Below are 226,336 nucleotides of genomic sequence, written 5' to 3'. Positions count from 1 at the left end.
GGGGGCGGGATGCCGTGGCGTCGCGCCAGAAGCGCGATGATCGCGTCGCTGTCGGCCACGGTCTCGCCGTCGATGACGGCCCATGGGCTTTTCTTCAGCGGGCCCTTGGCGGGGTTGTTCTCGACCGCGAACTCGTAGGGCACGCCGTTCAGCGCGCACCAGCACAGCAGCTTGAGCGCGAAGGGGCCGGAGGTCGGCAGGCCGAAGGCCGGCGAAAATCCGTAGATCGTTGCAGGGGTCATGGCGAAAGTCCCGGGACTGGAAACGACATGAGCGCTATGCTGACGCGCTTCGGGGAGTCCCACAACAAAAACGGCGGCGGGTCGCCCCGCCGCCGTCCGAAAGACGAACTGGCCTCAGCCGGTCATTCGGCCGCGTGGCTGGTGTCGACGCCCGCGTTCTCGGCGTTCTGGTGCTTGAGCGCCGCGCGGATGCCGTCGCCGTAAGCCTGATCGACCTTGTCGAAATGCGCCAGCTGGCGATCGATGATCTCCTGCGGCACGCCGGTCATCGCGGTGGCGATGTTCGAGAAGAGGCGGCTCTTCTGGCCCTCGTCGAACAGGTTGAACAGCGCGCGCGGCTGGCTGTAGTGATCGGCCTCCGAGCGGAAGTCGTAGCGGCCGACCTCGCCCTCGTAGCGATGCGGCGGTTCGGCCACCGACGGATCCTCGACCGGCCCGCCGAAGGAGTTCGGTTCGTAATAGGCGTCGGGGTTGGTGCGCAGCCCGAACGGCATGGTGCCGTCGCGGTGATAGTGGTGCACCGGGCATTTCGGCTTGTTGACCTCGAGGCTCTCGTAATGCGTGCCGATCCGGTAGCGATGCGCGTCCGGGTAGGAGAACAGGCGGCCCTGCAGCATCTTGTCGGGCGAGAAGCCGATGCCCGGTACCACGTTGGACGGGTTGAAGGCCGACTGCTCGATCTCGGTGAAGTAGTTCTCGGCGTTGCGGTTGAGCTCCATCTCGCCGACCTTGATCAGCGGGTAGTCGCCATGCGGCCAGACCTTGGTGAGGTCGAAGGCCGACCAGCCGGTCTTCTTCTCGAACTCGATCGCTTCCATCTCGGGCATCACCTGGATGAACATGTCCCATTTCGGGAAATGGCCGTTGGCGATGGTGCCGAACAGCGCCTCCTGGTAGGTCTCGCGGCTCTTGCCGATGACCTGCACCGCCTCGTCATTGGTGAAATGCTTGTGGCCTTGCTGGGTCTTGAAGTGGAACTTCACCCAGAACCGCTCGCCCTGGTCGTTCCACAGCGAGAAGGTGTGCGAGCCGTAGCCGTTCATGTGCATCGGGGTCTGCGGCAGGCCGCGATCCGACATCAGGATCGTCACCTGGTGCAGGCTCTCGGGGCAGAGCGACCAGAAGTCCCACATCGCGGTGGCCGAGCGCAGGTTGGTCTTGGGGTGACGCTTCTGGGTGTGGATGAAGTCCGGGAACTTGTAGGGGTCGGCCACGAAGAACACGGGCGTGTTGTTGCCCACGAGGTCCCAGTTGCCTTCCTCGGTGTAGAACTTCAGTGCGAAGCCGCGCACGTCGCGCTCGGCATCCGCCGCGCCCTGCTCGCCGGCCACGGTCGAGAAGCGCGCGAGCATCTCGGTTTCGCTGCCGGGCTTGAACACGGCGGCGCGGGAATACTTGGTGATGTCCTCGGTCACGCGCAGCGTGCCATAGGCGCCCCAGCCCTTGGCGTGCACGACGCGCTCGGGGATCCGCTCGCGGTTCTGGTGCGCCAGCTTCTCAATCAGCTGGTAATCTTCAAGCAGCACGGGGCCGCGCGGGCCGACGGTCTTGGAGTTCTGGTTGTCGGCGACGGGCGCGCCTGCGGAAGTTGTCAGGCGGGGTCTGTCGGTCATGGCTGTCCTCCGGGGGGTGGCTTCGCGGCGCAATATGACCCGGTCACCCGAGAAGGCAAAATCGGATTTTCTGGCCCTTCCCATAAGGCTGGGTTATGGGTCCGTCATGAATCCATCACTGAAACAGTTGCGCTACTTCGTGGCGCTGGCCGAAACCGGCGGCTTCGGCCGCGCCGCGGAGACCGTTTTCGTATCGCAGCCCGCGCTGAGCCAGCAGATCAAGGAGCTGGAGGTGATCCTCGGGGTCGAGCTGGTCGAGCGGCTGCCGCGCGGCATCCGGCTGACCCGCGCCGGGCGCGAGGTGCTGGAGCGGTCGCGCCGGATCCTCGGCGAGGTGGCCGAGCTGGAGCGCGCGGCGCGGCTGTCGCGCGGGCTCACGGGGCGGCTGCGGCTGGGGGTGATCCCGACGGTCGCGCCCTATCTGCTGCCGATCGCCCTGACGCGGCTGCGGGCGCGCGACCTGACGCTCGACATCCGGGTGCGCGAGGCGCAGACCGAAACGCTTCTCGACGATCTGGAGGCGGGGCGGGTGGATGCGGTGGTGGCGGCGCTGCCGCTGCCGGTGGCCGGCCTCGCGGTCGAGCCGCTGGTCTCGGACCGTTTTGTGCTGGCCGGGACGGCGGCGCGGCTGGCGCGCTGGGTCGGCGATCCCGAGGCGCTGCGGCCGACCTCGCTGGCGCCGGATCAACTGCTTCTGCTCGACGAGGGGCATTGCCTCGCCGATCAGGCGCTGGAGGTCTGCGGTCTCAGGGGGCGCGGCCGGGTCGATCTGGGGGCCTCGTCGCTGGCCACGCTGTCGGGGCTGGTGGCCGAGGGCTTCGGGCTCACTTTGCTGCCCGAAATCGCGCTCCGGGCCGAAACCGCGGCGGCGCCGGGTCTGGCGCTGATGCGCTTTGCGGCGCCTGAGCCCGCGCGCGAGCTGGCGCTGGTGCGGCGGGCCGGGGGCGATGGCGGCTGGGCCGCGCCCTTGGCCGATCTGCTGCGCGAGGCGGGGGCCGAGCTTCTGGGCTCGGCCCGCGCCGTCTGTCCGTAACGCGCGCTCCGCAATCTGGTCCCTAACGCGCGTTCCGCGATCTGGTCCCTAACGCGCGTTCCGCGCGATCCACCCGTGGGGGATCAGGCGGCCTGCTCGCGCGAGGCCTCTTCGAGCCAGGCAAGGACGTTTTCCGGCGAGGAGACGCCGTAGGGGTCCTCGGGGTGGTTGTCGCACAGGCCCGGCTCCTCGAACCACGCCTCGACGCGGCCGTCATTGATCACGGCGGCATAGCGCCACGAGCGCAGCCCGAAGCCGAGATTGTCCTTGCGCACCAGCATCCCGGCGCGGCGGGTGAACTCGCCGGAGCCGTCGGGGATCACCTCGACATTCTCGAGGTTCTGGGCGCGGGCCCACTGGTTCATCACGAAGGCGTCGTTGACCGACATGCAGTAGATCGCGTCGATGCCATGGGCGCGGAACGCCTCGACGTTCTTCTCGAAGCCGGGCAGCTGGTAGGTCGAGCAGGTGGGCGTGAAGGCGCCGGGCAGCGAGAACAGCACCACGCGCTTGCCCGCGAAATAGGAGGCGGTGTCGCGCTCTTCCCAGCGGAACGGGTTGGGGCCTTCGATGCTCTCGTCGCGCACGCGGGTGCGGAAGGTCACGTCGGGAATACGGGCGCCGGGCTGCATGGGCATGCTCCTGTCTGTCGGTTCGGAAAGGTTCGGGGCGTGACTTAGGAAATCGAGCCGGGCTCCGCAATGCTGCGATGCGGCGGATCGGCCATCGCGGCAGGATGCATGGCGGGGTTGCAGCAGCCGCCGGACCAAGGGGCCGAGCCGCGTTGCGCCCGTACGTCATGGGGCCTATGTATCGACGAGGCCAAGAGGAAAGGCATGACCGTGCGCGACCTGAAGATCCCCGGCGACCGCCACCCCGAAAAGGCGCGCCGCGCCGACAGCGCGCCGCAGCCGAAGAAGCCGGACTGGATCCGGGTCAAGGCGCCGACCTCGGAGGGTTACAAGCAGACCCGCGACATCATGCGCGAGCACAAGCTGGTGACGGTCTGCGAGGAGGCGGGCTGCCCCAATGTCGGCGAATGCTGGAGCCAGGGCCACGCCACCATGATGATCATGGGCGAGATCTGCACCCGCGGCTGCACCTTCTGCAACGTGGCGACGGGGCGGCCCGATGCGCTCGACGTGTTCGAACCGGGCCGCGTCGCCGACGCGGTGAAAAAGCTCGGCCTCAACCACGTGGTGATCACCTCCGTCGATCGCGACGACGTCGATGACGGCGGCGCCGCGCATTTCGCGCAGACGATCCGCGCGGTGCGGCGCCAGTCCCCCGGCACCACGATCGAGATCCTGACCCCGGATTTCCTGCGCGCGAAGCCGGGATCTCTGGAGGTGGTGGTCGAGGCGAAGCCGGACGTGTTCAACCACAACCTCGAAACCGTGCCCGGCCTCTACCCGGAGGTGCGGCCCGGCGCGCGCTATTTCCACAGCCTGCGGCTGTTGCAGCGGGTCAAGGAGCTGGACCCGTCGATGTTCACCAAATCGGGCATCATGGTCGGTCTGGGCGAGGACAAGCAGGCCGTGCATCAGGTGATGGACGACATGCGCGCCGCCGACATCGATTTCCTGACCATCGGTCAGTATCTTCAGCCGACGCCCAAGCACCACGCGGTCGACCGCTTCGTCACGCCCGAGGAATTCGCGAGCTACGAGAAGGCAGCGCGCGGCAAGGGCTTCCTGATGGTCTCGGCGACGCCGCTCACCCGGTCGTCCTATCACGCGGGCGAGGATTTCGCGCAGCTGCGCGCGGCGCGGCTGGCCCGTCTGGGCGCCTGATTTCGGTCGTATCGAAGAATTCGCCGCCGATCACTCGGCGGCGGGTTCGATCGCCGGCACCGCCTTGAGATAGGCGGCGATGGCCGCGCGATCCTCGTCGGGCAGCTTCGCGAGCTCGGACACCACCGCCGCCATCTCGCCGCCCGCGGTATCGAATTCCGGCGTGAAGCCGGTGCCGAGGTAATAGGCGATCTCGCCCTCGGACCATTCGAGCCCGCCCGGCGTGATGTTGGGAATGCGTCCGTCGCCCGAGGGGTTGGGCGCGCCGCCGAGCCACTGCGCGTGATCGAGCCCGCCCAAGGGCCCGCGCGGCGTGTGGCATTCGCCGCAATGGCCCAGCGCCTCGGCGAGGTAGCGGCCGCGCGCGGCGGGCTCCGGCAGATCATCCTCGATCACCCAGCCTTGTCGCAGGTTGAGCGCCTTCCACAGCCCGACGCCGCGCCGGATCGAGAAGGGGAACGGCACCTCGTGCGGCAGGTTTTCCTGCGAGGAGGGCGGCAGGGTCCGCAGATGCGCCACGAGATCGCGCATGTCCTGCGGATCGGCCATGGCATAGGCGGCATAGGGCAGAGCGGGATAGTAATGCGCGCCCGAGGGCGACACCCCGCGCATCACCGCATCCATGATCTCGGCGTCGGACCAGTCCCCCACGCCCTGCGGCGATGGCGAGATGTTGGGCGCATGGAAGGTCCCGAATGGCGAGACGAAGGCCATGCCACCCGCCAGCACGGGGGCCTCGCCGATATCGGTCTCGGGCGCGACATGGCACGAGGCGCAGCCCGCGGCCGCGAAGACCAGCGCGCCGCGCTCGGGATCGCCCGGCGGCCCTTCGACCGCCGAAGCCGGCAGCGGCTCGGGCGAGGTGAGCATCCAGCCCACCCCGCCCGCCAACAGGATGATGGCGATCGCCGCCCCGAGCGCGCGTCTGATCATTCTTCGGGTTTGCGGTAATCTTCGTGGCAGCTACCGCATGCCTCTCCCAGTGGACCCATGGCCGCCTGCAGGGACGCCAGATCGGTGCCGGCGGCTTCCTCCATCTTCATCGCGGCCTCGTGCAGCGCCTCGGTCTTGGAGTTGAAGTCGTCCATGTTCTCCCAGATGGCGGGAAGCGCGCGGCTCTCCTCGAGATCCTCGCTCGAGGAGCCCTCGACCCAGTAGAACCTCTGATCGATGGAGCCGAGCGCGGCGAGGTTGCCGGCGGCGGCGGCGGCCATCTCGGCGTCGTAGGGCTGCTCTTCCTTGGCCATCGCGCCGAGCATGCCGATATTGAGACCCATGAGCTTCATGTGACCCTCGCGCAGCGATTGCGCGCGCTCGGGGTCGAGCCCCTGGGCCAGCGCCATCGGGGCAAGGGCGGCAATGACGAGGCTGCCGGCGAGAAGACGGAACGAACGTGTCATAACGGTACTCCAAAACTTCCGGTGATCGTGTGCGTTACCGTAGCGTAAGAAAGGCTCACTCCAAAGCTGAATCACGCGCCCGTTATCTGCATTACCGCATGAAAGATGTGCGGCCACCGGGCGTTACGGTCAGCGCCTCGGGCCAGCCCCAGATTCGCTCGATGCCCACCAGCAGCAGGCACAGCAGGATCACCCCGGCGATCAGCGCCATCTGGCGCGGCGAGGGGGGATGCCGTGCCCAATGCGCCAGCCGCAACAGCCAATGGATGTTCATCGCGCTCTTTCCCTGTCGTTTCCGGGCCCCAGATCGGTGCCGAGACGAGGTGCCGCATGACCGGCGGGGTTGATCTCCACCACCGCCGGGGCGAGATGGGACCAGACAGGAAGGAAAGATCGATGCCGACACATTCCGAGACCCGCACGCTGCCCTACAGTTCGCAGCAGATGTACGATCTGGTCGCGGATGTCGGCAACTATCCCAAGTTCCTGCCATGGACCGCCGCCGCGCGGGTCCGCTCGGTGACGCCGGAGGGCGATCACGAAGTGATGCTCGCCGACATGGTGATCTCCTTCAAGGTATTCCGCGAACGCTTCGGCAGCCGGGTGACGCTTTGGCCCGAGCAGAAGAAGATCCACACCGAATACATCGACGGGCCGTTCCACCACCTCGTCAGCAACTGGAACTTCCGCGATGTCGAAGGTGGCTCCGAGGTGCATTTCGACGTCGATTTCGAGTTCCGTAACAGGCTCTTGCAGGGCGCGGCGGGGCTGTTCTTCAACGAGGCGATGCAGCGCGTGGTGCGCGCCTTCGAACGGCGCGCGCAAGAGCTTTACGGCCGTCGCTGAGCCTTGATCGCGCCGATCACCGCCGCGATGGCGTGATCGCGCGCGAGGCTGCGCACCGTGTCGCGGCCGCGCGCCCCGAATTCGACCGTCTCGGTCTCGCAGCCCGAGGCGGTCGCCACCCCGAAACAGACGCGGCCCTCGGGCTTGTGCTCGGAGGCGCCGGGCCCGGCGATGCCGGTGATCGCGACGGCGATGTCGGCGCCCGAGCGTTCCAGCGCGCCGCGCGCCATCTCGTCCGCGACCTGCTCGCTCACCGCGCCATGCGCTTCGAGGCTCTCGGCGCTGACGCCGAGCAGCGCCTGCTTGGCCGCGTTGGAATAGGTGACGACGCCCCAGTCGAAGACGTTCGAGGCGCCCGGCGTCTCGGTGATCGCGGCGGCCACCATGCCGCCGGTGCAGCTCTCGGCGGTGGCGACGCGCAGCCCCGCCTCGCGCGCGCCGTTCACCAGTCTCGCCGTGTCGCCCATGCTCAGCCTCCGAAGATCATGACGCCATGCGCCAGCACCGCGAGCACAACGACGCCGAGCGCCGCGAAGATCCCGGCGACGACGTCGTCCAGCATCAGCCCGGTCACGTCGCCGCGCCGGTCCATCCGGCCGACGAGCCCGGGCTTCCAGATGTCGAACAGCCGGAACAGCACGAAGGCCGCGATCCAGCCGGGCCAGAGGTCGAGCACCGGCGCGCCGACATGGGCCGCGCCGAACAGCACGGGCCAGATCGCGATCCACTGGCCCGCCACCTCGTCGATCACGACGTGGGAGGGGTCGTGATCTCCCGATCGCGCGGCTTCGGCGCGGGCGGCGGGAAAGCCCAGCCCCAGCGCCAGGACGATCATGGCGAGCATCAGCCACGGCCCGCCGACCCAGTAGATCGGCAACGCCGCCGCAAGTGCCGCGAGCGAGCCCCAGGTACCGGGGGCCGGGCGGATCAATCCGCTGTAGAAGAAGGTGGCGATCAGCCGGCTCATGCCTTCACCAGCGTCGCCGTGGCCATGGCGGCGATGCCCTCTTCGCGGCCCGGAAAGCCCAGCCGCTCGGATGTGGTCGCCTTGACGCTGACCCGGCCCGGCTCGATCTGCATGATCCGCGCCAGCTCCGCGCGCATCGCCTCGGCATGCGGGCCGATCTTGGGCCGCTCGCAGATCAGCGTGATATCGCAGTGCGTTATGGCAAAACCTTCAACCCGCGCGAGATCGGCGGCATGCGCCAGAAATATCTCCGAGCGGGCGCCCTTCCACTGGGGGTCGGACGGCGGGAAATGCTGGCCGATATCGCCATGGGCCAAGGCGCCATAGATCGCGTCGGTCAGCGCATGCATGCCGACATCGGCGTCGGAATGGCCCTTCAGCCCGCGATCATGCGCGATCTCGACGCCGCAGAGCCAGAGGCTTTCGCCCGCCTCGAAGGCGTGCACGTCGAAACCGTTGCCCGTTCTTACATCCATGTCGCACCCCAATATCCTCTCGGCGCGGATGAAATCCTGCGCATCGGTGATCTTCAGATTGTTCTCGTGGCCCGGCACGACCGTGACCGCAAGCCCGGCGGCGCGGGCCACCGCAACGTCGTCTGCGGCGGGCGGGCCCTCATGCGCCTGATGCGCCGCGAGGATCGCCTCGAAATCGAACCCCTGCGGCGTCTGCGCCCGCACCAGCCCCTCGCGCGAGGGGGCTTCGGCGACCGCGCCGTCCTCGACCCGCCACAGCGCGTCGGTGAGCACCAGCCCCGGTGCCACGGCCGGGCCATGATCGAGCGCGGCGATCACCGCCTCGATCGTCTCGCGCGGGACCAGCGGCCGCGCAGCGTCGTGGATCAGCACCCGGTCCGGCGCCAGCGGCGCCAGCGCCTCGAGCCCGGCGCGCACCGAATGCGCCCGCTCGGCGCCGCCCGGCACCACGAGCTCGGCCATCGCCTCGACCGCCGGGTAGCGTCCCATCGCCTCGGGGTGCAGCACCAGGCAGATCGGACCGAAACCGGCAAAGGCCTCGATCGTGCGCGCCAGCACCATCCGACCGCCGAGATCACGCCATTGCTTGGGCAGTCCGCCGCCCGCGCGCAGGCCGCGTCCCGCCGCCACGATCACGATGGCCGGGCCTGCGGCCCGGGAAGTTGGTGTCATCGGGGGCACTTTGTCTCCTTCACGCGGCCGCCGGGCTTGTGTAGGGGCTGGCATGAGGCGGTGCAATTCCATCCTTTTCGGCAAACATCTGCATATATTTTGTGCAAACGCGATATGCTGAGGCAGTCTTGTACCCCCTGCGATTGTGGCGCCTCGTGGCGACCCGTAGATCACTCCCAGACGCACAGGTTTTAGGCAAATGACACCCGCCCCGCTTTCCCGTATCGATCTCGGTTCCGGCGTGTCGCTGGACGCACCGGTGGCGCTGGCGCCGCTGGCGGGGATCACCGACCTGCCGTTCCGCAGCCTCGTCGGCTCTTTCGGCGCGGGCTGGGTGGTCTCGGAGATGGTGGCGAGCCAGGAGATGGTGCAGGCCAAGCCAGGCGTGCGGGAGCGGGCCGAGTTGGGCTTCGAGCGCGCCGACACCGCCGTGCAGCTTGCCGGTCGCGATCCCTACTGGATCGCCGAGGCCGCCCGCATGGTCGAGGCGAACGGCGCGAAGCTCATCGACATCAACATGGGTTGCCCGGCCAAGAAGGTGACGGGCGGGCTGTCGGGCTCGGCGCTGATGAAGACGCCGGACCATGCGCTGCGGCTGATCGAGGCGGTGGTCGGCGCGGTCTCGGTGTCGGTGACGCTGAAGACCCGGCTGGGCTGGGATGACGACATGCTGAACGCGCCCGAGATCGCGCGGCGCGCCGAAAGCGCAGGCGTAAGGATGGTGACGATCCACGGTCGCACCCGCTGTCAGTTCTACAAGGGATCGGCCGATTGGGCCGCCATCCGAAAGGTGCGCGAGGCGGTGTCGATCCCGGTGATCGCAAATGGCGACATCACCGACGCGGCCACGGCACGGCAGGCGCTGGCGCAATCCGGCGCATCCGGAGTGATGATCGGCCGCGGCGCGCAGGGACGCCCCTGGCTGCCGGCGCAGGTCATCGCGGCGCTGCGCGGCACGCCGGGCCCGAATGTCCCGCAGGGACGCGACTTCATCGACATGGTTTCAGGACATTACGAGGCGATGCTCGCGTTCTACGGCAGCACGCTCGGCGGCCGTGTCGCGCGCAAGCATCTGGGCTGGTACATGGACGAGGCGGGCACGCCCGAGGCGCTGCGCCGCGAGGTGCTGACCGCCGCGCCGGAACGGGTGCTGGGGCTTCTCGGGCTCGCGCTCGATGGCGAAAGGCGGGCGGCATGATCCACGATACCGCGCTGTGGAACTCGTTGCCGGTCCCGGCGCTGCTGCTGGATTCCCGCGACGCCATCTCCGACGCGAATTCGGCGGCCGAGCTGTTCCTCAACCTGTCGCAGCGCAGCCTCGTCGGGGCACCGGTCTGGGACAAGGTCTCGATCGACGCGCCGCTCGCGGAGGCCTTCGCCCGCGCCCGGTCGCAGAAGAGCTCGCTCTTCGTCAACGACGTCGATGTCGGTTCGGGCGAGCGCCCGGCGATGCAGTGCTCGATCCTGTTCGCACCGCTCACCGGCTCGGACGGGATGATGCTGATGATGATCTCGCCGCGCGAGATGGCCAATCGCCTGACCCAGCACCAGGCCACCGGCAAGGCCGCGAAATCGGCCATCGGCATGGCCGAGATGCTGGCGCATGAGATCAAGAACCCGCTGGCGGGCATCACCGGCGCGGCGCAGCTTCTATCGATGGGGCTCTCGGCCGAGGATCGCGAGCTGACCGACCTGATCGTCGAGGAAAGCCGCCGCATCGTGAAGCTGCTCGAACAGGTCGAGCAGTTCGGCAATCTGCGCCCGCCCGCGCGTCGGCCGGTCAACGTGCACGACGTGCTCGACCGGGCGCGGCAATCGGCGGCGGTGGGCTTTGGCGCCCACATGGAATTCATCGAGGATTACGACCCCTCGCTGCCGCGCGCGATGGTCGATGGCGACCAGCTGCTGCAGGTGGTGCTGAACCTCGTCAAGAACGCCTGCGAGGCGGGCAAGCGTGGCGGCAAGATCCGCCTGCGCAGCTTCTACGAGCCATCGCTGCGGGTGCGCCAGCCCGATGGCAGCCAGGCGCGACTGCCCTTGCAGATCGAGATCCAGGATGACGGGCCGGGACTGCCGCCCGAGATCGCGGCCGAGGTGTTCGAGCCCTTCGTCTCGGGCCGCGAGAACGGCACCGGGCTCGGCCTCGCTCTGGTTTCCAAGCTCGTGGCCGAGAATGGCGGCTGGATCTCGGTCGATTCCGCGCCCGGCCGGACCGTGTTCCGGATCTCGCTGCCACGCGCCAAAGACGCCTTACCAAGCGGAGAAAACTGATGGACGGAACGATCCTGGTCGCCGATGACGACCGCACCATCCGCACCGTGCTGACCCAGGCGCTGACCCGCGCCGGCTGCAAGGTGCATGCGACCTCTTCGCTGGTCACGCTGATGCGCTGGGTCGAGGAGGGCAAGGGCGATCTGGTGATCTCCGACGTGGTCATGCCGGACGGCAACGGCATCGAGCAGCTGCCGAAGATCTCCGAAGCGCGGCCCGGCCTGCCGGTGATCGTGATCTCGGCGCAGAACACGATCATGACCGCGATCCAGGCCGCCGAGGCCGAGGCCTATGATTATCTGCCCAAGCCCTTCGACCTGCCGGATCTGATGAAGCGCGCCTCGCGCGCCCTGGAGGCCAAGCGCCGCGCGCCCGCGCCGCGCGAGACACCGAGCGAGACGGCGGCGGGCGGCGATCTGCCGCTGGTGGGCCGCACCCAGGCGATGCAGGCGCTCTACCGGCTGGTGGCGCGGGTGATGAACACCGCGCTGCCGGTGCTGATCACCGGCGAAAGCGGCACCGGCAAATCGCTGATCGCGCGGGCGATCCACGATTTCTCGGACCGCCGTTCGCTGCCGTTCGTCACCGTCTCGGCCAGCGACCTGTCGGGCATGGACGGCCCCGGCGCGGTGCTGAGCCGGGCGCGCGGCGGCTCGATCCTGTTCGACGAGGTCGGCGATCTCGACGGCGACGCGCAAGCCCGGATCGTGCGCATGCTCGACGCGATGGGCGACAGCGCGCCGCGCATCATGGCCAGCTCGCAGGGCGATCTGGCGCGGCGCATCGAGGCGGGCGATTTCCGCGAGGATCTCTATTACCGCCTCGCCGGCGTCACCATCGCCGTGCCGTCGCTGCGCGAGCGGGTCGACGACATCCCGCTGCTGGCCGAGCACTTCCTGCTGCGCGCCGAGCGCGACGGGCTCGGACCGCGCCGCCTGTCGCCGCAGGCCACCGAGATGATCCGCGCCTATTCCTGGCCCGGCAACGTGCGCCAGCTCGAGAACGCGGTGCGCCGACTCGTGGTGACCTCGACCGAGGAGGAAATCACCCGTGCCGACGTCGAGACGGTGCTGGGCGGACAGCCCGCGGCAGAGCCGCTGCGCGGTGGCGGCGAGGGGGAGAAGCTCTCGGCCAGCGTCGAGCGGCACCTGCGGCGTTATTTCGACCTGCATGGCGGGCAGCTGCCGCCCGTCGGACTTTATCAGAGGATTCTCAAGGAGATCGAGACGCCGCTGATTGAAATCGCGCTGGATGCGACCGGCGGAAATCAGGCGAAATGCGCCGATCTTCTGGGCATCAATCGCAATACGTTGCGCAAGAAGATCACCGACCTCGATATTCGCGTGACACGACGCCGTAAGTTGATGTAAAACCGCAACAGAACCGTGACCCCCCGGACGCATGGCCGGGGTGAGATCATGGCGATGAGGCGGCGGAACTTGCGTTCCCATCAACGGGGCAGGGTGCTTGAGGCGGTTATCGACCTCCCGATTCTCTCGCGTGACGCGCTGGCGACGCCAGCGGCGGGTGCAGAACGCTGCGACCTTGTCGCTGGTCGTTCTCGGGCCGTTGCTGGCCTTCGCCACCTTCTGGGTGCTGGGGCCGCTCGACCAGGGTGCCAGCTCGCCGATGCTGCGCCTCGTGCTTCTGGGCGATCTGGTCTACGCGCTGGTCGTGGCGGCGCTGGTCTCGTTCCGCGTGGCGCGGATGATCTCGGCGCGGCGCGCGCGCTCGGCGGGCTCGCGGCTGCACCTGCGGCTCACCGGCGTGTTCGCGCTGATCGCGCTGATCCCCACGGTGCTGGTCGCCGTGTTCTCGGTGCTCACCATCAATGTCGGCCTCGAGGGCTGGTTCTCGGAGCGGGTGCGTACCGTGCTCGGCGCCTCGCTCACCGCCGCGCAGGCCTATGAGGAAGAGCACCGGCAGGACCTGTCGCGCGATGGGCTCGAACTTGCCGCCTTTCTCGATGCGGAGCGCGAGGCGCAGCCCTTCCTGTCGGATGGCGAGGTGCGCCAGGCGCTCGGCCGGGTGCAGAGCCAGATCGAGAGGGGGCTGACCGAGGCCTTCGTGATCAACGGGGCGGGCGAGATCCGCGCCCGTGGCGCGCGCAGCTACGAGTTCGATTTCGAGCGTCCGGCGCGGGAGATCTTCCGCCGCGCCGATGCCCAGGGCATTGCCATCGTCGAGGACTGGGTCAACAACGAGTTCCGCGCGTTGATCCCGCTCGAGAACTTTACCGACCGCTTTCTCTACGTGACGCGCGAGGTCGATGGCGGCATCCTCGCGCTTCTGGACGACACGCAGCAGACGGTCGAGCTGTACCAGCAGCTCGAAGCCGAGCGCGGCCGTCTGCTGTTCGAGTTCGGCCTGCTTTATCTTGGCTTCGCGGTGATCCTGATCCTCGCGGCGATCTGGCTCGGGCTGTGGTTCGCGGAGCGGCTGTCCAAGCCGGTGGGGCGGCTCGTCTCGGCCAGCCAGCGCGTCGGCGCGGGCGATCTCGACGTGCGGGTGATCGAGGAGGAGGGCGATGACGAGATCGCCCAGCTCGGCACCTATTTCAACCAGATGACCACCGAGCTGAAGGCGCAGCGCGACCGGCTGCTCGACAACACGCGCCAGATCGAGGCACGGCGCCGGCTGTTCGACAGCGTGCTGGGCTCGGTGACCTCCGGCGTGATCGGTCTCGATGCCGAGGGCCGCGTGGATTTCGCCAACCGCTCGGCGCTGCGGCTTCTGGGCATCACGGTGCTGCCCGAGGCGGCGACGCTGGCGATGCTGGTGCCCGAGTTCGAGCCGCTGTTCGGATCGTTGCGCGACGAGGGGCGCGACGCGGTGCAGGAACAGCTGCGGCTGGTCCGCGACGGCAGCCAGGAGGTGCTTCTGGTGCGGATGGCGCCACGGCGGGCCGATGACGGCGCGCTCGAAGGCTATGTCGTGGCCTTCGACGATGTCAGCGATCTCGTCTCGGCGCAGCGCATGGCCGCCTGGGGCGACGTGGCGCGGCGTATCGCGCATGAGATCAAGAACCCGCTGACGCCGATCCGGCTTTCGGCCGAGCGGATCCAGCGCAAGTTCGGCCGCCAGCTTGGCGAGGCGGATGCGCAGGCGCTGGCGCAGATGACCGAGGTGATCGTGCGACAGACCGGCGATCTGCGCCGCATCGTCGACGAGTTCTCGAAATTCGCGCGCATGCCCGAGCCCGATCGCAGCCGCAACGACCTGGCCGCGCTCTTGCGCGACGCGGTGACTCTGCAGGAGGCCGGCCAGCCGGAGGTGCGCTTCGAAGTGGATCTGCCGGCACAGGCCGTGCCCGCCGAGATCGACGCCACCATGATAACGCAGGCCTTCACGAACCTGATCAAGAACGCCGGTGAAGCCATTGAAAGCGCAATTGAAAAAGGCATGGGGGGGGGGCTTTCCCCGACCATCCGCGTGACGATGCAGACCGATGCCGCCGAAGCGCGCATCAGCATCGCCGACAACGGCATCGGCCTGCCCGAAGACCGGGCCCGGCTGTTCGAGCCTTACGTGACGACCCGCGACAAGGGCACTGGTCTCGGCCTGCCCATCGTGAAGAAGATCATCGAGGAGCATGGCGGCAGCCTGTCCCTCGTCGACGCGCCAGCCTTCGAGGAGGGCGCCCACAAGGGCGCCATGGCGGTCATCACCCTTCCCGTTCTGGGCCAGGGTCATGGCGAATCGGGGGACATCGAGAAGACCGGGAAACCGGCATTGCAGGCAACAGCATGAGGCATGAGATGGGCGACATCCTGATTACCGACGACGAGCGCGACATCCGCGAACTGATCTCGGACATCCTGCGCGACGAGGGCTATTCCACTCGGCTCGCGGGCACCTCCGACGAATGCATGAGCGCGATCGAGGACGAGGTCCCGGCGCTGATGATCCTCGACATCTGGCTCAAGGACAGCCGGATGGACGGGATCGACATCCTCAAGGCGGTGAAGCGCGACCACCCCGGCGTGCCGATCGTCATCATTTCGGGTCATGGCAACATCGAGATCGCGGTGGCCGCGATCAAGCAGGGCGCCTACGACTTCATCGAGAAGCCGTTCAACATCGACCAGTTGCTGGTGGTCATCAAGCGCGCGATGGAGACCTCGCGGTTGCGGCGCGAGAACAGCGAATTGCGGCGCGGCGATACCGCCCCCGCCGAGATGCTGGGCGACAGCGCCGCGTTCCGCTCCCTGCGCAGCCAACTCGACAAGGTGACGCGCTCGAACGGCCGGGTGATGCTGTCGGGCCATCCCGGCTCCGGCAAGGAGGTCGCCGCGCGCTACATCCACGCCAATTCGAACCGCGCCGACGCACCCTTCGTCACCGTGAACTCGATCACCATCGAGCCGAACCGGATGGAAGAGGTGCTGTTCGGCCGCGAAAGCCCCGAGAAGGGCATCGAGAAGGGTCTTCTCGAGCAGGCCAATGGCGGCGTGATCTATTTCGACGAGGTGGCGGACATGCCGCTCGGCACCCAGTCGAAGATCCTGCGGGTGCTGGTCGACCAGTCGTTCCACCGCGTCGGTGGCTCGGAAAAGGTGCAGGTCGATCTGCGGGTGATCTCCTCGACCAACCGCGATCTGCAGGCGGCGATCCAGGGCGGCTCGTTCCGCCAGGAGCTTTACCACCGCCTGAACGTCGTGCCGATCCACGTCCCTGGTCTAGAGGAACGGCGCGAGGACATTCCGCTGCTGGCCGAGCACTTCATCGCCGAGCTGAACAAAAGCCAGGGCCTGCCGCTGCGGCCCCTGGGCGAGGATGCCCGCGCCCTGCTGCAGACCATGCTCTGGCCCGGCAATATCCGCCAGTTGAAGAACGTCATCGAACGCGTTCTGATCCTTGGAGATTCCTCCGGCGAGATCACCGCCAAGGAACTGCCGGGCCTAGAGGATCCGGGCGCCGAGGAAGGGCGCGTGGTGCTGTCAGGCGGGCTTGCGACCCTGCCGCTGCGCGAGGCGCGCGAGCTGTTCGAGCGGGAATACCTGCTGACCCAGATCAACCGCTTCGGCGGCAACATCTCCCGCACCGCGGCCTTCGTCGGCATGGAGCGCTCGGCGCTGCACCGCAAGCTCAAGAGCCTCGGCGTCGTCACCTCGTCCAAGGCGGGCGCGCGCGTGGCGCATGTCGAGGACTGATTGACCGCCCCTTCGGGCTCTGGCACTCCGTGGCGGCATGAGCGCCGCCACGGGCGCGCCCCAAAGGACCGGGAACGAAGATGAAGGTCATCATCTGCGGCGCCGGGCAGGTCGGCTGGCAGATCGCCCGACACCTGTCGGGCGAGCGCAACGACGTCACCGTCGTCGACAGCAACCCCGACCTCGTGCGCCGCGCCACCGACACGCTCGACGTGCAGGGCATCACTGGCTTCGCCAGCTACCCGGACGTGCTCGACCGCGCCGGGGCGCGCGACGCCGACATGATCATCGCCGCCACCCATAGCGACGAGGTCAACATGGTGACCTGCCAGGTGGCGCATTCGGTGTTCTCGATCCAGCGCAAGATCGCGCGGCTCCGGGCGCAATCCTATCTCGACGCGATCTATTCCGATCTCTACCGGCGCGATCACATGCCGATCGACGTGGTGATCTCGCCCGAAAAGGAAGTGGCCGAGGCGGCGTTGCAGCGGCTCGCCGCGCCATCGGCTTTCGACGCGGAAAGCTTTCTCGACGGGCGCGCGCATCTGCTGGGCATCTCGATCGACGAGGATTGCCCGGTCATCAACACGCCGCTGCGGCAGCTCACCGACCTGTTCTCGACGCTGCGCGCCATCGTGGTGGGCATCCGCCGCCGCGGCCGTCTCTTCGCGCCGAGCCCCGAGGACCAGATCTTTCCGGGCGACGCGATCTACGTCTTCACCGACACCTCCGACATGGTCCGCACGCTGGAGATCTTCGGCAAGCGGCCCGCCAAGCAGGAGCGGATCGTGGTGATCGGCGGCGGCAATGTGGGCCTCGGCGTGGCGCGGGCACTGGAGGGCCGCGCCGACCGGCTGCGCGTGAAGATGATCGAGCGCGACCGGCTCGCCGCCGAACGCGCCGCTGACCAGCTCGACCGCACCATCGTGCTCAACGGCGACGGCCTCGACGCGGCGCTGCTCGAAGAGGCGCAGATCGGTACCGCCGACGCCGTGCTGGTGGTCACCGACGACGACAAGACCAACCTTCTGGCCTCGGTGCGCGCCAAGGCGCTCGGCTGCCCGCTGGCGATCTGTCTGGTCAACGACCCGACTCTGGTGCCGCTGATGCAGGCGATGGACATCGACGCCTACATCAACCCGCGCGCCACGACGGTGAGCTCGATCCTGCGCCATATCCGCCACGGGCGGGTGCGCGGCGTCTATTCGATCGGCGACGCAGAGGCCGAGCTGATCGAGGCGCAGGTCCTGGGCACCTCGCCGATCGCGGGCCAGCGTATCCGCGACATCGCCTTCCCGGAGGGCGTGCTGGTCGGCGGCGTGGTCAAGGACGGGCGGATGATGAAGATCCACGGTGCGCTTCGGATCGAGGAGGGCGACATGGTCGCGCTCTTCGCCATGGCCTCGGACGTGCCGGAGGTCGAACGGCTGCTCCAGGTCTCGATCGATTTCTTCTGAGCCGCATGGAGCACCGTCTCACCCGCATCCCGTTCTTCGTGCTGCTGATGGCGATCGGTTCGGCGGCGATGATGCTGCCGGCGATCCACGCTTTGGTGCGCGAGGAATGGCTGACGTCGCGCACCTTTCTCTACGGCGCGATCCTCGGGCTGATGCTGTCGCTGCTGATCGGCCTCGCCACCGCGAATTACCGGCCCGCCAGCGTGCCGCGCAGCCAGCTTTCGGCGCTGGTCGCGGCCTTCACGGTGCTGCCGGTCATGTTCGCGATCCCGTTCCACGAGGCGCTGGGGACGACCTCCTTCCTCAATGCGTGGTTCGAGATGGTGTCGAGCTTCACCACCACCGGCGCCACGGTCTACGACAACGTGGTGCGGCTCAATGACAGCCTGCATCTGTGGCGCGCCACGGTGGGCTGGCTCGGCGGGCTGCTGATCTGGGTGACCGCGGTGTCGATCCTGGCGCCGATGAACCTCGGCGGCTTCGAGGTGCGCAGCCCGTCGATCATCGGCGAGGGCGGCGCGCGGCTGAGCCAGATCACCCGCATCGCCGACCCCTCCGAACGGCTGGTGCGCTACGCCGCGCGGCTGCTGCCGATCTATGCCGGGCTCACGGGGCTGCTCTGGCTCGGCCTCGTGGCGGCGGGCGACCGGCCCTTCGTGGCGTTCTGCCATGCGATGTCGACCCTCGCCACCAGCGGCATCAGCCCGGTGGGCGGGCTGCGCTACGCCAATTCCGGGCTGCTGGGCGAGATGCTGATCGTGCTGTTCTCGGTCTTCGCGCTGTCGCGGCTCACCTTCGCGCGCAACCTCTTCGGCGATCAGGGCGGTCGGCTGATGCGCGACCCCGAGCTGCGCATGGGCCTCGCGCTGGTGCTGATCGTGCCGGGGCTGCTGTTCATGCGGCATTTCTTCGGCGCGGTCGAGGACCGGGTCGAGGCCGACCTGCCGCAGGCCTTCTCGGCGCTGTGGGGCGCGCTGTTCACCGTCTCGTCCTTTCTCACCACCACCGGCTTCGAAAGCCGGTACTGGCTCGGCGCCGCCGACTGGTCCGGGCTCGAGACGCCGGGGCTGATCCTCGTCGGGCTCGCGCTGATCGGCGGCGGCGTGGCGACCACGGCGGGCGGGGTGAAGCTGCTGCGCGTCTATGCGCTGTGGATGCATGGCAAGCGCGAGCTGGAGCGGCTGGTGCATCCGCATTCGGTCGGCGGCGACGGCGTCGAGGCGCGGCGGATCCGTCGCGAGGGCGCCTTCATCTCGTGGATCTTCTTCATGCTCTTCGCGCTGTCGGTGACGGCGGTGATGCTGGCGCTGTCGCTCACGGGCGTGCAGTTCGAGGTGGCGATGACGCTGACCGTGGCCGCGCTCTCGACCACCGGGCCGCTGGCCGAGATCGGCGCGCAATACCCGATCTCCTATGCCGGCATTCCCGACATGGCCAAGACGATCCTCGCCGCGGCGATGGTGCTGGGTCGGCTCGAGACGCTGGCGATCATCGCGCTTTTGAACCCCTCCAGCTGGCGCAGTTGAGACACGCGCCACGGCCCTGCGCCTTTGCACCTATTTCCGGGCTGGAAACTCCACCGGCGGCGCGACATACTCCTTTCCAACGAGGGAAAAGGCCGGTACGCGGCCGCAAGAACAAAGGGACCGTGATGGCCGGTGACAAGCAGAACCTTCAGGACGCCTTCCTGAACCATGTGCGCAAGATCAAGGTGCCGGTGACGATCTTCCTGATCAACGGCGTGAAGCTGCAGGGCGTCATCACCTGGTTCGACAATTTCTGCGTGCTGCTGCGCCGCGATGGTCAATCCCAGCTCGTCTACAAGAGCGCGATCTCGACCATCATGCCGTCGCAGCCCGTGAACCTCTATGACGGTGAAGATTGACCGATTATTACATCCCCGAGGCCCCGGACACCCGCGCATGGGTGATCCACCCCGAGATCAAGAACGACAACGACCGGCGTGAGCCCGTGGCCGCGCTGGCCGAGGCCGTGGCGCTCGCCGATGCGCTGCCCGGCCTCGACGTGGTGGGCTCCGAGATCGTGCGCCTGCCCAAGCGCCATCCCGGCATGCTGTTCGGCACCGGCAAGATTGAGGAGCTGAAGCGGCGGCTGAAGGAGAACGAGGTCGAGCTGGTGCTGATCGACGGCCATGTCGGCCCGGTGCAGCAGCGCAATCTCGAAAAGGAATGGAAGGTCAAGATCCTCGATCGGACCGGACTCATTCTCGAGATCTTCGGCGATCGCGCCGCGACCCGCGAGGGCGTGTTGCAGGTCGAGATGGCGGCGCTGAGCTACCAGCGCACGCGGCTGGTCCGCGCCTGGACCCACCTCGAGCGGCAGCGCGGCGGCTTGGGCTTCGTCGGCGGCCCCGGCGAGACGCAGATCGAGGCGGACCGCCGCGCCATCGACGAACAGCTGGTGCGGCTCAAGCGCCAGCTCGACAAGGTGGTCAAGACCCGGACGCTGCACCGCGCCTCGCGCGCCAAGGTGCCGTTTCCGATCGTGGCGCTGGTGGGCTACACCAATGCCGGGAAATCGACGCTGTTCAACCGGTTGACCGGCGCCGAGGTCATGGCCAAGGACATGCTCTTCGCCACGCTCGACCCGACGATGCGGCGCGTGGTGCTGCCCACGGGCGACGAGGTGATCCTGTCGGACACGGTGGGCTTCATCTCGGACCTGCCGACCGAGCTGGTCGCGGCGTTCCGCGCCACGCTGGAGGAGGTGCTCGACGCCGATCTGGTGCTGCATGTGCGCGACATCGGCCATGCGCAGACGGTGGAGCAGGCGCGCGAGGTCGAGAGCATCCTGTCGAGCCTCGGCCTTCCCGACGACACCCCGAAGATCGAGGTCTGGAACAAGATCGACACGCTGGCGCCGGATGCCCACGAGGCGGCGCTGGAGCGGGCGGCGCGGACCGAGAACGTCTCGGCCGTCTCGGCCATCACCGGCGAGGGCATGGATGCGCTCCTGACCGAGGTCTCTGAGGCGCTCGGCGGTGCGAAGCATGTCGAGGCGCTGGTCGTGCCCTTTGCCGCGGGCCGCAAGCGGGCCTGGCTGTTCGAGCAGGGCCTCGTCGAGGAGGACACGCCGACCGAAGAGGGCCACAGGATGCAGGTCCGCTGGTCGGCCGCGCAGAAAGCCCGCTTCGAACGGCTCTGATGCCCTGACAGATGCGATGGCCGCGCCCTGTCGGATGGGCGCGGCCATTCGCCCGGCGCAGACTTTCCCCGTGTTCAAGACAGGGAGAGACGCCATGAGACCCGACATCCTGATCCCCGTAATCGCGCTTGCCGCTTCGCCGGTAATGGCGCAGGAGCCCTGCGGCGACATGCCCGCCGAGACGACCGAAATCGCCGAGGCGCGGCTGATCATCGAGTACAACCATACCGATGGCGACATCGGCGTGCATGGCTATGGCGACGATGACGGCTGGAGCGAGCTGTGCCTCTTCGATCCCTCCGGCGCGCTGGTCCTGCATGTCGCCCCTCGGGCGCAGCTCGGCGAGCTTGGCCTCGGATCGTTCTTCTTCGAAAGCCGCGAGCCACCGGAGGAGGTCTGGGACTACGCGGCGTTGAAGGCCGCCTTCCCGGAGGGCGATTACCCGGTGCGCGCGAAGCTCCATGACGGTACCGGTCGTCGCGGCATCGCGCGCTTCACCACGCTGGTTCCGCAGCCGCCGGTGATCACGGCCCCGGCGCTGGTCGAAGACGAGGACGAGGAGGCCCCCATCGTGCCGCTGGCCGATCTGGAGGTGACATGGGAGCCGGTGACGGCCTCCCTCGACGACCGGACGCCTGAGATCACCGGTTACGAGTTGATCGTCACCGACGAGGAATACGAGGACCCGGACGGGTTCTCGAAGCCGGAACTCGAGGTACATCTGGGGCCAGCAGCCACCGGCTTCACGGTTCCGGCCGCGTTCCTGCGCCCCGACACACTCTACGAGGTCGAGGTGCTGGCGCTTGAGGCCTCCGGCAACCAGACCATCGCCCTAGGCTTCTTCGCCACCGACAACTGAGATCACGGGTGCCACGGAACGAAAACCGTGGCATCCTTCCGTTGTCCGGGAGGGCGCCACTGTCCGGGAGGACGGCCATGTCCCGCATCGTCACATACGCCGCCGCTGCCGCCGGCCTTTTCGGCCTGCTGGTGGTGCTCGAGGTCGTGCAGACCGACGAGCCGTTCACCTGGGCCACCTTCGCGGTCGATCTGTTCGAGACCGCGCTTCTCGCCGGAGCTGTCGTCTTCACGGCCTTCGGCTCGCAGGCCAGCCGCGAGATGCGGCGCGAAAGGGCGCGGCTTCTGGGCGATCTCGACCGTGCCCGGCGCGAGGGCGAGCAATGGCGGCAGGCCAGCCGGGCGCATGTCGACGGGCTCAGCCGCGCGATCGCGGCGCAGTTCGCGGAATGGGGCCTGACCGGGACCGAGAGCGAGATCGCGCTCTTGATGCTCAAGGGGCTCATCCACAAGGAGATCGCCACGCTGCGCGACTGTTCCAGCGCCACGGTGCGCCAGCACGCCACCGCCGTCTATCGCAAGTCCGGGCTGACTAGTAGGTCGCAGCTCACCGGTTTCTTTCTCGAGGATCTGCTGGCGCCGCTGCAGGCGCGGGGCGGGCTGCATGTCGTCACGTCGTCGCCCGCGCCGGGGGATGACGCCTCGTCCTGATAGCGCTATCAGGGTGCGGCATGACAATCATGGGACGCCGCAGATGATCCTCGATCTCCACCATATCCAGCTTGCCATGCCCGAAGGCGGCGAGGATGCAGCACGCGGGTTCTATGGGGGCGTGCTGGGCCTCGCGGAGGTGGCCAAGCCCGAGATCCTGGCCGGCCGGGGCGGGGTCTGGTTCGAGGGGCGCAGCCTGCGGCTGCATCTGGGTGTCGAGACGCCCTTCGCGCCCGCGCGCAAGGCGCACCCCGCCTTTCGCGTCGCCGACCTCGCGGCGATGCGCTACCACCTCGACGCGCATGACATCGCAGTGCGCACCGAGACCGAGCTGCCGGGGCTCAGGCGGTTCTACGTGTCGGACCCGTTCGGCAACCGCATCGAGATCTGCGAGACCGTCTGAGGCGTCACTTCAGCGGGTCGTGGCCCCAATTCATCAGCGAATAGCGCCACTTGGAATGCTCCATGTCGTCCTTGGGGCCGCCTTGCGCCTTGTGCCGCTTGATGTAGCCCACGACCTTGGCCATGTGGTCCCATTGGCCCTCCGAGAGATCGGCCTTGTTGGTGCGCTTGATCTCGACGATGCGCTTGCCCGATTTGTGGCCGGTGCTTTCGCCATCGCCGCCTGTATCGCCGACCGACCTGCTTTCCTCGGTGTCGAGGAAATCCTCGATCTCCTTCGGGGCCATGTTCACCAGGTCCCGGAATTCCTCCCAGACCTGCTCATGCGACTTGCCGCTCATGCGATCCTCCGTGTCGGTTCGGAGGGGAAACCGGCGCGCGGCGTGGCGGTTCCGCCTCAGGGCCGGGCGGGCAGGAGCTGGGTGATGCCCACCGCCGCGCCGCGCGCGAGGCTGGGATCGAGCGACATCGGGATGTATTCGCCGCGCCGCCACAGCTCGCCCAGATCGTCGTAATGGCGCGACAGCGGGTGGCCCGACTGGCCGGTCGAGATGATGAAGACCGAGCTGTCGGGATCGGCGAAGTCGTAGACGCCGCGATAGCCCGCCGCATGGACGTTGTGGAACGGGTTCGGTGCACGCCCGTCGGTGAGGCCGCGCCTCAGCGTGTTGTCTCCGCCCGAGGTGCTCTGGCGGATATTGACGAACCAGTTGATGAACGGGGCCTGGCCCAGCACCGGGTGATCCTGCCGCGCCTCGTGCGCGTCGCCCCAGCGCAGCGCGTCGAGATTGGCGCCATGGGTCTCGGTGATCCAGATCAGCGCGTCGTCAAGCGCCATCCGGGCGATGTCGGCGCAACTTTCCTCGGCCGCCGACTGGCGGATGTCGCACCAGGCGCTGGCACCGTCCACATCGCGGAACACCCGGTCGATGAAGAGCGGCCGGACATGGGTATAGGCGTTGGCGAGGGGGCCGAGATCGTCGCGGATCAGCCGCTCCTGCAAGGCCCGCATCCAGGCGGCGTAGATCAGCGGTTCGGGCAGGTGCTCGTTCATCTCGCCGTTCCATTCGCCCAGGAGTTCGAGCGCGCGCTGACGGCGCCGGGCCGGCGTGCCCTCGGGCGCCGGTTCGCCGGTGAACCACAGATCCGCGCCGACGATCGGCAGCAACGCCCGGGCGGTGGGGCTCACCGTGTCGAGCTGCGCCTCGATGAAGCTGTCGCGGGTATGCACCTCGCGCGACTGCATCAGCCCGCGCCAGCGGGCGATCCGCTGGGTGTCGCCCCAATGGTAGGAGACATGCTTGGGAAAGGGCCGGTCGACGGTCTTGTTGTTCGTGTTGCCGACGAGTCCGCCGACCGGCTCGGTGGACTCGGGCAGGTCGACATAGGGCAGCCGGCCCTGCCAGCGGTTCTCGGCCATGTAGCCCAGCGTCGGCAGCCTACCCTTGCTCTGGTGGTCGGGGTCGCGCAGCGGCACCGCGCCCACGGTCTTGAGCGCGACGCGGTTGCGGTCGGCGAGGATCAGGTTCTGGTTCGGCGCGACCTGCAGCCGGCCGGCGCGGATGCCTTCCTCGATCGTGCGGGCCTGCATCAGCCTCAGCCCGGCGGTCATCGAGGTGTCGTTGTCCGACAGCCCCGACCAGGCCAGCGTCATCACGTGGCCGCGCGGGCGGATCGTGTCGAGCGCGAACTGCTCGGGCGGCAGAACCGGCCCGTTGGCGGTGCGTTGCAGCCGCAGCGTGACGGCGGCGGCGTCCTTGATCTCGACGATGCTGTCGCGTGCCTCGAACCGGGCCCAGCCATCCTCCGTGCGGTATTCGCCCGCATTCTTCGGGTTCACCTCTTCGGCATAGAGGTCGAGATCGTCGGCGAAGGAGGCGGTGATGCCCCAGCCGAGATCGTTGCTGCGGCCGGCCAGCACCAGCGGGATGCCGGGGATCGTCGCGCCGATGACGCCGCCCGAGCGCAGTTCCAGCCGCGCCAGGTACCAGATCGAGGGCGCGGTGAGCAGCCGGTGCGGGTCATTGGCCAGAAGCGTCGCGCCGGTGGCCGAGCGCGAGGGTCCGGCGGCCCAGGCGTTCGAGGCGCCCGACAGCGCCGCGGGCAGGCTCGCGGCGAGCGGATCGAAGGGCGCCTCGGCGGCGGCGTGACGCTCGGGGATCTCGGGCATCAGGTCGGCGTAGCGGGGCAGGGCGGTCAGCCCCGGCCCGGGCACGTCGGGCAGGATGTCGCGCAGCCGCTCTTCCTCGAGCAGCAGCGAGCTGCGCGCGCGCAGCACCTCGGCCTGCAGATGGTCGCTCTGCTGCCAGGCCATCAGCTTGAGGATCGCGATGCTGTCGGCGGGCTGCCAAGGCGCCAGCGGCTGGTTGAACAGCCACATCTCGGGCGCGCCGCGGCCCCGCGCCCCGGCATTGACCTCGCCGACCCATGCGTTGACGCCCGCCGCATAGGCTTCGAGCGCCGAACGCGTCTGGCCGTCCTGATCCTCGACCGAGGCGGTGGCGGCGCGGTAGAGGTCGAGCCGCCGCATCAGGATGTCGCTCTCGGCGGTGCGGCGGCCGAACAGCTCGGACAGGCGTCCCTGAACGGTGCGGCGCAGCAGCGTCATCTGCCAAAGCCGGTCCTGCGCATGGGCGTAGCCGAGCGCGAAGAACACGTCGCGATCCGCGTCGCCAAAGATGTGCGGCACGTTGGCGTGATCGCGCACGATCTCCACCGGCGCGGAAATCCCAGCGACACGGGCGCGGGCGTCGTAATCGGGCAGGGAGCGCGCGAAGAACCAGTAGACCAGCACCGTCGCGGCAAGGCCGAGGAGGATCACGCCGACGGTCAGGCGCAGGAGCCAGCGAAACAGAGTGGCCATCGATCCTCCGGGGGGCAGTCGCCCGTGCTTGACGGGCCGGTTGGGCATGGTGAGTATCGCGCCTCGGGGGCGAGCGAAAGCCCCGGGAGGCAGGGAGAGCATCATGGCGAAGCTGACGTTTCTGGGACTGGGCGTGATGGGATACCCCATGGCGGGTCATCTGGCGAAGGCCGGGCACGAGGTGACGGTCTACAATCGCACTACCGCCAAGGCCGAGGCCTGGGCCCGCGAGTATAACGGCCGGCACGCCGCGACACCGCGCGAGGCCGCCCAGGGCGCCGAGATCGTCTTTGCCTGCGTCGGCAATGACGACGATCTGCGCTCGGTCTGCGCGGGCGATGACGGCGCCTTCGCGGGGATGGAGGCGGGCGCGCTCTTCGTCGATCACACCACGGTCAGCGCCGCCGTGACGCGCGAGCTGGCCGCCGCCGCCGATGCGAAGGGCGTCGGTTTCGTCGATGCACCGGTCTCGGGCGGGCAGGCCGGGGCCGAGAACGGCCAGCTTTCGGTGATGTGCGGCGGCGCGCAGGATCATTTCGACCGGGCCGAACCGGTGATCGATGCCTATGCGAAGATCTGCCGCCGATTGGGCGAAAGCGGCGCCGGGCAGCTGGCCAAGATGGCCAACCAGATCGCCATCGCCGGGCTGGTGCAGGGGCTGTCGGAATCGCTGGCCTTCGCCGAGAAGGCCGGGCTCGACGGCCGCGCGCTCGTGGAGGTGATCAGTCAGGGCGCCGCCGGAAGCTGGCAGATGCTCAACCGCCACTCCACGATGCTCGACGATCATTTCGAGCACGGCTTCGCGGTGGACTGGATGCGCAAGGATCTGGGCATCTGTCTCGACGCGGCCGACGAGCTGTCGGTCAGCCTGCCGGTGACGGCGCTGGTCGACCAGTTCTACAAGGAGGTGCAGCAGATGGGCGGCGGTCGCTGGGATACCTCGTCGCTGATCAAGCGGCTCCGAAAGCCATGACCTGACCGGCCTTGCCTTTTCGGAGCGGTGGCGCTAAGGGCAGCGCACGATCAATCCCGCAGGCGGGGGCGGGCCTATCGGGGGGAGACATCCCCCGGGGTCCACCGGTTGGGGCAGCCGCCCTGATCCCCCGTCGAGGCAAAACCGGAAAGGTATAGAGACATGGCTCTTCCCGAGTTCTCCATGCGCCAGCTGCTCGAGGCCGGCGTTCACTTCGGCCACCAGACCGCCCGCTGGAACCCGCGGATGTCCGAGTACATCTACGGTGCCCGCAACGGCATCCACATCATGGACCTGACCCAGACCGTTCCGATGCTGGACAAGGCGCTGCAGGTCATCCGTGATACCGTCGCCAAGGGCGGCCGCGTGCTCTTCGTCGGCACCAAGCGTCAGGCCGCCCAGCCGATCGCCGACGCCGCCGAGAAGTCGGCCCAGTTCTACATGAACCACCGCTGGCTCGGTGGCACGCTGACCAACTGGCAGACCGTGTCGCAGTCGATCAACCGCCTGCGCGCCATCGACGAGGCGGCCGAGCAGGGCTTTTCCGGCCTCACCAAGAAAGAGCGTCTCGGCATGGAGCGCGAGCAGATCAAGCTGCAGGCCTCGCTCGGCGGCATCCGTGAAATGGGCGGCGTGCCTGACCTGCTGTTCGTGATCGACGTCAACAAGGAAGACCTGGCGATCTCCGAAGCCAAGAAGCTCGGCATCCCGGTCGTCGCCGTCGTCGACACCAACTGCTCGCCCGAGGGCGTGGACTACGTGATCCCGGGCAACGACGACGCCGCCCGCGCGATCGCGCTCTACTGTGACCTCGCCGCCCGCGCCGCGCTCGACGGCATGAGCGCGCAGCTCGGCGCCGCCGGCGTCGACATGGGTGCGATGGAGCAGTTCACCGAAGAGCAGCTCGCCGCCGACGCCGAAGCCGCCACCGCCGAATAAGGCGCACCGTCACATCACGGTTGCCGGGCGCGGATATGCCGCGCCCGGAATCCATTCAAATTCTAGGAGAGACGCGATGGCGATCACCGCGAGCATGGTCAAGGAACTGCGCGAGAGCACCGGCGCAGGCATGATGGACGCCAAGAAGGCGCTGACCGAAACCGACGGCGACATGGAAGCCGCGGTCGACTGGCTGCGCACCAAGGGCCTGGCCAAGGCCGCCAAGAAATCCGGCCGCACCGCCGCCGAGGGCCTCGTGGCCGTCGCCGTCGAGGGTGGCCGTGGCGTCGCGATCGAGCTGAACTCGGAAACCGACTTCGTCGCCAAGAACGCCGACTTCCAGAACCTCGTCTCGAAGATCGCGAAGGCCGGCGTCAAGGCGTCGAACCTCGAGGAGCTGAAGACCACCGAGGTCGACGGCAAGCCGGTCGACACGCTGATCACCGACGCGATCGCCAAGATCGGCGAGAACATGACGCTACGCCGGATGGCCGCAATCGAGGGCGAGAAGGTCGTGACCTACGTCCACAATGCCGCCGCTGCCGACATGGGCACCATCGGCGTTCTGGTCGCGCTTTCGGGCGGTGACGAGGCCTTCGGCCGTCAGGTCGCGATGCACATCGCCGCGGCCAACCCCGCCGCGCTCGGCGAGGCCGATCTCGACCCCGCGATCGTCGAGAAGGAAAAGCAGGTCCAGATGGACATCGCCCGCGAGAGCGGCAAGCCCGAGCAGGTCATCGAGAAGATGATCGAAGGCCGCATGAAGAAGTTCATGGCCGAGTCGACCCTGCTGGGTCAGGCGTTCGTCGTGAACCCCGACCTGACCGTCGAAGCCGCCGCGAAAGAGGCCGGCGCCACGATCACCGGCTTCGTGCGTCTCGCCGTGGGCGAAGGCATTGAGAAGGTGGAAGAGGACTTCGCCGCCGAGGTGGCCAAGGTCGCCAAGGGCTGATCCAGCCCCACGATCGCGACGAAGACGCCGTCCGCACCTCGCGGGCGGCGTTTTTCGTTTTGCCGTCGCAGCCGGGCGATTTCGGAAATGAGCGTGATCGCAAAGGGCAGGGGGCGCTACAAAAGAGTGCCGCGCCCGGCGGCGGTGACGGACGCGGCGATCTCATACTGGATACCGACCTGCTGCTGTCGGTTTGATACATGCGCCAGATCAAACACTTCCCAGGGCTGCATCACTTGGCCAAACCGGCCTTCACTCGTCAACATAATGACCATCTCATGGCGCGGGCCGCGTTGGAAGTCTGGTATTCCTGACCCACACAAGTACGAAAACGAACTCAACTGAAAATCTGGTTAAAGAGTGACGCCTTCAACACAGCCTGCGCCGTCGTGGCAACCCCGAGGGTTTCGCGGGCCAGCTTGAGATGCTTGTCGATGGTGGCCGGCGTCAGTTCCAGCTCTTCCGCCATGTGATGCGTGGTATGCCCGCAGGCCACGAGTTCGAGCACCTGTCTCTGACGGGCGGTCAGCTTGTAGGGCCCGAAAGGCAATGTCAGGAACCGCAGGTGGAACACGTGCAACTGCGCCTCGATCTCGGCGGCACGCTCGCGCCACATCCGGTCGATCCGATGCTGGTCGAAGCCCGGTTTCGCGGTCAGAGAAAGCACGCCCTTGGTGCGTCGCGGCAACGGCGGAAAGCTCACGGTGACGCCGGCGCACACCCGGTAAGCGCGATCCAGTTCCCGAAGCCGGAATTCCGCGGTCGGGTCCTGCGGCGGCAATTCGTCGTACCGGCTCCAGGGCAGGATGCCGGTTTCGGTGAAGGCCCAGTCGGCGATCCGCGTTCCACGCAGCATCCCGCCGCCGCCGAAGAGGCGGCGCGCATAGCCTTCATCATGCGTATGAAGGACGACCCAGCTGGACGGGTCGGCGATGTCGGCATCGAACAGGTGGGTGATCGCGTAGACGAGGCGATCGAACCCGTAATCCTTCATCCTCGCGCAGAACAGTTGCCAAAGCTCTTCGCTGTCGCCGCATTGGGCGGCGCGCGACACGAACCTCAAGGCGGGCTGCGGGATTTCCGACAGGTGGGACATGTCCAAACCTATCATTCGAAATCTCGAACCGGCAACGATCCAGTAAATTACATAATCTTCATTATGAGTTAATCGTTATGGGATGTGGGAAGCCATGATATGCGGCTTCCCTTTCGGTCAGATCATCCAAGCGCGTAACCGGCACCGCGCACCGTGCGCAGCGGATCGTCTCCGCCATGGGCACAGAGCACCTTGCGCAGTCGGCCAATATGCACGTCGACGGTTCGGGTGTCGACATAGACGTCCCGACCCCAGACGCGATCGAGAAGCTGCTCGCGGCTCCAGACCCGTCCCGGTTTTTCCATGAAGGTCGCGAGCAGCCGGAACTCGGTCGGACCCAGCTTCAGGAGGTTGCCGTCGCGATGCACCCGGTGCGTTTCGGCGTCGAGGGTGATGTCCTCGTAGCTCAGCGTCTCGCCCACGCCCGCCGGTCGCGACCGGCGCAGCTGGCCCTTCACCCGCGCCATCAACTCGGTCACCGAATACGGCTTCACGACATAATCATCGGCGCCGGTTTCGAGCCCGCGTACCCGGTCGACCTCTTCGGAGCGCGCCGAGAGCATGATGATCGGCACGTCGCGGGTTTCGGGCCGTGACTTGATCCGCCGGCAGATCTCGATGCCGGTGACGCCGGGCAGCATCCAGTCGAGCACGATCAGGTCCGGAACCTCCTCGGAGACCATCAGGAGCGCCGCATCGCCATCCTCGGCCTCTGAGATGCGAAACCCTTCGGATTCAAGGTTGTAGCTCAGAACCGCGCGCTGCGATGGCTCGTCCTCGACGATCAGGACATGGGGCTGCACCTGGCGCATTCTTTCACTCCGGGCTCGCCACGTAGGAGGTGTTGTCGCCCTTCGGACGATCCTCGTCGGGCATCTGGCCGGTGATAAGATAGATCACCTGCTCGGCCATGTTGGTGACCAGATCGCCCATCCGCTCGATGTTCTTGGCGATGAAATGCAGGTGCATGCAGGCGGTGATGGCGCGCGGATCCTCCATCATGTGGGTCAGGAACTCGCGGAACAGCGCGTTGTACATCTGGTCCACGTCCTGGTCGCGCAGCAGCACCTCATGCGCCTGCGCCGCGTCGCGGTTGACGAAGGCGTCGAGCGTGTCCTTGAGCATGTTCTGCACTTCGCGGGCCATCCGCTTGAGCGCGGCGTCGGAGCCCTCGATCGGGCTCAGCTCGGCCAGAACGCTCGTGCGCTTGGCCATGTTCTTGGCATAGTCGCCGATCCGCTCGAGGCTGGCGGCCAGCCGCAGCACCGACAGGATCACCCGCAGATCGCGGCTCACCGGGGCGCGGATCGCGATGACGCGGGCGGCCTCCTCGTTGAGCTGCTCCTCGAGCGCGTCGATCGCCTTGTCGCCGCGCCGGACCCGCTCGGCGTTCTCGATGTCGCGGTCGGCGAGGCTCTGGGCGCCGTCGATGATCGCCGCCTCGACGAGGCCGCCCATCTTCAGGATCAGCGCCTGGATCGATTCGAGATCGCGGTCGAAGGCCGAGGCGATGTGCTGCTTTTCCTGCATGGTCCTAGCTCCCTTACCCGATCCGGCCCGAGATGTAGCTCTCGGTGCGGCTGTCCTCGGGGTTGGTGAAAATCTTGCCGGTCTCGCCGTATTCGACGAGGTTGCCCAGATGGAAGAAGGCGGTGCGCTGGCTCACTCGCGCGGCCTGCTGCATCGAGTGAGTGACGATCACCACCGAGAAGTTCTGGCGCAACTCGTCGATCAGCTCCTCGACCTGCGCGGTGGCGATCGGGTCGAGCGCCGAGCACGGCTCGTCCATCAGCAGGATCTCGGGTTCGGTCGCCACGGCGCGGGCGATGCAGAGACGCTGCTGCTGGCCGCCGGAGAGCCCGGTTCCGGGCGCGTGCAGCCGGTCCTTGACCTCGTCCCAGATCGCACCGCGGCGCAGCGCCTTCTCGACGATCTCGTCGAGTTCGGCCTTGTTTTTCGCGAGCCCGTGGATCTTGGGGCCGTAGGCTACGTTGTCGTAGATCGATTTCGGAAACGGGTTCGGCTTCTGGAACACCATGCCGACCTTGGCGCGGAGCTGCACCGGGTCGACGCGCGGGTCGTAGATGTCGGCTTCGTCGATCTTGATCTCGCCGGTGACCACGGCGCCGGGGATCGTGTCGTTCATCCGGTTCAGGCAGCGCAGGAAGGTCGACTTGCCGCAGCCCGACGGCCCGATGAAGGCGGTGACGGTGCGGTCGGCGATGTCCACGTCGACGCCCTTGATCGCGTGGGTGGTGCCGTAATGCACGTGCACGTCGCGCGCGGTGATCTTGGTCTCGTTCAACACGGTGTTGTCCATGGTTCGCATGTCGTTCATGTCCGGGCCCCCTGCCCTTTGAGCGCTCACCAGCGCCGCTCGAAGCGGCGGCGCAGGAGCACCGCGATGAGATTCATGGCCAAGAGGAACACCAGCAGCACGATGATGCCGCCCCAGGCGCGCTCGTAGAAGGCCGGATCGGCCCGCTTGGCCCATTCATAGATCTGCGCCGGCATCGCCGAGTTCGGGGCAAGAAAGCCCTCGGCCACGCCGTCGGGATAGTTGGTCGCGATGTAACCCACCATGCCGATCAGCAAGAGCGGCGCGGTTTCGCCCAAGGCCTGCGCGAGGCCGAGGATGGTGCCGGTGAGAATGCCGGGCATCGCCAGCGGCAGCACGTGATGCGTCACCGCCTGCATCTTCGACGCGCCGACGCCGAGCGCCGCGTTGCGGATCGAGGGCGGCACGGCCTTGAGGGCCGCGCGGGTGGAGATAATGATGGTGGGCAGCGTCATCAGCGTCAGCACCAGACCGCCGACCAGCGGCGCCGATTGCGGCAAATGCATGAACTGGATGAACACCGCGAGGCCGAGGATGCCGAAGACGATCGACGGGACGGCGGCGAGGTTCGAGATGTTAACCTCGATCATGTCGGTGAGCCGGTTCTGCGGCGCGAATTCCTCGAGATAGATCGAGGCCGCGACGCCGATCGGCAGCGACAAGATCAGCACCACCAGCATCATGAACAGCGAGCCCAGCATCGCGACGCCGATGCCCGCCTGCTCTGGACGCGAATCCGAGGCGTCGGCCCCGGTGATGAAATCCCAGTTGAAGCGCTTTTCGACCAGCCCCGCATCGCGCCATGCATCGATCAGGTCGAGATGCTCGGCGTCGAGGTTCTTGTCGCGCGCGAGGCTGGCGCGGCTGACGCGGCCCTTGAGATAGCCATCGACGCGGCTCGACGCGAGAAGCTCGACCGAGACAGTTTGGCCGATCAGATCCGGGTTGGCGAGCACCCGGTCGCGCAGCTGCGCGGCCGCCGAGGACGACAGGATCTTGGTCAACGCCTTGGGCGCGAGCTCGGTTTCGACCCGGGTCTTCTCGACCAGATCCACCAGCCCCGCCTCGATCAGCGGCGCATAGCCGAATGTCGATACCTTGGCGATCTTGGCCGGATCGCGGTCGCCGTCCTTGTCGAGCTTTTCCTCGAGCAGCGGCACGTCGAGCTGTACGTAGCTCTGGGTGAACGCGGTCAGTCCGTTCGACAGGATCGCCCAGAGCAGTGCCACGAGGAACGCCATGCCGACACCGAGTGCCGCGATGCCGTAGGCCTTGAAGCGGCGCTCGGCGCGGTTGCGCCGCTTCGTGCGCGCATCCGTGACGAGCAGCGAGTCGCCCTTGGGCGCGGGACGTTCGACCGGGGTCGCGCCGGGTTGCGGGATATCGGTCATTCGTATTGCTCCCTGTAGCGGCGCACGATCCACAGCGCGACGACGTTCAGCGCCAGCGTGATCACGAAGAGGGTCATGCCGAGGGCGAAGGCGACCAGCGCCTCGGGCGAGGAGAAATCGGCGTCGCCGGTGAGCTGGCTCACGATCTTGGCGGTCACCGTGGTCATCGCATCGAACGGGTTCATCGACAGCCGGGCCGCAGCCCCTGCCCCGAGCACCACGATCATCGTCTCGCCGATGGCGCGGGATGCTGCCAGCAGCACCGCGCCGACGATGCCCGGCAGCGCTGCGGGCAGCACCACCTGACGGATCGTCTCGGAGCGGGTCGCCCCGAGGCCGAGGCTGCCGTCACGCAGGCTTTGCGGCACGGCGTTGATGATGTCGTCCGAGAGAGAGGAGACGAAGGGAATGAGCATGATGCCCATCACCAGACCGGCGGTCATCACCGCCGTGCCGCCCTGCATCCAGCCCAGGCCCAGATAGCCGCCGCGCCCGAAGGCCTCGACCAGCAGCGGGCCGACGGTCAGCAATGCGAACAGGCCGTAGACGATGGTCGGGATGCCGGCGAGCATCTCCAGCATCGGCTTGGCCCAGGACCGCACGTTGCGATGCGCGTATTCGGCAAGGTAGATGGCGGCGAAAAGACCGATCGGCACCGCCACCAGCAGCGCGATGATCGAGATGTAGAGCGTGCCCCAGAGCAGCGGCAGGATGCCCAGCTCGGAGCCGCCGCCGAAGCTCGGGCTCCAGGTGGTGCCGAAGAAGAACTCGGCCGCCGGGTAGAGGCGGAAGAACTCGATGGTGTTGAAGATCAGCGCCAGCACGATGCCGACCGTGGTCAGGATCGCGAGCAGCGCGGCCGAGACCAGCACGCCGCGCATCGCCTGTTCGACCGCGTTGCGGGCGCGGAAATCGGGCCTGGCCCGGGACACGCCCCAGGCCGCCCCCGCCAAGGCGAGACCGATCACCACGATGCCACGCATGAGGTCGCCGGTGCCCGACAGGCGGCGCCAGCGCAGCGCAGCGTCGCGGGTGGCCGGCGTCACCTCGGAGCCGAGCGCCACGCCCTGGGCGGCCATGGCGGCGCGCAGTTCCTCGGGCGGCAGGGCGCGCGCCTCATCGGCGCTCAGGCGCCCGGTCGCGACCGCCGCGTCGAGCCCGGAGGCGAGGCGCTGCACATCGGCCATCATCAGCGACGGCACGGCGTTCTCGCCCGCCTCGGCGGCGAGCACCGGCCAGGTCAGGCTGCGGGTGGCGATGGGTTGGGCCACGAGCCAGATGGCGAGCAGCAGCAGCGCGGGACCGGCGGCATAGATCGCCGCGGTCCAGCCATAGTAATTCGGAAGGGAATGGAGCCTGCGCGCCTCGCGGCGTGCCGCCGCCTGCGCCCTTGCGCGGGCCAGCACGAAGCCGGCGGCGGCGATGGCCAGAACGATCAGGGCGATCCAGGACGGGGTCATGGCAGGGCCTTCAATTGTCGAGGCCCGAAGCGGGGTCGCGTCGGGCCGGGCGGTGTCTGTCTGTCTTGCACCCGGAGGCGCCGGTGGGGGCGGCGCTGACGCCGCCCCGTTCCGATAACGTCTGGGTTACATCGCGTCCATGGTGGTGCCGTTGGCGACGGCCTCTTGCGTCGCGGCAAGCTCGGGATCGGCGACGAGACCGTAGGCCGAGAGCGGGCCGTCGGGGCCGGCGATCTCGTCGGCGACGAAGAACTCGGCGAATTCCTGCAGGCCGGGGATCACGCCCAGATGCGCCTTCTTGATGTAGAAGTAGAGCGGGCGCGACACCGGGTATTCACCGCTGGCGATGGTCTCGGTCGAGGGCTCGACGCCGGACATAGTCGCGACCTGCAGGCTGTCGGTGTTGTTCTCGTAGAAGGACAGGCCGAAGACGCCGATGCCCTGCGGGTTGGCCTCGATGCGGGCCAGGGTCTCGGTGTAGTCGCCGTCGATGTCCACGGACACGCCGTCGGTGCGGGTCTCCATGCAGGCCGCCTCGGCCGCATCCTCGTCGCCGCCATTGATCTCGAGGATCTGCTCGTAGGCGCCGGTCTCCTCGCAGCCCGCGAGCAGCACCTTCTCCTCGAACACCTCGCGGGTGCCGTGCTTGGTGCCCGGGATGAAGGCCAGGATCTCCTGATCCGGCAGCTCGGCATTCACGTCGGCCCAGGAGGCGTTCGGGTTGGCGACCATGGCGCCGTCCTGCGGGATCTCGGCGGCCAGCGCCTGATACCAGTCGGCCGGGGTGAAGGCGAAGGTCTCGCCGTCGATGTCGGAGGCGAAGACGATGCCGTCATAGCCGATCCGCACCTCGATGATCTCGTTCACGCCATTGGCGGCGCAGCTCTCGACCTCGCCCTCACGGATCGCGCGGGACGCGTTGGCGATGTCGATGGTGTTCTCGCCCACGCCCTCGCAGAAGCGCGCGAGGCCGGCCGAGGAGCCGCCCGATTCCACCACCGGGGTCGGGAAGTCGAAGTTCTCGCCAAAGGCCTCGGCCACGATCGAGGCATAGGGCAGCACGGTCGAGGAGCCGGCGACCTGCACATTGTCGCGGCTCTGGGCCGTGGCGAAGCCGGCGGTGGCGGCAATGAGGGCCGCGCTCGAGGCGGTCAGCTTGACGAAGGACATGGATCGCTCCTGTTATTCATTCCCCCGGAGCCCCTACCGGCGCTCCGTTGCGGCCCAACTAGGGCCCCGGGAACTCGGTTTTGTGACAGTTGTGTAAAACTTTCATGACACCCGGCGATCTAGCTCGGATGACCATGCGGCAAGGGGTCAGGACGCCGGAAGGATCACGGTGAAGCTGCTGCCCTGCCCCGGCGCGCTCTCGATCCTGAGCCTGCCGCGATGACGATTCACGATATGCTTGACGATGGCGAGGCCCAGACCAGTGCCACCGACCGCGCGCGAACGGTGCGAGTCGACGCGGTAGAAGCGCTCGGTCAGACGCGGGATATGATGGGGGGCGATGCCCTCGCCCTGGTCGGTGACGCTCAGCCGCACGCCGGGCCCGCGCAGTTCCCGGTGTTGCGCCGGCGCGCCCAGCGACAGCGTCACGTCACGATCGGCGCCGCCATACTTGATGGCGTTGCCGACGAGGTTGCTCAGCACCTGTCTGAGCTGTTCCTCGTCGCCCGGCACGGCGACCGGCGCCTCGGGCAGTTCCAGACGGATGCGCACGCGATCGCGCGCCGCGACCGGTTCCAGAAGCGCCGCCACCTGCGCGACCAGCGCCGAGAGATCGACGGTTCCGGTGGGGCGCTGTCGCTCCTCCTGCTCGACCCGGCCGAGCGACAGCAGGTCGGCCACCAGTTGCGACATGCGCCCGGCCTCGCGCTCCATGATCGACAAAAACCGCTCGCGCGCCGCCGGATCGTCGCGCGCGGCGCCCCGCAGCGTCTCGATGAAGCCCGAGAGCGCGGTGATCGGCGTGCGCAGCTCGTGGCTGACATTGGCGACGAAATCGCGGCGCATCGCTTCGGCCGCCTCGACGGCGGTGATATCCTCGAAGCTCAGAACCGCGCCGCGCCCGTGCGGCAGCGCCACCGCCCCCGCCGTCACGGTCCAGCTGGTGTCGCGGCTGCCCTCGCGGCCCAGATAGCGCGCCTGCCCCGTCACCCCGTCGCGCAGGCAGGCCTCGACCACGTCGAGCACGGCGGGCTGACGCAGCGCGGTGATGTAGTGCCGACCGACCTGAGCGGCGCCGAAGAGCCGCAGCGCGGGCGGGTTCGCCGCTGCGATCCGCTCGCTCGGGTCGATGAGCAGCACGGGGATCGGCAGGGCGCCTGCAAAAGATTCGAGCAAGGAGGTGTTCATATCGCGGTCGTAGCGCGCGATCGCCATCCGGCACAGTCCCAACCTGTACGAAAAGCCAATTTCCCGTTTCATTTCCCGCCGCACCGCAGTATGCGGGGCTGCGACACCGCGCCACGGGTGCAACGCCCTCCCCGAATTCCGGAATTGCTCGATGCTCGAAATCACCGCCAGACCGAACGATCAGGACCTTGCGATGCTCCTGATCACCGGCGGCACCGGCACGCGACCGATCGGCGGAGCCGGAAGTCCGGCCACCCGCTGCGGCTTCGAAATGCTGGATTCCGATATCCTCAGGAAAATGTCTCCGGGCATCGTGCTTTCGGCGCTGAGCGGCCCGGGTTTCGACGCGCTCGAAGTGGCCTGGCGCCTCGTGGAGCTGGGCTATCGCGGCAGCTACCGGATCATCGCCGGCGCCCTGCCCGATCCCGCGATGGTACGAGACGAGATCGCCGCGGCGGTGCCGGAACTCGAGGTGCGGCTGAGCTGCGCGCCGCAGCCCGGCGCTGGACGGATCTAGAGCGCCGCGAGCCCGTCACGGAAGCGCGCGGCGTTGTCGCGGTAGTTCAGCGCCGATTGCCGCAGCTTCTCGATCGCGTCCGCATCGAGCTGCCGGATCACCTTGCCCGGCGCACCCATCACCAGGCTGCCATCGGGGATCTCCTTGCCCTCGGTGATCAGCGCGCCAGCGCCGATCAGGCAGTCGCGGCCGATCTTCGCGCCGTTGAGCACGGTCGCGCCCATGCCGATCAAGGAGTTCTCGCCGATCGTGCAGCCGTGCAGCATCGCCTTGTGGCCCACCGTGACGCCCGCGCCGATCTCGAGCGGAAAGCCCATGTCGGTGTGCAGCACGCAGTTCTCCTGCACGTTGGTGTTCTCGCCCAGTGTGATGCGTTCGTTATCGCCGCGGATCGTGGTGCCGAACCAGACCGAGCTGCCGGGGGCCAGCGTCACCCGGCCGATCACATGCGCGCCGGGGGCGACCCATGCGGTCGCGTCGATTTCGGGGGCCTCGCCGTCGAGCGAATACAGGGTCATGATCTCTCCTCGAACTCGGCCTGCAGCGACCGGACATGGTCGAGCAGCCAGGGCTGCTGGCTGCGGCGCAGGCGCTCCGCCTCGATGATGATCTTGAGCCGCGCCTCGGTCGCGTCAAGGTCGTCATTGACCAGCACGTAGTCGTAGCCGTCCCAATGGCTGATCTCGTCCCAGCTCTTGAGCATGCGCCGCTCGATCACCTCGGCGCTGTCCTGCGCCCGGCCGACGAGGCGGCGGTGCAGTTCGGCGATCGAGGGCGGCAGGATGAAGATCGACAGCACCTGATCGGCCATGCGGCTGTTCGAGATCTGCTGCGCGCCCTGCCAGTCGACGTCGAACAGCACGTCGCGTCCGGCCTCGGTCGCCTCGGCCACCGGGCCGCGCGGGCTGCCATAATAGTTCTCGAAGACGCGTGCGTGCTCGAGCATCTCGCCCTCGGCCACCAGATGCTTGAACCGCTCCTCGGTGACGAAGTGGTAATCGACGCCGTCGGTTTCGCCGGGACGCGGCGCGCGGGTCGTGGCCGAGACCGAAAAGCCCAGCGTCGGGTCCCAGTCGCGCAGCCGCCGCGCCAGCGTCGACTTCCCGGCGCCGGAGGGCGAGGAAAGGATGATGAGTAGGCCGCGCCTTTGCATGGTGTCCGCTGCTCCCGTGATGTGCCGCTCCGGTCCGTCGGGACTAGGCGGATCGCGCCCGCTGGGCAAGAGCGGCCCCGGCACGCGTTAATCAGTTTACCCGATATTAAGCGCCGAACGGACCGCCGCGCCGTAAGATCATGGCGGAAACGAGGCGAAATCGTGGAGGACTCGGATGGAAATGCGTGACGAGACAGTCCCGACCGGCGATGACGCGGCGGCGCGGTTGGCGCAGCTGGAGGGCTACTGGCGCGGCCTCGCGCTTCGCGGCCTGCCGCCATCGCGCGACGAGATCGACCCGGACCGCATCGGCGCGGCGCTTCCCAGTGCCTTCGTGCTCGACCGGATCGCGCCGGGACAGGCCCGGCTGCGGGTGGCTGGACGGGCGCTGTGCGAGGTCGTCGGCACCGAGGCGCGCGGCCTGCCGCTATCGCGCCTGTTCCGACGCGCCGATCACGTGCGGCTCGCGGCGCTGCTGGAGCGGTGCTTCGAGGAACTGCACCCCTGCCGGGTGCCATTGCTGGCCGGAGGCGGGTCCGGCCCGATCGGCGGGCTGACGCTGCTGCCCCTGCGGCACAGGCTCGGCGCCGCGCCACAGATGATCGGGGCGCTGCTGCATGACCTGCCGCCCGGGCGGCCGCGTCGCTTCGGTCTTGCCGGGCCGGCGCGGATCGGGGCGCCGCCACAGCAAACGCGCGATACGCGAGCGCATCTGCGGCTCGTCGTATCGAACGAGACCTGCGGTCCCGACCGCTGAAACACCGGCATTCGGCCAAGAAAAAGGGGAGCCTGAGGCTCCCCTTTTCCGAACTCGGGCAGGTGACGTCAGACCGCGGCGGCGGTCTGCATCCCGGCGCGCCGCGCCGACAGCTCCTCGGCCACGAGGAAGGCCAGTTCCAGCGACTGCGAGGCGTTGAGGCGGGGGTCGCAGGCGGTGTGGTAGCGATCCGAGAGATCCTCGTCGGTGACGGCGCGGACGCCGCCGGTGCACTCGGTCACGTCGGCGCCGGTCATCTCGAAATGCACGCCGCCGGGGATCGTGCCTTCGGCGTTGTGCACGCCGAAGAACTCGCGCACTTCGCGCAGGACGCTCTCGAAGGGCCGGGTCTTGTAGCCCGAGGAGGATTTGATCGTGTTGCCATGCATCGGGTCGCAGGACCAGGTCACCTTGGCGCCCTCTTCCTGCACCGCCTTGATCAGCCGCGGCAGATGCTCGGCCACGTTGCCCGCGCCGAAGCGCGCGATCAGCGTCAGCCGCCCTTCCTCGTTGCGCGGGTTCAGCTTGGCCATCAGCGCCTTGAGGTGACCGGTGGTCATCGAGGGGCCGCATTTCAGGCCGATCGGGTTCTGCACGCCGCTCGCGAACTCGACATGCGCGCCGTCGGGCTGGCGGGTGCGGTCGCCGATCCAGATCATGTGGCCCGACCCCGCGAGCCACTTGCCGGAGGTGGAGTCGACGCGGGTCAGCGCCTCCTCGTATTCCAGCAGCAACGCCTCGTGGCTGGTGAAGAACTCCACCGTCTGCAGCGCATGCGCGGCCTCGTCACGGATACCGGCGGCCTCCATGAAGTCGAGCGCGTCGGTGATGCGGTTGGCCATGTCGCGGTACTTCTCGGCCTCGGGCGCGCCGATGAAACCGAGCGTCCAGGCGTGGACCTTGTGCACGTCGGCATAGCCGCCGGTCGAGAAGGCGCGCAGCAGGTTCAGCGTGCCGGCGGCCTGCGTGTAGGCCTGCAGCATCCGCTCGGGCTCGGGGATCCGGGCCTCGGGGGTGAAATCGAAGCCGTTGATGATGTCGCCGCGGTAGGAGGGCAGCTCGACGCCGTTCACCGTCTCGGTCGGCGCGGAGCGCGGCTTGGCGAACTGGCCGGCCATGCGGCCGACCTTCACCACCTCGACCTTGGCGCCGAAGGTCAGCACCACGGCCATCTGGAGCATCACCTTGAAGGTGTCGCGGATATGGTCGGCGTTGAACGCCGCGAAGCTCTCGGCGCAATCACCGCCCTGCAGCAGGAAAGCTTCGCCGCGCCCGGCGGCAGCCAGCTTGGACTTGAGGCGGCGCGCTTCGCCCGCAAAGACCAGCGGCGGATAGGAGGCAAGACGCGCCTCGACGGCGGAGAGACGCTCCGCGTCGGTATAATCGGGCATCTGCACCCGCGGCTTGGCGCGCCAATCGGCCTTTTTCCACTCGGTCATGGTCTTCGCTCCCATGGAGGCTTCGGGGATCTCGGCGGCCTCTATAGCGCGCATGACGCGCAGGGCCAACGCGAAATGCCGCTTTGCGGCATGTCCTTGGCCCATCCATGACTTGGAACACGCCTCTCACGCGACCGGACCGCGCCTCTTGATGCGGACGAGCAAACCTGTTTCGTTCAAAACGAACGCGGCACGGCGCCGCGGGCTTCGCAGGCGCGCCATGACAGTCGAAATCCAGACAATCCCCCTGCCCTCCGGTGACCAGATCCGGACCCGGCGCTTCGTCTTCGTGCTGCTGCCGAATTTCACCATGCTCTGTTTTGCCTGCGCCGTGGAAGCGCTCAGGATCGCCAACCGCATGGCCGGTCGCGAGATCTACAGCTGGGTTCTGGCCGGCGATGGCGGCGAGACCGCCACCTGCTCCAACGGCACGGTGTTCAAGCTGGACATGGATCTCGACGAGCTGACACGTGACGACATGGTCATGGTCTGCGGCGGCATCGACGTGCAGGCGGCCAGCACCAAGCGGATGTTGAACTGGCTGCGGCGCGAGGCGCGGCGCGGCGCGGTGATGGGCGGGCTGTGCACGGCGGGCTACACGCTGGCCAAGGCCGGGCTGCTCGACGGCAAGCGCGCCACGATCCACTGGGAGAACCAGGACAGCTTTGCCGAGGAGTTCGAGGAGGTGACGCTGACCCGGTCGGTCTTCGTGATCGACGGCAACCGCATCACCACCGCCGGCGGCACCGCCTCGATCGACCTGATGCTCAAGCTGATCGCCGATCATCACGGCGAGGACCTCGCCAACGCGGTGGCCGACCAGCTGATCTATACCGCGATCCGCACCGATCAGGACACGCAGCGCCTCTCGACGCCGACCCGGATCGGCGTGCGCCACCCCAAGCTCGCCCAGGTGATCCAGGCGATGGAGAAGGCGATCGAGGACCCGGTGAGCCCCGCGATCCTCGCCGAGCGGGCGGGCATGTCGACGCGGCAGCTGGAGCGGCTGTTCCGCCGCTACCTGAACCGCAGCCCCAAGCGTTACTATATGGAGTTGCGCCTGAGCCGGGCCCGCAACCTGCTGATGCAGACGGACATGAGCGTGATCAACGTGGCGCTGGCCTGCGGCTTCGCCAGCCCCTCGCATTTCTCGAAATGCTACCGCGCGCATTACCAGACCACGCCCTATCGCGAGCGCGGCAGCCACGGCGCGCGGCCCGCGGCAAGCTGAGTTCCGCCACCGCAAAGCGCAGCACAGGACGCGGTTTCTCGCACAGCGGGAGTCGGGCCGTGGCAAGCATATCGCAGCCCGGAACGGCGCGTCCTTGGCGCTACGGCAAGTTTGCGCAACCACTTTCTTTTCGCATGAGCGGGGTCTAGCCTGCCTTCATAATAATCAATCGTCAGGGAGACGAAGATGAAGAAACTGCTGCTGGCTTCCGCCGCGACCGCGCTCGTCGCGGGCACCGCCATGGCCGAAAGCCACATGGGTCCGGTCAAGATCGGCATCATCCTGGGCTTCACCGGGCCGCTCGAGTCGATCACCCCCGACATGGCGGGCGGCGCCGAGCTCGCGATCAACGAAGTCAATGAATCCGGCGCCTTCATGGATGGCACCCAGATCGAGGCCGTGCGCGCCGACAGCACCTGCATCGACAGCGCCGCCGCCACCGCCGCGGCCGAGCGTCTTGTCACCACCGACGGCGTCGCCGGCATCATGGGCGCGGACTGCTCGGGCGTCACCGGCGCGATCCTGCAGAACGTCGCCCGCGCCAACGGCGTGGTGATGATCTCGCCCTCCGCCACCTCGCCCGCGCTCAGCGAGGCCGAGGATGACGGCATGTTCTTCCGCACCGCGCCCTCCGACGCGCGCCAGGGCGAGATCATGTCCCAGGTGATCATGGATCGCGGCATCTCCGAGGTCGCGCTGACCTACACCAACAACGATTACGGCAAGGGTCTCGCCGACAGCTTCCAGAAGGCCTTCGAAGCCGCTGGCGGCACGGTGACCATCTCGGCCGCGCATGAGGATGGCAAGGCCGACTACTCGGCCGAGGTCGCCTCGCTCGCCTCCGCAGGTGGCGAAGTGCTCGTCGTCGCGGGCTACACCGACCAGGGCGGCAAGGGCATCATCCAGGCCTCGCTCGACAGTGGCGCCTTCGACACCTTCGTGCTGCCCGACGGCATGATCGGTCAGCAGATCGTCGACGATCTCGGCGACGGCCTCACCGGCTCGTTCGGCCAGCTGCCGGGCTCCGACAGCGAAGGCTCGGCCATCTTCCAGGAGATGGCGACCGAGGCGGGCATCAACCCGACCGGCATCTATACCGGCGAAAGCTACGACGCCGCGGCGCTGATGATCCTCGCCATGGCCAAGGCCGGCTCGACCTCGGCCGCCGATTACGCGGGCGAGATCATGGACATCGCCAACGCCCCGGGCGAGCAGATCCTGCCGGGCGAACTGGCCAAGGCGCTGGAGCTGATCGAGGCCGGCGAGGAGATCGACTATGTCGGCGCGACCGCCGTCGAGCTGATCGAACCGGGCGAAAGCGCCGGCACCTTCAAGGAGATCGAGATCCGCGACGGCGCGATCGAGACCGTCGGCTTCCGCTGAGCCCATCGCGCCGCGCGCCTCCAGGCGCGCGGCGCATCCCGTAACAATAACATGGCCCAGACCCCTGAAAACAAGGGAAACCGGGCTGATCGGGGACCAATGATCACCGTCGAGAACCTTCACCGCCACTTTGGCGGTTTTCATGCTGTTGATGGGGCGAGCCTCAAGATCGAGACCGGCTCGATCACCGGGCTCATCGGCCCCAACGGCGCCGGAAAGACCACGCTGTTCAACGTGATAGCGGGCAGACTTCCACCGACATCGGGCCGCGTCACCATGGATGGCGAGGACATCACCGGCCTGCCGCCGCACGCGCTGTTCCACAAGGGGCTGCTGCGCACCTTCCAGATCGCGCACGAGTTCTCCTCGATGACGGTGCGCGAGAACCTGATGATGGTCCCCGAGGGCCAGCATGGCGAGACGCTGTGGAACGCGTGGTTCGGTCGCGGCAAGATCGCCACCCAGGAGCGGGAGCTTGCGAAGAAGGCCGATGAGGTCCTTGAATTCCTGACGATTTCGCATCTTGCGGACGAGCGTGCGGGCAACCTCTCGGGCGGCCAGAAAAAGCTCTTGGAGCTGGGCCGCACGATGATGGTCGACGCCAAGATCGTGTTCCTCGACGAGGTCGGCGCGGGCGTGAACCGGACGCTTCTGAACACCATCGGCGACGCGATCATCCGGCTCAACAAGGAGCGCGGCTATACCTTCTGCGTGATCGAGCACGACATGGATTTCATCGGCCGCCTCTGCGACCCGGTGATCGTCATGGCCGAGGGCAAGGTGCTGGCCCAGGGCTCGGCCGACAGCATCATGAAGAACGAGGCGGTGATCGAGGCCTATCTCGGCACCGGGCTCAAGAACAAGACCGTCGGGGAGACGGCATGAGGGGACGAAATTTGCGTATATACACAATGGTGACGCGCCATGGCTGAGCCGCATCTGATCGGCGAGGCGATGACCGGCGGCTACGGGCGCGGCGCCGACATCCTGCATGGCTGCACGCTCTCGGTCGACAAGGGCCAGATCGCGGTGATCGTCGGCCCCAACGGCGCCGGCAAATCGACCGCGATGAAGGCCGTGTTCGGCATGCTGAACCTGCGTTCGGGCTCCGTGCGCATCGGCGGCGAGGACATCACCCATCTGAGCCCGCAGGACCGCGTCGCCAAGGGCATGGCCTTCGTGCCGCAGACCTCGAACATCTTCCCGTCGATGACGGTCGAGGAGAACCTCGAGATGGGCGCCTTCCTGCGCCGCGATGACATCCGCCCGACCATCGAGCAGGTCTACGACCTGTTCCCGATCCTGCGCGACAAGCGCCGGCAGGCGGCGGGCGAGCTGTCCGGCGGCCAGCGCCAGCAGGTCGCGGTGGGCCGGGCGCTGATGACCCAGCCCTCGGTGCTGATGCTCGACGAGCCGACGGCGGGCGTGTCGCCCATCGTCATGGACGAGCTGTTCGACCGGATCATCGAGGTCGCCCGCGCCGGGATCACCATCCTGATGGTCGAGCAGAACGCCCGTCAGGCGCTCGAGATCGCCGATACCGGCTACGTGCTGGTGCAGGGGTGCAACGCCTATACCGGCACCGGGGCCGAGCTGATGGCCGATGACGAGGTGCGCCGCACCTTCCTGGGGGGCTGAGACATGACCGATATCCTCAACGCCATCGTCGCGCTCTCGAACTTCGTGCTGATCCCCGGCGCCGCCTATGGCGCGCAGCTGGCGCTCGGCGCCCTCGGCGTGACGCTGATCTACGGCATCCTGCGGTTTTCCAACTTCGCCCATGGCGACACCATGGCCTTCGGCACGATGGCGACGATCCTCGTCACCTGGGGTCTGCAATCGATGGGCATCAGCTTCGGCTTCCTGCCGACCGCGCTGATCGCGCTGCCCGTCGGCATCGCCATCACCGGGCTGCTGCTTCTGGGCACCGACCGCGCGGTCTATCGCTTCTATCGCAAGCAGAAGGCCGCGCCGGTGGTGCTGGTGATCGTCTCGATCGGCGTGATGTTCGTGATGAACGGCCTCGTGCGCTTCATCATCGGCGTCGGCGACGTCAACTTCGCCGACGGCGCCCGCTTCGTGATCAACGCGCGTCAGTTCCGGGAGATGACCGGCCTCGACGAGGGCCTCGCGATCCGCTCGACCACGCTGATCACGCTGATCACGGCGGCGATCGCCGTGGCGCTGCTGTTCTGGTTCCTCAACAAGACCCGCACCGGCAAATCGATGCGGGCGTTCTCGGACAACGAGGATCTGGCGCTGCTGTCGGGCATCAACCCCGAGCGCGTCGTCGCCGTCACCTGGCTGATCGTCGCGGCGCTCGCGACCACGGCAGGTGTCCTCTACGGTCTCGACAAGTCGTTCAAGGCCTTCACCTATTTCCAGCTGCTGCTGCCGATCTTCGCCGCCGCCATCGTTGGCGGCCTCGGCAACCCGCTGGGCGCGATCGCGGGAGGCTTCGTGATCGCCTTCTCCGAGGTGCTGGTCACCTACGCCTGGAAGAAGGTGCTGGAATACCTGCTGCCTGAGAACCTCGAGCCTTCCAGCCTCGTGCAGCTTCTCTCCACCGACTACAAATTCGCCGTGAGCTTCGCGATCCTGATCATCGTGCTGCTGTTCAAGCCCACCGGCCTCTTCAAGGGACAGTCCGTATGACCGCGCGTGGCTATCTTCTCTACGCCGGGATGGCGCTGCTGATCGTCCTGACCGGCTTCGTTCAGGGCTGGAACCTGGCGCTGACGATCCTCAACATGGGGCTGATCTCGGCGATCATGTCGCTCGGCGTGAACCTGCAATGGGGCTTTGCCGGGCTGTTCAATGTCGGCGTCATGGGCTTCGTGGCGCTCGGCGGCCTCGCGGCGGTGCTGGTGTCGATGCCGCCCGTGGCCGAGGGCTGGAACGCCGGCGGGCTGCGGCTTCTGGGCGCGCTGGCGCTGGGCGCCGCGATCCTCGTCGCGGCCGTGCAGGTCTGGAAACGCAAGATCGGCGGGCGGATGCGCGCGCTGGTGATGCTGGCGCTGCTGATCGGCGGCTTCTTCCTGTTCCGCGCGTCGCTCGATCCGGCGGTGAACGCGATCGAGGCGATCAACCCCTCGCTCTCGGGCTATCTGGGGGGGCTTGGCCTGCCGATCATCATCGCCTGGCCGGTGGGTGGTCTTCTGGCCGCCGGTGCCGCCTGGATCATCGGCAAGGCGGCCTTGGGCCTGCGTTCGGACTATCTCGCCATCGCGACGCTGGGTATCGCCGAGATCGTGATCGCGGTCCTCAAGAACGAGGACTGGCTGTCGCGCGGCGTCAAGAACGTGGTCGGCCTGCCCCGGCCCGTGCCCTACGAAGTCGATCTGCAGCGCGATCCGGGCTTCGTCGAGGCCGCCGCGGGCTACGGGCTCGACCCGGTCACCGCCTCGACGCTCTGGGTCAAGATCCTCTATTCCGGCCTCTTCGCCGTGGTCCTGATCGCGATCCTGTTCCTCGCTCAGCGGGCGCTGGCTTCGCCTTGGGGCCGGATGATGCGCGCGATCCGCGACAACGAGGTCGCTGCCGCCGCCATGGGCAAGAACGTCACCGCGCGGCATCTGCAGGTCTTCATCCTCGGCTCGGCCGTCTGCGGCATCGCCGGCGCGATGATGACCACGCTGGACGGCCAGCTCACCCCCGGCTCCTACCAGCCGCTGCGCTTCACCTTCCTCGTCTGGGTGATGGTGATCGTCGGCGGTTCGGGCAACAATTACGGGGCGGTGCTGGGCGGCTTCCTGATCTGGTGGCTCTGGGTGATGGTCGAACCGCTCGGCCTCTGGGCGATGGAGCTGATCACCTCGGGCATGTCGCCGGACAGCTGGCTCCGGGCGCATCTCACGGATTCGGCGGCGCAGATGCGGCTGATGACCATGGGGATCATCTTGCTGGCGGTGCTGCGCTTCAGCCCCAAGGGCCTGATGCCGGAGCGCTAAGAGGCGCGGTTCGCAAGAACGAGAAAGGGCGGCGACCGGATATGGTCGCCGCCCTTTTTCATGCGCTGGCCGCCGGGATCAGAGCATCGTCCGCTCGACCACCCAGTATGCGCCGATCAGGGCGATCGCCGCCGAGGCCGGTATGGCGACGACCTGGCGGTACCATTCGCGCTTCCAGGCCAGCCCGACCACGAGGAAGGCGATGGCGATCACGGTGAGCTGTCCCAGCTCGACGCCGATGTTGAAGCCGATCAGCGCCGGGACGAAGGAGCCCGCGGGCAGGCCGAATTCGCCCAGAACGCTCGCGAAGCCAAGACCGTGCAGCAGTCCGAAGCCGAAGACGACGATCGGCCGCCAGAGGCCGAGGCGCGGGAAGAAGATGTTCTCCAACGCCACGAAGGCGATCGAGGCGGCGATCAGCGGCTCGACGATCGCGGCGGGCACCGAGACATAGCCCAGAGCCGCGAGCGCCAGCGTCACCGTATGCGCCAGCGTGAAGGCCGAGACCTGCCACAGCAACGGCTTGAGCCGCGCCGCGAGGAAGAACAGCCCCAGCACGAAGAGGATATGATCGAGCCCCTTGGGCAGGATGTGGTCGAAGCCGACCGGGATGTAACGAAGGAAATACTGCCAGCCGCTGGCCTGATCGCCGCCCGACAGGCGGATCGGATCGGACAGCGCGCCGCCTTCCAGGTAACCGTCATAGGGCGCCTCGACCCCCTGCTGGCGCAGCACCAGCGTGCCATAAGCCGCATCCCATCCAATCTGGACCGTCTGCGCTTCCGCCGCCAGCGGCGCGGAAAAGCGCAGCAGCGCCGGGCGCGGCAGCGACACGTCGCCAGGCGCGGGCACCTCGACCGCCTCCAACTCGGGCGCGACGCGGGCCCCGTCGACAAGGATCTCGATCCCTGCGGCCATCTCGGGCCAGAAGGCGCGGAACCGCGCCTCCATCTCCTCGGGATCGAGCGCGCGCAACGCGTCATAGCTTTCGGCCTCGACCTCGGGGGCGGCGTCGGTGTCGGCCACTTCGCCGAGGTGGATCCCGGCGACGAACCCCTCGAGCGGCGTCTCGACCACGAAGTCGAGCCGATCGCCGCGCCGCTCCATGTCGGCGATGGCGGGCAGCACCTCATGCGCCGTCGCCAAGGCCGCCCAGAACATCGCGATGCTTGACAAGACGAGGCCAAGGATCACCCTGCCCTCGAATACCGGGAGCCGTCGAATGCGCGTCATAACTGCCTGCCTTTTCTTGCTGTCCACGCCTGTCGCGGCGCATGAATTCTGGATCGAACCGCTCGAATGGCAGATCGCGGCGGACGATATGGTCAGGGCCGAGCTTGTCAACGGCGACCTCTTCGAGGGCATTCGTTACGCCTACCTGCCGCAGCGCTTCGAAAGCTTCGAGCTGCACATGAACGGCGAGACGCGCCCGGTCGAGGGGCGGCTCGGTGCCCGCCCCGCGCTCGACATGTCCGCCCCCGAGGAAGGGCTGCTGGTCGCATCCTACGTCTCCAAGCCGAGCATCGTGACATATGACGATCGGGCGGTGTTCGAGCGCTTCGTCGCGCACAAGGATCTCGGGTCGGTCGCGGACGATCACGCCGCACGGGGCCTGCCAGAGATTGGCTTCAAGGAGGTCTTCACGCGCTACTCCAAGGCCCTGTTCGGCGTCGGCGCGGCGGCAGGTGCGGATAGCCGTCTCGGCCTCGCGACCGAGCTGGTGGCGCTGGACAACCCCTATACCGACGACCCCTCGCAGGGGCTGCGGGTCCAGCTCTTCTATGATGACGCGCCCCGCGCCGATGCGCAGGTCGAACTCTTCGCCCGCGATGCCGATGGCGAGGTCGAGCTGACGCTGCACCGCACCGATGCGGAGGGCGTGGTACGGCTTCCGGTCGTGCCGGGGCACGACTACCTCGTCAACGCGGTGGTGCTGCGCGAACCCGACAACGCCATGGCGGTCACCACGGGTGCCGTCTGGGAAAGCCTCTGGGCGGCGCTGACCTTCGCCATCCCCGATTGACCGGGGCGCGGGGCTGCGGCAGACCGGAGCCCATGAACAAGACACCTGACATCCTGTGCATCGGCTCCGTGCTATGGGACGTGATCGGCCGCACCGCGAGCCACATGCGCGTGGGCTCCGACGTCCCCGGCCGCATCCACCGGCTCCCCGGCGGCGTCGCCATGAACATCGCGATGACGCTGGTGCGCTTCGGGCTGCGCCCGTCGCTTCTGAGCGCGCTGGGCCGCGATGCCGAGGGCGACGAGCTGGCCGCCGAGGCGGCGCGCATGGGCATGAAGGTGGATCACCTCTACCGCTCCGACGACCTGCCCACCGACATCTACATGGCGATCGAGGGCGCCAACGGCCTGATCGCCGCCATCGCCGACGCGCATTCGCTCGAACAGGCGGGTGACAAGATCCTGCGCCCGCTGGCGGACGGGCGACTGGGCTCGACCGAGGCGCCATGGACCGGTCTGGTGGCGCTCGATGGCAACCTGACCACCGACCTGCTGGCGCAGATCGCCCGGTCGCCGCTCTTCGCCCGCGCCGATCTGCGCGTGGCCCCGGCCAGCCCCGGCAAGGCCGAGCGGCTGCTGGCGCTGATGGGTCACCCGACGGCGACGCTCTACGTCAATCTCGAGGAGGCCGGGCTCCTGTGCCACGAGCCATTCGAGACCTCCGAGGCCGCGGCCCGCGCGCTGGTCGCGCGTGGCGCGCATCGCGCCCTCGTCACCGATGGCGGGCGCGCCGCGACCGTGGCCACGGCCGAAGCCATCTTCACCCAAGCCCCGCCCGAGGTGCTCGTCACCCGCGTCACCGGCGCGGGCGATACCTTCATGGCGGCGCATATCGCGTCCGAGGCCGAGGGCATGGCCCCCGAGGCGGCGCTCGCGCGTGCGCTGACCGCCGCCGCCACCTACGTATCCGGAGACAACCCGTTGTGATCGATATCCAATATTCGCCCGAGGTTGCCGATGCGCGCGCCGAGGACCGCCCGCTCGTCGCGCTCGAAAGCACGATCATCACCCATGGCATGCCGTTTCCGCAAAACGTCGAAACGGCGCGCCGGGTCGAGGCCGAGATCCGGGCCCATGGTGCCGTACCCGCCACCATCGCGGTGCTGGGTGGTCGCCTGCATGTCGGCCTGACCGACGAGCAGCTCGACCGGCTGGGACAGGCGCGGGACGTGGCCAAGCTGTCGCGCGCCGATTTCGCGGCCTGCCTCGCGCGCGGCGGCGACGGCGCGACCACGGTGGCCGCGACGATGATCGCGGCGCGGCTCGCAGGCATCGAGGTCTTCGCGACGGGTGGCATCGGCGGCGTGCATCGCGGCGCCGAGGACAGCTTCGACATCTCGGCCGATCTGCACGAGCTGGCCAAAACCCCGGTGACAGTGGTGGCGGCGGGCGCCAAGGCGATCCTCGACCTGCCCAAGACCTTCGAGGTGCTGGAAACGCTCGGCGTGCCGGTGATCGCCTATGGGCAGGACGTGCTGCCGGCCTTCTGGTCCGCGACCTCCGAGATGCCGGCCCCGCTCAGGATGGACAGCGCCGCCGAGATTGCCGACGCCGCCCGGATGCGCGCCGCGATGGGGCTAGAGGGCGGCCAGCTGGTCGCCAACCCGATCCCGTCGGAGGCAGAAATTCCGGCCGAAGAACTGCGTCCGGTGATCGAGCAGGCCCTGTCGGAGGCCGAGGCGCAAGGCATCGCCGCCAAGGCGGTGACGCCGTTCCTGCTGGGCCGGATCTTCGAGTTGACCGACGGCCGTTCGCTCGAGGCGAACATCGCGCTGGTGCTCAACAATGCGCGGCTTGGCACGGCGATCGCCGTGGCGCTGGGCAAGCGACGGGGTTGAGCCCCGGCCCGCGCGTGCCCCATTGCCGGGACCCGCGCGGGAGCCTAGATAGGCAGCAGCCCCGCGCTATTAGGACGAGCCCCCCGTGACACGCCCGCCGATCCTGCCGCCCAATCCGAACGAACCGCCGCGGCGCCGTCGCCTGATCGGCATCCTGCGCAACAACTTCATCGCCGGCGTCGTCGTCATCGCGCCGATCGGCCTGACCGTCTGGCTGATCTGGGCCGTGGTCGGCTGGATCGACGGCTGGGTGCTGCCCTTCGTGCCCGACCGCTTCAACCCCGAGCAGTATATCGGCATCAACCTGCGCGGCGTCGGCGTCATCTTCTTCATCCTCTTCACCTTTCTGGTCGGCGCGCTGGCCAAGGGCTTCGTCGGGCGCAGCCTGATCCGCATGGGCGAAAGCCTGGTCGGTCGGATGCCAGTGGTGCGCTCGGTCTATTCGGGGCTCAAGCAGATCGCCGAGACGGTGTTCGCCCAGACCGAGACCAGCTTCGACCAGGCCTGCCTGATCGAGTATCCGCGCAAGGGGCTCTGGGCGCTGGCCTTCATCTCGACCACCGCCAAGGGCGAGGTGGCGCGCAAGCTGCCCACCGATGGCGACATCGTCACGGTGTTCCTGCCGACCACGCCGAACCCGACCTCGGGCTTCCTGCTGTTCCTGCCGCGCGCCGACGTGATCGTGCTCGACATGACGGTCGAGGACGCGGCCAAGCTGGTGATCTCGGCGGGCCTCGTCACGCCGACCGATCGCGGCCACCCCAAGGATCTTGGGGAACAGCCGACGCTCCTGACCGGCACGGGCCGCTGAGGCGCGCCGCCCTCAGCTGAACATCGCCCGCAGATCGACCGTCTCACGCTTGCCGATATCCGCCTTGTGTGCGGCGAGGAACCTATCCATCGCCGCCTCGCCCGCGGCGCGCAGCCGGGCAAGGATCACCGGTGCCGGGATCGTCTTGGTCGCGGTGTTGAGATCGTTCATCAGCGCATCGTCACCGACCATGTGCACCAGCACCCGCTTCATGCTGCCCTCCGGCAGCCGGTCGGTCGCGATCAGGCGACGCACGAAATCGATGGCGCGCAGTTCGCGCAGAAGCGACGAGTTGAAGCTGATCTCATTGATCCGGTTCTGGATCGCGAGGCTGTCATCCGGCAGGTCCTCGCGGTAGAGCGGATTGATGTTCACGATCAGAAGATCGTCCGGCAAGCCCTTATCGAACAACGGAAAAAGCGCGGGGTTACCGGTGTATCCACCATCCCAATATGCCTCGCGCCGGCCGGTGACCGGATCGTCCATCTCGACCGCGCGGAACAGCGTCGGCAGGCAGGCCGAGGCCAGCACGGCCTTTGCCGACAACTCCGGCCCCGAGAACACGCGGATCTTGCCCGAACGAACATTGGTGGCGCCGACGAAGATCCGCGGCCCGGCGGCGTCGCGCACATGCTCGAAATGGATCTCCTCGAGGATGCGCTCCAGCGGATTGCGCAGCATCGGCCCGTAGGCATAGGGCGAGAGCAGCTTCGTCGCGGCCTCCATGGCGCGGAAGGCCGGCGACCATTCGATCGCGCGGGCCAGCGCCGGGGCCGTCGGCGCCAGCGCCGAGATCCAGTCGGACCAACGCGCATCCGTGACGGCCCCGACGCGACCCCAGAACCAGGCGAGGTTCTCCCGCGCGCCCTCGCGACCGCCCCGCACCAGGCCGGCCTTGAGCGCCACCGCGTTCATCGCCCCGGCGGAGGTGCCCGAGATCCCGGCGATCTCGACATCCTCCTCGCAGAGCAGCCGGTCCAGCGCACCCCAGGTGAAGGCGCCATGCGCGCCTCCGCCCTGCAGCGCGAGGCTGATCCGGATCACAGCGCGGTCCAGCCACCATCGACGCTGATGGTGGTGCCGGTGATCTGCGCCGCGGCGTCCGAACACAGGAACACCGCCGTCCCGCCGAGTTGCTCGGTCGTGGCGAACTCCTTGGAGGGCTGGCGTTCCAGCATGACCTTCTCGATCACCTCCTCGCGGTCCATGCCGTATTTCTGCATGGTGTCGGGGATCTGCGCCTCGACCAGCGGCGTCAGCACGTAGCCCGGGCAGATCGCGTTGGCAGTGATCGGTTCGCGCGCGGTCTCGAGCGCGGTGACCTTTGTGAAGCCGACGATGCCGTGCTTGGCGGCGACGTAAGCGCCCTTGTAGGGCGATGCGGTGAGTCCATGGGCGCTGGCGATGTTGATCACCCGGCCCCATCCCGCCTCGCGCATCATCGGCAATGCGGCGGCGGTGGTATGGAATGCCGAGGTAAGGTTGATCGCGATGATCGCCTCCCACTTGGCAGCGGGGAACTCGTCGATCGGCGCGACGTGTTGGATACCGGCGTTGTTGACGAGGATATCGCAGCGCCCGGCGGTCTCGATCAGCCCCCGCGCGGCGTCGCCATCCGAGAGGTCGGCGGCGATGTAGCGGGCACCCACGCCGTGAGCATCGGCGATTTCTTGCGCGAGCGCATGGTCCTCATCGCGGTCGGTGAAGGAGTTGAGAACCACGTCGGCGCCGGCGCGTGCTAGCTCCCGGGCGATTCCCAGCCCGATTCCCGAATTCGATCCCGTGACGATCGCGGTCTTGCCCTTGAGCTGCATGATGCTTGTCCTCGCTTCTGGCGTCTGGCCCGGATTGTGCAGCGATGCCTCGGAAAAGCGAGGGGTAATCGATGATAAAGCCTTGATAAAAACGATCTTGCAAGGTACCGCCCGTTGCGCACTCATCCCCGCATACGCCCGATGCTAGGGCAAAAAAAACGCCCGCACGAGGCGGGCGCTGAGTTATGAGGCAGGTTTCATACAGGCAAGAAACCTATCGAGCAGTGACTCTCTTATAAGCCTTTCCCCGCGCTCCTCCAAGCTAAAAGTTTGATAAAGATCAGGGGGGGCTATACGGTCTTCTTCAACTATAAGTCTGGTCAGAAAACCGAACCGACAGGGGGCTTCCGTCGAGATGACTTCATCTATTTTTAACAGCTTGCGTAACGGCACGCTTGCATTGCTGCTCGGCACCGGGGCGAGCCTCGCCGAGCCCGCGCATGGCATTGCAATGTATGGCGAACCTGCCCTGCCCGCGGACTTCACATCCCTGCCCTATGCCAACCCCGACGCCCCCACGGGCGGCCGGATGGCGACCGCCGAGGTCGGCGGATTCGACAGCCTGAATCCCTACATCCTGAAGGGCTCGGTGCCGTGGCAGCTGAGCTACCTGATCGGCGAAAGCCTGATGGGACGCACGCTCGACGAGCCCTTCACGCTTTACGGCTTGCTCGCCGAATCGGTAGAGACCGCCGAGGACCGTTCCTGGGTCGAATTCACCCTGCATCCCGAGGCGAAGTTCTCCGATGGCAGCCCGGTCACGGTCGAGGACGTGATCTGGTCCTTCGAGACGCTCGGCACCGAAGGCCACCCGCGTTACATCGGCTTTTGGGAAAAGGTCGAAAGCATCGAGGAGACCGGCGAGCGCAAGGTACGCCTGACCTTCAACACGCCGGACCGCGAACTGGCGCTGCTGGCCGGCCTGCGGCCGATCCTCAAGAAGGCGCAATGGGAGGGCGAGGCCTTTGCCGAGAGCGGCCTCGATGTCGTCCCGATCACCTCGGCGCCTTACGTGATCGAGGATTTCGAGGCGGGCCGCTACATCTCGCTCAAGCGTGACGAGGACTACTGGGGGGCAGACATCCCGTTCCGGCGCGGTACCAACGTGCTCGACGAGATCCGGCTCGAATTCTTCGGCGACGAAACCGCCGCCTTCGAGGCCTTCAAGACCGGCGAGACGAATTTCACCCGCGAGTTCAACGTCGCCCGCTGGGAAAGCCAGTACGACTTCCCGCGCGCCCGTGACGGCGAGGTGGTGCTCGAGGAGCTGCCGCATGGCCGCCCCACCGGCATGACCGGCTTCGTGATGAACACCCGTCGTCCGGTCTTCGAGGATTGGCGCGTGCGCCAGGCGATGATCGAGGCGTTCAACTTCGAATTCATCAACGACGCGATGACCGGCGGCGCGCAGCCGCGCATCACCTCGTATTTCTCGAACTCGCCGCTGGGCATGGAGGAAGGACCCGCCGAGGGCCGCGTCAGGGAATTCCTGATGCGCTGGGAAGAGAATCTTCTGCCCGGCGCGCTCGAAGGTTACGCGCTGCCGGTGGGCGACGGCACCGAGCGCAACCGCGCCGGCACCGCCTCGGCGCTGTCGCTGCTGTCGAGCGCGGGCTGGGTGATCGACAACGGCGTGCTGACCAACGAGGCCACTGGCGAGGCCTTCGCCTTCGAGATCCTGCTCGAACAGGGCAGCTCGGAGAACGCGGCGATCATCGACATGTATGTGCAGGCGCTCGATCGGATCGGCATCACCCCGACCATCTCCACCGTCGACAGCGCCCAGTTCAAGGAACGCACCGACGCCTATGATTTCGACATGACCTATTTCCGGCGCGGGCTGTCGCTCAGCCCCGGCAACGAGCAATACGCCTATTGGGGCTCGGAGGCCGCCGACACGCCGGGCGGGCGCAACGCCATGGGCGTGAAGAGCCCGGCCGTCGACGGTCTGATCGACCTGCTGCTCACCTCCGAGAGCCAGGACGATTTCATCGCCGCCGCCAAGGCGCTGGACCGGGTGCTGACCACCGGTCGCTACGCGATCCCGATCTACCAGTGGAACATCAGCCGCATCGCCTATGACGCCGACCTGCACCACCCCGAGACCATCCCGGTCTTCGGCGACTGGCCGGGCTGGCAGCCCGACGTCTGGTGGTACGAGGAAGTGGCCGAGGGCGAAACGCGGGCCGACGCCGAAGCAGGAGACGCGCAGGCCGAGCCGGGCGAAACCTCCGAGGAGACCGCCCAGTGAGGCGCGCCCTACTGCTTCTTGCGGCGCTGGGCCTGATCGCAGCCTGCACGCCGGTGCGGGTCGTCGGCGACGCCGCCGTCGGCACCGCGCAGCTCGGCCTCGGCGTGGTCGACATGGCGCTCTGAGCAGGCCTTGGCCGTGACGGGCCCGAGGGGGCGGACCGGAACCCGGTCCGCCCCCTTTCCGTTGCCGCTTCAAGACATCGGGCAGCATGAGGAGACCCGCGATGAAATGGAGCCATGTGGCCAAGCACTGGCACGCTTTCGTGCCCAACATCCTGACCCAGTGGCCGGATCTCGACAGCGACGAGGTCGAGGCCACCGAGGGTGAGCTGGGCCCGTTCCTCGACCATCTTTGCGAGGTCACCGGGATGAGCCGCGAGGATGCGCGCGACGAGGTGTCGGAATGGCTCGAAGGGACCGATCCCGCCGATGCGATGATGGACGAGACCCGCGACAACGAGCGCATCATCGCATCGGCGCGCTCGATGCACCCCTCGGAGGACGTCTACAGCGACGACGCGGCCTTCGGCGACGACGACAGCAAGGACGGGCGCGACGACTGAGCGCGGCTTCCACAGCTTTTGGAGGCCGCCGTTCGGCGGTTCACTCTAGCGACGTGACCCACAGGATGGTCGCGTCCTCGGGGCTGGTCGAGATCACGTTGTGGCCCATGGCGGCGTCGTAATAGGCGCTGTCGCCGCGCTTCATCTCGACCGGCTCGTAGAACTCGGTCAACAGGCGGATCGTCCCGGTGAGCACGTAGAGGAACTCCTCGCCGTCATGACGTACCCAGCCATCGAACTCCTCGAAGGCTCGCGCCCGGATTCGGGCACGGTAGGGCAGCATCTTCTTCGATCTCAGCCCTTCGGCCAAGAGCTCGTGCTCGTATGTGGTGGTGATCTGCCCGGTACCCTCGCCCGAACGCGTGGTGACCATCCGGCCCATCACCTGATCGCGGCGCGGCGGCGTGAACAGCTGCGGCACCGAGATGCCCATGCCCTGCGCCAGCTTCTTGAGCGCGTCATAGGTGGGCGACATCTGCCCGTTCTCGATCTTCGACAGCGTCGACCGCGCCAGCCCGGCACGGCCCGCCGCCTGCTCCAGCGTCCAGCCCTGTGCGCGGCGCAATTCGCGCACGCGCGCCCCCAGATCGAGCGGCGGCGCGGTCTCGGTGGCGCCGTTCTCGCGGGCGATGCGGATCAAGGAGCCGGGGCGGGTTTTCGACGAGGCGGTCATGCCGCTGGACATATACGCGCGCGGCGCGGCCTTGCAACAGCGCGCCCGGGGGGCTAGCTGCGGGGCTGCACAAGGAAGGGGCGCGGCCAATGGTGAAACTCGACATCCTCTCGGACCCGATCTGCCCGTGGTGCTGGATCGGCAAGGCCGGCCTCGACGCGGCGCTGGCGGAGATTCCCGACCATCCCTTCACCATCGAGTGGCACCCGTTCCAGCTCAACCCCGACATGCCGGCCGAGGGCATGGACCGGCGCGCCTATCTCGAAGCCAAGTTCGGCGGCCGCGAAGGTGCGGCGCGGGCCTATGCCCCGATCGTCGAGCGCGCCGAAGAGGCGGGGCTCGCGCTCAATCTCGACCAGATCAAGACCACGCCCAACACGCTCGACGCGCACCGGCTGATCCACTGGGCCGGGATCGAGGGACGGCAGACCGCCGCCGTCAGCGCCCTGTTCAAGGCCTATTTCACCGATGGCCGCGACATCGGCGACCATGACGTGCTGGCCGACATCGCGGACGGGATCGAGATGGACGCCGCGGTGGTGCGCCGCCTTCTGGGCAGCGACGCCGATCTCGAGGACATCCGCCGGCGCGACGCGCATAGCCGCGAGATGGGCGTGACCGGCGTGCCGACCTTCATCGTGGCGCAGCGCCACGCCGTGCCCGGCGCCCAGACCAAGGAGATGTGGGTCAAGGTGATCGGCGAGATCCGCGAGCAGATCGCGGAGGGCTGAGCCTCACTCGCCGATGGCGAGGCGGAACAGCACGATCTCGTTCCCATGCGCAATTTCGCGACGCCCCTGCGGCGCCGCGTCGCGCCCCAGCCGCTGTGCCAAGGCCGTCGCCTCGTCCGCTTCCGAGATCCACAGGCGCGCGCCGTCGCGCTCATCGGCATCGGCCGCGAGCCGAACCTCGCGGCCGGGCAACATCATCGAAAGATTGCCGGCGGCCCACATGCTGTCGGTGACGATCGGCAGGTCCGGATGGGCCGCCTCGATCTCCTCGGCCCAGATGGGGAAATCGGCGCCCCGATAGCCCGGATCGACCCAGCCGGAGACCGGAAGCAGAGCGAAGGCAAGCGCCCATAGCCCGCCCAGCCCGATGCCAAACCGCCGTTGGCCCGAGGCGCCGAGCAGGTCGATCGCCCAAAGCGCCGCCACGGGCCCCGCGAAGAGCGCAACCGGCAGCAGCCAGCGATCCTTGACCTCCGTGGCCCCGCCCGCGACCAGCCCCACCGCGAGCAGCGCCGCGCCGGTCAGCATCACCGCGATCATCAGCCGCGCCTGCTCGTCCGGTCGCCAGCGCGGTCGCGCGCGCGTGGCAATCCCGATGCCGATCACCACGAGGATCACGAGGCCGCAAAAGGCCAGCCATGCCGCCGCGAGACTGCCCAGACCCTCTAACGCGCGCAGCAGCGGTGCCGTCGCCTCGATCCCGAGCTTGTGGAGCGAACCGCTGGCGGTGGCGAGGTTGCCCGCCACCCACCATAGCGGCGCTGCCACGACGGCGGACGCCGCCGCTATCGCGATGAGCGCGCCAACGGGTGAGATCCGCGCCCGCCATTCGGCCCGTATCAGCGCCGCCACCGCGATCGCCGCCGGCAGCAGCGCCACGTTCCACTTGGAGATCACGCCAAGCCCGGCGGCGATGCCGAAGGCCAGCCAGACGCCTGGACCCGCGCGACCCGGACCGCGCAGCGCCCGGTCGGCCAGCGCGAGGATCACAAGCGACAGCGAGATCGCCAGCACCGAATGGGTCAGCGCGCGCTGCGCCTCCCACAGCACCTGCGGCAGCAGGCCAAGCGCCATCACGGCGAGCCCGGCCTCGAAGGGCGGGCGCAGACGCCGCAGCATGGCGTAAAGGGCCAGCCCGCCCACGGCCAGAAGCGCGTTCTTCAAAAGGGCAAGTGCGAGGATGCCTTCGCCCACCACTTGGAACACCGCCCATTGCAGCCAGAAATAGAGTGGCGGCTGCGCATTGTAGCCAAGCGCCAGATGGCGCGCGTGATAGAAGGCTTCGGCTTCGTCGAGTTCGAGCGAGGGCCCTTGCGCAAATCGCCATGCGACCTGCGCGGCGGCCCAGAGCAGGATCGCCGCGATCCAGTGGCGATCAGCCTTCATGCCCCGGCTCGCCGGCGCGACGCTCGGTCCAGATGAAGTAGATGTTGCGCGCATAGACCACGAGGCCGAAGGCCTGGCCTAGGATGAAGACCGGGTCCTGCCGATAGATCGCATAGGCCAGCAGCATCGCGCCGCCCGCCGCCGAGAAGTACCAGAAGGCCTCCGGCACGATCGACTTGCGCACGCGTTCGCTGGCGATCCACTGCACGAGGAACCGGGCCGAGAACATCGCCTGCGCCATGAAGCCGATGGTGAGCCAGACGATCTCGGCCCAGCCGTTCTGGGCGAACCAATTGGAGAGCATGGTCACGATACCTCCTGCGCGCCCACGGGACGCGCCCGCATCACCAGCCAGCGTACGCCCATCAGGTCGGGTACGCCCTGAAGGCCGCGCCGCCAATTGGTATATTTCGACGCGCCGTGCTGCCGGGGCCGATCACCGATCGGCACATAGGCGGTGACGGCGCCATAGGCGCGGAACAGCGCCGGAAGATAGCGATGCTGGCCGTGAAAGAACGGCAATGCAAGATGCCGGTCGCGTTCGAACACCTTGAGCCCGCAGCCCGTATCGGGGCAATCGTCGTGCAGGATACGGCGGCGCAGCGCGTTGGCCAGCCGCGACGCGGTGCGCTTGGACCAGGTGTCGCGCCGCTTGGCGCGGACACCGCCCACCAGTTGCGGCCCGGCCGGGTCATAGGCCGCGACCAGCGCCGGAATGTCGCCCGGCGGGTTCTGCCCATCGCCGTCCAGCGTCGCGATCAGCGGATAGCGCGCGGCCGCGACGCCGCTGCGCACGCTGGCGCTCTGCCCGGCATTGACCGCGTGTCGCAGCACCCGAAGCCGCGGCTCGCGCGCGCTCAGCGCCCGCAGACGCGCCACGCCGTCATCGGTGGAGCAATCGTCCACGACGATCACCTCGCCCAGCAGGTCCTCAGGCAGAAGATCGAGCGCCTCCTGCACCAGAACCTCGATGTTTCCAGCCTCATTGAATGCCGGAATAACCAAGCTTATCATACGCTTGATTGACGTATCTAAAGTCACTTCGGCCATCAGACAGCGGCCTTTGCCTTCTTCTTCGCCTTGACCTTCTCGGCGAGGTCGCGGGCGATGCCGAAGGCGCCGCGGATCTTGTCCGCCTCCTTGGTCCAGTCGCGCATGACGACGATCTTGTTGTCTTTCACCTTGGCCTGGCCCTTCTGGTCCTGGATGAACTCGACCAGCCCCTCGGGCGAGACGAACTTGTCATTGTGGAAACGGATGGTCGCGCCCTTGGGCCCGCCATCGAGCTGGCTGATCCCGGCCTTCAGGCACATCGCCTTGATCCGTACCACCAGCAACAGCGTGTTGACCTCCTTGGGGAGCGGCCCGAAGCGGTCGATCAACTCGGCGGCGAAACCCTCGAGTTCGACCTTGGTGGTGAGCTCCGACAGGCGCCGATAGAGGCCGAGCCGCACGTCGAGATCGGGGACGTATTCCTCGGGGATCAGTACCGGAACGCCGAGATTGATCTGCGGCGCCCACTGGCCCTCTTCCTCGGCCAGTCCTTCGGCCTCGCCGGAGCGGATCTTCGCGATCTGCTCCTCGAGCATCTGCTGGTACAGCTCGAAACCGACCTCGCGCATCTGCCCCGACTGCTCCTCGCCGAGCAAATTGCCGGCGCCCCGGATGTCGAGATCCTGGCTCGCCAGCGTGAAGCCGGCGCCGAGGCTGTCTATGCTGCCCAGCACCCGCAGCCGTTTTTCGGCGCCGGGTGTCAGCGGCGCGCGCGGCTTGGTGGTGAGATAGGCATAGGCGCGGGTCTTGGAGCGGCCGACGCGGCCGCGGATCTGGTAGAGCTGCGCCAGGCCGAACATGTCGGCCCGGTGCACGATCATGGTGTTGGCGGTCGGGATATCGAGACCGCTCTCGACGATGGTAGTCGCCAGCAGCACGTCGTAGCGCCCGTCATAGAAGGCGTTCATCCGGTCATCGAGTTCGCCCGCCGCCATCTGGCCATGCGCCACGACATAGGAGACCTCGGGCACCTCGGTCTTGAGGAACTCCTCGATCTCCGGCAGGTCGCTGACGCGCGGCACCACGAAGAAGCTCTGCCCGCCCCGGAAGCGCTCGCGCAGGAGCGCTTCGCGCACGGTGACGGTGTCGAACTCGCTGACATAGGTGCGGATCGCGAGACGGTCGACGGGGGGCGTGCCGATGATCGACAGGTCGCGCACCCCGGTGAGCGACATCTGCAGCGTGCGCGGGATCGGCGTCGCGGTGAGCGTCAGCACATGCACATCGGTGCGCAGCGATTTCAGCCGTTCCTTGTGGTTCACGCCGAAATGCTGCTCCTCGTCGATGATCAGCAGCCCCAGATCGCGGAACTTCACGCTTTTCGACAGGAGCGCATGGGTGCCGACGACGATGTCGACCTTGCCATCGGTCAGGCCCGCGCGGGTCTCGGAGGCCTCCTTGGCGGAGACGAAGCGCGACAGCGGCCGCACGTTGATCGGAAAGCCGCGGAAACGCTCGGCAAAGTTCTTGTAGTGCTGGCGCGCCAGCAGCGTGGTCGGGGCGATGACGGCCACCTGCACGCCAGACATCGCGGCCACGAAAGCGGCGCGGATCGCCACCTCGGTCTTGCCGAAACCGACATCCCCGCAGATCAGCCGGTCCATCGGATGCCCGGATTCGAGGTCGTTGAGCACGTCCTCGATCGCCTGAAGCTGGTCCTCGGTCTCGTCATAGGGGAAGCGCGCGAGGAACTGCTCCCAAATGCTGTCCTGCGGTTCGAGCCGTGGTGCAGTGCGAAGCGCGCGCTCGGCAGCGATACGGATCAGCCGGTCGGCGGCCTGCCGGATACGCTCCTTCAGCTTGGCCTTCTTGGCCTGCCAAGCGCCACCGCCCAGCTTGTCGAGCAGCCCCTCTTCATGGCCGAAGCGGCTCAGGAGTTCCACGTTCTCGACCGGCAGATAGAGCTTCGCGTTCTCGGCGTATTCGATCAACAGACATTCATGCGCGGCACCGGCCGCCGTCACCACCTCGAGCCCGTGATAGCGACCGACGCCGTGATCGACATGAACGACGAGATCGCCGGCGCTCAGCGACTGCGCCTCGGTGAGGAAGTTGTCGGCCCGGCGTTTCTTGCGGGCGCGGCGGATCAACCGTTCTCCCAGCACGTCCTGCTCGGAGATGACCGTGACGTCTTCGGTCTGGAAACCGTGTTCCAGCGGCCAGACCGCGAGATGCAGCCCGCGCTTGCCAACGCCGTTCCAGTCGCGCACATGGATCGTCTCGACCAGCCCCTCATCCTCGATCAACCCCGACAGGCGCTCGCGGGCGCCCTCGGAATAGGAGGCGATGACCACCGGGCCGGCTTTCATGCGATCCTTCACATGGGTGGCCAGCGCGGCAAAGAGACTGATGCTCTCCTGCTGCCGTTCCGGAGAAAAGTTGCGACCGATGCGTCCGCCCGCGTCGATCACCCCGGGGCCCGTGGCCTGCGGCAGCGGTGCAAAGCGCAGCACTCGGCGGCCTTCGGTGGCTTTGATCCAGGCATCGTCGTCGAGATAGAGGAGCTGCGGCGGGCTCGGCTTGTAGACCGAATCCATCCGCCCCTTCTGCGCCAACGCGTGGCGGCGGGTCTCGTAGGCATCGGACACCAGCGTCCAGCGCGCGTCGCGCTGCGGCGCGATCTGGTCGTCCAGCGTCACCGGCGCTCCGGGGAGGTAATCGAACAGCGTTTCCAGATCGTCCTGGAAGAAGCCGAGCCAATGCTCCATTCCGGCCTGCTTGCGCCCGGCCGAGACCGCCTCGTAGAGCGGGTCGTCGGTACCGGCGGCGCCGAATTCGATGCGGTAGGATTGCCGGAACCGGGTGATCGCGTCCTCGTCGAGGATCACCTCAGAGACCGGGGCCAGCTCGACCCGGTCGAGCTTTTCGGTGGTGCGCTGGGTGGCTGGGTCGAAGCGGCGCGCGCCGTCGAGCACGTCGCCGAACATGTCGAGCCGCACCGGGCCGCCCTGACCGGGGGCAAAGATGTCGATGATGCCGCCCCGGATCGCGTAATCGCCCGGCTCGGTAACGGTCGGGCTCTGGGTGAAGCCCATGCGCACGAGAAAGGCGCGCAGCGCCGCTTCGTCGATCCGGTCGCCCACATGGGCGGTGAAGGCCGCGTCCTTCAGCGTGGCGCGCGCCGGCACCCGCTGGGTCGCGGCGTTGAGCGTGGTGAGCAGCACGAAGCGCTTCGGCCCGCCATGCAGAAGCCCCGCCAGCACCGCCATGCGCGCGGCCGAGATCTCGGCGGCGGGCGAGACCCGGTCATAGGGCAGGCAATCCCAGGCCGGGAAGGTGATCACTGGCATGTCGGGGGCGTAGAATTCGAGCGCGGCGCGCATCGCCGCCATGCGCTTGTCGTCGCGCGCGACATGGATGACCGGGCCACCGGCCTTCTCGGCCTCCTTGAGGACCAGTGTCGCGTCGTAGCCTTCGGGCGCGCCCGAGACCGTGATCCTGCTGCCGTTCGTCTTTGCCATTGCGCTCACCTACCTTTCGGGCGGGCACTGTCAAGCGTCCCGAAGGATCAGAACCCCGGGGCGACCGAAAGGTTCTGATACATGCCGTACATGGCGGTGACGAAGATCGACACCATGCCCAGAAGCTGCACCCAGAACCGGTGACGCGAGAGGTGGCGGCAGAGCGCCTCGGCCTCCGGGCGTTCGACCGCGATGCGCCGCGCGGTGGCGAAGCTCATCGCCGCCACGATGCTGAGCGGCAGCAGGATCAGCACCACCGCCTGGGCGAACTCGATATCGTACCAGAAGGCCAGCAGCGACAGTGAGGACAGGCCGAAGGTCGTGACCCCGATCAGCCAGCTGCCCGCGACATGGCCCAGATGCAGCATCCGGTTAATGTTGATCCGCACCATGTCGATCAGATCGCGTTCGGACTGACCGCCGAAGCGGCGGGCCCGCACCACCATGTCGAAAGGCACGCCGAGCACGCGATGGCTCGCCGCGGACCAGATGAGCGCCAGCATGATCCAGAACCAGAGATTTGAGAAGGATCGCATGTCGATCACTTCGAAGAGCGTCTGGGTCAGGTCCACGTTCGGCAACATCCGGTCTTGCAATCGGCCCGAGCCTAGACGCGGGCCCGGAACTTGCCCAGCCTTGTGGGTCACGCCAAACCGTGCCACCCCCTGAATGTGATATGAAAACCCCGCCCGGGAGACGCCCCATGCAGCCCTTCTCCGCCCCCTACCCGCTCTCGCGTCCGCGCCGGTTGCGTCGGACCTTGGCGCTGCGCGCCATGGTGCGCGAAACGGCGATGACGCCCGACAATCTGATCTGGCCGATCTTCCTGCAGGCGGGCCGCGACGAGGAGAGCGCTATCGCCTCGATGCCCGGCGTGTCGCGGCTCACCGTCGACCGCGCCGTGGCGGCCGCGCGCGAGGCGCATGGCTTGGGCATCCCGGCAATGTGCCTGTTCCCCTATACCGGCCCCGAAAGCCGTACCGAGGACTGCGCCGAGGCGTGGTCGGACGACAACCTCACCAATACCGCGATACGCGCGATCAAGGACACGGTGCCGGAGATGGCGCTGATGACCGATATCGCGCTCGATCCCTACAACGCCAACGGCCATGACGGCTTCGTGGTCGATGGCGAGATCGTCAACGATCCCACGGTCGAGGCGCTGGTCAAGATGGCACTGGCGCAGGCGCGGGCCGGGGCCGACATACTCGGCCCCTCTGATATGATGGACGGGCGGATCGGCGCGATCCGCGCGGCGCTGGAGGCCGAAGGCCACGGCCAGGTGGCGATCCTGAGCTACGCCGCCAAGTTCGCCTCGGCCTTCTACGGCCCGTTCCGCGACGCGGTGGGCGCCTCCGGCGCGCTCAAGGGCGACAAGAAGACCTACCAGATCGATCCGGCCAACGCCGAGGAGGCGCTGCGCATGGTGGGGCGCGACCTCACCGAGGGGGCGGACATGGTGATGGTCAAGCCGGGCATGAGCTATCTCGACATCTGTCGCCGCGTGAAGGACGCCTACGAGGTGCCGACCTTCGCCTATCAGGTCTCGGGCGAATACGCGATGATCGAGGGCGCGGTGCGCAATGGCTGGCTCGACGGCGACCGGGTGATGATGGAAAGCCTGCTGGCGTTCCGCCGCGCCGGCTGCGACGGGGTGCTCACCTATTTCGCACCGCGCGCCGCGCGGATCATGGCTGGCTGAGCCCTGCCGGGCCATCGGCGGATGACAGCGCGGGCGGGCTGGCCTATGGTTCGCCCGACCGCCCGGACACAAGGGCGGCGCGACATCGCATGAGGGGCAGCGACATGGACAAGACGACACGGCGCGGGCTGATGCTCGGCCTCGGCGCCACCGGCCTTCTGGCCGCCTGCGGCAACGGCGTGGGCAGCGACGGCGGATCGCGCATCGACGCAAGGGTGCAGAGCACGCTCGATCACATGTATGACCGCTACCCGGGCACCCGCGAGTTGGCGGCCCAGTCCAGGGGCATGCTGGTGATGCCGCTGGTGACCGAGGTCGGTCTCGGTCTCGGCGGCGCCTATGGGCGCGGCGCGCTTCTCGTGGGGCAGAGCGTGGTCGATTACTACTCCGCGACTTCCGCCAGCGCGGGCCTGCAGATCGGTGCGCAGCAGTTCAGCCACGTGCTGTTCTTCATGACCGAGCAGGCGCTGGGCGATTTCCGTCGCGCGCCGGGCTGGGCGGCGGGCGCCGACGTGGAATACGCGATCAACGACCGTGGCGAGATGCTGCGCGCCGAGACCATCACGTCGCTGTCGCCGGTGATCGCGGTGGTCTTCGCGCAGACCGGGCTGCGGGTCGGCGCGACGCTCGAGGGGACCAAGTACAGCCGCATCATCCCCTGACCTCATCGCTGCCGCAGCGCCTCGGGCGCCGCGGCCTCGAGCCGTTCGAGATCCGGCGCGAATCCGATCGCCGCGCGGCCACGTGCCAGCGCCTCGGCGCTCATGCGGCGCGCGGCATCGGCGATGGTCGGGTCGGGGTGACGCTCCAGCGCGGCCAGCGTCTTGAGCATCGAGATCAGCACCTCGACCTGCCCCGCCCCGTCGCGGGCGATCGAGCCGAAGCCGTCCTGCATCAGATCCGCCGCGGCGAGCGGTACGACCCAGAGCCGGTCGTGCAGGGTCTCGTGCACTCCATGGCCGATCTCGTCGCGATAGGAGCCGATCACCCGGCCGATCCGGCCGATCACGTCGATCGCGGTTCCGGGATCGTTGATACCGGGGCTCAGCGCCTTGGAGCCGATCTCGGACAGCATGATCAGCGAAAAGCGCGGGTCCTGCTCGGAGGTGCGCAGCTCGCCCAGATGGATGTTCGCGCGGGCCGCCTGATCCAGCGCTTCGCCGCCGCCCACCAGATGCGCCAGGGGTTCGCCCCGATGCACGAAGCGACCGATCGGCGCGTCCAGATAAACCCGCCCGTCATGTTCCTCGGCCGCGGCCTGCAGGCTTTCCTCGTAGATCGCCTGCACATAGGCGGTGCGATCGGCGAGCAGCGGCCGGGCATGGGCCGGAATCCCGCCGGGCTCGAGCACATGCCCCCCGAGGCAGGGCCGCTCCATCCGCACCTTGAAGCTGCGCAGCGCCTCGCGCTCGATCCGCGCGGTCGTGTCGACGAGACTGCCGAGCGCTTGCAGATGCAGGATCCAGCGCAGGATCACGAAGACGATCAGCACCAGCACCGCCAGCGTGGCGAGATAGAGCGTCACGATCTCCTTCTCGCCGTAATAGGGCGTCGACAGCAGGATGATCGCGGCGAGAGAATAGATATAGGCGCCGACGAAGGTGGCGAGGACGGTCTGGGTCGTGGTGTCGGCGAGCAGCATCCGATGCGCCCGCGGCGTCCATTTCGACGAGGCCGACTGGTGCACCGACACCATCACCGACAGCGAGAAGGTGGTGACCGCGAGCATCGATGTGGAAATGATGTCGAGCAGCCGGTTCAGCGCATCGGCACCGATCACCTCCGACAGCCCGTCCGGGATCATCGGGCCGAACAGCTTGGCCGCGCCGAGCGCCACGAAGGCGAGGCCGGAGATCAGCGCGACGCGCACCCAAAGCCGGCGCGACAGGCGGTGGATCTTGCGCAACAGGGTGGGAAACATGCATTCTTCCGTGTCAGACCGCTTCTGCCTTGATGCGCGCGGCGTCACGGCCCCAACGCCAGCCATCGAAAGGGAGTTGCACGTGTTTCCCCTGTTGATCCTCGCAGCAGGCCGTTCGAGCCGGATGCGCGGCGCCGACAAGCTCGCGCAGGAGATCGACGGCATGCCGCTGCTGCGCCGTCAGGTGGCGGCGGCGATCGCGGCGGGGGCGCATGCCCATGTGGCGCTGCGCCCCGGCGATCCGCGCGCTACGCTGATCTCAGGTCTCGACGCCGTGATCCTGCCGCTCGAGGAAAGCGCCGAGGGCATGGGCGGCACGCTGCGCGCGGGCGTCGCGCGGCTGCCCCCCGCGCGGCGTTTCGGATTGATGCCCGCCGATCTTCCCGATCTCGACGCGGCGATGATCGCGCGGGTGATCGCTGCCGCGTCGCGCGATGATGGCGCGCTGGTCTGGCGCGGGGCGACGGCGGCGGGCCGTCCCGGCCACCCGGTGTTCTGCGACGCCGCGCTCAGGCCGCGCTTCGCGGCCCTCTCGGAGGCGCAGGGCGGGCGTGCCGTGCTCGCCCCATATGCCGCGCGGACACGGCTCGTGCCCCTGCCCGGAGAGGCGGCGCTGCGTGACCTCGATACGCCCGAGGACTGGGCCGGATGGCGGGCACGAAAAAGGGCGGAGGAATACGCTCCCCCGCCCGGCACTGGTTAAACTCGGCGGGCGCGTGTTCTGCGCGCCCTTGTGTTCTCAGACCACCATCAAGCGCGCCTCGTGACGCTTGAGCGACTTGCGGGCGGAGCGGTAGTCCTGAAGTCCCTGGCGACCGCGCAGTTCGGGGAACAACTCGAAGATCTCGTCCCGCTGCTCGGCGCCGATCCCCTTGAGCGAGTGGTCGCCGGGCTGGAAGCTCTCGGTCCAGGCGCCGTTCGACAGCACCACCTCGTGGCGGTCGAACATGAAGTGGATGTAGCTGGTGCGCATCACGTCGATGGCGTGAATGCCCTGCGAGCCGACCAGATGCTTGGCCGCGGCCAGAACCTCGCTGTCCTCGAAGTAGAGCTGGGCCCGGTCACCGGTGAGCAGCAGCCGGTGGTTGGGCGAGACCATCATGTCGCGCTCGGGCAGGCCGTTGCCGAGCGCGCCGGCGCGGATCATCACCGGCTTGAGATGCGGGCTGGTCAGGAACTGCGCCGGTCCGACCTGCTTGTGGCCGACCCAGCGGATCTCCTGGATGCCGTTGTCGCGGGTGATGACGCGGTCGCCCTCGCGCAGCTCCTCGACCAGCCGCTCGCCGCGCGGCGTGGCGATCACGGTGCCCGGGGTGAAGCAGGGCACGACGTTCTCGATCTCCTCGAAGCGCAGCGTGGTGCCGTCCTTGAAGTAGACGATACCATCCTCGCGGTCGTCCGAGGTGTATTCGATCCGGTCGATATCCTCGCCGCTCAGGTCGAGCGTGTCGTAGTCGTCGCCGCCCTCGCCGCCGACCACGTGGTCGCCGCCATTGCCGCCGATGAAGCTGTCGCGATCATCCTCGCCCGAGAGGAAATCGTTGCCCTGACCACCGATGATCGTATCGTTGCCCTTGCCGCCGAAGACGGTGTCGTCGTCGATGCCGCCATCGAGCGTGTCATCGCCCTGCCCGCCAAAAAGCGTGTCGTCGTCATCCTGGCCGAGGATGGTGTCGTTGCCCTTGCCGCCATGGAGTTCGTCCCGGCCGTTGTCGGTGACGAGATCGCCCTGATCGTCGCGGATGTTCAGGCTGTCGGGGAACTTGGGATCGAGGCCGCCGCGGATCACGTCATCGCCGTCGCCACCGAAGATGGTGTCGTTGCCCTCGCCGCCGGTCAGCTGGTCGTTGCCCTTGTTGCCATAGACGAGGTCGTCATCGATGCCGGCATCGACGGTGTCGTTGCCCTCGCCGCCATGGATCGTGTCCTGATCGTCGCCGGTCGTGATCGTGTCGTCGCCCTTGCCGCCGAAGACCAGGTCGCGATCGTCATAGGGATCGGGATCGGCCTTGAGATCGGGATAGGGGTTGTCGAAGCGATCGAGATCGGCCTGACGGTCGCCATCGCTCGTGTCGATCACGTCGTCGCCGTCGCCGCCATGGATCTCGTCATTGCCAGCGCCGCCGAAAAGCGTGTCGTTGCCGGCACCGCCGAAGATGGTGTCGTCGCCTGCCTCGCCATAGACGGTATCATGGCCGGCGCCTGCGTGGACGATGTCGTCCCCAAGGCCGGCGCGCACCGTGTCGTCGCCGCCATAGGCCTCGATCCGGTCGTCGTTGGGAGCGTCGTCGCCGAGGATCGCATCCTCGTTGTCGACCCGGTCGCCATCCGGATCACCGGTATAGGCGAGGTCGATCATGTCGTTGCCAGCGGTGCCCTCGACGATGCCGTCGGGAGCCTTGGGGCAGCTCACGTTGAGCGCGACCTCGGCCGTGTCGGTGCCGCCGCGGTCATCGGTGATGGTATACTCGATCACCACGTCGCCGGCGAAACCCGGCTCGGGGGTGTAATGCAGCGAGCCGTCATCCTGGATGACCACCTCGCCGCGGCTGGCGCGCGCGCCGGTGACGCGCAGAGGATCACCGTCCGGGTCGCTGTCGTTGGCGAGCACGTCGATGGTGACGGCCATGCCCTGGCTGGTGCTGGCGCTGTCGTTCTGGGCGTCGGGCGCGTGGTTGCCCTGCGGGTCCTTCTTGAAGTGCTCGATGTTGTAGAAATCAAGCCGCTCGCCGGTCGGCTGCATGTGCTCGTCAAGGAACTGGATCCAGCCGCTCGAGCCGTTGCCGTCGCCATCGGGGACGATGTCCTTGGCATAGACGTTGCCCATGCCGCGCAGGTCGAGCGTATCGAAATCATCCGCCTCGCCCGCGCCGCCGCCATACACGGCACCGCCGCGCCCGGGGGTGAAAGTGTCAGCGCCGTCGCCGCCATACAGCGTGTCATGCGCGTCGCCGGACAGGTGATCATCGCCCGTATCGCCATAAACTTCGTCTGCCCCGGCGCCGCCGTCGATCCGATCGTTGCCCGCGCCGCCATAAATCGCGTCGTCGCCGGCCCCGCCATACAGCGTGTCGTCACCCGGGGTTCCGTCGATCCGATCGTTCGCCATTCCTCGTCTCCTTCATCGGGACACCGTCCCTGCCCGCACTCGCTCGGATCTTCGCCGCCTGCCCGCCAATGGGCGCACCGGTGGACCCCGGCAACGGCTCGGGCGGCTGCCCATATGGAGGTCTGCCGTCTCCCCCAGGGTCACGTGCAGAACTTCGGGTCTCCGCCAGTTTTGGGACGGAGCGTCCTTTCCAAGCTCGAAACACAAATATTACGCAGGACCCGGCCGACAAAGGAAAAATTGCCCAAAACATGGCGGCAAAGGGTCATCTATCGGGAGAAGAGAGGGCCTTCATGGAAGTAGCGGCGGCAGGTTGGCCGACTTCAGGAAACAGAAGCCTTCGCCAAACCGCAATAATCCCATCTAAAACAGGCCACTGGCGACTGTCGGCCATTTTATTGTCGCCAGAACCCGAACGACCGGCGCCACAATCCATGCGTCCCCGACCTATACCTTTGCCTCATTGCCGCCACTATTCTTCGTTGCCGGATCGCGGCCAGTGGCGCAGCTTCGGGGCGATTATCCGCACGGAGCAGGGAAACGCGGCGAAGGCGACGGCTCAGCCGCCGAAGCTGCGTAGACCGCTGCCGGTGCGCGCCGCGCCGAAGCCGCCCGTGCGGGCCACCGTGGCGCGGGTCATCGGCGCCGCGGTGCGGGTCACCGGCCCGGCCTTGAAGGCATTGGGAGATAGCGAGGTGCTGCCACGCGCCTGGTTCAACACCGTACCGCCGGGGGTGGCGAAGCCGCCGGATGAGCGCCCGTAGAAGGGCTGCGCCATCGCGCCGCGCCCGCCGAGCATGTTGCCCAGAAGGTAGCCCGCCATCAGTGGCAGGAACACCGAGCCACCGCCGCCCGGTCGTTCCTCGACCATGCACTCGCCGCCATGTTCGGCCTCGCAGAGTGCCTCGTCGTCGTAGCGCGGCGCGGTTTCGACATGCGCCTCGAGCGCTTCGCCGAAGCCCTGCTCGCAGCTTTCTTCGGTAACCCAGGTGCCCGGCCCGGCCGCGGCTTCGAGGCAGGCATCGAGCGTCGGAAAGGCTGCGGAGGGCACCTCCTCCTCGCGGCAGGCGGCCAAGCTGAAGGCGGCGGCGCCCAGAAGCGCGATGCGCACGTGGCGCGAGCGCTTGCGCGGGGTGGCGGCGGGATGGCTGGCGATGGTCATGGCGGTCTCCTCCTCGCGCGCGGTCAGGCGCGGATGAAATGCGGCTTGAAACGGCTCAGGTCGCGCGTGATGCGGCCGCGATCCTCGCGCAGCCCCATCGCCACGCAAGTCTCGCCGACGATCCAGGCGCCGACCACCGGGTGCATGCCGTCGAAGACCGGCAGCGGATGGTAGGCCTGCAGGATCGCCGGATGACCGTCATAGCTGCGATCCGGCGCACGCTCCCTGCCCTGCGGCGTCACGATATCTATGCTCGATCCCTCGCGGGAGAAGAGGGGTTTGCGCACATGGCCGTCAGACAGCGCCGCGCGGGCGGCGGGCTGGGTCGCCTCATCCTCGAAATAGGCGGGAAGCAGGTTCGGATGCCCCTCGAACAGCCGCCACAGCACCGGCAGGATGCCCTTGTTCGACAGGATCGCCTTCCAGGGCGGCTCGAGGAACTGACAGCGGGCCTGCGGCAACGCCTCGGCGAAGTCGTCGCGCAGCATGTCCTCCCAAGGGTAAAGCTTGAACATCGCGCCGATCACCCGACCCTCACCATCGGCGAACTGGCCCGCCTCGGTCAGGCCGATCTCGGGGATCGGCACGAAATGCGCGCCGAGGCCCGCCTCGCGTGCGGCCCACGCCATGTATTCCGTTGTGGCGTAATCTTCGGGGTCATCGGGAAAACAGGCGAAATGCAGATCGGTATCGGGCGCGAATATCTCCGCCAGCCGCGCCACCAAAGCCTCGTGGAGCCCGTTGAACTGGTCCGAACCCTCGGGCAGCGCTCCCGCCCCGACCATGTCCTCGAGCCACTGCCATTGGAATGCCGCGCTCTCGTAGAGGGCGGTCGGCGTGTCGGCGTTGTATTCGAGCAGCTTCGCGGGGCCCTCGGCGTCATGGGCCAGGTCGAAGCGCCCGTAGAGTTCGGGCTCGCCTGCTTCCCAAGACGCTGCGATCATCGGCCGGGCGGCTTCGGGGATCGCGAGACGGTCCATCAGGTCGTCAGATCGCAGCACGTGGTCCACGGCCTCGCGGCACATGCCGTGCAGCTCAGTAGCCGGGTCCTCGATCATCGTCTCGACCTCGTCGAGATCGAAGGCGTAGACGGTGTCCTCGTCCCAATAGGGCTCGCCATGCATGTGATGAAAGGTAAAGCCGGCCTCGCGGGCCTTTTCCTCGAAATCCGGGCGGGCGCCCGTGGCGATGCGCTGCATGATCGGTCCTCCCGCGCGCAACCTGCGCGCCAATCGGACCTATCGCGAGCACGCGGCGCGAGCCAGCCCCAAGAGCGGCCTCGCATCGAAACGTGAGGAAAGCTGGTGCCGGTGGGGGGACTCGAACCCCCACGCCTTGTGGGCGGCGGATTTTGAATCCGCTGCGTCTACCATTCCGCCACACCGGCCAGCCCGACCCGCATAGACCGGCCCGGCGATCCCGTCAACGCGCCTCAGATGCGATCCGTGGCGAAGGTGTCGCAGGCCTCGAGACTGCCCTGCTCATAGCCAGTCGCGAACCAGCGCTGGCGTTGCTCGGAGGTGCCATGGGTGAAACTGTCGGGCCGCACCGTGCGCCCCGCCTCGCGCTGCAAGGTGTCGTCTCCAATCTGAGCCGCGGCATTCATCGCCTCCTCGATGTCGCCCGGCTCGAGCGAGCCGAACATCGCCTCGGCCCGGCGCGCCCAGATGCCCGAGAAGCAGTCGGCCTGAAGCTCGATGCGCACCGACAGAGCGTTCGAAGTGGCCTCGTCGCTGCGCTGGCGCACGGCGTTGACCTCGCCCAGCACGCCCAGCTCGTTCTGTACGTGGTGCGCGACTTCGTGTGCCACGACATAGGCGGCGGCGAAATCGCCGCCCGCGCCGAGCCGCCGGTCAAGTGTGGTGAAGAAATCGGTGTCGAGGAAGATCCGCTCCTCGGGCGGGCAGTAGAACGGACCGGTGGCAGCCGAAGCGCCGCCGCAGGCCGATTGCGTCGCCCCCTTGAACAGCACCAGCTCGGCCGGCTCATAGGCCCTTCCGACCTCGCTCGCGAATATGTCGGCCCAGATCTCCTCGGTATCGGCGAGGGTGACGGACACGAACTGCGCCGCTTCCTCGTCGGCGGCGGTGATCTCGCCGCCACCGCCCCCCTGCATCTGTCCGTCATCCAGAAGCGGCGTCAGGTCCACCCCGAGGAAATAGCCGACGACCACGATGGCCAGGAGCCCGAAGCCGCCCGCTCCGCCGATGGCCACGCCGCGCCCGCCGCCCGAGCGGCGCCTGTCGATGATGTTGCCGCTGCCCCGGCGTCCACGCCATTTCATGTCATCGTTCTCCCCTGCGGGCGATTGCCCGGTTGACCCCGCGCCGGGGCCGTGTTCCTGAACAGGTGACGTTTCAGAGGTGACCCGAGTTCCATGCTGCGCCGTTTCTATGACATGACCATTTCCTTGGCGGGTCACCGTCACGCCCTCCCCGCCCTTGGCGCGGTGAGTTTCGCCGAATCCTCGGTCTTCCCGATTCCGCCGGACGCGCTGATGATCCCGATGATCCTCGCCCGGCCGCGTCGCGCCTGGGTCATCGCACTGGTCTGCACGCTGGCCTCCGTGGCCGGCGCACTTCTGGGTTACTGGATCGGCGCGGCGCTGTTCGACAGCCTGGGGCAATGGGTGCTCGACCTCTATGGCAAGGCCGAAAAGTTCGAGGAGTTCCGGCTGCGCTACAATGACTGGGGCGCATGGGCCGTGCTGGTCGCCGGCGTCACGCCATTTCCCTTCAAGGTGATCACGATCGCGTCGGGGGTGACCGGGCTTTCGCTGCCGGTGTTCATTGTCTCCTCGATCATCGCTCGCGCGGCGCGGTTCTTCCTCGTGGCGGCGATCCTGCGCGTGTTCGGCGACGTCGCGCGGGACTTCATCGAGCGGCGGCTTGGTCTGGTCTTCACCGTCTTCTGCGCCATGCTCTTCGCCGGTTTCTACGCGACGAGGTACTTGTGAGCCGCACCCTGACCATTCTTCTCGCCACGCTCGGCTCGGCCGCGCTGCTGGGCGGGGCCTTCATCTTCCAGGCCTTCGGCTACCCGCCCTGTGCCATGTGCATCTGGCAGCGCTGGCCACATGGCATCGCCATCGCCATCGGCCTGATCGCGCTGATGCTGCCGGGCCGGGTCCTGCCGCTGCTGGGCGCGTTGGCCGCCGTGACCACGGCCGCCATCGGCGTGTTCCACACCGGGGTCGAGCGCGACTGGTGGGAGGGCCCGGCGAGCTGCACCGGCACCGGCCAGAGCCTCGGCTCGTTGTCGGGTGGCGACCTGCTGTCGCTGGACGGCCCGCGCCTGGTGATGTGCGACGTGGTGAGCTGGGAGTTGTTCGGCCTGTCGATGGCGAGCTGGAATGCCCTGTTCTCGCTGGTGCTGGTCGGCCTGTGGGTCGCCGCGCTGCGCCGCAGCTGAGCGAGGTATCCGCCTCCCGGGCGCTTCATCGGCGGCAGGGCGACCCGAGGATACCCCTTGCCCGCGCACCCGCGGGCACGCCATGATCCCGGCATGACAGATTGCATCCTCATCGGCGCTCCGGTGGATTGCGGCAAGCGACGCCGCGGCTGCCTCATGGGCCCCGACGCCTATCGTACCGCAGGTCTCGCAGAGGCGCTCGCCTCGCTGGGCCACGGTGTCACCGACATCGGCAACGTCGCCCCCGACCGGGTCGAGGTCGCACCGCCGCGCAACGGCGCGGTCCACGAACTCGCGCTCAATGTCGGCTGGACCGCGGCCCTGATGCGCGCCGCGCGCGAGCAGGCGCCGAACGGTTTCCCAATCTTCATGGGCGGCGACCATGCGCTGTCGCTCGGCACGGTGGCCGGGATGGCCGCGCATGCCGAGGAGATAGGCCGCCCGCTCTTCGTGCTCTGGCTCGACGCACATAGCGATTTCCATACGCCCGACACCACCACCACCGGCAACCTGCACGGCACGCCGCTGGGCTACGTCACGGGCCGCGAGGGCTTCGACGCCTTTCCGCCGCTGCCGGCGACGGTGCCGGTGAGCCGGGTCGGCATGATCGGGCTCAGGAGCGTCGATCCCGAGGAGCGCGCCGCGCTCGAGGATGGCGACGCGACCCTGGTCGACATGCGAATGATCGACGAGATCGGCATCGCGCGCCCGCTCTCGGAATTCCTCGACCGCGTTCAGGAGGCCGACGGCATCCTGCACGTCTCGCTCGACGTCGACTTCCTCGACCCGGCCGCCGCTCCCGCCGTCGGCACCACGGTGCCCGGCGGCGCGACGGTGCGCGAGGCGCATCTGGCGATGGAGATGCTGTCCGACAGCGGTCTCGTGGCCTCGCTCGACCTCGTCGAGTTGAACCCCTCGCTCGACGAGCGCGGCCGCACCGCGGCATTGATGGTCGAACTGGCGGCTTCGCTGATGGGCCGCAGGGTGTTCGACCGGCCCACCCCGCGCGGCGCCTGAGCGACTTTGTTCCCGAAATACGCCGGGGGTCCGGGGGCAGCGCCCCCGGGGCTTCCCGACAGCGCCGCGCTCAATGATAATGGAACTCGCCGGTCACGTTGCGCCACTCACCGGGCGAGATCAGCTTTCGGTGGGTGAAACGAACCGAGTGCAGCGGCCCCTCGATCTCTTCCTGCCAGAACTCGATGAATTCGAACAATCTCGGATGATCCGGCGCTAGGTCGTATTCCTGCCAGACGAAGCTGTTGAGCACGTGCCTGTAGTCGGGCATGCGATAGAACAGCTCGGCCGTGGTGAGCCCATAGCCCTTGAGCATCAGTTCGGTTTCCGAGAGGTCCTGCGGCATCGAATGGCTCCTGCGTGGCATGCGGGCTTGACCCCGCCACTCGATTCCAGCATGAAACCAGAAAAAGTCAATTATCCCAATTTGTTAGCCACTGCCGTCAGCGGCTGCCAGCAGGCGGCGGCATCCTCTGTTGCGCCCCATATGGCGCGGGTGCTATAGGTTTGGCTCACAATATATAGCAGTCACAAGACAGCAGGCTTTCCCCCCGTGAGCGACATTCCCGACACACCCGAGACCGACGATTCCATGCCCGAGCGCCCCGCGCCCAGCGGCCCCACGGTCTCCATCGTCGAGGAGATGAAGACCTCCTATCTCGATTACGCGATGAGCGTGATCGTCAGCCGCGCGATCCCGGATCTGCGCGACGGGCTCAAGCCCGTGCACCGGCGTATCCTCTATGCCATGCACGAGACCGGCAACGCGCATGACAAGCCCTATCGCAAGTCGGCCCGCCCCGTGGGCGACGTGATGGGCAAGTATCACCCGCATGGCGATTCAGCCATCTACGACGCGCTGGTGCGGATGGCGCAGGACTTCTCGATGTCGCTGCCGCTTCTGGACGGCCAGGGCAACTTCGGCTCCATGGACGGCGACAACGCGGCGGCCATGCGCTACACCGAGGTCCGCATGGACCGCCCGGCGGCGTTCCTGTTGTCGGATATCGACAAGGACACGGTCGATTTCCAGGACAACTACGACGGCAAGGACCGCGAACCCACGGTCCTGCCGGCCCGTTTCCCGAACATGCTGGTCAACGGCGCGGGCGGCATCGCCGTCGGCATGGCGACCAACATCCCGCCGCACAATCTTGGCGAGGTCATCGACGCCTGTCTCGCGCTGATCGACGACCCGGACCTCTCCTCCGAGGGGCTGATGGAGTTCGTCCCCGGCCCCGATTTCCCGACGGGCGGGCTGATGCTGGGCCGTTCCGGCGCGCGCAAGGCCTATCTGGAGGGCCGCGGGTCGGTGATCATCCGCGCCAAGACCCATGTCGAGGAGCTGCGCAAGGATCGCTACGCCATCGTCGTCGACGAGATCCCCTATCAGGTGAACAAGGCCTCGATGATCGATCGCATCGCCGAGGCCGCGCGCGACAAGCGGATCGAGGGGATCGCCCATGTGCAGGACGAGAGCGACCGCTCCGGCGTGCGCGTCGTCGTCGAACTCAAGCGCGACGCCACGCCCGAGGTAGTGCTGAACCAGCTGTTCCGCTTCACGCCGATGCAGACATCGTTCGGCTGCAACATGCTGGCGCTGAACGGCGGCCGCCCCGAAACCCTGACCCTGCGCGGTTTCTTGACCGCCTTCCTCGACTTCCGCGAAGACGCGATCGCGCGGCGCACCGCGTTCCTGCTGCGCAAGGCGCGCGAGCGCAGCCACATCCTGTGCGGCCTCGCCGTGGCGGTGTCGAATGTCGACGAGGTCGTGGCCACGATCCGGTCCTCGGCCGATGCGGCCGATGCGCGTGAAAAGCTGATGACGCGTGCATGGCCCGCGCATGAGATCATCGAATACATCAAGCTGATCGACGACCCGCTCCATCCGGTGAACGAGGACGGCACCTACAACCTGTCCGAGGCACAGGCCCGCGCGATCCTCGAGCTGCGACTGCAGCGTCTGACCCAGATCGGCGTGCAGGAAGTCACCGACGAATTGCAGGAGCTAGCCGCGAAGATCCGCGACTATCTCGACATCCTGTCCTCGCGCGAGCGGATCCTGACGATCATCCGCGAGGAGCTGCGCGAAGTGCGCGATCTCTTCGCGGTGCCGCGCCGCACCGAGATCGTCGACTGGGCCGGCGACATGGAGGACGAGGACCTCATCGAGCGCGAGGACATGGTCGTCACCGTGACCCAAGGCGGCTACATCAAGCGCACGCCGCTGGCCGAGTTCCGCTCCCAGCGGCGCGGCGGCAAGGGCCTGGGCTCGATGCAGACCAAGGAGGACGATGTCGTCACCTCGCTCTTCGTGGCCAACACGCATGACCAGATGCTGTTCTTCACCACCGAAGGCATGGTCTACAAGCTGAAGTGCTGGCGCCTGCCGCTCGGCAGCCGCACCGCGCGCGGCAAGGCGATCGTGAACATCCTGCCGATCCCCACGGGCGTCTCGATCGCGGCGATCATGCCGGTCGACCGCCCCGAGGAGGACTGGTCGGACCTGCAGATAGTGTTCGCGACCTCCGCGGGTGACGTGCGCCGCAACGCGCTGTCGGACTTCACCAACGTCATGCGCAACGGCAAAATCGCGATGAAGCTGCCCGAGAATGTCAGCCTCGTGAACGCGCGCATCGCGTCAGAGGATGACGACGTGATGCTGGTCACGGATTCCGGCCGGGCGATCCGCTTCCGTACCACCGATGTGCGGGTGTTCCAGGGCCGCTCCTCGACCGGCGTGCGCGGCATCCGCCTGTCGGATGATGACCACGTGGTGTCGATGGCCGTGATCCCGCATTTCGAGGCCGAGGCCTCCGAGCGGGTGGCCTATCTCAAGATGCGCCGTGCCATGGCGGGGATCGCCGACGATGCCGATGCCGAGGCCGAGGATGATGACGAGGGCGTCGTCGCCGGAGCGTTGTCGCCCGAGCGCTATGCCGAGATGTCGGCTTCCGAGACGTTGATCCTGACGATCTCCGCCCGCGGCACCGGCAAGCTGTCGTCGAGCCATGACTATCCGGTTCGCGGTCGCGGCGGCATGGGCGTCAACGCCACCGACAAGGCGATGCGCGGCGGTCCGATCGTTTCGGCCTTCCCGGTCGAGACCGGGGACCAGATCATGCTGGTGACCTCCGCTGGCCAATCGATCCGGGTACCGGTGGACGGGATCTCGTTCCGCTCGCGTTCGGCCGGCGGCGTGAAGGTGTTCGACACCGGGCGTGGCGAAGAGGTCGTCTCGGTGGCGCGGATCGCCGATCAGGGCGACGCGGTGGACGCGGTCGAGGCCGCGGCCCCGGAGGACGGCACCGAGTGAGACAGCGCCCCGTCCGGTTCGCTGGACGGGGCTTTTCTTTGGCCGCCGCTGCGCCTATCTGGGCGCCATGACAGAACCTCTTCACATCGTCGGCGGTGGCATGGCCGGCTCCGAAGCCGCCTGGCAGGCCGCCAATGCCGGCATTCCCGTCATCCTGCACGAGATGCGCCCCAAGACCGGCACCTTCGCGCACCGCACCGGCGACCTCGCCGAGATGGTCTGCTCCAACTCGTTCCGCTCGGACGATGACGAGCAGAACGCGGTGGGCCTGCTGCATTGGGAGATGCGCGCGGCGAACGGGCTCATCATGTCGACCGCCGACCGGCACCGCCTGCCGGCCGGGGGCGCGCTGGCCGTCGACCGCGATCCCTTTGCCGCCGATGTCACGGCCCAGCTCAAGGCGCATCCCAACGTCACGGTCAGCTACGAGGAGATCACCGATCTGCCCGAGACCGGGCACTGGATCTTCGCCACCGGGCCGCTGACCTCACCGGCCTTGGCCGAGGCCATCTCGTCGGTGACCGGCACCGGCGCGCTGGCATTCTTCGACGCCATCGCCCCCATCGTCTATGCCGAGAGCATCGACATGTCGAAGGCCTGGCTGCAATCGCGCTATGACAAGGGCGAGACCGAGGAAGAGCGTACCGCCTACATCAACTGCCCGATGACGAAGGACCAGCACGAAGCCTTCATCGATGCGCTTCTGGCTGCCGACAAGACCGAGTTCCACGAGGGCGAAACTGCGGGCTATTTCGATGGCTGCCTGCCGATCGAGGTGATGGCCGAGCGCGGGCGCGAGACGTTGCGCCACGGACCGATGAAGCCCGTGGGGCTGACCAACCCGCATGATCCGGAGAACAAGCCTTACGCCGTGGTGCAACTGCGCCGCGACAACAAGCTGGGCACGCTCTACAACATCGTAGGCTTCCAGACCAAGATGAAGTACGGCGCGCAAACCGATGTTTTCCGTATGATTCCCGGACTTGAGAACGCACGTTTCGCGCGGCTGGGCGGGATTCATCGCAACACGTTCCTCAACAGCCCGACGCTGCTGGATGCGGAAATGCGGCTCAAGGCCCGGCCGAACATCAGGTTCGCGGGCCAAGTGACCGGGGTCGAGGGATATGTCGAAAGCGCGGCCATGGGGCTGCTGGCGGGTCGGCTCGCCGCTGCCGAGATCCTCGGCGGCTCGGTGCCCGCGGTGCCGCAAACCACGGCGATGGGTGCGCTCGTCACCCATATCACCGGCGGTGCCGAGGCGAAGACGTTCCAGCCGATGAACGTGAATTTCGGGCTGTTCCCGCCGCTGGACGGCGTGCGTGGCGGGCGGCGCGGGCGCAAGGACCGCTACAAGGGCTATACCGACCGTGCCAAGGAGGATTGGCGGGGCTGGCTCGCGGCGCAGGAAACCTCCGTGGAGGCCGCTGGCGCCTGAGCCCTTGCCGCGCGGCCCCCGGGACCACATCTCGGGGGCAGACAACGAATGGACGATTGATGCTCTATATCCTCGCGCTGCTGCTACCGCCCGTCGCCATCATGCTCACCGGTCGGGTGATCCTCGGCATGGTAGTGCTGGTGATCTGGTTCCCGGCGATCCTGATCTCGGGCGGTCTGGGCCACCCGATCTTCATCCTGCTGGCATGGCTGATCATTCACCAAAGCGCGGTGAAGCGCGGCTGAATGCGCGTCACCCGCTTCGCGCCGTCGCCCACCGGGCCACTGCACCTGGGCCACGCCTTTTCGGCGCTGACGGCCCATGCGCGGGCTGAGGGTGGGACCTTCCTGCTTCGGATCGAGAATATCGACCGTCAGCGGTCGAAGCCCGAATGGGAGCGGCGGATCCATGACGATCTGCGTTGGCTCGGTCTTGAGTGGCCCGAGCCGGTGATGCGGCAGTCGGAGCGGATCTCCGTCTATCGCGAAGCCCTCCAACGCCTCTGGGCCGAGGGCCTTCTATACCCCTGCAGCTGCAACCGACGCGACATATTGGAGGCGGCCTCGGCCCCTCAGGAAGGCGGGCCGCGTTTCGGGCCCGACGGCATGATCTACCCCGGCACCTGCCGCAGCCATGATCGATCGGGGCCGTTGCCGGAGAACATGCCGCTGCGGCTCGACTTGCGGCAGGCGATGAGCCGGATCGACGGCCCTCTGCGCTGGACCGAGACCGGCACCGATCCCGGCCCGCGCGAGATCGACCCCGCCGCCTTGATCGAAAGCGTCGGCGATCCGGTGCTGGCGCGGCGCGACATGGGCACCTCCTACCATCTTGCGGTGGTGATCGACGATGCGGATCAGGGCGTGACGGAGGTGGTGCGCGGCCGCGATCTGCTCGAGGCGACGCCATTGCACGTGGCGCTGCAAAGACTCATGGATCTACCGGTCCCCGATTACCACCACCATCGCCTGATCCGTGACGAAACCGGCCGCCGTCTGGCCAAGCGCGACGACGCGCGGGCCATCGGCCTCTACCGCGCCGAGGGGGCAAGCCCGGCCGATATCCGGAAGATGATCGGCTTCTAGGCTACCTTGTTCTTCAAATACGCAAATCCGATGCCGTCAGCCTCATGCCATCGGCCGAGTCAACTCGACCTCCTCACCCTCGCGGATCGCGGTATAGAAGCAGTTGCGCCGGCCGGTATGGCAGGCCGGGCCGGATTGTTCGACCTGCAACAATAGGCAGTCGCGGTCGCAATCGACGCGCATCTCGACCAGCACCTGCTGGTTGCCCGAGGTCGCGCCCTTTTCCCAGAACTCCTGCCGCGAGCGTGACCAGTAGGTGACGCGACCCGAGGCGAGCGTCTTCTCGATTGAGGCCGCGTTCATCCAGGCCATCATCAGCACCTCGCCCGTGGAGGCCTCCTGCGCGATGGCGGGGATCAACCCGTTGGCGTCGTAGCGGAGCGTCTTGGGGTCGAACATCGGCACAAACCTTTTGCATCCCGGGGCGTCGTGCCTATCTAGAGGCACGACTGACGAGAGGCAAACATGACCGAGCGCGCCAGCGGCGAGACCGACCTGATCAAGCTCTATTCGCAGCGCATCCTCGCGTTGACGACGGAAATGCCGCTGACCGAGCGGCTGGATGCGCCCGACGCCACGGTGAGGCGGCGCGCGCCATTGTGCGGCTCGACCGTGACGGTCGATGTGACGGTCGAGGATGGCCGGGTGAGCGGATACGGACAGGACGTCAAGGCCTGCGCGTTGGGTCAGGCAGCGGCGGCGATCGTCGGCGGTGCGGTGATCGGGCGCGATCATGGCGAGCTGGCCCACGCCCGCGACCAGCTGCGCGCCATGTTGACCGAAAACGGTCCGGTGCCCGAGGCCCCCTTCGATGGGTTCGAGGTGCTTCTGCCTGCGCGGGAGTACCGCAACCGGCATGCCTCGATCCTGCTGGCAATCGAGGCGGTGACGCAGGCGGTTGAGGAAGCCGAAGCACGCCGACGCGCCGCAGTCTGACGGCACGAAAAAAAAGCCGCCGCGCATCCTTCGGGATGGCGGCGGCGAAGGCGGGACCCTTCGGGGCTCCGGCCGCGCGCCGAAGCATGGCTTCGAGGCGACGGATGGGCGATCCGCCGCGATTGCCCCGCGGGATCAGGGCTGCGGCGACCGGCAAGGGGTCCGGGCAGATCAGATCAGGCCGGGCAGCCACAATCCGACGAACAACAGGATCATCAGAGACGCCGCGCCCAGCGCGTCGGCGACGAGGGTGTCGCGAGAGCGGTTCACTGCAAGTTTGAGTTCCTGGGCCATCCGCGTCTCCTCTCTCCAAGCTCCTGTTGCCGCTTTGTTCCCATACGGGGCGGCCCCTGTAAAGAACTTTATGAGAACATTGCGGCCGAACCGAGGTAATGAGTTGTAATAAGTGAGAATTTTTCAGCCGACAGAGATCAGCCGGATGGCCCGGTCCTGCTCCATGAGCCAAAGGAGAACGCGTGCGGAACGTCCGCGTTCTCCTTCCAAAGCGGGATCGATGGTCAGCAGCGTGCGCGCATCGCTCTGCGCCAAGGCCATCAGCCCGGCGTGGCGCTCCAGATCAGCGATGCGGAATCGCGGCAGGCCGGATTGCGCGGTGCCGATCACGTCGCCCGCGCCGCGCATCGAGAGGTCCTCCTCGGAGATGCGAAAGCCGTCCTCGGTCTCGCGCATGATCTCCAACCTGCGTCGCGCGGTCTCGCCAAGGGGCGGCTGATACATCAGGAGGCAGGTGGACTTGGCGCTGCCGCGCCCGACCCGACCGCGAAGCTGGTGCAACTGCGCGAGACCGAAATTCTCGGCACGCTCGATCACCATGATCGAGGCGGCAGGCACGTTGACGCCCACCTCGATCACCGTGGTGGCGACGAGCACCTTGGTTTCACCCGCGACGAAGCGCGCCATCGCCGCATCCTTGTCGGCGGGGGGCAGCTGCCCGTGCACCAGCCCCACCACGCCCTCGCCCAGCGCGGCGCGCAGATGCTTGAACCGTTCCTCGGCCGCCGTCATGTCGGAGACCTCGCTCTCCTCGACCAGTGGGCAGACCCAGTAGGCCTGTCGCCCATCCGCCACGGCGGCGCGCAGCTTCTCGACCACCTCACCCAGCCGCTCGGTCGAGACCAGCGCCGTTGTGACGGGCGTGCGCCCGGGCGGTTTCTCGTCGAGCACGCTGACATCCATGTCGCCGTATTGGGTAAGCGCGAGGCTGCGCGGGATCGGCGTGGCGGTCATCACCAAGACGTCGACGCCGCGCCCCTTGGCGCCAAGCTCCATCCGCTGCGCCACGCCAAAGCGGTGCTGTTCGTCGATCACGGCGAGGCGCAGGTCGCGGAACTCCACGTCCTTCTGGAACACCGCATGGGTGCCCACGAGGATCTGGATACGCCCTTCTGCCAAGGCCTCGAGCTTGCGGCGCCGTTCCGCTCCCTTGTCCCGTCCGGTGAGCAGCTCGATCACCACGCCCGCGCTTTCGGCCAAGGGCTGCAGGCCTTCGAGGTGCTGACGGGCGAGGATCTCGGTGGGGGCCATCATCACGCCCTGCCCGCCTGCCTCGACCGCAACGAGCAGCGCCATCAGCGCCACGAGCGTCTTGCCCGACCCGACATCGCCCTGAAGCAGCCGGTTCATCCGGCTCTCCGCGCCCATGTCTCGGGCGACCTCGTCCACCGCACGGGCCTGTGCCCCCGTGGGCGCATAGGGCAGCGCCGCGAGGACGCGCCTGCGATGCCGTCTGTCGCCGATACTGGATCGTCCCGGCGCCCGGCGCGCGGTGGCGCGGGCCAGCGCAAGGGTGATCTGGTGCGCCAGCAGCTCGTCATAGGCAAGGCGCAGCCGCGCGGGATGGGTGGGCGAGAGATCGGCCGCCCCTTGGGGTTCATGCGCCCGACCCAGCGCCTCGCGCCAGGATGGCCAGCCCTCGCGCTGCAGGAGGCCCGGATCGATCCATTCGGCCAGGTCGGGAGCGAGGCCCAGCGCCGATTGCGCGGCGCGCGCCATCTGTTTCTGGGTGATCCCGTTCGATAGCGGATAGACCGGCTCGAAGGCGAGGATTTCCTCCTCCTTCTCGACCGGCAGCACGTGGTCGGGATGCACCATCTGCGCCAGCCCGTCGAACAGCTCCACCTTACCCGAGACGACGCGTCGCGCCCCGATGGGCAGCAACCGTGGCACGTAATCGCCCTTGGCATGGAAAAAGACGAGCTGGAACGCGGTTTCGCTATCCTCCACCGTGACCCGCCAGGGCCGCCCCTTGGCCGCGGGTGCATGGTGGCGGACCACCTCAACCTCGACCGTCACCACGGCGGGCGGCACCACCTCGCGGATGCTGCCCTTGCGGGCCCGGTCGATGCCCGAATGCGGCAGCGTCAGCAGAACGTCGCGCGGCCGCGTCAGCCCTGCCGCCTCGAAGGCGGGCACGCTCTTGGGGCCGATGCCCTTGAGCTTCTGGATGTCCCCGAAAAGCGGAAACAGGATCTCGGGGCGGCCCTTGACGCTCATGCGTCGCCGATCAGCGCGAGCCAGCCATCCTCGTCGAGCACCTCCACGCCCAAGGCTTCGGCCTTGGCCGCCTTGGAGCCGGCGCCGGGTCCCGCGATCAGCAGGTCGGTCTTGCCCGACACCGAACCCGCGACCTTGGCGCCGAGCTGTTCGGCGCGGGCCTTGGCCTCGGCCCGGGTCATCTTCTCGAGCGTGCCGGTGAACACCACGGTCTTGCCCGCCACGGGGCTGTTCTCGGTGCGCGGCTTCTCGGCGGGCCGGATCTCGAGCTGCGCCACCAGCCGGTCGACCGAGGCGCGCTCCGCCTCCTGGCTCAGCGCGGTCACGAGGCTCACCGCCACGGTAAAGCCGATACCGTCGATACCCGTGATCTCGGCCCAGTTCGGACTGTCGGGAAGGGCCGCCTTGCGCGCCTTGTCGTCCTCGGCCTGCGCCGCGGGCTCATTGGCGGCGGCATCGATGGCGGTGATCAGCGCGTCCCATGTTCCGAAATGCCGGGCAAGAACATTGGCGGCCACTTCCCCCACATGCGCGATCCCCAAGCCGAACAGCATCCGTCCCAGCGGCACCTTGCGGGCGGTATCGATCGCGTCGAACAACGCAGCGGCGGATTTCTCGCCCCAGCCCTCGCGATTCTTGAGCTGCTGCATCCCCGTACCGTAGCGCTCGCGAAGCATGAAGATGTCGGCGGGCTCCTTGATCCAGCCATCGCGGTAGAACTGTTCCACCTGCTTGGCGCCCATCCCGTCGATGTCGAGGGCTGCACGGCTCACGAGATGGCGCAGCTTCTCGACCGCCTGAGCCGGACAGATCAGCCCTCCGGTGCAGCGACGGACGGCATCGCCCTCCTCCCGCGGCGCGGCGGAGCCGCATTCGGGGCAATGATCCGGGAACACATAGGGAACACTGCCCTTGGGACGGCGTCCAATATCGACATCGGCGATCTTCGGAATCACATCGCCGGCGCGGTAGACCTGCACCCGGTCGCCTTCACGGATATCGCGTCCCTCGCGGATCTCCATCCCCTTGGAATCGCGGCCCCTGATGTAATCCTCGTTGTGCAGCGTGGCGTTGGAGACGACGACGCCCCCCACCGTCACCGGCTTGAGCCGCGCCACCGGCGATAGCGCGCCGGTACGGCCCACCTGAATCTCGATCTTCTCCAACGTGGTCCAAGCCAGCTCGGCGGGGAACTTGTGCGCCAGCGCCCAGCGCGGCGTGGTCGAGCGCATGCCAAGGCGGCGCTGAAACGACAGGTCATCTACCTTGTAGACCACGCCGTCGATGTCATAGCCCAGATCGGCGCGCTTGGCCTCGATCTCGCGATACGCCTCGACCATCTTCTCCGGCGTATCGCAGCGCCGGGTCAGCGGGTTGGTGCAGAACCCCAGTTCCTGAAGTCGAGCGATGGCGTCGTATTGATGCGTGGCCAGCGGCGCGGACAGCTCGCCCCAGGCATAGGCAAAGAAGCGCAGCGGCCTGAGCCTCGTGATCTCCGGGTCGAGCTGACGCAGGGATCCGGCGGCGGCGTTGCGCGGATTGGCGAATGTCTTCGAACCGCGCTCGGCGTGCCGGGCATTGAGAGCGGCGAAATCGGCGTGGCTCATGTAGACTTCGCCGCGCACCTCTAGCACGTCGGGTGCATCTTCCAGCGTTTCGGGGATGTCGTCGATGGTCCGGGCATTAGCGGTGACGTCCTCGCCCACGGCACCGTCGCCGCGCGTGGCGGCGCGCACCAGACGCCCTTGCTCGTAGCGCAGCGACAGAGACAACCCGTCGATCTTGGGCTCGGCCGTGAAATCGAGCGGCGCGTCCTCGGCGAGGCCGAGGAATTTACGCACCCGCATCGCGAACTCGGTCACCTCCTCGTCGGTGAAGGCATTGGAGAGCGACAGCATCCGCACCGCGTGGGGCACCTTGCCGAAACCTTCGGCGGGTGCCGCGCCCACCTGCTCGGAGGGGCTGTCGACGCGCTTGAGCGCCGGGAAGCGCGCCTCGATCTCGGCATTTCGCGCGCGCAGGGCATCATAGGCGGCGTCGCTGATCTCGGGGGCATCCTCGACGTGATAGGCCGTGTTGGCCGCGCCGATCTCGACAGCGAGCCTTTCGAGCTCCTCTTTCGCCTGCGCTTCGGTAAGCGTCGCGACCTCGATCGCCCGCAGATCCTGTTCCGCCGTCAAAGCCGTCTCCCGGTCCCCGTCACGGGCCGAGCCGCCCGCGCGGCGAACTTAGAAGCCCGGCAGGGGAGCGTCCAGATGCCGGGGCGGTTCAGGCGCCGATGGCCAGCGGCGGCACCTCTCGCGCCGGTTCCGGATCGCGAAGCACGTAACCGCGCCCCCAGACCGTCTCGATGTAATGCGCCCCCCCGGTGGCCTGGGCCAGCTTCTTGCGCAGTTTGCAGATGAACACGTCGATGATCTTCAGCTCGGGCTCGTCCATGCCGCCATAGAGGTGGTTGAGGAACATCTCCTTGGTGAGCGTCGTGCCCTTGCGAAGGCTCAGCAACTCCAGCATCTGGTATTCCTTGCCGGTGAGATGCACCGACTGCCCACCCGCTTCCACCGTCTTGGCGTCGAGATTGATCGCGACCTCCCCGGTGACGATCACCGATTGCGCGTGCCCCTTGGAACGACGGATGATGGCATGAATGCGCGCCACCAGCTCGTCGCGGTGGAACGGTTTCGTCAGGTAATCATCCGCCCCGAAGCCGAACCCCTTCAGCTTGCTCTCGGTGTCGTCGTCCCCCGACAGGATCAGGATCGGCGTCGAGACCCGGTGCAGCCGGAGCTGACGCAGCACCTCGTGGCCGGTCATGTCCGGCAGGTGCAGATCAAGGAGGATCAGGTCGTAGTCATAGAGCTTCGCCAGGTCGATCCCCTCCTCCCCCATATCGGTTGCATAGACGTTCAGGTTGGCATGGGTGAGCATCAACTCGATGCTCTTCGACGTGGTCGGGTCGTCCTCAACCAGCAAGACGCGCATTCCTTACCCTCCGTGCTCCGGGTTCAACCATCGCCGGCGAGTAAGCCACCGGACGGTTAACACCGTATTACCCTGGGTCAACCATGCCACTGCATCTCACGGTTGTCTATACTTCTGTATAGTCGTTACGCGCAGTCCATCGGGACCATGACGCCTTGCCAAATTTTCCCAGCTCTGCAGCTCTTCCTCGGACAGGCCATAGGTCTCGATCGCATAGTCCCGCGAAACGAGGCCCACGGTGATCGCCAGCAGCAATCGCGCCTTGCGCGAGGCGACCCAGCGCTCCGTATCCGGGCTCGGCAGATCTGCGCGCGTCAGGATGCGCCCGTCGGGCAGCGTCACCGCCCGCGGTCCCTCGACCTTTCGTAGATACATTTTCACCCTCCTCTCACCCCGGCTCCGACCCTGCGCGCGTCAGGGCTAAGGAGCGGTGAAGCCGGGGGGTTGGAAATGGGGGGCATTTTCCTATATTGCGGCCCGATCGCCGCTTCGCGCGCGCTTCCACCCTGCGCCAAGGATCGTCCCATGCCGCTCGACAGCTTCACTACCACTGGGCTCAATTCGTTGGGCTTCGCCAAGCCCGCCTCGCAGACCCGCGTCGTCGTGGCGATGTCGGGTGGCGTCGACAGCTCCGTTGTCGCCGCCCAGCTCAAGGAGGAAGGCTACGACGTCGTAGGTGTGACGCTGCAGCTCTACGATCACGGCGCGGCGCTGGCCAAGAAGGGCGCCTGCTGCGCCGGGCGCGACATCCATGATGCGCGGCGCGTGGCCGAGGCGATGGGCTTTCCGCACTACGTGCTCGACTACGAGAACACCTTCCGCGAGGCGGTGATCGACGAGTTCGCCGACAGCTACCTCGCCGGCGCGACGCCGGTGCCCTGCATCCGCTGCAACGAGCGGGTGAAGTTCAAGGACCTGCTGGCCACCGCCAAGGATCTCGACGCTGATTGCATGGCGACCGGCCACTACATCCGCCGCGAGATGGGCGCCGCGGGCGCCGAACTCCATTCGGCCGCCGACGCGAACCGCGACCAGAGCTATTTCCTGTTCTCGACCACGCAGGAACAGCTCGACTACCTGCGGTTTCCGCTGGGCGGGCTCGCGTCGAAGGCCGAAACCAGGGCCTTGGCCGCACGCTACGGGCTTTCAGTCGCCGACAAGCCGGACAGCCAGGACATCTGCTTCGTGCCCAATGGCAACTACGCTGCCGTGATCGAGAAGCTGCGGCCCGGTGCTGCGGAGCCGGGCGAGATCGTGCATGTCGACGGGCGGGTACTGGGCGAACATCGGGGGCTGATCCACTATACGGTGGGCCAGCGCCGGGGGCTGGGCATCGGCGGTCTCGACGAGCCGCTCTACGTCGTGAAGCTCGACGTGGAGGCGCAGCGCGTCGTCGTCGGACCCAAGGAGATGCTGGCGACGCGGCGCGTACCGCTCAAGGAAGTCAACTGGATTGGCGGCGGTAGCTTCACCGATTCCAAGGAACGTGAAGTGCTCGTGCGCGTCCGCTCGACCCGACCGCCGGCCCCGGCGGTGATCCGTCCGATCAATGAGACGGAGGCCGAGGTCGAGTTGCTCTCGCCTGAACAGGGCGTCTCTCCCGGCCAGGCCTGCGTGTTCTATGCCACCGAAGGCAGCCGCGTGCTCGGCGGTGGCTGGATCTGGAAGGGCCGCTGAGGCGGGACCAAAACTCTTCGAAGAGTTTTGGCAAATTTCTTCGAAGAAATTTGTCAGCGCATCCGATCGAGGATGGCGCGTGCCGCCCGCAGGCCGGGCGGCTCACCCCCGGCACCCAACCGCCGCATGGTCTCGGCCAGCGCGTGGCGCTGGGCTTCGGATCGCTCCAGAAGCCGCAGCAATGCCCGACCGATCGGCTCGGGACGGCAATCCTTGCCGATGAATTCCGGAACGGTGCGGGTCTCGCTTACGAGGTTCACCAGTGTCACCGTATCGGTCAGCAACATCCGCCCGATGATGGCGCGCGAGATCCAACCCATATCATAGGCCACGACCATCGGCGTGCCCGCCGCGGCCAGTTCGAGCGACACCGTGCCCGACGCCGCAAGTGCCACGTCGGCGGCCCGAAACGCGGCGCGCTTTTCGGCACCATCCGGGTCCTGCGCGGGATCGATCAGCAGCGGTGCAACCGACCAAGTCCTTGTCTCGGCCCGCACCAGATCGGCGACGGGCGCGGCGCAGGGCAATATGACACGGGCTTCCGGCAAGGCCGCCTGCACGCGTGCCAACGCACCCCCGAAGGTCTCCGAGAGCCGCTGTACCTCGCCATGCCGCGAGCCGGGTAGCGCCAGCACCAACGGTGCGGTGCCGATTCCGTGGCGGGCTCTGAAGGCATCCGCCTCCTTGGGGCTCGCCTGCGGGTCGGTCACGACGGGGTGGCCGACGAAATCGCATTCCATCCCGGCAGCTTCCATGTAGGGAGGCTCGAACGGCAAAAGCGCCAGCACTTGGTCGATGCTGCGCGCCATCTTCGCCGCCCGGCCGGGTCGCCAGGCCCAGACACTGGGCGCCACGTAATGCACGCAGCGCACCGGCGCACCGGCCGCCTTGACCCGCCGCGCCACGCGCAGGCAGAAGTCGGGACTGTCGATGGTGAGCAGGATGTCCGGCCGGCTCTCGATCACCGCGCGCGCCGTCTCGTCGAGCCGCCGCATGAGATGCCGGTAACGCGGCAGGATCTCGGCAATGCCCATGACCGACAGCTCGTCCATCGGAAAGCGGCTTCTGAGCCCTTCGGCCGCCATGCCCGGCCCGCCGATGCCGTCGAAGCGGATGTCCGGGGCGAGGCTCTTCAGCCCGGCCATCACGGCGCGGCCCAGCCGATCGCCGGAGGGCTCTCCCGCGATGACGAAGATCCTCATGCCTGCACCATCAGCGCGATGCCGTGGCGATCGGCGGCGGCGATGGTCGCCACGCGCTCCAGCACCATCACGCCACCCGCTTCGATCGCGATGGCCTCGAGACCCGCGCGCGCCGCGCCCTCGATCGTGCCGGGACCGATGACCGGCAGATCGGCCCGCCGGTCCTGCCCCGGCTTCGGCGCCTTGTAGAGCAGCCCGCCCTTCGCCTCGCCACCCGCGAGGCTGGCCAGCATCCAGTCGGTGCCCGGCAGCGCCTCGACCGCGATGCAGAGCCCGTCGCGCACCACGCAGGCCTGACCGATATCGGCCTCGGCCATGGCGCGGTGCACCGCCCATGCGCGTCGCGCATCGGCCGCATGGGCTTCGGTGAAGGGCACGACACCCATCAGGCCGGCACCGGGGAGCAGCGTGGGCGCGATCTCATGCGCCGCGCGCAGGGCAAAGCCCTGCTCTTCCAGAAGCGCCATCACGGCGCGCAGCGTCGCGTCGTCGCCTTGACCCATTGCGGCCATCAACCGCGGCACGAGAGGGGCGGTGGCGACATCGATCCGTGACGGATCGACCTGCGGACGCGACATCGCACCGGCAAGGCAGATCTCGGTCACGCCCCGTGCCCGCAAATCCGCGAGCAGCGTGCCGAGCGTCTCGATCCGGTAGCCGAGGCGCTCGGTGCCCTCCGGTGCCGTCACCGGCACGCCCGCCATCTCGCAGACCAGCGCACCGGGGCGCTCCGCGAGTATCGCGCCCGGCAGCGTACCGGTCCCGGCAAGAAGCGCCAGCATCGGATCAGCCCTGCGGTGTCAGGAACTGGCGGTCGCTCTGCGCCGAAACGAACTCCGACAGCTCCCGAACGAGGTCGCTTTCCCCGGATCCGAGCGCCGCGGCCCGCTCGTGGAACGTGCCCTCGCCGTCCTTCAGGGCGCGGAACGCGGCGCGCAGCGCACCGATCTCCTCGCGCGAGGTGCCGCGCCGCTTGAGGCCGACGAGGTTGAGCCCGTCGAGCCGGCCGCGCGGCCCCTGGACGAGACCGAATGGGATCACGTCGTTGGTCACCATCGTGACCGCGCCGATGATCGCTCCGCGACCGATGCGGACCCATTGATGAATGCCGCAAAGCCCGCCGACGATCACGTCATCGCCGATCTCGCAATGGCCCGCGACCGCGGCGTGGTTCACGAGGATCACCCGATCGCCCACCCGCACGTCATGCGCGACGTGACAGCCCGCCATGAGCAGGCAGTCGTCACCCACCCGCGTCTCGCCGCCGCCACCCGCCGTGCCGGTGTTGAGCGTCACATGCTCGCGAATGCGGTTGCGCGCGCCGATGCGCAGCCGCGTATGCTCGCCGCCGAACTTCAGATCCTGAGGGATCTCGCCGATCACCGAGAAGGGGAACACCACCGTCTCCGCGCCGATCGCTGTGTCGCCGGTGACGACCACGTGGCTCTTGAGTTCGACGCCATCGCCCAGCACGACCTGGCCGCCGACATGGCAGAACGGCCCGATCAGGCAGTTCTCGCCGATCCGCGCGCCCTCCTCGATCACCGCGGAAGGGTGAATCCGCGCCATCAGCCCTGCAGGTCCATCATCGCGGTGAACTCGGCTTCGGCCGCCATCTCGCCATCGACCGTCGCCACGCCCTTGAAGCGCCAGACCTTGCCGCCCGGCTTGCCGCGCGTGGTCTCGACCTTCATCAGCAGCTGGTCGCCCGGGACCACCTTGCGGCGGAACTTGGTGGCGTCGATGCCCATAAAGTAGATCAGCATATTGCCGTCCACGAGGTTCATCGTGGTGCCGACCATCACTGCCGCCGTCTGGGCCATCGCCTCGATGATCGTGACGCCGGGCATGATCGGATTGCCGGGGAAATGCCCCTGGAAATGCGGCTCGTTCATCGTCACGTTCTTGATGCCCGTGGCGCTCGAGGTGCCATCGATGTCGATTACGCGGTCCACCAGCAGGAACGGGTAACGATGCGGCAGGATGCGTTGGATCAGCTGGATGTCTGCGGTGGTCGGCGTGCCCGTCTCGGGGGTGTCGGTCATGTCGGTGCGGTCCTTCCGTCGCGGGGCTATTCGCGATCTGAGTAGCAACTCGCCCCCCGAGCGGCAAGGCAGGCGCGCTCAGGGATCGGCGGGCTCGGCGGGTTCCGGATCGGCGGAGAGGGTCGCGCCGTTGCCGATCGCCGCGTCGACCGCCGCGAGCGCGGCATCGGTGACATCGACCGCGCTGGTGGACAGGAAGACCGCGCGCCGGTCGAGGATGATCGAGGCGCCGCGCTCCAGCATCACCTGACCCAGCGCCGGACCCGCGGCGGCCAGGAAGATCTCGCGCCCGGAGGCCGCCTCCTGCTGCAGGGCGCGCTCCTTGGCGTCGCGCTCGCGGCGGATTTTCTGAACCCTGGCGTCGAAGGCCTCGGCCTCGGCTCGGAACGCCTCCGGCGTCATCGACGGGCGCCGGCGTGTCAGATCCTGCTCCTCGGCGGTAAGCTCCGCCTCGATCCGACGGTTCTCCTCGACCAGCGCTTCGGTCTGCGCCTGCAGATCGGCTGCCAGACGCCGTCCGAACAGGCTTTCCGAGAAAAGCCGATCGGTGTCGAGCACGACGATGCCACCCGCGGCGGCCGGGGTTTGGGCTGGCGCCGGCGCGGCGGGATCGGCCACGCGCTGCGCGAGCGCCGGCCCGCCGAGCGCGAGAATCAGGCCGAGAACCGCCGCCGCGCGCCGCATCAGAACCGCGAGGAGATCGTCAGGTCGAAGCCACGGGTCTCGTCGAACTCCTCGGCCTCCAGCGCCTCGGTGAAGTTGAAGCGCAGCGGACCGAGCGGCGTGTCCCAGAACACCGAGGCGCCGACCACGGCGCGCGGCGTGAACTCGTCATAGAGCACGGTTGCACCGGTGCCGCGGGTCGAACCCACATCCCAAACCGAGCCGTAATCCACGAAGGCGCCGCCGGAGATGCCGTAATCCTCGGGCAGACCCAGCGGGAACTCGGCCTCGAGCCGAGTGACGGCGTATTTGTTGCCGCCCAATGCGTCATCGGTATCGGCGTCGCGCGGGCCAATGCCGCCGGCTTCGAAGCCGCGCATGATCCGACTACCCATGAAGAAGCGGTCGGTGACGCGGGTGGTGCCGTCGGAATGGTTGATGATCCCGCCTTCGACGGTGGCGCGCAGCAGCACGTCCTCGCCCAGCACCAGCGTTTCGGCCGAGGCCAGCGCCGTGGTCTTGACGAAGGACTCGTCGCCGACGCCGAACTCCTGCCCGAAGCGCAGCAGGATGCCGGTATCGGGGTCGAGCCCGGAGCGGCGGGTGTCGTAGCTGTAGCTATAGCCGAGCGAATTGGTCCAGACGCCGTCCTCGGCCTGCTCGGCGATGATGATGTCGCTGGCATCCGGGTCGACATCGGTGATGTCGTTGTACTCGGCCGCGTAATAGGTCTGCAGCCGGCCGTTCTCGCTCACGGGGAAGGTGAAGGAGGGCGAGATGCGGAAGGTGTCGGTGTCGTAGAGCGCCGAGTCGTTGTCGGTCGAGCGGTAATCCACGCCGAAGCCGAAGCGCAGGTCGCGCCCGAGGAAGGCGGGCTCGGCGAAATCGAAGGAGATGACGCGGTTGTTCTCGCTGGTCGAGAGATCGAGGCTGAACAGCTGGCCCCGGCCGAGGAAGTTGCGCTCGGCGAAACCCGCGACGAGGCCGAAGCCGTCATCTGTGGAATAGTTGGCGCCGAAGGAGAGCGAGCCGGTAGGCTGTTCCTCGACATCGACGTCGATCACGACCGAGCCCGGCTCGGTGCCCGGGCGGGCATTGACCTGCGCATCGGCGAAATAACCGAGCGCGCGGATCCGCTCGGCGCTTTCGCGCACGGCGCGCGGGTTGAAGGGATCGCCCTCAACGGTGCGGAATTGCTGACGAACCACCCGGTCGAGCGTGGTCGAGTTGCCCTCGATGTCGATGCGCTCGACGAAGATCCGCTCGCCCCGGCTCAGCACATAGGTCACCTCGAGCGACAGGTCGCGCGGGTTGCGGGTGATGCGCGGCTCGATTCGCAGGAAATCGATGCCGTCGCGGATCGCGATGCGCTCCATCCGCGCGATGTCGTCCTCGACCGCCGTGGGCGAGTAGTAATCGCCGCGATCGAGACGGATCGCCTCGTCGAAGCGCGTGGTCGAAAGGCCGGGAATCTCGCTGGCGATATTCACGTTGTTGACCTGGTAGCGCTGGCCCTCGCGAACGTTGAAGGTCAGCAGATAGGCGTCGCGGGCGCGGGTCAGCTCGGCATCGACGTCGAGGATCTCGAAATCCACATAGCCGCGCGAGCGGTAGAAGTCGGTGAGCATCTGCCGGTCGAAGGCGATGCGGTCGGCCACGAAGGTGTCGCTCTTGATGAGCTGGCGCAGGGGGCCGGCCTGGCTGGTGGCCAGCACGCCGCGCAGGCGACGGTCGGAGAAGGCGCGGTTGCCGGTGAAGGAAATGCGCTCGATCTCGGTCACGCCGCCCTCGGTGATCTGGTAGACCAGATCGACACGGTTGTCGGAGCGCTCGATCAGCGCCGGGCGCACGACGGCATTGATCCGGCCGCGCTCGGCATAGGCGGCGGCGATGGCGTCGGCATCGGTCTGGGCCTGCGCGGGGTTGTAGACGCGGCGCTCGGTCGCGGTGACCAGCTGCGCCAGCTCCGCGTCGTCGATCTTGGCGTTGCCCTCGAAGCCGATGCGGTTGATCGTCGGGAATTCGGTCACCTCGATGACGAGGCGGCCGCCCTCGGGCCGGATCTCGACCGAGCGGAAAAGCCCGGTCTCGCGGATCCGCTGGCCCGCATCGTTCAGCGCGGCGGCGCTGACGGTCTCGCCGCGCGAGATGCCGGCATAGGTCAGGATGGTGCCGGTCTCGATCCGGCGGTTGCCCTCGACCGAAACCTCCTCGAAGCGGAAATCCTGCGCCAATGCCGGCGCCACGGCGCTGATCGCCGCGATCAGCGCGGCCGCGCTCGCGGCACCTGTCAACCTACGCGCCAAGGCGCCCCTGCTTCGAGCCGTCATCGTCACCATCCCTGCCACGCGTCGTTTCTTGACTAGGGAGTTACCGACCCCGGGAAGCGTTGTCAAAAGCTCCGGTGCTTTCGGAGCATGTTCATGGCGCGGCGATCCGTATCGCCACAGTCAGGGCCAGCACCAGCGCGGCCGGCAGCAGCAGCCGGCCCATGTGGAGCTCGACCAGCAGGCCCAGACCGACATCATCCTTCAGAATCGTGTTCATGCCTCGTCTCCCGAATGCGAGGCTCGAACACTAGGTGGCAAATCCGGCGGAAATTCGACCAAGCGGTGGCCCTGCCGCAGCCACGACGCGGCTTCAGGGGCAGAGAAACAGGTCGTTGAGCACCGCGAAAACCGTCATGGTCAGGATCAGCGACAGCCCCAGCGCCATCAGCACGCGCAGCGCCTTGTCGCCCGGCTGACGGCCGGTGATCGCCTCGTAGCCGAAGAAGACGAGATGTCCGCCGTCGAGCACCGGGATCGGAAACAGGTTCAGAAGGCCCACCGCGGTCGAGAGCACCGCGACGAACCAGATGAAGCTGGTGGCGCCCTGCTCGGCCATGGCGCCGGAGGCCTGGGCGATGCCGACGGGGCCCGACAGGTTGCACGACGAAATCGCGCCGGTGATCATGTGGCCCAGCCCCGAGAGCGAGGACGTGATGATGTTCCAGACCTGCGCCACGGCGTCGACCAGTGCGGTACCGAGGCCCGGGGTCTCGGTCGCGGCTTCGAAGAACAACCCTGACGAGATGCCCAGAAGCCAGCGCGTCTCGAAGCCGCCCTCGGGGCGCGGCAGGTCGACCCGGCGCGGCGTCAGCGACAGCTCGCGCGTCTCGCTATTGCGCCAGATCGTCAGATCGAGGGTGCGGCCTTCCGAGGCGGTGACGATCTCGATCAGCTGGGCGAAGGCGAAGACCTCTCGCCCCTCCAGTTCGAGGATCACGTCACCGGCGCGCAGACCGGCCGCGTCCGCGGCCGAACGCGGCGACACGCCGCCCACCAGTGGCGGCTGCGGATAGGGGCCGCGCACCAGCATCTCGCGCCCGTCGCGGCGCACCCTGTAATCGAGAACCGGCTCGGCCGGGTAACCCTCGGCCAGCCGCGCCAAGCCATCCTCGCCGGGCAGCTCAGAGCCGCCGATGGCGAGGATCTCGTCCCCCGCCCGCAGCTCGTTCACATAGGTGGCGGGCAGCGGCAGCATCCGCTCGATCGTCAACGGATCGGCTGCACGGCCCTGGGTGAGGATTACCGCCGCGAAGATCAGGATCGACAGGATGAAGTTGAAGATCGGTCCCGCCGCCACGGTGGCCGCGCGGGCCCAGAGCGGTGCGCCCAGCATGGTATGGCGCAGCTTGGCCGGATCGGTGCCAGCCGCCTGCCCGACCGAGGCGGCGTTGGCGTCACCGAGGAACTTCACGTAGCCGCCGAAGGGCAGCGCCGCGATCTGCCAGAGCGTGCCGTGCTTGTCGCGGCGCGACACCAGCACCGGGCCGAAGCCGAGGCTGAATACCTCGGCATGGATGCCCGACCAACGGCCGACGATGTAGTGGCCGTATTCGTGGATCGCCACGATCACCGAGAGCGCCACGACGAAGGCCGCGAGGGTGAAGGCCACGTTGCCGAACTGCGGCAGGATCTGGGTCGGGTCCAAGGGGTCGTCCTATGTGGTCTGGAGATCGGTCCGGGCGATGCGCGCGGCGCGCTCCCGCGCCTCAGCATCGGCCCCAAGGACCGCGTCGAGGCCCGGGATGTCAACCCGCAGGGCGCCCGCGCGCGACATCGTGTCCAGCACCCGCTCGACCACCTGCGCCATCTGCAAAAAGCCGATGCGCCGGTCGAGGAAGGAGTCGAGCGCGGCCTCCTTGGCGGCGTTGAAGGCCGCCCCGGCGAGGCCGCCCTCGTCCATCACCCGCCGCGCCAGTCGCAGCGCCGGATAGCGCGCCTCGTCCGGCGCCCGGAAGGTCATGGAGCCGGTAGCGGCGAGGTCGAGCCGCGCCACGGGCAGGTCGCGTCGCTCGGGCCAATTCAGCGCGTAGCCGATGGCATGGCGCATGTCGGGCGCGCCCATATGGGCCATCAGCGCGCCGTCGTTGAAGCCCACCAGCGCGTGGATCAGGCTTTCGGGATGGATCACCACCTCGACCTGATCGGGGGAGAGGCCGAACAGCTCGCGCGCCTCGATGACCTCCAGCGCCTTGTTGAACATCGAGGCGCTGTCGATGGTGATGCGCTGCCCCATCGACCAGTTGGGATGCGTCGCCGCCTGTTCGGGCGTGGCCGCGGCCAGCCGCTCCAGCGGCCAGTCGCGGAAGGCGCCGCCCGAGGCGGTGAGGATCACCCGTTCGACCGCGGCGCGGTCCTCGCCCACGAGCGCTTGGAACACGGCGGAATGCTCGCTGTCCACGGGCAGCAAAGTCGCGCCGTGGGCACGCGCCGCCTCGAGCACCAGAGGCCCGGCGGCGACCATGGTTTCCTTGTTGGCCAGCGCCAGCGTCGCACCCTGCCGGATCGCCGCAAGGCCCGGCACGAGACCCGCCGCGCCGACGATCGCGGACATCACCCAGTCCGCCTGCATCCGCGCCGCCTCGGCCACGGCGGCATCGCCCGCGGCCACCTCGATGCCGGTGCCCGAGAGCCGCTCGGCCAGCTCGGCCCGGCAGTCATCATGGCAGGTGACGGCGAGACCGGGGCGCAGGCGCTTCGCCTGTTCGGCCAGAAGCGCGACGTTGCGCCCGCCCGTGAGGGCGACCACCTCGAAGCGCTCGGGCGCGGCCTCGATCAATTCGACGGTCTGGCAGCCGATCGAGCCGGTGGCGCCGAGAATGCTGACGCGTTTCAAAAATGCACCCCGGGAATGAAGCCCAGAGCCGCGACCAGCAGCATGAAGAGCGAGGCCCCGAGCATCGCGTCGAAGCGATCGAAGAGACCGCCATGGCCGGGGATCAGCGCCGAGCTGTCCTTGACCTTCATGCGCCGCTTCAGCGCGCTTTCGGCGATGTCACCCATCTGCGAGGCGAAGCTCAGCAGCATCGAGATCCAGATCAGGTGCCATGGGCTGTGGGTCATCAACGCGAAGCCGAAGCCGACGAGACCGGCCGCGAGCCAGCCCGCGGACGTGCCCGACCAGGTCTTCTTGGGGCTGACCTTGGGCCAGAATTTCGGCCCGCCCAGCGCCCGGCCGGCGACATAGCCGAACACGTCGGTGAAGATCACCACGAGGATCAGCCAGAGCAGCCACTGGAACCCGTATTCGGCCCGGAACGTGACGAGACCCCAGCCCGCCACCTCGATGCCCAGCGCGAAGGCGAAGAAGGTGCCACGTTCGCGGCGCAGCATCGCCGCCCCGGCGATCGGCGCCACCAGAAACAGCAGCAGCACCCAGTTGCCGTCGCCCGAGAGCTGACCCGACAGCACCGAGGCGCAGAGCGCCGCGAGCAGCATGCCGGGCGTCGGCTTGCCCGGCTCGATCATCATCCAGAGTTCCCAGACCATCACCGCCGTGACGAAGACGGTCAGCATCTGGAACCAGACGCCGCCCATCATCACCGCGAGCGCGCCCAGCACCGCCATGCCGGCGCCGGAGGCCATCCGCACGCCCAGATCGCTCCAGCGGCCCGGATCGGCCAGCGCCGCCGTCACCGCGACGCCCTCCTTGTCTCCCCCCTCGGCCATGTCAGGCCTTGACGGCGCCGAAGCGGCGGTCGCGATGGGCGTAGCTCGCGCAGACCCGCGCGAACTCCTCAGGCGTGAAATCGGGCCAGAGCGTGTCGACGAACTCGTATTCCGCATATGCCGACTGCCACAGCAGGAAGTTCGATATCCGGGCCTCGCCGGAGGTACGGATCACGAGATCGGGGTCGGGCAGCACATGGGTGTCGAGAAAGCGCGACAGCGTCTCGGCGTCGACATCCTTGTGAGTGAGCCGCCCCTGTTCGATCTCGTAGGCGAGCCGCTTGGCGGCGCGGGTCACCTCGTCGCGGCCGCCATAGTTCAGCGCCACTGTGAGATGCACGAGGTCGTTGTGGCTGGTGATCAGCTCCAGCTCGTCCATCATCGCGACAAGCTTTTCGTCGAGACGGATCCGGTCACCGATGAAGCGCACCCTCACGCCCTGGCTCAGAAGCGCCCGCGCCTCGCGCACGATGTAACGCCGGAACAGTGCCATCAGCCCCGAGACCTCGGTCTGGGTGCGCTTCCAGTTCTCGGTCGAGAAGGCGAAGATCGTCAGATACTTGACCCCGAGATCGGGGCAGGCCTCGACGATGTCGCGGACCCGGCGTGCCCCGGCCTGATGGCCGAACAGCCGCGGTCGGCCACGGCTCTGGGCCCAGCGCCCATTGCCGTCCATGATGATCGCGACATGCTCGGGGCCGCCCTTCGGTGTCTTGTCTTGCGCGTCGGCAGCCATGACGGCCTCCCTGCAACTGGTGAGGCGCGAGCCTCAGACCTGCATGATCTCGGCCTGCTTGGTCTCGAGCTGCTGGTCGACCAGCTTGATGTAGCGATCGGTCAGTTCCTGGACCTCCTGCTCCCAGAACTTCTGGTCATCCTCGGAGAGGCCGTCATTCTTGGCCTTCTTGATCTGGTCCATGCCGTCGCGGCGCAGGTTGCGGATCGCGACGCGGGCATGCTCGGCATACTGGCCGGCCACCTTGGTCAGCTGGGTCCGGCGCTCCTCGTTCAGCTCGGGGATCGGCAGCATGATGATGGTGCCGTTGAGCTGCGGGTTGATGCCGAGCCCGCTTTCGCGGATCGCCTTTTCGACCTTGCCCACGAGCGCCTTGTCCCAGACGTTGATCGTCACCATCCGCGGCTCGGGCACGTTGACGGTGCCGACCTGGTTGATCGGGGTCATGCTGCCATAGGCATCGACCATCACCGGCTCGAGCATCGAGGCCGAGGCACGGCCCGTCCTGAGCGAGGCGAATTCGGTGCGCAGCGAGGCGATCGCGCCGTCCATGCGGCGCTGGAGGTCGTCGGTATCGAGTTCGAAATCGTCTGCCATCGGTCTCTTCTTGTCTTTTGAGGGCGAGCTGTTGGCGCCGGTGATAGCGTCAACAGCCTGCGCATTCCAGAACACTTTGCCCGGTGCTAGCCGCGTCCCGTGTCAGTCACGGGGCGGAACCGGGGAGAGTTTCGCTCAGCCATGCACCCGGGTCGAGGTCCCCTCGCCCGCGAGAATGCCACGGAAGCCGCCGGGCTCATCGAGCGAAAAGACGATGATCGGCAGGCTGTTGTCGCGCGCCAGCGCGATGGCGCTCGCATCCATCACCCCCAGATGCTTTTGCAGCACCTCGTCATAGGTGATGGTCTCGTAGCGCTTGGCATCGTCGAATTTCTTGGGGTCCTTGTCATAGACGCCGTCCACCTTGGTGCCCTTGAAGATGGCCTCGCAGCTCATCTCGTTGGCCCGCAGCGTCGCCGCGGTATCGGTGGTGAAATAGGGGTTGCCGGTGCCGGCGGCAAAGATGCAGACGCGCTTCTTCTCGAGGTGCCGCACGGCGCGGCGCCGGATATAGGGTTCGCAGACCTGGTCCATCGGGATCGCCGAGATCACCCGGGTGAACACGCCCAGCTCCTCGAGCGCCGACTGCATCGCCAGCGCGTTCATCACCGTGGCGAGCATGCCCATGTAGTCGGCGGTGGTCCGCTCCATCCCCTGCGCCGAGCCGGACAGCCCGCGAAAGATGTTGCCGCCGCCGATCACCATGCAGATCTCGACGCCGAGATCATGCACCGACTTGACCTCGCGCGCGATGCGTTCGACGGTCGGCGGATGCAGACCGAACGCCGTGTTCCCCATCAGTGCCTCCCCCGAGATCTTCAGCATCACCCTGCGGAAGGCAGGCTTTTGGGTATCGGTCATGGGGGCTCCGTGCGTGTTTCGGGGGAAATCGGGTCGCGGCGCAAGATGGACGAAAGCAGGTCCATGTTCAATGCCATGCGGGCGGCTTCGGCGACCGGCAGCCGGGGGTGAGCGACTGGCACGAGATCGCGCGCGGCCTCGATCCCGCGCGCCCGGTGCTGATCGCCGGTCCCACCGCCTCCGGCAAGTCGGCTCTGGCGCTTGCGGTGGCGGAGACGGGGGGCGGCGTCGTCGTCAATGCCGACGCGCTGCAGGTCTATGCCGATTGGCGCGTGCTCACGGCGCGCCCCTCGCCGGATGAGGAGGCCCGCGCCCCTCATGCACTCTACGGCCATGTCGAGCGCGACCAGACCTATTCGGTCGGGCACTGGCTGCGCGACGTGGCGCCGATGCTGGGCGGTGCGCGGCCGATCATCACCGGCGGCACCGGGCTCTACTTCTCGGCGCTGACCGAGGGGCTGGCCGAGATCCCCGCGACGCCTGCCGACATCCGGACCGAGGCGAACGCCATCCCCCTGCCCGACCTCGTGGCCGGGCTCGATGCGGCCAGCGCCGCGCGGATCGACCTTCTGAACCGTGCCCGGGTTCAGCGCGCATGGGAGGTGCTGCGCGCCACTGGGCGCGGCATCGCCGAGTGGCAGGCCGACACGCCGGCACCCTTGCTCCCGCTCGATCAGGCCCAGCCGCTGGTGCTGCGTCCCGAGCCGGCATGGCTGAATGCCCGTATCGCGCGGCGCTTCGACGCGATGCTCGAGGCGGGCGCGCTCGACGAAGCGCGGGCGGCGCTACCCCATTGGACCCCGGAGGCGCCTTGGGCGCGGGCCATCGGCGCGCCGGAGCTGATCGCGCATCTGCGCGGAGAGACCGACCTTGCCACCGCGCGGGAGGCCGCCATCATCGCGTCGCGGCAATACGCGAAGCGGCAGCGCAGCTGGTTTCGCAACCGCATGCGGGAGTGGCGCGAGATCGATCCCGTGGCACCGACCGGGTGACGCCGCCGCCACCCGCTGCGCCCATTCCTGCGACGAAGCCATCAGCGCCATACCCGATCCCCCGTTCCGGCTCATGGAGCCGTGATTTACGCGAAGGTCGCATTGACGCTTCAACCCGGCCACCCAGATCCATCTGCATGTCTCGTCGCCCGAGCGACGCGAAAGCCGGGTCCGGAAGGGACCCGCGACTGCGGCCGTCGACGCGCCGCTCAAGAGGGAGACGCAGATGACGATCCACCACAACCCGCGGGGCACGGTGCATCCCGCCGCCAAGATGTACGCCGCCGAGCACGAGGCGGGGCAGCTGTCGCGCCGCGAATTCATGACCCGCGCCACCGCGCTGGGCCTCAGCTCCTCCGCCGCCTTCGGCCTGATCGGCCTGCCAGTTCCCGTCCGCGCCGAAAGCCACGCCCAGATGGGCGGCACGCTACGCATGGAGATGGAAACCAAGGCGATGAAGGATCCGCGCCTCGCGGATTGGGGCGAAATCCACAATTTCTACCGCGGCTGGCTCGACTATCTCGCTCAATACGAGGCCGATGGCTCGATCACGCCGATGCTGCTCGAAAGCTGGGAGGCGAATGACGACGCCACGCAGTTCACGCTCAAGGTCCGGTCCGGTGTGACCTGGAACAACGGCGATCCGTTCACCGCCGAGGACGTGGCCCGTAACATCGCCTTGTGGTGCGACGGTACGGTCGAGGGCAACTCCATGGCCAGCCGCATGATCCAGCTGGTCGACCCCGAGACCAACATGGCTCGCGAAGGCGCGATCGAGGTGATCGACGACCTCACGGTCCGGCTCAACCTCGCGGCGCCCGACATCACCGTGATCGTCTCGATGGCCGATTACCCGGCAGCCATCGTGCATTCGAGCTTCGACGGCGGCGACCCGTCGGAGAACCCGATCGGCACCGGCCCCTACCTGCCCGTGGTCAACGAGGTCGGGGTGCGGCAGGTACTGGAGCGCAACCCCGACCATACGTGGTGGGGCACCGAGGTGTTCGGTGGCCCCTATCTCGACCGGATCGAATACATCGACTACGGCACCGACCCCGCGGCCAAGGTCGCGGCGGCTGAATCGGGCGAGATCGACATCACCTACGAGACGACGGGCGATTTCATCGACATCTTCGACGCGATCGGCTGGCAGAAATCCGAGGTGGTGACGGCCTCGACGATCGTGGTGCGCTTCAACCAGGACAGCCCGCCCTTCGACAATCGCGACGTGCGCCGCGCCTTGCAGATGGCGGTCGACAACGAGATCGTGCTGGAACTTGGCTATAGCGGGCGCGGCGAGGTGGCCGAGAACCACCATGTCTGCCCGATCCACCCCGAATACGCGCAGGTCGACGGACCGGCATACGACCCTGCGGCCGCCAAGGCGATGCTGGACGAGGCCGGCTTCGGCGACGAGACCTTCGAGCTGATCTCGCTCGACGATGCCTGGCAGGCATCGACCTGCGACGCGGTGGCGGCGCAGCTGCGCGATGCCGGCATCGACGTGCAGCGCCGGGTGATGCCCGGCTCGACCTTCTGGAATGGCTGGCTGGAATATCCCTTTTCGGCGACCGACTGGGCGATGCGACCGCTGGGCGTGCAGGTGCTGGCGCTGGCCTACAAGTCCGGCGTGCCGTGGAACGAGACCGCCTATTCCAGCGAGGAGTTCGACGCGCTCTTGGCCGAGGCGATGTCGCTCGCCGATGTCGAGGCGCGGCGCGAGGTCATGGCCAGGATCGAGACCCTGCTGCAGGAGGACGGCGTGGTGATCCAGCCCTACTGGCGTTCGATCTTCCGCCATTACACGGACAAGGTGCAGGGCGCCGAAATGCACCCGTCCTTCGAGCACCACCATTACAGATGGTGGATCAAGGCCTGATCCCGACCTTCGGGCCGGGGCGGCACGACGCCGCCTCGGCTCACGACCCTCCGAACGGTCTTGGTCCTGCCATGGCGGCTGACCGGGAACGTCCTCTGGCCGGCGGATGTGACGCAACGGTGAATCCCCGTTTCGAATCCTCGCGTTGACACCACCACCCCTTTGCGACACCTAATGTCGCATTCAGGCCTCCGAACAGCGGTTTTGCGCAATTGTCGCGTTGACGCCGCGACCTCGCCGCACAGATGCTCATGCGAGTACCGTTGCGCAGATGACGAGGCCGGGCCCGCAAGAGGCCCGTGAAGGCGGCCATGACGCGCCGTCCAACAGGGAGATGACCATGACGATCCACGACCCCCGCCGGGCCGGACTCCACCCCGCCGCGGAGATGTATGCCGCCGAGCACCGCGCCGGCCGGTTGTCGCGCCGCGAGTTCCTGACCCGCGCCACCGCGCTGGGCGTCGGCTCCTCCGCCGCCTTCGGCCTGATCGGCCTGCCCGCCCCCGCCCGCGCCGAAAACCACATGCCGATGGGCGGCACGCTGCGCATGGAGATGGAGACCAAGGCGCTCAAGGACCCGCGCCTCGCGGATTGGAGCCAGATCGCCAACTTCTACCGCGGCTGGCTCGATTATCTCGTGCAGTACGAGGCCGATGGCTCGATCACACCGATGCTGCTCGAAAGCTGGGAAGCCAACGAGGACGCCACGCAGTTCACGCTCAAGGTGCGCCAGGGCGTGACGTGGAACAACGGCGATCCCTTCACCGCGGCCGACGTGGTGCGCAACATCACCCGCTGGTGCGACGGCACGGTCGAGGGCAACTCCATGGCCGGGCGGATGAGCCAGCTGGTCGATGCCGAGACCAACATGGCGCGCGAGGGTGCCGTCGAAGAACTCGACGAGATGACCGTGCGGCTCAACCTCGCGGCCCCGGACATCACGGTGATCGTGTCGATGGCCGATTACCCGGCCGCCATCGTGCATTCGAGCTACGAGAGCGGCGACCCGTCCGAGAACCCGATCGGCACCGGCCCCTACCTGCCCGAGGTCAACGAGGTCGGCGTGCGCCAGGTTCTGGTGCGCAACCCGGATCACCAGTGGTGGGGTACCGAGGTGTTCGGCGGGCCCTATCTCGATCGGATCGAATACATCGATTACGGCACCGACCCCGCGGCCAAGCTGGCGGCGGCGGAATCGGGCGAGATCGACATCACCTACCAGACCACCGGCGATTTCATCGACATCTTCGACGCGATCGGCTGGCAGAAGTCCGAGGTGGTGACTGCGGCGACGCTGGCGGTGCGGTTCAACCAGGACAGCGCGCCCTACGACAACAAGGACGTGCGCAACGCGCTGCAGATGGCGGTCGACAACGCGATCGTGCTGGAGCTTGGCTATAACGGGCGCGGCACGGTGGCCGAGAACCACCATGTCTGCCCGATCCACCCCGAATACGCGCAGATCGATCCGCCCGTGCATGATCCTGCCGCCGCGAAGGCGCTGCTCGACGAGGCCGGCTTCGGCAACGAGACCTTCCAGTTGATCTCGATCGACGACGCCTGGCAGGCCGCGAGCTGCGACGCGGTCGCGGCGCAGCTACGCGACGCGGGCATCCAGGTCGAGCGGCAGGTGCTGCCCGGCTCGACTTTCTGGAACGACTGGCTCGAATACCCCTTCTCGGCCACCGAGTGGAACATGCGTCCGCTCGGCGTGCAGATCCTCGGGCTCGCCTACAAGTCCGGCGTCCCGTGGAACGAGACCGCCTATTCCAGCGAGGAGTTCGACACGCTCTTGGCCGAGGCGATGTCGCTCGCCGATGTCGAGGCGCGGCGCGAGGTCATGGCCAAGATGGAGAAGCTTCTGCAGGATGACGGCGTGCTGATCCAGCCCTACTGGCGTTCGCTCTATCGCCATTACACCGACAAGGTGCAGGGCGCCGAGATGCATCCGACCTTCGAGCATCACCACTACAAGTGGGCGATCGCTTCGTGACCCGATACAGGTGCGCCCCGGCATTGGGCCGGGGCGGCCTCCCGACATTCCACCTCATGCGTACCGGACCCATGCCCGAATGATCCGATTTCTCCTGTCGCGTCTTCTGACGTTGCTGGTCACGGCGTTTGCCCTGACCTTCATCGTCTTCTTCCTGACCAATCTGGAGCCCAGCCTCGAGAAGATCGCGAAATCCGAAATCGGGACCCGCGTCTCCGATGCGGAGGTCGAGAGCTGGCTGGACCGCAACGGTTACGGCGAGCCGATGCTGGTACGCTATGGCGAATGGCTCGGCGTGGTGCCGGGCTGGACCCATACGGTCGATGGCGAGGTGGTGGCCGGGCGCTGCGAGTTGCCGGGCGGCACGGTCGAGACCAGCGCTTTCTGCGGCATCCTGCAGGGCGATTGGGGCTGGTCAACCGTGTTTCGCCGCGACGTTGCCGAGATCATCGGCCGCAGCCTCGCGCTGACCGGCAAGCTGATGTTCTGGGTGATGATGGTGATGGTCCCCGGCGCGCTGATCCTCGGCGTGCTGGCGGGGATGCGCGAGGGCTCGAAGCTCGACCGCTCGCTTTCGACCGTGTCGATCCTGACCACCGCGACGCCGGAATACGTCTCGGGCGTGGTGTTCATCGCCGTCTTCGCCTCCACGGCGGTTGGCCTGCGATGGTTCAACGGCTCGGCCACCTCCGCGATGGAGGACGCCACCTTCGAGAACTTCACCCTGCCGGTGCTGACCATCGCGCTTTATGGCATGGGCTACATCGCCCGTATGACGCGGGCCTCGATGACCGAGGTGATGACCGCGCAGTACATTCGCACCGCCCGGCTCAAGGGCGTCTCGTTCCCCAAGATCGTGCTGCGCCACGCGCTCAGGAACGCGCTGATCGCGCCCTTCACGGTGATCATGCTGCAGTTCCCGTGGCTGCTGAACGGCGTGGTGATCGTCGAGACCCTGTTCAACTACAAGGGCTTCGGCTGGACGCTGGTGCAGGCGGCCGGCAACAACGACATCGAGCTGCTGCTCGGCGTCTCGGTCGTCTCGGTGGTGGTGGTGCTTCTGACGCAGCTCATCTCCGACATCGGCTATGTCTATCTCAACCCGCGCATCCGCGTCTCGTAAGGAGGTCGGCCCATGGAACCGCTGAGCTGGACCGGCCCTTGGGGCGCCTGGTTGAATCCGCTGCTGGGACTGTCGGTCGCGGGGCTCGTGGCCGCATCGCTCCTGGCGCTCGTGCTGTCGCTGGTCAGCGCGCCGGTGCGGCGCCAGAGCCTGCCCGATGGCACGCTCGCAGCGCGCGCCGGCCTGCACGGATTGGCCGATCTCGCCGGCCGCGCCTTCTTGTGGCTCACCGCGCTGGTGCTGGCGCTCTACCTGCTGTTGCCGCTGCTTCTGCCCTATGGCGCCCTGGGCATTCTCGGCGAGATGTCGCAGCGCTTCCTGCCGGTCTGGATCGCGCTAGGCCTGACCTTCGGCCTGTCGATCGCTTTCAAACGGCGCCTCGGTCTTTATGGCAAGCTGTTCGACAGCACGATCGGCATGGCAGGATTCGCATTGGTGATGTTCTGGGTCTTCATCGCGCTCTTCGCGGGGCTGTTCGACCTGATCGCCACGCACGACCCGCTGACCGCGCTGTCGGGCATGAAGAACAAGGTTCCCGGCACGCCGCTGGCGATGGCGGGCGACGGCGTCTACCCGCATTATCTTCTGGGCGGCGACAACCTCGCGCGCGACGTGTTCTCGCGCATGGTTCATGGCTCGTGGATCGTGGTGCAGATCGCGCCGCTGGCGACGATCTTCGCCTTTCTCGTCGGCATCACGCTCGGTCTTCCGGCAGGCTTCTACGCGGGCCGCCTCGACACGGTACTGTCGTTCCTCGCCAACCTGATCCTCGCCTTCCCGGTGATCTTGCTGTTCTACCTGCTGGTCACGCCCGAAATGGTGCAGACCGGCGTGCCGGCCTACATGGCGATGGTGCTGTTCCTGTTTCCGATCGCCTTCTTCGGGGTACTGCTGAACGCGCGGCTCGCGCCGCGCCCGATGCTGCGCCTCGTCGTGCTGGCCATGCTGCTGCTGTTCGGCGGCTGGCTCTACCTCTCGATGGTGAGCCAGGACGGCACGCCGGTCGATTTCTGGCCTGACGCGCTGGACCTGTTCGACGTGCCCGGCGGCATTCTCGTGGTCTTCGTCAGCGTCGTCTTCGTCAACGCGCCCACGGTGTTCCGCATCGTCCGCGGCCTGACCATGGACATCAAGACCCGCGACTACGTCGCCGCGGCCCAGACCCGCGGCGAGAGCCCCTGGTACATCATGCTGTGGGAGATCCTGCCCAATGCGCGGGGTCCGCTGATCGTCGATTTCTGCCTGCGCATCGGCTACACGACGATCCTTCTGGGCACGCTCGGCTTCTTCGGTCTCGGCCTGCCGCCGGACAGCCCCGACTGGGGCTCGACCATCAATCTCGGTCGCCGGCTGCTGTCGATCTACCCGCATGCCGCGATGGTGCCGGCGCTGGCGCTCTTGAGCCTCGTCCTTGGCCTGAACCTTCTGGCGGACGGTCTGCGCGAGGAGAGCCTGAAGGACTGATGGCCGACTTTGTTCCCGAAATACGCCACGGGGGTCCGGGGGTGTGACACCCCCGGTCCCGCAGTTTCCGCCCGCGCGCCGGATCAGGAGTGCAAGATGACCGATACCGTGACAGATCCAGCCCTCGAGGTCGCTCCCGGCGAGCCGATCCTCGAGATCCGCAACCTGTCCATTTCCTTCTTCACCCGCACGCGCGAGATTCCGGCGGTGATGGACTTCTCCGCCACCGTCCGTGCCGGAGAGGCGCTGGGCCTCGTCGGGGAATCCGGCTGCGGCAAATCCACCGTGGCATTGGGCGTGATGCAGGATCTCGGCGTCAACGGCCGGATCACCGGCGGCTCGATCAAGTTTCGCGGCGAGGAACTGACCACGATGTCGCCCGCGCGGCTACGCGAGATCCGGGGCCGCGACATCGCGATGATCTACCAGGAACCGATGGCCTCGCTGAACCCGGCGCTCAAGATCGACCGGCAGCTCATGGAGGTGCCGATGATCCACGAGGGGATCTCGGCCGAGGAGGCGCGCGCCCGCGCGCTCGAGGTGGTGCGCGACGTGCGCCTGCCCGACCCCGAGCGCATCCTCGACAGCTACCCGCACCAGCTCTCGGGCGGCCAGCAGCAGCGCATCGTCATCGCCATGGCGCTGATGTCCAAGCCCGCGCTGCTGATCCTCGACGAGCCGACCACCGCGCTCGACGTCACCGTCGAGGCGGCGGTGATCGATCTGGTGCGCGAGTTGGGCGAGAAATACGGCACCTCGATGCTGTTCATCAGCCACAATCTCGGGCTGGTGCTGGAGACCTGCGACCGGATCTGCGTGATGTATTCGGGCGAGGCGGTCGAGCGCGGCCGTATCGGCGAGGTCTTCGACGAGATGCGCCACCCCTATACTCAGGCGCTGTTCCGGGCGATCCCCCTGCCCGGCGCCGACAAGGCGACGCGGCCGCTGATCGCCATTCCCGGCAACTTCCCCCTGCCCGACGAGCGCCCGCCGGGCTGCAATTTCGGCCCGCGCTGCGACTATTTCCAAGAGGGCCGCTGCGACGCGCAGCCGATCCCGATGGTCGAGGTGCCCGGCGACGGTCACGAAGCCCGCTGCATCCGCACCGAGGAGATCGACTGGGATGCGCCGCCGGAGGTTTCAGATCACCGCGAGAGCACGGAGATCGGCGAGGTGGTCCTCAAGGTCGATGGGCTGCAGAAATATTACCAGGTGTCGCGCCCCGGTCTTCTGGGTGGCGGCGAGGCACAGGTGGTCAAGGCCAACGAGACGCTGAGCTTCGAGGCGCATGAAAGCGAAACGCTGGCCATCGTCGGCGAATCCGGCTGCGGCAAGTCCACCTTGGCCAAGGTGCTGATGGGGCTGGAGACGGCAACGGCGGGCGGCGTCGAACTTGATGGCCGCGCCGTGGGCGACGTGCCGATCGAAAAGCGCGACACGCGCACCGTTGCCGATGTGCAGATGGTGTTCCAGAACCCGTTCGACACCCTGAACCCGTCGATGACGGTGGGGCGGCAGATCATCCGTGCGCTGGAGATCTTCGGCGTGGGCGACAGCCCGCGCGACCGCAAGCGACGGATGCTGGAGCTTCTCGATCTCGTGAAGCTGCCACGCGAATTCGCGACCCGGATGCCGCGCCAGCTCTCTGGCGGGCAGAAGCAGCGCGTCGGCATCGCCCGCGCCTTTGCAGGCGGCGCCCGGATCGTCGTGGCCGACGAGCCGGTCTCGGCGCTCGACGTTTCGGTACAGGCCGCCGTCACCGACCTGTTGATGGAGATCCAGCGCGAGCAGAAGACGACGCTGTTGTTCATCAGCCACGACCTGTCGATCGTGCGCTACCTCGCCGACCGGGTGATGGTGATGTATCTCGGCCACGTGGTCGAGATCGGCACGGCGCGCGAGGTCTTCTCGCCGCCCTACCACCCCTATACCGAGGCGCTGCTCTCGGCGGTTCCGATCGCAGACACCCATGTCGAGAAGAAGCACATCGTGCTGGAGGGCGACGTGCCCTCGGCGATGAATCCACCTTCGGGCTGCCCGTTCCAGACGCGTTGCCGCTGGAAGTCTCGGGTGCCGGGCGACCTGTGCGAACGCGAAGTGCCGCCGATGGTCGAGTTCGCGCCGGGTCACAAGGTGAAGTGCCACCTGAGCCAAGAGGAATTCGCCTCGATGGAGCCGGTGATCACGCTCGCCGAAAACTAGGTGGCGCCAATGGAACAAGCGGGCCCTGCACCCGCTTGTCCGGGCATGACACAGCAGAATCTCCAATGGGCAGTGCCCGTCATGCGCGCCGGCTATGCCGGTCGCGGTCTCATTTACCTCGTCGTGGCGGTGCTCTCGCTTCTGGCGATCTGGCGCGGATCGACGCCGGGGGGCACCGGCGAGGCTATGGCGTCGCTGGAGCGGGCCTGGTGGGGCATCGCGCTGCTGGCACTGATCGCCATCGGTCTGGCGGCCTACGGTATCTGGCGCCTCGTCGCCGCCTTCTGGGATCTCGAGGCGCATGGCAGCGAGGCCAAGGGGATCATCGCTCGGATCGGCCAGGTGGTGACCGGCTTGATCCATCTCGGCCTCGCCTTCACGGCGGCAGCGATCCTGATGCCGTCCTCCTCCGGCTCGAACGGCGGCTCCAGCCTCGACAAGTGGACCGCCAAGATCATGCAGATGCCCTTCGGCCAGTGGATCGTCGGCATCGCCGGGCTGATCGGCCTCGGCGCGGGCATCTATTACATCTGGAAGGGCGTCTCGCACAAATACATGGAGAACCTGCGCGCCAAGCCGATGACGCTGAAGCTGCAACCGGCGCTGACCACCGGTCTTGTCGCCAATGGCGCGGTGATCGCCATCGTCGGCTTCCTGCTGGCCTATGCGGCATGGACCCTGAACCCCAGCGAGGCCGGCGGTTTGGCCGAGGCCTTCGACTGGCTGCGCGAGAAGCCTTACGGAACGGTGCTCGTGACCGCTCTCGGGGTGGGTCTTCTGGGCTTCTCGCTGTTCTGCTTCGTCAACGCCGCCTACCGGATCGTGCCGAAGCTGAAGACCGACGACATGGAGACGCTGGCGCGCCGTCTCGCCTCCTAACGGCCCAGAATCGCCTTCACATAATGCTGCGTCTCGGCATAGGGCGGGACGCCGCCATATTTCTGCACGGCGCCGGGCCCGGCGTTATAGGCCGCGAGCGCGAGGCGCCAATCGCCGAAGGCGTCGTGCTGCATCCTGAGATAGCGCGCGCCGCCTTCGAGATTCTGGCGTGGATCCATCGGATCGACGCGCAAAAGCCGCGCCGTGTCGGGCATCAGTTGCGCGAGGCCCAGCGCGCCCACCCGGCTTACCGCACCGGCGTTCCAGCCGCTTTCCTGCTGCACGAGGCGCAGGAACAGATCCTCGGGGATGCGATGCTTGCGGGCCGCATCGCGGGCCAGCGTGAGATAAGGCCCGGCATAGCGGCCGGTAAAGGCCGGAGCCGCCGCGACCTGCAACTCCTGCGGTATCTCGGCACGGGGCGGCTGCAGCCGCGACGAGCTCGCATATTGCGAAGCGGCCCGGCCGTCGAGCACGTTGAGTTGCGAGGCGAAGAGGCCCGGGGCCGAGCTGGTCGAGACCCGGTCGGCCAAGGCCGGTGTTGCGCAAAAAAGGCCCAGCGCCGCCAGCGCGGCGCCCGTCAGGTAATGGTACATCGCGTCCCTCCGTTCCACCGGCTGGTTCCGGCGCTGGTGCGTTCGCTGTGCTCACGCTAGCCGGGATCGTGGCGGAAAGGGAAGCGGGAACCGGCGTTTCCCCTGTCATCCGATGCGCACGACGCATATTGTCGGCACAACGAAATACGAGATTCGACAAGGCAGGAGGCGTTATGGCCGGTTCCGTGAACAAGGTGATCCTCATCGGCAATCTGGGCCGCGACCCGGAGGTGCGGACCTTCCAGAATGGCGGCAAGGTGGTGAACCTGCGTGTCGCCACCTCCGAGACCTGGAAGGACCGCAACACCGGCGAGCGTCGCGAGCGCACCGAGTGGCATTCGGTGGCGATCTTCAACGAGCCGCTGGGCCGGATCGCCGAGCAGTATCTGCGCAAGGGCTCGACCGTCTATCTCGAGGGCCAGCTGGAAACCCGCAAGTGGCAGGACCAGCAGGGCAACGACCGCTATTCCACCGAAGTGGTGCTGCGGCCCTTCACCGGCAACCTGACCCTGCTCGGCGGCCGCGGCGATGGCGGTTCGGGCGGCGGATATGGCGGCGATGACCGGGGCGGCTATGGCGGCGGCTCGGGCGGCTATGACGACCGCGGTGGCTATGGCGACAGCAACCAGGGCGGCAGCGGCGGTGGCAGCCGCGACATCGACGACGAGATCCCGTTCTGATATCTTCCCCTAGCGACGATCAGGCGCCGCCCCTTCGGGGCGGTGTCTTTCGTTTCAGCCCAGCGCCACCGCGAGTTCGCCGGGACGGCTCAGCGTGCCGCCGCCCACCGCCGCGCGCACGCCGGTGGTGCCCGGAGCCGAGGTCGGCAACCCGCGCGCCACGCGCACGGCGAGATAGGCGAAGGCCTGCGCCTCCAGCATGTCGCCGTCGAAACCCACCGCCTCAACCGGTGCGACCGGGCAGTCGCAGCCTGCCGCGATCATCTCCATCATCACCGGGTTATGGCGCCCGCCGCCCGTCGCCAGCAGCCGTTCGACCGGTGCCGGGCACAGTTCCATGCCGCGCATCACGCCGGCGGCGACGCAGGCGGTCAGCGTGGCCGCCGCATCCGCATCCGACAGGTTGGTCACCTCGCGCGACAACCCGGCGAAGGCATCGCGGTCGAGCGATTTCGGGGCCATGCGGAAGAAATGCGGGTGCTGCAGGAAACGCTCCACGATGGCGTCCTTCACCTCGCCCTTGGCGGCCAGCGCCCCGCTCTCGTCCAAGGCCCAGCCCAGCCGCGATCGCACGAGATCGTTGATCGGCGCGTTTGCCGGGCCGGTGTCGAAGGCCAGCAGCGCGCCCTCGGCGTCGGGGCGGGCGAAGCCCGGATCGGCAAAGGTCAGGTTGCCGACACCGCCGAGATTGAGAAATGCCAGCGGCGCCTCGGCCCCCACGAATTTCGCCAGCGCGAAGTGATAGAACGGCGCCAGCGGCGCGCCCTCGCCGCCGAAGCGCACATCCGAGCTGCGGAAATCCCAGACCACGGGCACGCCCAGCGCCTCGGCGAGGATCGCGCCCGAACCGGCCTGATGCGTGCCGCGTCCCTTGGGATCATGCGCCAGCGTCTGGCCATGAAAGCCGATCAGATCGACCCCATCGAAGCCGGACAGGATCTCGGCATGGGCGGTCTCGACCACCTCCGCCGCCGCCTCGACCGCCTCGCCTTCCCACAGGCCCAGAGCGGCGCGCAGCACCTCGCGCTCGGCCTCCGAATAGGGCCGGTAGGCGCTTTCGCCGAAGCCGAAGACGGTTTCGCCATCGGTTTCGATGATGGCGGCGTCGACCCCGTCGAGTGAGGTGCCCGACATCGCGCCCAAGGCCCTGATCCTGTCGCCCGTCCCGATCCGCCGCATCGCGCTTTCCCTCGCCCCGCTTGATGCCTATAGAGTGGCGCGACCAAGAGAGGGGCACAAGACATGACCTACCACCCCAAGAGCGACTTCATGTCCGTGATGATCGAGCGCGGCTATCTGGCCGACTGCACCGATTACCAGGGCCTGGACGAGGCGCTGTCGAGGGGGGTCGTGCCCGCCTATATCGGCTATGACGCCACCGCGGCGTCGCTGCATGTGGGCCACCTGCTCAACGTGATGATGCTGCGCTGGCTGCAGAAGACCGGGCACAAGCCGATCACCCTGATGGGCGGCGGTACTACGAAGGTGGGCGATCCAAGCTTCCGCTCGGACGAACGGCCACTGCTGGGTCCGGACCAGATCGCCTCGAACATCGCCGGGATGCAGAAGGTCTTCGCGCGCTACCTCTCCTATGGCGAGGGCCCGACCGACGCGCTCATGCTCGACAACGCCGAGTGGCTCGACAACCTCAACTACCTCGAGTTCCTGCGCGACATCGGGCGGCATTTCTCGGTCAACAGGATGCTGAGCTTCGAGAGCGTGAAGTCGAGGATCGACCGCGAGCAGTCGCTGTCCTTCCTCGAATTTAACTACATGATCCTGCAGGCCTACGACTTCCTCGAGCTGAACCGCCGCTATGGCTGCGTGCTGCAGATGGGCGGCTCGGACCAGTGGGGCAACATCGTCAACGGCATCGACCTGACCCGTCGCGTACTCGACCACGAAATCTACGGTCTGACCTCGCCGCTGCTGACGACCTCGGACGGCCGCAAGATGGGCAAGAGTGCCGGTGGCGCGGTTTGGCTGAACGAGGACATGCTGAGCCCCTACGAGTTCTGGCAGTTCTGGCGCAACACCACGGATGCCGATGTCGGCCGCTTCCTCAAGCTCTACACCGAACTGCCGGTGGCGGAGTGCGAGCGCCTCGGCGCATTGTCGGGCTCCGAGATCAACGAGGCCAAGATCGTGCTGGCCGACGAGGTCACGGCGCTGCTGCATGGCCGCGACGCGGCCGAGACCGCGAAGGCCACGGCGCGCGAGGTGTTCGAGAAGGGCGGTGTAGGTGACGACCTGCCGACGCTCACCTTGACCGAAGCCGAGGTGGCCGAGGGCATCTCGGTGGTGCAGCTGATCGTGCGCGCCGGGCTCGCCGCCTCGGGCAAGGAAGCCAAGCGGCTGATCTCGGACAACGGGGCGAGGCTCGACGACGCGCCGCTGACCGATGCAGGTCTGATGATCGACCGCGCGGCGCTGACCGCGCCGATCAAGCTCTCGGCGGGCAAGAAGCGCCACGCGCTGGTGCGGCTGGGCTAAGACGACAGATCCAACATGGTGATGGCGAGGGCGGCGAAAGCCGCCCTTTCCTTTTGGACCAACCCGCTCCGCTGCAAGGAACCATGCCATCCCCCTCCCGTTGGCCTGCCATCAGGGAGAGTTTTCATGAAGGATGCGCTCGGACAACCGATCGATGCAGAGCGGCCCTACCTGCTGCTGCTGCTCGCCGGGCTCGGCTTTTTCGGCTGCGCCTCGCTCGTCGGCGGCACCATCGCCGCGCAGATCGTCGTGCCGGGGCATGACTGGATCGCCGACACGATCAGCGATCTCGGCGCGGGCGAATGGGAGATCATCATGGATGTCGCGCTCTACGGTTTTGCCGCGGGGCTCTTCGCCATGGCGCTGGCGGCGTCGCATGTGCATCTGGGCGGCATCGGCTGGTCGGCGGGCGTCGTGTCGCTCGCGATACTCGCGGCGCTGGTCGTGGTGGTCGGCGCCCGCAACGAATACGGCGATGGCGATAGCGATGGCGTCGTCATCCACATCTATCTCGTCTACGGGCTCGGTGCGCTGTTCCTCGCGACGCCGCTCAGCATGGCGGCGGGGTTCGGACGCGACCATCCATGGGCCCGCTTGGCCCTGATCGGTCTCGCGATCGCATGGGCGGTCGGCGCGCCGCTGTTCCTGATGGCGCCCACGACGATCGACGGTCTGGCGGAGCGGATCCTCGGCCTCATCGCCTGCGCCATCCTCGCGGTGATGGCCTATGTGTTCTGGCGCCGTGGGCTCGATGCCCGCGAAGGCCGGCACTAACCGCCGAGCATCCATTCCCCGTCCGGCCAGAAGGCGTGAAAGGCAAAGGCGAAGAGCACGTCGTGGGGAAGGTCCTGGCCCTGCGCGTCGCGCACCCGCACATTGCCCACGTCGCGGCCCTGCGCGACCTGCGCCGCATCGAGCGGACTGGCCTGCCCGGCCTCCCAGGTGATCGTGACGCCCGCCTCCGAAACGGTGCCCGCCTCCCGCAGCCTTGAGAACGGCCAGGCGCGGCCCCCGACTCGCACCACCCGCATCAGGGGCGCGATGCCATGCGGCGACATCTCGCCCGCGTAGAGGAATGGTCGCGAGGCGCTGTCATAGCTTACATAGGGGTTGCGCCCATAGGCCCGGCTCCAATCCGGCTCGTCCATCACCAGCCCGTCCGGATAGGCCGTTCTGAACCGCTCCCAGCTATCCATCCAGGCGGGCAGCAGTTCCAGTTCGGCCCCGGTCATTTCGCCGACGATGCCGGTGCCGATGGCCTGTTGCCACCAGCTTTCGGTCTGGCGGTCATACATCACCATGTCCGAGGCACGCAGCATGCCCGAGACCCCGAAGGACAGCGTCTGCCCCGCGACCCGGCGGTCGAACACCATGCCGGAATTGCATAGCGGGCAATAGGTGACGGCCACCGGCACCCCGCCGGCCGCGTCGTTGACGATCTCGTGCCACAGCAGGTAGCGGATCGGATAGGCCCGGGCCGGACCGCCGGCGGCCGGCCAGACCATGACCGGCTCTGTCGCCCCCAGCCGCGTCTCGGAGGCCGCGGGGATCATCCTCGGCTCGTCGATCGCCGGAATGCCGTCCTTGGGTGGGCCGCCGGACACGATCTCGGACCAGTCGGAAATGCTTGCCTGAGTGAAATCGGTGTTCGGCCATTGGCCTTGCCAGCGTGCCGGCTCGGCGCTGGCCGCTCCGGCCAGAGCGATGGCGGCGATGATCGTCCAGATGCGCATGTCGCGTCCTCCCCCGGGGCCAGCCTGCCCGACGCCCGGCGCCGCCGTCACCCTGCCTCACCGCAAGGTGACGGCGCGCGAGTCGGCGTGTGCCGTCAGGGTGGCGCCGCCGTGACGAACCGGCTAGACGGACCGCGAGACATGCTACGGACCACGCCCATGCCCAAGACCATCCTGAAGCGCTGCGAGCAGAACGGCCTGCGCCTGACCGAACAGCGCCGGGTGATCGCGCAGGTGCTCGAGGCGGCGGACGACCACCCCGATGTCGAGGAGCTGCACGCCCGCGCCGCCGCCGAGGATGCACGGATCTCGCTGGCCACGGTCTATCGCACGGTAAAGCTGTTCGAGGAGGCGGGCATTCTCGAAAAGCACGAGTTCGGCGACGGGCGTGCCCGCTACGAGACCACCGATCGCGAGCATCACGACCACCTGATCGACATGCATTCGGGCGAGGTGATCGAGTTCGTCGATGACGAGATCGAGGCGCTGCAGGAGCGCATCGCCGAGCGGCTCGGCTACAAGCTGATCGGGCACAGGCTCGAACTCTACGGCGTACCCGCCAAGAAAGAGAGCTGAGATGGAGAACCTGCGCGGCAGTCTTCTCATGGTTGCGGCGATGCTCGGTTTCGCGCTCGAGGACATGTTCATCAAGCTCCTTGCCGGCGCGCTGCCGGTGGGACAGATCCTGATGCTGCTGGGCCTCGGCGGCGGGCTGGCCTTCGCGCTGATGGCCCGCGCGCGGGACGAGGCGCTGTGGTCGCCCGATTTCCTGCACCCTGCCGTGATGGCGCGCAATCTCGGCGAGGTGATCGGAACGGGAAGCTTCATCACCGCCGTCGCGCTCTCGCCGCTCGCCACGGCCACCGCGATCGCGCAGTCGATCCCGCTTCTCGTGACGCTGGGCGCGGCGCTGTTCTTCGCGGAGCCGGTCGGCTGGCGGCGCTGGAGCGCGATCTGTGCGGGCCTTGTCGGCGTGCTGCTGGTGATCCGCCCCGGCGCCGACGGCTTCACCCCGATGTCGCTCTTCGCGCTCCTGGGCGCGATCGGTCTGGCGGGCCGCGATCTCGCCTCGCGCCGGGTGCCGCGCGCGATCTCCTCGACCAAGCTGTCGGTCTATGCCTTCCTGATCCTCGTGCCGGTGGGCTACGCGATGGTTCTCGTCGCCGGAGAGCGGCTGGTCCAACCAAACCCGACCCAACTGGCGATGCTGGCGGGCGGCGTGGTGATCGGCGTGGCGGCCTATTACATGCTGACCGCCGCGACGCGGATGGGCGAGGTCTCGGTGATCGCGCCCTACCGCTATACCCGCCTCATCTTCGCGTTGGTGATCGCCGTCTCGGTCTTCGGAGAACGGCCCGACGCGCTCACCTATCTCGGTGCCGCGATCATCGTCGGCTCGGGGATCTACACGCTTCTTCGCGAGGCCCGGCTCAGGCGCGCTTCACGCCGGGTCACGCCCGCGTTATAGAGCCCACGAACCTTCCCACAGGAGACTTCCATGAGCACGATCATCGACATTCACGCCCGCGAAATTCTCGATAGCCGGGGCAACCCGACGGTCGAGGTGGACGTGATCCTCGAAGACGGCACGATGGGCCGCGCCGCCGTGCCCTCCGGCGCCTCCACCGGCGCCTACGAGGCGGTCGAGAAGCGCGACGGCGACAAGTCCCGCTACATGGGCAAGGGCGTGCTCGAGGCGGTCGCGGCGGTGAATGGCGAGATCGCCGAGGCGATCCTCGGCATGGACGCGACCGAGCAGGTCGAGATCGACCAGACCATGATCGAGCTCGACGGCACCGACAACAAGGGCCGCCTCGGCGCCAACGCGATCCTCGGCGTGTCGATGGCGGTCGCCAAGGCCGCGGCCGAGTTCACCACCCAACCGCTGTTCCGCTATGTCGGCGGCATGTCGGCCCGCGTGCTTCCGGTGCCGATGATGAACATCATCAATGGCGGCGAGCATGCCGACAACCCGATCGACATCCAGGAATTCATGATCATGCCGGTCTCCGCGACCAGCATCCGTGAAGCCGTTCGCATGGGCTCGGAGGTGTTCCACACCCTCAAGAAGGAGCTTTCGGCGGCTGGCATGTCCACCGGTCTCGGCGACGAGGGCGGCTTTGCCCCCGAGCTTGGTGGCACCCGCGAGGCGCTCGACTTCATCCTGCGCTCGATCGAAAAGGCTGGCTACAAGCCCGGCGAGGACATCTACCTCGCGCTCGATTGCGCCGCGACCGAGTACTACAAGGGCGGCAAGTACGAGATGAAGGGCGAGGGCAAGTCGCTGAGCTCGGCCGAGAACGTCGCCTACCTGCAGGCGTTGGTGAACGACTACCCGATCATCTCGATCGAGGACGGCATGTCCGAGGACGACTGGGATGGCTGGAAGATGCTCACCGACGCCATCGGCGACAAGGTGCAGCTCGTGGGCGACGACCTCTTCGTCACCAACCCCGCCCGCCTCAAGGACGGCATCGAGAAGGGTTCGGCCAACTCGCTGCTGGTGAAGGTCAACCAGATCGGCACGCTGACCGAGACGATGCAGGCCGTGGAAATGGCGCAGCGCGCGCGTTTCACCTGCGTGATGTCGCATCGCTCAGGCGAAACCGAGGACGCGACCATCGCCGACCTCGCCGTCGCCACCAACTGCGGCCAGATCAAGACCGGCTCGCTCGCGCGCTCCGACCGGCTCGCCAAGTACAACCAGCTGATCCGCATCGAGGAGATGCTGGGCGAAACCGCGATCTACGCCGGACGCTCGATCCTGCGCGGCTGAGTTCGCGACCGGTAAAGAATGAAAGGGCCGCGGCATATGCCGCGGCCCTTTGCTCGTCTCCGGGGGGTCAGGCCCCGAGTGGCATCAGTTCCACCAGTTGTAGTAGCCCTCATTGGCCTCCGGCAGCGCTTCGAGCTGCTCCTGGCTCATCCGCGTGACCAGCGAGAAGTCACCGCCGACATAGTCCCCGGCCAGACGCACCTCGCTGAAGTCGAGCACGACCTCCTCATCGCCGATGTCCAGCCAACCGCCGGTTTCGATCACGAGGCCGATCATCTGGCCGTCGGCGGAGATCACGATGTCCTCGACCTCGCCGATCTCTTCCCATTCGGCATCGACTTCCTCGTAATAGGGCGTGTCGACCCAGACGGTCTCGTCATACTCCGCCTCGAGCGTGTAAATGTTCGAGCCGATCAGGCTTTCGGCGCGGATCGTGTTCGACAGGTTGTCGGCGGTCAGGCGACCCGAGCCCATGCCCATCTCGGTATGGGCTTCGGCAAGAGCGCCGCCGGCAGCCAAGGTGAGGCCGAGAGCGAGAGCGGTGGTGTTCATCATGCGGGTCATGGCGTTTCCTTCTTCTTGCGTTTTCACGTTCGGCGGGTCAACGATGCCCGCCGCCACCAGTTCCAAGACGAGGCCGATCCCTTGACCGTGACACCGCTTTCTCCCGGCCCAAGGCATTACGATGCCCGCGGGCTCATCTGCCCGCTGCCAGTGCTCAAGGCGCGCAAGATCCTCGCCGGGATGGCGCAAGGCGAAGTCCTCGAGATCATCTGCGATGATCCCGTGGCGCGGATCGACCTGCCCCATTTCTGCGCCGAGGCGGGGCATGAGCATCTGGGGCTGGTCGAGGAGGATGGCGCGCAGCGGCATCGCATCCGGCACGGCTAGCGAACGAAAGCGGCGGTTTCGTTCCGCTGCGGCGGTAGCCCAAGTGTAGCCTCGAATGAGAAAGGCCGGGCAGGTTTCCCTGCCCGGCCTTCTTGTCTCTGCTCGGCCAGCCCGGCTCAGCGGCCGATCGACCACCAGCCACGGCGACGCGGCTTCTTGCCGTCGTCCTCGGCCCCGGCATCCACCGTCTCGCGCGGGGTCTCGACCTCGGGCTCGGGCGCCTTGCGGGTTTCGGCGACCGTCTCTGCCACCTGTTCGGCCACTTCCGGCATCACCTCGGGCGCGCTGGAAGCCGGGGCTTGCTCGGGCTTGTCGCCGCCTTGGGCTTCAGCGGCCCCGGCAGCTGCCGGCTCGGCCTCGGCCGGAACCGGCGCGGTCTCGGCGACCTCCTCGGGCTTCGGCTCGGCCTTCTTGCGGCGAGTGCGCTTGGGCTTCGGCGCGGGCTCGGCCTCACCGGCAGGCGCGGCCTCGGCCTCGGTCGGCTCGGCCTTCTTGCGACGCGTGCGCTTGGGCTTCGGTGCCTCTTCCGCAACGGGCGCGTCGGCCTCGGCAGGCGCGGCGGGCGTAGAGTCCTCGGCCGTTTCCTTCTTGCGGGTCCGGGTACGGGTCCGCTTCGGCTTGGCTTCCGGCTCGGGTGCGGCTTCGGCCGCTGCCGCAGGCGCGGGTTCGGCGGTCTCGGGCTCCACTGTCGCTTCGACCTCGGCCTCGGCCTCGGCAACCGGCGCGGCCGCCGGCTCGGCAACCACCTCGGGAGCTTCGGCGGGCGCCTCGTCCGCTTCGGCCTCGGTCACGTTCCGATCCTCGGACTGTTCCTCGCCCTGCGTCTCGGCCCCTTCGCCGTTGCCGCCGCGACGACGACGTCGACGACGACGCTTCTTGCGCGGCTTGTCGTCCTCGTCCGTCGCCGCGCGCGGCTCGTCCTGAGATGCGCTCTCGGTCGCGGCCTCGGTGCTCTCCTCGTCTTCCTCGTCCTCTTCCTCGATATCGAGGTCGATCTCGGCGTCGAGTTCCTCCATCAGCGCGGCGGTCGAGACGACGGGTGCGGCTTCGGGCACGGTCCGGGTGGCGGTCTTGAACTTCTCGACCACGAAGTCGGGCGACACCAGCGTCGGATCCCCCTCGACCCGCACGGCCATGCCGTAACGCTGCTCGATGGCGGCCACGTGCTCGCGCTTGTGGTTCATCAGGAAGTTCATGATGGCGTAGGGCACGCGCACCAGCACCTCCTTGGTACGACCCCGAACGCCCTCTTCCTCAAGCTGGCGCAGGATCGCCAGGGCGACGTTCTCGTCGGAGCGCAGCAGGCCGGTGCCGTGGCAATGCGGGCAAGGCTGGGTGGTGGCCTCGAGCATGCCGGGGCGCAGGCGCTGGCGGCTCATCTCCAGCAGGCCAAAACCCGAGATGCGCCCGACCTGGATCCGCGCGCGGTCGGTCTTCAGCTTGTCCTTGAAGCGTTTTTCGACCGCGGTGTTGTTGCGCCGCTCGTCCATGTCGATGAAGTCGATCACGATCAGACCGGCGAGATCGCGCAGACGCAGCTGGCGCGCCACCTCGTCCGCCGCTTCGAGGTTGGTCTTGAGCGCGGTCTGCTCGATCGAGCCTTCCTTGGTGGCGCGGCCCGAGTTGACGTCGATGGCGACCAGCGCCTCGGTGACGCCGATCACGATGTAGCCGCCGGAGGGAAGTTGCACGGTCGGGTTGAACATGCCCGCGAGATAGCTCTCGACCTGATAGCGCGCGAAGAGCGGCAGGCTATCGGTATAGGGTTTCACGTTTTTCGCATGCGACGGCATGATCATTTTCATGAAGTCGCGCGCGATCCGGAAGCCCTCGACACCCTCGACGATCACCTCGTCGATATCCTTGGAGTAGAGATCGCGGATCGACCGCTTGATGAGGTCGCCTTCCTCGTAGATCTTGGCGGGCGCGATCGACTTGAGCGTCAGCTCGCGGATCTGCTCCCACAGGCGCTGGAGGTATTCGTAGTCACGCTTGATCTCGGACTTGGTACGCTGCGACCCGGCGGTACGGATGATCAGCCCCGCGCCTTCCGGCACATCCATTTCGGCCGCGATCTCCTTGAGTTTCTTGCGATCGGCGGCATTGGTGATCTTGCGAGAGATGCCGCCGCCACGGGCGGTATTGGGCATCAACACGCAGTAGCGACCCGCGAGAGACAGGTAGGTGGTCAGCGCCGCGCCCTTGTTGCCGCGCTCCTCCTTGACGACCTGAACCAGCATGATCTGCCGGACCTTGATCACTTCCTGGATCTTGTAGCGCTTGGGACGCGGCTTGCGCGCCGGGCGCACATCCTCGCTGTCATCCTCGTCGGCGACGCTTTCGATGTCCTCGTCCTTGGTGGCGGCGTCGGCCTCGTCCTCGTCGTCGCCCTCGGGGTCGATGGTTTCCATGCCGGAGACGGCGTCGCTGTCTTGGCTGGCCACGGCGTCGGTGTTGGCATCGGATGCGCGGCGGCGCGAGCGCGAGCGGCGGCGGCGCGGGCGGTCGCCCTCCTCGCCATCGGTCTCGCTTTCGTCCTCCTCAGCCTCCGCGGCCTGCGCAGACGCGGCCTCGGCCTCGGCCTTCAGGCTCTCGGCATAGGCCTTCTCTTCCGCGAGCAGCGCTTCGCGGTCGGCCACGGGAATCTGGTAATAGTCGGGGTGGATCTCGGAGAATGCGAGAAATCCGTGCCGGTTGCCGCCGTAATCGACGAAGGCCGCCTGCAGCGACGGCTCTACGCGCGTGACCTTGGCGAGGTAGATGTTTCCGGCGAGCTGACGGCGGCTCTGGCTTTCGAAGTCGAATTCCTCGACCTTGTTTCCGTCACAGACCACGACGCGGGTTTCCTCCGCGTGCGTGGCGTCGATAAGCATTTTCTTTGCCATGTTATCCATTCGCATGATGCACCGGGCGGCGCCCCCGGGGGGAGGCCTGTCGGGCGTTCATGTCCGATTGTGGCGATCAAGCGCGTATCGGCCTCCGCGCGGCCCCTCGGGGCCGTCATCGGGTCGCCTGCATGCTGCGCGCGTTGCATCGCGGTTCTTCCTCGCCCCCTCGGGGGCCGTTCATGCCCGTCGGCCACCTCCGCGGAGGCGGGTCGACCGGGGTCAGGTATGCGGTCCCTCTCGGGGCCGGTCTCGTCCGCCGCCGGTGCCGGGGTACCCCGTCGCAAAGGTGGCGGAAAATCCGTCCGGGCCGGGGCGCCAAGCGCCCGCCCGTTCCGACCTTCATAGCGGCACTTGTCCACATGACACAATGACGAATGTGAAAGACCGCCCCGAAGGGCGGCCCGATCCGTGACAGATGCCGTTGGATTTCAGAGATAATCGGAGCGCTGCAGCCCGTATTTGGCCATCTTCTCGTTCAGCGTCCGGCGCGGCAGGCACAGCTCGTCCATCACCGCGACGATCGAGCCCTTGTGGCGCCGCATCGTGTTGTCGATCAGCATCCGCTCGAAGGCCTCGACGAACTCCTTGAGCGGCTTGCCTTCGGTGGTCATCGCCTGATCGCTCTGCTCGTCGCCATCGCTCATCAGCAAGGAGGCGATCGAGCCGGAGCCGCGACGGTTCTGCAGCACCGCGCGTTCGGCCACGTTGATCAGCTGACGCACGTTGCCGGGCCAGGGCGCCTGCAGCAGCTGCGCCGCCTCCTGCGCGCTGACCTCGGGGGCGTCGCAGCCATACTCGTCGGCGAACTGCTCCGACAGCCGAGTGAAGAGCGACAGGATGTCCTCGCCGCGCTGCCGAAGCGGCGGCACGACGATCCTGAGCGCCGCGAGCCGGTAGTAGAGGTCCGGGCGCAGCACGCTCTCGCAGGTCTTGCCCTCGTCCTGCAAGTTGCAGATCGCGACGATGCGGGTCTCCGCGGGCGTACCCTGGTCGTTGATCGCGGTCAGGAGCCGCGCCTGCATCGCGCTCGACAGCGCCTCGATGTCCTCGAGCACCAGCGTGCCGCCGCGCGCCTCTTCGAGCGCCGGGATCGGCTCGTCCTCGGCCGCCGGGCCGAACAGCCGCGCCGCGAGCCGCTCCTCGTCATAGGCGGAGCAGGAGATCAGCACGAACTTCTTCGAACCTCGGGAGCCCACCGCGTGCAGCGCATGCGCCACCAACGTCTTGCCGGTGCCGGTCTCGCCCTCGATCAGCACGTGGCCATCGGCCTGGCCGAGATCGAGGATGTCCTCCTTGAGACGCTCCATCACCGGCGAGGAGCCGATCAGCTTGTTCATCAGCGCCGAGCCGTCCGACAGTTCGCGCCGGAGCGCCCGGTTGTCGAGCACCAGCCGTCGCGCGTTGCTGGCCTTCTTGGCCAGCTCGGTCATCCGGTCCGGGTTGAACGGTTTCTCGAGAAAATCGAACGCCCCGAGCCGCATCGCCTCGACTGCCATCGGCACGTCGCCATGGCCGGTGATCATGATCACCGGCAGCGTGCTGTCGACGCTCTTAAGCTTGCGCAGGAACTGCATGCCGTCCATGCCGGGCATGCGAATGTCGCTCACCACGATCCCGGGGTAATCGGCGGTCAGCCCCTTGAGCGCCTCCTCGGCGCTGGCAAAGCTCTCCGTGTCAAACCCCGACAGCGCCAGCCACTGACTGATCGACTGGCGCATGTCCTTTTCGTCGTCGACGATGGCGACCTTCATGGTCTTGCTCATTCGAGCCCCCTATTCCGCCGCAGCCATACCTTCTTCCAAGATAGGCAGTTGCACTTCGAAAACAGCCCCGCCGCCGGATGCGTTCCGCGCGGTCAGCCGTCCACCGAGATCGTTGACGATCCCCGATGAGATCGCGAGCCCCAGACCGACACCGTCGCCGGGCTGCTTGGTTGTATAGAACGGCTCGAACAGCGCATCGAGATTCTCGATGCCCGGGCCGTTGTCATGCACGGTCAGAACGACGGCATCCTCGACCGTGAGCGTGATGTCGATGCGCGGGTCGCGCACCTCCTTGGTCGCGTCGAGCGCGTTGCGAAGCAGGTTGATGATCACCTGTTCGAAGCGCAGCCGATCCCCGAGGATCATCGCCGGCCCCGAGGGCAGCGTGCGGTTGATCGCGACCGACCGGGTCTTGAGCTGCGGCTCCATCATGGCAAGCGCCGAGGATAGCGCGGCCCGGGCATCCACCGGCTCGAAGGCCTGATTGCCCTTGCGGGCATAGGATTTGAGCTGGCGGGTGATCGCGCCCATCCGGTCGATCAGGTCGTCGATGCGCTGGAACGAGGACAGCGCCTCCTCCGGGCGGCGGCGCTGCAGCAAGAGCCGCGCCCCGGCGAGATAGGTCTTCATCGCCGCCAGCGGCTGGTTCAGCTCGTGGCTCACACTGGCCGACATCTCGCCCAGCACCGCGAGCTTCGAGGATTGCGCGATGGTCTGCTCGGCGCTCTCGAGGTTGCGCTCGACCTGCTGGCGCTGCGCGATCTCGCGCTGCAGCCGCATGTTGAGCCGCCGCAGCTGGTCGCTTTCCCGGCGCACCAGCAGGAGCCGCGAGGCCGATTTGCGCGAGCTGAGCCAGAAGGCGAAGGCCAGGAGCATCGCGAAGCCCATGATCTCGAGCGCCAGCACGCCGTTCACCTTCTCGCGGACGCTGCTATAGGCGGTGAAGGTGACCATCTTCCAGCCCTGGAACGGCACCCGCAATTCGCGACGCATCACCGCCTCGCCGCGCAGATATGCGTCGATCGGCAGGGCGGTCCAGTCGGTGGCGAGGAAAGCGCGCTCGATCGCCGAGGGCGCGCTCTGTCGCTCCAGCGCCTCGCTCTCGGGCAGGCCGCGCCAGCGCGGCTCGGTCGAAAGGATGATCTCGCCCGAGCTGTCGGTGACCAGAACCGCGTCCGAGGTGCCGGCCCAGCTGCGTTCGAGCTTGGCGAGGTCGACCTCGACCGAGATCACGCCGAGCGTCGCGCCGTTGCTGTCGACCTTGCGCGAATAGAGGAAGGCATAGCCGCCGGTTTCGCGCCGGAAGATGGTGAAGACCGTGGAATTGGCGCGCATCGCATCGACGAAATAGGGCGCCGCGCGATGCGTCTCGCCAAGCCGGTTGCGATCGGTCGCCGCCACGATGCGGCCGTCGCGATCGTAGAGCACGAGGCTCGCCGCGCCGATCTCGTCGACGAAGGAGAGCAGCCTCTGGGTCGAGCGCGAGAAATCCGACGAGGACAGCGCGCCGATCAACTCGGGGTCGCGCGCGAGCAGCTGCGGCACGATGGAGTTGCGCTGCAGCTCGGAAATCAGGTTGCCGACATAGAGGGTGAGCCGGACCTCGGCGCGATTGCGCGTGGCCTCGGTGAAGCGCTCGGTCAGCAGCACGTTGGTGATCCAGATCACCGCCATCGCGGCGAGGCAGAACAGGGCCAGCGCGATGCGCGGGCCCCAGCTGCGCCTCGGCTTGGGCGGTCTGGGTATCTGGGTCGACATGCCGAAGGGTTTACGCGGCCCCGCGCCTCGCGGCAAGCGGGGCCCGATCACGCCGCCTGCGGGCGGGCGTGAGGCGGATCGAGGTCAGGCCGAGACCAGCGCGCCCACGAGACCGTCGAACAGGCCGCGCCCGTCGGTGCCGCCATGCCCGGCATCGACCGCCCGCTCGGGATGCGGCATCATGCCGAGCACGCGGCGGTTCTCGGAAAGGACCCCGGCGATGTCGCCGGTCGAGCCGTTGGGGTTGTCGCCATAGGTGAAGGCGATCCGGTCCTCGGCCCGCAACCGCTCCAGCGTCGGCTGGTCGACGAAGTAGTTGCCGTCGTGATGCGCGACCGGGATCCGCAGCGACGCGCCCTTGGCGTAGCCACGGGTGAAGTCGCTGTCCGTGGTCGCCACTTCGAGCGGCACGGTCTTGCACACGAAGCGAATGCCGGCATTGCGCATCAGCGCACCCGGCAGCAGCCCGGTCTCGGTCAGCACCTGAAAGCCGTTGCAGACGCCGAGCGCATAGCCCCCCTTGTGGACGTGATCGATCACGGCGCGGCAGACCGGCGACTGCGCGGCGATGGCGCCGCACCGCAGGTAGTCGCCGAAGGAAAAGCCGCCCGGCACGGCGACCAGATCGATGCCGCGCGGCAGACCGTCATCCTTGTGCCAGACCATCTCGACATCGGCGCCAGCGGCGCGCAGGGCGACGGCCATGTCGCGGTCGCAGTTGGAGCCGGGGAATACGATGACGGCAGCCTTCATGGCGGGCATCCTTCGGGATCTGGGGCGGCGGCGCCGCGAAAGGGAAATCGGGGCGAGGGGCGGCGACGCCCCTGCTCGGGAAGTCAGGTCGGCGGTGGCGCCCTCCCCTGCAACCACCGCCGCATCGCTCCCGGTGCTCAGGCCCCCCAGAAAGGAAGCCGAGCGGTGCCCGAAAGCGAAACCTGGTCCAAAGACGCGAACGCCGCCCCGAGAGGCGGCGTGCGACCTCAGCTCAGGTCGATCTTGTAGCTCTCGATCACCGTGTTGGCGAGAAGTTTCTCGCACATCTCGGTCACTTGGGCCTCGGCCGACGCCGCGTCGGTCTCCGCGAGGTCCAACTCGATCACCTTGCCCTGCCGGACGCCCTCGACGCCGTCGAAGCCCAGCGCGCCCAGCGCGTGGCGGATCGCCTCGCCCTGGGGGTCGAGAACTCCGGTCTTCAGCATCACCTGCACGCGAGCCTTCATGCGCGCCGCTCCTTCTTGTCGATCTGGCTTGTCGGTCTGGTCTCGCCCGCGGCGTCAGTTGATCAGCGTCGGACGGGGGCGATGGGTCACGTTGGAGGGCAGTACGCCCAACCGCCGCGCCACCTCGGTATAGGCGTCGGTGAGGCTGCCGAGATCCTTGCGGAACACGTCCTTGTCGAGCTTCTGACCGGTCTCGATGTCCCACAGCCGGCAGCTGTCGGGCGAGATCTCGTCGGCCACGACGAGGCGCTGGAAGTCGTTGTCCCAGATCCGGCCGATCTCGATCTTGAAATCCACCAGCTTGATGCCGACGCCGTGCATGACGCCCGACATGAAGTCGTTGACCCGCAGCGCCAGCGCCACGATGTCGTCGAGATCCTGCTGGGAGGCCCAGCCGAAGGCGATGATGTACTCCTCGGGCACCAGCGGATCGCCGAGCTTGTCATCCTTGTAGGAGAACTCGATGATCGGACGCGGTAGCGGCGCGCCCTCCTCCAGACCCAGCCGCTTGGCCATGGAGCCGGCGGCGAAGTTGCGCACGATGACCTCGAGCGGAATAATTTCCACCTGACGAATCAACTGCTCGCGCATGTTCAGCCGCTTGATGAAGTGCGTCGGCACGCCGATCGACTGCAAACCGGTCATGAAGAACTCGGACAGGCGGTTGTTGAGCACGCCCTTGCCCTCGATCACTGCCTTCTTCTCGGCGTTGAAGGCGGTCGCGTCATCCTTGAAATACTGGACCAGCGTTCCCGGCTCGGGGCCTTCGTAGAGGATCTTCGCCTTGCCCTCGTAAATCTTCTTGCGACGTGCCATGCGCTCTCCACGGGGTTTCGCGCGCCAGAACCCCGGATGTCGGGGCGACGCAACGTTTCCGTGACAGGATTGCTGCGTGACGCGGCCTTGGCCGCCTCATAGTGCAAGCCCCCCTTGCGGGCAAGGTGTCCCGGGACGTATCCTTGTGGCCTAGGACGGAAGCGTGGAAAGGCAAGTCACATGACACTTTTCGATGAACGCGAGCACGCTTTCGAGGCGAAGTTCGCCCATGACGCCGAGATGAAGTTCCGCGCCGAGGCGCGGCGCAACCGCAAGCTCGGTTTCTGGGCCGCCGGCCTACTGGGCAAGGAGGGCGACGAAGCCGCGGCCTATGCCCGCGAGGTCATCAAGGCCGAATTCGAGGAGGCGGGGCAGGACGACGTGTTCCGCAAGCTCCGCCGCGACATCGGACACCTGCTCAGCGACGCCGAAATCCATGAGAAGATGGCAGCCTTCAACGCGGAGGCGAAGGCCGAGCTCGTCGAGGAAAATTAAACCATCTTAACCAAGCGCTGCTGGTGGCGCCGCGCGCCCTGATGGCGCGCGCTTAAATTCCCTTTCACCCCTGACCGATACCGTCCGGCGGAGCGCCGCGGCAGTATCCCTGCCTGCCATTGCTCAGGAGACGCCATGACCGCCTCGCCCGGCCCGCAACTTGCCTCCCGCCTTGGCCGCCTCGCGCTTCGGCTGCTGCCGCTCGCTGCCCTGGCGTTGGGCGGACTGCTGCTTGCCCGGCGACTGGAGACGGTCGATCTGGGCGCGGTCGTACCGGCGCTTGGAGCCTTGCCGCCGGCACAATGGATCGGCGCCTTGCTCTGCACCGGGCTGAGCCTCTGGGCGCTGGGTCAATACGACGTGGTCTTGCATCGCGCCATGGGCACCGGCGTGGAGCCGCGCCGCGCCCGCGCCGCCGGCATCCGCGCGATGGCCATCGCGCAGACTGTCGGCTTCGGCAGCCTCACGGGGGCATTGGTACGCTGGCGCAGCCTGCCGGAATGCGACCTGTGGCTGGTCACGCGCCTGTCGCTCTGGGTCTCGATCTCCTTCATGGGCGCGCTTGCGATGCTCGGCGGGCTGTCGCTCCTGCTGCTCGACGGGCGGGTGCTGCTGGCAGCGGTGCTGGCGCTTGCGGTGATCGTGCTGGCGCCGAGGCTGCCACGGCTGCCCGGGCTGCCACAGATGCGCGCGGGCACCCTGCCCCGGCTGATCGGCTGGACCGCGATCGACACCTGTGCCGCCGGCGCGGTGATCTGGCTGCTGCTGCCACAAGGGGTGGACGTGCCGGTTTCGGCGGTGGTCTTCGCCTATCTGGCGGCGCTGGGCGCAGGTCTCGCAAGCCAGAGCCCCGGCGGCGTCGGGGCCTTCGAGCTGTGCCTGCTGGCGCTGCTGCCGCAGATCGCCGAGACGGACCTCGTCGCGGCGATGCTCGGCTACCGGCTGATCTATCACGCGATCCCGGCCATCGTGGCGCTGGCGCTGCTGGTGCGGCCGGTGGCCCCGGTCGATCGTCCGGCCTTGCTGCTGGCAACCGGTGCGGCGCGGCATCAGGCCATGGCGCGCGCGCCGCAGGCGGAATGGGGCCTCGCGCATCAGGGTGCGGCGATCCTGCTGTCGCGCAGCCTCGAGCATGGCTGGCTGGTACGCCGGGCCGGCGGCACCCTGACCGCGATCGGCGAACCGCTCGGCCGGCCCTGCCTGGCCGAACTGCGCGCCCATGCGCAGCGCGCCGGGCTTGGCGTCGCGCTGTACAAGGGTGGCGCCCGGCTTGCCGTGCAGGCCCGCCGCGCCGGCTGGGCGGTGGAGCGCATCGCCACCGAGGCGGTGATCGACCTCGTTCGCTGGAGCCCGGACCGGCCTGCCTGCCGCAACCTGCGTCGCAAGCTCAAGTCGGCTGCGAAGGCCGGCGTGCGAACCGAACTGGCCACCGGGCCGCTGCCGCTCGCGGACATGGAGGCCGTGCATGGCGACTGGACCTTGCGCAGCGGCGGCGAGCGCGGCTTTTCGATGGGGCGGTTCTGCCCGGAATTGCTGGGCCAGCAGATGGTCGTGTTGGCCTGGCAGGGCGAACACCTGCTGGGCTTCGCGAGCTTTCATGGCGGCCGCGAGGAATGGACGCTCGACCTGATGCGTCAATCGGCCGGGGCGCCGGACGGCACGATGATGGCGGCGATCTCGACCGCGATCGAGGCCGCCCGCGCGGCCGGCATGGCGCGGGTTTCGCTCGCCGCCCTGCCCGAGTTGCCGGGCTGGCTTCCCGGCTGGGCCCGCGCCCGGATCGCGGCGCGGCCCGGTTGCGCCGGCCTGGAGCAGTTCAAGCGCGGCTTCGGCCCCGACTGGCGCCCGCTCTACATCGCCGCGCCGCACCGCGCGGGGCTCTTGCGGGCGGTGATCGAGATCGCCCGTGCCGTGCATGATCCCGCCCCGCTCGGTGCCGAGCCGCCCATCGCCGACATTGAAATCGGGGGCCGTCCGGTGCAGAAGGACCCGGACACCGCCCGGCGGCCGATCCGGCTTCCGGTCCTTCGCGGCGCCGCGCCGCGCTTCACTGACCAGACAGGCCCCGTTCATGACCGACGCGCTTACACGACTTCTCGAAACCCGTGACTGGCTGCTGGCCGACGGGGCGACCGGGACCAACCTGTTCAACATGGGGCTGAGCTCGGGCGACGCGCCGGAGCTGTGGAACACCGATCAGCCCGAGAAGATCCGCAAGCTCTATTCCATGGCGGTCGAGGCCGGCTCCGACCTGTTCCTCACCAACAGCTTCGGAGGCAACGCCTCGCGGCTCAAGCTGCACCAGGCTCAGGACCGGGTATTCGAGCTGAACAAGGCCGCGGCCGAGCTGGGCCGCGAGGTCGCCGACAAGGCGGGCCGCCCGGTGATCGTCGCGGGATCGGTCGGACCGACCGGGGACATCATGGCACCGATGGGCAGCCTCACCCATGAGCTCGCGGTCGAGATGTTCCATGAGCAGGCCGAGGGCCTCAAGGCCGGTGGCGCCGACGTGCTCTGGGTCGAGACGATCTCGGCCGGCGAGGAATTCCGCGCCGCGGCCGAGGCCTTTGCCAAGGCCGACATGCCCTGGTGCGGCACCATGAGCTTCGACACGGCGGGGCGCACGATGATGGGGCTGACCAGCGCCGACATGGTCAAGATGGTCGGCAAGATCCCCAATACCCCCGTCGCCTTCGGCGCCAATTGCGGCACCGGCGCCTCGGACCTGATGCGGACCGTTCTGGGCTTTACCGCCGCCGGGGCCGAGCAGCCGATCATCGCCAAGGGCAATGCGGGCATCCCCAAATATCAGGACGGCCATATCCACTACGATGGCACGCCAGAGCTGATGGCCGATTACGCCTGCCTCGCCCGGGACGCCGGCGCGACGATCATCGGCGGTTGCTGCGGCACCATGCCGGATCACCTCCGCGCCATGCGCGAGGCGTTGGAGACACGGCCCGTGGGCGAACGTCCGACGCTCGAGACCATCGTCGAGAAGCTGGGCGGCTTCTCCTCGGCCTCTGACGGCACCGATGGCGCGGGCCCCGAACGCGCGGCACGGCGCGGCCGCCGCCGGAGCTGAGGCCAAGAGAAAAAAGCCCCCGCGACCATCCGTTCGCGGGGGCTTTTCATTGGCCGCCGGCAGATCAGAGATCGTAGAGCGCGCCGAACTTGGTTTCGAGATAGTCGAGCAGCGGCGCTTCGGAGGGCACGGCACCGCAGGCCGCCTGGATCGTCTCGCGTGGCGACATCAGCGCCCCGTGGCGCTGCACCTTGTCGCGCAGCCATGTCGTGGCACCGGACAGGTCGCCGCGCGCCAGTTCCGCTTCGAGCTCAGGACGGTCGGCCCGCAGCGCGGCGTGCAGGCAGCCCGCATATACATTGCCAAGGCTGTAGGTTGGAAAGTACCCCATCAGCCCCACCGACCAATGCACGTCCTGCAGGCACCCGTTGGAGGGCTTGTCGACGGCAAAGCCGAAATCGGCAGCGAAGCGATCGTTCCAAGCCGCCTCCAGATTGCCCACGTTCAGGTCGCCGGACATCAGCGCCCGCTCGAGATCGAAGCGCATCAGCACATGCAGATTGTACTGCACCTCGTCCGCTTCGGTGCGGATATAGCCGTTCGAGACCCGGTTGAGGGCGCGGGCGAACTCCATCGGGTCGTCGATGCCGATATTGCCGAAGCTGTCGCGCATGCGTCCCAGCAGCCAGCCGGCGAAGGCCGGCGAACGGGCAAGCTGGTTCTCGTAGATCCGGCTCTGGCTCTCATGCACGCCCATCGACACGCCGCGTCCGATCGGCGTCAGCAGGTAGTCGGGCTCGACATTCTGCTCGTAGCTGGCGTGACCCACCTCGTGGATCGTCGAGTAGAGACAATTGAAGGGATCGGCCGGATCGGTGCGGGTGGTAACGCGCACGTCGTTGCCAGAGCCCGAGCAGAACGGATGCACCGCCTTGTCGATGCGCCCGCGCGCGAAGTCATAGCCGAACAGCTCCGCCAGTTCGCGCGTGAGCGCCAGCTGCGCCGTCTCGTCGAAGCGGCCCGAGAGCGCGGCGGGCTGCGGCTTGTCCAGTATCGCCCCACGCAGCGCCACGAGGCGCGGCCGCAGGGCGCCGAACATCTCGTCGAGTTCGGCGGCACGCGCGCCCGGCTCGTAGTCGTCGAGCAGCGCGTCGTAGACGTCGCCGCCCTGCGCCAGGGCCTGACCCTCCTCCTGCCTGAGCGCCACCACGCGCCGCAGGGTCGGCAGGAAGGCCGCGACATCCTCGGTGGCGCGCGCCTCGGCCCAGACGCCCTGCGCCACCGAGGTGACGCGGGCAATCTCGGCGGCGAGTTTGGCAGGCACCTTGTTCGCGCGCTCGTAAGCCCGCCGGACTTCGCGCAGATTGGCCTCGGCCACCGCATCGGTCGCCTGCGCGGCGGCGAGCCAGTCCCCGATGCGCGGATCGGTGCGGCGGGCGTGCAGAACGCCCTCCATCGCCGCGCTCTCCTCGCCGCGCTGGGCAGCGGCGCCGCGCGGCATCACCGTCTCCTGGTCCCAGCCGAGCCGTCCCGCGACCTGCGCCAGCGCCTCGGTCTCGCGCGCATGCGCCATCAGTTCATCGTAAGCGGTCATTTGCGGAGCTTCCTGAGCGACTGGACATGAGGATAGCGGGCGAGGAAGCGGGCGCGCAGGATCAGCACCCACAGCAGCACCGCGCCGAGCTGGTGCGTGATCGCGGCGTGCAGCGGCGCGGCATAGAGCGCCGTGACGATTCCGAGCACCATCTGCACCACCAGCATCGCCAGCACCGCATTGACCGCGAAGCGGGTCGCGCGGTGCGGCGAGCGGCTGCCGCGGAACCACACGACGATCCCGAGGACCAGCAGCAGGTAGCCCGCCATGCGGTGGATGAACTGCACCAGACCCGCATCCTCGAAGAAGTTGCGCCATAGCGGCTCGAGCTGGAACGGATCGGGCGGAAAGAAGCTGTCGCCCATCAGCGGCCATGTGGGAAAGGCCCGTCCGGCGTCGATCCCGGCCACCAGCGCGCCGAGGATGATCTGGACGAAGCCCAGATGCATCAGCCCGGTCATGCCGCCCCAGAGCTTGCGCTCGGCCGAGCGGCGCGCCTGCAGCAGGTCGACTTCACGGCGCCCCAGCTTGAGCATGTACCAGGTGATCAGCCCGAGGATCGCGAAGGCGAGGCCGAGATGAACAGCGAGGCGGTACGAGGCGACGCTGATCATGCCGTCCTGCAGCCCGCTATGGACCATCCACCAGCCGACCGCGCCCTGCAGGCCGATCAGCACGCCAAGGCCGAGAAAGCGGCTGGACCAGCCGGCCGGAACCCGGCGCGCCAGCAGGAAGCCGGCGAAGCCCAGCCCCCAGACGAGGCCGATGGTCCGACCGAGCTGCCTGTGCCCCCATTCCCACCAGAAGATCGGCTTGAACTCGGCCAGCGTCATGCCTTGGTTCATCAACTCGTATTGCGGGCTGGCCTGGTAATTGGCGAACTCGACCTCCCAATCCTCGGCCGAGAGCGGAGGGATCGCGCCGGAGACCGGGGCCCATTCGGTGATCGACAGCCCGCTGTCGGTGAGCCGGGTCATGCCGCCGACGAAGACGATGCAAACGACCAGCGCGAACAGCAGGCCGAGCCAGATCCGCAGCCCGCGGCGCGCATCGGCGCGGCCCCGGTCGATGCCGCCGGGGGTGGCGACCGACTTGCGGGTCGTGCCGACCTCCTCGAAGATGGAGCGGGGCCGTTTGTCCGCCTGTTTCGCCATGTGGATGCCTCCGGTCTGATCGGCGCGCAGCCTAGGCGCGCGCCCTTCGGACGGCAACACCCGCCCCGTCAACGGCTTGGAACGCGGGAGGGCTACGCCCTCAGCCACGCTCCTTCCAGCGGACCATCTGTCGCATCACCCCGTGCAGCGTCTGCACGTCCGATCGGGTCAGCGGCATCCGGCTCCACAGGTTGCGCATGGTCTGCTTCATATGCGCGGCCTTGTGCGCGGGAAAGAAGAACCCGGCCTCGTCGAGCCGCTCTTCGTAATGCTCGGCCAGCTTCTCGACTTCGTGCGCCTGCGCCCATTCGGCCCCCGCCATCTCGATCCGCCGATCGGCGGTCTCTGTGCTGGCGCGGCGCCACTCATAGGCCAGCAGCAGCACGCATTGCCCGAGGTTGAGCGAAGCGAATTCGGGGTTCACCGGCACCGAGACGATGGCATTGGCGCGGGCGATGTCGTCGTTCTCCATGCCCGCCCGCTCGGGCCCGAACATCACCGCGACCTTCTGGCCCTGGGCGATCCGTTCGGCGGCGTCGCGCATCGCGGCCTCCGGCGTCATCACCTCCTTGGTGAGGCCCCGTGGCCGCGCCGTGGTGGCATAGACGAAGGTGCAGTCGGACACCGCCTCGGCGGTGTCGCCCGCCAGCATCGCCTCGTCGAGCAGCCGGCCCGCGCCCGAAGCGAGCGCCACCGCGCGCTCCTGAGGCCAGCCGTCGCGCGGCGCCACGACGCGCATCCGGTCGAGACCGAAATTCCACATCGCGCGGGCGGCCGCGCCGATATTCTCGCCCATCTGCGGGCGGATCAGGACGAATGCGGGTTGCGGCGAATGCTCGGTCATGGCGGTCCGGTCTGTGCGAGGGATGCCGCGCGGTGTAGCCTCGGGGGACGGCCGAGACAAGGAGTGGACCCATGGCGTATGACCAAGGACTGGCGGCGCTGCTGCGCGACGACCTCGACGGGCGGCCCGGCATATCGGAGCGGGAGATGTTCGGCGGGCTGGCCTTCATGCTGTTCGGCAACATGCTGTGCGGGGTGACCTCGCAGGGCGCCATGTTCCGGGTGGGCAAGGACCGCCAGGTCGAAGCCATGGAAATACCCGGCACCGGGCCGATGGAATTCACCGGCAAACCCATGGGCGGCATGGTTTCGGCCAGCGACGAGGCCATGGCCGACGAAGAGGCGCGCGGCACGCTGCTGGCCCTGGCTCTGGCGCATGCCGAGGATCTGCCTGCGAAGTAGCCAAGCGTCGCGAAGCCGGATATAGGGCGGCCTCGAAGTGCAGGAGGCCCTCATGAGCGACCAAGACGACGCGCCGCAGATCTATCTCGTCACCCCGCCCGAATTCGAACTGTCGGAATTTCCCGACCGGCTCGCCGCCTGCCTCGACGCGACGCCCGTCGCCTGCGTGCGGCTCGGGCTCGCGACGCGCGACGAGGACCGGATCTCCCGCGCCGCCGACGCGCTGCGCGAGGTCACAATCGCCCGCGACGTCGCCCTGGTGATCGACAGCCATGCCCGGCTCGTGACCCGGCTCGGGCTCGACGGGGTGCACCTGACCGATGGCGCCCGCTCGGTACGCGCCACCCGCAAGGAGCTTGGCGAGGACGCGATCGTCGGCGCCTTTTGCGGCAATTCCCGCCATGACGGGATGACGGCGGGCGAGCTTGGCGCCGACTACATCTCGTTCGGCCCGGCCGGTGCGACCGATCTCGGTACCACGCCACAGGCCGAGGCCGAGCTGTTCGAATGGTGGTCGATGATGATCGAGGTACCGGTGGTGGCCGAAGGGGCGCTCGACCCTGAACTTGTGCGCCGCCTCGCGCCGCATGCCGATTTCTTCGGCATCGGCGAGGAGATCTGGCGCGAGGAGGACGCAGCCGAAGCGCTGCGCCGCTACGCCTCGGCGATGGCCGGCTGAGACCGGCTCAGCGCGCCGGCGGCATCGAGCCCGGCGCGCACCTGCCCCTCCAAGGTCCGCGCCAGCGCCTTGCGGTCCGGGTGATCGGCCACGCGCAACGCCGGGTGGTAGACCACCTCGATCACCCCGTGCCGCCGCGTCGACAGCATCCGCAGCATGTGCGGCCCGAAATCCATGTCGCCCCACCAGCCGTAGAAGCGCGATTCCGCCGTCTCCGGCGCGCGGTAGACGAGGCTCACCGGCTGGATCTCCAGATCCGGCTGGTCCGGCGACAGGAAGGCCGCGAAGAGCGTCGGCTTGAACGGCAGCACCCTTCGCCCATCGGTCGAGGTGCCCTCCGGGAAGAACACCAGCCTATGGCCATGCGCCAGGCGTTCGCGCAGCAGCCGCACCTGCGCCGTGGCCTCGCGCCGGTCGCGACGGATGAACACCGTGCCCGTCGCCCGCGCCAGCCAGCCGATACCGGGCCAGTCGGCGACCTCGGCCTTGGACACGAAATAGACCGAGGCCCGGGCGTTGAGCGCGAAGATGTCGAGCCACGAGGAATGATTGGCGACCATCGCGCCGTGCCTGGCCATCGGTTCGCCCCTGACACGCAGGCGCGGCCCAAGGATCGCAAGGCCCGCGCGGCAGGCGGCGCGGGTGATGCGCGAGGTGAGCGGGCGCTCCAGCCCCCAGATCCGCCGCTCGAACGGGCGCAGGGCCAGCAGGATGATCAGCGCGCCGAGCATGGTCAGGACCAGCAATGGCCCGCGCCATGCTACCCGAAACCAACCCCGCAGGTCGGGTCCGTCCCATGGCGTCGGATCGGCGCCGTGCCAGGTCAGGCGCTGGGGCGTGTCGTTCATCCGCGCACCCCGTAGCGCGCCCGTTGACCGGCATGCGCCGTGTCCATGTCGAGAATCATGCAGACATCCGTGGTGTTGAAGGCCCGGTCGGCATAGACCCCCTGCCCGACCCGGCCGCCCAGCCTGAGATAGGCCTTGATCAGTGGCGGCATCGCCCGCATCGCGGCAGCCCGGTCGAGCTCCGCCAGGGCGGGCATCTCCACATGCTCCGGCTGACGGCTAGTGACCCGTAGTTCCGGCGCCGCGAGATGATCGCAACCAAGCAGCGACAGGGGCCCGGCATGCATCTTGGGGTCCGCGCCGCGAAACGAGGCCGTACCGAACAGAATCTCGATGCCGCGCGCCTCGATATGGGCCGCCAGCCCCTGCCAGAGCCGGAACATCGCCGTACCACCGCGATAATCGCGATGCAGGCAGGAGCGCCCCAGCTCCAGCAGCCGTCGCCCCGAGGCCTTGAGTGGATCGAGATCGAACTCGTCTTCGGTGTAGAACTGCCCCATGCGAGCCGCCCCCGCATCGTCGAGGAGCCGGTACAGGCCGACGATACGCGCGCCCTCGGGCCGGGCCTCGTCGATCAGCAGGAGCTGCTCGGCCACCGCGTCGAAACGGTCGCGTTCCCGACCGGCGGCATGATCGACCATGTCACCGTCACCGCCCAGCTCGCGCACGAACACCTCGTAGCGAAGGCGCTCGGCTTCGGCACGCTCGGCCGCATCGCGGGCGAGCCGGACCGATAAAATAGGGGAGGAAGCGATCATCGGCGTCGGATCGGGCTCGGCTCGGTCGCCATGCGGTCGGTCTCCGGACGGGGGTTGCAGGCGGGTTCTAGGCGCGACGAGAGAGCTTGGCAACAAAACGATCGCCAAGACTACCTAGGTTGACCAATTTACAGTATCATCTACTCTAGGTTGAATTCAGTCGCTCGCCGATACCAGTATGAGGGCAACCCTTGACCCATCGAGCACCACCTTGCCCTCCTCTCGGAAATTCACGGTGATGCGCCCGCCGATGTTCGACTGCACCTGTCCCTCTCCCCATTCCGGGCGGTTGGGATGGCGCACGATCATGCCGGGCGTGATGATGGAGTTCAGATCGGCCATCGCAGCCTCCTGCTACTTGGGGGAGAAGTCATGACCGACGAGCCGGATCTCGGCGCGCTGATCGCCTCGCGCATTTGCCACGACCTTATCAGCCCGCTGGGCGCGATCAGCAATGGGGTCGAACTGCTGGCGATGACCGCGCCGCCCGGGCCGGAACTTTCGCTGATATCGGAAAGCGTGGAGAACGCGATGGCGCGAATCCGGTTCTTCCGCCTCGCCTTCGGTGCCAGTTCTCCCACCCATGTCGTGGGACGGCCCGAGATCCTGTCGATGCTCGACGCGGTTTCGCGCGGTGGTCGGCTGCGATATGACTGGGACGTGGCCGAAGACATGCCACGCGCCACGTTGAAGCTGGTCCTGCTGCTGACGGCCTGCATCGAGACGGCATTGCCGCAGGGCGGCCGGATCACCGTGTCGGGGCAGCCGGAAGCGCTGCGCCTCCAGGGGCATGGCCCGCGCATAAAGATCGCCGTCGAAGCCTGGGACCGTTTGCGTCGCGGGATGATCGCCCCGGATGCCCGTGCGGCCGAAGCGCAGTTCGCCGTCGCCGCAGCGGAACTGCGCGAGCGCGCCCGCCCGGTCTCGATCGAGACGGGCGAGCACGGCATCGAGATCCGGCTCTGATCAGCTCCGGACCGCGCCGTCGCCGACCACGAGGTATTTGAAGCTGGTCAGCTGCTCGGCCCCGACGGGACCGCGCGCATGCATCTTGCCGGTGGCGATACCGATCTCGGCCCCCATGCCGAACTCGCCCCCATCGGCGAATTGGGTCGAAGCGTTATGCACGAGGATCGCACTGTCGACCCGCTCGAAGAAACGCTCGGCCGCAGCCTTGTCCTCGGTCAGGATGCCGTCGGTGTGGTTCGAGCTGTAGGCACGGATGTGCTCGATCGCCCCGTCTACATCGCGCACCGTCTTGGCGGCGATATCCATGTCGAGATACTCGCGCCCCCAATCTTCGTCGGTGGCGGGAGTGGTGCCTTCGACCGATTGGAATTCCGGCGCGGCATGGACGTTGACGCCCGCCTTGACCAGCGCGGCGACGATCTCGCGGCCGAGGCCGTCCTTCAGGTCCTCGTGCACCAGCAGGCATTCGGCCGCACCGCAAATGCCGGTCCGGCGCGTCTTGGCGTTGAGCACGACCTCGAGCGCCTTCTTGGGGTCGGCCGCCTTGTCGACATAGATGTGCACGATGCCTTCGAGATGGGCGAAGACAGGCACGCGGGCCTCGCGCTGCACGAGGCCGACCAATCCCTTGCCACCGCGCGGAACGATGACGTCGATGTAATCCGTGGCCTTGAGCATTTCCGACACGGCGGCGCGATCGCGCGTCGGCACCAGCTGGATCGCGTCTGTCGGCAGGCCGGCCTTTTCCAGACCGGTCTTCAGGCATTCGGTCAGGATCGATGAGGAATTGAGCCCTTCAGAGCCACCGCGCAGGATCACCGCGTTGCCGGATTTCAGGCAGAGCGCACCGGCATCGGCGGTCACGTTGGGGCGGCTTTCATAGATCACGCCGACCACGCCAAGCGGCGTGCGCACGCGGCGGATGTTGAGGCCGGACGGCATGTCCCACTCGGTCAGCACCGCGCCCACCGGATCGTCCTGGGCGGCGATGGCGCGCAGCCCGTCGACGATCGACTGGATCCGGTCGTCATCGAGCTTGAGGCGGTCCATCATCGCGGGGCTGATGCCCTTCTCCGTCGCGAAGTCCTGGTCCTTGGCGTTGGCGGCCTTGATCTCGTCGCGGCGCCGCAGCACTTCCTCGGCGGCGGCCTCGAGCGCGGCTTTCTTGGCCTCGGGCTTGGCGAAGGCCAGTTCGGCGGCGGCAGCGCGGGCACGTTCGCCGATATCCTTCATCAGGGCGGGAATGTCGGTGTGATCGGTCATGCGGGGCTCCTTTCGGAAGCTGATTTCGGTTTCGGCGAAGCGAACGGTCTCAGACGACCATGTCGTCGCGATGCACGAGCGAAGCGCGGCCCTTGTAGCCGAGCACCTTCTCGATCTCGTCGCTCTGATGACCGCGCAGCTTGCGTGTCTCCTCGGCGGTGTATCGCGTCAGGCCGAAGCCCACGCGAATGCCGTCCGGCCCGGTGATCGCGACCGGATCGCCGCGACCGAAACGGCCCGAGACACCGGTGACGCCGGCGGGCAGCAGCGAATTGCCTTCGGCAAGCGCCTTGGCGGCACCGGCATCGACGCGGATCTCGCCCTTGGGCTTCATTGCGGAGATCCAGTTCTTGCGCGCCGAATGGGGGTCGGTCTGCGCCTTGAACCAAGTTGAATTGCAGCCATTCATCAGCTGCTTCAAGGGGTTCAGAGGTGAACCTAGAGTGATCGCCATGTCGCAGCCCGCCTCGGAAGCAACCTTGGCGGCGAGCAGCTTGGTGATCATGCCACCCTTCGACAGGCCAGAGACACCGAGACCTGCCATTGCCTGGATCTCGGGGGTGATCTCTTCCACTTCCTCGAACCGCTTCGCGTTCGGATCGACATGGGGATTGCCGTTGTAGAAGCCGTCGACATCCGACAGCAGGATCAACTGGTCGGCCCCCACGGTCACCGCGACTTGCGCTGCCAGACGGTCGTTGTCGCCATAGCGGATCTCGTCGGTGGCGATGGTATCGTTCTCGTTCACGATCGGGATCGCGCCGAGGCTCAGCAGCGTATCCAGCGTCGCCCGGCTGTTGAGGTAGCGGCGTCGGTTCGTGGAATCATCAAGAGTGACAAGCACTTGCGCAGTGATCTTACCATGAGGAGTGAAGACATCCTCGTAAGCACGGGCCAGACGGATCGAACCTACCGCGGCGGCGGCCTGGCTTTGCTCGACCGGCAATTCGCCTTCGGGCAGGTGCAGAACCCGGCGGCCTAACGCGATCGACCCCGACGACACCAGCGTGACCTCGGTGCCGTTGTCGCGCAGCATCGCCACGTCTTCGGCCAAGCTGCGCAGCCAGTCAGATTTGAGCTGTCCGGTCTCCCGGTCCACCAGCAGGGCCGAACCGATCTTTACGACCAGCCGCTTGGCGTCCGTCAGGGTTGCCATGTCTTGTCTTCCTCTTCCGGTATTTCCTTTTGGCGCAGGCGGTCCGCGTCGATGCGAGCACGTAGCGCGCGCAGAACCTCGGTCACGCCTTCACCGGTGGCACCGGACATGAGCATCACGTCGCCGCCGCTTTCGGCGGCGAGTTCATCGGCCAGAAAGGCCCGCTCTTCTTCATCCAGCGCGTCGATCTTGTTCAGGACGGTGATCCTCGGCTTTTCAGCCAAACCCCCACCATAGGCTTCGAGTTCACCGATGATGGTACGATAATCGACCATCGGATCTCCAGAGGTCCCGTCGACGAGATGGAGAAGCACCGCGCAACGCTCGACATGGCCCAGGAACATGTCGCCCAAGCCCCGCCCTTCGGAGGCGCCCTCGATCAGGCCGGGAATGTCGGCCACGACGAATTCGACATTGTCGACGCCCACGACGCCTAGATTGGGCGCCAGCGTGGTGAAGGGATAATCCGCGATCTTGGGACGCGCGTTGGAGGTGGCGGCAAGGAAAGTTGATTTGCCGGCATTCGGCAGGCCGAGAAGACCGGCATCGGCAATCAGCTTGAGCCGGAGCCAGATCATCCGCTCGACCCCCGACTGGCCGGGATTGGCGCGGCGCGGGCTCTGGTTCGTCGCCGATTTGAAGTGCAGGTTGCCCCAGCCACCGTTGCCGCCGCGCGCCAGCACCACGCGCTGGCCGACCTCGGTGAGGTCGGCGATCACCGTCTCCTCGTCCTCGTCGATGATCTCGGTACCGACCGGTACGCGCAGGATGATGTCATCGCCGTCGGCACCGGTCTTCTGGCTGCCTTGGCCCGCGCGACCGTTCTGGGCGAAAAAGTGCTGCTGATAGCGAAAGTCGATCAGCGTGTTGAGCCCGTCGACGGCCTCGGCGATGACATCACCGCCATTGCCGCCATCGCCCCCGTTGGGGCCGCCATATTCGATGAATTTCTCGCGGCGAAACGAGACACAGCCATTGCCGCCCGAGCCTGAACGGATGGTGACCTTTGCGAGATCGAGAAATTTCATGGGTCGGCGCCTCTTGCGGATAGGCGCTTGAGGTAGCCGATCAAGCCGCCCTTCTCAAGGGCGCGTACGGGCGGCCACCATCCGGGGGCCGCCCGTACGTATCACGCCGCGGCGCGGCGCTCCGCCGCGACCAGCTCCTCCCAGCGGGCACGGGTCAGCCGCGTCCGCTGCCCCGGCACGTCGTGGCCGAGCACCATCGAGGGCAGCATCTGCGGGCCCACCCGCTCGAAGCCCAGCTTGGCCAGCACCCGGCCGGACCCCGCATTGTCGTCGTAATAGCCCGCCTCGACCGCCTCGGCGGAGGTGGTCGCGAAATGCATCGCCAGCAGCGCGCGTCCGGCCTCGGTCGCATAGCCCCGGCCCCAGCGATCGCGCGCGAACCAATAGCCCAGCGTCGGATCGATCGCGATCACTCCGGCAAAGCCCTCGGCGTCGATCACGGCATAGGCCGGGATGCGACCGGCCTCGACCTCGCCCGCGAACCACTCGGCATCGGCACGGCCATAGGGATAGGGCACGCGGCTGAGCCAGCGCGCGATCTCGATATCCTGCAGCGTGGTGTGGATCGCCTCGACGTCTTCCATGCGCACCGGCCGGAGCCGGAGGCGTTCGGTCTTCATTTCTTGGGTCATCACTCGATCTTCAATGCATAGGTCCAGGTCGGCGCGGTTGCGCCGCGGGCCACGGAATAGGCTTCCGCGTCGCCCAGATATTCGAAGCCGCAATTGGTCAGGACCCGCGCCGAGACGGCGTTGTCCTGAAACACCTCGGCGAAGATCTGCGCCGAGCCATGCGGGTTGGCGGCGATCAGCGCGCGCAGCGCCTCGGAGGCGAAGCCGGTGTTCCAGAAAGCGGGCGCGACCCAGTAATGCACCTCGGACTGGTCGCGATCCATGCGGGTCAGCGTCACGAGGCCCAGCACCTCGGCCAGAGCGTTCTCGGAGCCATCGATGACCCAGACATCCTCGGTGCGGTCAGGCCGCTGCGCGCGTTCGATCAGCTGCGTCACGGTGCCCGGCGGCAACGGGTGCGGTATCCGGCGGGTACCACGCGCAACACGGGGATCGGCGGCGTAATGCGCGATCAGGCCCTCGTCGGAGCGACGCAGCGGCCGCAGCACGAAACGCTCCGCCGTGATCACTGGCTGGCCGTCGCTCACCTTGATGTCGTTGCTTCTCATGGGTCGCCTCCTCCGCTTCCCTGCTGCTCTGCGCCCGGTTCTGCGCCGGGTCGTTCTCCGCCTCATAGGCGAATCTTGTGTCCACAATGCGAACGGGGGATCGGCTTGTCACCGATCCCCCGCGCTTTGGTCTTCAGCTGAAGGGCCGGCGGTTACTCCGCGGCCTCTGCAACCGGGAGCACCGAGATGAAGGTGCGGCCCTTGAGACCCTTGTGGAAGGTCACGCGGCCCTCTTCGGTCGCGAAGATGGTGTGGTCGCGGCCCATGCCGACACCGGCGCCCGGCCACATCTTCGTGCCGCGCTGGCGCATGATGATGTTGCCCGGGATCACGGTCTCGCCGCCGAACTTCTTGACGCCGAGGCGGCGTCCGGCGCTGTCGCGCCCGTTGCGGGAGGAGCCGCCTGCTTTTTTATGTGCCATGTGTCTCTCTCCTTAGGCCTTGAGGTCCTGGGACTGGGCGACCCAGCCCTCTTTCTCGATCTTGCCCTTGAGGCCGAGCTCTTCGTCATAGCGGGCGATGTCCGCGTCCGACCAGCCGGCGATCTGGGCGAAGCTGGTGATGCCAGCTGCGTTCAGCTTCTTCTCGAGCGCCGGGCCGACACCCGACAGCTTCTTGAGGTCGTCACCCGACGCGGCGGCCTTCGGGGCCTTCGCGGCAGGGGCGGCCTCGGCCGAACGCGGCGCGGAACCGGCGCCGATTGCGGCCTTGACGCCCGACTTGTCGGCGCCTTCGGCCAGCAGGTCGGTGACGCGGATCAGCGTCAGCTGCTGACGGTGGCCCTTGGTGCGCTTGGAGGAGTGCTTCCGGCGACGGCGCACGAAGTGGATGACCTTCTCGCCCTTGATCTGGTCGATCACCTCGGCCTGCACGCCGGCACCCGCGACGAAGGGCGCGCCGATCGCGTCGCCGATCATCAGAATGTCGTTGAACTGGACGGTGTCACCCGCCTCCGCGGCCAGCTTTTCGACCCGGAGCACATCGCCCGAGGCCACTTTGTACTGCTTGCCGCCGGTCTTGAGAACCGCAAACATGTGTCGTTCCTTCATATCCCGCGTCACTTGGGTCCCCCATGCGGGGCGTTCAAGGGCTCATGGCCCCACCGTCGGACAGCGCGCCCCCATGCGGGGCGATCGTTGAAATTCGCGGTCCACCTTGCGGATGACCGCGCATCCCGCAACAAGGGGTCTTGCCGGGATGCGGGCTTATCGGCGAGGCGGTATCCCAAGTCAACCCCCGCGAAAGGACCGCCATGCGCCCGCTCTTTCTCATAATGCTCGTCGCCCTGCCCGCCTGCGCACCCGGCGCGCTGCCCGGCCTGCGCTCCACGATCATGCCGGTCTCGGCGCAGGACAACGCCCGGCGTGGCGCGGTGGAGATCGCGGTAAAGGGCGATTTCCCGGCGCTGCTGTCGGATATCGAGGCAGGAGGCGGCCCATCGCTCGAGCGCGCCTTCGATGCGGCAGGCGTGCCCCTTGGCGACCGTCCGGCGCGGCGGCTCCAGCTGTCGGGCGATCTTGCGCTTTACGAGAGCAATCCCGGGGCGCTCGTCACCTCCCTGCTGCTCTGGGGCGGCTGATCAGATCTCCCGCCCGGCCATCAGCCGGGCGGCGCTGGCGCCCAAATCGCGCGAAATCTCGGTGAGCATCTCGTCATAGGCGGCGAAGAGCGCCCGGTTCAGGTCCCGCCCCGCGGGGCTTTTGGAGAACGCGACATATTCCTGCATCTCCGTCTCCGTCGCGGGAGCGTAGGCGAGCATGAGGAAGGCATAGAGCCACTCGGTAGTGCCTTGCCGGATCTGGGGCTCCTGCGCCCAGACATCGCCGAGAATTTCCGCCTCGCTCACCGCACCGCCAAAGGCGCCGCCGTCGAGCAGAGCGCGGGAGAACGCGAGATTGGCATTGAGCGCGCCGGCGACGTTGGCCTCGATCAGGTCGTTGGCCTCGACGAAGGCATCGACCAGGACGAAGCGCGGGGTTTCGTCGCGCATCGCCAGGGCGGCAACCTCCTCGGCCCCCGCCTCGACATCGGGCGCCAGCATGGCACGGCGCGCCGAGGCCTCGAGGCGGGCGAAACGGGCGCCCGGCCCGGTTTCGAAGAATTCGAGCACGGGGGGCAGCTGCGCTCCGACGAGCCCAGCTTCGAGCCCCTCCGCCAATGCATCGCGCATCGTGTCGGCATCGTAGATGCGTGCCACCTCCCGGCCCCAGGCGCCGGTACCATCGGGGAAAAGTTCGCGCCCGAGCTCGGTGCCGTAAGTCAGCCCCTCCTCACGCATCACCGCGACGATCTCGTCGAGGGCAAGCGCATCGACCAGCCGGTCGATCCCCTGGCCCGGCACGGCCATCGCGGGCAGCGGCGCGAAGGCAGGCAATGCCCCAAGGGTGAAGATGGCGATGGAGCGGGCGATGTTCCGCATGGCTGGCTCTCCCGGATGCATGCACCGTTGATATGCGCTCCGCCGCCCCATTCCAACAGCCGCCGCGCCGCTGACGCGACGGCGGGCAGTTTCTCGCGACATTCTGGACGATTGGGCCTTGCACCCGCCCGCCCCGCTGGCTAAACGCCCTTCAGACCGCGGAGAGGTGCCGGAGTGGTCGAACGGGGCGGTCTCGAAAACCGTTGAGCCTTCACGGGTTCCCAGGGTTCGAATCCCTGTCTCTCCGCCAAATCTCACTCCGAGCGCAAGCCGCTTGTCGAGTGAAGACAGGCACATAGATGCGTCATAGCGCTCTATACAGAAATATTTGCTCCACATTTTGCTCCACATTTCTGCTGTCTATTAGCCGTCCCTGCTGATGTCGCCCAAGGGTAACCGAGCTCTGAACTTCGGGCTTAGCGCCAGCCCGTCCTCGCTGATGATGCCTCGAAGTCATGGCCAGATCAGAAGCGCGCCATGAACGAGCAGCAGCACGATCAACGCAGCACGCGCGAACAGGGTGGGATGCCTGCGCGAGCATAGGCGCAGGCGGCGAAGTAGCCGTCTCATCGTCGTTCCTTGATCTAATGGGGTGGCGCGCCGGCTGCTTCGTAGCAGCGAAGGAGTGGTGATCATCGCCGGCGCGCCGAACGCCGGGGGATCCAGTCCCGGCGCCGGGACCTCGCGGCCCCTCTAGGGTCGGCGCCCGAGCGGGCGCCGACCGGTTACTCCGCGTCGATCATGCGGATACTGAGCCTGATCGCCTCGGCGAAGTCGACCGCGCGACGGGCGGCTTGGTGCAGCTGCTCGAGCAGCGGCAGCGCCGCTTGAAGCGCCTCCGCCTCTGGCGAGAGCCGCCGATGCCGGTCGAAGGCCTCGGTGCAGCCGATCAGGCGCTCGCGCGGGATGGCAACCTTTTCCTCGGATGTTCCGGCGGCGATCGCGGTGCGGATCTCCCCGATTGCCGAGTCGAGGAAATATGGGAGATTGTCGTCGATGTCGGCCTCCTCGTCGAGAAACTCGATGGCCCCCTCGACAGCTGCTCGTGCGTCGTCACCGACATACGGCATGACATTGTTGATCAGGTGTTGCGACATCCCACGCCGCAGCCCGAGAACGACGCGCACGAGGTCGACCTGCTGCTCGACCAGCGTCTTCGGCGGAAGCGCGGTCATTGCTGCACCACCTTCCCGGCCTCGGCCAGGCGCCGCCGCGTGCGCCGCTCGACCGTGAAGCCGCGCCCTCGGTCGACGCCTGCCCGGGACCGGCGCCCGGCCCGGCGGTCGGCCGCGATGTCGCGCTCCGCGTGGATGCGGCCGCGCACGGCGTTCATCGCCGCGAAGGCCGATCCGTCGAGGCGCCCGAGCACGGCCGAACCGGTGGCTTGGCAAACGGAGAAGCCGCCGTGGTTCAGCGGCACGAGCAGCCTGCGCGCGCCGACGAAGCGGGTCGGCTCATTCAGCCCCGCCGAGAGATAGTCCGCCCGGCGACGGACATGCACCTCGTAGCCGGTGTTGGACCGGCGACGGGAGGTGGTGCCGTAGGCGAGCAGCGCGTAGCGCTTGCCGCCACGCTCCTCGAGATCGAGGATGAGGCAGGGGCGCGATTTGGGGCGCCCAGTGTGGCCCTCCTCGGCCAACGGGAAGCGGAACGAGACGATGTCGCCGGGGGTGACGAGATCCCGCCAAGCAGGCATCATCGCGAGGGTGGTCTGAATGCTGTCGAGCATTGTCGGTGTCCTTGAATGGTGGATGTCCGACGCGCCCGATCTTCTCCCTTCCTATCGGCCGGGCCCTTCCGTCGTGCGCGTCAAAAGGCGCGCGCACGGCGGAAAGGGGCTGGCCCTGCATTCTCATCGATAGTTCTACCTTGCAATGCAAATGGAGCGCCAAGAAGGCGGCAACGCAATCCAATTAGCCATACTATGGCAATGCGACATTTCACCGCGAGCTCAAGAAAATGCCTTCCCTTTCGCAAATAACTCCTGAATGCACAGATAGTATATGCCGCTGCGATCATTAAGGTGGTATACGAACTGGTTTTTCGCATAAGATTCATTGCCATTCATATAGATTTCACCTTGCCTTCTGTCCCAGAGTTTTTACCAACCTTCAGCTTAGGCGAAGCTTCTGAGAATAGCATTCAGGCGAATGCTATACCCGAGGACAATGACTCGAAAGGGTCGATGTAAGTTAGTCCAAATAAGGGCATGAATGACAGGCTGGACACCAGCTTCATTCTCCGGGCATGCCTGAGCAGATTGATAATGACAAGCGTAAATGAAGAAAACTACGGCAAAGCATGGCTACAAGGACCCTCTTCAGGGTCATTGACCTTCGTTATGTACCAATCTTTAGTTCAATCAAATCTCTTAAGCGCTCGAATTTCTTCCCCTTCCTTGATGCCCCAAACTCAATCAATTGCTTAGTACTGTACTTTATTCGCCTGCCATCTTTGCTCAACTGTCGGTGGAGCAGAGAGAGGAGTGATTTGCCCCGAAGTGAAAGATCGTATTCTGTCATAATAGCTTTTCTAAGCTCTTCAGGGTACTCCTCGCCTTCGTTAAGTGAGGTCTCCTCCTCGTAGAAGTCTTTATTATCCAAAACTTTCCCAGGGTGGGTCCGGAATGCAGAAACTTTGCCTGAGAGAATCCTATGAACAGCAAGCGCATACCACCTAACAAAAATTTCTACGTCAGCAGTAAATGCTTCCAGCTCATCTTTTGTTAGTAGGCTTACAAGGTCCCCATCTCTAAACAGATCATTCTCGACTGAGTAGCCATTAGTAGTAATGAGCCTATCCCACCTTGCCACCCATTCTGGCGTGCCATGAACCCATAAATCCTTATCAACAACATAAACGAGTGGCGGGGCTGTGGTTAGCTCATCCAATTTTTCCATAAGCTCAATAACGGCATCCTTATTGCCTGCCGGGAGAATATCTACCTGCAGGTGGGAAAGTTCCTCCTCAACCCGCCTATAGAAAATAATATCATCATTTCCCTCAACTAATACGGTAGGCAGACTTGACCTCTTGATTAGCTCAAACGTCTCATTAACGGTAGGGCGAGATCTGTTGGCTGGCATAAAGATCACTCACCGCGATCAAGGTTAACGGCGATTTCCTTGTCCGGATATTTCGCATATATGAATGGAGAATGCGTTGCGAAAACGAACTGATTTTCAGACTTCTGGCCCTCGAGAATGCTGAATAACTGCCTTTGCCAATCCACGTGCAAGCTTAGCTCTGGCTCATCTATGAAAATAACTGCATTTTTGTAAAACGCGTTATAGCAAATGAAGCTAAGCATCTGCTTTTCGCCGGCTGACAGAGCGTTACTATTGACTGCCGCCGCTGCATCTCCAAAACTTAGTCTGGTTCCAAACGAAATACCAGAGTGCTGGAAAAGACGCTCAACCAGCCCCCTGACGGCATCGAGCGGCCTCATTGTTTCCCGGCGAAATGTTTCGATACTCTCAATGTCCGTGCGCGTTTCTGACAGCAACGAATTCGCATCCTTCCTGTCGCTGTCTATCTCTTCGTATCTTTTAATCTTGTCAATTACCGACCTCGAAACATCCGCTTGGAATGCGTTTATCTCCTCTGAAAAAGAGGCGTAGCGCCGTAATAGTAGCTGAACGATGTCTTGAGTGGATATGGCTGAGACAAAAACGTGATCCTCACTGCCAAGCCTTTTGGAGAGCGATGATAGCGCCTCATCTATCTCTGATTCTGCCCTCAATGCATTTCTACTGCGCGGCTTTCTGGTAGTGTCCATCGAGAATCCGCCTTCGATCCGCCGGAAAGTAGGAAAGAATACGGTACGGCCGAGGGAAGCCAGTATTGGATTTGCCTTATCTTCAGCGGACTCAAAGAATGGGTCTTCGGCTGGATCACCCTGATCGTCCTCAAATGAATGAACTTGACCATCGTGCTCCATTTCAATTCGGCAGTGAAGAGGTCCAGTGCGAACAACGTGGCAGGAATAATCACTCGTGACCATATGAAATGACTTAAACTCAACTTCGCGGAGCGCGTGAAGAATATTTCCGCTCATTACGAACCACGCCAGCTTAAGTAGGGTTGTTTTCCCCGACCCATTTCGGCCTGTCACGATGTTTAGATCTTTGTTGAAGTTCAACTCCACTACGTCAGATTTTCCAAATAGGCCTTCAACTGAGATCGTTTGTATGTGCATGCAACTTAAGCCCTTAGTGTTCTTTTTTTGATCGACGTCAACCCAAGGAAGATTGCGATAGAGCCTCACTCTGTTCAAGGGGGAGGACGTGATTTTCGCAGGATCCGGTACAGCTTGACGCCGTTCTTTAGTCGGTTCTGGCTAAGGAGGTCTGCTACATAGTTCTTCGCGGCTCAGTGCCTTGAGGCCTTAGTTCCTGTCTGACAATCGTTGGAGTCGGAATAGGCCGCCCTGTACGGCATGCCTCTCGCCGACTGCTGAATTTGACGGGTGCGTCGGTTGGGCTGCAACGAATACGACAAAAATGCAGCGCAGCAACAATTGTACGGAATTGTGAGATTCTCAAACACAACGCCGCTGTGCATCCTGGAGGGTGTGCGGCCGTGTTGTGTTTGGTGGGTGGCACTGCCCAAGGGGTGCAGGGGGCGCGGCGAACGGGCCCCTGCGAGCAGGGGGATGCAAGGGGGAGTGCGGAACGATGACCCTTGCTCCGGCTGAAGGCCCCGAGAGGGTCAGGGAGAGCGGTGTGTCTCCCTGGCGGCGCGGCAGCGGCGCTGGGGTCCAGGGGTCTCCCCTGGCGAACGACAGCCTGCGCACAAAGGCGCGCGCAGCGCGACGACTGCGCAGGCTGATTAGTGAGTAAAGTGCTAAGCACACCCAGCGTCACGCCGTTGAAGGAACCGCGATTTCCGGATCGCCTGGGTCAACAACATTTTCCCGTCTCCTGTCCTTCCGGAGATGTGCCCCGTGTTCCAACCGCCCCGCCCCAAGTTCGCCGTTGTCTGCCGTTTCCAAGGATTGTTCCCTGCTGACATCGGTGGCTATGAGAAGCATCGCACCCGGAACGGTGGCGATCTCGGGCATGTCGATCCCACCCGCTCTCACCTGAACCGCCCCGTGATCGGCGAAGCGGATTGGGCGGCGCGCACGATCGCCATGATCGAAGATATGAAGGCCGAGAACTTCGCCGACGAGATCAAAACGCTCACGCGGCGTCGCCGAAAGAAACAGCTCAAGGAGCGGATGGCCGAAGGCCCGCGCGATCCTTGGCGGGCCACTCGCCACGGGCCTATGCGGGAGGTCATCCTGACGGCCAATCGTGATTGGTTCGACGCCCTCCCTACCCCTGCTGCCCGCAAGGCCCGCGCGCAGGCATTCGAGGATGTGGCCCGCGATTGGCTGCTGAAGAACTTCGGCGAGGATGTCGTGCATGCCCGGGCTGACCTCGACGAGCAGGCATTTCACATCCACGCTGTCATCGTGCCGAAGGTCCAGGTGGATCTGAACGGCACGAAGCGCTGGATGCTCCAACCCTCCAAGCACGAACTGATCAAGGACTACGAGGCGGCCCAAGACAGCGTAGGCAAGCATTTCGCGACGCTTGGTCTCATGCGTGGTGAGCGGCGGGCGGAAGCAGTGCGACAGGCACGGCAGAACGGTGAGGAGCCGCCAGCCTACCGGCAGCATGTGCGGACGGCCGACTGGCGCAAGTCGGAGGATACGAGGATTGTCGAAACCCGCGCCGAACTCGGCAAACGCGCGGAGGCCTTGGCCGGCGAGGAAGCAGACCTCGAGCAGAAGCAAGACGCCATCACCGCTCGGGAGAGCGCCGTCGTTCTACGCGAAAGCGCCACAACGGACAGGGAGCGGGCTGCGGAAACGAAAGAGCAGGAGGCCGAGGCGGTGCTAGCGATCGGTCAAGGGTTGGCAGCAGGAGCCTTCGACATCGATGACAGCGATCGAACGCCGGTGCTTGTCGAGGTGCCGACGGCCAATCCTGGGCTTCTGTCGAAGTTGAGGGCGCGCATGGCCCCGTCTTCTGCAGGCCGTGCTCGTGCGCTTCATGTGTTCTCGAAGGCCTTTACTCGCTTGCGCAAACAGGCCCGCGATGAGGCTGAGGCAGTTGTCGCGCGCGACACGGTCGAGATCCGGTTCGCAGACGAAAAGATCGTCGAGATCGCGTCTCGCCTTCCCGAGGCCGACCGTCGGGCCATCGGCAAGATCCGGATCTCACTTACAGCGCGCATCATGGCACTTACCGGCCGCGGTGAAGGCAACGAAGGTCGCTCGAAAGACGGCGATGACGAGCGGTCTTAACAGAAGAATGCAAAGTTTGTTTTCAGCAACATCAGGGACTTAGACCTCGCTGACGAAGAAATTTCGGAAAATCGCTGCTGCCTGAAAAGCGATGGTCCGAATATTCTTCCGTCCGCGGCGGCAGAGGCCTCAGCGGACACGACCTGAAACAGTCCTACGAGGAAAAACCTAACCATGAAGAACCTGCTGAACACCACCCGTTTCCATGCCCCCGCCGATGGCCGCGGGAGCGGCGGAGATCGCCCCAAGCTGACCGCGAAACAGCGGGCGATCGCCGCGCTCGAGAAGGCGATCGACAAGGATGCCAAGGCAGAGGAGCGCCTTGACGCCGCTCGTCGCAAGGCCATTGGCGAGCACTTTACCGCGTGGATCGAGGACGCAGACATGTCCCTCATCGTCGAGGTCTTCGCAGGCCTCGAGGTTGTGGCCACCAAAGCCAACCGCAAGCGCATCGCGTCGCACCCGCTCCGCCCCGAGAAGGTCGATGCCATTGTCGAGAAGCGGCTTGCCGAGATCGAGCGCATCAAGGCCGAAGAAGCCGCGGAGCGTGAGCGTGAACGCCGGATGGCTGACGACGCGACGACCCCTACTTGATCATCGTTTGATCCTCGCGCCCTCCGTCATCGGAGGGCGGCAAACTCCATAGCCCCCCGACCTCCTCATCGAGACGATACAATGCACGCCCCCCTCGCCACCATTCCGTTGCAAGGAACCGGCTCAGCCGGTCCCGCTTGGAGTGGGCAGGTTACGGAGTTGTCAAACGCAAATCTGGGGGACATTGTACGCCTGACCGAGGCCCGTGACAGGCTAGCGACAATTCTGACAAGCGGAGAGATGTGGGTGCTCCCCCTCTTCACGAGGATCGAGGCCGAGTTGGCACAATTGACAACACAAGCGAATGTGCTTGAGCGCGCCCGACAGATCGCTGAGGAAGCAGTGCGAAATGCAGCTTGAAGTTGAGCACGAAACGTAGAGCGTTTCCACAGTTAACGCTTAGCTGGAAGCCCTTATTTCATCGAAATGATGCCCCCCTGAATATCTGCTGGCCGTCGAAAGAAACAAAAAATACCGCATAAGGTGCATCCCGACGAGGCCGCAAGATCACCCGACTAACTGCCAAAAGATTCAATGCAACGACAATTACTCAAATTAGCCCCGTTCGGCCGGAGGAAGGGAAACAGCCTGACGGCTTACGGTCAGCCCGGGAGCATTATCTGGCAAGCCAAGGTCAACACCTGTAGGTATTTCGATACAAACGTTACTGAAGCTGACCTCCGAACGATACGAGGAGAAAACGTTACTCGAAATAGAATGGGGGGCACTATTTGTGACCCTAGAGTTCTCCATTATTAAATCAGAAAACCTAACCTCGATCGCGCTATAGAACCAAGTATCAAATAACTCACAGCCGACCAGCTTGGCGCGACCGACGCTATCTATAATAGCAAATCCCTGCGAACATTCGAAAATATTGCAATCCACTAACGTGACAGAGTCACATCTATGCGCCTCTATACCGTAGGTTCCGCATCCGAAAAGATTGCAGTCCTCAATTACTACAACTCCGCAGTCTTCGAACTTAAGAACTGCTCCCATGCAAGAGCCCATGTCGGGCCTGTGTCCAAGCGATAAGCCGCGAATCCTTACCGAAGGGCAGTTCTTGAAGGTGAGGGTCGTAGCGTAGCGTGGCTCTACGGTCAGCTCGACCCTCCCATGTCCGACCAAGGTGAAGTTCTCGAGATCTCGAAGTATAATTTCCTCGCCATCGAAAACCTCCTGCACCGAAACCTCACGAACATCGGGAATAGATAAATTGCTTAGAGAAAAACTTTTATCAATACCCATTCTCGTGTGCGAGCGAATGTTTGCCAAGAACTCATCGCCAGATGAGACGGTAGTATCAGTAAAATCTAACGGCGTTACAGCGTTACCTTCAAGCTCTGCAATATACGATACCAGAGTATAGAAATCTCCATGGAAGCAATCGATGTATTGATATTGAGCAAATGAGATACCGTCGATCCGAACCCTCGGTATCTCACAATCTTCCAAACGAACCGGCAGAATATAGACACTACCGGCAGGAACCAAGGCAAGCCTACTTAGAGCCTGCCGAAACTCGGATTGAACATAACCAATCTTCGTCACAGATTTACTAGAAAACAGTGGAACAAAATACTTCGCCGCTGAGATGGCTTCCCTTAGCCTGTCTTCCCACAAATCCCCTGGACGCAATCCATCCAAACTATAAGGTTTCGGCGGCTTGTCCATCCATGGCTTCAAACCGGTTTCTCGAAGGCGCCGATATAGGGCCTGCGCAAGGTGCAGATCTTCTGATGCATACGAAATAAAGACGTCTATATCCACGGAATACATTCACTTAGATTAGAAGGCTTCGACAAGCATGGGTTGAGGCGAGCGTAAACATGGACGAACCCGAAACACAAGTTGACGATGGCTCGGACGAGGTTCCAGAGTGTGGCTACATAGACGATCACCCACTCAACCGTGTGCGCTACTGGCGGCGATAGTGACGTTTCAGCACTCAGCTAGGCGAGGTGTTTAGGCACTGCCAGCGCCACCATTTGCGCCAGCTCTAGCTTGCGTGCCAAAGGCATCTCGTCACCGTAAAGCTCCCGATTTCGCGCCGAGGCTACGCTATGCCCCATCATCTCTGCACGGTCATCCGATGCAATCTCGGCGGCCTTCAGTCGGCTTTCCCAAGTATGCCGCGTCCCGCCGGCGGTGTGTCTCGGCGACGGCATTAGGTCGTGGCCACGAAGATATCCGTTGATGAGCGCTGAATAGCTGCGCTTGTAGCGGTAGCGGGGGAAACCATTCGGATGCCGCCGCGCTGCTGCCAGTGCCACACCTACAAGTGGCACAAGGCGCACGGAGGATGTGTTCTTGATCTCGCGCTTCTCGTCGCCGTCCTCGAAGGCGATCCGCAGATGCGGGATCACCGCGTCCAGCACGATGGCGTCCGAAGGGAGATCGTGGATCTCTGTTTGTCGGCAACCGGTTTCGATTGAGATCAGTAGGATATCGCGGGCCTCGTCATTAAGGTCATCGAATGCGCCGGGCGCGAACCATTTCTCCACGATCCACTCGACAGGTATCTCAGGTTTGCGACCCTTGACCGCATGCCGATCCCGGAGCGTCACACCGAGATAAGGGCGTGGTGGCTCCGCAAGGTCGAGGCTGTCATAGTAATGGGCCAGCATCGAGGACATGTTCGAGAAATCCTTCTTCGCCGTCTCCGCTGTCTGACCCTCCCTTTCGATCCGTTTCTGCCACCATGCTTTGTGCTTACGGGCATCCACAGCCTCCAGCGACAGGACAGGCCGGTCGCCACCCAGGGCGGCTATGAGGTTCCTCACCGCGCGCGTCCGAGGGTTGCGCCACAAGCGCATCTGCGTGTCGCTCTTGTAGCGGTTGTCATGCGCACAGACCCGTTCGACTTCCTTGACAAGTTCCGACAGCATCAGCTCTGGCGCCTCGACCCCGCCGAGCAGCGCTCGCGCCATCTGAGGGGTGTCAGCCGGCTTCAGGGTATCAAGACGAGCGAGGATCTCTTCGAGCGGCCCGCTCGCGAGATCGTCGGCTTGGCGGTAGGTGATGCCGCGGGTTGCTGCCAAGGCAACCGCAGCCGAGAATACGTCAGCCGGCTGCTGAGACTTGCCCATTGTCAGGCGCGCGTCGAGCTCGGCCAAAACCGCCGCCTCGGCTGCCGGAAGACGGGCCCTTGCCTCGCGCTCGCTGTCGGTGCGTAGGCTGCGGTGGATCTCGGTTCGGGGCTATACCCGACCATACCTCCGGGGCACACGCATCCGCAGATGCCAGGTCCCGTTGCGCTTCGTTATGCCTGCCATCTGCCAGTTCGCTTTGCCCTTGTTCAACCTGTATCGAGGCCGTCTCCGACGATCAAGCCGCGCTACACATTTTGCTACACAATACCGATGCCGACCGGCAATCGATATGTCGCCATATCCCATATAAAACGGGATTTTATCCGCACATGGGGGTGTCAGATGAATCCCTGTCTCTCCGCCACTATCCCCCCTGATATCGATAGATATTCACCTGAGTTGCCGGGACGGGTAGGTCGCAGGGTGATGGCCAATCTCGGCATAGATTGACGACTTTTCGCACTGCTGGCTGCGCCGACCATGCCAAGAGGTCCGCGCCTCTGCCGCCGGAGACGACCATTCGGTCGCCTAGAGAAGACGAAGCCCCGCCGGGCTCGGCGCGAGCTCGTGGCTGTGGATGGCTTTCAGCACCAGAGACGGAATAGCTTAATACCTTACTCATGCAGCACCTCGATCTGCCGCAGCTTCAGCAACATTCCCTCGTGCTTTTCGGGCTTTCCACTCGTCGCCTCACCCGTCCCACGACGGCATAATCCATCTCGACAGTTAGGGCATTTCAATGGCGGCATTCCAAGAGGAAACCCCTCGAACCAATACAAAATCGAAGGTGGTTACTAATAGCCTGCATGAATGTTGGGTCATATCACCCATCGAGCATCGACAGCATCGTTGACTTCTGACCTTGATTCACGATCCTGAAGGTATGGCCCTCTGTATTTCACCAATATCCATTGATACAGCAAACTAAACTGCAAGGGCCACGCAACGACAATCTGTCGATAGTTCATCCGCCATTGACTGCAGGCATATTTCATACACGACCAACATTGGGGTTCGCCGCTGGCACTCCCCGTGTGTCAAACTACGGAAGACAAATAGATGAAAAGAAATGGGAGGATACTTTAGATGTAGGTAGCGCTGCAAATCGGCCCCTTGCCGCTCGAGCGCTCGCACATTGCCTTTAATAAAACTAATTGTCGGGAATCCAATGATGATATTGTGGCGGCTTATAGCCAATGCCGCCCGAACCCCGACCTATGATGGAGCGAAGGATGGGGTTGAATTTTCGCCTAATGGTTTGCGTTTCCAATCTACTGATCGCAGTTCTCGTATATCTCTCAAGCACTGGAATTGCGACTGCACAGGACGGCAAACCGGTTTTCCCGAGTTTCACTGACCCTATAGCGGCGGACGATCTTTTGGGACGGGTCGTGAGTTCCCGAGATCTCCCGGTCGCGGCCGCTACGGTATACCTCGTGCCGACCACTATGATCGACATGACGCCGATAACGGCCTCGGCGGTGTTCGATGAACCATATGCGGCCGATGCGTATGACGAACCCCTGGAAGATGCGATTGCGAGGCATCGCGACCAGCTCCCTAGCGGGAAAACAGATCAGCAGGGACATTTCCGGATATTCGACATCCCGGATGGCCGGTTCTTCGTCTATGTCGCACTCGCCGACGGCGATGTCGAGCACCTGCCCGGCGGCGACAAGAGCCGTGCTTCCTATGATGCGCAGGAGCTTCGAGGGCATGAAAAGAGGATTCAGCTGTCGAGCCGCCCGCCGCCCCATGCCGAGTACATCGGCAGCACCCAATGCCTGGAATGTCACGAGGAGCAGGCGGCCTGGAAGCAGACGGGACACAAGCTCGCATGGTCCCGCCCCGGCAATCCGGGACCTCACCAGGATTTTTCGCAGTTCCCGGACTTCTTCGAGGCGCTCGAGTCGTGGATCGAGGCTGAATCGTATGAGGGCGGCACCCGTCTCGAGATCGGCGACTACAACCCGGAGGCCCGCGGCAACGTGAAGTTCAAGATCCGCCTCGCCGATGATGAAAGGGTGGAGATCGAGAAGATCTACGCGGACATCTATTTCTGGAAGAGCGCGCAGGACGGCGAATACTATATCTCGGTCGAGAACCGCCTGAACGAAACCGATCCTGCCAGCCCGGCCCATCTGAAGATCGAGATGGTCTATGGGGGCGCGGTCCTGCGTCAGAGATACATGGTCTCGGTCCCGGAATCGTTGGGGGATCGGCAGGGCATATATACGCTGCTGCAGTTCCACCCGAACGGAGACGATCGTCGGCTGACCCATAATCGGCGCGTCTGGCGAGACTACAAGTTCAACTATTGGTGGAGCAAGGGCGAGGACGGCGAATACGGGACCCCCGACGACCGGATCACGGCGCCCGCAGTGAACGAGAACACGATCCAAGCGATGTGCGCCGCCTGCCATGTCACTGGGTACGAACGGTACATGGACGAGGAGACGGGACAGGCGCTTGTGCGCGGGGTCAACGATCCGAACGGCGCGTTCAACATCGACGATGATCCCGAGATGGACGAGGTCAATGTCGGATGCGAGACCTGCCATGGCCCCGGCTCCGAGCATGCGGCGTTCGCCGGGCTAGGAGAAAACTTCCCGTCCCACATGGTCAATCCCGCCTACCTGTCCGTCGAACGGGAAACGGCGGTCTGCGGCCGCTGTCACGACCGCCGGCAGGGGCCGGGCGGCCCCACCCTCGGCTATACCCAGCCGATCAACGAGGACGGCGAGATGATGCCGCCGGGGCTGAGCCGCCACACCATGATCACCGAGTACAGCGTGACGCGCGGCCCCATCCCCGGCCGTCACATCTGGGTCGACGACATCCACTCCCGCAATCCGCACCAGCAATACGCGGATTACATGAAATCGGGCATGTACAGGAACGACCGGCGTATGGTCGGATGCAGCGACTGTCACGACATGCATGGCGGCACCGGCTTTCGGCGCTCACTCGTTGGCGATCCGGACGACGCGTCGTCGCCGCTCTGCCAGAACTGTCATGCCGTCGATATCAACGCGCATATGCAGCACCAGCTCGGCAGCGAGATGAAGGGCGCGGCAGGAACGCGCTGCGTCGACTGCCACATGCCCGGAACGGCCATCCATGGAGGCGACTCGGGACGCTTCGGACGCATGGTCAGCGCGCCACCCTAATACGACGCACTCACCGAAGAGATAAACGCCTACCTGCAGGGGGATATCAACTCCCACGTGTTCGACGTCCCGCGCACGACGACCGTCGGCGTTCAAGGCGAATTGCCGGGCAACGCGATGCCGATCCCTTACACCTCGGCCTGCGGCACCTGCCACGACGTTTCCGAAATTCAGCACAAGTGAGATGTCCTTATGCTGCGTCGATTTCTTGCTGCGGTGACCCTAAGCGCATTGATCGCCATGCCAGGCAGCCACGCCAGTGCGAATAGCGACAGCGTCATCGAGTATCGTCAGCACCTGATGCGGGCGATCGGCGGCCATATGGCTGCGGTCGCGGCCATCGTGAAGGGGCGTCTGCCGCTGACCGAGCACATAGCGGAACACGCGGAGCTCATCGAGAATGCGGCGGAACTCGTTCCCGCCGCATTCGAAGAACAGGTGAGCGACGGATTGACGGACGCGCAGCCCGAGATCTGGAGCAGGATAGACGATTTCGTCGAATTGAATGCGGAGATGTCCAAAGCCAGCGCGGCGCTTGCCAAAGCGGCCGAAGAGGGCGACATGCGCGATATCGCGATGGCGATGCAAAGCCTCGGCAAATCCTGCGGATCCTGCCACCAGCCCTTCCGCAAACCAAAGGAAGAAAGCTACAAGCAACCAAGATAGGCGAGCCCGTCTGATGTTAGCTATCCGAACGTCAAAAATGACCAAGCCTATTATCTGGCTATTCGGCATAAGCGTTGCTGCCGCGGCATTCGGCTACGCTTTCATTCTTCCGGGCTTGGGACAAACAGCGAAGAACGTTGATCTGGGCGCCTACTCCGCCGATGCAGAGCGCGGGGAATACGTGTTGCGAATGGGTGGCTGCGTCGTCTGCCATACCGATATCGACAACGGTGGTGTTTTTCTGGCCGGCGGTGCCGGGCTGGAAACACCGTTCGGCACATTCTACGCCCCCAATATCACACCGGATACGGAACACGGCATCGGTGCGATGTCGCTCGAGGATTTCTACGTTGCCATGACCGCAGGTGTGACTCCGGATGGCGAACATTATTTTCCCAGCTTCCCCTATACCAGCTACGGGCGCGTCAAGACCGAAGATATCGTCGATCTCAAGGCCTACCTGGATACGGTCGAGCCGGTGGCCAGGCCGAACCGGCCGCACGAATTGATTTGGCCCTTCTCGAACCGACAACTCGTGGGGGTCTGGAAAAGCCTTTATCACACTCCCGAACCGTTCGTTTCCAATGAAGTGGAGTCAGCAATCTGGAACCGTGGCGCATATCTCGTGAACGGCCCTGGCCACTGCGGCGAGTGCCATACTGCAAGGAATCTCATCGGCGGGATTAGCGCCAATGCACTAGAGGGCGCGGGCAAGAGCTCGTTCTCATCTGGCGCCCCGCCCATTGCAGGCAGCCGATCCACGATACGCGATTGGAGCCTCAACGACCTGGTGTTCTACCTCCAGCTCGGGCTGACACCGGATGGCGACGTATCCGGCGGCAAGATGATCGATGTAATCGAGCATGGCACAAGTCATCTGACGGGAGAAGATCTCGAGGCCATCGCTACTTATTTGAAAAGCCTCTAGCAGCATGAGGCCTTTCCGAGCGTGGAAAGAGCTCCGCAGTTGACCAGTGCGGCTGCGGCGCTCCCCGGCACCCTCAGAGCAAGGCAAGATCGAGCGTAGGCACAGGATAATGAACCGCAGACTGTTCTCGAACAGCCATCTCTGTGCAGGCGGCGAACAGTCGACGATTTGAGTCTTTCAGGACCTCCACCCGTCAATGCTGTTTCATCCCGTCTCGCGGGGCGTGTCGGACATGCTCTTTCCACCGTTTCGCCAGGGCCTTCATCTCGGCATCCACATGCTTCGGCAATCGGATCGACAGCCGGACATACTGGTCGCCTGCCGGCCGCTTCGCTCGGCGGATGCCCTTGCCCTTGAGACGGACCCGCTGACCCGACGAGGCTCCTTCCGGCAGCTTCATCGAGACCGGCCCCCAGATCGTCGGCACCTCGACCCGGTCCCCAAGTACCGCCTCGTCGAAGCTGATGGGCAGTTCGATCTCGATGTCGTCGCCATTGCGGGTAAACAGCGGATGCGGGCGGATTCGCGCTTCCACATAGGCATCGCCCGAGGGGCCACCATGCAGGCCGGGAGCGCCCTTCCCCTTCAAGCGGAGCACCTGCCCGTCGCGCAGTCCGGCCGGTATCCGCAGTTCGATCGCGCGGCCGTCCGGCATGGTAACGTCTCGCGTCGCACCACGGGCAGCATCGAGGAAATCGACCTCTATGTTGTAGCGAAGATCCGCACCCGGTACGCCGAAGGGCGCCGAACGGCGGCCACGCGTGACCCGCCCACCGAACAGATCGGCGAAGATGTCGGAGACGTCTTCGAAGGCGCCGAAGGAGGCGTCGTCCGGGCCGGTTCCCCCCGCCGTGGCGCCGGCATAGCTCCAGCGAGGGTCCGGGCGCGCCCGCTCCTGCCCGTTCGCGTCGATCTCGCCCGCGTCGAAGCGGCGCCGCTTCTCCGGATCACCTAGGATGTCGTAGGCCGCGCCGACGCGCTGGAACTCCGCCTGCGTGGTCGCGTCACCCTGCGACAGGTCCGGGTGCAGCTTCTTCGCGAGCCTGCGGTAGGCCTTCTTGATCTCGGCCTGCGAGGCGTCACGTTTGACGCCAAGGATCTCATAGGGATCGTGTGTCATCCTTCATCACTCCGAACGGCACGTACCGGCCGAACACCTCACAAAAACCGTAGCGGTCTTCCCCCTCCCGGGCGGGCGGCGACCTGCCGGTCGGGCGCGCGCAGCGCCGCGATCCGGGCCTCAAGCGGCGGATGGCTGGCGAATAGCGCCTGCACCCGCCCTGCGTCGAAGGCCATGGCCCGCATTTCGTCGGGCATTGGCGGGGCATGCCGCAGGCCCCGAAGCCGCTCCAGCGCGGCGATCATGTTGTGGCGCCCGGCCAGCGCGGCCCCACCGGCATCTGCCCGGAACTCGCGCCAGCGCGAGAACCACATGACGATCGCCGTCGCCAGCACGCCCAGTACCATCTCGGTCACCAGCGAGACGATCCAGTAGCCCGGCCCATGGCCGCGCTCGACCCGAAGCAGCAGCCGGTCGACCAGGAACCCCGCCAGCCGCGACAGGAACACCACGAAAGTGTTCACCACGCCCTGGATCAGCGCCAGCGTCACCATGTCGCCATTCGCGGCATGGGCAATCTCGTGGCCGAGCACCGCCTCGACCTCCTCCCGCCGCATGTTCGCGAGCAGGCCGGTGCTCACCGCGATCAGCGCTTCGTCGCGTCGCCAGCCGGTGGCAAAGGCATTGGGCGACGGATGATCGAAGATACCGACCTCGGGCATGCCGATCCCGGCCCGCCGCGCCTGATCCCGCACGGTCTGGAGCAGCCAGCGCTCCGCCCCGTTGCGCGGGGTCTCGATCACCCGCACGCGCATCGCGGCCTTGGCCATCGGCTTCGACAGGACCAGCGAAACGAGCGAGCCGCCGAAGCCGATCACCGCGGCGAATATCAGCAGCGCCGTCAGGTCGAGATCGACGCCGTTCGCCGCGAGCAGCCCCTCGATTCCCAGCACCCGAAACGCCAGGGACAGCACGACAAGCACCGCGAGGTTCGTGCCGAAGAACAGCGCCAGCCGCAGCATGGCTCAGCCCTCCCGCGGCTCCGGGGCGGCGCTGACCGTCACCCGGGCGGGGCGTATCAGCCGCCGGCCGATGGCATAGCCCGGGCGGTGCAGCACGAGCACCCTACCCGCTTCCACGCCCTCCCTGACCTGCGTGTCGATCGCCTCGTGATGGGCCGGGTCGAAGGCGGCGTCATCGGGCGCGATGATCCGCACGTCGAGCGCCTTCATCGCGGTGTCGAAGCAACTCCGGATCCGCTCCAGCCCCTCCAAGTGCTGGGCGACGCGTTTGTCTTTCGCATCCGGTCCCGACCGGGCCGCCTCGATACCGAGCGCCAGCGCGTCGAAGCCGGGCGCCAATGCCTCGATGGTCAGAGCGATGCCATGGTCCCGGCCCTCGATGCGGGCGGCCTCGGCACGCTTGCGGGCGTTCTCGGCTTCGGCCATCGCGCGCTTCCAGCGATCGGTCAGCTCCGCGATCCTCGCGTCGTGCGTCGCGTGGCCCTCACCGCCATCGCTGGTCTCCGGCTGTGACGCGGTCGTGGTCTCGGGTTCGAGCGTGTCGCTTTCTAATTCGTTCTTCCTGTCCTCGAAATCTTCCATCTCTTACCTCCTTTCCTTCGCTGCGCTTCAGCGCATCACCAGAAAGATCCGGGCCGTGCCGCGCTGTACGGTCAGTGCGAGTGCCCCTTTGACCGCCGCCAGTTGCCGGCGCAGCTCGACCAGCGATCCGATCGGGGCACGGTTCACCGCGAGGATCACGTCGCCAGCCATCAACCCCGACCTCGCCGCGCGGCTGCCGGGATCGACCCGCGCCACCAGCACGCCCGGTTCGCCCCCGAACATCGGATCACCCGGCTCCAGGTCACGCAGCTCCGCGCCCGCCAGCCGATTCATCGCCCGATCATCCGTGAGCGAGGCGACCAGCCCGCCCTCGCGCAATTCGGCCTCGATCGTCACCGCGTCTCCGTCGCGGATCACCTCCAGCTCGACCGGGCTGCCGATCCGCTTCAGGCCGATCTGGCTGCGCAGGTCGGCCGAGCCCGCGACCGGGCGGCCATCGACCGAGACGATCAGGTCGCCGGACTCCAGCCCTGCCTCCTCGGCTGCGCTGCCGGGCTCTACCTGCGTCACCACCGCACCGAGCCCGGACTCGATCCCCAGCGCTTCGGCGAGGTCCGGTGTGAAATCCTGGATCATCACGCCGAGCTGGCCGCGCCGCACCTCGCCGAACTCGGCCAGCTGATCCATCACCGCTTGGGCCATGTTGGCCGGAACGGCGAATCCGATGCCGACATTGCCGCCCGACGGCGCGATGATCGCGGTGTTGATGCCGACGAGCCGCCCGTCGAGCGTCACCAGCGCCCCGCCCGAGTTGCCCGGGTTGATCGAGGCATCGGTCTGGATGAAGTCCTCGTAGCCGTCGACGTTGAGACCGCTGCGGCCCAGCGCGCTGACGATGCCGGAGGTGACGGTCTGGCCCAGCCCGAACGGGTTGCCGATGGCGAGCACGTAGTCACCTACTTCCAGCCGGTCGCTGTCGCCGAGTTCCAGCTCGGCAATGTCCTCGGCCTCGATTTGCAGCAGCGCGATGTCGGTGCCGGGATCGCTACCGACCAGCTCCGCCTCGAAGCGGCGGCGGTCCTTCAGCGTCACCACGATCCTGTCGCCCTCCGCGACCACATGATGGTTGGTGAGCACGTAGCCCTCCTCGGCGTCGACGATGACGCCCGAACCCGCGCTCATCTGCTGGCGTGGCGAGGGCTGGGGCATCGGCGGCAGGTCGAAGTAGCGCCGGAAGAAGGGGTCGGCGAAGAGCGGGTTGCTCTCCACGTCCTGTCGCGTCTCGACCGAGATGTTGACGACGGCGGGCGTCACCTCGGCCAAGAGCGGCGCAAGGGTCGGCAGGCCGTCATCGTTCAGGAACAGCGGGCGGTCGGGCGTCTGGGCCGCCACGGGGTTGGCGGCCAGCAAAGCCACGCAGAGTGCCGCCAGCCAGCGACGCAGAACGATCCAGGGGCCGGGCACGGGACCGGGCATCGTCTCCTCCTTGACTGATGAAGCGAGCTGGGCGCCCGGTCGCCACCGGCCGCCCGAACGGGCTCAGGCGGCCTTTACGGGGATGCGCTTGACGCGCGCCTGCGCCTCGGCGGTCTTCGGGAGGCTGACCTTGAGCACGCCTTTTTCGAAGCGCGCCTCGGCCTTGTCGGCATCGACCCCCGGAGGCAGCGGAATGGTGCGCGCGAAGGCACCAAAGGAGCGCTCGGACAGGTAAACGCCCTTGCGCTTTTCCTCGTGCTCGACCTTCTTCTCGCCACGGATCGTCATCACGTCGCCGGAGAGCGAGATGTCGACATCCTCGACGCTCATGCCGGGTAGTTCGACCGCCACCTCGATGCCGTTATCGGTCTCGGTGACGTCGGCGCTGGGACCGAACAGGCCGATCGGGCCGCGCTGGCCGTTCCGACCGTTTTCGACCTTGTGCCAGAATTCCTCGAAGACGTGGTTGATGTCGCGTTGAAGCATGGCGAGCGGGCTGGTCGTGCCGCCATCCCCATTGGCCGGGGTCTTGGGTTTCTCACGACCCCACGGAATGAGATCGCTGATATGCATGTCGTTTTTCCTCCTTGGTTCGGGTCGGGACGTCAGTTCGCCCTGACCTTGATCTTCTTCGGCTTGGCCTCGGGCGCGCGTGGCAATTCGAGCCGCAGCACGCCGTGCTTGAATTCGGCCTTGATCTTCGACTGGTCGACCTCGTCAGACAGAGTGAAGACCCGGACGTAGTCGCCCTCGCGATACTCGGTCGAGAGCCGCCGGTAGCCCTCGGGGGCGTGCGGCCGCACCTTGCCCTGAAGCGTCAGCACCTGCCGCTCCAGCGTCACGTCGACATCCTCGGGCGCGACGCCCGGCATGTCGGCCATGATCACGGTGGTGCCGTTCGTCTCGAATATGTCGACCGCCGGGGTGAAGCTCATCGCCATGCGGTCCTTGCCGGTCTCGGTCATCTCGCGTTTCTCCTGACGCGCGACTTCCTGTGCCATGTTCTCCTCCTTTCTCCTGCGATGTCAGGACGACTTGATCTCGATGCGCTTGGGCTTGTCCTCTTCCGGGCGCTGCATCTCCACCGTCAGCACCCCGTTCGTGAACCGGGCCTCGACCCGGTCGGGGGCGATGCGGAACGGAAGTTCGATGCTGCGGGAGAAACGCCCCTGCAGGCGCTCGCGGCGATGCCATGTCGCCTCCTCGCCGGTCTGCGGCTCGGGATAGTGGCCCGACAGGGTGACGATGCCGTCCTTCACGGTGAGTTCGATATCGTCCTGCGACAGGCCCGGAAGCTCGGCGGTCAGCACGATGCTGTCCTGCCCGGCCCAGAAGTTGATCGCGGGCTGGCCGTCGCGCGGCGCCGTGCCGAAACCCGCGAACATGCGGTTCATGTCGCGCTGCATCCGCCGCATGTCGGCAAAGGGATCCGGCATGCCGTAGGGCGCGAAGGATGTCTGTAGCATTGGTTTCCTCCTTTCCTCGTAACGTCCATCCGTCGGATCGCGGGGCCGCGGCGGCAGGCGCCGCGGCGGCGCACGATCGATCGATGCGAGGATGTCCCGGAAAGGCAGGTTGCAGGGCGGCGCACTGCTGTCGGCCGGCGCGCTTGATGGCACCGCCGCCGGATCGGCAGCCGACGGGAAGGCCGCGAAGCGCCGAACCTCCGTCTGTCCACTACCCGGGGACCCGCCTCCGGCATCCCCGAGGCGCATGTGGGAATCGCGAATTCCACTGTCAAGCCCGGATCTGGAAAATCGGCGGGGCATCGCCCACATGCCGACCGAACACGGGATCTGGTCGGGGAAGGAGGACAAGATGGACCAGAAGAACAAGATCAATCTATGGTATCTCGTGCTGGCCCTCTTCGGGGTCGTGCTGCTGCATGATCTGTGGGTCGGTGCGCAGCGGATCGAGTCGATCCCCTATAGCCGCTTCGAGCAGCTGGTCGATGACGGGCTCGTCGATCAGGTGGTGATCGGCTCCGACAGGATCACCGGCAGCTTCGCCGTCCCGCAGAACGGCAGGACCGAATTCGTGACGACGCGGGTCGAGCCCGGGCTTGCGGAGCGGCTGCGCGACAGCGGTGTGACCTTCACTGGCGCGGTCGAGAACACATGGCTCGGCACGGTCCTGTCATGGGTGGTGCCGGCGGCGGTCTTCGTCGGGCTCTGGGTCCTGGTGATCCGGAAGTTCGCCGAGAAACAGGGCTTCGGCGGCATGATGTCGATCGGCAAGAGCCGGGCCAAGGTCTATGTCGAGACCGATACAAAGACCCGGTTCGAGGACGTCGCCGGGGTCGACGAGGCGAAGGCCGAGTTGCAGGAGATCGTCGAGTTCCTGAAGGACCCCGAGTGCTACGGTGCGCTTGGGGCGCGGATGCCCAAGGGCGTGCTGCTGGTGGGTCCGCCGGGCACCGGCAAGACGATGCTGGCGCGGGCCGTGGCGGGCGAGGCCGGGGTGCCGTTTTTCTCGATCTCGGGCTCGGAGTTCGTGGAGATGTTCGTGGGCGTCGGCGCCGCCCGGGTGCGCGACCTGTTCGAGCAGGCTCGTGCCAAGGCCCCGGCGATCATCTTCGTCGACGAGCTCGACGCCCTGGGCCGCGCCCGCGGCAGCATGCCGGGGGTCGGCGGCCATGACGAACGCGAGCAGACGCTGAACCAGATCCTCACCGAACTCGACGGCTTCGACCCCTCGAGCGGGCTGGTACTGCTTGCGGCGACCAACCGCCCCGAGATCCTCGACCCGGCCCTGCTTCGCGCGGGCCGCTTCGACCGTCAAGTGCTGGTCGATCGCCCCGACCGCCCGGGCCGCGAGGCGATCCTGAAGGTCCACATGGGGAAGATCCGCGTCGGGCCTGATGTCGAGATCAGCCAGCTGGCAGGCCTCACTACCGGCTTTTCGGGCGCGGACCTCGCCAACCTCGTGAACGAAGCGGCGCTGCTGGCCACCCGCAGACGTGCCGAGCGCGTAGCGATGGAGGACTTTACCAACGCGATCGAACGGATCGTGGCGGGGCTGGAAAAGCGCAACCGCCTCTTGAACCCGCGCGAGCGCGAGATCGTCGCCTATCACGAGATGGGCCACGCGCTGACGGCGATGGCACTTCCGGGGGTGGACGAGGTGCACAAGGTCTCGATCGTCCCGCGCGGCATCGGCGCGCTCGGCTACACGATCCAGCGGCCCACCGAGGATCGCTTCCTGATGACCCGCGAGGAGTTGGAGAACAAGATCGCGGTACTGCTCGGCGGTCGGGCCGCGGAGCTTCTGGCCTTCGATCATCTCTCCACCGGCGCGGCGGACGATCTGGCCCGCGCGACCGACATCGCCCGTGCCATGGCGACCCGCTACGGCATGGTCGACGATCTCGGATTCGTCAGCTACGAGGCCCCGCAGCGCGATTTTCTCGGCCAGCGCCCCGGCGCCACGGAGGCCCGCTATGGCCCCGAAACCGCCGAGCGGATCGACGCCGCGGTGCGCGACATCATCGCCCGCGTCCACGACCGGGTGCTGGCTCTGCTCGAGGCCAATCGCGGGTTGCTCGAGCGATCCGCCGCCGAACTTCTGGAGCACGAGACCCTGACGGAGCAGGGACTGGCCCGCTATCGCGATGAACTGCGGCGCGAGCCGGAGCCAATGCCCGTGACCGCCTGATCAGGCGGCCGCGTCATCGCTGCGCGAAGGCGGGCCGATACGGCCCGCCCAAAGCGGCGGCGGATCGCTGGCCGCGAAGTTGCCGACAAGCGCCCCGTCAAGCGACACGATCCTGCCCCGACTATCGTCAGCTCGGGCCTCGTGGCCGGGCCCGGATCTCGACTTCCGCTTGCTGACGAAATGCTCGGCGTAGCTCCTCAAGACCGGCTCACGCTCCTGCGCCGGCAACACGATCGGCTGCCAGCCGCGCTGCCTGCAATAACGAAGCCCGGCTTCGCGGCTTGGAAACCGCAACTGGATCTGTCGGTCCGGATCGGTATCGCTGTTCAGCCCATCAACGGCTCCCGCAAATGCCGGTGTCGCGGATCGATGCGGAGAACCCAGTGAAGGGGTGCCGGCCCGGATTGGGTGGGCATGCGGGATGGCCGATAGAGAATGACGGCAGGCGCTTCGAATGACGCGGGGCCAGCAGTCTCGCCGCGACCCGCTGCATTGGTGGCCGCAGAGCCTCTTAGCGACATCTGGGCGAGCGGTAAAAGACGGAATGACCCTTCCATGTTTCCCTCCACGTTCAAAGGGATGGTTCGTCAGATATATAGGGCTCGGTCCGGGCAGCGCGAAGACCTCGGGAGCCCGTAATCTCAGGTCGAACACTCCAGCACTGCAGGCGCAGCGACTTCGGCAGGCATCACCGGCCCTCACGTGGCTGCGCAGTCGATGATCCACCCAGCTTGCAGGGCTCGTTCAGCCACGAATGCGCCAACTGCCGCTTCCCGTCCCGGGCGCAGGGAACGAGCGGACGCGTCCGCTCGTTTCTCGGCATCGCGGGCATGGTGCCCGCAACTGACGAGGTTCACCATGAAAACGCTGAACGACGCATTCGAACATACGCTGCAAGACATCTACTATGCCGAAAACGCACTGACCAAGGCGCTGCCGAAAATGGCCAAGGCCGCGGGTGCCGCCCATCTACAGGAGGCCCTGAAGGCGCACCTGACCGAGACCAAGGAGCAGATCAAGCTGCTCGACCGGGTCTTCGAGGCGATCGGCAAGAAGGCCGAGGGCGAGAAGTGCGATGCCATAGAAGGGCTGATCAAGGAGACCGAGAGCATCATCGAGGAAGCCGAAGGCGCGGCCCTCGACGCGATGCTGATCGGCGCGGCCCAGGCGGTCGAGCACTATGAGATCGCCCGTTACGGCACGCTCCGGGAATGGGCGCGGCAGCTCGGTCAGGACGAAGCCCATGACCTGCTGACGCAGATCCTAGATCAGGAGAAGGCGACGAATGCCAAGCTGACCGCGCTCGCCGTGGGCGAGGTCAACGCCTCGAAACCACGAAAGGCGACTGCCAAGGCCTGATAGCGATCAGTGGCCAGAGGGCCGTGTACGCGCTCTCGCAGGGAACTGCGAGAGCGCTTCGCATGAGATGTGCATCTCGCTGTAGCCATCGGCAACGGCTCGGAAATTCGGTCGCTCAGCAGACCGCAAGCCGGAACCGATAGCAGGTGCTATGAACCGATCGGCGCCATATCGCGGTCGCGGTCTGGGGCTCCCGACCGGGCATGTCATGGCCGATCCACCATCAAGATCGACCACACCCGCCTTGATGAAGGCAATCGGACCTCAACCGCCGATCAAACTTGATCGAGCAGGAAACTTGCCTTGGCGGCCCCAGGCCCGCTGTCGCACCGCTGACGGGGTGCCCCCGGGTCGGCATGACCGACCGCGAGGCGAGGCTGCATCAATGCGCCGGCGCCTTCGATGTGAAGGCGCTCATCACCGCGACGATCACGCCGCCGACCGCGAGGCCCACGATCCCCATCATCGTCGCACCGGTCAGCCAGCCCAGGGCCGCGGGCAGGATCGGCGCGTGCGCGGCGACGAAATGGGTTGCGACCTCGATGAGATGTTCGGGCTGCGAGATATGGTAGGTCTCGAGCCCGTGGATCAGGATGCCGCCGCTGACCCAGAGCATCGCGGCGGTACCAACGAAGGAGAGCAGCTTCAGCACGTAGGGCATGCCCTTGACCAGCATCCTGCCGAAGGCCGGCAGCAGGCCGCCCGGCCCTCGCGCCGCCAAGGCAACCCCGAGGTCATCGGCCTTCACGATGATCGCGACGGCGCCGTAGACGATGAAGGTGATGAAAACACCGACCAGCCCCAGCACCACGGCCTGCGTCACGAAAGGCTGGTCGGCCACGGTCGAAAGCGTCAGCGCCATGATCTCGGCGGAGAGGATGAAATCGGTGCGGATCGCGCCCTTGACCGTGGTCGCCTCGTCGAGCGGCACCTTTTCGGCCGTCCCGTGGCCGTGGCCCAGAAGCACCTCGGCGATCTTCTCGGCGCCCTCATAGGCAAGGTAGAGACCGCCCAGCATCAATAGCGGCGTGATCGCCCACGGCGCGAGAAAGCTCAGCGCCAGCGCGGCAGGCAGCAGCACCAGCAGCTTGTTGCGCAGCGAGCCGATGCCGATCTTGCGGATGATCGGTAGTTCGCGATCGGCCGCGAAGCCCAGCACGTATTTCGGAGTGACGGCCGCGTCGTCGATCACCACACCCGCGGATTTGGAGCCGGCCTTGAGCGTGGCGGCAGCGACATCGTCGAGCGACGCCGCCGCGGCTCTGGCGATCAGGGCGACGTCATCGAGAAGGGCGAACAATCCGGAACTCATGGGCCTGCCATTGATGTGAAACTGCGATTCTGGTCGAGACTAACCCGGTTCAACGGCCGATGCCGCGTTTGGGTCGGCGCGTACCGGGAATTTTTCGCTCATGCAGCGGGATCGTGTGGGCCGCGTGCCGCGTCGCCCCCCTGCCCGGGCCGATGCCCGGAACGCATTGCCGTCTTGGCAGCGGCGCCGATCCACACCACTCTGCGCGCCAAGGTGGGGCCGGTACGCAAGGCGTGTCTGCCCCGTGACATCCATCGAGGACGCAGATGACACTGACCGCCGAAACCACCGCTGCCCTGCGCGGGGTGACCACCGCGACGCTGACCACGATCCTTCTCAAGAAGGGCCTGCGCAATGTCTGGATCCGCGGCGCCATGCCGATGCGCGAGGGCGAGAACCGCGTCGTCGGTCCCGCCTTCACTTTCCGCTTCGTGCCGGCGCGCGAGGATCTGGCCACCCCGGCCTCGTGGGGCAGCCCGGTCTCGACCCGCGCCGCGATCGAGGAAATGCCCGAGGGCGCGATCGCGGTGATCGACGCCATGGGCATCACAGATGCCGGGGTGTTCGGTGACATCCTCTGTGCGCGGATGGTCAAGCGCGGCGCTGCCGGGCTGATCACCGACGGGGTAATCCGCGACCGCGCGGGCGTGATGCAGACCGGCCTGCCCATCTGGGCGCGCGGGGCCGCAGCGCCGCCCTCCGTCGCCGGGCTGACCTTTACCGGCTGGCAGGAGACGGTGGGCTGCGGCGGCGTCTGCGTGGTGCCGGGCGACGTGATCGTCGCCGATGCCGACGGCGCAGTGGTGATCCCCGCAGCCATGGTCGAGGAAGTGACGGCCGAGGCGATCGAACAGGAGCGCATGGAGGGCTGGATCGTCGAGGAGGTCGAGCGCGGCGAGAAGCTGCCCGGCCTCTACCCGATGAACGACGCAACCCGCGCCCGTTACGCCGCCTGGAAGGAGGGTCAGCGATGATCTCCGCCGAGACGCGCGGCGTTTTCGCCATCGCTCCCACCCCATTCTTGCCCGGCGGCGCGCTCGATGTCGCCTCGCTCGGCCGGATGACCGAACGCTACGCAGGCTGCGGCGTCGACGGGCTGACGATCCTCGGGATCATGGGCGAGGCGCAGAAACTGGAGCCGGAAGAGAGCCTTGCCGTCGTGCGCGAGGTCATCGCGCATGCGGGCGGCCTGCCCGTCGTGGTCGGCGTCTCGGCGCCGGGTTTCGCCGCGATGAAGCGGCTGTCGAACGCAGCCATGGAGATGGGGGCTGCGGGCGTCATGATGACCCCGCCCGCGGCGATGCGGACCGACGACCAGATCGTAGGATGGTTCGCTCAGGCCGTGGCGCAGATCGGGATGGACGTTCCTTTCGTGCTGCAGGATCATCCCACCGCGACGGGCGTGGTGATGTCGACGAAGGTGATCCGCCGCGTGGTCGAGGAGAACCCCTCCTGCGTGATGCTCAAGCACGAGGACTGGCCCGGGCTCGAAAAGATCTCGGCGATCCGGAACTGGCAGGATCGAGGCGAGATGCGCGACCTGTCGATCCTGTGCGGCAACGGTGCGCTGTTCCTGGATTTGGAGATGGGACGCGGCGCGGATGGCGCGATGACCGGTTACGCCTTTCCCGAGATGCTGCGCCGGGTAGTGGACCTCGCCCTCCGGGACCGCGACGCCGCGCAGGACATCTTCGACGCGCACCTGCCGCTTCTGCGGTACGAGCATCAGCCGGGCGTCGGCCTCGCGGTGCGCAAGCGCATTCTGGCGCGGCGCGGCTTCATCGCGCATGCCGATCTGCGTGCGCCGGGCGCATCTTGCAGCGAGGCCGCCTGCGCCGAGATCGACTACATGCTGGAGCGCCTGGCGGCCCGCGACCCGGACTGCGGGCTCTAGGTCTCGCTATCGTCGTCGCGGCCCTTGTAGCCGGTCGCGACGACGAATTTTTCCGAGCTGTCGGATCGCGAGGCCGGCGGCTTCACGTTCTGCACCTTCTCGAACTTCTGCTTGAGCAGTTGCTGCAGGCTACCTTCGGCGCCGCCCGCCAGCACCTTGGCGACGAAGGTCCCGCCCGGGCTCAGCACGTCGAAGGCGAAATGGGCCGCCGCCTCGCAAAGCGCGATGATCCGGAGGTGGTCGGTCTGCTTGTGGCCGGAGGCCGCGGCGGCCATGTCGGACATCACCACGTCGGCACCACCGCCCAGCCATTCCTTGACCTTGAGGTCGGCGTCATCCTCCATGAAGTCGAGCTGGTGGATCTCGGCCCCGGCGATCGGCTCGACCTCCTGCAGGTCGACGCCCAGCACCGAACCCACCGATTTCCCCGATTTCGCGCCGAGGGAGTTCACCCGCGCCACCGCGACCTGACACCAGCCGCCGGGGGCACAGCCCAGATCGACCACCCGCGCACCGGGCACGAGAAAGCGGAACTTGTCGTCGAGTTCGATGATCTTGTAGGCGGCGCGACCGCGATAGCCTTCGGCCTTGGCGCGCTTGACATAGGGGTCGTTGAGCTGGCGTTCCAGCCAGAGCTTGGAGCTCATCTTGCGGCCGCGCGCAGTCTTGACCTTGACGGTCAGGTCGCGCTGTCCGCGCCCGGAGGTATTGCCGGTGCCCGCGCCGGGCTTCTTGGGTGTCTTGGCCATGCGGGGCACTCCTGATCAGAGGCCCCGACTATGCCAAGCATGGGTGACGGGGCAAGCCCCGCCCCGTCAACAATGCGCAAAACGCGGCAAGGGCATGGAATACCAGACCCCTGCCCTCGAAGCTCAGGCCCGGCGGCGGCGACGCCCGCCATCGCGACCGCCACGCCCCTCGCCCGGCACGCCCGGCGGCCGGTTGAAGCGGATCCATTCTGCGCCCGACGGATCGTTGTTGGTCAGGAAGTTCGCGGCGCGGATCGCGCTCATCTCGCCACCCGGCTGCGCCTCGCGGCTGCCGATGCCCATGAGGCGGCAGAAGGTCTCGTCGTCCATCTCCTCGGGGACCACGATGCCCGCGGCCTCCAGTTCGGCCTTCTTCTCGGCGATCTTCGAAAGCGGAGTCGGCAGCGCGCAGGGATTCATGATCGCGCTGGTCATGCCCGAGGCCATCGCCATTGGCAGGAAGGCGTTGTTGATGCCATGCCGGTTCGGCAGGCCGAAGGAGATGTTCGAGGCGCCGCAGGTGGTGTTGACGCCCAACTCGTCGCGCAGGCGGCGCACCAGCGCGAACACCTGCAGACCGGCGGTCGCCATCGCACCGATCGGCATCACCAGCGGATCGACCACGATGTCATGCGCGGGAATGCCGAAATCGGCGGCGCGCTCGACGATCTTCTTGGCCACCGCGAAGCGCACGTCGGGGTCCTCGGAAATGCCCGTGTCGTCGTTCGAGATCGCCACAACCGGCACGTTGTATTTCTTGACCAGCGGCAGCACGAGTTCGAGCCGATCCTCTTCGCCGGTGACCGAGTTCAGCAAAGGCCGCCCCTGCGCCGCCGCGAGACCGGCCTCGAGCGCCGCCGGAACCGAGCTGTCGATGCACAGCGGCACGTCGACGAGGCCTTGCACCAGCTCGATCATCTTCGTCATGAGCGGCGGCTCGGTCTCGTTGGGGTTGGGATTGGAGTTGTAGACCACCCCAGCATTGACATCGAGCATGGTGGCGCCGCAGGCGACCTGCGCGACGGCGTCCTTTTCGACGGTCGAGAAATCGCCCGCCTCGAGCTCGGCGGCGAGCTTCTTGCGCCCGGTGGGGTTGATCCTTTCGCCGATCACGCAGAACGGCTGGTCGAAGCCGATGATCGCGGTTTTCGTTTTCGATTCAACGATCGTACGGGTCATTCTTCATCCTTGTCATCGGGCATGGGCCCCTGAATTCTCAACGTGCGACGCTGGCCTGCGCCGGCTGCCGGGCCGCCAGCCACTCCGCGCTTGCGGCGATGCCGCCCAGCGGGAAGAGATGCGCCTGCTCCAGCCCGAGAGCGGGCTCGACCAGGCGGGCGCGCTCCAGCTCGGCCGCGATCTCGTCGGGCGCATAGGGCACGAGCAGCTTGCTGACGTCCATCGCGCGTTTCTGCAAGACCTTGAGCGAGGGACCGACCCCGCATGCCATGGCGTATTTGATCAGTGTCTGCAACTTCGCCGGTCCGGCGAGCCCGACATGCACCGGCAGATCGATCCCCGCCTCGCGGATGGTTCGGGCCCACCCGATCACCGGTTCGGCGTCGAAGACGAACTGGGTGACCAGCGCCATCCGCGCATTGCTGCGGTTCGCGAAGTCCTGCTTCCAGCGCAGCGCGTCGCGCACCACCGCGTCACCGCCGTCGGGATCGATGTCACGGTTGCCCTCCGGGTGGCCGGCCACGTGCAGGCGGGTAAAGCCGGCGCGGTCGAATTCGCCCGTCTCCAGAAGCTGCATCGAGGAATGAAAGTCTCCGCGTGGGCTCGCGATGCCGCCCGCGAGCACCAACGCTTCGGTGACGCCGGCCTCGCCTTGATAGCGGGCGATCCAGTCGGAAAGCTGCGCCCGGCTTTCGATGCTGCGCGCCGGGAAATGCGGCATGACGGCGAAGCCTTCGCCCGCGATGCGCGCCGCCGTCGCCACCATCTCATCGATCGGCGTGCCGTCGATATGGGCGATGTAGACGCGGGTGCCTGCGGGCAGGAGCGCCTTGAAGCTGTCGACCTTGGCCGCGGTCCGCGGCATCACCTCGATCGAGGCGCGGGCGATGAAATCGCCGCCCGTCTGGGGCGCGGGTTTCGCGCGGCGGAAGGTCAACAGGGACATCAGCACCTCCTTGAGGGCACGCGTCATTCGCGCCCGTTATTGTCGATAAGCGCCTTGAGGCGCGCCTTGTCGTACTCGGCCTCGATCCGCTCCACCGCCGTGCGGGCGGCATCCTCGGCCTCGCCCTCGATCTCGCCCCAGGGCGCCTTGCGCCATTCGGCGAGGTAGTCGTCGGTCCCCGCCGCGCCCGATTTCATCGCAGCGCGGTCGATCGCCTGTTCGAACCGCTCGGACAGCTGGATCTTGGTGCCGCGGCGGCCACGGCCGACGATCACCTGGGCCGGCATGTCGCGCCATAATACGAGCGTGATCTCTGGCATTCGGGGTCCTTTCCTCGCCTTCGCTGATAGCGTGCCGCACCGCCCGGCCGGGGTCGGATTTCGACACCTTGGCCGCGTGCTGCGACGCCGCCTCTTGTCGCAAGCTCGGCGCGGCACGGCCAGAGGGTCGAATCGTCAAAAACCCCAAGATCGTGATGAGTCACGTTGCGACCCGCCCTCTCGCGGTGCTTGCGCCGTCCCCGTCCAAGCCCTACCCTTGAGACAACTCGATATTGGAGGGCGTATTCATGGCGCCCATGCGTCCCGACGGTGCGGGCGCGTTCCCGAAAGCGGTGAGATCCCCCGCGCCAGGCCCGGATCAGGCGACACTCTATGCCGCGCTTGATCTCGGTACCAACAGCTGTCGGATGCTGATTGCCCAGCCCAAGGGCAGCCAGTTCCACGTGGTCGACAGCTTCTCGAAGACGGTCCAGCTGGGCCACGGGCTCGAACAGACGGGCCGGCTTTCGCGTGCCTCGATGAATCGTACCATCGGCGCGATTCGAATTTGTCGCCAGAAGCTGCAGAAGCACGGCGTGACGCGGATGCGGCTCGTCGCCACCGAGGCGTGTCGCCGGGCCAAGAACGGCCGTGCCTTTCTGGCGCAGGTACAACGCGACACCGGGCTCCGGCTCGACGTGATCCGCCCCGAGGAGGAGGCGCGGCTCGCGGTGATCTCCTGCGCGCCGCTGGTCTCGACCAAGACCGAGCAGCTGCTCGTCGTCGATATCGGCGGCGGCTCGACCGAGCTGGTATGGATCGACCTGACGAACGTGCCCAGGCGGGAACGGCCGCGCGCGATCATGCGGCTGCATTCCGGCTTCCAGCAGGATCCCGGCCCCTTCGCCGCCGCCAAGGTGGTGGACTGGATCTCAGTGCCTTTGGGCGTGGCAACGTTGCGCGACCAGTTCCACGATGTCGAGGACGATGCAGCGCGCTTCGCGCTGATGAGCTGGTTCTTCGAGGAGAACCTCGCGGGCTTCGCGCCCTCGGCCTCGGAGCAGGCGCGCGAGGGGTTCCAGATCATCGGCACCTCGGGCACCGTCACCACCGTCGCGGCGAGCCATCTCGGTCTGAGGCGCTACGACCGCAACAAGGTCGACGGGCTGCGCATGACCTCGGACCAGATCGACGCGGTGATCCGCGACTACCTTGCGCTCGGGCCCGAGGGGCGGCGCGACGACCCGCGCATCGGCCGCGACCGGCAGGCGCTGATCATGTCGGGCTCAGCAATCCTGCAGGCGCTGATGCGGCTATGGCCGACCGATCGGCTTTCGGTCGCGGATCGGGGGCTGCGCGAGGGGCTGCTCTATGCGCAGATGAGCGCCGATGGCGTGCTGGAGGACGGGCCCTACTGAGCCCGCCCCTGATCTCTCAGCGGTAATAGAGTGACCGGCCGTCACGGAAGACCTGCACCTTTTCGGGCGCGACGGTCATGTGCACGTGGCGGCCGCGCAGATCGCCATGGATACCGGGCAGCTTGGCGATCACCGGGTCGGCGCCGTTCACCTTCTCGAAGTAGAGGATCGTCACCTCACCCAGCGACTCGGTGAAGTCGACCTTGCCCTCGAAGAGGTAGTCGCCCCCGGCCTCGACCTCGGTCATGTCCTCGGGCCGCACGCCGACATTGACCGTGGCGCCCATGTCGGCCTCGGTCGAGGGCGCGTTCGACACCGCCACCCCGCCGCCGTCGAGCTTCACGGTGGTCTGCGCGCCAGTGCCGGTGATCTTGCCCGGCAGCAGGTTCATTGCCGGCGAGCCGATGAACTGCGCCACGAACTCGTTCTCGGGCCGCTCGTAGAGTTCGAGCGGCGTGCCGACCTGCGCGATACCCTTGTTGGCGAGAACGACGATCCGGGTCGCGAGCGTCATCGCCTCGACCTGATCGTGGGTCACGTAGATCATCGTCGAGTCGGGCATCGACTCCTTGAGCTGGGCGATCTCGATCCGGGTCGCCACGCGCAGCGCCGCGTCGAGGTTCGAGAGCGGCTCGTCGAAGAGATAGACCTTGGGATCGCGCACGATCGAGCGGCCAATCGCGACCCGCTGCCGCTGCCCGCCGGAGAGCGCCTTGGGCAAGCGATCGAGATAGGGTTCCAGCTGCAGGATGCGGGCGGCGTTGGAGATCGCGGCGTCGATCTCCTCCTTCGATTTCTTGGCCAGCTTCAGCGCGAAGGCCATGTTGTCGCGCACCGTCATGTGCGGGTAGAGCGCGTAGGATTGGAACACCATGGCGATGCCGCGCTGCGCGGGCGGCACGTCGTTGACGACCTGACCATCGATCTCAAGCGTGCCGCTGGAGATTTCCTCGAGCCCGGCGATCATCCGCAGAAGCGTGGACTTGCCGCAGCCCGAGGGCCCGACGAAGACCACGAGCTCGCCCTTGCCGATCTCGAGATCGATGTTCTTCAGGACCTCGACCGACCCGCCATAGGTCTTGGCCACGTCCTTCAGCTTCAGTTCCGCCATGGGTTCCTCCCTGCTCCGTCCTCAGTCCGCCGGTCGCCGGAGCGCCAGACAGCATTGCCATGGGCCGAGATGGATCAGCCCGTTCTCGGCCTTTGTCACGGTGCCCAGATCGGTGCCGATCGGGGCCCATGCGCCTTCGGGGAGCGGCACTTCTGCGGGCTCCTCCCCGAGATTGAAGGCGCAGAAAATCGTCTCGTTCGCGTCGAAACGCACGAAATGCACGACGTCGCCGCGCGAATGCACGCCGTCATGCTCCCCGGTGGCCAGCACCGGGTGGTCGTGGCGCAGCGCGATAGCGCGGCGATAATGATGCAGTATCGCCTCCGGATCGGCCTCCTGCTCCGCCACGGCGCGCGGCAGATGCTTGGGCGACACCGGCAGCCAGGGCTTGCCCTCGGAAAAGCCCCCATTGGGCGCGCTGCCATCCCAGGCGATCGGGGTGCGGCAGCCGTCGCGGCCCTTGTATTCGGGCCAGAACTCGATCCCGTAGGGGTCCTGCAGGTCCTCGAAGGCGACCTCGGCCTCCGGCAGACCGAGTTCCTCGCCTTGATACAGACAGACCGAGCCGCGGAAGCACATCAGCATGGTGGTATAGACGCGGGTCGCCTCCGCCGAAAGCTTCCAGCGCGTGGGATGCCGCTCCACGTCGTGGTTGGAATAGGACCAGCACGGCCAGGCGTCGGGGGCGGCGTGGCTAAGCCGGTAGAAGGTGTCGGCCGCAGCGGCGGCGGTGAGACGCGGCGGCTGCAACATCTCGAACGGGTAGCACATCTGCACCTTGTCGCCGCCCGAGGTGTACTCGGCCATGATCTCGAGACCGCGCTGCGCGTCGCCCACCTCGCCCACGGCGGCGGCGCCGTAAGGCTCCAGCTCGGCGCGGAACCGCTTCAGAAAGTCGAGATTCTCGGGCTGGTTCTTGGAGTAGAGGTGCTCCTGCCAGTTATAGGGGTTCACACCCGGCGCGATGGAATCGTTGCGCCGCTCGGGCGGCAGCGCCGGGTTGTCGCGTAGCTGCGCGTCGGCGAAGTAGAAGTTGATCGTGTCGAGGCGGAAGCCATCGACCCCGCGCTTGAGCCAGAACCGCTCCACGTCAAGGAGCGCTTCCTGGACCTCCGCGTTGTGGAAATTCAGGTCCGGCTGGCTGGTGAGGAAGTTGTGCAGGTAATACTGCATCCGCCGGCCGTCCCACTGCCAGGCCGAGCCGCCAAAGATCGACAGCCAGTTGTTGGGCGGCGTGCCGTCGGGCTTGGCATCGGCCCAGACATACCAGTCGGATTTCGGATTGTCGCGGCTCGACCGGCTCTCGACGAACCAGGGATGCGCCTCGGCGGTATGCGACAGAACCAGGTCGATCATCACCCGGATGCCCAGGGAATGCGCCGTCTCGACCACCGCGTCAAAATCGGCCAGCGTGCCGAACATCGGATCGACGTCGCAGTAGTCTGAGACGTCGTAGCCGAAATCCTTCATCGGCGAGGTGAAGAAGGGCGAGATCCAGATCGCGTCCACCCCCAGCGAGGCGATATGCGGCAGGCGCTTCACGATGCCGCGCAGATCGCCGATCCCGTCCCCGTCCGTATCCTGGTAGCTGCGCGGATAGATCTGGTAGATCACCGCGCCGCGCCACCAGTTGGGATCCTTCGGCATGCGGGAGACGGCGGCCGGGGCCGAAGCGGAGACGGGGGTGTTCATCGGAAGGCAGTCCTCATTTCACGGAGCCCGCAAGCAGGCCGCGCACGAGGTATTTCTGCATCGCGAAAAACACAACAAGCGGAACCGCGATCGAGACGAAAGCCGCCGTTGCGAGGATCTCCCAATTGCCGCCGCGCGTGCCCAGAAGCTCGATGATCTGCTTGGTCATCACCGTGGTCTCACCGCTCGCATCGATCAGGAACACGATCGCGACCAGCAGGTCGTTCCAGGTCCACAGGAACTGGAAGATCGCGAAGGAAGCCAGCGCCGGAAAGCTTAGCGGCAGGATGATCTTGGTGAAGATCTGGAAATCCGTGGCGCCATCGACCTTTGCGTTCTCGATGATGTCGCGCGGCAGCCCGACCATATAGTTGCGCAGAATGTAGATCGCGAGCGGCAGGCCAAAGCCGGTATGGGCAAGCCACACACCCAAGTAGCCCTTGCCGATGCCGATCTCGTTGTGGAATTTCAGAAGCGGGATCAGCGCCAGTTGCAGCGGCACCACCAGCAGGCCCACGATCGCCGCGATCAAAAGCGCTCGTCCCGGGAAATCCATCCAGGCCAGCGCGTAGGCCGCGAAGGCCGCCACGAGAATCGGGATGATCGTCGCGGGGATAGAGACGGTGAGCGTGTTGAAGAAGGCCTTAGACATACCTTCGATGTTGTTCGGGTTGAACAGCATGTTGTCGTAGTTCTCGAGCGTGAATTCCGGCGCAACCTTCGCGGTGACGAAGACACGCTGACCACGGCCCGACATCTCCTCGACCGAGGTATAGACGTAATCGCCGGTCTCCCCGACCATGATGATCTCGCCATCGCCCATATCGACCGTCTCGCCCGGGGTGTAGGCGCCGACATCGCGCGACGAGGTGCCGAAGGCCGAGATGTTCAAGGGCTCGCGCCCCTCATGGGCGAAGAGGTTGCCGGAAACGGTGTAGAGCCCGTCGACCAGCTCGGCCTCGTCGCCGCCGGCGGTCCTGAGCGTCAGGTTCTGCTCCGTGGGCAGCATCGAGCGCCACCAGCCGGACGAGGCGATCTGGTCGCCGGTGCGGAAGGACGAGACCAGCAGGCCCACCGTCGGGAAGACCCAGAGCGCCACCAGTGCCACCACCGCGATGTTCACGGCCCAGGTCAGCGCGGATTTCTTGCCAGCGATGTTGTCCATCAGCGCATCTCCCTGCGGGCGTTGTAGACGTTCCAGATCAGGATCGGCGTGACCATCAGCATGATGACCATGGCGCCAGCGGAGCCGACGCCCCAGTCATTGGCGCGGAACAGCTTGTCGTACATGTAGTTGGCCAGCACCTGCGTTTCCCACTGGCCGTTGGTCATCGCGAAGACGATGTCGAACACCTTGAGCACGATGATGGTGATGGTGGTCCAGACGACGACGATGGTGCCGACGATCTGCGGCATCTTGATCTTGAAGAAGATCTGCCACGGGTTGGCGCCGTCGACGATCGCCGCCTCGACCGTCTCCTCCGGGATGCCCCTGAGCGCCGCCGAGAGCAGCACCATGGCAAAGCCGGTCTGGATCCAGATCAGCACGATCATCAGGAAGAAGTTGTTCCAGAACGGTATGGTGAGCCAGGTCTGCGGTTGGCCATAGGGCAGATCGGCCACGAAGACCGCGATGGTCTGGCGCAGCATCAGATAGACGAGGAGGGCCATCAGCACCGCGCTGAGGATGCGCAGCGCGCCGAAAATCAGCCCGGGGCTGCGGCCTTCGCGACCCAGCACCGGCTTCATCAGCGACCATCCCAGCGCGCCGGCCCCGGCGGCGAGCGCCAGAAGCAGCAGCGCCGGCACCAACCGCAGCCAGATGAACGAGCCGATCCCGCCGTCGAAGCCGAGCCAGACGGCGTTGAGCACGCCGATCTGCTCCTGCCCCGCGGGGCGCGTGTCGTAGATCAGCTTGAAGATCACCGCGGCGCCCACGAAGGAGATCGCCATCGGCATGAAGATCAGCGATTTCGCGATGCTGCCCCACTTGATCCGGTCGGTAAGCTGGGCGGCGAGCAGACCGAAGGCGGTCGAGGCGGCGGGCACCACGATCAGCCACAGCAGGTTGTTGTTGAAGCCTTCCCAGAATTTCGGCTCGCGCAGCATCTGCTGGTAGTTGGCGAGGCCCACGAACTCGTAGCCGCCACCGCGCACCCTCTGGGTCAACGACAGGCGCAGCGTCTCGAACACCGGATAGGCAAGATAGAGGCCCAGCGCGATGAGCGCGGGCGCGAGGAACAGCCAGGGACGGATGACGTTGGCGCGGTTGATGTTGCGCCCGGCATTGGGACCACGGGGCGGGAACAGCACCTTGTCGAGCAGAATGTTCGAAAAATAGAAATAGGCGACGCAGCCGCCGACGCCGATCACGATGGTCAGCAAGCCCTGTAGTGCCGGATTCATCGCGCCCTCCCCGAGCCTTGATGCAAAGAGGCGGCCACGACGCGAGTCGCGGCCGCCAAGTCTTATGGTTACACGCTTATTTCAGCGCGTCCCAAGAATCCTGGATCTCGGAGGCCACGCTCTCGGCGCTTTCGCCGCCGACATAATCGACCATGCCGGTCCAGAACGAACCCGCGCCGACGCCGCCGGGCATCAGGTCCGAGCCGTCGAAGCGGAAGGTGGTCGCATCGAGCAGGATGTCGTTCATCTTCTTCAGCGTCGGGTCGCCGAACACCTCGGTGTTGACCGTGGTCAGCGGCGTCAGGAAACCGGTCTGCGCCATCCAGATCTCGTGTGCGATCGGGGTCTGCAGCCACTGCATGAACACGTTCGCCGCGTCGGAGGCCTCGGTGATGCCGAACATCGTGCCCGCGCCGAGCACCGGCTGGCCGAGATCCTTTTCCTCATAGGCCGGGAAGTAGAAGAAGTCGGCATCGACACCGATCTCCGTGCCCTCGGGGAAGAAGGTCGGGATGAAGGAGGCTTGGCGGTGCAGGTAGCACTGCGGCGGGCTGTCGAAGAGGCCCTTGGGGCTGTCGCGGAAGTCGGTCGAGGCGACCGCGGCCTTGCCGCCGGCGACGTAGTCGTCCGAGACGAACCAGCCGAATTCCTCGATCGCGCCGACCACCGCCGGGTCGTCGAACGGGATCTCGTTGGCGACCCACTGGTCGTAGACCTCCGGCGCCTGGGTGCGCAGCATCATGTCCTCGACCCAGTCGGTCGCCGGCCAACCGGTGGCACCGCCCGAGCCGATGCCGATGCACCAGGGCGTCTCTCCATCCTCGACCATCTGCTCGGTGAGCGCCTTGAGCTCCTCCATGCTCTCCGGCACCTCGTAGCCCGCATCCTCGAAGTTCTCGGGCACGTACCACACGAGGCTCTTCACGTCGGCCTTGTAGAAGAAACCGTAGAGGTTCTCGTTGCCCTCGGGGCCTTCGAAGGTGGCCAGATCGACCCAGGATTGGCCAGCGGCATAGTTCTCGGCGACCCAGTCACCAGTGCCCTCGGGCATCGGCTCGAGATAGCCCAGGGACGCGAGATCGCGCGCAAGGCCCGGCTGCGGGAAGACGGCGATGTTGGGCGCGGAGCCCGCCTCGGTATCGATGCGGATCTGGGTCTCGAAGCCATCTGACCCGGTGTATTGCACGTCGGCGCCGGTGGCCTCCTCGAAATAGGCGAGCATCGACTCGAACAGCGTCTGGTCGCCGCTCAGCCAGGGGCCGAAGACGGTCAGGGTCTCGCCCGACAGGTCATGGCTCTCGGCGAACTCGTTGTAGCTGTCCCAGTTGAAATCGCCCTCGCCGATCGGGAATTTCAGATCCTGCGCCGATGCGGCCGAAGCCAGCGCGATGCCGGCCACGCCCGCGAAAAGAATGGTCTTCATATGTTACCCTCCCGTAACCACGGCCCCTTCCCGGAGGCCGCGTGATGGACTGCCTTGCGCGCGGACAGGCGCGAGCCGTGCCAAAGCGCTTTGGACATCGCCAACCTGTCGGAGCTGTTCAAGCCTGTCAATGGTGGATGCCGCGAGAGGGCCGAGGAAAAATCCGGCAATGGCATTTCGATGTGACCGAAAACTGCGCTTTGACCTGCGCCGGGTCGCGACGTAGGGTAGCGGCTGTTACAAAAGCGCTTTGGACAGGACCCGGGAATGAATCTCAAGCAGCTCTCCGAACTGCTCGGGCTGAGCCAGACAACGGTGAGCCGTGCGCTCAATGGCTATACCGATGTCAGCGAGGCGACCCGGGCGCGCGTGCGGGCCGCGGCCGAGGCGCATGACTACCGTCCCAACACCCGCGCCCGCGCCCTCGCCACCGGGCGCAGCCGCGTGATCGGCCACGTGATCCCCAAGATCAGCTCCCATGCCATGGTCAACCCGATCTTTGCCGATTTCATCGCCGGTGCTGGCGAAACCTATTCCAGCGCGGGTTACGAGATGCTGATCTCGGTGGTCGATCTGGCGCAGGAGGAAAAGGCCTATCTGTCGATGAAACGGCGCGGCCTGGTCGACGGGCTGATCGTCTCGGCCCCACGCATGAACGATCCGCGCATCGCGCTGCTCGACGGGATCGGCCTGCCCTACGCGGTGCATGGCCGCGCCACCGGTACCGACCGGCAATATAGCTGGCTCGACGTCAACAACCGCCGCGCCTTCACGCGTGCCACCGACTTCCTGATGGATCTCGGCCATCGCCGGATCGGACTGGTCAACGGTCTGGAAACCATGGATTTCGCGCATCGCAGGCGGCAGGGATACGAAGAGGCCCTGCGCGCGCGGGGTATCGCCATCGACCCGAACCTGATGCGTCAGGACGAGATGACCGAAGGCTATGGATGGCGCGCCGCGCGCGACATGCTGGCCCAGCCAGACCCGCCGACCGCCTTTCTCGTCTCCTCGGTGATCTGCATGCTCGGCGTCCGCCGCGCCATCGAAGAGGCCGGGTTGGTGCTGGGGCGCGACGTCTCGGCCGTCACCCATGACGATCAGCTGTCCTACCTGCGCGACGACGGGGCGGTTCCCGCCTTTACCGCGACCCGGTCCTCGGTGCGCGAGGCTGGACAGCGGCTGGCACGGATGGTCATAGACCGGATAGACAACCCGGAGGGCCCGCATGTGCAGGAACTCCTCGAGGCCGAGCTGATCATCGGCCGCTCCACGGGCCCGGCGCCGCGCTGAGGCCCCAGACAAGGCGAAGAGCATGGATTTTTCTCGCAAGGACTTTCCCGAGGGCTTTCTCTTCGGCGCGGCCACCGCGGCCTACCAGATCGAGGGCCATGGATTCGGCGGCGCCGGTCCGACCCATTGGGACAGCTTCGCCAAGGGTCCCGGAAACGTGGTGCGCGCCGAGGACGGTGCCGTGGCCTGCGACCACTACCATCGCTACGCGGAGGATCTCGACCTGCTGCGCGATGGCGGCTTCGACGCCTACCGTTTCTCGACCTCCTGGGCGCGGGTCATGCCGGACGGCCGCACCGTGAACCCCGAGGGACTCGACTTCTACGACCGGCTGGTCGATGCGACGCTCGAACGCGGGCTGAAGCCGTTCCAGACCCTCTACCACTGGGACCTGCCCTCGGCGCTGGCCGACCGCGGCGGCTGGGCCAACCGCGACACGGCGATGGCCTTTGCCGATTACGCCGAGACGATCAGCGCCCGGATCGGCGACCGCGTCGCCTCGACCGCGACGATCAACGAACCTTGGTGCGTGGCCTGGTTGTCGCATTTCCTTGGCCATCATGCACCCGGCCTGCGCGACATCCGCGCCGCCGCCCGGGCCATGCATCACATCCTGCTCGCACACGGGTTCGCGGTGGAGCGGCTTCGCGGCATGGGGCGCGCCGAACTGGGGATCGTGCTGAACTTCGAGCGCGCCCTGCCCGCCAGCGACAGCGCCGCCGACCACGCCGCGGCCGACCTGCAGGATCAGATCTACAATCGCTGGTTCATCGAAGCGATCGCCAATGGCCGCTATCCCGAGGGGGCGCTCGCCGGGCTGGCGCCACATATGCCTGACGGCTGGCAGGACGACATGGCGCTGATCTCGCAGCCCTTGGACTGGCTCGGCGTCAACTATTACACACGCGCTATGATCGCGGCGGCGCCGGACGCCCCCTGGCCCGGCCTCACCGCAGTCGAAGGACCGCTTCCCAAGACCCAGATGGGCTGGGAAATCTATCCCGAGGGACTGCATCATTTCCTGTGCCGCGCCCGCGATATTCTGGGCCTGCCGATCCATGTCACCGAGAACGGCATGGCTTGGGCCGACCGGGTCGAGAACGGCGCGGTCGAGGATGCCGAGCGGCAGCGCTTCATCGCCGCGCATGTCGAGGCCATGCGCCGCGCCATCGCCGATGGTGTCGATCTGCGCAGCTTTTTCTACTGGTCGCTGCTCGACAACTACGAATGGGCCTTCGGCTATGAAAAGCGCTTCGGCCTCGTCCATGTCGACTTCGACACTCTGGAGCGCACACCCAAGGCGTCGTATCACGCCCTGAAATCCGCCCTCTCCCGCTGAGCCCCGAGGAGCCGCCATGTCGCATCCCACCAACGCCTATTCACTGGTCGCCGATATCGGTGGCACCAATACCCGCGTGGCGCTGGCGCGCGGCCTCGAGATTCGCGAGGATACGATCCGGCGCTATTCCAACGCCGATTACGCGGGCCTCGAATCCGTGCTCAAGCGTTATATCGCCGAGGAAGGCAACGTTGACTGCATCGGCGCTTGCGTCGCCGTGGCGGGGCCGGTGCGCGACGCCCGCGCCACGATGACCAATCTCGACTGGACCATCGACAAGACCACGCTGAGCCGCGCCACTGGCGCCGAAACCGTGGCGATCCTCAACGACCTTCAGGCGCAGGGCCATGCGCTGGGCCATGTCGCGCCGGGCAACATCCGCGAAATCATCGCCTTCCCCGAGGCCTCGCCCCATGCCGCCAAGCTGGTGATCGGCGTCGGCACCGGTTTCAACGCCACGCCGGTCTTCGACACCGAGGATGGGCGCTACGTGACTCCGTCCGAATCCGGACATGTGAACCTGCCGGTCAACAGCGAGGCGGATCTGCGGCTGGCGCAATACGTCTCCACGGCGCATGGTTTTCCAGCGGTCGAGGACGTGCTCTCGGGACGCGGGCTCGAGCGCGTCTATGCATGGCTCGGCGCCGAGGCCCGCGCGCCGCTCGAGAAGACCGCCGCCGAAATCATGCAGGGCTGCGCCGACCGCAGCGATGCGCGCGCGGTCGAAGCGGCAAGGGTCTTCGCGCGCTTTCTGGGCGTCGTCGCGGGCAATCTGGCGCTGATCCAGCTGCCCTTTGGCGGCGTCTATCTGGTGGGGGGCGTCTCGCGCGCCATTGCACCCTATCTGCGGGAGTTCGGTTTCGCCGATGCGTTCCGCGACAAGGGTCGCTTCGCGGGCTTCATGGGCAATTTCGGTGTCGCGGTGATCGAGGACGACTACGCCGCTCTGATCGGTTGCGCGGCCCATCTCAATGGCCTGATGCTCCCCGGCACGGCCAGTTGAGCGGCCCTCGGCGGAGGGTCCCGGTCACGGGCTTCTCCGCCAAAAGGCGACTGCCCAGCGCTTGCTGACCGAACGCTCGCGCACCACGAACCTATTTAGCAAGCGATACGCGTCTGCACCGCCGTGGCAAGCTCGGTAAGCGAGAATGGCTTCGGCAAGAAGACCGAGTTCGGAATCCGGGTCTGCTGCTCGGCGAATGTGTCCTCGGCATAGCCGGAGACGAAGACCACCTGCGTGTCGGGGCGATCCTTCAGCGCCTCGCGCACCCAAGTCGGGCCATCCTTGCCCGGCATGATCACGTCGGTGACGAAGATGTCCACCTGCAACCCGGCATCGGCCAGGATCTCGAGGGCCGCCTCGGCATCCTCGGCCTCGATCACGGTCAGTCCGCGCAGCCGCAGCGCCCGTGCAGCGAAAGCCCTGACCGGGGCCTCGTCCTCCACCAGAAGCACCACCCCCTCGGCGTGCCGGGCCATGCTTGCCGGCGCAACGTTCGGCGCAGGGCACGGTGCTGGGACGGAAGCAGAGCGACTGGGCAACAGCAGGGTGAAGCAGCTGCCCTCGCCGGGCGTACTTTCGACGAAGATGTAACCCCCGCTCTGCTTCACGATACCATAGGCGGTGGAAAGACCGAGACCGGTGCCTTCGCCGACCCGCTTGGTGGTGTAGAACGGCTCGAAGATTTTGGGCAGTTTCTCCGCCGGAATGCCGCTGCCCTGATCCTGCACCCGGATTCGCACCCATGGGCCCGCGGGCACCAGCGCCCGATCCCGTTCCATCGGAGCGTCGAGCACGTAATTGTCTGTCTCGACCTGGATCTCACCGCCGTCGGGCATCGCGTCGCGGGCATTGACCACGAGGTTCATCAGCACCTGTTCGAGCTGTCGCCGGTCGGCCCTGACCTGCCGCAGATCGGGGTCGTGGTTGAGCGTCAGCGTCACCTTTTCCCCGACCAGCCGGTTCAGCAGATGCGTCAGATCCGACAACGTATCGCGCAGATCGAGCTGTTCGAGCATCAGGTTCTGCTTGCGCGAATAGGCCAGGAGCTGACCCACGAGGCTGGCGGCGCGGTTGGCGTTCTGGTGGATCTGGATCAGGTCGCTGTAATCCTGGTCCTCCTTCTCGTGCCGCAGGAGCAACAGGTCGCAATGCCCTGAAATCGCGGTGAGCAGGTTGTTGAAGTCATGCGCGACGCCCCCGGCGAGCTGGCCGATCGCCTGCATCTTCTGCGCCTGCACGAACTGCGCCTCGAGCGATTTGTGCTCGGTCGCGTCGTACAGGACGGCCACAAGCGCCCCTTCTTCGTCGACGTCGCCAAGCGCGACCTGCAGCACGGTGTCGTTGCGGGCGCCGCGTCCCTTCAGGAATTGCGGCCCCGGTACCGCCCTGCCCTCCACCGCCTCGGCAAGCCAATCCGCAACCGGTCGGCCCAGCCCTTCGAGGATGTCCGAGACGCGTGTCCCGGGCTCGGTGCCATTTGGCAGCAGGGCCCGAGCGGCCCGGTTGGCGCCGAGTATCGCGCCACGGCGATCGAGCCGCAGCAGTGACACGGGCAGGCTCTCGGCCTCGTGCCAATCGCCGGCGCTGGCAATCCGCCGGGGTCCGACCGGCGGCAGCAGGTAGATCTCGCTGCGCCCGCCCGCCGCCGCGATCTCGGCCACCAGCGCGTCGACCGGACCGGCCTCTCCCTGCACCCGCTGGATCTGACCGGGTCGAAGGGGTAGCTCCTCGAAAATCGCATCGAGCCGTCTGGCCCGTTCTCCAACAAGAGCCCGGCAGGCTTCGTTCATGTAGAGGATCGTGCCGGACGGGCCCGCCGTCAGCATCGGCAGGCCCAGCGCATCCGCAGCACGGCCGGTCCCCTGCCGCTCGGACAGATCCTCGATCCGCCACAGAAAGGTGCCCGCCCCGAGCCCTGTCACGACGATTCGAAGATGCCCGCGGCGGGTTGCGACCATGTCCTGCGCCGATCCGTCGCGAAGCGCGCGTTGACGCAGCCGCGTCAGAGCCGTCGCGGGCGTCGCGAAATGCTGCGCCAGCGCCGCCGACAGGCTGCCACTACGGCCCCCGAACCGTTGCGAGGCCGCCGCGTTGCAATCGAGGATCGTGCCCTGCGCATCGCTCAGGAAGCCGGGAACCGGGTCAGCTCCGAGCATTCGTCCGCACAGGCGGAGCATGGCCCGGCGATGGCGGGTGTGGCGCAGTCGCTTGAGGCCGAACAGCGCCGCGACGAAGCCCAGCGTCGAGCCCACAAGCAACAGCGCCAGCGCCGCATGACCGTCAGGCACGAGCGCCGCCCCGGCCAGCGCCAGCGAAGCGGCCCCGAGTATGGCCGAAAGCTGCGCCGCGCCGGGAAGCGCCGCGTCGTCATCGGCCACCATGGCCGGCACATCGATTTCGACCACCTCCGCCTCCCAGGATATCCACGCATCCAGTGAAGGCTAAAATGGCTAATGGTCGGTAAACGATTACGCGCCGCCGCGCTGAAAACGCGCCAGAAAGAAGCCGTCGCCATCCGGTCCGGGCAGCCTCTGCATCCTGTCGCGCTGCACCCAGCCGGGACAACGCGCGAGGAAGGCCGCGACCTGCGCGTCGTTTTCCTCCGACAGCACCGAACAGGTGGCATAGGCAAGGCTGCCGCCGGGTGCGACATGCCGCGCCGCCTGATCCAACAACTCCGCCTGAAGCCGCGCCAGATCGGCGAGCCGTTCGGGCGTCAGGCGCCATTTGCCGTCCGGGTCACGCCGCCAGGTGCCGCTGCCCGAACAGGGGGCATCGACCAGCACGAGATCGGCCTTCAGCCCCTCCAGGCGCTCCGCCAGCTCGATCCTGACGCCGGCGCGCGCGGCGCGGGCCGGTATGTCGCGCATCCGTGCCGCGCTGATGTCATGCGCGGTCACGCCGATCTTGGCCCGCGCGGCCAAGGCCAGCGCCTTGCCGCCACCACCGGCACAGTAGTCGAGCACGCTTTGACCGTCCTGCAGCGGCAGGCGCAGCATCGCCGCCTGCGACGCGGCATCCTGCAGTTCAACCAGCCCCTCGGAATAGGCCTCGCCCCGCGACACCGCGCGCTCGCCCGACACGACCCGCAACGCTCCGGCGACCTCGTCATGCGCGACCGCCTCGACGCCGTCCCGGGCCAATGCGTCCATGGCCGCGTCGATATCGCCGCGTCGCGGGTTGACCCTCAGGAACACCGGCGCCCGGTCGCGCAGCGCCTGAGCGGATGTCTCGGCATCGGCACCCAGATCACGCGAGAACCGCTCCCACAACCAGTCCGGTAGGTCGTGGCGTATCGCCGCCGCTGCCTCTCCCGGAAGTTGCGTCTCCTCCGACGTAAGCAGTGCCGGAGCGTGATTCAGACCGGTGAAGATCGCGGCGGGATCGGTGTCATGCTGGCGCAGCCAGCCGATCATGATGCCACGCCCGGTTTCGGCCCCGCCCGCATGCGCGGCCGACCGCCTTCGGCGCCAGCCGCCGAAGACGAGGTCGCGCACCGCCGCGCGGTCCTTGGAGCCCGCAAAGCGGCTGGCGCGCGACCAGCGCAGCAACGCCTTCTCGACAGGCATGCCGCCCAGGCAGTCATCGAGCACGCCGATCGCGGCCGCCACACGCGCGGCCGGGGTCATCGGGTCGCTCCCGTGAAGCGCTGTGTATGTCCGGGAGAGGCACACAAATGGATCATCCGTGCCCGCCGGGTCTGCATTCGCGGCTCTGTCTGGTTCATCGATCCTGCCCCGCAGTCCTGCCCGGCCACTTCCGGACAATGCCCATCTACAGGTCGTAGCCATGGGTTTGAAGGCGCGGGGTCGGTACTGGCGTGACGATATACGGCGCGATTGCGAGCACGTCCTAGTTCTCGCGGAATGCCCTCGTCATGCTGTCCTTGATAGGCTTGGCGATGTACTGCACGAAGGTGCGCGAGGCTGTCTGGATCATGATCTCGGTCGGCATGCCCGGGGTCGGCGAGAAATTCGGCACGCGTCCGAGTTGCTGCGCATCGAGCGAGATCCGTGCCAGATAGACCTCTCGCATCTCGTCGCCCGACCCGTCGGTGATCGCGTCTGCGGAGACGTAATAGACCTCGCCGTCGAGCACCGGCGTCGTACGCTGGTTGAGCGCGGTGAGCCGGACGGTGGCGGGCTGACCGCGCCTTACGCTGTCGATCTCGACCCGCGGGATCTGCACCTCGATGATCAATGGCTCGTCCACCGGCAGGATTTCGAGGATCGGACGTCCGCTTTCGATCACGCCTCCCGGCGTGTGGAAGTACAGCCGTACCACGGTGCCCGCGACCGGCGCCACCAGATCGACCCGCTCATGGATCGAGCGCGCCGTCCGTGACTTCTCGCGGATGCTCTCGAGCTCTGCCTGCACGCCCTGCAACTCATCGAGCGCCTTTTCGCGATAGCGATCGATCTCCTGTGCGATCTGCGCCCGGTGTTTCAGCACCACCTCCTCGATCTCGGCGATCTCCGCCTCGAGCCGTCCGATCTGACCCTCGGCCTCGAGTTGGGCTCGCTCGATGGCCAGCAGTTCGGGACGCCGCAACAAGCCGCGCTCGAACAGAGTGACCTTGTCCGCGTGTTCCGCCAGCAAAAGCGCGAGCTGGCCCCGATGCGTCTCGAGCTGGGTCTGGTAGCCACGTGCCCGGATCTCCAGGGCCTGCAAGCTGCGTTCAAGGAGGGCGAGGTCATTCTCGAGCGCATCGCGCGACACACGGAAGCTCAGCTCCTGTCCCTCCAGGATGTCGGCCACGGCGAGGTCCTCTCGCGCGGCTTCGAGCGCGGGGGAAAAGCGCAGTTCCCCCCGGCGTTCTTCCTCGGCCATGAGCCGCGCCTGCGTCGCCTCGAGCCTTATCTGACGCAAATACAATTCGCGCTCGGTCGCGGCCGCCTGGGTGCCGTCGAGCTTCAGCAGCAATTGACCGGCCTCGACTCGGTCGCCTTCGCTCACGAGGATTTCCTTGATAATCCCGCCCTCGAAATGCTGCACGATCTTGTTCTGTCCAGTGGCCACGAAGCTGCCCTGCGCGATCACGGCGGCCGCGAGCGGCGCCCGAAACGCCCAGGCGCCAAAGCCGCCGAAGCTCAGCACCAAGATCACGAGGCCGACAATCGTATGCCGGCGTACCGACCGAGGCACCTCGGCGAACCATTCCCCCGCATCGGCCGGATGCTGAGTCATGCTCATGTCCCGCCCTCCGAGCCGGCTCGGGGCACACGTGCCACCTTGTCGCCGGCGAGTTTCTTCAGCACCTCCATGCGTTCGCCGAACATCTGGATCGTGCCGTCGCCCAGCAGCATGATCTTGTCCACAGCGGTGAGAAGCGATGGCTTCTGGGTCACGACCACGACGGTGATCCGGTTCTTCTTGGCATGCTGGATCGCACGGGCCAGCGCCTTGTCGCCAGCGCTGTCGAGGTTGGAGTTGGGCTCGTCGAGCACCACGAAACGCGGCTCACCGAAGAAGGCCCGCGCAAGCGCGATGCGCTGCTTTTGCCCGCCCGAAAGAGGCGCGCCATCCGCGGCCACCACCGTCTCGTAGCCTTGCGGCAAGTTGGCGATCATCTCGTGCACGTCGGCAAGCGCCGCCGCCTCGTAGATCTGCGCATCGGTCGCATCGTCGCGCATTCGGCCGATATTGTCCTTGATGGTGCCGGGAAACAGCTGCACGTCCTGTGGCAGGTAGCCAATGTTCTCGCCAAGTTGGCGCGGGTCCCAATTGCGCAGATCCATAAGGTCGAGCCGAACATTGCCCGACGTCGGCAGGATCGACCCGACCAGCATCTTGCCGAGCGTCGTCTTGCCTGCCCCGGAATTGCCGATGATCGCCAGCGTGTCGCCGGGGCTGAGCGAAAAGCTGATGCCGTTCAACACGACCTGCTTGGTCCCGCCCGGCACGTAGAGCAGCCGCTCCACATCCAGACGGCCTTCGGGACGCGGCAGGTTCAGCCGTTCGAACTGGAGCCGCGAATTGGTGAGCAGGGCCGAAATCCGGCCATAGGCGGCGCGCGACAGCGCATAGGCGCTCCAGCCTTCGATGGCGCCTTCGATTGGGGCCAGCGCTCTGCCGGCAATGATCGAGGCGGCGATCACCATGCCGCCGGTGATTTCGCCGCCAATGGCGAGATAGGCACCCCAGCCCAGCATGGCGATCTGCGTCAGCAAGCGCACCGCCCGGCTGATGGCCGAGGCGGCGATGTTGCGGTCCTGTGCATGTACCTGCGCCGTGAGCGAAGTCGCGGTGTCGCGCCCCCAGATCCGGACGGCTTCCGGGATCATCGCCAAGGCGTTGATGATCTGGCTGTTGCGCGCCATCGACTCGAGATGCAGGTTGGCGCGGCTCTGGGCCGCGTTGGCCTCGGCGAAGGGACGCGCGGTGAGCTTCTGGTTGATCAAAGTGATTACCAAGAGGGCGAGCGCCGTGCTGACCACGATCATCCCCAGATGCGGATGGATCAGGAAGATCGCGAGTATGAACAGCGGCGCGAAGGGCACGTCGAGGAATGACAGCAACGTGCCCGAGACGATGAAGCCGCGCAGTTGCTGCAGATCGCCCAGCGTCTGGTATTCGCGGCCAGAGCCATGCAGCGCCGCAGCCGAGGCCGCGCTCAGGATGGGCGCGCCGAGCCGGGCCGCGACCTCCACCGCCGTGCGCATCAGCATGAAGCGGCGGATCGCATCGAAGACCGCCTGCAGGATCACCGCCCCCACGATGACGATGGTGAGCATCACCAAGGTGTCCACCGAGCGGCTGGTCAGCACCCGGTCCGATATCTGGAACAGGTAGATCGGGATCGCGAGGATCAGCAGATTGGTGGCGCAGGTCAAAACCATCACCATGACGAAGTTGCGCCGCACCGCGCGTAGACCGAGCTTCAGCGCCAGCCCATAATTTTCCGGACCTACCCGCTTGTGAAATTTGGGCGGCACCCCCCCGCCACCGCCGCCTCCCTTGCCCGGCCCTCTTCCGGCACCTTTCCCCTCGCCACCGTCGGGGCGCGGGGCGTCCGGCCGCCGGCGGATCGGCCCGCGATCGGCCTCGATGACCGGTCCGGGCAGCGGTCCCTCCTCGGGCCCGCGCGCTTGCGGAACGGTTTCGATCCTGCAAGCCGGATCAGCCGGTTCGCGATCTGGTCGAGCGCTTGGCGCGGATACGGGGTTCTTCTGGGGATCACGCGCTTCCAGCGAAGCCGACCTCGACACCGGAGCAGGAATGCGATCGGGAACCTCTCCCGCGGACCGCTGCGAACCCTTTCCGGGCACGGGGGCGGCGGCCCGCGCCTCTGGGACCGGCTTGGCCCGCTTGGGCTCGACGGTGGCATCGGCTCGCGAATGCTCGTCGGATGTCACCGATCGCGCGCCGCGTTCCGCCTTGCAGGCGGCATCATCGGCGGGACCACCGTGGTTACGGGCGGGGGCTGCGTCGGGCGCGCCACCGTCCGCCTCGCCCCGCAAGGCCCGGTTCAGGAAGCGCGGCAGTCGCGCCGGGCGTGATCCAGGGGATGCAGGGATATCGGGACGGATCGGCTGGGCGTAGTCCTTGACGCGCATATCGCTCCCCATCAGCTCAGCATGGTCTGCATGAGATCGGCTTGGCTCGTCGACATGGCCGCGAGTTCCGCTTTCGCCTCCGCCTTCGCGGCCTCCAGATCGGCCATTCCCGCTTCGATCATGCCATCGGCGAGAAATGCGACCGCTTCCGATGCCAGCGCTGCCGGCCCATCGGCACCGATCGGCGCGCTGTCCTCGACAAGGCCCGCCTGATGGAGCAACGCGTCGCTGTAGACCTCGCCCTTCGCCATGAGCTGCGTATCCATGCCCCGATCGACTATTGTCGCGATGTTGGCCAGGAGGTTCGAGCCGGTCACCATCTGCGCGCCCGGCAGCGCTGCAATCGCCTCCTGAAGCAGCTCCACCCTGTCCGAGTCGCCGAGGACGTTGATCTGGTCGATCCAGTTGATGGTGGTGAAATCACCCTCGATCAGCAGCACCTTGAGCAGCTCGACACCCTCGAACAGATCGAGACCCAGGATCTCCTGCTCGAGCGTTTCGGCGCCCTTCACCAGCGCGGCACTGGCCTCGGCAAGCGCCGCCGGAAGCTTGGTGGCGAGATCCTGTCCCTCGGTCTGGATGCGCGCCTCGTTGTAAGCGAGGTTTTCCGGAGCGGGGACGGCGGCCGGCTTCGCCAAGGGTTTCACCGCCGCGGCTTGGTCATCGGCCCCTCCATCGATCTTTGCCGGCTCGGCCTTGATCGGGAGAGGTCTGGCAGCGCTCGGAGCATGCGCGGCCGGCTCAGCGGCTGCCACGGGCTTCGATCCCGCATCATCGCTGCCGGCTTTTGCCGGGTCAGGATCGGTTTTTCCGGAGCTGGGCGAGGTGGTAGGCCCCGCATTCGACGATGGACCGGCCACGGGCTCGGACGAAGTGGTCGGGGATACGGATTTTGCCGGGACCGAAACATGTTCAGAAATGCTGGTGGCTTTGGCCGTCGGTGCCGTTTGCTGGATGTTCTCGGAGACAGGCTCCTTCGCTTGCGCCTTGCCCGGTTGAGCATCGCCGTTCATGGCAAGATGCTGATCCGTGCCGGCCTCATCCTTGAGTTCCGTGGCAGCCACCGTTGAGACATTCGAAGGAGCGGTGGGGACCGACTTCGCGTCGGGCTCGCTGGATATCGGCTTCCTTCCTACCTCACCGTTTTTTCCGGTCGCATGCTGCATCGGCGCGGGGCTATTCAGCGTCGGAAGCGGCTGCGGCTCGGGCTTCGTCGTCGTCGAGATCGGCGGTTCGATCGTGTCGTCATCGACCAACAGGTTCACCTGGCGGATCAGGTTCATGTCGATCATCTGACCGCCGACAACGATCAGGTCGAAAACCCAGCCGAACTGGTTCAGCACTGCAAGATTGTCGAGCTGGTTTTCGCCCAGCCCGAGATGCAGACCGCCCGAACCGATTTCGATGCGTGCGACGTCTGCATCATTCGCGAAATTATACTGCTGGAGGCCGTTGATCTGGACCAGATCGCCGGTGATCCTGGCAATCGCCCAGCCGGATGGCTGCTGTCCCGCCATGGTCTCGGCGGGGTCCGGATCGGAAGTGGTGGTGATCGAAGCGGCGTTCTGAGCCAGCGACGGCGTGCCCGCTGCTGATGCGCCCTGGTCGCGGTCGAACACCATGTTCAGCTGCGAAACGGCATCGAAACGATGCACGTCGCCCTCCACGGTGATGACCGGCGCATCGAGCCAGTCGGACGTGATCGTGACTTCGTTGACGAGCTTGTTCGCGCCGGTGACGACGAGCGGCCCCGCCGGTTCGGCGGCATCGGAGGTGGGCTTCATCCCCTCCGCGAGCCCCTCCAGCGCCCGGTCCCAGCCGGTTGCGAAGTCCGGAACGATCTCGCCGCTCTCCTTCCCATCATCGCCGCTTGGCTCGTCCTTCCGCTTAGCCGGGCCGCCCTCGGTCTCCTCCCCACCCTGCGCCGCGGCCTCGCGGGTCAGGAAATCCGGCCAGAGCGCTTGCCAGTCCGGCAGCGTATCGACCGCGACGCCGTCGACATATGGCCCCTCGGCCTCCGGTCCGAGCAGAACGACGGCGTCGAGCATGCCACCGGCAAGTTGTTCGGCGGCCTCGATGATGGCGGGTGTCGTCGTGGCCCAGTCCAGAGCGCCAGCGGTCCCCTCCGCCAAGAGAGGCAGTGGCGCCGAAAGGGGCGACAGCGCGAGAACCTGCTCTGTCAGCGTATGCATTAGCTGCGGCAGACCCGACATCTGGGCCATCAGCGCGGGATCGACGTCGCCGAACCAATCCGTGTCATCGAGCCTGTTGGCCATGTGGAACAGTGCCACGACGCTCGAAGGCGGCGGCAACTCATAGGGCAGCACGAGGCGGGGCCCCGCGTTATCCGTGCCGGTGCCGGACGCGTCCGGCAGCGCCGGCTCGGGCATGACGATCACGATCTCGGGCTGCGGCGCACCCGCCGGTCGGGGCGGCATAGCGAGGATCCAGAATGGTGTGGGCGGCAGCGGCTGATAGGCGATCTGGGGTTCCAGATCCTCCAGCGGATGCTCGGGTTCGAGATGCAGCCCCTTGAACGCGATATCCCCCAGATCCTCATCCGGGGGGCGCTGCGCCGCGATCTTGTCGTATTGCGCCCTGAGGCGACCACTCTCTTCCGCCAGTTCGAACGCGCCAATGAAATGCGCAATGGATTCGGTGAAACGGTCCATCGACATGCTGCGCTCCTTGCCCCGGGGCCATGATGCCCGCCTCTGCCGTGGCGGGCTTCCGGCTCGTTTGCGCCGCCATCGCGGCACGGATCCGGGGCCGGATCGCTCCGGCCCCGGGATTGCGAGGGATTACATCCCGTCGCCGTCCTCACCGACGTAGTGGGAGCTGAAGGATCCCCCGACCACGTTCATGTCCACCGTGTTGCCGAGCACGTTCGCGCCCATCACGATGTCCTGGTTGAAGGCGGAGGTGTCGACCTGGGCGGCGGCGGAAGCGTAGGATTCTCCCGTCACATATCCGTCGTCGCCATTCGACGACCCCCAGGTACCGGCATCGCCGGCAGCGCCGCCATCGCCCGCATAGGCAGCCCCGGCATGTCCGCCTGTTCCGGCCCCGCCCATCGAGCTTCCGCCCATGGCCTCGCCGCCCGCGGCCAGGCCGCTGGCCGCGCCGGTGGTCGTCATCGCACCGGTGGCGCCACCCGCACCGCTCATCGCCGAGACCTCGCCCATCGAGGTATTGGCCGCCTCGACCATGTTGCCAGCATCGGCCATGCCGCCGTCACCGGTGTCGATGTCCGAGTCGTTGTCGGCCATCGACTCCGCCAGCGCTTCGGCGGCGAGATCCGACATCCCGCCATAGCCGCTGGTGCCGTCGGCATAGCCGTCGGCCATGCTGTCGGAAGTGGCGTCGGTATCCGAGTTGGTCGCGCCTCCGGCGCCGCCGGTCCCGTCCGCTTCGGCACGGCCATCGGCCATGCCGGAAGCGTCGCTGGTCGCCGCAGCGTCCGCATTGCCGCCCGTTGCGGTGCTGCCGCCGGTACCGCTGCCGGTCGCGTCGGCATCGTTGCTGGCAGCGGCGTCGCCGCCGTAGCCACTCTCGGAGTCCGTCGAGCCGGTACCGTTCACCTCCGCGTCGTCATCGGTCTCGGCGTGACCGGCCCCGCCCATGCCGCCAGCGCCGTCCGCTGCCGCATCACCGGAAACGACTCCCGACACCATGCCGGTCGTGAGCGTGCCCGCACCACCGGCACCGCTGGCATTGCCGTCGGAGCTGGAGCGGTTGTCGGCCATGGCGTCGTTGTCGGTGGAACCACCGCCGCCATCGCCGCTGTCGGAGTCGATGCTGCCCATGGCATCGGCCATGGCATCGTTATCGGCCGAGGCCGGGCCGCCCGCGACATCTCCGGACACGGCGTCGTTCCGCGCATCGCCGGAGCCGTCACTGGCCGAGGTTCCGCCGTCACCCATGGATGCGCCGCCAGCGCCACCGTCGTTGTCGGTGGCCGCGTCGCCTCGGGCCTCGGCCATATGCGCAGCATCCGCCGCGCCGCCATCGCCCGACTCTGAGTCGGTCGAGTTGCCGGTGCTGGCCATGGCGCTGTCGGTATTGGTAGCGTCGCCGCCAGGTCCATCTCCGCCATCGCCATCGCTGCGGGCATCGCCGGAGACATCGCTACCGGCCATGCCTGCCGTAGCATCGGAGGCGCCGCCTGTGCTGGTGCCGCCAGTGCCCGGGCCATCGCCGGTGCCGTTCGCATTGGCCGGGCCGGCATCGCCGGTATTGGTTCCGCCGGCGCTTCCACGTGCGTTGTCGGCACTAGCATCGGCCGGATCTCCGGTGGCCCGCGCCATCGGGGCGGTATCCCCGGAGCCGTCGGCGCTTTGGTCTACCGTGTTGTAGGCCTCACCGCCCTCGCCTTTGCCGTAGCCGGTACCGTCGGCATTGCCTGCGGCGCCCGCCGTCGAAGCGGCATCGGATGTGGCTGCGCCATCTGCATCGCTGTCGGCATCGTTGTCGGTGTCCCCGCCCTCGCCGTCGCCGGCTTCGGCCGTACCCTGGGTCCGGGCGTCGCTGTCGCCCTCGACGTCGCCGTCGATGTATCCGGCATCGCCGGCATCGGCATCGCCATAGGCAGCGGCATCAACGGTGCCATCGGCGTCGCCATATCCGTCACCACCGTCACCCGTATCATGCGTGGCATCGGCATAGGCCTCCGACTGGCCGGTACCGGCGGCATCCTGGTCGTTATCGCCGCTATTGCCGGCACGGCTATCGGCATCGCCATCAGTGGTGCCATCCGCGGCGGCGTCGACCTGACCGTCGATATAGCCACCGTCACCGCCATCGCCATCGCCATCGGCGTGGGCATCCGCCGTGCCGTCTACATGGGTATCGACATAGCCGCTTTCGGCACCTTCGGCGTTTGCATCGGCCGTCGTTTCGCCGTCGGCATGTCCGGTGGCGTCGGTCGTGGCTTCGCCACCATCGCCACCATCCCCGGAGGCGTCGCTGTCGGTCGCGCTGTCACCATGCACATCGACATCGCCATCGATGTCACCGCCGCGCCCACCATCGGCCTCGGCGGTTGAGGTGCTATCGGCCGTACCGGTGCCGTTGCCCTCGCTATCGGCTGTTCCGCCGGTCCCGCCATCGGCTGCGTTGTCGCTCCAGACCGAACCGTCGGAATACTGGTGAGCCCAGGCATCGCCATCGCCGCCATCGCCGCCATCGTCATCGGAGGTCGCCTGGGCGTCGCTTTGGGAATCGACATGGCTCTCGGTATCGACGCTACCGCTGTCGCCGCCCTCGCCATCGGCCTTCTGATCAATGGTGTTGTCGGCGGTCGAGTCGTTGGTCGAGTCGTTATCGCCGCCGCGACCGCCCAGGGCGTCGGACTGCGTGTCGATCTTGCCGCTTATGGTGTCGTGGCCTTGCGCATAGGCATAACCGCTGTCGCCACCATTGCCGCCAGTGGCCGTGGTATCGCCGGTATCGCCGCTTCTGCCACCTTCGGCATCCGCGTTGGCATCACCGGCTTGACCTCCTTCGCCATTGCCCCCCGTGGAGTAGGCGTCGTCGCCGCCCTTGCCGCCTTCGCTCCCGGCCTCGATGCCCTCTTCGGCATGCGCGGTTCCGCCATGGGCGCTGCCGTTCTGCTCGAACGTGCCGTCATTCGACAGATGCACGTCCGACAGCATGTCGTTGTCATCGAGATCGTTGCTGAGCACGTTGAGGAAGCCGGCGTCGTTGCCCTCCCCGTTGAGCGAGTGGTTCAGGATGTTCTCGAGATCGAAATCATCGCCGGGGTTGTAGTCGATATCACCCTTCGCGGTGAGGATGTTCCCGATCTCCGAATGGTCGATGTCGATATCGGCGAGGTCATTGTCCTCGTGGCCGGCGCCTTCGAGGTCGAGGCCCACGCCCACGTCGACCCTCACGTCGACATCCACGTCGGAGTCGTTCGTGTTTTCGTTGACGTTGCTGTTGTCGCTATCCGCATTCGCCTCGGCCTTGCTACGCGCCGATGCCTCGTTCTCGTTGTGGTTTCGATTCACGTTGCTGTCGTGGTTCTCGTTCTCGTTCTGGTTCTTGTTGACGTTGTAGGACTTGCCGGCATGGTGCCCGTCATGGTCCTTGTCGCCCCTGTCGTGATCCCCCTTTCCTTTCCCGTAGTGCACTTCCTTGCTTGTGGTTTCCGCGGCCGATGCGGCTTCGGCCGTCTCGACGGCCTCCCCCTGCGGGGCGGTACCGTCGCCCCAGCCGATGATCATGTTGTTGTTGCGTGTAGCCATGGTCCTGTCTCCGGACAAAAAGCTATCGCCGCACCGCCAGTCATTTCAAAAGCGGTGATCTGCGATGGCATGTCAGTGATTTGGAATCGATGAGCATTCCGAATCTACATTCCGAATGCGAGAAAACTCCGCCTGATCGGCGGCACGAATTAACCTCCCTTGCGAAACGAGCAGCTTCGCCAGCCGCAGGAGATACCGGAAGACGCGGTATACAGTTTCCGCCTCATCGCGAAGCGCATACGCCTGCTACGACCGGTTGCAGCCGACGCCCAAATGTTGCGCAGGATGCAGAATTCTATCAGCCCGGAAAATGGTACTAATACCAATCTGGCCGAATGGGGGATAGCGTAGGGACACATTCACGAAAAGTTCCGGATCTTTACAATTTTCAACAAAACGTGATCAAGAATTTGCGTGAGATGCCGATTTGGGCAAGACTGTAGAAACAGTCATCGCTCCGGTCGTAATGCTCTGTTAAGGCATTCGCTTTCGGCTCCTTCGCCCTTGCGTTCACACGCGCCGGAGGAACCATCTACTCGGCAGTTCTTGCACCTAACCGATCGGTATATGGGTTAGCCCTGCCATTGGCCGTATTGTTCAGGCACACCGATATCGAAGTCGTGTCAGTCCAATTTTATCGGGTGATTTATGTTAAATCGTGAAAGAATATTTCAGGTTCAGGATCTGACAGAAGCCAATCCCCGAGGCCGCACGTCCATTCCTATTCTTGGGAGCGAGTTCTGCTTTCCCGAAGATTTGTTAAAGACACTCGCGGCGGAATTCGACAGCATCGACTTCATGCGCACCGACAACCTCGCCACCATTTCCAAGCTTCGTGACGAGCGCGGCAACCCGCGGCTCATGCTGATCGACGCTCAGAGGGTGACGACCCGCGACGAGGTACTCGCCGCCGCCGAGGCTGCAGGAACCGATATGCTGGTTCTGGCCTATGGGGGGCGTGTCCCGGATCGAGACCTTCTGCTGAAGGGGTTGAACCAGGCCGAGCCGCCACGGCTCGGGCTCCTACCGCTCAACGTTCGGATCGACGTGCTTCTGGCGATGATGCGCCTGCTGCTCTGCGGCGAGATCCTCGTCCCCGAGGCCGTGCTGAAAGTGCTGTTGGAAAATGGACAACACGTGCCACTTGACGCTCCCGAGGAAAGCGCGGAACTGGTCGGATCGGACCTGACGCGCCGGGAATGGGAGGTGCTGTCGCTCTTGGCCGAGGGCAAGCAAAACAAGGTCGTAGCCGCGGAGTTGGGGCTGTCCGAGCATACGGTGAAGCTCCATATCCACCACCTCATTCACAAGCTGGGCGTCTCGAACCGCACCGGCGCCGCGATCTGGTACCTCGCCCGGGGGGAGGCAGCCGATATTCCACCTGACAAGTCATGACGACCCGCGAAGCCAGCACCTCCACATCTGCCGAGGCTGGCCTCAGCCCGTTCGATCAACTGCTTCTGCTGGTGGGCCGGATGAATTACAGCTGGACCAACACCGAAAGCCTTCTGATCCATCTGATCGCCGGGCTGGCCGGCACGACCAAGCAGTCCGCCGTCATCATCTACCTGACACTGAACACCACGCGGGCACGGCTCGACCTCGTCGAGCGCCTCGCCAAATCGGGCGGCATCACCGACGCGACCCGAAGCCGGATCCTCGCGGCCACGGCGCAGATCCGCAAGCACCAGTCCCTGCGAAACCGCTACAGCCATTCGATCTATTCCTTCGACACCGAAACCGGTGCAGCCCGCACGATCACCATGCGGATCGCGGATCGAAAGAATGCCCTCAAGATGGGCCAGAGCGACGCGATCGACGCCAGCGCGCTCGATAGAATCCGCGACACGATCGAGGCGCTGAAACAACTCAACCGCGAGATCTGGACCCTCGTCGTCGAGGAGGGCTACCCGGTCTGAGAAGGCCGTTCCCTTGGGAGGAAGCGCCCTGCGGCCTTGCCCGTGGCGTCTCGATTGTTACCGGATTGCAAAGAGCCGGGCCCAACAGCGGGTCCGGCTCGATTGCCCGATGAGATGAAATGCTCAGGGAGGCCGGCGTCCTCAGCCGATCCGGTAGTTCGGGCTTTCCCGCGTGATCTGCACGTCGTGCACGTGGTAATCCATTACCTCTTTTCCATTGATATTGCACATATTTCTCACTATGATGCATCAGTTAGCTTCAGTCTTTCGCCTTCAGATCTCAAGTCTACGCTCGTGAATGGCTGGATTTCAGGCCACCATTCCTCATCGAGAACGACCGCAACTTCAAGCACAGGTCTCAGCTTTCGATAATCCCAACGCTTGGTACAAGAGGCCGCGCGCTGAGCCCTCGGCGTAGCGCGTGGCCAGGCGTGACGCTGGTGGTCACCGTCGATCTTCGGAGTAGGTTCGGGTTGGCAAACTTGCGTGCGACAGCTTCGCGGACCTTTCCGACGTTCGCCGCACGTGCATGGTCCTCGGCTTCGCCGACGCAGCAGTCAGCGGGCCGAGCGAATTCTGGACGTTCGCTGCCGCCGCGAAATAGCTAAACGATCACTCCAGAAGCAAACGCTCAATCAAAGCATGGGTACTGTTTGTCTTGTCGTTGCGACCTTGCTTAGCCGGATTTTCAGGCGACCGCCTTGAAGATGGCGAAAAGCTCGATGTGTTCACGACAATGGCAAAGGTCCGGGCAGTAGGCTTCTGCCGCCCGGGTCATTCGGCAGCCTGACCTCAGGCAGCTTGGGAAACGCCCAAGTCGGCCATTGCCAACTGCCGCGCGACCCGTGCAACATGCGCGCCTTGAAAGCGAGCGCCGGCGAAATCGATCTCGCCTGGCACTCGTTCGCCTTCGCCACCCGCGACGGTTCCTGCGCCATATGGCGCGCCGCCGATGATGGCACCGCCCGAGGACTGGCCTTCGAAGCTGTAGGGCAGCCCGATGACGACCATCCCGAGGTGCATCAGCGGTATCTGTGTCGACAACAGCGCCGCCTCATGTCCACCGTGCTGGGTGCCGGACGCGGTGAAGACCGCGCCCACCTTGCCGACCAGCGCATTCCGCGACCAGAGGCCGCCGAGCCGGTCGAAGAAAGCCTTCATCTGGCCCGCCATCAGCCCGAACCGGGCTGGCGTGCCAAAGATGATGGCGTCGTAGCCCTCCAGATCAGCAGGATTGGCCACCGGCGTCGGATCGTCGTCGTAGCCTTCGGCCCGGCGTACCGCGTCAGGCACCAGTTCCGGCACCCGGCGGATGTCGACGACGGTGCCGGGCAGGCTGCGCGCGCCTTCTGCTTCGGCCTGGGCCAAGGCCCGGACGTGACCCCAGCTGGAGTAATAGAGGATCAATACACGTGTCATGTCATGCTCCTTGACGGGTTCCGGCGATGAAATGTGCCGGGTAGTTGGCTTGAGCGAGCGCCGCCTCGATCTCGGCCCGGGGTGACGAGGTTGTCACCTCGATCGTTCGGCTGGCGATATCGGCGGAAACGACCGCGCGGGCATCGAGCGTCTTGATGATGCCGGTGACGGTCCGAGCGCAGCCGGAACAGGTCATGTTGGCGATGTGGAATTTCATATCGGCCTACGTTGGCTGAAGGATAATTCCCTTGCTGAGGCTTCCTATGATGGGAGGGTCAAGCTGGAATTTGTCAGCCGAACTCGCACTCGGCCACAGGCGCACACGGGTGTTGACCCTCACAGCGTGAGAGGCCTCATCCCGATGGAAATACCCGCTTTCGACGCTTTCGAGGCGCATGTTCAGGGGACCTTCCGATGACCACTTCAAACGCTTTCCACCCATCCGTGCTTGCTGGGCGCAAGCCGGTCGTGATCGCCGCCGTGGTGCATGCTACCAATGACGCTTACGCAGCCTTCTTGCCTGCAATGCTGCCGCTCTACGCCTTGCGGCTCGGTCTGGATGGGGTGGCGCTGGCTGGATTGGTGGCGACGTACGCCATTTCGGCCTCCTTGCCGGGGCCAGTCCTCGGTCTTCTGGCCGACAGGATCGGCGCGCGCAGGGTGACGGCAGTGAGCGTCCTGATCAGCGCTGTGCTAATGAGCCTGCTGACCGTGGAACCGGACCCGGTCTGGCTGTACGCCTTGACCGCACTGGCCGGGCTTGGGTCGGCGGCGATCCATCCTTCGGGCAGCACACTGGCGCGGCAGGGTCGGATGACGCCGGAACTGGCGGTGGCACTGTTCAGTGCAGCCGGAATGCTGGGCTATGCGGCAGGTCCGATGTTGCTGGGTGCAGTACGGATGTGGGCGGGCAGCTGGATGCTGCCGGTCTTGGCGGCTCCGGGACTGCTGGCGGCGGCCGTGACGCTTGTGACGCTGCCCCATGACGCGCCATCCCGCGTAGCCAGAATTGCGCCGCGCTTCGCCTGGTCGTTGATCGCTGGACCGGTGGGCCTGTTAACGCTGGCGGCAGCCTTTGCCTTCCTGCCGTCGAGCGCCATGCTGAATGGATTGCCGCTGCTGCTGGCCGAGCGGCACGGGCTCAGTCCGGCGGACCCGATACTGGGCCGCATGATCAGTGTCTATTCGCTGGCCTCTGCCGCAGGCGGTATCGGCGTGGGGCTGCTGGTGTCGCGTTTGCGGCGACGGGTCCTGCTGGCACTGGTCTTGGCGGGAAGCGTACCGGCCTCGATGAGCGTGCTGCTCTTTGCCCCGCCGCAGCCTGCGTTTCTGGCTGCGTTGGTGCTGGCGGGGATGCTGGCCTACGCTTCGACGCCGCTCTTTGTAGTAGCCGCACAGAACCTGGCGCCAGGGACCAGCGCTGCGGCCTCCGGCATGATCTTCGGCCTCGCCGCCGCGCTGACCGGAGCGCTCTATTTTGGCATCGGATTGGTGCAGGCACGTTATGGGGCTGAAACGGCGCTCATGCTGGCGTTCTCCACGCCGCTGGTGGCCGTGCTGATTGCGCTGCCGGTCCTTGGGAAAACAAACAAATCGGTCGCGGCGCTCGAGGAGTTTCGCCACTGCCCCAGCGCCTGAGACCAGCCGTCAAACCGCCGCCGCAAACCCGGCCCTCACGGCACTTTTTTTGGGCGCGGGCAGCGCTACAGGGTCATCCGCGCCCAGCGTCCCCAGAATGGGGCAGTCCGGGCGCGCGTCGCCGTGGCAATTGTGGGCGAGGTGGCGCAGCGTTTCGATCATGTCGTCCAGATGCCGGCGGCGCTCTTCCAGGTCCGCCACATGCGCCAGCGCCACCGCCTTGACCTCGGCGCTGGAGCGCGCCTGATCCTGCCAGAGCCCGAGCAGCGTCGCGATCTCCTTGACCTGAAACCCCAGATCGCGGGCGCGGCGCACGAAGCGGAACGTGGCGATATCCTTGTCTTGATAGACCCGGTAGCCGGAGTAGGTGCGCAGCGCAGGGCGGACAAGGCCGATTTCCTCGTAATACCGCAGCATCTTGACCGATATCCCGGTCTGCCTTGCAGCTTCCCCGATGTTCATGACCGCCTCCGCAAAAGCGTCGTACACATGGATAGTACGCGCCTCGGCGGTTCGGCCGTCAAGCGGGGTTTCTCCATCCACGAGAGATTGATTGCCGTGCAGCGCGAAGATCGTTCTCCTGCTTGAGCCTCCCATCCGTCGTCAGATGATTTGGGACACGGTAGTCCGATGTCGAGCGAAGGGTCTGGCCGGTCGGGCTTCGGTTCATGCCGCCGACTGGCGATGCAGCCAGCGGCGCTTCTCGATGGTCTTGGCTTTGATCTCAGTAGTGTAACGCTCGCTCTATGGATACTGACTACAAAGTCGGTCTGTTTCATCCACTCGGACTGCCCTGCGGGGCAATTCTAAAAAACCACATCGCCAAGTCGGCGATGTCGGACTCGCTCGGCGGCGAGCGTGGCGATCCGATCCTCCCATAACGAGCCGTCAAAGATTACGAAGTAGAGGACATCGGATGACCCGGCGGAAGGGCCCCGATCGATAACAGCGTAGTGAGAGAGCTATATCAAAACCTTGCGGATGCTTACGGATGCTGCCCATATGCGCCCCATGGGTCGTATCCTTGCACTCTGCCTGTTTCTGATCGGGCTGATGGCTCAGTCCACCCCCATCGCCGCCGAGGCGATGTCAGCCATGCATGAGGACTCGGCAATGGTCGCGATGGCCGATTGCGCAGACTGTCCCGAAGAGGCGATGTCCGGTGGCGATGCCTGCCGGAGCGTAGGCGCCTGTGCGTCGGGAGCGGTTGCACTCGACCTGACTTCCCCCGACTGGCCCTTCAACTCTGCCACCCGGGAGGTCCGGTGCGTTCTTGTTGACGCTGCACCGACCGGAGGTTGCCCGGTGCCACTGCTGGAGCCGCCCCGTCGCCAGATCTGACGCCGCCCGTCCGTTCGACGGCGGGCCAACGCCGCGCGCATCGCGCGGCATCTTCCGATCAGGACTTCCCAAATGACCCATCGCACGAGCCTCTCTCGGAGAGGCTTCCTCGCAGGTGCCGCGGCGCTGAGCGGCGCTGCGTTCCTGCCGAAAGTCGTCGCAGCCGGACCGCAGTTCGAGTTGACCGCCATGCGCGCGCAGGCGCAGCTGCTTGCCCCGCCACGCCTGGCGACGCCGGTCTGGAGCTATGGAGGCGGCCTTCCAGGTCCAGTGCTCCGCTTCAAACAAGGTGACCGCCTCAGCCTGCGCGCACGGAACGACCTCGACAGGCCGACCAGTATACACTGGCACGGCCTGCGCGTGCCCAACGCCATGGACGGCGTCGCGCATCTCACCCAACCACCGATCGGGCCGGGCGAAGATTTCCTCTACGAATTCGACCTCCCCGATGCCGGAACCTATTGGTATCACCCGCATATGGGCGGTGCCGAACAGGTGGGCCGTGGCCTCACCGGCGCGCTCATCGTCGAGGAGGAAACTCCGATCCGCGTCGACCGCGATCTCGTCTGGATGCTTCAGGACTGGCGGCTCGAACCGAGCGGCGAGATCGTGCCCGGCTTCGACAGCCCACACGATGCGATGCATGGCGGTCGGATTGGCAACCACGTGACGTTGAATGGTCAGCCCATGCCGCGCATAGAGATCGCACCCAACGAGCGCCTGCGGATCAGGATCATCAACGCCGCCACGGCGCGCATTTTCGCGCTCGATTTTGGTCCGCTCGCGCCGACCGTCGTGGCCCTCGATGGGCAGCCGGTCGCGCCGCATGCCCCCGAGGGCGGCGTGGTGCTGATCGGGCCCGGCATGCGTGCCGATATCGTGCTCGATGCCAGCGGAGGTGCGGGTGCGGCGGTGCCGGTGCGCGATCTGTTCCGGCCCGACGGCGCCTATGACCTCGCCACGCTGGCGCATGGCGATACGCCGCTGCGCGCCAACGCCCCGGACTGGGACATGGCGCTCGCACCGAACCCACTGCCGGAGCCCAATCTTACCGCCGCGACGCGCCACGAGGTCGTCTTCAATGGCGGAATGATGGGGCAGATGATGATGGGCGACGAAGCACCCGCCATGACCGAGCAGATGCGGCAGGGGCGGATGTGGTTCGTCAATGGCCGCGCCTCTGACGGCCACGACGGCCCGCCCCTGATCGAGGCCAAACGCGGCAGCACGCAGCTGATCGCCATGGAGAACCGCACCGGCTGGTGGCACCCGATCCACCTGCATGGCCACGTCTTCCGCGTGATTTCACGCGATGGCAAGCCGACCATGCACCGAGAATGGCGCGACACCGTTCTCATGGCCCCGGAGGAGCGCGTCGAGATCGCGTTCCGGGCCAACAACCCTGGGGACTGGATGCTGCACTGCCATGTCCTTGCCCACCAATCCGCCGGCATGGCGGCGCTGATCCGCGTCGCCGACGCGGCCTGACACTTTCAAAGGAAACGGAAATGAAACCTTTCAAGACCTTCGCCACCGCCGCCCTGTTCAGCCTCACCGCCCTGCCGGTGCTGGCTGGCACCATGACGCTCTACAAGGACCCGAACTGCGGATGCTGCGCCGCCCATGCCGAATACCTGCGCGAGAACGGCTACGAGGTCGAGATCGTCGAGACCTACGATCTCGCCTCCGTCAACGCCGAGGCTGGCATTCCTCTCGGTCAGCAGGGCTGCCACACGGCGCTGATCGACGGCTACGCTATCAGCGGCCATGTGCCCGCCGACATCCTGTCGCGCTTCCTCGCCGAGAAGCCCGAGGCGATCGGGCTGAGCCTGCCCGGCATGCCTATGGGCGCGCCCGGCATGGGCGATGACCCGGACGTCCAACTCGACGTGGTGATGATCGACGCCGAAGGAACGGTGCTGCCCTACCCAGCCGAGTGATACCCATCGGTTGGCGCGGTGTCGCGCCGGCCATTCCTGCATGAATGGGGGCTCCGATGATGGGACCGGAGATGATGACCGCCACTGGCAGATGGATGATGGCCGACATGGACGCGGTCTGCCTGCTCACCGTGCTGGTGCTGGTGCTGCTGCTCGCCGCGGCGGCGCTGATCGAGTATCTTCGCAGCCCGGGAGGGTAGGCATGGCAAGACGTAGAACAGTGACACTTCTGGCCGCCGCGGGAGGAGCAATGCTGGGCGCCGGAGCGCTTGCGCTCTGGCCCCTCGCCAGCGCCGCAGCGGAGGACGGGCGGCAGCTCTATCTCGACAACTGCGCGTCCTGTCATGGCGCCGATCTCGAAGGCCAGCCCGACTGGCGCTGGCCGTTGCCCTCTGGCCGCCTGCCCGCCCCGCCGCACGACGCAACCGGTCACACTTGGCACCACCCGGACAGGGTGCTGCGCGAAATCATCCTGCGCGGCACCGCCGCGGTGGTCGGAAATGGCTACGAGAGCGACATGCCGGGCTTCGAAGGACTTCTCACCGAGGCCGAAGTTGACGCGATCCTTGACTATCTGAAGTCGGAATGGCCCGAACGCGAACGCATGCATCAGAAGCGCGTGACAACGGCGGATGAGGCCGCCGGCGGCTGACCATGGCCGCCTGGCGATGCCTCTGCGGGCCTCGGCCCCTCACCCTCCCGCTCAGCCGTGATGGTCCATCCCATGTTGGTCCGGATCGTAGGGATTTCCCGCCTTCGGATAGAGGTAGACCATCGTGCCCATAGGCACCTTCTCGTAGAGTTCGATGATGTGGTCGTTCACGAGCCGCGCGCAGCCGTTCGAGACCGCTCGACCAATGGTCGAAGGCTGGTTGGTGCCATGAATCCGCAGATAGGTGTCGCGGCCGTCGACGAAGAGATAGAGCGCCCGCGCGCCGAGCGGATTGTCGAGCCCACCGGGCATCCCGTCTTCCGCATACTTCTCATATTTTTCGGGCTCCCGCTTCACCATGGCCGGCGTAGGCTTCCAGCTCGGCCACTCCTTCTTCATCTGCACGACATAGCGTCCGGCGTGATAAAGGTCGTTACGCCCGACTCCGACGCTGTAGCGGATGGCCCTGCCTTCCGGCAGCGTCCAGTAGAGCGCGAACTCGTCCGGCATCACGTGGATCTCTCCGGGGGGAATACCTGGTGCGATCTCGACTTCGCGCGGCAGGAACTTCTCAGGCAGTTCCTGGCTGGAATGCGCCCATACCGATCCGGGAAGCCAAGCGCCCGCCGCTCCAAAACCTGCGGCCCGTGTCAGAAACTGCCGTCTTTGCATGCCATTCGCCTCAATGCTCGGCCGGTTACCATGACTGAAAGTCCGCCCGGCTCTGTGGGTTCATCACTCAAATCGATATGCCGGTAGAACATGCTCCGGCGCCACACACGAACCAGTCAGCCACTCTCGGTCAGGGGCGCCTTGCCGCCCATCACCTGAAGCATGAACGACCCCGACGCAGTGATCATCAGGAAGCCATGGAAAGCCTCGATTCCGGTAATGAACCGCAGATGGCCGTCCGGGTTCAGGTCGCCCCGCCCCAGAGTGGTGAAATTGACCAACGAGAAGTAGAAATAATCCATGATGCCTACGTCCTTGGTCTCAGGGCCCGGCACGTTCAGTTCGCCAATCCCCAGACCCCGCGCCGCCCACAGGAAGATCGCCGTGTAGACCAGCGCTTCGATCACATGCGCGGCGGTAACTGCGCCGACGGTCAGCGCGAGGTGGCGACCACGCTTCGTGGTGCCACCGCGTGCGATCGCATCGGACACCGTCTTGAGGGTCCCGTAATGGATCGCGGTGCAGATCGCGACGACGAGGATCGAGAGCAAGATAGCCTGGATCATGCGGGCTCAATGAGGATCGGGACAGATCCGTTCCCGATCAATCCCGCGCCTTCTCGAGCAGGGCGACCATCTCGCGGAATTTGGTGCGCTGCTCATCGGCATCGCCCGAGAGGATCGCCGCCTCCATACAGTGGTTGGCGTGATCCTCGATCAGGAGCCGTTCCACCGCCTTGAGCGCCGAGCGCACGGCGGTTGTCTGCATCAGCACATCGACACAGTAGCGGTCTTCCTCGACCATCCGCGAGACGCCCCTGATCTGGCCTTCGAGCCGCGCCAGCCGCTTCTGAATCGCTACCTTGTTCTGCTTTTCTTGCATGTCATTCGCCTCCGGCTTCGGAACAATACGCCCGAACGATGGTTCCCGCCATACCCTATGAGGGTATCTTGGCCGACATACCCCTCTGGGGTATAATGCGGCATCGAGGGGCCGAGTCGGCGCCTCCGCAGCAAGGAGACTTGCCATGGACCACAGCAGTCATGCGCATGCGCATCATTACCCCCTTCCCGGCGATCGCACCGCAACCGATCCGGTCTGCGGCATGAGCGTCGATGTCGAAACCGCCAAGCCTGTCTCGGAGCACGAGGGGGAAACCTTCTACTTCTGTTCGGCCAAGTGCCGCGAGAAGTTTGACGCCCGACCCGAGGTCTTTCTCGATCCCGCGCTGAAGGCCGCGCCGCCCGAGCGGGAGGACGAGATCTACACCTGCCCGATGCACCCCGAGATCGAACAGATCGGCCCCGGCTCCTGCCCGATCTGCGGCATGGCGCTGGAGCCCAAGGGCATTCCGATGACCGAGGGCCCGAGCGAGGAATACATCGACTTCCGTCGCCGCTTCGTTCTCGGCGCGGCGCTGACGATCCCGCTCGCGGTCATAGCCATGGGACGGCATTTCGCGCCAGACGCCTTCGCCATCATCTCCGCCCCGATGCTCGACTGGATCGAACTGATCCTCGCGACGCCGGTGGTGCTGTGGTGTGCCCTGCCCTTCTTCGAGCGCGGCTGGGCCTCGGTTCGCAATCGAAGCCTCAACATGTTCACGCTGATCGCGCTCGGGGTCGGCGTGGCCTATGTCTACTCGGTCGTCGCCACTGTCGCGCCGGGCCTGTTCCCGCCGCAGTTCCGCGGCCATGAGGGTGAGGTCGGCGTCTATTTCGAGGCGGCGGCGGTGATCGTGACGCTGGTGCTGTTGGGCCAGCTTCTGGAACTGCGCGCGCGCGAACGCACCGGGGGCGCAATTCGCGCGCTGCTCGATCTCGCCCCCAAGACGGCGCGGCTGGTGGACGAGCGTGGAGAACGCGACGTGCCGCTCGACATGCTGCGCTCGAACGACCGGCTGCGCGTGCGCCCGGGCGAGAGCGTGCCGGTGGACGGCGTGGTGCTCGAGGGACGCTCGACCATCGACGAGAGCATGATCACCGGCGAGCCGATCCCGGTCGAGAAGGCCGAGGGCGATCCGGTCACCGGCGGATCGATCAACCAGACCGGCAGTTTCATCATGGAGGCGCAGCGCGTCGGCGCCGACACCATGCTCAACCGCATCGTCGCCATGGTGGCCGAGGCGCAGCGCAGCCAGGCGCCGATCCAGAAGCTCGCCGACAAGGTCTCGGGCTATTTCGTGCCCGCCGTGGTCGGCGTGGCGATCCTCGCCTTCGTGGTCTGGAGCATCTTCGGCCCCGACCCGGCGATGGCGTTCGCGCTGGTCTCGGCGGTCTCGGTGCTGATCATCGCCTGCCCCTGTGCCTTGGGTCTCGCCACACCGATGTCGATCATGGTGGGCGTCGGCAAGGGCGCGGGGCACGGCGTGCTGATCAAGAACGCCGCCGCGCTCGAACGCTTCGCCGCCGTCGACACGCTGGTCGTGGACAAGACCGGCACCTTGACCGAGGGGCGCCCGGCACTGGTCGAGGTATTGGCCGAAGGCATGACCGAGGACGAGCTTCTGGGCCTCGTGGCGGCGCTCGAGGCGCAGTCCGAGCATCCGCTGGCGCGTGCCATCGTCGAGGGTGCATCGGCGCGCGGCATCACCCTGCCCGAAGTCGAGGACTTCGACAGCACCACCGGCAAGGGCATCTCGGGTCGCGTCGCGGGCCGCAGCATCGCCATCGGCAACGTCGCGATGATGCAGGATGCGGGCGCCGACACCGCCGCCCTGTCCGAGCGCGCCGATGCCGCGCGGCGCAAGGGGCAGACGGCCATTCTCGTGGCGGTGGACGGACGCGCCGCCGGGCTGGTGGCCGTGGCCGACCGGATCAAGGAGACGACGCCCAAGGCCATCGCGGCGCTGCATGACGAAGGCCTGCGCATCGTCATGCTCACCGGCGACAACGAGGTAACCGCCCGCGCCGTGGCTTCCGACCTCGGCATCGACGAGGTGATCGCCGAGGTGCTGCCCGCCGACAAGCAGGCAGCGATCCGAAGGCTGCAATCCGAGGGCCGCACCGTGGCGATGGCGGGTGACGGGGTGAACGACGCGCCGGCGCTGGCGGCGGCCGATGTCGGCATCGCCATGGGCACCGGCGCCGATGTCGCGGTCGAAAGCGCGGGCGTCACGCTGGTGCGCGGCGACCTGACGGCGCTGGTCACCGCGCGCCGGCTCAGCCGCGCCACGGTGCGCAACATCAAGCAGAACCTGGCCTTCGCCTTCTTTTACAACGGCCTCGGCGTGCCCATCGCCGCGGGCCTGCTCTACCCCTTTACCGGGCTGCTGCTGTCACCGGTGATCGCCGCCGCCGCGATGAGCCTGTCCTCGGTCTCGGTGATCGGCAATGCGCTGCGCCTGCGTGCCGCGCGGGTCGGCTTCGAGGCGAACTGATCCGACCGGAGCACCCCCGGCCATCGGCCCGGGGGTGCTCCTTCGTATGTGAACGGACCGCGTTCCGGTCCGGCAGTGAAAGGAGAATTTCCATGTCCTACTGGCGCTTCGCCGCGATGATCGCGACCTCGACGGTGGTGATGTTCGGGCTGATGTACATCAACACCTACGCCTTCGAGCACGTCTTCTTCAGCGAAACCCGGACCTACATGGCGCTGCTGATGGGCGCGGTGATGGCGGTGATCATGCTCAGTTTCATGCTGTCGATGTATGCCAGCCGTGCGATCAACATCGCGATCTATGCGGGTGCCGTCGTTGTCTTCGGCCTGACGCTCTGGCTGATCCGCAGCCAGGAGACGGTTGACGACACCAGCTACATGGCCGCGATGATCCCGCACCACTCGATCGCCATTATGACCTCGGAGCGGGCGCAGATCGAGGACCCGCGCGTGCGCAAGCTGGCCGATGAGATCATCGCGGCGCAGCGCAAGGAGATCGGCGAGATGCGCTCCCTGATCGCCGACATCGAGGAGAACGGCATCGCGACCGACCCCGCGCTTGGCGAATCCGAGGCCCCCGCCGAGGAAGGCACGGTCGAGGAGGCCCTGAGCTCGGTGCAGCTGGCGGGTCTCGACCCGGCAGGGATGACGCCCGAGAACATCCAGACCGTCCTCGAAAGCGACGCCACCTGCGCGTTCCGCCGCACCAACGAGGGTGAGCCGGTGCTCGCCATGGCGGGCGAAAATGGCGCGATCAAGCTCTCGGGCGTGTTGATCCCGCTGACCGCCGGCGCGCCCATCGCGGTCGAAACGTTGGAGGACGGTGCCCGGCTGAGCGCCGAAGGCGTCGATATCTCCGTTATGCCGGACCCCGGGGCCGACTGGACCGACACCGACGGCAGCCTGCGCCGCGCCGAGGCTGAGATGACCTTTCATCTCGAACAGGGCCTGACGGTGGGCTATCGCGGTTTCCTCGATTGCGCCGCCTGATCGGCGCGACAACCGCCATCGGCTCTTGCGGGCCGGTGGCGAGCCGGTCGATCGGGGTGTCGGTCGACCATGCCGACATGGGTGAGCGCGATCCGTCTGATTGCGCCACTGTGCCGGTCATCCTGTCATGGGGACGACCGGTATCGTTTCTGCCATCAGCAGGTTGAACAGGGTCTGGCGATTGCTGCACATCGGTCGATCCGACGCTCTCGGGAGGTTGGACCGACAAGCCCGACGGGGTTCAGTGGTCGAAAACCGTTCCCTGATCCATAGGTGCCGAGAGCTCTTCATGGACCTCGCCGTGATCGTCGGCATGGTCATCTGCATGCCCCGCCGGCGAGGCCGCTCCATGATGGCCGGGGCTCATCGGCAAGGTCTCCGCGTAGGACCGCAGGGCCAGATGAAAGACCCCTGCAAAGACCAATCCCCCGACGATCATCAGCATCCAGCTCCGGCCATGCAGCACGTAGCCCTGACGGATCGCGAAGGCGAGCGAGGAGACGAAGACCCCGATCGGCGCGCTCCAGCTCGCGAAGACCGGCGTGTCATAGAAATGCTGCGCGGCCCCGGACACCATGCCGATGCCGATCGCCAGAAGCAGAGACACCAAGACGTATTTCAGGACGCTGTCGCCCAGGATGCCCGTCTTGAACAGGACCTCGTTGAGATAGGAGCCGAACGCGAACAGCACAGCGCCCACGGCCATGAGAGCCAAGGCATAGGAGCGCATGTCCGGCTGGGCCGCGTGCACGAGCGAGCCCGAGATCAGGCCCATGCCGAGAAACATGGTGAGATAGGAGAAGTAGGGTTTGAAGACCTCCCACGGCGCGGTGAAGGTCACTTCGTTGGGTCGGGCATTTGTCGACATCTGGTCGAGACTTTCGCTGAGTTTCAGAGTTTCATTTCGGCCCCGGCTTCGATGGTGAAGCCGGGTGTCACTCACACCCGTGCCGCTGCTGCGGCGCGGGCGTGGACAAGCATTTCGAGAAGTGATGCGTCAGGGAGCTGTCGGCTTTCCCGTAGCGCACCCCGGGCCACGGCTGCCCTGTGACGGGCAGCCGCCATCGGCTTATCCCGCCCGAACAGCGAACTCGGTCATCATGCCGCTCGCGAGATGCGGCATCTGGTGACAATGCAGCATCCAGCGTGCCGCCTCGCCCGCGTCGAGCGCCACGGTGACGGCCGCCATCGGCGGCACGTAGACCGTGTCGCGCAGCGCGCCCGAAAAGCGAAGCCCGTTGATCTCGACGACCTGGAACACATGGCCGTGCAGATGCATCGGGTGCCCCATCGACGACATGTTGTGGAACATCAGCTCCACCCGCTCGCCGCTGATCGCGGGGACCGGCTGGCGCTCTTCCCAGACCTTGCCGTCGATGGTCCAGACATAGGGCTGCATCTGCCCGCCGAGCATGACCATCTGTTTGCGGTCCACCGCACGCTCGGCCAGCGGCGACACGGCGCGCAAAAGCCCCTCCTGTTCGAGCTCGAGGTCGAAGGCGGGGGCGGCTTTCTGCGCGGTGCCGGTGATCTTCTCGACCTGCGCGCCCTTGCTCGCCAGCACGATCCCGGTGCGCTCGACCGCGCCCTCGCGCAGCGCGAGGATCGGAAAGGCGCCGCCGCCCGGCAGGTCGATCTCGATGTCGAGCCGCTGCGCCATCGCCGCCCCGAAGCGGCGGCCCGGAAGCGGCTGCACCGGATGGCCGTCAACGGCGACCAGCCGCGCCGGAGCGGTGCCGCTGTCGATCCAGAAGGTCGTCGCCGCCGCGGCATTGATCACCCGCAGCAGCACCCGCCCGCCCGGCTCCACGCTCACCACCTCGGGGTCCGACAGCGTGCGGTCATTGGCGAGATAGGCGTCGAAGTCATAATCGTTGAGATCGGCGGTCATCGGCTCGGCATGGCTCATGGACCCATGATCCATCCCGGCCATCGCGCCTTCCATGCGCTTCCCGCCCATCGCCGACATGACGCCGTGATCCATGCCCTGCATGGCCATGCCGGAGGTGATCTCCTCCATCACCTCCTCGGGCACCTTGAAGGAAAAGTCATGCAGGAACATCACCACCTCCTGCCGGTCGGTAGCGAGATCCTCGTTCCGCCGCACGATCAGCGGCGCGGCGAGCATGCCAAGCTCCTGCGTCGGGATATGGCTGTGCATCCAGTGGGTGCCCGGCATCGGCGCGAAGTCGTAGTCGCGGCTCTCGCCCGGGGCCAGCGGCGGCATCGGCAGGTTCGGCACGCCGTCCTGCGCATGGGGCGGGATCTGCCCATGCCAGTGAATGAGCGTCTCAACGTCGAGCTGGTTCTCCAGCCGGACCGCGAAGCGCTGGCTGGGATCGAGGGTCAGGCCGGGGCGGCCATCGGGGCCGAGCACACCCATGACGGTGGCGGCGCGTCCTTCGATATCGAGCGTGCGGCTGGTGGCGCGCAGCGCAAGCGGCGCGGTCTGGCCCCGGGCGAAGCCGGGCATGGAAAGGGTCGCGGCCGTGGCCGCGCTGGCGGCGAGAAAGCCGCGACGGGAAATCTGGGTCATCTGTCTGTCATCCTTGCGGCGTAGGTTGCCGCGCGTGAAGGGTCCCGGCGCGCCGGGGGAGAACACGAAGTGTCAGACGATCTTGGGCGGATGCCACGGCGGTGCGGGTATACGCCCCTCGGCCGAAAGCCGCACCGGGCTCCAAGGCGCTTCCGCCCCGCGCGCGAGGATGCGGTAGCCTTCGGGACTGGTAGCGACGGGACGCTGCGCGAGACACATCAGCGCACAGGCGGCGTCATGCGCGGTGTCGTGATGCCCCTTCGGGACGTGGTGTTCGGCCTGATGGATCGACGCCGCCGGCACCTCGGCCGCGCCGCTGTCGAAGCCCCACCCCGCCAGCAGCAAAAGCACCACCCCCAGAAGGGCGGGCAAGGCGGCAGGAAGGCGAATGCGGTGGCTCATGTCACGGCCACACATGGCAGGTCCCGCGCGCGGCGCAAGAGGCCGCGCGAGGGGGCGAGGTCACATCGGCGCCATGCCGCGCGCCCCTTCGCCACGCCGCCTCAGTCGATGCCGTTCTCGCGCTGGAGCGCGCGCACATACGCCACGACATTGGCGACATCGGCATCCGTCAGCCCCTCGATCGGGGGCATGTCACCAAAGCTCCAGTGATGCGACCTCACCCCGTTGCGCACGGCGGCGAGAAAGGCGTAGTCGCCATGATGGCTCGGCTCGTAGGTCTTGTGCACCAAGGGCGGCGCAACGCCGTTCTGGCCTGCCGCGTTCGCGCCGTGGCAATCGGCGCAGACCGCGTCGAAGGCCCGCTTGCCCATCTGCGCCTGCTCGTCGAGCGCCGCGGGCAGCCCGACCTGCACGATGGGCGCGCCCTGCGGGATCTCGGAGGTGTCGGGCGGGGTCATGGAATGGCCCGCCATGCCGCCCTCGTCGGGCGTTGCAGCAATCCACAGCAAGCCGCCTGCGAGAATGACGCCCGCAGCGCCGAGAATGATCGTCTTGTTCATCTGTCTGTCTTTCGAATGCGTTCAACGGCGCGCCTCCTGTGGCACGCCCATGATTTCGGCCCGGACGCTCAGCGCGCCTGCGCGAGCGCGTCGATTTCGGAAGGAACCTCAGGGTCCAGCAGGTAGGCCGCGATGGCCCGCCTGTCGGCCTCGTCGAGGAAGCTGGTCCCCTGCTCCACCACCTCGGCCATGGAGCCGCCGAAGACATCGCCCGAGGGTGTGATCCCGGTCTCGAGCGCATAGGCAAGCGCGCTCGCGGTCCAGCCCTCCTCCTTCAGGTCTGCGGCGCGGATTGAAGGTGCTACGGAGCCGCCGGGCAGGTCATCATTGCCGCCGAAGGGACGGCCGTCCAACCCGCCCAGAAGGCCGCGCCCGGTATGGCAGGCCCCGCAATGCGCGGCCCCCTCGACCAGTGCGCGGCCCCTGTTCCAGTCGTCGGATCGGCCCAGCACCGGTGCGGTCTCGGCTTCGCGGAGCGCCGTCGCGCGCCAGACCTTCAGGCCGGAGCGAATGCTGAAAGGAAAAGCGACATCGCTTTCGGCCCGCGTCTCGGCCACCGGCGGCACGCTGGCCAGCGCCGCCCAGAGATCCGCGATGTCCTGATCCGAAAAACCCGCGTAGAACTCGAAGGGAAAGGCGGGGTAATAGGGTGCGCCCTCGGGTGAGATCCCCTCGCGCAGCGCGCGCGCCAGATCGTCCTTGCTCCAGCCGCCGATGCCATGCACGAAATCGGGCGTGATGTTGGGCGGTGCAAAGCTGCCGAAGGGCGTGTCGAGCGGCGTACCGCCCGCCAGCGCCGGGCCATCCGCCGCCGTGTCGGTGTGGCACGCGACGCAGCCCGAGGCCCGCGCCAGATAGGCGCCGCGCCGCGCGTCGCCGTCGAGCGTGATGCGCGATGCCTCGCCGCCGATGGGCCAGACGCGCAGCCCGGCATAGGTCCCGCCCGCAAGCAGGCCCAGCAGGATGACACCCCTGAGAAGTCCCTTCATGCTCAGCTCCCCGATCGGAAACGGCCGTGGCAGGCCGAGCAGGTCTCGCCGATCATGCGGAACACATCGCTCGCCGCCATGGAGCCGTAGTCTGGCGCATTGCTCTTCATGGAGACCGGATCAAGCCCCGCCACCGGCTGGGCCTTGCTTGGCGAGGTCGTGCTTGTCCGTGGCTCGAACCCCATGAGTTGGGCTACTGAATATAAGGCGCCGGGTCCGGTCGGCGGCTCCGTTGCCCCGCTCATGTCCATTCCGGCATGCTCTCCCATGTCCATGCCGGTCTGGCCGCCCATATCCATGCCCGCGTGAGCATCAGTCATGGGCGCGGTGGGGTTGGATGCCGCGCCCACCAGCCCCTCGGCATGGCGGCGCAGTTCATCGGCCAGCGCCGAGAAGTCGTCCGGCGCGGCCCAGACCGCCTCCTTAGCAAAGGACGCACCGCCGCCGCTGCCCTCTGGAAACAGCGCGATCATCGCCTCGCCCGCATGTTTCGCGATCGTCCGCCCGGCAGCCGCGACTGCCGCCTCGTCCTGCGGTGCCTCGCCGCGCATCATCGGGGTCAGGTCGCGCATCGCGTCGCGCATGGCGACCATGCCTTCCATCCGCTCGCGCACCACGCCGGTGGCGCCGTTATGCGCGCCCGCCACGGCCGCGGCCATGATCGCCGTCAGGGCGATGGCCGTCGTTCTGTATGGGGTCATCTCTCACTCGCTTGTCCGGTTTGAAGGTGGGTTCAAACCGAGTATCGAGGAGGCGGTGTCGCGATCCGGAGGATATGGCCCGATCCGAGATCGTAGTGCGGGATGGGACCGATCCGCCGCGCTCTTGCTTCACGCACCGGCAGAACGAGGCTGTCCCCCGTCGACAAGGCATTGCACCGCAGCGACGCATGACAGTTGGGCTTCGAGTGGGAGGATGAATCGCGATGCTGCTCTTCCGTGCCGATCCCGACAGGGCTTGCATGCGCGTGCTTTGCCTCGAAGGCCATGGTGCCGATGAGCAGCGACAGCGCGACCATGATCCGCAAGAAACAAAGGGGCATCCGCGTTTTCATCAAGCGTCCGGCATTCTCGCGCAACCACTGGTCCGACATCAGTAGTCGACGGGAGGCCAATATGAAAGTGTGGGCTGGCCCGAGGCAGGTATCGGGCAAAGAACCGCCCGTAGGCTTGACCTGATAGTCACTGCGCTCCCGACCAGCATCTCGTCCGGCAGCAGGCCCGCATACTTTTTCTTCCACCTGAAATAGGTCGCCGGACTAATCCTAACTTTGCGGTAGATCTCCTCGACGCTGAACCCGTTATCCGCCTGCTTCAGGATGAAGGCGATCTGCTGTTCGCTGAATCGAGATGTCCGCATTGGTCTTCCTCGCGTTGCCTGCCCGGCAGTTTATGAGACTTTTCCCAGATCCGGCGGTCCAGTTTCCCGGAAGCAGGCCAGGGTAGAAAACAGGTTCCATCATCGCCACCCACAGGGATAGCACTTGATCTCGCTCAATGTGTCATTGGGAGGAATGCTCCAGAAGTATCTAAGCAACCCTACAACAAAGAGGAGATACAGATGCGTCACAATAAAACAGTCTTACTCGCCGCCGCCGCCGCCGCTGCTGCTGCTTTACTGACGGCTCCGGCAGCCGCACAGCAGCAAATGCAGGGCGGGATGCAGCAGGGCATGCAAAGCATCCCGGGCATGATGCAGGGTCAAGGCATGCTGGGCCAGATGAAGGGCGGCCGCATGATGGGCAACATGGGCGGCCATATGATGGGCGACGTAAGCGGTCAGATGATGGGCGGCGGTCCGGCTATACATCTCGAGGGCCGTCTCGCATTCCTGAAGACCGAACTCGGCGTCACTGGTGCTCAGATGGATGTCTGGCAAGACTATGCCGCTGCGGTTCGCAACTCCGTCGGCTCCATGCAAGAGATGCACGAGATGATGATGTCGGGCGATTGGCCGACGTCGTTCCCCGAGCGCATGGAACGCCACGAGCAGATGATGTCGGCACGCATCGAGACCCTGACAAAGCTGCGCGAAGCGGCTGTGCCCCTATACGAGGCGCTGGATGACGAGCAAAAGCAGATGGCAGACAGAATTATGGGCATGGGCATGGGCATGATGTGAGGACGCTTGTCTTCGGCCCGGAACCGAAAAATCTGCGGCGATGAAGTGTCGTTGCATCGGAAGTTGCAGATGGCGCTGGGGGTGTCGCGGCACTTGGCCTGAAAAACGAGCGGCCCCATGCCTCCCCAAGCTTCGAGCCAAACTGACCGCATGGGTCGTAGAAGGCTTCGCATTTGTAGCACGGGCGTGCCTGTCGGGACCGGCCCAAAGCCGCCCTTCATGTCCTGCGCCGCGCAGGTTGACTTGGCGGCTCAACCCGGAACCGAGACAGATCTATCCCAGTAGGCGGGCACTTCATTGGTGCAGGCCAGATACTCCAACCCGCAGCTCTTGAGCCAGCGCATTTGGTAAGGTAGTGCCGAAAGCCAAATAGACCTCGCATGAGAGGCCTCGAGCAGTGGCAACTACCAAATTTCCGCGACGCGCCTTGTTGTTGGGCGGGCTGGCCGCCTTTTTGTCTGGCTGTGCCCGAAAGTTTCGATCTTATAACGGACCCGCTGTAACCCGGTTGCGAATTTATAAGGCGCAGCGGTTGCTGATGCTTGACGGTGCGGATGGTGTCTTGAAGACCTACCCTATCGGGCTGGGCTTCGCACCCGAAGGCCACAAGCAGTTCGAGGGGGATGGACGGACCCCGGAGGGTTCGTATCTGATTGATCGGCGGAATCCGAAAAGTCTTTTCCACCTCTCCATCGGCATTTCCTATCCCAATGAGGCTGACATCGCATTTGCGGAAGCGCTTGGCCGACCTCCCGGAAAAGACATTTTCATCCATGGCGGCCCGAGACCCGGGGTCGACCCCATGGATGTCCTCGACTGGACGGCAGGCTGCATCTCGGTGTCGGACCGTCAGATCGAAGAGATCTACGCCATGGTGCGGAAAGGAACGCCCATCGATATCTACGCCTGACGATCAGGTAAAGCGACGGCGCAGTGCGATGTTGAGGGCCTCGATGGCGATGACTGCAAGCGTCACACTGGCCGCCGTATCGTATTGAAAAGAACGCACGTAGGTTTGGATGTGGAAGCCGATCCCGCTTGCACCAACGATGTCGAGGATCAGCGCCTCGCGGAGGTTGAGCTCAAGCCGGAAAATCGTGTCATGGGCAACAACTGGTGCCCGATTGAGCCTGTCGGCATTGTCTCTTCAGCGGAGGCGGACACTACGCTGCTCTCGAGGCATCGAGCATGGCCGCGTAGTTAAAACAAACCAGCCCCCGGGAAGTCCGGCGCGGTTCATGTCGCGATAATGTTGCGGCCACGGGGACTGCTTTGCCAAGTAGGTCGGCGGCAAGGCCGCTTGAAAGGCGCGTCTCTGGAAGCCGAAGCATCGGGTCGACCAGCAGCTGGGCGACCCG

The 226,336-nt window shown here is 66.5% G+C and carries 215 protein-coding genes, 2 tRNA genes and 1 pseudogene (1 of these 218 cut by a window edge); 94 read left to right on the top strand and 124 right to left on the bottom strand.

Going from position 1 to position 226,336, the window contains the following annotated elements; translation table 11 throughout:
* Together O4G76_RS05440 and O4G76_RS05435 are read right to left on the bottom strand one after the other, a co-directional pair.
* On the bottom strand, positions 1–242 hold the beginning of the coding sequence (locus O4G76_RS05440) for a glutathione S-transferase family protein (RefSeq protein ID WP_269396359.1). Its footprint begins 469 nt before the window's first position; 242 of the gene's 711 nt are visible here — the first part of the coding sequence; its start codon is at positions 240–242; its stop codon lies beyond the left edge, outside the window.
* 122 nt (positions 243–364) lie between these two features.
* Positions 365–1,855 carry a catalase gene (locus O4G76_RS05435; RefSeq protein WP_269396358.1) on the bottom strand — a complete coding sequence of 497 codons (1,491 nt, stop codon included), beginning with the start codon at positions 1,853–1,855 and terminating at the stop codon, positions 365–367.
* A gap of 106 nt (positions 1,856–1,961) precedes the next feature.
* On the opposite strand from O4G76_RS05435, the gene O4G76_RS05430 reads away from it, so the two are divergent.
* Positions 1,962–2,888, top strand: coding sequence for a hydrogen peroxide-inducible genes activator (locus tag O4G76_RS05430; RefSeq protein ID WP_269396357.1), 927 nt, complete (start codon positions 1,962–1,964; stop codon positions 2,886–2,888).
* Between the two features lie 83 nt (positions 2,889–2,971).
* On the opposite strand, the gene O4G76_RS05425 is transcribed toward O4G76_RS05430, so the two are convergent.
* Complete coding sequence (locus tag O4G76_RS05425) at positions 2,972–3,520, bottom strand: peroxiredoxin (RefSeq protein WP_269396356.1); 549 nt, start codon at positions 3,518–3,520, stop codon at positions 2,972–2,974.
* Between the two features lie 204 nt (positions 3,521–3,724).
* On the opposite strand from O4G76_RS05425, the gene lipA reads away from it, so the two are divergent.
* Positions 3,725–4,681 carry a lipoyl synthase gene (lipA, locus tag O4G76_RS05420; protein WP_269396355.1) on the top strand — a complete coding sequence of 319 codons (957 nt, stop codon included), beginning with the start codon at positions 3,725–3,727 and terminating at the stop codon, positions 4,679–4,681.
* A 30-nt stretch (positions 4,682–4,711) separates the two neighbouring features.
* On the opposite strand, the gene O4G76_RS05415 is transcribed toward lipA, so the two are convergent.
* The 3 genes from O4G76_RS05415 to O4G76_RS05405 all read right to left on the bottom strand — a co-directional run bounded on the left by O4G76_RS05415 (position 4,712) and on the right by O4G76_RS05405 (position 6,355).
* Positions 4,712–5,614: a cytochrome c gene (locus O4G76_RS05415; RefSeq protein ID WP_269396354.1), complete on the bottom strand. Its 903-nt coding sequence runs from the start codon at positions 5,612–5,614 to the stop codon at positions 4,712–4,714.
* Entirely contained in the window at positions 5,611–6,081 is a 471-nt protein-coding gene (locus O4G76_RS05410; RefSeq protein ID WP_085896572.1) for a cytochrome c, read from the bottom strand. Before O4G76_RS05410 ends, O4G76_RS05415 begins: the two co-directional genes overlap by 4 nt.
* Before the next feature lie 91 nt (positions 6,082–6,172).
* Positions 6,173–6,355, bottom strand: coding sequence for a hypothetical protein (locus O4G76_RS05405; protein WP_269396353.1), 183 nt, complete (start codon positions 6,353–6,355; stop codon positions 6,173–6,175).
* Positions 6,356–6,477: 122 nt separating this feature from the next.
* On the opposite strand from O4G76_RS05405, the gene O4G76_RS05400 reads away from it, so the two are divergent.
* Positions 6,478–6,927 (top strand): type II toxin-antitoxin system RatA family toxin, encoded by a 450-nt coding sequence (locus O4G76_RS05400; RefSeq protein ID WP_269396352.1) that lies wholly within the window; start codon positions 6,478–6,480, stop codon positions 6,925–6,927.
* On the opposite strand, the gene O4G76_RS05395 is transcribed toward O4G76_RS05400, so the two are convergent.
* The 3 genes from O4G76_RS05395 to O4G76_RS05385 are packed head-to-tail and all read right to left on the bottom strand — an operon-like array spanning position 6,912 to position 9,042.
* The gene (locus O4G76_RS05395) at positions 6,912–7,394 is read right to left on the bottom strand and encodes a CinA family protein (protein WP_085896575.1); all 483 of its coding nucleotides are present in this window, start codon (positions 7,392–7,394) and stop codon (positions 6,912–6,914) included. The two genes, O4G76_RS05400 and O4G76_RS05395, sit on opposite strands and share 16 nt — an antisense overlap.
* A 2-nt stretch (positions 7,395–7,396) precedes the next feature.
* Positions 7,397–7,894 carry a phosphatidylglycerophosphatase A gene (locus tag O4G76_RS05390; RefSeq protein WP_269396351.1) on the bottom strand — a complete coding sequence of 166 codons (498 nt, stop codon included), beginning with the start codon at positions 7,892–7,894 and terminating at the stop codon, positions 7,397–7,399.
* Positions 7,891–9,042, bottom strand: a complete 1,152-nt coding sequence (locus O4G76_RS05385) for a bifunctional 2-C-methyl-D-erythritol 4-phosphate cytidylyltransferase/2-C-methyl-D-erythritol 2,4-cyclodiphosphate synthase (RefSeq protein WP_269396350.1) — start codon at positions 9,040–9,042, stop codon at positions 7,891–7,893. The genes O4G76_RS05390 and O4G76_RS05385 overlap by 4 nt, the downstream gene beginning before the upstream one ends.
* Positions 9,043–9,241: 199 nt before the next feature.
* Between O4G76_RS05385 and dusB the strand changes: the two genes are divergently transcribed.
* The 12 genes from dusB (at position 9,242) to O4G76_RS05325 (ending at position 23,000) form a co-directional block, all read left to right on the top strand.
* Positions 9,242–10,240 carry a tRNA dihydrouridine synthase DusB gene (gene dusB, locus O4G76_RS05380; protein WP_269396349.1) on the top strand — a complete coding sequence of 333 codons (999 nt, stop codon included), beginning with the start codon at positions 9,242–9,244 and terminating at the stop codon, positions 10,238–10,240.
* Positions 10,237–11,313, top strand: coding sequence for a nitrogen regulation protein NR(II) (locus O4G76_RS05375; RefSeq protein WP_269396348.1), 1,077 nt, complete (start codon positions 10,237–10,239; stop codon positions 11,311–11,313). Before dusB ends, O4G76_RS05375 begins: the two co-directional genes overlap by 4 nt.
* Positions 11,313–12,683, top strand: a complete 1,371-nt coding sequence (locus tag O4G76_RS05370) for a response regulator (RefSeq protein WP_269396347.1) — start codon at positions 11,313–11,315, stop codon at positions 12,681–12,683. The genes O4G76_RS05375 and O4G76_RS05370 overlap by 1 nt, the downstream gene beginning before the upstream one ends.
* A 130-nt stretch (positions 12,684–12,813) precedes the next feature.
* Positions 12,814–15,063 (top strand): PAS domain-containing sensor histidine kinase, encoded by a 2,250-nt coding sequence (locus O4G76_RS05365; protein WP_269396346.1) that lies wholly within the window; start codon positions 12,814–12,816, stop codon positions 15,061–15,063.
* An 8-nt stretch (positions 15,064–15,071) separates the two neighbouring features.
* Complete coding sequence (locus O4G76_RS05360) at positions 15,072–16,466, top strand: sigma-54 dependent transcriptional regulator (protein WP_269396387.1); 1,395 nt, start codon at positions 15,072–15,074, stop codon at positions 16,464–16,466.
* An 80-nt stretch (positions 16,467–16,546) separates the two neighbouring features.
* Positions 16,547–17,923, top strand: a complete 1,377-nt coding sequence (trkA, locus tag O4G76_RS05355) for a Trk system potassium transporter TrkA (RefSeq protein ID WP_085896582.1) — start codon at positions 16,547–16,549, stop codon at positions 17,921–17,923.
* Between the two features lie 5 nt (positions 17,924–17,928).
* On the top strand, positions 17,929–19,449 hold the full coding sequence (locus O4G76_RS05350) for a TrkH family potassium uptake protein (protein WP_269396345.1): 1,521 nt from the start codon (positions 17,929–17,931) through the stop codon (positions 19,447–19,449).
* Between the two features lie 125 nt (positions 19,450–19,574).
* Positions 19,575–19,808: an RNA chaperone Hfq gene (gene hfq, locus O4G76_RS05345; protein ID WP_017928544.1), complete on the top strand. Its 234-nt coding sequence runs from the start codon at positions 19,575–19,577 to the stop codon at positions 19,806–19,808.
* A complete protein-coding gene (hflX, locus tag O4G76_RS05340) occupies positions 19,805–21,088 on the top strand; it encodes a GTPase HflX (RefSeq protein ID WP_269396344.1) in 1,284 nt (427 codons plus the stop codon). The genes hfq and hflX overlap by 4 nt, the downstream gene beginning before the upstream one ends.
* Positions 21,089–21,182: 94 nt before the next feature.
* Entirely contained in the window at positions 21,183–21,947 is a 765-nt protein-coding gene (locus O4G76_RS05335; RefSeq protein ID WP_269396343.1) for a hypothetical protein, read from the top strand.
* A gap of 77 nt (positions 21,948–22,024) precedes the next feature.
* Positions 22,025–22,597, top strand: coding sequence for a helix-turn-helix transcriptional regulator (locus O4G76_RS05330; RefSeq protein ID WP_269396342.1), 573 nt, complete (start codon positions 22,025–22,027; stop codon positions 22,595–22,597).
* A 43-nt stretch (positions 22,598–22,640) separates the two neighbouring features.
* Complete coding sequence (locus tag O4G76_RS05325) at positions 22,641–23,000, top strand: VOC family protein (protein ID WP_269396341.1); 360 nt, start codon at positions 22,641–22,643, stop codon at positions 22,998–23,000.
* Between the two features lie 4 nt (positions 23,001–23,004).
* Here the strand turns inward: O4G76_RS05325 and O4G76_RS05320 are convergent, their stop codons facing one another.
* The gene (locus O4G76_RS05320; RefSeq protein WP_269396340.1) at positions 23,005–23,340 is read right to left on the bottom strand and encodes a DUF3140 domain-containing protein; all 336 of its coding nucleotides are present in this window, start codon (positions 23,338–23,340) and stop codon (positions 23,005–23,007) included.
* Between the two features lie 56 nt (positions 23,341–23,396).
* Positions 23,397–25,862, bottom strand: a complete 2,466-nt coding sequence (locus O4G76_RS05315) for a penicillin acylase family protein (RefSeq protein ID WP_269396339.1) — start codon at positions 25,860–25,862, stop codon at positions 23,397–23,399.
* Between the two features lie 103 nt (positions 25,863–25,965).
* On the opposite strand from O4G76_RS05315, the gene O4G76_RS05310 reads away from it, so the two are divergent.
* From O4G76_RS05310 to tsf, 3 genes are all read left to right on the top strand, one after another.
* Entirely contained in the window at positions 25,966–26,835 is an 870-nt protein-coding gene (locus O4G76_RS05310; RefSeq protein WP_269396338.1) for an NAD(P)-dependent oxidoreductase, read from the top strand.
* A 162-nt stretch (positions 26,836–26,997) separates the two neighbouring features.
* Positions 26,998–27,774, top strand: a complete 777-nt coding sequence (gene rpsB / locus O4G76_RS05305; protein ID WP_269396337.1) for a 30S ribosomal protein S2 — start codon at positions 26,998–27,000, stop codon at positions 27,772–27,774.
* Between the two features lie 76 nt (positions 27,775–27,850).
* The gene (tsf, locus tag O4G76_RS05300) at positions 27,851–28,726 is read left to right on the top strand and encodes a translation elongation factor Ts (protein ID WP_269396336.1); all 876 of its coding nucleotides are present in this window, start codon (positions 27,851–27,853) and stop codon (positions 28,724–28,726) included.
* A 337-nt stretch (positions 28,727–29,063) separates the two neighbouring features.
* Here tsf and O4G76_RS05295 read toward each other — a convergent pair whose 3' ends face one another.
* The 8 genes from O4G76_RS05295 to O4G76_RS05260 form a co-directional block, all read right to left on the bottom strand.
* Positions 29,064–29,822, bottom strand: coding sequence for a LuxR family transcriptional regulator (locus tag O4G76_RS05295; RefSeq protein WP_269396335.1), 759 nt, complete (start codon positions 29,820–29,822; stop codon positions 29,064–29,066).
* Between the two features lie 122 nt (positions 29,823–29,944).
* Positions 29,945–30,634: a phosphate regulon transcriptional regulator PhoB gene (gene phoB / locus O4G76_RS05290; RefSeq protein WP_269396334.1), complete on the bottom strand. Its 690-nt coding sequence runs from the start codon at positions 30,632–30,634 to the stop codon at positions 29,945–29,947.
* Between the two features lie 4 nt (positions 30,635–30,638).
* Positions 30,639–31,352, bottom strand: a complete 714-nt coding sequence (gene phoU / locus O4G76_RS05285) for a phosphate signaling complex protein PhoU (protein ID WP_269396333.1) — start codon at positions 31,350–31,352, stop codon at positions 30,639–30,641.
* A gap of 13 nt (positions 31,353–31,365) precedes the next feature.
* The gene (gene pstB, locus O4G76_RS05280) at positions 31,366–32,160 is read right to left on the bottom strand and encodes a phosphate ABC transporter ATP-binding protein PstB (RefSeq protein ID WP_269396332.1); all 795 of its coding nucleotides are present in this window, start codon (positions 32,158–32,160) and stop codon (positions 31,366–31,368) included.
* A gap of 26 nt (positions 32,161–32,186) precedes the next feature.
* Positions 32,187–33,551: a phosphate ABC transporter permease PstA gene (gene pstA, locus O4G76_RS05275; protein ID WP_269396331.1), complete on the bottom strand. Its 1,365-nt coding sequence runs from the start codon at positions 33,549–33,551 to the stop codon at positions 32,187–32,189.
* The gene (gene pstC / locus O4G76_RS05270) at positions 33,548–35,011 is read right to left on the bottom strand and encodes a phosphate ABC transporter permease subunit PstC (protein WP_269396330.1); all 1,464 of its coding nucleotides are present in this window, start codon (positions 35,009–35,011) and stop codon (positions 33,548–33,550) included. Before pstC ends, pstA begins: the two co-directional genes overlap by 4 nt.
* Positions 35,012–35,137: 126 nt before the next feature.
* Positions 35,138–36,181, bottom strand: coding sequence for a substrate-binding domain-containing protein (locus O4G76_RS05265; protein ID WP_269396329.1), 1,044 nt, complete (start codon positions 36,179–36,181; stop codon positions 35,138–35,140).
* Positions 36,182–36,328: 147 nt separating this feature from the next.
* Positions 36,329–37,396: an ATP-binding protein gene (locus tag O4G76_RS05260; protein ID WP_269396328.1), complete on the bottom strand. Its 1,068-nt coding sequence runs from the start codon at positions 37,394–37,396 to the stop codon at positions 36,329–36,331.
* A gap of 166 nt (positions 37,397–37,562) precedes the next feature.
* On the opposite strand from O4G76_RS05260, the gene O4G76_RS05255 reads away from it, so the two are divergent.
* Entirely contained in the window at positions 37,563–37,886 is a 324-nt protein-coding gene (locus O4G76_RS05255; RefSeq protein ID WP_269396327.1) for a hypothetical protein, read from the top strand.
* Here O4G76_RS05255 and O4G76_RS05250 read toward each other — a convergent pair.
* Together O4G76_RS05250 and gmk are read right to left on the bottom strand one after the other, a co-directional pair.
* The gene (locus O4G76_RS05250) at positions 37,883–38,404 is read right to left on the bottom strand and encodes a gamma carbonic anhydrase family protein (protein WP_085896601.1); all 522 of its coding nucleotides are present in this window, start codon (positions 38,402–38,404) and stop codon (positions 37,883–37,885) included. The two genes, O4G76_RS05255 and O4G76_RS05250, sit on opposite strands and share 4 nt — an antisense overlap.
* Entirely contained in the window at positions 38,401–39,039 is a 639-nt protein-coding gene (gmk, locus tag O4G76_RS05245; protein WP_269396326.1) for a guanylate kinase, read from the bottom strand. The genes O4G76_RS05250 and gmk overlap by 4 nt, the downstream gene beginning before the upstream one ends.
* Positions 39,040–39,220: 181 nt before the next feature.
* Here gmk and O4G76_RS05240 point away from each other — a divergent pair, with 181 nt between their 5' ends.
* Positions 39,221–39,796 carry a PAS domain-containing protein gene (locus O4G76_RS05240; protein WP_269396325.1) on the top strand — a complete coding sequence of 192 codons (576 nt, stop codon included), beginning with the start codon at positions 39,221–39,223 and terminating at the stop codon, positions 39,794–39,796.
* A gap of 68 nt (positions 39,797–39,864) precedes the next feature.
* Here the strand turns inward: O4G76_RS05240 and O4G76_RS05235 are convergent, their stop codons facing one another.
* Positions 39,865–41,235 (bottom strand): class II 3-deoxy-7-phosphoheptulonate synthase, encoded by a 1,371-nt coding sequence (locus tag O4G76_RS05235; RefSeq protein ID WP_269396324.1) that lies wholly within the window; start codon positions 41,233–41,235, stop codon positions 39,865–39,867.
* Between the two features lie 220 nt (positions 41,236–41,455).
* Here O4G76_RS05235 and O4G76_RS05230 point away from each other — a divergent pair, with 220 nt between their 5' ends.
* The 6 genes from O4G76_RS05230 to O4G76_RS05205 all read left to right on the top strand — a co-directional run bounded on the left by O4G76_RS05230 (position 41,456) and on the right by O4G76_RS05205 (position 47,799).
* Positions 41,456–42,466, top strand: coding sequence for a GlxA family transcriptional regulator (locus tag O4G76_RS05230; RefSeq protein WP_269396323.1), 1,011 nt, complete (start codon positions 41,456–41,458; stop codon positions 42,464–42,466).
* Positions 42,467–42,652: 186 nt separating this feature from the next.
* Positions 42,653–43,849 (top strand): ABC transporter substrate-binding protein, encoded by a 1,197-nt coding sequence (locus O4G76_RS05225; protein WP_269396322.1) that lies wholly within the window; start codon positions 42,653–42,655, stop codon positions 43,847–43,849.
* A 99-nt stretch (positions 43,850–43,948) separates the two neighbouring features.
* A complete protein-coding gene (locus tag O4G76_RS05220) occupies positions 43,949–44,734 on the top strand; it encodes an ABC transporter ATP-binding protein (RefSeq protein WP_269396321.1) in 786 nt (261 codons plus the stop codon).
* 39 nt (positions 44,735–44,773) lie between these two features.
* The gene (locus O4G76_RS05215) at positions 44,774–45,487 is read left to right on the top strand and encodes an ABC transporter ATP-binding protein (protein ID WP_269396320.1); all 714 of its coding nucleotides are present in this window, start codon (positions 44,774–44,776) and stop codon (positions 45,485–45,487) included.
* A 3-nt stretch (positions 45,488–45,490) separates the two neighbouring features.
* Positions 45,491–46,504: a branched-chain amino acid ABC transporter permease gene (locus tag O4G76_RS05210; RefSeq protein WP_269396319.1), complete on the top strand. Its 1,014-nt coding sequence runs from the start codon at positions 45,491–45,493 to the stop codon at positions 46,502–46,504.
* Positions 46,501–47,799, top strand: a complete 1,299-nt coding sequence (locus O4G76_RS05205; protein ID WP_269396318.1) for a branched-chain amino acid ABC transporter permease — start codon at positions 46,501–46,503, stop codon at positions 47,797–47,799. The genes O4G76_RS05210 and O4G76_RS05205 overlap by 4 nt, the downstream gene beginning before the upstream one ends.
* 78 nt (positions 47,800–47,877) lie before the next feature.
* Here O4G76_RS05205 and O4G76_RS05200 read toward each other — a convergent pair whose 3' ends face one another.
* Positions 47,878–49,032 (bottom strand): HupE/UreJ family protein, encoded by a 1,155-nt coding sequence (locus O4G76_RS05200; protein ID WP_269396317.1) that lies wholly within the window; start codon positions 49,030–49,032, stop codon positions 47,878–47,880.
* Positions 49,033–49,048: 16 nt separating this feature from the next.
* On the opposite strand from O4G76_RS05200, the gene O4G76_RS05195 reads away from it, so the two are divergent.
* The 4 genes from O4G76_RS05195 to O4G76_RS05180 all read left to right on the top strand — a co-directional run bounded on the left by O4G76_RS05195 (position 49,049) and on the right by O4G76_RS05180 (position 52,470).
* Complete coding sequence (locus O4G76_RS05195) at positions 49,049–49,822, top strand: DUF4198 domain-containing protein (RefSeq protein WP_306467199.1); 774 nt, start codon at positions 49,049–49,051, stop codon at positions 49,820–49,822.
* A gap of 32 nt (positions 49,823–49,854) precedes the next feature.
* Positions 49,855–50,748: a PfkB family carbohydrate kinase gene (locus O4G76_RS05190; RefSeq protein ID WP_269396315.1), complete on the top strand. Its 894-nt coding sequence runs from the start codon at positions 49,855–49,857 to the stop codon at positions 50,746–50,748.
* Positions 50,745–51,659, top strand: a complete 915-nt coding sequence (locus O4G76_RS05185) for a pseudouridine-5'-phosphate glycosidase (RefSeq protein ID WP_269396314.1) — start codon at positions 50,745–50,747, stop codon at positions 51,657–51,659. Before O4G76_RS05190 ends, O4G76_RS05185 begins: the two co-directional genes overlap by 4 nt.
* A gap of 85 nt (positions 51,660–51,744) precedes the next feature.
* Entirely contained in the window at positions 51,745–52,470 is a 726-nt protein-coding gene (locus O4G76_RS05180) for a DUF502 domain-containing protein (protein WP_269396313.1), read from the top strand.
* A 12-nt stretch (positions 52,471–52,482) separates the two neighbouring features.
* Here the strand turns inward: O4G76_RS05180 and O4G76_RS05175 are convergent, their stop codons facing one another.
* Both O4G76_RS05175 and O4G76_RS05170 read right to left on the bottom strand, forming a co-directional pair.
* Positions 52,483–53,514: a patatin-like phospholipase family protein gene (locus tag O4G76_RS05175; protein WP_269396312.1), complete on the bottom strand. Its 1,032-nt coding sequence runs from the start codon at positions 53,512–53,514 to the stop codon at positions 52,483–52,485.
* Positions 53,511–54,284 (bottom strand): 3-hydroxybutyrate dehydrogenase, encoded by a 774-nt coding sequence (locus O4G76_RS05170; RefSeq protein WP_269396311.1) that lies wholly within the window; start codon positions 54,282–54,284, stop codon positions 53,511–53,513. The genes O4G76_RS05175 and O4G76_RS05170 overlap by 4 nt, the downstream gene beginning before the upstream one ends.
* A gap of 451 nt (positions 54,285–54,735) precedes the next feature.
* Between O4G76_RS05170 and O4G76_RS05165 the strand changes: the two genes are divergently transcribed.
* From O4G76_RS05165 to O4G76_RS05155, 3 genes are all read left to right on the top strand, one after another.
* Positions 54,736–56,535 (top strand): extracellular solute-binding protein, encoded by a 1,800-nt coding sequence (locus O4G76_RS05165; RefSeq protein ID WP_269396386.1) that lies wholly within the window; start codon positions 54,736–54,738, stop codon positions 56,533–56,535.
* Entirely contained in the window at positions 56,532–56,660 is a 129-nt protein-coding gene (locus O4G76_RS05160) for a hypothetical protein (RefSeq protein ID WP_269396310.1), read from the top strand. Before O4G76_RS05165 ends, O4G76_RS05160 begins: the two co-directional genes overlap by 4 nt.
* Positions 56,661–56,761: 101 nt before the next feature.
* Positions 56,762–57,100 carry a hypothetical protein gene (locus tag O4G76_RS05155; RefSeq protein ID WP_269396309.1) on the top strand — a complete coding sequence of 113 codons (339 nt, stop codon included), beginning with the start codon at positions 56,762–56,764 and terminating at the stop codon, positions 57,098–57,100.
* Between the two features lie 40 nt (positions 57,101–57,140).
* Here the strand turns inward: O4G76_RS05155 and O4G76_RS05150 are convergent, their stop codons facing one another.
* On the bottom strand, positions 57,141–57,773 hold the full coding sequence (locus tag O4G76_RS05150) for a helix-turn-helix domain-containing protein (protein ID WP_269396308.1): 633 nt from the start codon (positions 57,771–57,773) through the stop codon (positions 57,141–57,143).
* A gap of 89 nt (positions 57,774–57,862) precedes the next feature.
* Here O4G76_RS05150 and O4G76_RS05145 point away from each other — a divergent pair, with 89 nt between their 5' ends.
* Entirely contained in the window at positions 57,863–58,504 is a 642-nt protein-coding gene (locus tag O4G76_RS05145; RefSeq protein WP_269396307.1) for a DsbA family protein, read from the top strand.
* A 3-nt stretch (positions 58,505–58,507) separates the two neighbouring features.
* On the opposite strand, the gene O4G76_RS05140 is transcribed toward O4G76_RS05145, so the two are convergent.
* The 5 genes from O4G76_RS05140 to O4G76_RS05120 are packed head-to-tail and all read right to left on the bottom strand — an operon-like array spanning position 58,508 to position 64,988.
* The gene (locus O4G76_RS05140; RefSeq protein ID WP_269396306.1) at positions 58,508–59,890 is read right to left on the bottom strand and encodes a glycosyltransferase family 39 protein; all 1,383 of its coding nucleotides are present in this window, start codon (positions 59,888–59,890) and stop codon (positions 58,508–58,510) included.
* Positions 59,880–60,194: a lipid-A-disaccharide synthase N-terminal domain-containing protein gene (locus O4G76_RS05135; RefSeq protein WP_085896622.1), complete on the bottom strand. Its 315-nt coding sequence runs from the start codon at positions 60,192–60,194 to the stop codon at positions 59,880–59,882. The genes O4G76_RS05140 and O4G76_RS05135 overlap by 11 nt, the downstream gene beginning before the upstream one ends.
* A 2-nt stretch (positions 60,195–60,196) precedes the next feature.
* Positions 60,197–60,904 (bottom strand): glycosyltransferase family 2 protein, encoded by a 708-nt coding sequence (locus O4G76_RS05130; protein WP_269396305.1) that lies wholly within the window; start codon positions 60,902–60,904, stop codon positions 60,197–60,199.
* Positions 60,905–60,939: 35 nt separating this feature from the next.
* A complete protein-coding gene (gene mfd / locus O4G76_RS05125; protein WP_269396304.1) occupies positions 60,940–64,404 on the bottom strand; it encodes a transcription-repair coupling factor in 3,465 nt (1,154 codons plus the stop codon).
* 47 nt (positions 64,405–64,451) lie between these two features.
* A complete protein-coding gene (locus O4G76_RS05120; protein ID WP_269396303.1) occupies positions 64,452–64,988 on the bottom strand; it encodes a component of SufBCD complex in 537 nt (178 codons plus the stop codon).
* Between the two features lie 119 nt (positions 64,989–65,107).
* On the opposite strand from O4G76_RS05120, the gene hemB reads away from it, so the two are divergent.
* A complete protein-coding gene (gene hemB, locus O4G76_RS05115) occupies positions 65,108–66,106 on the top strand; it encodes a porphobilinogen synthase (RefSeq protein ID WP_269396302.1) in 999 nt (332 codons plus the stop codon).
* Positions 66,107–66,210: 104 nt separating this feature from the next.
* Entirely contained in the window at positions 66,211–66,768 is a 558-nt protein-coding gene (locus O4G76_RS05110) for a YSC84-related protein (protein WP_269396301.1), read from the top strand.
* Positions 66,769–66,770: 2 nt separating this feature from the next.
* Here the strand turns inward: O4G76_RS05110 and O4G76_RS05105 are convergent, their stop codons facing one another.
* Positions 66,771–68,027, bottom strand: coding sequence for a DUF2254 domain-containing protein (locus tag O4G76_RS05105; RefSeq protein WP_269396300.1), 1,257 nt, complete (start codon positions 68,025–68,027; stop codon positions 66,771–66,773).
* An 82-nt stretch (positions 68,028–68,109) separates the two neighbouring features.
* Here O4G76_RS05105 and O4G76_RS05100 point away from each other — a divergent pair, with 82 nt between their 5' ends.
* Positions 68,110–68,730: a nucleotidyltransferase family protein gene (locus O4G76_RS05100; protein WP_269396299.1), complete on the top strand. Its 621-nt coding sequence runs from the start codon at positions 68,110–68,112 to the stop codon at positions 68,728–68,730.
* Positions 68,731–68,766: 36 nt separating this feature from the next.
* On the opposite strand, the gene O4G76_RS05095 is transcribed toward O4G76_RS05100, so the two are convergent.
* The 5 genes from O4G76_RS05095 to O4G76_RS05075 all read right to left on the bottom strand — a co-directional run bounded on the left by O4G76_RS05095 (position 68,767) and on the right by O4G76_RS05075 (position 74,582).
* Positions 68,767–71,136, bottom strand: a complete 2,370-nt coding sequence (locus O4G76_RS05095) for a Hint domain-containing protein (protein ID WP_269396298.1) — start codon at positions 71,134–71,136, stop codon at positions 68,767–68,769.
* 559 nt (positions 71,137–71,695) lie between these two features.
* Complete coding sequence (locus O4G76_RS05090) at positions 71,696–72,298, bottom strand: DUF1190 domain-containing protein (RefSeq protein ID WP_269396297.1); 603 nt, start codon at positions 72,296–72,298, stop codon at positions 71,696–71,698.
* Positions 72,299–72,321: 23 nt separating this feature from the next.
* On the bottom strand, positions 72,322–73,497 hold the full coding sequence (locus O4G76_RS05085) for a glutathionylspermidine synthase family protein (protein WP_269396296.1): 1,176 nt from the start codon (positions 73,495–73,497) through the stop codon (positions 72,322–72,324).
* Between the two features lie 103 nt (positions 73,498–73,600).
* Positions 73,601–73,685, bottom strand: a tRNA-Leu gene (locus O4G76_RS05080).
* 45 nt (positions 73,686–73,730) lie between these two features.
* Entirely contained in the window at positions 73,731–74,582 is an 852-nt protein-coding gene (locus O4G76_RS05075; protein WP_269396295.1) for a neutral zinc metallopeptidase, read from the bottom strand.
* 93 nt (positions 74,583–74,675) lie between these two features.
* Between O4G76_RS05075 and O4G76_RS05070 the strand changes: the two genes are divergently transcribed.
* The 3 genes from O4G76_RS05070 (at position 74,676) to rocF (ending at position 76,726) form a co-directional block, all read left to right on the top strand.
* Positions 74,676–75,254, top strand: a complete 579-nt coding sequence (locus O4G76_RS05070; protein WP_269396294.1) for a YqaA family protein — start codon at positions 74,676–74,678, stop codon at positions 75,252–75,254.
* Entirely contained in the window at positions 75,251–75,709 is a 459-nt protein-coding gene (locus O4G76_RS05065) for a disulfide bond formation protein B (protein WP_269396293.1), read from the top strand. The genes O4G76_RS05070 and O4G76_RS05065 overlap by 4 nt, the downstream gene beginning before the upstream one ends.
* A 93-nt stretch (positions 75,710–75,802) precedes the next feature.
* On the top strand, positions 75,803–76,726 hold the full coding sequence (rocF, locus tag O4G76_RS05060; RefSeq protein ID WP_269396292.1) for an arginase: 924 nt from the start codon (positions 75,803–75,805) through the stop codon (positions 76,724–76,726).
* 70 nt (positions 76,727–76,796) lie between these two features.
* Here the strand turns inward: rocF and O4G76_RS05055 are convergent, their stop codons facing one another.
* On the bottom strand, positions 76,797–77,072 hold the full coding sequence (locus O4G76_RS05055; RefSeq protein ID WP_269396291.1) for an usg protein: 276 nt from the start codon (positions 77,070–77,072) through the stop codon (positions 76,797–76,799).
* A gap of 207 nt (positions 77,073–77,279) precedes the next feature.
* On the opposite strand from O4G76_RS05055, the gene gyrA reads away from it, so the two are divergent.
* From gyrA to gluQRS, 4 genes are all read left to right on the top strand, one after another.
* Positions 77,280–80,042 carry a DNA gyrase subunit A gene (gene gyrA / locus O4G76_RS05050; RefSeq protein WP_269396290.1) on the top strand — a complete coding sequence of 921 codons (2,763 nt, stop codon included), beginning with the start codon at positions 77,280–77,282 and terminating at the stop codon, positions 80,040–80,042.
* Positions 80,043–80,109: 67 nt separating this feature from the next.
* Complete coding sequence (gene trmFO, locus O4G76_RS05045; protein WP_269396289.1) at positions 80,110–81,477, top strand: methylenetetrahydrofolate--tRNA-(uracil(54)-C(5))-methyltransferase (FADH(2)-oxidizing) TrmFO; 1,368 nt, start codon at positions 80,110–80,112, stop codon at positions 81,475–81,477.
* 59 nt (positions 81,478–81,536) lie between these two features.
* Positions 81,537–81,722, top strand: a complete 186-nt coding sequence (locus tag O4G76_RS05040; protein ID WP_085896641.1) for a hypothetical protein — start codon at positions 81,537–81,539, stop codon at positions 81,720–81,722.
* Positions 81,723–82,562, top strand: coding sequence for a tRNA glutamyl-Q(34) synthetase GluQRS (gluQRS, locus tag O4G76_RS05035; RefSeq protein ID WP_269396288.1), 840 nt, complete (start codon positions 81,723–81,725; stop codon positions 82,560–82,562). It abuts the gene before it with no gap.
* 42 nt (positions 82,563–82,604) lie between these two features.
* Here the strand turns inward: gluQRS and hisI are convergent, their stop codons facing one another.
* Positions 82,605–82,961 (bottom strand): phosphoribosyl-AMP cyclohydrolase, encoded by a 357-nt coding sequence (hisI, locus tag O4G76_RS05030; RefSeq protein WP_269396287.1) that lies wholly within the window; start codon positions 82,959–82,961, stop codon positions 82,605–82,607.
* Positions 82,962–83,027: 66 nt separating this feature from the next.
* On the opposite strand from hisI, the gene O4G76_RS05025 reads away from it, so the two are divergent.
* Positions 83,028–83,498, top strand: a complete 471-nt coding sequence (locus O4G76_RS05025) for an iron-sulfur cluster assembly scaffold protein (RefSeq protein ID WP_269396286.1) — start codon at positions 83,028–83,030, stop codon at positions 83,496–83,498.
* 171 nt (positions 83,499–83,669) lie between these two features.
* On the opposite strand, the gene O4G76_RS05020 is transcribed toward O4G76_RS05025, so the two are convergent.
* From O4G76_RS05020 to O4G76_RS05000, 5 genes are all read right to left on the bottom strand, one after another.
* Positions 83,670–83,792 carry a hypothetical protein gene (locus tag O4G76_RS05020; protein WP_269396285.1) on the bottom strand — a complete coding sequence of 41 codons (123 nt, stop codon included), beginning with the start codon at positions 83,790–83,792 and terminating at the stop codon, positions 83,670–83,672.
* Between the two features lie 123 nt (positions 83,793–83,915).
* On the bottom strand, positions 83,916–86,012 hold the full coding sequence (gene recG, locus O4G76_RS05015) for an ATP-dependent DNA helicase RecG (protein WP_269396284.1): 2,097 nt from the start codon (positions 86,010–86,012) through the stop codon (positions 83,916–83,918).
* Entirely contained in the window at positions 86,009–88,192 is a 2,184-nt protein-coding gene (ligA, locus tag O4G76_RS05010; protein WP_269396283.1) for an NAD-dependent DNA ligase LigA, read from the bottom strand. Before ligA ends, recG begins: the two co-directional genes overlap by 4 nt.
* Positions 88,193–88,280: 88 nt before the next feature.
* Positions 88,281–88,994, bottom strand: coding sequence for a response regulator transcription factor CtrA (gene ctrA, locus O4G76_RS05005; protein ID WP_085896647.1), 714 nt, complete (start codon positions 88,992–88,994; stop codon positions 88,281–88,283).
* Between the two features lie 96 nt (positions 88,995–89,090).
* Positions 89,091–89,369: a DUF1153 domain-containing protein gene (locus O4G76_RS05000; RefSeq protein WP_269396282.1), complete on the bottom strand. Its 279-nt coding sequence runs from the start codon at positions 89,367–89,369 to the stop codon at positions 89,091–89,093.
* 150 nt (positions 89,370–89,519) lie between these two features.
* Between O4G76_RS05000 and mnmA the strand changes: the two genes are divergently transcribed.
* Positions 89,520–90,671, top strand: a complete 1,152-nt coding sequence (gene mnmA, locus O4G76_RS04995) for a tRNA 2-thiouridine(34) synthase MnmA (protein WP_269396281.1) — start codon at positions 89,520–89,522, stop codon at positions 90,669–90,671.
* A 53-nt stretch (positions 90,672–90,724) separates the two neighbouring features.
* Here mnmA and lpxB read toward each other — a convergent pair whose 3' ends face one another.
* The 13 genes from lpxB to pyrH all read right to left on the bottom strand — a co-directional run bounded on the left by lpxB (position 90,725) and on the right by pyrH (position 102,771).
* Entirely contained in the window at positions 90,725–91,873 is a 1,149-nt protein-coding gene (gene lpxB, locus O4G76_RS04990) for a lipid-A-disaccharide synthase (protein ID WP_269396280.1), read from the bottom strand.
* Positions 91,870–92,655 carry an LpxI family protein gene (locus O4G76_RS04985; protein WP_269396279.1) on the bottom strand — a complete coding sequence of 262 codons (786 nt, stop codon included), beginning with the start codon at positions 92,653–92,655 and terminating at the stop codon, positions 91,870–91,872. The genes lpxB and O4G76_RS04985 overlap by 4 nt, the downstream gene beginning before the upstream one ends.
* A 4-nt stretch (positions 92,656–92,659) precedes the next feature.
* Positions 92,660–93,442: an acyl-ACP--UDP-N-acetylglucosamine O-acyltransferase gene (gene lpxA / locus O4G76_RS04980; RefSeq protein WP_269396278.1), complete on the bottom strand. Its 783-nt coding sequence runs from the start codon at positions 93,440–93,442 to the stop codon at positions 92,660–92,662.
* Positions 93,442–93,918: a 3-hydroxyacyl-ACP dehydratase FabZ gene (fabZ, locus tag O4G76_RS04975; protein ID WP_269396277.1), complete on the bottom strand. Its 477-nt coding sequence runs from the start codon at positions 93,916–93,918 to the stop codon at positions 93,442–93,444. The genes lpxA and fabZ overlap by 1 nt, the downstream gene beginning before the upstream one ends.
* A gap of 78 nt (positions 93,919–93,996) precedes the next feature.
* Complete coding sequence (locus tag O4G76_RS04970) at positions 93,997–94,602, bottom strand: OmpH family outer membrane protein (RefSeq protein ID WP_269396276.1); 606 nt, start codon at positions 94,600–94,602, stop codon at positions 93,997–93,999.
* Complete coding sequence (bamA, locus tag O4G76_RS04965; RefSeq protein ID WP_242665572.1) at positions 94,602–96,911, bottom strand: outer membrane protein assembly factor BamA; 2,310 nt, start codon at positions 96,909–96,911, stop codon at positions 94,602–94,604. Before bamA ends, O4G76_RS04970 begins: the two co-directional genes overlap by 1 nt.
* Before the next feature lie 91 nt (positions 96,912–97,002).
* The gene (locus O4G76_RS04960) at positions 97,003–97,128 is read right to left on the bottom strand and encodes a hypothetical protein (RefSeq protein WP_269396275.1); all 126 of its coding nucleotides are present in this window, start codon (positions 97,126–97,128) and stop codon (positions 97,003–97,005) included.
* Between the two features lie 93 nt (positions 97,129–97,221).
* Complete coding sequence (gene rseP / locus O4G76_RS04955) at positions 97,222–98,556, bottom strand: RIP metalloprotease RseP (protein WP_269396274.1); 1,335 nt, start codon at positions 98,554–98,556, stop codon at positions 97,222–97,224.
* 9 nt (positions 98,557–98,565) lie between these two features.
* Positions 98,566–99,744, bottom strand: a complete 1,179-nt coding sequence (gene dxr / locus O4G76_RS04950) for a 1-deoxy-D-xylulose-5-phosphate reductoisomerase (protein ID WP_269396273.1) — start codon at positions 99,742–99,744, stop codon at positions 98,566–98,568.
* Positions 99,741–100,577 carry a phosphatidate cytidylyltransferase gene (locus O4G76_RS04945; protein ID WP_269396272.1) on the bottom strand — a complete coding sequence of 279 codons (837 nt, stop codon included), beginning with the start codon at positions 100,575–100,577 and terminating at the stop codon, positions 99,741–99,743. Before O4G76_RS04945 ends, dxr begins: the two co-directional genes overlap by 4 nt.
* Before the next feature lies 1 nt (position 100,578).
* The gene (uppS, locus tag O4G76_RS04940) at positions 100,579–101,313 is read right to left on the bottom strand and encodes a polyprenyl diphosphate synthase (protein ID WP_085896658.1); all 735 of its coding nucleotides are present in this window, start codon (positions 101,311–101,313) and stop codon (positions 100,579–100,581) included.
* A gap of 33 nt (positions 101,314–101,346) precedes the next feature.
* Positions 101,347–101,910 carry a ribosome recycling factor gene (gene frr / locus O4G76_RS04935; protein WP_085896659.1) on the bottom strand — a complete coding sequence of 188 codons (564 nt, stop codon included), beginning with the start codon at positions 101,908–101,910 and terminating at the stop codon, positions 101,347–101,349.
* Positions 101,911–102,045: 135 nt separating this feature from the next.
* Positions 102,046–102,771 carry a UMP kinase gene (pyrH, locus tag O4G76_RS04930; protein ID WP_085896660.1) on the bottom strand — a complete coding sequence of 242 codons (726 nt, stop codon included), beginning with the start codon at positions 102,769–102,771 and terminating at the stop codon, positions 102,046–102,048.
* Between the two features lie 107 nt (positions 102,772–102,878).
* On the opposite strand from pyrH, the gene miaA reads away from it, so the two are divergent.
* The 7 genes from miaA (at position 102,879) to O4G76_RS04895 (ending at position 113,303) form a co-directional block, all read left to right on the top strand.
* Complete coding sequence (gene miaA / locus O4G76_RS04925) at positions 102,879–103,763, top strand: tRNA (adenosine(37)-N6)-dimethylallyltransferase MiaA (RefSeq protein WP_269396271.1); 885 nt, start codon at positions 102,879–102,881, stop codon at positions 103,761–103,763.
* A gap of 226 nt (positions 103,764–103,989) precedes the next feature.
* The gene (locus tag O4G76_RS04920) at positions 103,990–105,642 is read left to right on the top strand and encodes an ABC transporter substrate-binding protein (protein WP_269396270.1); all 1,653 of its coding nucleotides are present in this window, start codon (positions 103,990–103,992) and stop codon (positions 105,640–105,642) included.
* 340 nt (positions 105,643–105,982) lie between these two features.
* Entirely contained in the window at positions 105,983–107,635 is a 1,653-nt protein-coding gene (locus tag O4G76_RS04915; protein WP_269396269.1) for an ABC transporter substrate-binding protein, read from the top strand.
* 79 nt (positions 107,636–107,714) lie between these two features.
* Entirely contained in the window at positions 107,715–108,758 is a 1,044-nt protein-coding gene (locus tag O4G76_RS04910; RefSeq protein WP_269396268.1) for an ABC transporter permease, read from the top strand.
* 12 nt (positions 108,759–108,770) lie between these two features.
* Positions 108,771–110,222, top strand: coding sequence for an ABC transporter permease (locus tag O4G76_RS04905; protein WP_269396267.1), 1,452 nt, complete (start codon positions 108,771–108,773; stop codon positions 110,220–110,222).
* 96 nt (positions 110,223–110,318) lie between these two features.
* Entirely contained in the window at positions 110,319–112,424 is a 2,106-nt protein-coding gene (locus tag O4G76_RS04900) for an ABC transporter ATP-binding protein (protein WP_269396266.1), read from the top strand.
* Between the two features lie 45 nt (positions 112,425–112,469).
* Positions 112,470–113,303, top strand: a complete 834-nt coding sequence (locus O4G76_RS04895) for a DUF1206 domain-containing protein (protein ID WP_269396265.1) — start codon at positions 112,470–112,472, stop codon at positions 113,301–113,303.
* Here O4G76_RS04895 and O4G76_RS04890 read toward each other — a convergent pair.
* A complete protein-coding gene (locus O4G76_RS04890) occupies positions 113,300–113,899 on the bottom strand; it encodes a lytic transglycosylase domain-containing protein (RefSeq protein WP_269396264.1) in 600 nt (199 codons plus the stop codon). The genes O4G76_RS04895 and O4G76_RS04890 overlap by 4 nt on opposite strands.
* Positions 113,900–114,072: 173 nt before the next feature.
* On the opposite strand from O4G76_RS04890, the gene ssb reads away from it, so the two are divergent.
* On the top strand, positions 114,073–114,579 hold the full coding sequence (gene ssb / locus O4G76_RS04885) for a single-stranded DNA-binding protein (RefSeq protein ID WP_269396263.1): 507 nt from the start codon (positions 114,073–114,075) through the stop codon (positions 114,577–114,579).
* 54 nt (positions 114,580–114,633) lie between these two features.
* Here the strand turns inward: ssb and O4G76_RS04880 are convergent, their stop codons facing one another.
* Positions 114,634–115,758 carry an anhydro-N-acetylmuramic acid kinase gene (locus O4G76_RS04880; RefSeq protein ID WP_269396262.1) on the bottom strand — a complete coding sequence of 375 codons (1,125 nt, stop codon included), beginning with the start codon at positions 115,756–115,758 and terminating at the stop codon, positions 114,634–114,636.
* A gap of 63 nt (positions 115,759–115,821) precedes the next feature.
* Here O4G76_RS04880 and tyrS point away from each other — a divergent pair, with 63 nt between their 5' ends.
* Positions 115,822–117,072, top strand: a complete 1,251-nt coding sequence (gene tyrS / locus O4G76_RS04875) for a tyrosine--tRNA ligase (protein WP_269396261.1) — start codon at positions 115,822–115,824, stop codon at positions 117,070–117,072.
* A 126-nt stretch (positions 117,073–117,198) separates the two neighbouring features.
* Positions 117,199–117,846: a DUF998 domain-containing protein gene (locus O4G76_RS04870; RefSeq protein ID WP_269396260.1), complete on the top strand. Its 648-nt coding sequence runs from the start codon at positions 117,199–117,201 to the stop codon at positions 117,844–117,846.
* On the opposite strand, the gene O4G76_RS04865 is transcribed toward O4G76_RS04870, so the two are convergent.
* On the bottom strand, positions 117,843–118,805 hold the full coding sequence (locus O4G76_RS04865) for a DUF3179 domain-containing protein (protein ID WP_269396259.1): 963 nt from the start codon (positions 118,803–118,805) through the stop codon (positions 117,843–117,845). The two genes, O4G76_RS04870 and O4G76_RS04865, sit on opposite strands and share 4 nt — an antisense overlap.
* Positions 118,806–118,964: 159 nt before the next feature.
* Here O4G76_RS04865 and O4G76_RS04860 point away from each other — a divergent pair, with 159 nt between their 5' ends.
* From O4G76_RS04860 to eno, 3 genes are read left to right on the top strand one after another with little or no spacing between them, the layout of a single operon-like run.
* Positions 118,965–119,381: a Fur family transcriptional regulator gene (locus O4G76_RS04860; protein ID WP_085896673.1), complete on the top strand. Its 417-nt coding sequence runs from the start codon at positions 118,965–118,967 to the stop codon at positions 119,379–119,381.
* Position 119,382: 1 nt separating this feature from the next.
* Complete coding sequence (locus O4G76_RS04855) at positions 119,383–120,273, top strand: DMT family transporter (protein WP_269396258.1); 891 nt, start codon at positions 119,383–119,385, stop codon at positions 120,271–120,273.
* Between the two features lie 30 nt (positions 120,274–120,303).
* Positions 120,304–121,581: a phosphopyruvate hydratase gene (gene eno / locus O4G76_RS04850; protein WP_085896675.1), complete on the top strand. Its 1,278-nt coding sequence runs from the start codon at positions 120,304–120,306 to the stop codon at positions 121,579–121,581.
* 84 nt (positions 121,582–121,665) lie between these two features.
* On the opposite strand, the gene O4G76_RS04845 is transcribed toward eno, so the two are convergent.
* Positions 121,666–122,145 carry a PRC-barrel domain-containing protein gene (locus tag O4G76_RS04845; RefSeq protein ID WP_269396257.1) on the bottom strand — a complete coding sequence of 160 codons (480 nt, stop codon included), beginning with the start codon at positions 122,143–122,145 and terminating at the stop codon, positions 121,666–121,668.
* Between the two features lie 15 nt (positions 122,146–122,160).
* Between O4G76_RS04845 and O4G76_RS04840 the strand changes: the two genes are divergently transcribed.
* Positions 122,161–122,472, top strand: coding sequence for a sulfurtransferase TusA family protein (locus tag O4G76_RS04840; protein WP_373568007.1), 312 nt, complete (start codon positions 122,161–122,163; stop codon positions 122,470–122,472).
* Between the two features lie 116 nt (positions 122,473–122,588).
* Here the strand turns inward: O4G76_RS04840 and O4G76_RS04835 are convergent, their stop codons facing one another.
* From O4G76_RS04835 to purC, 6 genes are all read right to left on the bottom strand, one after another.
* Positions 122,589–125,357 (bottom strand): ribonuclease E/G, encoded by a 2,769-nt coding sequence (locus O4G76_RS04835; RefSeq protein ID WP_269396256.1) that lies wholly within the window; start codon positions 125,355–125,357, stop codon positions 122,589–122,591.
* Positions 125,358–125,788: 431 nt separating this feature from the next.
* Entirely contained in the window at positions 125,789–127,123 is a 1,335-nt protein-coding gene (locus tag O4G76_RS04830; protein WP_085896678.1) for a sigma-54 dependent transcriptional regulator, read from the bottom strand.
* A gap of 9 nt (positions 127,124–127,132) precedes the next feature.
* The gene (locus O4G76_RS04825; protein WP_269396255.1) at positions 127,133–128,881 is read right to left on the bottom strand and encodes an ATP-binding protein; all 1,749 of its coding nucleotides are present in this window, start codon (positions 128,879–128,881) and stop codon (positions 127,133–127,135) included.
* Between the two features lie 84 nt (positions 128,882–128,965).
* On the bottom strand, positions 128,966–129,634 hold the full coding sequence (gene purQ, locus O4G76_RS04820; RefSeq protein WP_269396254.1) for a phosphoribosylformylglycinamidine synthase subunit PurQ: 669 nt from the start codon (positions 129,632–129,634) through the stop codon (positions 128,966–128,968).
* A gap of 227 nt (positions 129,635–129,861) precedes the next feature.
* Positions 129,862–130,101 (bottom strand): phosphoribosylformylglycinamidine synthase subunit PurS, encoded by a 240-nt coding sequence (purS, locus tag O4G76_RS04815; RefSeq protein ID WP_085896681.1) that lies wholly within the window; start codon positions 130,099–130,101, stop codon positions 129,862–129,864.
* Between the two features lie 54 nt (positions 130,102–130,155).
* Positions 130,156–130,917, bottom strand: a complete 762-nt coding sequence (gene purC, locus O4G76_RS04810) for a phosphoribosylaminoimidazolesuccinocarboxamide synthase (RefSeq protein ID WP_085896682.1) — start codon at positions 130,915–130,917, stop codon at positions 130,156–130,158.
* A 180-nt stretch (positions 130,918–131,097) separates the two neighbouring features.
* On the opposite strand from purC, the gene O4G76_RS04805 reads away from it, so the two are divergent.
* The 3 genes from O4G76_RS04805 to bmt all read left to right on the top strand — a co-directional run bounded on the left by O4G76_RS04805 (position 131,098) and on the right by bmt (position 134,497).
* Positions 131,098–131,412 carry a DUF1476 domain-containing protein gene (locus O4G76_RS04805; protein WP_085896683.1) on the top strand — a complete coding sequence of 105 codons (315 nt, stop codon included), beginning with the start codon at positions 131,098–131,100 and terminating at the stop codon, positions 131,410–131,412.
* Positions 131,413–131,547: 135 nt separating this feature from the next.
* Positions 131,548–133,521: a phosphatidylglycerol lysyltransferase domain-containing protein gene (locus O4G76_RS04800; RefSeq protein WP_269396253.1), complete on the top strand. Its 1,974-nt coding sequence runs from the start codon at positions 131,548–131,550 to the stop codon at positions 133,519–133,521.
* Positions 133,484–134,497, top strand: a complete 1,014-nt coding sequence (gene bmt / locus O4G76_RS04795) for a betaine--homocysteine S-methyltransferase (RefSeq protein ID WP_269396252.1) — start codon at positions 133,484–133,486, stop codon at positions 134,495–134,497. Before O4G76_RS04800 ends, bmt begins: the two co-directional genes overlap by 38 nt.
* Positions 134,498–134,561: 64 nt before the next feature.
* Here bmt and O4G76_RS04790 read toward each other — a convergent pair whose 3' ends face one another.
* The 3 genes from O4G76_RS04790 to O4G76_RS04780 all read right to left on the bottom strand — a co-directional run bounded on the left by O4G76_RS04790 (position 134,562) and on the right by O4G76_RS04780 (position 138,029).
* The gene (locus tag O4G76_RS04790) at positions 134,562–136,031 is read right to left on the bottom strand and encodes a carboxypeptidase M32 (RefSeq protein WP_269396251.1); all 1,470 of its coding nucleotides are present in this window, start codon (positions 136,029–136,031) and stop codon (positions 134,562–134,564) included.
* Positions 136,028–137,185 carry a heme A synthase gene (ctaA, locus tag O4G76_RS04785; protein WP_269396250.1) on the bottom strand — a complete coding sequence of 386 codons (1,158 nt, stop codon included), beginning with the start codon at positions 137,183–137,185 and terminating at the stop codon, positions 136,028–136,030. The genes O4G76_RS04790 and ctaA overlap by 4 nt, the downstream gene beginning before the upstream one ends.
* A gap of 100 nt (positions 137,186–137,285) precedes the next feature.
* Entirely contained in the window at positions 137,286–138,029 is a 744-nt protein-coding gene (locus O4G76_RS04780) for an RNA methyltransferase (RefSeq protein ID WP_269396249.1), read from the bottom strand.
* Positions 138,030–138,100: 71 nt separating this feature from the next.
* Between O4G76_RS04780 and O4G76_RS04775 the strand changes: the two genes are divergently transcribed.
* A complete protein-coding gene (locus O4G76_RS04775) occupies positions 138,101–138,430 on the top strand; it encodes a TfoX/Sxy family protein (protein ID WP_269396248.1) in 330 nt (109 codons plus the stop codon).
* A gap of 52 nt (positions 138,431–138,482) precedes the next feature.
* A complete protein-coding gene (locus O4G76_RS04770) occupies positions 138,483–139,109 on the top strand; it encodes a thiamine phosphate synthase (RefSeq protein ID WP_269396247.1) in 627 nt (208 codons plus the stop codon).
* On the opposite strand, the gene O4G76_RS04765 is transcribed toward O4G76_RS04770, so the two are convergent.
* From O4G76_RS04765 to O4G76_RS04755, 3 genes are all read right to left on the bottom strand, one after another.
* A complete protein-coding gene (locus O4G76_RS04765) occupies positions 139,085–139,957 on the bottom strand; it encodes a 1-acyl-sn-glycerol-3-phosphate acyltransferase (protein ID WP_269396246.1) in 873 nt (290 codons plus the stop codon). The two genes, O4G76_RS04770 and O4G76_RS04765, sit on opposite strands and share 25 nt — an antisense overlap.
* On the bottom strand, positions 139,954–140,715 hold the full coding sequence (locus tag O4G76_RS04760; protein ID WP_269396245.1) for a GNAT family N-acetyltransferase: 762 nt from the start codon (positions 140,713–140,715) through the stop codon (positions 139,954–139,956). Before O4G76_RS04760 ends, O4G76_RS04765 begins: the two co-directional genes overlap by 4 nt.
* A 156-nt stretch (positions 140,716–140,871) precedes the next feature.
* Positions 140,872–141,057 (bottom strand): DUF3553 domain-containing protein, encoded by a 186-nt coding sequence (locus O4G76_RS04755; RefSeq protein WP_269396244.1) that lies wholly within the window; start codon positions 141,055–141,057, stop codon positions 140,872–140,874.
* A gap of 30 nt (positions 141,058–141,087) precedes the next feature.
* Between O4G76_RS04755 and O4G76_RS04750 the strand changes: the two genes are divergently transcribed.
* The gene (locus O4G76_RS04750; RefSeq protein ID WP_269396243.1) at positions 141,088–141,681 is read left to right on the top strand and encodes a histidine phosphotransferase family protein; all 594 of its coding nucleotides are present in this window, start codon (positions 141,088–141,090) and stop codon (positions 141,679–141,681) included.
* Here the strand turns inward: O4G76_RS04750 and O4G76_RS04745 are convergent, their stop codons facing one another.
* The 7 genes from O4G76_RS04745 to O4G76_RS04715 form a co-directional block, all read right to left on the bottom strand.
* A complete protein-coding gene (locus O4G76_RS04745; RefSeq protein ID WP_269396242.1) occupies positions 141,682–142,947 on the bottom strand; it encodes a glutamate-5-semialdehyde dehydrogenase in 1,266 nt (421 codons plus the stop codon).
* Between the two features lie 49 nt (positions 142,948–142,996).
* Positions 142,997–144,103: a glutamate 5-kinase gene (proB, locus tag O4G76_RS04740; protein WP_085896696.1), complete on the bottom strand. Its 1,107-nt coding sequence runs from the start codon at positions 144,101–144,103 to the stop codon at positions 142,997–142,999.
* On the bottom strand, positions 144,091–145,131 hold the full coding sequence (gene obgE, locus O4G76_RS04735) for a GTPase ObgE (protein ID WP_269396241.1): 1,041 nt from the start codon (positions 145,129–145,131) through the stop codon (positions 144,091–144,093). Before obgE ends, proB begins: the two co-directional genes overlap by 13 nt.
* 101 nt (positions 145,132–145,232) lie before the next feature.
* Positions 145,233–145,751, bottom strand: a complete 519-nt coding sequence (locus O4G76_RS04730) for a GNAT family N-acetyltransferase (RefSeq protein WP_269396240.1) — start codon at positions 145,749–145,751, stop codon at positions 145,233–145,235.
* An 11-nt stretch (positions 145,752–145,762) separates the two neighbouring features.
* Positions 145,763–146,311, bottom strand: a complete 549-nt coding sequence (locus O4G76_RS04725; protein WP_085896699.1) for a GNAT family N-acetyltransferase — start codon at positions 146,309–146,311, stop codon at positions 145,763–145,765.
* A 152-nt stretch (positions 146,312–146,463) separates the two neighbouring features.
* On the bottom strand, positions 146,464–146,733 hold the full coding sequence (rpmA, locus tag O4G76_RS04720) for a 50S ribosomal protein L27 (RefSeq protein ID WP_085896700.1): 270 nt from the start codon (positions 146,731–146,733) through the stop codon (positions 146,464–146,466).
* 12 nt (positions 146,734–146,745) lie between these two features.
* A complete protein-coding gene (locus tag O4G76_RS04715; RefSeq protein ID WP_269396239.1) occupies positions 146,746–147,345 on the bottom strand; it encodes a 50S ribosomal protein L21 in 600 nt (199 codons plus the stop codon).
* 218 nt (positions 147,346–147,563) lie between these two features.
* Here O4G76_RS04715 and O4G76_RS04710 point away from each other — a divergent pair, with 218 nt between their 5' ends.
* Positions 147,564–147,890 (top strand): hypothetical protein, encoded by a 327-nt coding sequence (locus tag O4G76_RS04710; RefSeq protein ID WP_269396238.1) that lies wholly within the window; start codon positions 147,564–147,566, stop codon positions 147,888–147,890.
* Here the strand turns inward: O4G76_RS04710 and O4G76_RS04705 are convergent, their stop codons facing one another.
* Positions 147,891–148,730, bottom strand: coding sequence for a hypothetical protein (locus tag O4G76_RS04705; RefSeq protein WP_269396237.1), 840 nt, complete (start codon positions 148,728–148,730; stop codon positions 147,891–147,893).
* 160 nt (positions 148,731–148,890) lie between these two features.
* On the opposite strand from O4G76_RS04705, the gene O4G76_RS04700 reads away from it, so the two are divergent.
* Positions 148,891–148,980, top strand: a tRNA-Ser gene (locus tag O4G76_RS04700).
* A 475-nt stretch (positions 148,981–149,455) separates the two neighbouring features.
* Here O4G76_RS04700 and O4G76_RS04695 read toward each other — a convergent pair.
* The 4 genes from O4G76_RS04695 to O4G76_RS04680 all read right to left on the bottom strand — a co-directional run bounded on the left by O4G76_RS04695 (position 149,456) and on the right by O4G76_RS04680 (position 152,928).
* Positions 149,456–149,905, bottom strand: coding sequence for a hypothetical protein (locus O4G76_RS04695; protein ID WP_269396236.1), 450 nt, complete (start codon positions 149,903–149,905; stop codon positions 149,456–149,458).
* Positions 149,902–150,459, bottom strand: coding sequence for a hypothetical protein (locus tag O4G76_RS04690; protein WP_269396235.1), 558 nt, complete (start codon positions 150,457–150,459; stop codon positions 149,902–149,904). Before O4G76_RS04690 ends, O4G76_RS04695 begins: the two co-directional genes overlap by 4 nt.
* Positions 150,460–151,069: 610 nt before the next feature.
* The gene (locus tag O4G76_RS04685) at positions 151,070–151,816 is read right to left on the bottom strand and encodes a DUF4435 domain-containing protein (protein ID WP_269396234.1); all 747 of its coding nucleotides are present in this window, start codon (positions 151,814–151,816) and stop codon (positions 151,070–151,072) included.
* Positions 151,817–151,821: 5 nt separating this feature from the next.
* Positions 151,822–152,928, bottom strand: a complete 1,107-nt coding sequence (locus O4G76_RS04680; RefSeq protein ID WP_269396233.1) for an AAA family ATPase — start codon at positions 152,926–152,928, stop codon at positions 151,822–151,824.
* A gap of 747 nt (positions 152,929–153,675) precedes the next feature.
* Here O4G76_RS04680 and O4G76_RS04675 point away from each other — a divergent pair.
* Positions 153,676–155,025, top strand: a complete 1,350-nt coding sequence (locus tag O4G76_RS04675) for a plasmid recombination protein (protein WP_269396232.1) — start codon at positions 153,676–153,678, stop codon at positions 155,023–155,025.
* Between the two features lie 174 nt (positions 155,026–155,199).
* Positions 155,200–155,619 carry a hypothetical protein gene (locus O4G76_RS04670; protein ID WP_269396231.1) on the top strand — a complete coding sequence of 140 codons (420 nt, stop codon included), beginning with the start codon at positions 155,200–155,202 and terminating at the stop codon, positions 155,617–155,619.
* Between the two features lie 555 nt (positions 155,620–156,174).
* On the opposite strand, the gene O4G76_RS04665 is transcribed toward O4G76_RS04670, so the two are convergent.
* The gene (locus O4G76_RS04665) at positions 156,175–157,392 is read right to left on the bottom strand and encodes a TIR domain-containing protein (protein WP_269396230.1); all 1,218 of its coding nucleotides are present in this window, start codon (positions 157,390–157,392) and stop codon (positions 156,175–156,177) included.
* Between the two features lie 182 nt (positions 157,393–157,574).
* Positions 157,575–158,738 (bottom strand): hypothetical protein, encoded by a 1,164-nt coding sequence (locus O4G76_RS04660; RefSeq protein WP_269396229.1) that lies wholly within the window; start codon positions 158,736–158,738, stop codon positions 157,575–157,577.
* Between the two features lie 1,424 nt (positions 158,739–160,162).
* Here O4G76_RS04660 and O4G76_RS04655 point away from each other — a divergent pair.
* From O4G76_RS04655 to O4G76_RS04640, 4 genes are read left to right on the top strand one after another with little or no spacing between them, the layout of a single operon-like run.
* On the top strand, positions 160,163–161,884 hold the full coding sequence (locus tag O4G76_RS04655) for a cytochrome c3 family protein (protein WP_269396228.1): 1,722 nt from the start codon (positions 160,163–160,165) through the stop codon (positions 161,882–161,884).
* A 57-nt stretch (positions 161,885–161,941) separates the two neighbouring features.
* Positions 161,942–162,067, top strand: a complete 126-nt coding sequence (locus O4G76_RS04650; RefSeq protein ID WP_269396227.1) for a hypothetical protein — start codon at positions 161,942–161,944, stop codon at positions 162,065–162,067.
* A gap of 9 nt (positions 162,068–162,076) precedes the next feature.
* Positions 162,077–162,550 carry a cytochrome c gene (locus O4G76_RS04645; protein WP_269396226.1) on the top strand — a complete coding sequence of 158 codons (474 nt, stop codon included), beginning with the start codon at positions 162,077–162,079 and terminating at the stop codon, positions 162,548–162,550.
* A gap of 37 nt (positions 162,551–162,587) precedes the next feature.
* Positions 162,588–163,478, top strand: a complete 891-nt coding sequence (locus tag O4G76_RS04640; RefSeq protein WP_269396225.1) for a cytochrome c — start codon at positions 162,588–162,590, stop codon at positions 163,476–163,478.
* A 193-nt stretch (positions 163,479–163,671) separates the two neighbouring features.
* Here O4G76_RS04640 and O4G76_RS04635 read toward each other — a convergent pair whose 3' ends face one another.
* The 7 genes from O4G76_RS04635 to O4G76_RS04605 all read right to left on the bottom strand — a co-directional run bounded on the left by O4G76_RS04635 (position 163,672) and on the right by O4G76_RS04605 (position 169,045).
* The gene (locus O4G76_RS04635; protein ID WP_269396224.1) at positions 163,672–164,598 is read right to left on the bottom strand and encodes a DnaJ C-terminal domain-containing protein; all 927 of its coding nucleotides are present in this window, start codon (positions 164,596–164,598) and stop codon (positions 163,672–163,674) included.
* A 38-nt stretch (positions 164,599–164,636) separates the two neighbouring features.
* Positions 164,637–165,560, bottom strand: a complete 924-nt coding sequence (gene htpX, locus O4G76_RS04630; RefSeq protein ID WP_269396223.1) for a protease HtpX — start codon at positions 165,558–165,560, stop codon at positions 164,637–164,639.
* 3 nt (positions 165,561–165,563) lie between these two features.
* Positions 165,564–166,142, bottom strand: coding sequence for a nucleotide exchange factor GrpE (locus tag O4G76_RS04625; protein ID WP_269396222.1), 579 nt, complete (start codon positions 166,140–166,142; stop codon positions 165,564–165,566).
* Positions 166,143–166,169: 27 nt separating this feature from the next.
* On the bottom strand, positions 166,170–167,579 hold the full coding sequence (locus O4G76_RS04620) for a DegQ family serine endoprotease (protein ID WP_269396221.1): 1,410 nt from the start codon (positions 167,577–167,579) through the stop codon (positions 166,170–166,172).
* 63 nt (positions 167,580–167,642) lie between these two features.
* Positions 167,643–168,152 carry an Hsp20/alpha crystallin family protein gene (locus O4G76_RS04615; RefSeq protein WP_269396220.1) on the bottom strand — a complete coding sequence of 170 codons (510 nt, stop codon included), beginning with the start codon at positions 168,150–168,152 and terminating at the stop codon, positions 167,643–167,645.
* A gap of 32 nt (positions 168,153–168,184) precedes the next feature.
* Positions 168,185–168,580: an Hsp20/alpha crystallin family protein gene (locus O4G76_RS04610; protein ID WP_269396219.1), complete on the bottom strand. Its 396-nt coding sequence runs from the start codon at positions 168,578–168,580 to the stop codon at positions 168,185–168,187.
* Between the two features lie 24 nt (positions 168,581–168,604).
* Complete coding sequence (locus tag O4G76_RS04605) at positions 168,605–169,045, bottom strand: Hsp20/alpha crystallin family protein (RefSeq protein ID WP_269396218.1); 441 nt, start codon at positions 169,043–169,045, stop codon at positions 168,605–168,607.
* A 352-nt stretch (positions 169,046–169,397) separates the two neighbouring features.
* Here O4G76_RS04605 and ftsH point away from each other — a divergent pair, with 352 nt between their 5' ends.
* A complete protein-coding gene (gene ftsH, locus O4G76_RS04600; RefSeq protein ID WP_269396217.1) occupies positions 169,398–171,233 on the top strand; it encodes an ATP-dependent zinc metalloprotease FtsH in 1,836 nt (611 codons plus the stop codon).
* 858 nt (positions 171,234–172,091) lie between these two features.
* Positions 172,092–172,592, top strand: a complete 501-nt coding sequence (locus O4G76_RS04595) for a ferritin-like domain-containing protein (RefSeq protein WP_269396216.1) — start codon at positions 172,092–172,094, stop codon at positions 172,590–172,592.
* A gap of 382 nt (positions 172,593–172,974) precedes the next feature.
* On the opposite strand, the gene O4G76_RS04590 is transcribed toward O4G76_RS04595, so the two are convergent.
* The gene (locus tag O4G76_RS04590) at positions 172,975–173,892 is read right to left on the bottom strand and encodes a DUF808 domain-containing protein (RefSeq protein WP_306467197.1); all 918 of its coding nucleotides are present in this window, start codon (positions 173,890–173,892) and stop codon (positions 172,975–172,977) included.
* Positions 173,893–174,170: 278 nt separating this feature from the next.
* On the opposite strand from O4G76_RS04590, the gene O4G76_RS04585 reads away from it, so the two are divergent.
* The gene (locus O4G76_RS04585; protein ID WP_269396214.1) at positions 174,171–174,878 is read left to right on the top strand and encodes a ribonuclease activity regulator RraA; all 708 of its coding nucleotides are present in this window, start codon (positions 174,171–174,173) and stop codon (positions 174,876–174,878) included.
* A complete protein-coding gene (locus tag O4G76_RS04580) occupies positions 174,875–175,798 on the top strand; it encodes a dihydrodipicolinate synthase family protein (RefSeq protein ID WP_269396213.1) in 924 nt (307 codons plus the stop codon). The genes O4G76_RS04585 and O4G76_RS04580 overlap by 4 nt, the downstream gene beginning before the upstream one ends.
* Here the strand turns inward: O4G76_RS04580 and O4G76_RS04575 are convergent.
* From O4G76_RS04575 to O4G76_RS04560, 4 genes are all read right to left on the bottom strand, one after another.
* Entirely contained in the window at positions 175,795–176,547 is a 753-nt protein-coding gene (locus O4G76_RS04575; protein WP_269396212.1) for an RlmE family RNA methyltransferase, read from the bottom strand. The genes O4G76_RS04580 and O4G76_RS04575 overlap by 4 nt on opposite strands.
* 123 nt (positions 176,548–176,670) lie before the next feature.
* Positions 176,671–177,726 carry a methyltetrahydrofolate cobalamin methyltransferase gene (locus tag O4G76_RS04570; protein WP_269396211.1) on the bottom strand — a complete coding sequence of 352 codons (1,056 nt, stop codon included), beginning with the start codon at positions 177,724–177,726 and terminating at the stop codon, positions 176,671–176,673.
* Between the two features lie 37 nt (positions 177,727–177,763).
* Positions 177,764–178,672: a methylenetetrahydrofolate reductase gene (locus tag O4G76_RS04565; RefSeq protein ID WP_269396210.1), complete on the bottom strand. Its 909-nt coding sequence runs from the start codon at positions 178,670–178,672 to the stop codon at positions 177,764–177,766.
* A gap of 23 nt (positions 178,673–178,695) precedes the next feature.
* Positions 178,696–178,992: a virulence factor gene (locus tag O4G76_RS04560; RefSeq protein ID WP_269396209.1), complete on the bottom strand. Its 297-nt coding sequence runs from the start codon at positions 178,990–178,992 to the stop codon at positions 178,696–178,698.
* 248 nt (positions 178,993–179,240) lie between these two features.
* Between O4G76_RS04560 and O4G76_RS04555 the strand changes: the two genes are divergently transcribed.
* Complete coding sequence (locus tag O4G76_RS04555) at positions 179,241–180,350, top strand: Ppx/GppA phosphatase family protein (protein ID WP_085897416.1); 1,110 nt, start codon at positions 179,241–179,243, stop codon at positions 180,348–180,350.
* A 16-nt stretch (positions 180,351–180,366) separates the two neighbouring features.
* Here O4G76_RS04555 and O4G76_RS04550 read toward each other — a convergent pair whose 3' ends face one another.
* The 5 genes from O4G76_RS04550 to O4G76_RS04530 form a co-directional block, all read right to left on the bottom strand.
* On the bottom strand, positions 180,367–181,461 hold the full coding sequence (locus O4G76_RS04550; RefSeq protein ID WP_269396208.1) for an ABC transporter ATP-binding protein: 1,095 nt from the start codon (positions 181,459–181,461) through the stop codon (positions 180,367–180,369).
* Positions 181,462–181,482: 21 nt separating this feature from the next.
* Positions 181,483–183,153 carry an alpha-amylase family glycosyl hydrolase gene (locus O4G76_RS04545; protein WP_269396207.1) on the bottom strand — a complete coding sequence of 557 codons (1,671 nt, stop codon included), beginning with the start codon at positions 183,151–183,153 and terminating at the stop codon, positions 181,483–181,485.
* A 13-nt stretch (positions 183,154–183,166) separates the two neighbouring features.
* Positions 183,167–184,318, bottom strand: a complete 1,152-nt coding sequence (locus O4G76_RS04540) for a carbohydrate ABC transporter permease (RefSeq protein ID WP_269396206.1) — start codon at positions 184,316–184,318, stop codon at positions 183,167–183,169.
* Positions 184,318–185,559: a carbohydrate ABC transporter permease gene (locus O4G76_RS04535; protein ID WP_269396205.1), complete on the bottom strand. Its 1,242-nt coding sequence runs from the start codon at positions 185,557–185,559 to the stop codon at positions 184,318–184,320. The genes O4G76_RS04540 and O4G76_RS04535 overlap by 1 nt, the downstream gene beginning before the upstream one ends.
* Before the next feature lie 76 nt (positions 185,560–185,635).
* Complete coding sequence (locus O4G76_RS04530; protein ID WP_269396204.1) at positions 185,636–186,982, bottom strand: ABC transporter substrate-binding protein; 1,347 nt, start codon at positions 186,980–186,982, stop codon at positions 185,636–185,638.
* 267 nt (positions 186,983–187,249) lie between these two features.
* Here O4G76_RS04530 and O4G76_RS04525 point away from each other — a divergent pair, with 267 nt between their 5' ends.
* From O4G76_RS04525 to O4G76_RS04515, 3 genes are read left to right on the top strand one after another with little or no spacing between them, the layout of a single operon-like run.
* Positions 187,250–188,275 carry a substrate-binding domain-containing protein gene (locus O4G76_RS04525; RefSeq protein WP_269396203.1) on the top strand — a complete coding sequence of 342 codons (1,026 nt, stop codon included), beginning with the start codon at positions 187,250–187,252 and terminating at the stop codon, positions 188,273–188,275.
* A gap of 22 nt (positions 188,276–188,297) precedes the next feature.
* A complete protein-coding gene (locus O4G76_RS04520; RefSeq protein ID WP_269396202.1) occupies positions 188,298–189,614 on the top strand; it encodes a GH1 family beta-glucosidase in 1,317 nt (438 codons plus the stop codon).
* Between the two features lie 16 nt (positions 189,615–189,630).
* Complete coding sequence (locus tag O4G76_RS04515; RefSeq protein ID WP_269396201.1) at positions 189,631–190,617, top strand: glucokinase; 987 nt, start codon at positions 189,631–189,633, stop codon at positions 190,615–190,617.
* A gap of 95 nt (positions 190,618–190,712) precedes the next feature.
* On the opposite strand, the gene O4G76_RS04510 is transcribed toward O4G76_RS04515, so the two are convergent.
* The 6 genes from O4G76_RS04510 to O4G76_RS04485 form a co-directional block, all read right to left on the bottom strand.
* The gene (locus O4G76_RS04510) at positions 190,713–192,998 is read right to left on the bottom strand and encodes a PAS domain-containing sensor histidine kinase (protein WP_306467202.1); all 2,286 of its coding nucleotides are present in this window, start codon (positions 192,996–192,998) and stop codon (positions 190,713–190,715) included.
* Between the two features lie 87 nt (positions 192,999–193,085).
* A complete protein-coding gene (locus tag O4G76_RS04505) occupies positions 193,086–194,246 on the bottom strand; it encodes an RsmB/NOP family class I SAM-dependent RNA methyltransferase (protein ID WP_269396199.1) in 1,161 nt (386 codons plus the stop codon).
* A gap of 223 nt (positions 194,247–194,469) precedes the next feature.
* Positions 194,470–195,810 carry an HlyD family type I secretion periplasmic adaptor subunit gene (locus O4G76_RS04500; RefSeq protein WP_269396198.1) on the bottom strand — a complete coding sequence of 447 codons (1,341 nt, stop codon included), beginning with the start codon at positions 195,808–195,810 and terminating at the stop codon, positions 194,470–194,472.
* Complete coding sequence (locus tag O4G76_RS04495) at positions 195,807–197,681, bottom strand: type I secretion system permease/ATPase (protein WP_373568008.1); 1,875 nt, start codon at positions 197,679–197,681, stop codon at positions 195,807–195,809. The genes O4G76_RS04500 and O4G76_RS04495 overlap by 4 nt, the downstream gene beginning before the upstream one ends.
* A 503-nt stretch (positions 197,682–198,184) precedes the next feature.
* Positions 198,185–200,851: a hypothetical protein gene (locus O4G76_RS04490; RefSeq protein ID WP_269396196.1), complete on the bottom strand. Its 2,667-nt coding sequence runs from the start codon at positions 200,849–200,851 to the stop codon at positions 198,185–198,187.
* Between the two features lie 123 nt (positions 200,852–200,974).
* A complete protein-coding gene (locus O4G76_RS04485; RefSeq protein ID WP_269396195.1) occupies positions 200,975–204,421 on the bottom strand; it encodes a hypothetical protein in 3,447 nt (1,148 codons plus the stop codon).
* Positions 204,422–205,177: 756 nt separating this feature from the next.
* On the opposite strand from O4G76_RS04485, the gene O4G76_RS04480 reads away from it, so the two are divergent.
* Together O4G76_RS04480 and O4G76_RS04475 are read left to right on the top strand one after the other, a co-directional pair.
* Positions 205,178–205,816, top strand: a complete 639-nt coding sequence (locus O4G76_RS04480; RefSeq protein ID WP_269396194.1) for a response regulator transcription factor — start codon at positions 205,178–205,180, stop codon at positions 205,814–205,816.
* Positions 205,813–206,340 carry a hypothetical protein gene (locus tag O4G76_RS04475; protein ID WP_269396193.1) on the top strand — a complete coding sequence of 176 codons (528 nt, stop codon included), beginning with the start codon at positions 205,813–205,815 and terminating at the stop codon, positions 206,338–206,340. Before O4G76_RS04480 ends, O4G76_RS04475 begins: the two co-directional genes overlap by 4 nt.
* Before the next feature lie 792 nt (positions 206,341–207,132).
* Here O4G76_RS04475 and wrbA read toward each other — a convergent pair.
* On the bottom strand, positions 207,133–207,747 hold the full coding sequence (wrbA, locus tag O4G76_RS04470) for an NAD(P)H:quinone oxidoreductase (RefSeq protein WP_269396192.1): 615 nt from the start codon (positions 207,745–207,747) through the stop codon (positions 207,133–207,135).
* A gap of 13 nt (positions 207,748–207,760) precedes the next feature.
* On the bottom strand, positions 207,761–207,976 hold the full coding sequence (locus O4G76_RS04465; RefSeq protein WP_269396191.1) for a heavy-metal-associated domain-containing protein: 216 nt from the start codon (positions 207,974–207,976) through the stop codon (positions 207,761–207,763).
* 197 nt (positions 207,977–208,173) lie between these two features.
* Between O4G76_RS04465 and O4G76_RS04460 the strand changes: the two genes are divergently transcribed.
* Entirely contained in the window at positions 208,174–209,397 is a 1,224-nt protein-coding gene (locus O4G76_RS04460; RefSeq protein WP_269396190.1) for an MFS transporter, read from the top strand.
* Between the two features lie 9 nt (positions 209,398–209,406).
* Here O4G76_RS04460 and cueR read toward each other — a convergent pair whose 3' ends face one another.
* Positions 209,407–209,859 carry a Cu(I)-responsive transcriptional regulator gene (gene cueR / locus O4G76_RS04455; protein WP_269396189.1) on the bottom strand — a complete coding sequence of 151 codons (453 nt, stop codon included), beginning with the start codon at positions 209,857–209,859 and terminating at the stop codon, positions 209,407–209,409.
* 549 nt (positions 209,860–210,408) lie between these two features.
* Here cueR and O4G76_RS04450 point away from each other — a divergent pair.
* The 5 genes from O4G76_RS04450 to O4G76_RS04430 all read left to right on the top strand — a co-directional run bounded on the left by O4G76_RS04450 (position 210,409) and on the right by O4G76_RS04430 (position 213,330).
* Positions 210,409–210,738 (top strand): hypothetical protein, encoded by a 330-nt coding sequence (locus tag O4G76_RS04450; protein ID WP_269396188.1) that lies wholly within the window; start codon positions 210,409–210,411, stop codon positions 210,736–210,738.
* Between the two features lie 72 nt (positions 210,739–210,810).
* The gene (locus O4G76_RS04445; protein ID WP_269396187.1) at positions 210,811–212,226 is read left to right on the top strand and encodes a multicopper oxidase family protein; all 1,416 of its coding nucleotides are present in this window, start codon (positions 210,811–210,813) and stop codon (positions 212,224–212,226) included.
* A 20-nt stretch (positions 212,227–212,246) separates the two neighbouring features.
* The gene (locus O4G76_RS04440) at positions 212,247–212,678 is read left to right on the top strand and encodes a DUF411 domain-containing protein (RefSeq protein ID WP_269396186.1); all 432 of its coding nucleotides are present in this window, start codon (positions 212,247–212,249) and stop codon (positions 212,676–212,678) included.
* Positions 212,679–212,734: 56 nt separating this feature from the next.
* Positions 212,735–212,878, top strand: coding sequence for a hypothetical protein (locus tag O4G76_RS04435; protein ID WP_269396185.1), 144 nt, complete (start codon positions 212,735–212,737; stop codon positions 212,876–212,878).
* Between the two features lie 50 nt (positions 212,879–212,928).
* Positions 212,929–213,330 carry a cytochrome c gene (locus O4G76_RS04430; protein WP_269396384.1) on the top strand — a complete coding sequence of 134 codons (402 nt, stop codon included), beginning with the start codon at positions 212,929–212,931 and terminating at the stop codon, positions 213,328–213,330.
* Between the two features lie 51 nt (positions 213,331–213,381).
* On the opposite strand, the gene O4G76_RS04425 is transcribed toward O4G76_RS04430, so the two are convergent.
* From O4G76_RS04425 to O4G76_RS04415, 3 genes are all read right to left on the bottom strand, one after another.
* Entirely contained in the window at positions 213,382–214,002 is a 621-nt protein-coding gene (locus O4G76_RS04425) for a L,D-transpeptidase (protein WP_269396184.1), read from the bottom strand.
* A gap of 116 nt (positions 214,003–214,118) precedes the next feature.
* The gene (locus O4G76_RS04420; protein WP_269396183.1) at positions 214,119–214,568 is read right to left on the bottom strand and encodes an ion channel; all 450 of its coding nucleotides are present in this window, start codon (positions 214,566–214,568) and stop codon (positions 214,119–214,121) included.
* 37 nt (positions 214,569–214,605) lie between these two features.
* Entirely contained in the window at positions 214,606–214,884 is a 279-nt protein-coding gene (locus O4G76_RS04415; protein WP_269396182.1) for a metal-sensitive transcriptional regulator, read from the bottom strand.
* A gap of 145 nt (positions 214,885–215,029) precedes the next feature.
* On the opposite strand from O4G76_RS04415, the gene O4G76_RS04410 reads away from it, so the two are divergent.
* Positions 215,030–217,381: a heavy metal translocating P-type ATPase gene (locus tag O4G76_RS04410; RefSeq protein ID WP_269396181.1), complete on the top strand. Its 2,352-nt coding sequence runs from the start codon at positions 215,030–215,032 to the stop codon at positions 217,379–217,381.
* 92 nt (positions 217,382–217,473) lie between these two features.
* Entirely contained in the window at positions 217,474–218,370 is an 897-nt protein-coding gene (locus O4G76_RS04405) for a DUF305 domain-containing protein (protein ID WP_269396180.1), read from the top strand.
* Between the two features lie 241 nt (positions 218,371–218,611).
* Here O4G76_RS04405 and O4G76_RS04400 read toward each other — a convergent pair whose 3' ends face one another.
* From O4G76_RS04400 to O4G76_RS04365, 8 genes and pseudogenes are all read right to left on the bottom strand, one after another.
* On the bottom strand, positions 218,612–219,238 hold the full coding sequence (locus O4G76_RS04400) for a hypothetical protein (RefSeq protein WP_269396179.1): 627 nt from the start codon (positions 219,236–219,238) through the stop codon (positions 218,612–218,614).
* Positions 219,239–219,439: 201 nt separating this feature from the next.
* Complete coding sequence (locus O4G76_RS04395; protein ID WP_269396178.1) at positions 219,440–220,906, bottom strand: multicopper oxidase family protein; 1,467 nt, start codon at positions 220,904–220,906, stop codon at positions 219,440–219,442.
* A 72-nt stretch (positions 220,907–220,978) separates the two neighbouring features.
* A complete protein-coding gene (locus O4G76_RS04390; RefSeq protein ID WP_269396177.1) occupies positions 220,979–221,323 on the bottom strand; it encodes a hypothetical protein in 345 nt (114 codons plus the stop codon).
* A gap of 86 nt (positions 221,324–221,409) precedes the next feature.
* Entirely contained in the window at positions 221,410–221,868 is a 459-nt protein-coding gene (locus O4G76_RS04385) for a cytochrome c (RefSeq protein ID WP_269396176.1), read from the bottom strand.
* 68 nt (positions 221,869–221,936) lie between these two features.
* Positions 221,937–222,857 (bottom strand): cytochrome c, encoded by a 921-nt coding sequence (locus O4G76_RS04380; RefSeq protein WP_269396175.1) that lies wholly within the window; start codon positions 222,855–222,857, stop codon positions 221,937–221,939.
* Positions 222,858–222,859: 2 nt separating this feature from the next.
* On the bottom strand, positions 222,860–223,558 hold the full coding sequence (locus O4G76_RS04375; RefSeq protein ID WP_269396174.1) for a cytochrome c: 699 nt from the start codon (positions 223,556–223,558) through the stop codon (positions 222,860–222,862).
* A 32-nt stretch (positions 223,559–223,590) separates the two neighbouring features.
* The gene (locus tag O4G76_RS04370; protein WP_269396173.1) at positions 223,591–223,884 is read right to left on the bottom strand and encodes a hypothetical protein; all 294 of its coding nucleotides are present in this window, start codon (positions 223,882–223,884) and stop codon (positions 223,591–223,593) included.
* 173 nt (positions 223,885–224,057) lie between these two features.
* A pseudogene (locus O4G76_RS04365) lies at positions 224,058–224,216 on the bottom strand (transposase); the annotation flags it as partial.
* A 201-nt stretch (positions 224,217–224,417) separates the two neighbouring features.
* On the opposite strand from O4G76_RS04365, the gene O4G76_RS04360 reads away from it, so the two are divergent.
* Together O4G76_RS04360 and O4G76_RS04355 are read left to right on the top strand one after the other, a co-directional pair.
* Positions 224,418–224,978: a Spy/CpxP family protein refolding chaperone gene (locus O4G76_RS04360; RefSeq protein WP_269396172.1), complete on the top strand. Its 561-nt coding sequence runs from the start codon at positions 224,418–224,420 to the stop codon at positions 224,976–224,978.
* 397 nt (positions 224,979–225,375) lie between these two features.
* Positions 225,376–225,888, top strand: a complete 513-nt coding sequence (locus O4G76_RS04355) for a L,D-transpeptidase family protein (protein WP_269396171.1) — start codon at positions 225,376–225,378, stop codon at positions 225,886–225,888.
* The last annotated feature ends 448 nt before the right edge of the window (positions 225,889–226,336 follow it).

Source organism: Limimaricola sp. G21655-S1 (assembly GCF_027213785.1).
Taxonomy (GTDB): domain Bacteria; phylum Pseudomonadota; class Alphaproteobacteria; order Rhodobacterales; family Rhodobacteraceae; genus Limimaricola.
This window is presented reverse-complemented; position numbering and strand designations above follow the sequence as displayed.

Bases quoted from the DNA above. Each gene is read 5' to 3' on its own strand.
- O4G76_RS04385 (WP_269396176.1), bottom strand. From the start codon at position 221,868: ATGAACAAGACGATCATTCTCGGCGCTGCGGGCGTCATTCTCGCAGGC.
- O4G76_RS05135 (WP_085896622.1), bottom strand. From the start codon at position 60,194: ATGCTCTCCAATTGGTTCGCCCAGAACGGCTGGGCCGAGATCGTCTGG.
- O4G76_RS04845 (WP_269396257.1), bottom strand. From the start codon at position 122,145: ATGACCCGCATGATGAACACCACCGCTCTCGCTCTCGGCCTCACCTTG.
- O4G76_RS04465 (WP_269396191.1), bottom strand. From the start codon at position 207,976: ATGAAATTCCACATCGCCAACATGACCTGTTCCGGCTGCGCTCGGACC.
- O4G76_RS05430 (WP_269396357.1), top strand. From the start codon at position 1,962: ATGAATCCATCACTGAAACAGTTGCGCTACTTCGTGGCGCTGGCCGAA.
- O4G76_RS04540 (WP_269396206.1), bottom strand. From the start codon at position 184,318: ATGGACAACATCGCTGGCAAGAAATCCGCGCTGACCTGGGCCGTGAAC.
- trmFO (WP_269396289.1), top strand. From the start codon at position 80,110: ATGACAGAACCTCTTCACATCGTCGGCGGTGGCATGGCCGGCTCCGAA.
- O4G76_RS04745 (WP_269396242.1), bottom strand. From the start codon at position 142,947: ATGACCGATCACACCGACATTCCCGCCCTGATGAAGGATATCGGCGAA.
- O4G76_RS05155 (WP_269396309.1), top strand. From the start codon at position 56,762: ATGAAATGGAGCCATGTGGCCAAGCACTGGCACGCTTTCGTGCCCAAC.
- O4G76_RS05025 (WP_269396286.1), top strand. From the start codon at position 83,028: ATGACCGAGCGCGCCAGCGGCGAGACCGACCTGATCAAGCTCTATTCG.
- O4G76_RS05250 (WP_085896601.1), bottom strand. From the start codon at position 38,404: ATGACCCTGTATTCGCTCGACGGCGAGGCCCCCGAAATCGACGCGACC.
- O4G76_RS05095 (WP_269396298.1), bottom strand. From the start codon at position 71,136: ATGGCGAACGATCGGATCGACGGAACCCCGGGTGACGACACGCTGTAT.
- O4G76_RS05385 (WP_269396350.1), bottom strand. From the start codon at position 9,042: ATGACACCAACTTCCCGGGCCGCAGGCCCGGCCATCGTGATCGTGGCG.
- ssb (WP_269396263.1), top strand. From the start codon at position 114,073: ATGGCCGGTTCCGTGAACAAGGTGATCCTCATCGGCAATCTGGGCCGC.
- ftsH (WP_269396217.1), top strand. From the start codon at position 169,398: ATGGACCAGAAGAACAAGATCAATCTATGGTATCTCGTGCTGGCCCTC.
- lipA (WP_269396355.1), top strand. From the start codon at position 3,725: ATGACCGTGCGCGACCTGAAGATCCCCGGCGACCGCCACCCCGAAAAG.
- O4G76_RS05150 (WP_269396308.1), bottom strand. From the start codon at position 57,773: ATGACCGCCTCGTCGAAAACCCGCCCCGGCTCCTTGATCCGCATCGCC.
- phoU (WP_269396333.1), bottom strand. From the start codon at position 31,352: ATGCAGGAAAAGCAGCACATCGCCTCGGCCTTCGACCGCGATCTCGAA.
- O4G76_RS05265 (WP_269396329.1), bottom strand. From the start codon at position 36,181: ATGTCCTTCGTCAAGCTGACCGCCTCGAGCGCGGCCCTCATTGCCGCC.
- O4G76_RS04880 (WP_269396262.1), bottom strand. From the start codon at position 115,758: ATGCGGCGGATCGGGACGGGCGACAGGATCAGGGCCTTGGGCGCGATG.
- O4G76_RS05075 (WP_269396295.1), bottom strand. From the start codon at position 74,582: ATGAAATGGCGTGGACGCCGGGGCAGCGGCAACATCATCGACAGGCGC.
- tsf (WP_269396336.1), top strand. From the start codon at position 27,851: ATGGCGATCACCGCGAGCATGGTCAAGGAACTGCGCGAGAGCACCGGC.
- O4G76_RS04585 (WP_269396214.1), top strand. From the start codon at position 174,171: ATGACACTGACCGCCGAAACCACCGCTGCCCTGCGCGGGGTGACCACC.
- O4G76_RS04730 (WP_269396240.1), bottom strand. From the start codon at position 145,751: ATGAAGACCGAACGCCTCCGGCTCCGGCCGGTGCGCATGGAAGACGTC.
- fabZ (WP_269396277.1), bottom strand. From the start codon at position 93,918: ATGACCGACACCCCCGAGACGGGCACGCCGACCACCGCAGACATCCAG.
- O4G76_RS05070 (WP_269396294.1), top strand. From the start codon at position 74,676: ATGCTGCGCCGTTTCTATGACATGACCATTTCCTTGGCGGGTCACCGT.
- O4G76_RS04360 (WP_269396172.1), top strand. From the start codon at position 224,418: ATGCGTCACAATAAAACAGTCTTACTCGCCGCCGCCGCCGCCGCTGCT.
- O4G76_RS05000 (WP_269396282.1), bottom strand. From the start codon at position 89,369: ATGTATCTACGAAAGGTCGAGGGACCGCGGGCGGTGACGCTGCCCGAC.
- O4G76_RS05410 (WP_085896572.1), bottom strand. From the start codon at position 6,081: ATGACACGTTCGTTCCGTCTTCTCGCCGGCAGCCTCGTCATTGCCGCC.
- O4G76_RS04530 (WP_269396204.1), bottom strand. From the start codon at position 186,982: ATGAAGACCATTCTTTTCGCGGGCGTGGCCGGCATCGCGCTGGCTTCG.
- O4G76_RS05360 (WP_269396387.1), top strand. From the start codon at position 15,072: ATGGGCGACATCCTGATTACCGACGACGAGCGCGACATCCGCGAACTG.
- O4G76_RS04395 (WP_269396178.1), bottom strand. From the start codon at position 220,906: ATGACCCAGATTTCCCGTCGCGGCTTTCTCGCCGCCAGCGCGGCCACG.
- O4G76_RS04405 (WP_269396180.1), top strand. From the start codon at position 217,474: ATGTCCTACTGGCGCTTCGCCGCGATGATCGCGACCTCGACGGTGGTG.
- O4G76_RS04805 (WP_085896683.1), top strand. From the start codon at position 131,098: ATGACACTTTTCGATGAACGCGAGCACGCTTTCGAGGCGAAGTTCGCC.
- O4G76_RS04410 (WP_269396181.1), top strand. From the start codon at position 215,030: ATGGACCACAGCAGTCATGCGCATGCGCATCATTACCCCCTTCCCGGC.
- O4G76_RS05090 (WP_269396297.1), bottom strand. From the start codon at position 72,298: ATGACCATCGCCAGCCATCCCGCCGCCACCCCGCGCAAGCGCTCGCGC.
- O4G76_RS04510 (WP_306467202.1), bottom strand. From the start codon at position 192,998: ATGGTGGCCGATGACGACGCGGCGCTTCCCGGCGCGGCGCAGCTTTCG.
- O4G76_RS04535 (WP_269396205.1), bottom strand. From the start codon at position 185,559: ATGAATCCGGCACTACAGGGCTTGCTGACCATCGTGATCGGCGTCGGC.
- O4G76_RS04505 (WP_269396199.1), bottom strand. From the start codon at position 194,246: ATGACCCCGGCCGCGCGTGTGGCGGCCGCGATCGGCGTGCTCGATGAC.
- pstB (WP_269396332.1), bottom strand. From the start codon at position 32,160: ATGAACGACATGCGAACCATGGACAACACCGTGTTGAACGAGACCAAG.
- O4G76_RS04790 (WP_269396251.1), bottom strand. From the start codon at position 136,031: ATGACCGCTTACGATGAACTGATGGCGCATGCGCGCGAGACCGAGGCG.
- O4G76_RS04390 (WP_269396177.1), bottom strand. From the start codon at position 221,323: ATGTGTGGCCGTGACATGAGCCACCGCATTCGCCTTCCTGCCGCCTTG.
- O4G76_RS05105 (WP_269396300.1), bottom strand. From the start codon at position 68,027: ATGTTTCCCACCCTGTTGCGCAAGATCCACCGCCTGTCGCGCCGGCTT.
- O4G76_RS05260 (WP_269396328.1), bottom strand. From the start codon at position 37,396: ATGGCGATCGCGCGCTACGACCGCGATATGAACACCTCCTTGCTCGAA.
- purS (WP_085896681.1), bottom strand. From the start codon at position 130,101: ATGAAGGCTCGCGTGCAGGTGATGCTGAAGACCGGAGTTCTCGACCCC.
- purC (WP_085896682.1), bottom strand. From the start codon at position 130,917: ATGGCACGTCGCAAGAAGATTTACGAGGGCAAGGCGAAGATCCTCTAC.
- O4G76_RS04750 (WP_269396243.1), top strand. From the start codon at position 141,088: ATGACCGACGAGCCGGATCTCGGCGCGCTGATCGCCTCGCGCATTTGC.
- O4G76_RS04500 (WP_269396198.1), bottom strand. From the start codon at position 195,810: ATGAGCATGACTCAGCATCCGGCCGATGCGGGGGAATGGTTCGCCGAG.
- O4G76_RS05320 (WP_269396340.1), bottom strand. From the start codon at position 23,340: ATGAGCGGCAAGTCGCATGAGCAGGTCTGGGAGGAATTCCGGGACCTG.
- O4G76_RS05255 (WP_269396327.1), top strand. From the start codon at position 37,563: ATGCTCCTGATCACCGGCGGCACCGGCACGCGACCGATCGGCGGAGCC.
- O4G76_RS04485 (WP_269396195.1), bottom strand. From the start codon at position 204,421: ATGGCTACACGCAACAACAACATGATCATCGGCTGGGGCGACGGTACC.
- gluQRS (WP_269396288.1), top strand. From the start codon at position 81,723: ATGCGCGTCACCCGCTTCGCGCCGTCGCCCACCGGGCCACTGCACCTG.
- O4G76_RS04595 (WP_269396216.1), top strand. From the start codon at position 172,092: ATGAAAACGCTGAACGACGCATTCGAACATACGCTGCAAGACATCTAC.
- O4G76_RS05395 (WP_085896575.1), bottom strand. From the start codon at position 7,394: ATGGGCGACACGGCGAGACTGGTGAACGGCGCGCGCGAGGCGGGGCTG.
- O4G76_RS04830 (WP_085896678.1), bottom strand. From the start codon at position 127,123: ATGAGCAAGACCATGAAGGTCGCCATCGTCGACGACGAAAAGGACATG.
- purQ (WP_269396254.1), bottom strand. From the start codon at position 129,634: ATGAAGGCTGCCGTCATCGTATTCCCCGGCTCCAACTGCGACCGCGAC.
- O4G76_RS04490 (WP_269396196.1), bottom strand. From the start codon at position 200,851: ATGTCGATGGACCGTTTCACCGAATCCATTGCGCATTTCATTGGCGCG.
- O4G76_RS04970 (WP_269396276.1), bottom strand. From the start codon at position 94,602: ATGCGGCGCGCGGCGGCGGTTCTCGGCCTGATTCTCGCGCTCGGCGGG.
- O4G76_RS04915 (WP_269396269.1), top strand. From the start codon at position 105,983: ATGACGATCCACGACCCCCGCCGGGCCGGACTCCACCCCGCCGCGGAG.
- O4G76_RS05110 (WP_269396301.1), top strand. From the start codon at position 66,211: ATGGACAAGACGACACGGCGCGGGCTGATGCTCGGCCTCGGCGCCACC.
- O4G76_RS04435 (WP_269396185.1), top strand. From the start codon at position 212,735: ATGATGGGACCGGAGATGATGACCGCCACTGGCAGATGGATGATGGCC.
- O4G76_RS05235 (WP_269396324.1), bottom strand. From the start codon at position 41,235: ATGACCGAGTGGAAAAAGGCCGATTGGCGCGCCAAGCCGCGGGTGCAG.
- O4G76_RS04905 (WP_269396267.1), top strand. From the start codon at position 108,771: ATGGAACCGCTGAGCTGGACCGGCCCTTGGGGCGCCTGGTTGAATCCG.
- trkA (WP_085896582.1), top strand. From the start codon at position 16,547: ATGAAGGTCATCATCTGCGGCGCCGGGCAGGTCGGCTGGCAGATCGCC.
- rocF (WP_269396292.1), top strand. From the start codon at position 75,803: ATGACAGATTGCATCCTCATCGGCGCTCCGGTGGATTGCGGCAAGCGA.
- O4G76_RS05230 (WP_269396323.1), top strand. From the start codon at position 41,456: ATGACAGTCGAAATCCAGACAATCCCCCTGCCCTCCGGTGACCAGATC.
- O4G76_RS05310 (WP_269396338.1), top strand. From the start codon at position 25,966: ATGGCGAAGCTGACGTTTCTGGGACTGGGCGTGATGGGATACCCCATG.
- O4G76_RS04605 (WP_269396218.1), bottom strand. From the start codon at position 169,045: ATGCTACAGACATCCTTCGCGCCCTACGGCATGCCGGATCCCTTTGCC.
- O4G76_RS04430 (WP_269396384.1), top strand. From the start codon at position 212,929: ATGCTGGGCGCCGGAGCGCTTGCGCTCTGGCCCCTCGCCAGCGCCGCA.
- O4G76_RS05040 (WP_085896641.1), top strand. From the start codon at position 81,537: ATGCTCTATATCCTCGCGCTGCTGCTACCGCCCGTCGCCATCATGCTC.
- mnmA (WP_269396281.1), top strand. From the start codon at position 89,520: ATGCCGCTCGACAGCTTCACTACCACTGGGCTCAATTCGTTGGGCTTC.
- O4G76_RS04525 (WP_269396203.1), top strand. From the start codon at position 187,250: ATGAATCTCAAGCAGCTCTCCGAACTGCTCGGGCTGAGCCAGACAACG.
- hfq (WP_017928544.1), top strand. From the start codon at position 19,575: ATGGCCGGTGACAAGCAGAACCTTCAGGACGCCTTCCTGAACCATGTG.
- O4G76_RS05405 (WP_269396353.1), bottom strand. From the start codon at position 6,355: ATGAACATCCATTGGCTGTTGCGGCTGGCGCATTGGGCACGGCATCCC.
- O4G76_RS04690 (WP_269396235.1), bottom strand. From the start codon at position 150,459: ATGCTCGACAGCATTCAGACCACCCTCGCGATGATGCCTGCTTGGCGG.
- O4G76_RS05220 (WP_269396321.1), top strand. From the start codon at position 43,949: ATGATCACCGTCGAGAACCTTCACCGCCACTTTGGCGGTTTTCATGCT.
- O4G76_RS04545 (WP_269396207.1), bottom strand. From the start codon at position 183,153: ATGAACACCCCCGTCTCCGCTTCGGCCCCGGCCGCCGTCTCCCGCATG.
- O4G76_RS05240 (WP_269396325.1), top strand. From the start codon at position 39,221: ATGCGTGACGAGACAGTCCCGACCGGCGATGACGCGGCGGCGCGGTTG.
- O4G76_RS04425 (WP_269396184.1), bottom strand. From the start codon at position 214,002: ATGCAAAGACGGCAGTTTCTGACACGGGCCGCAGGTTTTGGAGCGGCG.
- O4G76_RS05225 (WP_269396322.1), top strand. From the start codon at position 42,653: ATGAAGAAACTGCTGCTGGCTTCCGCCGCGACCGCGCTCGTCGCGGGC.
- O4G76_RS04515 (WP_269396201.1), top strand. From the start codon at position 189,631: ATGTCGCATCCCACCAACGCCTATTCACTGGTCGCCGATATCGGTGGC.
- O4G76_RS05315 (WP_269396339.1), bottom strand. From the start codon at position 25,862: ATGGCCACTCTGTTTCGCTGGCTCCTGCGCCTGACCGTCGGCGTGATC.
- O4G76_RS04610 (WP_269396219.1), bottom strand. From the start codon at position 168,580: ATGGCACAGGAAGTCGCGCGTCAGGAGAAACGCGAGATGACCGAGACC.
- O4G76_RS05190 (WP_269396315.1), top strand. From the start codon at position 49,855: ATGAACAAGACACCTGACATCCTGTGCATCGGCTCCGTGCTATGGGAC.
- O4G76_RS05390 (WP_269396351.1), bottom strand. From the start codon at position 7,894: ATGAGCCGGCTGATCGCCACCTTCTTCTACAGCGGATTGATCCGCCCG.
- O4G76_RS05350 (WP_269396345.1), top strand. From the start codon at position 17,929: ATGGAGCACCGTCTCACCCGCATCCCGTTCTTCGTGCTGCTGATGGCG.
- O4G76_RS05210 (WP_269396319.1), top strand. From the start codon at position 45,491: ATGACCGATATCCTCAACGCCATCGTCGCGCTCTCGAACTTCGTGCTG.
- O4G76_RS05370 (WP_269396347.1), top strand. From the start codon at position 11,313: ATGGACGGAACGATCCTGGTCGCCGATGACGACCGCACCATCCGCACC.
- O4G76_RS04670 (WP_269396231.1), top strand. From the start codon at position 155,200: ATGAAGAACCTGCTGAACACCACCCGTTTCCATGCCCCCGCCGATGGC.
- O4G76_RS05375 (WP_269396348.1), top strand. From the start codon at position 10,237: ATGATCCACGATACCGCGCTGTGGAACTCGTTGCCGGTCCCGGCGCTG.
- O4G76_RS04985 (WP_269396279.1), bottom strand. From the start codon at position 92,655: ATGCTGGCGCTTCTTGCCGGGACCGGTACGCTGCCGGGCGCGATACTC.
- ctaA (WP_269396250.1), bottom strand. From the start codon at position 137,185: ATGGCGAAACAGGCGGACAAACGGCCCCGCTCCATCTTCGAGGAGGTC.
- O4G76_RS04765 (WP_269396246.1), bottom strand. From the start codon at position 139,957: ATGAACGACACGCCCCAGCGCCTGACCTGGCACGGCGCCGATCCGACG.
- O4G76_RS04625 (WP_269396222.1), bottom strand. From the start codon at position 166,142: ATGGAAGATTTCGAGGACAGGAAGAACGAATTAGAAAGCGACACGCTC.
- O4G76_RS04400 (WP_269396179.1), bottom strand. From the start codon at position 219,238: ATGTCGACAAATGCCCGACCCAACGAAGTGACCTTCACCGCGCCGTGG.
- O4G76_RS04640 (WP_269396225.1), top strand. From the start codon at position 162,588: ATGACCAAGCCTATTATCTGGCTATTCGGCATAAGCGTTGCTGCCGCG.
- O4G76_RS04725 (WP_085896699.1), bottom strand. From the start codon at position 146,311: ATGAGAAGCAACGACATCAAGGTGAGCGACGGCCAGCCAGTGATCACG.
- pyrH (WP_085896660.1), bottom strand. From the start codon at position 102,771: ATGACCGATACCCAAAAGCCTGCCTTCCGCAGGGTGATGCTGAAGATC.
- phoB (WP_269396334.1), bottom strand. From the start codon at position 30,634: ATGCGCCAGGTGCAGCCCCATGTCCTGATCGTCGAGGACGAGCCATCG.
- O4G76_RS04710 (WP_269396238.1), top strand. From the start codon at position 147,564: ATGCGCCCGCTCTTTCTCATAATGCTCGTCGCCCTGCCCGCCTGCGCA.
- O4G76_RS04945 (WP_269396272.1), bottom strand. From the start codon at position 100,577: ATGGCCGAGGGGGGAGACAAGGAGGGCGTCGCGGTGACGGCGGCGCTG.
- O4G76_RS05170 (WP_269396311.1), bottom strand. From the start codon at position 54,284: ATGCAGCTCAAGGGCAAGACCGCGATCGTCACGGGATCGAATTCGGGA.
- O4G76_RS04800 (WP_269396253.1), top strand. From the start codon at position 131,548: ATGACCGCCTCGCCCGGCCCGCAACTTGCCTCCCGCCTTGGCCGCCTC.
- O4G76_RS04920 (WP_269396270.1), top strand. From the start codon at position 103,990: ATGACGATCCACCACAACCCGCGGGGCACGGTGCATCCCGCCGCCAAG.
- O4G76_RS05200 (WP_269396317.1), bottom strand. From the start codon at position 49,032: ATGACGCGCATTCGACGGCTCCCGGTATTCGAGGGCAGGGTGATCCTT.
- O4G76_RS04870 (WP_269396260.1), top strand. From the start codon at position 117,199: ATGAAGGATGCGCTCGGACAACCGATCGATGCAGAGCGGCCCTACCTG.
- O4G76_RS04890 (WP_269396264.1), bottom strand. From the start codon at position 113,899: ATGTACCATTACCTGACGGGCGCCGCGCTGGCGGCGCTGGGCCTTTTT.
- proB (WP_085896696.1), bottom strand. From the start codon at position 144,103: ATGGCAACCCTGACGGACGCCAAGCGGCTGGTCGTAAAGATCGGTTCG.
- O4G76_RS04620 (WP_269396221.1), bottom strand. From the start codon at position 167,579: ATGCCCGGTCCCGTGCCCGGCCCCTGGATCGTTCTGCGTCGCTGGCTG.
- frr (WP_085896659.1), bottom strand. From the start codon at position 101,910: ATGGCAGACGATTTCGAACTCGATACCGACGACCTCCAGCGCCGCATG.
- rpsB (WP_269396337.1), top strand. From the start codon at position 26,998: ATGGCTCTTCCCGAGTTCTCCATGCGCCAGCTGCTCGAGGCCGGCGTT.
- O4G76_RS05330 (WP_269396342.1), top strand. From the start codon at position 22,025: ATGTCCCGCATCGTCACATACGCCGCCGCTGCCGCCGGCCTTTTCGGC.
- O4G76_RS05020 (WP_269396285.1), bottom strand. From the start codon at position 83,792: ATGGCCCAGGAACTCAAACTTGCAGTGAACCGCTCTCGCGACACCCTC.
- O4G76_RS04775 (WP_269396248.1), top strand. From the start codon at position 138,101: ATGGCGTATGACCAAGGACTGGCGGCGCTGCTGCGCGACGACCTCGAC.
- lpxA (WP_269396278.1), bottom strand. From the start codon at position 93,442: ATGGCGCGGATTCACCCTTCCGCGGTGATCGAGGAGGGCGCGCGGATC.
- tyrS (WP_269396261.1), top strand. From the start codon at position 115,822: ATGACCTACCACCCCAAGAGCGACTTCATGTCCGTGATGATCGAGCGC.
- dusB (WP_269396349.1), top strand. From the start codon at position 9,242: ATGACACCCGCCCCGCTTTCCCGTATCGATCTCGGTTCCGGCGTGTCG.
- O4G76_RS04895 (WP_269396265.1), top strand. From the start codon at position 112,470: ATGACACAGCAGAATCTCCAATGGGCAGTGCCCGTCATGCGCGCCGGC.
- O4G76_RS04860 (WP_085896673.1), top strand. From the start codon at position 118,965: ATGCCCAAGACCATCCTGAAGCGCTGCGAGCAGAACGGCCTGCGCCTG.
- O4G76_RS04460 (WP_269396190.1), top strand. From the start codon at position 208,174: ATGACCACTTCAAACGCTTTCCACCCATCCGTGCTTGCTGGGCGCAAG.
- O4G76_RS04780 (WP_269396249.1), bottom strand. From the start codon at position 138,029: ATGACCGAGCATTCGCCGCAACCCGCATTCGTCCTGATCCGCCCGCAG.
- O4G76_RS05435 (WP_269396358.1), bottom strand. From the start codon at position 1,855: ATGACCGACAGACCCCGCCTGACAACTTCCGCAGGCGCGCCCGTCGCC.
- O4G76_RS04900 (WP_269396266.1), top strand. From the start codon at position 110,319: ATGACCGATACCGTGACAGATCCAGCCCTCGAGGTCGCTCCCGGCGAG.
- O4G76_RS05215 (WP_269396320.1), top strand. From the start codon at position 44,774: ATGGCTGAGCCGCATCTGATCGGCGAGGCGATGACCGGCGGCTACGGG.
- O4G76_RS04855 (WP_269396258.1), top strand. From the start codon at position 119,383: ATGGAGAACCTGCGCGGCAGTCTTCTCATGGTTGCGGCGATGCTCGGT.
- O4G76_RS04685 (WP_269396234.1), bottom strand. From the start codon at position 151,816: ATGCCAGCCAACAGATCTCGCCCTACCGTTAATGAGACGTTTGAGCTA.
- O4G76_RS05120 (WP_269396303.1), bottom strand. From the start codon at position 64,988: ATGTTGCCGAACGTGGACCTGACCCAGACGCTCTTCGAAGTGATCGAC.
- O4G76_RS04615 (WP_269396220.1), bottom strand. From the start codon at position 168,152: ATGCATATCAGCGATCTCATTCCGTGGGGTCGTGAGAAACCCAAGACC.
- bamA (WP_242665572.1), bottom strand. From the start codon at position 96,911: ATGACGGCTCGAAGCAGGGGCGCCTTGGCGCGTAGGTTGACAGGTGCC.
- O4G76_RS04695 (WP_269396236.1), bottom strand. From the start codon at position 149,905: ATGACCGCGCTTCCGCCGAAGACGCTGGTCGAGCAGCAGGTCGACCTC.
- O4G76_RS04520 (WP_269396202.1), top strand. From the start codon at position 188,298: ATGGATTTTTCTCGCAAGGACTTTCCCGAGGGCTTTCTCTTCGGCGCG.
- O4G76_RS04570 (WP_269396211.1), bottom strand. From the start codon at position 177,726: ATGACCCGTACGATCGTTGAATCGAAAACGAAAACCGCGATCATCGGC.
- O4G76_RS04655 (WP_269396228.1), top strand. From the start codon at position 160,163: ATGATCGACATGACGCCGATAACGGCCTCGGCGGTGTTCGATGAACCA.
- obgE (WP_269396241.1), bottom strand. From the start codon at position 145,131: ATGAAATTTCTCGATCTCGCAAAGGTCACCATCCGTTCAGGCTCGGGC.
- O4G76_RS04910 (WP_269396268.1), top strand. From the start codon at position 107,715: ATGATCCGATTTCTCCTGTCGCGTCTTCTGACGTTGCTGGTCACGGCG.
- O4G76_RS04825 (WP_269396255.1), bottom strand. From the start codon at position 128,881: ATGTCGACCCAGATACCCAGACCGCCCAAGCCGAGGCGCAGCTGGGGC.
- O4G76_RS04575 (WP_269396212.1), bottom strand. From the start codon at position 176,547: ATGGCCAAGACACCCAAGAAGCCCGGCGCGGGCACCGGCAATACCTCC.
- O4G76_RS05415 (WP_269396354.1), bottom strand. From the start codon at position 5,614: ATGATCAGACGCGCGCTCGGGGCGGCGATCGCCATCATCCTGTTGGCG.
- O4G76_RS05335 (WP_269396343.1), top strand. From the start codon at position 21,183: ATGAGACCCGACATCCTGATCCCCGTAATCGCGCTTGCCGCTTCGCCG.
- O4G76_RS05145 (WP_269396307.1), top strand. From the start codon at position 57,863: ATGGTGAAACTCGACATCCTCTCGGACCCGATCTGCCCGTGGTGCTGG.
- O4G76_RS04580 (WP_269396213.1), top strand. From the start codon at position 174,875: ATGATCTCCGCCGAGACGCGCGGCGTTTTCGCCATCGCTCCCACCCCA.
- recG (WP_269396284.1), bottom strand. From the start codon at position 86,012: ATGAGCGTCAAGGGCCGCCCCGAGATCCTGTTTCCGCTTTTCGGGGAC.
- O4G76_RS05205 (WP_269396318.1), top strand. From the start codon at position 46,501: ATGACCGCGCGTGGCTATCTTCTCTACGCCGGGATGGCGCTGCTGATC.
- O4G76_RS04565 (WP_269396210.1), bottom strand. From the start codon at position 178,672: ATGTCCCTGTTGACCTTCCGCCGCGCGAAACCCGCGCCCCAGACGGGC.
- uppS (WP_085896658.1), bottom strand. From the start codon at position 101,313: ATGGCTGCCGACGCGCAAGACAAGACACCGAAGGGCGGCCCCGAGCAT.
- lpxB (WP_269396280.1), bottom strand. From the start codon at position 91,873: ATGAGGATCTTCGTCATCGCGGGAGAGCCCTCCGGCGATCGGCTGGGC.
- O4G76_RS05085 (WP_269396296.1), bottom strand. From the start codon at position 73,497: ATGCAGCGCATCGCCACGGGCGCCCGCCCGGATTTCGAGGAAAAGGCC.
- O4G76_RS04645 (WP_269396226.1), top strand. From the start codon at position 162,077: ATGCTGCGTCGATTTCTTGCTGCGGTGACCCTAAGCGCATTGATCGCC.
- O4G76_RS04760 (WP_269396245.1), bottom strand. From the start codon at position 140,715: ATGATCGCTTCCTCCCCTATTTTATCGGTCCGGCTCGCCCGCGATGCG.
- gmk (WP_269396326.1), bottom strand. From the start codon at position 39,039: ATGCAAAGGCGCGGCCTACTCATCATCCTTTCCTCGCCCTCCGGCGCC.
- O4G76_RS05425 (WP_269396356.1), bottom strand. From the start codon at position 3,520: ATGCAGCCCGGCGCCCGTATTCCCGACGTGACCTTCCGCACCCGCGTG.
- pstC (WP_269396330.1), bottom strand. From the start codon at position 35,011: ATGACCCCGTCCTGGATCGCCCTGATCGTTCTGGCCATCGCCGCCGCC.
- O4G76_RS04960 (WP_269396275.1), bottom strand. From the start codon at position 97,128: ATGAACACGATTCTGAAGGATGATGTCGGTCTGGGCCTGCTGGTCGAG.
- O4G76_RS04715 (WP_269396239.1), bottom strand. From the start codon at position 147,345: ATGTTTGCGGTTCTCAAGACCGGCGGCAAGCAGTACAAAGTGGCCTCG.
- O4G76_RS04705 (WP_269396237.1), bottom strand. From the start codon at position 148,730: ATGCGGAACATCGCCCGCTCCATCGCCATCTTCACCCTTGGGGCATTG.
- O4G76_RS04415 (WP_269396182.1), bottom strand. From the start codon at position 214,884: ATGCAAGAAAAGCAGAACAAGGTAGCGATTCAGAAGCGGCTGGCGCGG.
- O4G76_RS04835 (WP_269396256.1), bottom strand. From the start codon at position 125,357: ATGGCAAAGAAAATGCTTATCGACGCCACGCACGCGGAGGAAACCCGC.
- O4G76_RS04380 (WP_269396175.1), bottom strand. From the start codon at position 222,857: ATGAAGGGACTTCTCAGGGGTGTCATCCTGCTGGGCCTGCTTGCGGGC.
- O4G76_RS04635 (WP_269396224.1), bottom strand. From the start codon at position 164,598: ATGACACACGATCCCTATGAGATCCTTGGCGTCAAACGTGACGCCTCG.
- O4G76_RS05400 (WP_269396352.1), top strand. From the start codon at position 6,478: ATGCCGACACATTCCGAGACCCGCACGCTGCCCTACAGTTCGCAGCAG.
- O4G76_RS04865 (WP_269396259.1), bottom strand. From the start codon at position 118,805: ATGCGCATCTGGACGATCATCGCCGCCATCGCTCTGGCCGGAGCGGCC.
- eno (WP_085896675.1), top strand. From the start codon at position 120,304: ATGAGCACGATCATCGACATTCACGCCCGCGAAATTCTCGATAGCCGG.
- pstA (WP_269396331.1), bottom strand. From the start codon at position 33,551: ATGACCGATATCCCGCAACCCGGCGCGACCCCGGTCGAACGTCCCGCG.
- O4G76_RS04375 (WP_269396174.1), bottom strand. From the start codon at position 223,558: ATGACCCCATACAGAACGACGGCCATCGCCCTGACGGCGATCATGGCC.
- O4G76_RS05140 (WP_269396306.1), bottom strand. From the start codon at position 59,890: ATGAAGGCTGATCGCCACTGGATCGCGGCGATCCTGCTCTGGGCCGCC.
- ctrA (WP_085896647.1), bottom strand. From the start codon at position 88,994: ATGCGCGTCTTGCTGGTTGAGGACGACCCGACCACGTCGAAGAGCATC.
- O4G76_RS04555 (WP_085897416.1), top strand. From the start codon at position 179,241: ATGGCGCCCATGCGTCCCGACGGTGCGGGCGCGTTCCCGAAAGCGGTG.
- O4G76_RS05130 (WP_269396305.1), bottom strand. From the start codon at position 60,904: ATGATAAGCTTGGTTATTCCGGCATTCAATGAGGCTGGAAACATCGAG.
- O4G76_RS04550 (WP_269396208.1), bottom strand. From the start codon at position 181,461: ATGGCGGAACTGAAGCTGAAGGACGTGGCCAAGACCTATGGCGGGTCG.
- rpmA (WP_085896700.1), bottom strand. From the start codon at position 146,733: ATGGCACATAAAAAAGCAGGCGGCTCCTCCCGCAACGGGCGCGACAGC.
- cueR (WP_269396189.1), bottom strand. From the start codon at position 209,859: ATGAACATCGGGGAAGCTGCAAGGCAGACCGGGATATCGGTCAAGATG.
- O4G76_RS04770 (WP_269396247.1), top strand. From the start codon at position 138,483: ATGAGCGACCAAGACGACGCGCCGCAGATCTATCTCGTCACCCCGCCC.
- hemB (WP_269396302.1), top strand. From the start codon at position 65,108: ATGCAGCCCTTCTCCGCCCCCTACCCGCTCTCGCGTCCGCGCCGGTTG.
- O4G76_RS05295 (WP_269396335.1), bottom strand. From the start codon at position 29,822: ATGTCCCACCTGTCGGAAATCCCGCAGCCCGCCTTGAGGTTCGTGTCG.
- O4G76_RS05165 (WP_269396386.1), top strand. From the start codon at position 54,736: ATGTATGGCGAACCTGCCCTGCCCGCGGACTTCACATCCCTGCCCTAT.
- O4G76_RS04680 (WP_269396233.1), bottom strand. From the start codon at position 152,928: ATGCACATACAAACGATCTCAGTTGAAGGCCTATTTGGAAAATCTGAC.
- O4G76_RS04475 (WP_269396193.1), top strand. From the start codon at position 205,813: ATGACGACCCGCGAAGCCAGCACCTCCACATCTGCCGAGGCTGGCCTC.
- hisI (WP_269396287.1), bottom strand. From the start codon at position 82,961: ATGTTCGACCCCAAGACGCTCCGCTACGACGCCAACGGGTTGATCCCC.
- O4G76_RS04445 (WP_269396187.1), top strand. From the start codon at position 210,811: ATGACCCATCGCACGAGCCTCTCTCGGAGAGGCTTCCTCGCAGGTGCC.
- O4G76_RS04450 (WP_269396188.1), top strand. From the start codon at position 210,409: ATGGGTCGTATCCTTGCACTCTGCCTGTTTCTGATCGGGCTGATGGCT.
- O4G76_RS04755 (WP_269396244.1), bottom strand. From the start codon at position 141,057: ATGGCCGATCTGAACTCCATCATCACGCCCGGCATGATCGTGCGCCAT.
- mfd (WP_269396304.1), bottom strand. From the start codon at position 64,404: ATGGCAAAGACGAACGGCAGCAGGATCACGGTCTCGGGCGCGCCCGAA.
- O4G76_RS04420 (WP_269396183.1), bottom strand. From the start codon at position 214,568: ATGATCCAGGCTATCTTGCTCTCGATCCTCGTCGTCGCGATCTGCACC.
- O4G76_RS04560 (WP_269396209.1), bottom strand. From the start codon at position 178,992: ATGCCAGAGATCACGCTCGTATTATGGCGCGACATGCCGGCCCAGGTG.
- O4G76_RS05325 (WP_269396341.1), top strand. From the start codon at position 22,641: ATGATCCTCGATCTCCACCATATCCAGCTTGCCATGCCCGAAGGCGGC.
- O4G76_RS04440 (WP_269396186.1), top strand. From the start codon at position 212,247: ATGAAACCTTTCAAGACCTTCGCCACCGCCGCCCTGTTCAGCCTCACC.
- bmt (WP_269396252.1), top strand. From the start codon at position 133,484: ATGACCGACGCGCTTACACGACTTCTCGAAACCCGTGACTGGCTGCTG.
- O4G76_RS05055 (WP_269396291.1), bottom strand. From the start codon at position 77,072: ATGCCGCAGGACCTCTCGGAAACCGAACTGATGCTCAAGGGCTATGGG.
- htpX (WP_269396223.1), bottom strand. From the start codon at position 165,560: ATGCTGCGGCTGGCGCTGTTCTTCGGCACGAACCTCGCGGTGCTTGTC.